This window comes from Rhodovulum iodosum (assembly GCF_041020385.1).
Taxonomy (GTDB): domain Bacteria; phylum Pseudomonadota; class Alphaproteobacteria; order Rhodobacterales; family Rhodobacteraceae; genus Rhodovulum; species Rhodovulum iodosum.
Genome location: NZ_JBEHHI010000001.1, coordinates 1,271,161 through 1,491,746, shown reverse-complemented (window position 1 = coordinate 1,491,746; position 220,586 = coordinate 1,271,161). Strand labels below are relative to the sequence as shown.

Sequence of the window (220,586 nt, the reverse complement as noted above, 5' to 3'; positions counted from 1 at the left end):
ATGCGGTCGAAATGCTTGTCCCAGGTTCCACAACACCCGCCCCAGATGTCGATATCGGGGTAGCGCCGCGCCAGGTCGCCCATCATCAGGCCGAGTTCTTCGGGGTCGCCCTCTTCGATATGGCCGAGCTTGCAGAGCGAAACCTTGTCCATCTTGGCGGCGTTGGGGCGCAACGACCGGATGCGGCGGGTCCATTCACCGGGCTCCAGCGCCGGTTCGAACTCGACCGGGTGCGAACAGTTGATCCCGAAGGAGTCGGGCCGGGCGGGGCCGGCCTGGGCATCGGTCGCCTCGATCGCCTCTTTCAGGGTCGGGCCTGACCGGAGCCTGTGACGGCTGTCGAGCGTGAAGGACACGTTGACGGGCAGCCCCGCCGAGGCCGCGGCCCGGCTGATGCCCACCGCCTCGGGCACATTGTTGATCGTCGCGGCCCAGACCAGATCGACGCCGCATTCCTTGAGGGTTTGCATCTGGGTGGCGTGATAGGCCTTGGCCTCGTCGGCGGTGATGTCGCGGTTCAGCGCGTAGGCATCGCCGCGCGGCCCGACGCATCCGGCCACTGCGACGCGCGGCAACTGGCCGGCATAGGGACGCGCGACATCGCGCAGGAAGTCGATGCATTTGTGCTGCATCTCGCGCAGGCCCTCGGCGGAATATCCCAGCTTGTCGCCCCAGTCCGGGCTGGCGCGATAGTCGAACCCGGCCAGGAGCGCCGCGAAACCATGCTTGGCCGCCATGTCGAGATAGCGGCGATACATGTCCGTCATGTCCGCAACCGCGGCGGGCTTGTTCATCAGTTCGAACATCGCGAATTCGCGCAACTCGTGACCGTGGCGATACATGATCTCGGTCTCGGTTCCGCCCTCCGCGAGGTAAAGCAAACCCTCTTGCCGAGGGAACACGGCTCTTTCGCTTGTCATGGTACCCTCCCTGTCAATGCACGAGCGGCGCCCGAGGCCCCCATGCGCGGCCGTTCCCTGTGGGCAACGGCCGAGCCGGGCCCTGCCGGTACGGATCGGCGTTCCCGGCGCCGATATCGCTGTGCGCGGGTAGGGTAACACTTGCTGGGGTGGTGTGACTATTTCGGGGGCCGTCCGGGCCCGCCGGCTAGTCGATCTGCCGTGCCTCGTCGACCAGCATGATCGGGATTCCGTTGCGGATCGGGAAGGCCAGATGCGCGGCCTTCGAGACCAGTTCCTGCCGCTCGGCATCGTAGGACAGCGTCGCCCGCGTCACGGGGCAGACCAGCGATTCAAGCATCTTGCGGTCGGTCTGAGGGGTATCGGTCACTGCATCACCTCTTCGTTGCTGCCGCCGCGTAGCGCAAATTCGATCAGCGTGACAAGGGTTTCGCGCCGGGTCGACAGCGACGGCGCCTCAAGCAGCGCCTGCTTGTCCTCCGGCGCGAAGGGGCAAAGCATCGAAAGAGAGTTGATCAGCAGCTCTTCCTCGGCCTCCTTCAGGCTGTCCCAGTCGGTCGAGAGCCCGCGCGACTCGAAAAACCGCGACAGAAGGTCGAGAAACGGCGCGCGGTCAAAGCCGTTGTCCTCTTCGCCCGGCCCCAGGTCGCGGGCGAACCCGTCCCAGGTGACCTCGGCCTTCAGGTAGGGCGCAAAGCCGGACACCTCTTGCTGGATGCGGTAGCGCGAAATGCCCGACAGGGTGATCATGTACCGCCCGTCCTCGGTCTCGGAAAAGGCCGTGACCCGGCCGGCACAGCCGATCCGGTGCAGCTTGGCCTCGCAGCCCTCGGGCACCTCGCGCGGCTGCGCCATCCCGATCAGCCGGTGCGGCGTTTTCAGCGCATCGTCGAGCATCGCCAGGTAGCGCGGCTCGAAGATGTGCAGCGGCAGGCGCGCCCGCGGCAGCAAAAGCGCCCCGGGAAGCGGGAAGACGGGGATCGTGTCGGGCAGGTCCGCGGTTGGAAACATGCCCGTTAACCTAGCCCTCGCGACAGGTCAGGCAAATATCATTGACGACAGTTTTCGGCGACCTTTCAGCACAACCGGATCCTGCGGCTTGAGCGCCTCAAAAATGGTGAAAAGCTGTTCCTTTGCGGCGGCATCGTTCCACTCGCGGTCGCGGCGGAACAGCTCCAGCAACTGGTCGACGGCCTCCTCCACTTCGCCGTTGGCATGCAGCGCCTTGGCGAGGTCGAACCGGGCCTGGTGGTTGTCGGGATCGTGGTCGACCGCGGCGCGCAACTCGGCCACCGGGCCCGCATCGGCGGCCTGCTTGGCCAGCTCGACCTGGGCGCGGGCCGCATCGACCTCGGGCGCCTGCGCGATCTCGGCGGGAACCGAGGCCAGCAAGGTCTCGGCCTTCTCGACCTCGCCCAGCGCCACATGGGCGCGGACCAGCCCGCCAAAGGCCGCGGCGTTCTTGGGGTCTTCGCCGAGGATCGCGGCAAAGGTCTGGGCCGCGTCGACCGCAGCGCCCTCGGTCAGCATCGCCTCGGCCGCCTCGATCGCCTCGGCCAGCCCGCCGTCGCCCGCGGCCCCGGCCACCCGGTCGACGAACGCCTTGATCTCGGATGCGGGCAGCGCGCCCTGAAAGCCGTCGACCGGCTGGCCCTGGAAAAAGGCATAGACCGTCGGGATCGACTGGATGCGCAGCTGCGCCGCGACCTGCTGGTTCTCATCGACGTTGACCTTGACCATGCGCACCTTGCCGCCCGCCTCGGTCACGGCCTGTTCCAGCGCCGGGCCCAGCGTCTTGCACGGCCCGCACCAGGGTGCCCAGAAATCGACGATCACCGGCACCTCCTGCGAGGCCTCGATGACGTCCTGCAAGAAAGTGGCCTCGGAAATTTCCTTGATCAGATCGGCCTTGGGCGCGGCGCCCGCATTGCCGCCAAGTTCCAGCATGGTGTTCTCTCCGCTTATCGGCGATTTGCGCCATATATGTGGGCCAGACCCGAAAAACCCAAGGGCCAAATTCGTTTACAGCTCGAACGTAGCGAAGACCGGCGCGTGGTCCGACGGTTTTTCCCAGCCCCGCGCGGCACGCAGGATGCGGCTCTGGTGCGCCGCCGACGCGATGTCGGGAGAGGCCCAGACATGGTCGAGCCTGCGGCCCTTGTCGGCGGAGTCCCAGTCGCGGGCGCGGTAGGACCACCATGAATAGAGCTGCCCCTCGGGGATGTCGGCCCGCGTGACATCGACCCAGCCGCCGGCCTCTTGCGCATCGCCCAGATGCGCGACCTCGATGGGCGTGTGGCTGACCACCTTCAAGAGCTGCTTGTGGCTCCACACGTCATCCTCGCGCGGCGCGATATTCAGATCGCCCACCAGGATCGCCTTTTGCGGGCGGCTGTCGCGGAACCAGTCGCGCATGTCGGTGAGGTAATCGAGCTTCTGGCCGAACTTCTCGTTGACCTCGCGGTCGGGCACGTCGCCGCCGGCTGGCACGTAGAAGTTGTGGATCACCACCCCGTTTTCCAGCCGCGCCGCCACGTGGCGGGCATGACCCAGCGCTGCGAAATCCATCTCGCCCGCATCCTCGATCGGCAGCTTCGACAGGATCGCCACGCCGTTATAGCCTTTCTGCCCGCGGGCCACGACATGGCCGTAGCCCAGCGCCCGAAACCCCTCCAGCGGGATCTTCTCCACCGGGCTCTTGCATTCCTGAAGGCACAGGATGTCGGGCGCCTCCTCGCGCAGCAGCTTTTCCACCAGCCCCGCCCGCAGGCGGACCGAGTTGATGTTCCAGGTGGCAAGCGTGAAGGGCATGGGCGTCTCCGGACAAAAAAAGGGCCGCGCCACCCTAGGGCGCGGCCTTCGGAGCCTCAAGGGCGTCGCGCTCAGGCGACCAGCCGGTAGCCCCCCGATTCGGTCACCAGCAGACGAGCGTTCGACGGGTCGGGCTCGATCTTCTGGCGCAGGCGGTAGATGTGGGTTTCCAGCGTATGGGTGGTGACCCCGGCATTGTAGCCCCAGACCTCGTGCAACAGCACGTCGCGCGCCACCACGCCCTCGGTCGCCCGATACAGGAACTTCAGGATGTTGGTCTCTTTCTCGGTCAGCCGGATCTTCCGCTCGTCCTCGGTGATCAGCATCTTCATCGCCGGCTTGAACGTGTACGGCCCAAGCTGGAAAACCGCATCCTCCGACTGTTCGTGCTGGCGCAGCTGGGCGCGGATGCGGGCCAGCAGCACCGGAAACTTGAACGGCTTGGTCACATAGTCGTTCGCGCCCGCGTCGAGGCCCAGGATGGTGTCGGCATCGCTGTCATGGCCCGTCAGCATCAGGACCGGGCATTTGACGCCCTGCTTGCGCAGCTTGCGGCACAACTCGCGCCCGTCGGTGTCGGGCAGGCCCACGTCGAGAATGACCAGGTCGTAAAGCGCCTCTTTCGCCTTTTCGACCGCCTCGGCGCCGTTGCCGGCCTCGAACACGTCGAAATCCTCGGTCATGACAAGCTGCTCGCTGAGCGCCTCGCGCAAATCCTCGTCGTCATCGACAAGCAAGATCTTCTTCAGGGTGCTCATGGGCGGACCTCCTCTATTCGCTCTGGCTCAGATGTCGCCTGTCGGCCAAGCTGCAAGAATTGCGACAGGGTTTTCACGCAAGCGTGTGGCAGGAGCGGCTTTTGTTTCATATTTGAATGATTTGCCGCTAAACGGGCGACAGCATAAGGACCAACCATGCCCCTCGGCCCCGACAGCATCGACCAGCTTGCCCGCGCGCGCAACGACCTGCGGATCGGGGTGCCCGTGGTGATCGCGGCGGGAGACGCGGGCCTGTTGATCCTCGCCGCCGAAACACTCAGCGCCGCCCGCCTGTCGGCGCTACGCGGCCTCGGCGGCGCGCCCGTGCTGGCCGTCACCGCGCGGCGCGCCAAGACGCTCAAGGCGCGGCCCTATGACGGTGACCTCGCCCGCATCGAGCTGCCCGAGACGGCCGATCCGGACTGGGTGCGCGCGGTGGCCGAGCCCGCCGACGATTTGGAAAAGCCGCTGCTCGGTCCCTTCGTCACCCGGCGCGATGGCGATGTGGCCGCCCACCGCGCCGCGATCGCGCTGACCAAATCGGCCCGGCTGCTGCCGGCGGTGCTGGCGCTTGGGCTGGAGGATGCGCGCGGCTTTGCCGACACCCACAACCTGACGCTGCTGGCCCTCGAAGAGGCCGCCGTCGCGCTCGCCACGTCCACCACCTTCGAAGAGGTCGTCTCGGCGCGTGTTCCGCTGGCCGTGGCGCGCGCGGGGCGGGTGCATGTGTTCCGCCCCCGCGACGGCAGCGAAGAGCATTACGCGGTGGAGATCGGCGCCCCGTCGCGCGCCGCCCCGGTGCTGGCGCGGCTGCATTCCGCCTGTTTCACCGGCGACCTGCTGGGCAGTCTGAAATGCGATTGCGGCGCCCAGCTTCAGGCCGCGCTGGCGCAGATGGGGGCCGAAGGCGCCGGCGTGCTGCTTTACCTCAACCAGGAAGGGCGCGGTATCGGGCTGGCCAACAAGATGCGTGCCTATGCGCTGCAGGATCAGGGTTTCGACACGGTCGAGGCCAATCACCGGCTCGGCTTTGAGGATGACGAACGCGATTTCCGCATCGGCGCCGCCATCCTGCGGCAAATGGGCTTTGGCACGGTCCGCCTGATGACGAACAACCCCGCCAAGATCTCGATGATGGAGGCCAACGGCATCGCCGTGGCCGAACGGGTACCGCTCAAGGTCGGCCATACCGGCGACAACGCCGCCTACTTGGCGACCAAGGCCGCCAAGTCGGGGCACCTGTTGTAACGGGCCTCAGCCCTGGCGCGGCGGGCGCATCTGACGGATCGCCGCCTCGACCGCGCGCCATGTCTTGGCCTCGGTCTCTTCGCCGGCGGCCTCGTGGCCCGCGGCCTTTTGCGCCGCTTCCGCCTCGGCCTTGTCGCCGCGGGCATCGAACAGGGCCCGCGCGTATTCCATGACCTTTGCAGTTTCCATATCGGTCCTCCTCCTTGTCATGCCTGACGGCGCCGCATCGGCGACGCGGCGTCGGACAGTTGCAAAACGATTCTACCACGCTGACGTATGTGCCGGCTTGATCCGCCTCAAGGCGGCCGGCGGCAGTTGCTTTCCAAGGCCGCTGCTATGCGGCACTCTTTGCCCATGCAGGCAACCGACCTCGTACTCACCCCCACCCACCTGCGCTTTCTCGGCCGGCGCTTTCCCTGTTCCATCGGCCGGGGCGGGGTGCGCAGCGACAAGCGCGAGGGCGACGGCGCGACGCCCAGGGGCACGCACCGGATCGTCGGGATGCTCTACAGGCCCGATCGCATGGCCCGGCCGGCCGACTGGGCGCTGCCGATCGGGCCGTGCGACCTGTGGTCGGACGACCCGGCCGACCCCGATTACAACCTGATGGTCCGGGCGCCGCACGCCTTTGGCCATGAGCGGCTGCGCCGGGCCGACCCGCTCTACGACCTGGTGATTCTCACGGATTGGAACTGGCCATGCGCCGCGCGCGGCCGCGGGTCGGCGATCTTCATTCACCAGTGGCGCAGGCCGCATTTCCCCACGGAGGGCTGCATCGGGCTGAGGCGCGACCACCTGCACTGGATCGCCGCCCGCATTCGCCACGCCACCCGGCTGGTCGCGTCATAACCTCCTGGCGCCCAGGATCTTTCGAAAAAATCGACGAAGATTCTTGCGCCTAGCCTTGGCTACGTTCTCCGAAAATCGCGCTGCCCACCCGCACATGGGTCGCCCCCAGCGCGATGGCGGTTTCGAAATCGCCGCTCATCCCCATCGACAGCCCCTCAAGCCCGTTGCGCTCGGCGATCTTGGCCAGCAATGCAAAATGCAGCGACGGCTCTTCCTCCAATGGCGGGATGCACATCAGCCCCAGCAGCGGCAAATCCATCCCCCGGCATTCGGCCACGAACGCATCGGCCTCGTCGGGCAGCACGCCGGCCTTTTGCGGCTCTTCCCCGGTATTGACCTGGATGAACAGACCCGGGCAGGCACCGCCCTCCTGCGCGAGGTCGGCCAGCTTTCTCGCCAGCTTCGGCCGGTCGACCGAGTGGATGGTCGAAAACAGCTCGACCGCCTGTTTCGCCTTGTTGCTCTGCAACGGCCCGACCAGATGCAAATCGACGCCCTCGTAGCGTTCCATGAAATCGGGCCATTTTCCCTGCGCTTCTTGCACCCGGTTTTCGCCGAAAACCCGGTGGCCCTGTTTCAGCACGGCCTCGACGCGGTCCAGCGGTTGCACCTTCGACACCGCGATCAGCGTCACCGACCCCGGCGCGCGGTCCGCGGCCGACTCGGCCTTGGCGATTCGTTGCGTGATGTCGCTCAGCCCCATGGTTCCCTCCGTCAAATCGCGCCGCCCAGCGCCTCGAACATGGGCGCGAGATCGTCCTTGTACCGCTCCCACGCCGCCACCGAGGACTTATAGATCGGCTGGCGCACCTGATAGACGCTGAGCGTGCTCACCCGCCGCTCGGTTTCGTGGAAACTGAGGCAGGCATCTTCCCAGTCCAGCCCGCAGGCGGCCACCAGCTTGCGGCTTTCTGCCTCGGGGTTGGCAATAAGGTCTTCGTACTGGATCTCGTGAAATCCGCCGGGCAGCTTGGCGCGCCAGAAATCTATCATCTCTTCGAACATCCGGTAGTAAAGCCCGAGGTCGCGCAGATCGTAGGCGTAGCGGTGGGTGCCCTCGGCAAATACGTTCTTGTAGATCGAGAACAGCGTATCGCGGGGATCGCGCTTGACCAGAACGATATGCGCGTTGGGCAGCGCGAGGCGCACCGCCCCCATCACCATGTAGGTCTGGATCGACTTGTCGGTCACGCGGTCGGCCCCGGGCACCAGCGCGCGCAGCCGCGCCGCCGCCCCGTCGCCGATCTCGACGAGATCGGAATCGGTCAGCGCATCGAAGGGCCGGTACCCGCCCCCGGCCTGCGACAGCCGCGAAGAGACGGCGCGCGCCATGTAGCCGACCTCGCCCGCGCCGCCGACGCGCGAATGGCTGGCGATGATCTGTTCGACCAGCGTCGTGCCAGAGCGCGGCATCCCGGTGACGAAGATCGGCGCGAAATCGGGGGCGCCCGCGGGCGCGGTGCGGGCCGCGAAATCGGTGCCGGCAAAGGCCGATTTGACCGCGTCGACCTCGGCTCGCCTCTCGGCGATGTCATAGGAAAATCGCTTTCGCATCAACGCGTTGCCAGTGGCCAGATAGGGAAACACCTTGTCATGCGCCTTGGTCGCCTCCATCGCGCGGGCCAGCGCGAAGGCCAGGTGCATACGGCTGGAATCGCCCTGGGTGTCGTCGGCGAATCGGGCCTCCATCTCTGCGATCAGCGGGTCGCCGGGGGCGAATTTCACGCTGGCCGCGAAGGTGCGGTAATGCTCGCCATTGTCGGGCTCCAGCGCGATGGCTTTTCGGAAATCCGCTTCGGCATCGTCGAATCGACCCAGCGTCTGGCGAAACATGCCGCGCAAGCTGTGCGCGGTTGCCGAATTCGGGTCGGCGGCCACGGCGCTGTCGTATTCCGCCGCCGCGTCCTCGGCGCGGCCCTGGGCGGCCAGTGCCTGGGCCATCCGCAGATGTATCGGCGCGCCGCTCTGCCCGGCCGCCATCGCAGAACGAAGTGCCTTTTCGGCCTCTTCGGGCCTGCGCAGGTCGAGCAGGGCCTGTGCCAGCGCCAGCTGCGCCTCCGACAGCCGCGGCTCCAGCGCCACGGCGCGGCGCAGGGGCGCAAGCGCCGGCTCGGTCTCGCCCGACCGCGCCAGCGCCAGACCCAGCGCCGCCTGCGCCGTCGGCAGGTCGGGCGCCAGCTCGACCGCGCGGCGCAAGCGCCTGAGCGCACCGGCCAGATCGCCGCGGTCGAGCAGCAGGCGGCCGTAATTGGCCTGCGCCTCGGCGTAGTCCGGGGCGAGCTTGAGCGCGGCCTCGAACTCGGCCGCGGCGGCATCGGCTCGGCCCCGTTCGGCCAGGCAATTGGCCAGGATATTGGCGATCACGGGCACATCCGGGTGGGCCTTGCGCAACCGGCGCGCGCCCGTCTCGGCCTCGGCCAGGCGGCCCGCCTTCATCAGACCGATCAGCCGGCGCACCTCCTCGGGCCGGACGGTGCCCAGATCCGTCCGGCTGCGCGCCTTCGGCGGAGACAGGCGATTTTGCAGCGCCACCAGCAGCTTGGCCGGCAGTCGCGCGGCCTTGGCCGCCTTGAGAAAGCGCCTGTTGGCCGCCTCGTCCTCCAACCGCGCCAACGCCTCGGCCTCAAGCTGCCAGATCGCGGGCTCGGCGGGCTTGAGCTTGCGCGCCCGTTCGATGGGTCCGAGCGCCGCCTCGGGCCGCCCGCGGCTCAGCGCGATCCGGCCGAGCTGGTAGTGCACCTCGGGCAGGGAGGGGTTGGCCTTGAGGATATCCAGATAGGCGCGTTCCGCGTCGTCCAGCCGGCCGGCGCCCTGCAGCTTCAGGGCCTCCTGAAAGCGGCGCTTGATCTGGGCGGGGTCGAGCGGAAGCATGGCGGTCCTTCGGGTGTGGCGGGGCGATCTACCCCCGGACCTGTCGCTTAGCGCAAAAGAAAAGAGCGGGCAAATTGCCCGCTCTTCCCGTATCCGAAGTTCCGAAGAACTTAGAAGGACATCGCGATACCCAGCGAGTACGACTCGCGGTCTTCGCCGTCGCCGTAGCCGAACTGAACAACGGCACCGCCGCCCAGGTCGTAGTTGGCGGCCAGGCCGAAGCCGTCGACGTCGCTACCCGAGTCGAGGTCGTACTTGCCGTAGTTGGCGCCGATCGAGAAGGCGTCCCAGGTGTAGGCCATGCCGATGGCGTAGTGGGTCCAGTCGGCACCGGCGAAGTCGCTGTCGTAGCTCGACGCGTTCAGGCCGGCCTCGAAGCCGTTGCCCGTGTCAGCGTAGAGCGACGCACCGATGATCTCGCCATTGTTGTCCTTGCTGGTGTAGCCGAGGCCAAAGCCGATTTCGATGCCCGAGGCCATGGCGAAGTCGTAGGACACGCCAACCGCGTAGATGTCGTCGTCGCCGGCACCGTTATCGTCCTGCTCCATCGACACCGAGAAGCCGAAGTCGCCGAACGAGTAGTCGTAGCGCAGGATCTGGTTGTCTTCGACGCCGTCGAAGCCAGAGTTGCCGTTGAAGCCGGTGTGGATGGTTTCGTCATCCGCGATCGAGCCAACAAAGGCGACTTCTTTCAGGCGGCGGTCATAGGCGCCGTCGATTTCGCCCAGGGTCAGGGTGCCGAAGGCGCCCGAGATGAAGACCGACTCGTTGTCATAGGAAGCCGAACCGTTGGTGGCGCCGCCACCGTTCGACTCTTCGATTTCCACGTGGAAGCCGAAGGTCATGCCACCGTCGGTTTCGCCCGAACCGTCCACCGAGATGGTGAAGTCGTTGTGGAACTGCGCTTCGTCGTTGGCACCGTAGAAGTCACCACCGGTGATGCCCATTTCGGCCGAAAGACCGAACTCGATTTCAGCGGCAGCGATACCGGCGGAAGCGACGAGCGCGGTGGTCGCAAAGAGAACCTTTTTCATGGTTTTCCCTCATTCATTTAAGATTCACCTCAGCCCGGTTTGCCGCACTGAGTATGCTCGGTGTGTCGCTCTTAACCGGTTGGAATGCAAGAAAGGCCGGACCGGTCGCCTTACAGACGCAGCGATTGATGCAGCTTTGCCACACAGATATCCAGCAACCGCCCCGCGCGCGCCCAAAACGGGTTTGCCGGGAAACATCTTGTCCCACAACCGCACCTCCGCTAAAGACCGAAAAGGCGATACGGGGCGGATTTCATGAGTTTCACAGCGTTTCGGCGGCTGGCAGTCCTCAGTTTGGCGGCGATTGCGCTCTCTGGCTGCGGCGGGGGAATCGGCAGCGGCGACAGCGGGCTGTTCCGCGGCAACTCCGAACCGAACCGCGAGGCGATCGAGCGTCAGCGCGCCAACACCCCTGTCGGCCAGCGCGAGGCCGAGAACCGGTCGACCATTTGGGACCTGTTCATCCAGAAGGACGACCCGAATACCACCGTCGAGGTCAACAAGTACCTCTGGCAGGCGTCGCTGGATGTTCTGAATTTCCTTCCGATCCAGTCGGTTGACCCGTTTTCGGGCGTCATCGTCACGGGCTATGGCACACCGCCGGGCGGCGGGCGCGCCTACCGCGCCACCGTCTATGTTCAGGACCCCGCGCTCGAAGCCCGCGCCCTGAAGGTGGCGCTGGCCAGCCGCGGCGGCGCCGTCGACCCCGACACGGTGCGCGCCGTCGAAGACGCGATTCTCACCCGCGCCCGACAGCTGCGCATCCGCGACAGCCGGCTCTGAGCCAACAGGCCGAACGACCATCGATGTCACGCGCCATTCCATGGGCAAACCGGGCGTTTTGGCGATATCTTGCCGCCAGAGCCCGCGACCTGGGAAATTCCGACCATCGCCCCGGCACGCGCGCCGAATGGCAGTAGGGTAGCAACTCGTTACGATACGCTGGACGACGCCAAACCGCTTCGATTCGATCCTATGGGCAACGCCGGGGACATCGGCAAGACTGTGGGCTACACTATAGATATCTCGATTCAGTGACGCGGCGCTGAGGCGCGCCCGAGGTCCAAGCGCCCTCTGGACGCCCCCGCCGCGCGCGACTATGCACAACGCCGGGCCCTCTGCGCCCGGCTTTGACTTCGACGAGGACGAGATATGACGGCGCGCTACGCTCCAGCCGAGATCGAGCCCAGATGGCAGGCCGAATGGGACAAGGCCGGCGCCTTTGCCGCCCGGCGCGACCCGGACCGCGCCAAATACTACGTGCTCGAGATGTTCCCCTACCCGTCGGGGCGCATCCATATGGGCCATGTGCGCAACTACACCATGGGCGACGTCATCGCGCGCTATAAAATGTCTTGCGGGTTCAGCGTGTTGCACCCGATGGGGTGGGATGCCTTCGGAATGCCCGCGGAAAACGCCGCGATGGAACGCGGCGGCCACCCCAAGGACTGGACCTATTCCAACATCGCCGACATGCGCGGCCAGATGAAACCGCTGGGCCTCAGCATCGACTGGTCGCGCGAGTTCGCCACCTGCGACCCGGACTATTACGGCCAGCAGCAGGCGATGTTCATCGACTTCCTCCACGCGGGGCTGGTCTACCGCAAGAACGCCACCGTCAACTGGGACCCGGTCGACATGACCGTCCTGGCCAACGAGCAGGTGATCGAGGGCAAGGGCTGGCGCTCGGGCGCCCCGGTCGAGCGGCGCGAGCTTACGCAATGGTTCTTCAAGATCTCCGATTTCGCCGAGGAACTGCTCGACGCGCTCGACGGGCTGGACAACTGGCCCGAAAAGGTCAAGCTGATGCAGCGCAACTGGATCGGCAAGTCGCGCGGCCTGCAAATGGCGTTTTCGCTGATCGACGCGCCGCACGAGTTCGACCGGGTCGAGGTCTACACCACCCGGCCCGACACGCTGTTGGGCGCCAGCTTTCTCGGCATCTCGCCCGACCATCCGCTGGCCCGGGCGCTGGAGGCCGACAACCCCGAGCTGGCCGCCTTCTGCGCCGAATGCCGCCGCATGGGCACCAGCGAGGAAGAGCTGGAAAAGGCCGAGAAGCGGGGCTTCGACACCGGGCTGAAGGTGCGCCACCCGTTCGATACGGCGTGGGAACTGCCCGTCTACATCGCCAATTTCATCCTGATGGATTACGGCACCGGCGCCATTTTCGGCTGCCCGGCGCATGACCAGCGCGACCTCGACTTTGCCCGCAAATACGGCCTGCCGGTGGTCAGCACCTACGCCCCCGCCGAGGATGACGGCAGCACGATGCCCGAGGACGGCGGCCCGGCCTATGTGCCGCCGAAGTCAGAGCCCGTGATCTACGTGCGTGGGTTCGCCGGTGAGACCGAACAGACCGGCGAGGCGGCCATCGAGTCCGCGATTCGGTTTTGCGAGGAGAACGGCGTCGGCCACGGCGTGACCAAGTTCCGCCTGCGCGACTGGGGCCTTTCGCGGCAACGCTACTGGGGCTGCCCGATTCCCGTGGTGCATTGCGACGCCTGCGGCGTGGTGCCGGAGAAGAAAGAAAACCTCCCCGTCGAGCTGCCCTATGACGAGGACGGCCAGCCGATCGACTTTTCCGTGCCGGGCAACCCGCTGGACCGGCACCCGAGCTGGCGCGACTGCGCCTGCCCGTCTTGCGGGGCGCCCGCCCGGCGCGAAACCGACACGATGGACACCTTCGTGGACAGCTCGTGGTATTTCGCCCGCTTCACCGCGCCCCGAGCGGAAACGCCGACCGACCTGGCCGAGGCCGAGTACTGGATGAATGTCGACCAGTATATCGGCGGCATCGAACACGCGATCCTGCACCTGCTCTATTCCCGCTTCTTCGCCCGGGCGATGCAGATCACCGGCCACCTGCCCGCAAAGGCGGTCGAGCCTTTCGATGCGCTGTTCACGCAAGGCATGGTCACCCACGAGATCTATGTCACGCGCGACGAAAAAGATCGCCCGGTCTATCACCTGCCCGAGCATGTCGAGTGGACCGAAAGCGGCGCACGCCTTGGCGCCTGCGGCAGCCCGGTCGAGGTGATTCCCTCGGCCAAGATGTCGAAATCGAAGAAGAACGTCGTCGACCCGGTGAACATCATCGAAAGCTACGGCGCCGATACCGCGCGCTGGTTCATGCTGTCCGACAGCCCCCCCGAGCGCGACGTGGAATGGACGGCCGCCGGCGCCGAGGCCGCCTATAAGCATCTCGGCCGGGTCTGGCGCATCGCCAACGGGATTGTCGAGGAAATGGAACAGGGCGGCATCGCCGCCTACGAGGCCGAGGGCCAGGGCGCGGGCGACACCGGCGCCGAAGACCTCGCCCTGCGCCGGGCGCTGCACAAGACCATCCACGACGTGACGATGGGCATCGACAGTTTCGGCTTCAACACCTCGGTCGCCAAGCTCTACGCCTTTACCAACACGCTGGCCAAATCGAAGGCCTCGCTCGCCGCGCGGCGCGAGGCGGCGATGGTCATGGCCCAGCTCATGGCGCCGATGACCCCGCATTTGTCCGAAGAGGTGTGGGAGATGCTGGGCGGCACCGGCCTTGTCGCGGGGGCGGCCTGGCCCCAGCCCGACCCCGCGCTTCTGGTCGAGGACGAGGTGACCCTGCCGATCCAGATCAACGGCAAGCGCAAGTCGGAAATCACCGTGCCCAAGGACTTGCCCCGCGAAGAGGTCGAGGCCCGCGTGATGCAGGACGACGCCGTTCTCAAGGCGCTGGCCGGCGGCAGCCCGAAAAAGCTGATCGTCGTACCCGGCCGCATCGTCAATGTCGTGGTCTAGGCGCAGCTTTCTGCTGGCGGTGCCGGCGCTGGCGGCCTGCGGCTTTCGGCCCGTCTACGGCCCCGGCGGTGCCGCCGAGGGGCTGAACGGGCGCATCGCGCTGGCCGACCCCAAAACGCGCGACGGTTTCGCCCTCGCCGCCCGGCTCGAGGACCGTCTGGGCCCCGCCACGGCCCCGCTTTACCGGCTCGACTACATCATAGAGACCGATAGCGACCCGCTGGCGGTCACACAGGAACAGGAAACCACCCGCTACGACGTCATCGGCCGGGTGCGCTACCGCCTGACCGCGCTCGACACCGGCGCGCTGGCCGACAGCGGCACGGTGCGCAGCTTTACCGGCTATTCCGCCACCGGCTCGACCTTGGCCACGCTGACCGCGCGGCGCGACGCCTACGAGCGGCTGATGGTGATCCTCGCCGACCAGATCGTGGCGCGGCTGGTCGCCGGGGCCGCGGCACGGACGCCATGAAGCTATCGCCGCGCGACGCCCCCCGCTATTTCGCCAAGCCCGAGGCGGACCGCACGGGCCTGTTGATCTACGGCGCCGACGCGATGCGCGTGGCGCTGCGCCGGCAAGAGGTGGTCGCGGCCCTGCTGGGCCCGAACGGCGAAGAAGAGATGCGCCTGACGCGCCTGCATGCCTCGGAACTGCGGGGCGACCCCGCCGCGCTGGCCGACGCGGTCAAGGCGCAGGGGTTCTTTCCCGGCCCCCGCGTCGTGCTTCTCGACGAGGCCGCCGACGGGCTGGCCAAGACGGTCGAGGCCGCGCTGGCCGACTGGCAGGCCGGCGACGCGCAACTCATCGTCACCGCGAAACAGCTCACCCCCCGCTCGGCTTTGCGCAAGCTCTTCGAAGGGCATTCCAACGCCTATGCCGTGGGCATCTACGACGACCCGCCCTCGCGCGGGGAAATCGAGGCCAGCCTCAAAGCCGCCGGGATGGGCCAGATCGACCGTCCCGCGATGGCCGAGATCGAAGGGCTGGCCATGACGCTCGACCCCGGCGATTTCCGTCAGACGCTGGAAAAGATCGCGCTTTACAAGATCGGCGACCCCGCGCCCCTGACCCCCGAGGACGTGGCCGCCTGCGCCCCCCGTTCGACCGAGGCGGCGATGGACGCGCTGATCGCGGTGGTGGCCGACGGGCGCGACGGCGAGATCGGCCCGCTGTTGCGCCGGCTTCAGGCCCAGGGGGTGCAACCGGTGGGCCTGTGTATCGCCGCGCTGCGCCATTTCCGGGCGCTGCACGCCGCCGCGTCCGACCCATCCGGCCCGGCCAGCGGCGTGTCGCGCCTGCGCCCCCCGGTGCCCTTCAAGCTGCGCGATGCGATGATCCGCCAGGCCCAGGGCTGGGGGATGCGCAGGCTGGAACAGGCGATGAAGGTTCTGGTCGAGACCGACCTCAAGCTGCGCTCGTCCCAGCGCGCGCCGCAGATGGCGCTGATGGAGCGAAGCCTGATCCGTCTGGCGAAGATGCGCGGCGGCTAGCGGGGCCATAGCGACACCCGGCCGTCGGCGCCGCTGCGGCCGCGGGGCCGGGAAAATCTCTGCCGGCAGGGTTGAATGCCGGCGGCGAAGCTGGAAACCCTTGGCACCTGAGCGAACGGGAGGCCGAGAATGTATCGCGTGATCGGAAGCGGGCGCAGCCGGGCGCTGCGTGTGTTGTGGATGCTCGAAGAGCTGGACGTGCCTTACGAACATGTGCCCGCGCCGCCGCGCTCGGGCGATGTGGTCGCGCTGAACCCGGCGGGCAAGGTGCCGGTGCTGGTGGTCGACGGCACGCCAATCACCGATTCGACCGCGATCCTGACCTATCTCGCCGACAAGCACGGCGCGCTGACCCACCCCGCGGGCACGATCGAACGCGCCCAGCAGGACAGCCTGACCCAGTTCCTGCTCGACGAGTTCGACGCGGCGCTCTGGATGGCCGCGCGGCACAGTTTCGTCTTGCCCGAAGAGCTGCGGCAATCGGCGATCAAGGACAGCCTGCGCTGGGAATTCGAACGCAGCCAGGCCACGCTGGTGCGCCGGATGGGCCACGGCCCCTTCGTCGCCGGCACCGAGATGACGGTGCCCGACATCATCCTGACCCATTGCGGCGACTGGGCCACGGCGGCACAGTTTCCGCTGAAAGAGGCCGCTCTGGCCGAATATCTGGAACGGATGCGCGCGCGCCCGGCCTATCAGCGCGCAAGGGCGGCCTGACGGCGCGCCGCGGCCTGCCCGGCCCAGCGCCCCGTGGCCAGGCACGCGGTCAGCAGGTAGCCGCCTGTCGGCGCCTCCCAGTCCAGCATCTCGCCGGCGCAGAACACGCCGGGCCGCGCGGTCAGCATCAGCCCCGCGTCGAGACCCGCCCAGTCCACGCCGCCGGCCGTCGAGATCGCCTCGTCCAGCGGGCGCGGGCCGCCGTGCGGCACCGCCAGCGCCTTGATCCGGGCGGCAAGCGCGGCGCCCTGCGGCAACGGCCGGGCGCATTCGTATAGCAGCGCCAGCCGCGGCCCCTGCAACCGCAGCGTCTTGCGCAGATGCGCCGTCAGGCTGGCCTTTCCGCGCGGGCGGGCCAGCCGCTCGGCAATTTCGGCCTCGGTGCGGTTCGGCATCAGGTCCACGATCAGCGGCGCGCCCTCGCGCAGCGGCCGCGAGAGGGCATAGATCGCCCCGCCTTCCAGCCCCCTGCGCGAGACGACGAATTCGCCGCGGACCTGCCGCCCGCCGGCGCACAGCGCCACGCCCTTGACCGGCTGGCCGAACTGGCGCGCCATGTGCGACGACCACTCGACCCTCAGCCCGACATTGGCCGGGCGGAACGGCGCCACCGCCGCGCCCTCGGCGCGCAGGGTGTCCGCCCAGGCCCCGTCAGAGCCCAACCTGGCCCAGCTCGCCCCGCCCAATGCCAGCACGGTGACATCGGCCAGCACCGAAACCGGCCCCGATGACGTCTGGAAAACGGCACTTTCGCCGCGCCACCCCGCCCAGCGCCAGCGGGTTTCCAGCCGCACGCCGGCGGCGTCCAGCCGCGCCAGCCAGGCCCGCAGCAGGGGCGAGGCCTTCATCGCCCTCGGAAAAACCCGGCCCGACGACCCGGTGAACACGGGCTGGCCCAGCCCCTCGGCCCACGCCGCCACTTCGGCCGGACCAAAGGCGCGCAGCATAGGGGCCAGCGGCCCCGCGGCCTCTTCGTACTGCGCGAGGAAGGTCTCCGCGGGCTCGTCCTTGGTCAGGTTCAGCCCCGATTTTCCCGCCATCAACAGCTTGCGCCCGGGCGACGGCTTGGCCTCGGCCAGCAGCACCGAAAGCCCCGCCCGCGCCAGCGCCTCCGCCGCCATCAGCCCGGCCGGCCCCGCGCCGATCACCAGCGCCGCGACGCGCCGGTCTTGCCCGGTGGCGGTGTCCGCCGCATCATCCATGGATTACCACCTGCGACAGGGCGACATGCCAGACGACCCGACCCCGATCTGCCCCTTGTGCGGCCGCCCGATCCCGCCCCATGCGCGGCAGAGCCTGCACCACCTCGTGCCCAAGCTGCGGGGCGGCAAGGGCGGGCCGACGGTTCTGCTGCATCAGATCTGTCACAATGAAATCCACGCCTCCCTGACCGAGGCCGAGCTTGCCCGCAGCTATCCCACCATCGCGGCGCTCAGGGCCCATCCGCGGCTGGCGAAATTCATTGCCTGGGTGAAAAAGCGCCCCGCCGATTTCCATTCCAAAAGTCCGGGGCCGCGGCGCCGGCGCTAGCGCCCCTCGCACAGCCGCTTGATCGACGCCCGGTGTTCGGGTGTCGCGGCCAGCGCGTCGGCCACCAGCGCCTCGATCGCCGCCTCCAACTCTTCGGCGGCCACCACCCGGTCGACCAGCCCGAAGGCCAGCGCCTCGTCGGCGGTGATCTTGGCACCCCCCATCAGGATCAGCTTGGCCCGCGCCGGCCCCACCAGCGCCGCCAGCCGCCCCGGGTCGGAGGGCTGCGGCAAAAAGCCGAGCTTCATCACCGGATAGAAGAAGTTGGCCGAGGGCACCGCGATCCGCAGGTCGCAGGCCAGCGCCATGCCGAAGGCGCCGCCGGCCAGCGTGCCGTTCAGCGCCGCCACCGTCATCGCCTCCATCGCAGCGATGCGGCCCGAGACGCGCTCCCACACGCCGTCGGTGGCCAGCCCGGCCCGCGCCTCGTCGAGATCGGCACCCGCCGAAAAGACACGTCCGGTGCCGGTTATCACCAGCGCGCCGATCTTTTCGCGCTCGGCGTCCGAGACGACGCTTTCGATCTCTCTCAGCATCGCCTTGGTCAGCGAGTTCGCCTTGTCCGGACGGTTCAGCCTGAGCGTCCAGCGCGCGCCGTCCTTGTCCAGCGCGATCATGCCTCAAGGCCTACCCGGCGCCGGACCGCCCGTTCGCGCAGCGAGATTTCCTGGCCGAGAAACTCGTCGGCATCGGCGGTGCACATCCAGACCAGAGCCTTGGCCGGCCATGCGGGCGGAATGTGATCGCCCCAGTCCAGCCGGCTGACCGGGTTCACGCCGCTGTTCTTGATCTGGCGCTGCATTTCGGTCGCCACCGTGCCGGGCGACAGGCCCATGGCGCGGATGCCCTGGCCCTCGCCCTCCAGGTGGGCGCATTTGGTCAGCATCGCGGCGCCGGCCTTTGAGGTGCAGTAATGGCTCCACCCCTCCAGCGCGCTGTGGGCGGCGCCGGAGCTGACGGTCAGGATCGTGCCGCCGCCCATCGCCGCCATCACCGGCATCGCCGCGCGCATGCCGTGGAAGACGCCCTTTAGGTTGACGTCGACCGCCTCTGACCACTCGGCCGGGTCGGCATCCTGCAGCCGCGATATCGGCTCGATCACGCCGGCATTGTTTACCAGGATGTCGATCTTGCCGAAGGATTTCACGACGGCGCGCACCGCGTCCGAGACCTGCCCGAAATCGGCGACGTCGCAGGGCAGCGCCAGCGCGGCGGGTCCGATCTCTCGGGCGATACTGGTGATCGCCTCGGCGCTGCGCGCAGCCAGCGCGACATGGCACCCCGCCTCGGAAAAGGCACGTGCCGCGGCCGCGCCGATGCCCCGGCTGGCCCCCGTGATCAATACGCTTTTGCCGGTCAGATCCGCCATGCTCATCTCCGTATTTTGTCTTGCGACAGTGGTAGCCCAGCGCCTCGGCGCTGACCAGCCGCAACGTGCCGTTGACTCGCGCTCGGCCTGCGTCGAAGCTTGCGCCAAACCGTCTTTCAGGAAGGAACCCTCATGCAACATTGGAAAGCCGCGCCCGCCCTCGCATGTATCGCCGGGCTTGCCTGGGCTGGCCCGGCCGCAGCCGAGCTGACCGCGGCCGGGGTCTGGGGCAGTCTCAAGGGGATGGCCGAAAGCTACGGGCAACAGATCACCGCGACCGAGACCGTCGAGGGTGACAGCCTGGTGGTGCGCGACGTTTCGGTTACCATCGAGACCAGCCCGATCGAGCTGCCCGAAGGCGGCAGCCAGAGCAGCACCGCCAGCGGCGCGATCGCCGAGATCGTGTTCACCGAAACCGGCGACGGGGCAGTGCGGATCACCATGGCGCCCGAGGGCGTGCTGGCGGTCAACAGCGAAGCCCGGATGAACGGAGAGACGGCGCGCAGCGATGTCACCATGCGGATGCGCCAGACCGGGCTGGAAGCCGTGGCCACCGGCAGCCCCGGAGACATCACCTATCGATTCACCGCGCCCGAGGTGGGTATGACGATGGATCAGATGACGGTCGACGGAGAGACGGCGCCGGCACAGATGCAGATGACCGCCGGCGGCGTGTCGGGAATGTACCGCATAACCGGCACCGACAGCCGCACCATCCTCAGCGACTTTGCCGCCGACAGCGCCGGGTTCGATTTCGACCTGTCCGACCCGGCCGCCGGAACCGCCGTCAAGATCGTGGCCACCGTCGGGGCGCTGACCAGCGCCTCGCGCAGCGTCCTGCCGCCGCAGATGGACGGCACCGATATGGCCCGGATGCTGAAGGCCGGGTTCTCCTCCGAGGGCAACATCGCCTATGGCCCCCTGCAGATGACGGCCGACGTCACCGAGGCCGGGGCGCCCACCCGCATGGCGATGGCATCGACCGGCGGGCGGTTCGATTTCGCCCTCGATTCCGATCAGATCGTCTACCGCACGGCGCAGTCCGGTACCGAGATGATGGTGAGCGGCGCGCAGATACCCTTTCCGCAGCTTGCGATGCAGATCGAGGAGGGCGCGTTCGGCCTGACCATGCCCACTGCGCAGGGCGAAGAACCCGGCGATTTCGGCCTGCTGACCCGGCTTCAGGGGCTCACCGTCGACGAGGCGCTGTGGTCGATGATAGACCCCGCCGGCGCGCTGCCCCGCGATCCGGCGACGCTGGTGATCGATCTCAGCGGTAAGGCGCGGATGCTGGCCGACCTGTTCGATCCCATGGCGATCGCCGAGTTGCAGGGCCAGCCGCCGGCCGAGTTGCAATCGCTGGACGTCAACGCGCTGCAGCTTTCCGTCGCCGGGGCCGATCTGAGCGGCGCGGGCGCCTTCAGCTTCGACAATTCCGACACCACGCCCTTCAACGGAATGCCAAAGCCCACCGGCGGGCTGTCGCTGCGGCTGACCGGCGCCAACGCCCTGCTGGACAAGCTGGTGGCGATGGGCCTCGTGCCGCAGGATCAGGCCACCGGATTCCGGATGATGCTGGGCATGTTCGCAAAACCGGGCGAGGGGGCCGATACGCTGGTCTCGGACATCCAGGTGACCGAGGACGGGCAGATCCTGGCCAACGGCCAGCGCCTGCGCTGACCGGGCGGCGGCTTGCGCGGGCGGGCGCGGCGTACTAGCTCCTGTGGAACCTTTTCGATCACAGGATGCCCCGCCACATGCCCCAGGATCTCTCCGCGCTGACCGACGCCCTGCTTTCGGCTGCCCGCAAGGCAGGCGCCGAGGATGCCGATGCGATTGCCGTCGAGGGCACGTCGCTGTCGATCGACGTGCGGCAGGGACGGCTGGAACAGGCCGAGCGGGCCGAGGGCGTCGATCTGGGCCTGCGCGTCCTGCTGGGCCGGCGCCAGGCCTGCGTCTCGGCCTCTGACACGCGGCCAGAGACCATCGCCGAGATGGCCGAGCGCGCGCTTGCCATGGCGCGCGAGGCGCCCGAGGACCCCACCATCGGGCTGGCCGACCCCGCGCTTCTGGCCGACGCGCGCGATGCCGACGCGCTGGACCTTGCCGACCCGGCGCCCGAACCCGACCCCGCCACGCTGGAAGACGATGCCCGCCGCGCCGAGGCCGCCGCGGCCGCCATCGACGGCGTCAGCCAGGTGCAATCGGCCTCGGCCGGGTATGGGTACCGCCGGCTGCACCTCGCCGGGACCAACGGGTTTGCCGGGGGCTATGCGCGCACCGACCGGGCGGTTTCGTGCATGGCGATCACCGGCAGCGGCACCGGCATGGAACGCGATTACAGCTACGAGACGCGGGTGTTCCAGGCCGACCTGCCCGACCCCGAAGAGGTCGGCCGCCTCGCCGGCGAACGGACCGTTGCCCGCGCCGGTGCGCGCCGGCCCAAGACCGGCGCCTATCCGGTGCTCTATGACGAGCGCGTCGCGGCATCGCTGATCGGCCACCTGCTGGGCGCGATCAACGGCACCGCCATCGCCCGCGGCGCATCCTGGGCGCGCGACCTGATGGGCGAGGCGGTGTTGCCGCCGGGCCTGTCGCTGCTCGAAGATCCGCACCGCAAGCGCATCTCGGGCTCGCGCCCCTTCGACGCCGAGGGGCTGGCGACCGCGCGCCGGGCGCTGGTGGAAAACGGCGTCCTAAAAGGATGGGTGCTCGACCTTGCCACCGCCCGCAAGCTGGGGCTCGAAAGCACCGCGAATGCCGCGCGCGGCGTCTCGTCGCCGCCCTCGCCCTCGGTCAGCAACATTACCCTGACGCCGGGCGAGGCCGGCCGCGCCGCGCTGATGGCCGAGATGGGCACCGGGCTGATGATCACCTCGCTGATCGGCAGCTCGATCAACGCGACCACGGGCGACTATTCGCGCGGCGCGTCGGGCTTTTGGGTCGAAAAGGGCGAGATCGCCTATCCGGTCAACGAATGCACCATCGCCGGCAACCTGCGCGATATGCTCAAGACCATCGTGCCGGCCAACGACGCGCGCGATCACCTGTCGCGCCGGGTCCCCAGCCTGCTGGTCGAGGGACTGACGCTTGCCGGCGAGTGACCTCGATCTTCTGGCCGAGGCCGCCCAAGCCGCCGGAGAGATCGCCGCGCGCCACTGGCGCCGGTCACCCTATGTCTGGGACAAACCCGGTCACCAGGGCCCGGTCAGCGAGGCCGACCTGGAAATCGACGCGATGCTGCGCGCCAGGCTGCTGGCCGCCCGGCCCGGTTACGGCTGGCTTTCGGAAGAGACCGAGGACAGCGCAGGGCGGCTGGATGACGAGCATGTATTCATCGTCGATCCGCTTGACGGCACGCGGGCGTTTCTCAATGGCGAGCGCGGCTTTGCCCATGCTCTGGCGGTGGCGCGCGCGGGCCGCGTGATCGCCGCGGTCGTCTACCTGCCGATGGAAAAGCGGCTCTATTCCGCCCGCAAGGGGGCGGGCGCATCGCTGAACGGCACGCCGATCCGCGCGACCGGCCGCGAGGATCTGGAAGGCGCACGGGTGCTGACCGCGGGCCCGGCGCTGGCCGAGGAGCACTGGCAAGGCCCGCCGCCTGTTTTGAAACGCTCGCTCCGGGCCTCGCTCGCCTACCGCATGTGCCTGGTGGCCGAGGGGCGCTATGACGCGATGCTGACGCTGCGCGACAGCTGGGACTGGGACACCGCCGCCGGCACGCTGATTGCCAAAGAGGCCGGCGCGCGGGTCAGCGACCGGCGCGGCAGGGCGCTGGAATTCAACACGCCCCACCCGGTCTCGCAGGGGGTCGTCGTCGCCGGCCCGGCATTGCACGACGCGCTGATGCAACGCCTCGCCTGATCGTCTTTCCCCCGTGCCTGCCATCGTCTAGGGTCGCAGCACAACACGCGCGGCAGAGGGAGAAAAGGATGACCCAGCGCCTGCATCTGGTTTTCGGGGGCGAGTTGGTCGACCCGCAGAAAACCGCGTTCAAGAATGTCGACGACATCCATATCGTGGGAATGTTTCCCGACTACGAAAGCGCGCACAACGCCTGGAAGGCCGAGGCCCAGCGCACCGTCGACAATGCCCATATGCGCTATTTCATCGCTCATATTCACCGGCTGCGCGACGAAGAGGCCGAGGCCAGCCCGACCGAAGAACTCGGCGGCTGACCGCCCGCCCATGGCGCCCTCTCCCGGCCTCGGCATCGTACCGGCCCGGCGTCCTGCGCCCCAGGCCGAGGGCCGGCGCCCGGCCGGGCCGCTCTTGTGGGTGCACGCACCGCCCGAGGATATGACCGGTGCCATCGCCGAGATCGTCAGCCTTGTCGAAGACGACCTGCCCGGCCTTTGCACGCTCGTCACCGGGCCGGCCTCGGCGCAGGCCGGCGCGATGTTCGCCGCCCATGGCGTGGGCGGCGCCCTGATCCGGCCCGCGCCGCCCGAAGAGCGCGCTGCCGCCACGGATTTCGCCTACCATTGGCGCCCCGACCTGTCGGTCTGGTTTCCGTCCACGCTGGCGCGCCAGCTGCTGCGCGCGGCCGCCCGCGCCGGCGCCGGCGCGGTCCTGATCGGCACCGGCATCCCGCCCGCCTGGCACGCGCGCTGGCGGCCCGTGGGCCAGCGCGCCATGGTCCGCCGGTTCGACCGCGTCTTCGCCGCCGACACCCTCGGCGCGGCCATTTTTCAGACACTGGGCATCGCGCGCGAGCGGATCACCGTCTCCGGGCGGCTCTCTGAAAGCGGCATTTCGCCAGGCTGCAACGAGGCCGAGCGCGCGGCGATGGCCAAGGCGCTGGCCCACCGGCCGGCATGGCTGGCCTATGGCGCCACGCCAGAGGAAGATGCCCTGGTCTGCACCGCCCATGCCGCCGCGCTGCGCCTGTCGCACCGGCTGCTGCTGCTGTTGGCGCCCGACGACCCGGCCCGCGCCACGGCCCTGGCCAAGGCATTGCGCAAGGCGGGCTGGCGCGTGGCGCAGCGCAGCGCAGACGACGAGATCGACGAGGAAACCCAAATCTACCTTGCAGATACCGAGGGCGAAGACGGGCTGTGGTACCGCCTCGCCCCGGTCGCCTTTCTGGCCGGCACACTCGCCGCTCAGAAAGGCCGCGACCCGTTCCCGGCGGCCTCGCTGGGCGCGGCGGTGGTGCATGGGCCCGGCACCGGCGACTTTGCGCCCCGCTACCGCCGCCTCGCCGCCGCCGGCGCCGCCTGGCAGGTGCGTGATGCGCAGGGCCTGGCCGAGGCGCTGGAGACGCTGCTGGCCCCCGAACGGGCCGCCGCCATGGCCCATGCCGCCTGGCAGGTCACGACCGAGGGCGCCGAGGCGGCCCAAAGCGTCGCCGACTACCTGATCGGCGAGTTGCGCGCGCGGGGGGCAGGCTGATGCGCCCGCCGGCCTTTTGGGACAACCCGCCAGACCGCCCCGGCTGGCAGGCGCGCGCGCTGGCGCCCCTGGGCGCGCTTTATGCCCGCGCGACGGCGCGGCGGCTGGCCCGCGGCGCGCCCGAGGCGCCGGGCGTGCCGGTGATCTGCGTCGGCAACATCAATGCCGGCGGCACCGGCAAGACACCCACGGTGATCGCCCTGATCCAGCGGCTGGCCGAGCGGGGCGTGGCGGCCCATGTCGTCAGCCGCGGCTACGGCGGTACGCTGACCGGCCCGACGCGTGTCGACGAGGCGCGCCACCGCGCCGCCGAGACCGGCGACGAGCCGCTGCTGCTGGCCGCCTTCGCCCCCACATGGGTGGCGCGCGACCGCGCCGCGGGGGCACGGGCCGCGGTGCAGGAGGGCGCGCAGGCGATCCTGCTGGACGACGGGTTTCAGGACCCCGCGCTCGCCAAGGACCTGTCCATCCTCACCGTCGAGGCCGCCAAGGGCTTCGGCAACGGCAGGGTGATCCCGGCCGGCCCCTTGCGCGAACCGGTCGCCGCGGGGCTGGCCCGCGCCGATTTCGTGCTGTCCATCGGCCCCGCCCCGGCCCAGCGCCGCTTTGCCGGCCGCTGGGCCGGCACGCTCGCGCTGCCGCACCTGACCGGCGCGCTGAATCCGCTGCCCACGGGGATGGATTGGGCGGGCTTGCCGGTGCTGGCCTTTGCCGGCATCGGCCACCCGGCCAAGTTCTTCGCCACGCTTGAGGCCCTTGGCGCACGCCTCAGGAGGGCCGAGGCGCTTGACGACCATCAGCCCCTGACCGAGGCACTGATGAAACGTCTAGAGATCGAGGCGATGGCGCTGGATGCGCAGATGGTCACCACGGAAAAGGACGCCGTGCGCCTGCCCACCGCCTTCCGCCGCAAGGTGCTGACCGTGCCGGTGCGGCTGTCGCTCGACGACTGGGCGCCGCTCGACGCCGCGCTGGGCCGGCTGGGGCTCTAGCCGCCGGGCCTCAGTCGGCCAGCTTGGCGTCGAGGATTTCCGTCAACTTGTCATAGCTCATGTTCGAGTATTTCTCGCCGTCGATCACCAGCGAGGGGGTCGAGTCGATGTCGTATTCCGCGGCCTGTTCCTCGGACCATTCGACCAGCGCCTGCGCGGTGGCGGCGTCCTGCATGCAGGCGTCGAGCGTGTCGTCCGACATCCCCGCGGTGCGGCCGATCGTGCGCAATTCACCGGCCACATCGGCGGCTTCGCCCGCCTTGATCCACTCGCGTTGGCGGTCATAGATCAACTCGACCAGCCCGAAAAAGCGCGTGTCGCCACCGCAGCGCGCGACCATCCCGGCCCACAGGGCGTAGCGGTCCCAGTAGATTTCCTTGTAGGTGAAATGCACCTTGCCGGTGTCGATGTAGTCGGCCTTGAGCTTCTTGAACACATCGTCGTGGAAATTGGCGCAATGCCCGCAGGTGAAGGACGCGTATTCGGTCAATGCGACGGGCGCGTTCGGGTCGCCCAGGGTCATCGCCTCGATCTCGGGCAGCTCGGCCTCGGCGGTCTGGGCCTGGGCCGCACCGATGGGCGGCAGGCTGGGCGCGTTCGCCGTCAGGGCATAACCGCCCAGTGCGGCCAGGGCGGCAATCGCCAGCGAGGTGGAGAGCATGCGGATCATCGAGAACCTCTTTTCAGCGTTTGGGGCGGGATAAAACGTTTCGGCCCAGCGCTTCAAGCGCGGCGCGCAACGTCGGGTCGTGCACATCGGCCGACAGCTCGGCGGCCTCGGCCTGCACCTTGGGGTCGGGCGCGGGCTCGTCGGGCGGTTTCGGCGCGAATGCGGCCTGCCCCTCGGCAAAGCCCGACGGCGCGGTCTGGGTGATGCGGATGCGCGAAATCGCGGCATAGCCGTAACAGGCATTCACCTTGTCGCGCAGCTTTTCCTTTTGCATCTCAAGCACAGGCGCTTGCGCGCCGGTGGTCAGAACGCTCAGCGTCGCGCCGAACCCCTCGCGGCCATATTTCACGTCGACCGGCCGGGCGATGCGGGCGATGTCCTCGCCCACGATATCGGGCCAGTGGGTCAGCAGGCGGGTAACGGCGAAACCGCGTTTTTCGCCGACCTTCCGGATGCGGCCTTCCAACAGCCCCGACGCACGCTCGAATCCGCGCCGCCGGCCTCCGGCGGCGGACTCCGCGAGCGTGGAACGGGGGGTGCCTGTCTTTTCCTTCATCGCGGGCTAGTCTAGGTCCGGGGACACGGGGCAACCAGAGAAATGACGGCGCGGAGGCCATAAAGATTGCGTGACGCGGACGTGAGTGCGGCGCTGTTGTCGTGGTACGACATCCACGCGCGCGACCTGCCCTGGCGGGTGGGCCCCAGGGCGCGCGCGGCGGGCGCGCGGCCCGATCCCTACGCCGTCTGGCTCTCAGAGGTGATGCTGCAACAGACCACCGTGGCCGCCGTGCGCGACTATTTCCGCCGCTTCACCACGCGCTGGCCCGACGTCGCCGCACTGGCCGCCGCCGAGGATGGCGCGGTGATGGGCGAATGGGCGGGCCTGGGCTATTACGCCCGCGCCCGGAACCTTTTGAAATGCGCGCGCGCCGTGGTCGCCGACCATGGCGGGCGCTTTCCCACCACCCGCGACGCGTTGCAGGCCCTGCCGGGCATCGGCCCCTATACCGCCGCGGCCATCGCCGCCATCGCCTTCGACCGGCCCGAGACGGTTGTGGACGGCAATGTCGAGCGCGTGATGGCCCGCCTTTTCGCCGTCGAGACCCCCCTGCCCACCGCCAAACCCGCATTGACGGCGCTGGCCGCGCGGCTCACGCCCCAGGAACGCCCCGGCTGTCACGCCCAGGCGGTGATGGACCTCGGCGCCACGATCTGCACGCCGAAGAACCCCGCCTGCGGCATCTGCCCGCTGCGCGCGCCCTGTGCCGCGCGCGATCGGGGCATCGCCGCCACGCTGCCCCGCAAGCTGGCGAAAAAGCCCAGGCCCACGCGGCTGGGCCATGCCTATATCGGCCGACGCGCCGATGGCGCGTGGCTGCTCGAACGCCGGCCCGACACGGGTCTGCTGGGCGGGATGCTGGGCTGGCCCGGCAGCGAATGGGCGGAAACAGAACCCTGCGCCGCCCCCCCGGTCGCAGCCGACTGGCGCCCGCTGGATCAAGAGGTGCGCCACACCTTTACCCATTTCCACCTGCGGCTGGCGCTTCATGTCGCCGCGTTGCCCCAAGGCTGTACCCCTGCCCGCGGCTTCTTCCTGCCTGCGGCAGACTTCCGGCCCGCCGACCTGCCCACGGTGATGCGCAAGGCGTTCGACCTCGCGCGCTGCGGCCACGGCGCCGATTGAGCGAAACCTGCGGCTCGGCTATAGCTTTTCCAACAGGGGGCGCGCGGCCAACAGGGAGACCGCAATGACCGACAAAGCACCCGTCGGGGCGCTGAAAAACGCCCTGCCCTTCTGGCTGTCACTCGGCATGATACCGCTGGCCATCCTCGGCGCGACCGTGGGCGGATGGACGGTGATCCTGCTGCCCATTTACGGCTGGCTCTCCGTCACCGTGCTGGACGCGATCCTGGGCCTGAACGAGGAAAACCCCGACCCCGAAACGCCCGAGACAGACCTCTTCTGGTACCGCTTCATCACGATGATCTGGTTCCCGATCCAGTTCGTGACGATCTTCGGCATGATCTGGTGGGTCACCCATACCAGCCACCTGGGCGCGCTTGAAACCATCGTGCTGTTCTTCGGCGTCGGCGTGATCTCTGGCACCGTGGGTATCGTCTATTCCCACGAGCTTTTGCACCAGCGCAACCGGCTGGAACGCTGGCTGGGCGATCTGCTGCTCTCGACCGTGCTTTACAGCCATTTCCGCACCGAGCATCTGTTGGTGCACCACCCCCATGTCGGCACCCCCCGCGACGGCGTGACGGCGCATTACAACGAAGGCTTCCATCGGTTTTTCTGGCGCGTGCTGACAACCGGGCTACCCTCTGCGTGGCGGGCGGAAAAGCTGATGCTCGCGCGGCGCGACCTGCCGGTGTGGCACCTGTCCAACCCGTTCTGGCGCTACGGCGCGCTGCAACTGGCGATGATCGGTCTCGCGCTCTGGATCGGCGGCCTCGTGGGGCTTGCGCTGTTCGTGTGGCAGGCCTTCATCGCCGTCTGGCAGTTGGAACTGACCAACTACGTGGAACACTACGGCCTGACCCGGCGCTATCTCGGCGAGGCCAAGTACGAGCACGTCAAGCCGCACCACAGCTGGAACGCGGCGCACAAGGCGTCGAACTGGCTGTTGATCAACCTCCAGCGCCATTCCGACCACCACTACAAGCCGCAGCGGCGCTTCCCGCTGCTGCAGACCTATTCGGAAGACGAGGCGCCGCAGCTGCCCTTCGGCTATCCGGCGATGACCTCGCTGGCGATGATCCCGCCCCTGTGGCGGCGGCGCATGAACCCGCGGGTGCGGGCCTGGCGGCGGACATACTATCCCGATATCGAGGACTGGACGCCCTACAAGGAGGCCACAAACCCGTGGCCCGCGGGCACCTGAGACCAACGCGCCCCGCCAACCCGCCCCGGCCGCGCTCAAGCGCGGCCGGGGCGGGTCGCCGGCGGCGACCGGCCTATCGGATCAGAACCGGCGCCTCGCCGATATGGCCGCCGTCTTCGGCGGCGTGGACGAGGAAATGGGCCACGTCGCCGCGCGAGATCAGCCCGTTGCGCCAGCTTTCGGGCTCGACCAGCACCTCGTAGCTGTGGCTGGGCGGCCGGTTCGTCAGGATGCCCGGTCGCGCGATGGTCCAGTCGAGGCCGGATTCGCGGATCATCGCCTCCTGCACGCCCTTGTCGGCATAGGCCCGGCCGAGGATCGCCCGGAAGGGGATGCTCTCGAACGTCGACAGCCTGGCCCGGCTGTCGCCCGCGCCAAAGCCCGTGACCGCCAGCAGGCGCCGGACCCCGGACCCGGCCATCGCCGCGATCACCACCCGCGTCGCGTCGGAAAACAGCGTCGTGGGCTTGATCATCGCCTGCATCGTCTTGGGCAGCCCGAGCGCCACGATGACCGCGTCGACCCCCTTCACCGCCTCGGCCACGTCCTCGGCGTTCAGCGCGTCCCCGGCGTGTTTGTCCAGTTTCGGATCGTCAAGCGCGATCGTCTGGGCGCTGCGCGCAAAGGCGCGCACCTCGTGGCCCCGCTGCAGCGCGTAGCGCACCGTCTCCAGGCCGATTCCATGGCTTGCTCCGATCACCAGTAGTTTCATGCTAGCACCTCCTGATTCTCACATAGGACTTCGCCCGGCGATTCCGAGGGGACGTGGCGCACGCGCCCGCTTCTTCTTGGTCCAAATACCCAAGCGGCCGGTCAAAAAAAGGCCCCGCCATTGGGCATGGCGGGGCAAGGGATGTGCCGCGGGCACGCCGCAGGCACAGGCGGTAACTTTGGGATATCTCAGTTCGGCCGGTCGGCCATCTCGGCGCGGATCTGCTGGCGCAGGATGTCGATGGGTACGGTCTTGCCGTCACGCTTGAAATGCCAGTAGGTCCAGCCGTTGCACGATGGCGCCCCCTCCAGCGCGGCCCCCACCTGGTGGATCGAGCCGGTGACGGCCTCGCCCACCAGCGTGCCGTCGGCACGTACCTTGGCGGTCTTGCCGCGGGGCGAGATCAGCACCTCGCCCGGCAACAACAGCCCGCGCTCGACCAGCTGGCCGAAGGGGATGCGCGGCTCGGCCCGTTTGGAGGTCGAGACCGCCAGCGCCGCCCGGTCGAACTTGCGCACATTCGCCAGCCGGTCCTCGGCCACACGGCGATAGCTTTCCTCGCGCTCGATCCCGATGAAGTCGCGGCCCAGCATCTTGGCGACCGCGCCGGTCGTGCCGGTGCCGAAGAAGGGGTCGAGCACCACGTCGCCGGGGTTGGTCGTGGCCACCAGCACCCGGTGCAGCAGCGCCGCGGGCTTTTGCGTCGGGTGCGCCTTGTCGCCATTGGCGTCCTTCAGCCGCTCGTGGCCGGTGCAGATCGGCAGCACCCAGTCGCTGCGCATCTGCACGCCCTCGTTCAGCGCCTTGAGCGCCTCGTAGTTGAAGGTGTATTTCGCCCCCTCGCCGCGCGAGGCCCAGATCAGCGTCTCATGCGCGTTGGTCAGCCGCTTGCCGCGGAAATTGGGCATCGGGTTGGACTTGCGCCAGACCACGTCGTTGAGGATCCAGAACCCCTGGTTCTGAAGCTCGGCGCCCATGCGGAAGATGTTGTGATAGCTGCCGATCACCCAGATCGCCCCGTGGGGTTTCAGCACCCGTCGCGCCGCGGCCAGCCAGTCGCGGGTAAAGCGGTCATAGGCGGCGAAGCTGTCGAACCGGTCCCAGTCGTCGTCGACCGCGTCGACGCGCGAATTGTCGGGGCGGTGCAAATCGCCCTTGAGCTGGAGGTTGTAGGGCGGGTCGGCAAACACCAGATCGACGCTCGCCTCTGGCAGGGCGTTCATCGCCTCGACGCAATCGCCGGACAGAATCGTATTGAGCGGGAGCGCTCCGGCCCCCTTTGCACTGGTCATCTTCGGTTCACTGCCTCTCTTCACGCGCCATTCTTCGGCGTCGCCGTTGTGGACAAAGATGAGTCATCCCTGATTCGCCGTCAAATTCTTTTTTTGAATCAGGGGTTTAGGAAATATCTTGATACAAGATATTGTGCACCGGGGCGAAAGAGCGCCTATGGTGTGGGCTCACCCCGATATCTCGAAGCGCGGCCAGATGCGCCTTGGTCGGGTAGCCGGCGTTCCGCTCCCAGCCGTAGCCCGGATGCTGTTGCGCCAAATCCACCATCAGCGCGTCGCGCTCCACCTTTGCCACGATCGACGCCGCAGCGATCGACAGGCAGCGCGCATCGCCCTTGACCACCGCCGTGCCCGCGCAGGGCAGGTCGCGCGGCAGGCGGTTGCCGTCGATCAGCGCCAGCGCCGGGGGCGTGCGCAACCCGGCAATCGCCCGGCACATCGCCAGGTGACTGGCCTGAAGGATGTTCAGCAGGTCGATCTCGGCCACGCTTGCATGGCCGACCGACACCTCGGCGGTCTCGCGGATCGCCGCGGCCAGCGCCGCGCGGCGGAGCGCGCTCAGCCTTTTCGAGTCGTCCAGCCCGGGGGGCAGCCGGGCGAAATCCAGCCGCACGGCGGCGGCGGTGACGGGGCCGGCCAGCGGCCCGCGCCCCACCTCGTCGACCCCCACCACGGGCGACAGGCCGCGGGCAAGCGCCGCGGCCTCGTAGCTGTCGTCGGGGCGGGGTCGGGTCATGGGACCAGAGAACCGGCGCGGCCCGGCGGGGGCAAGCGAAAACGGCGGCGGGTCGCCCCGCCGCCGCGACGGCCTCACAGCCGCCCGGCCTTGAAGCTGTAGCCCGCGCGGCGCAGGCATCGCGCGCCGTAGGTCAACCGCTTGCCGCGGTCGGTGTGCAGCACCACCTCGCATCGCTCGGGCAGGCGGCGGGAAACGCCGGCGCGGTCGAGGCAATGGCGGGTCACCAGGTTGCGGCTGCCATCGCGGGTGGAGAAACGCTTGACGCAGTTCGCAGGAATCGCATTGGCGGGATAGCGCCGATGGCTGGGCACAGCGACGGGCTTGCGGCGATCGTGCCGCGGCGGGTCGATCCGGCGGGGCGGGTCGTGGCGGCGGCGCTCGGCCCGGGGCGCGTCATAGCGGCGCTCGGCGCGCGGCGGGTCATAGCGGTGGCGCTCGGTGCGGGGCGGGTCATAGCGGTACTCGTGCCGGGGCGGCGCGGCATGGGCGGCGTGCCGTCTCTTTTTGTCGTTGTTGTCGAGGCTTTTGACGATCACGAAAAGCGTGGCCGCGCCGAACAGCGCGCGGGCTAGGTCTTCGGCATCGGCGGCGCGGGCCGGGCTGGGGGCGGCGAGACCGGCCAGCACAAGGCTGGCGGCCAGAACGGGGGCAACGAGACGCTTGGTCATCGGGTCTGTCCTTTTCCTGGGTCGGCGGAGCGGCGTGCCCCACCTGTGAAGCGATGACCCCAGGGTCGGGCCGGGCGGGCCGGACAGGCAATAACGCGCCCCTGTTATCGGATATCGTGCCCTTGCGACGCCTCCGATATTGAATAGCGCGCGGGCCTTGCCCATCATGGCCCCATGAAAAAGCCCCTGCTGCCCCTCGCCTTGGCCCTGATCATGGCCGCTGCCGGCCCCGCCGCAGCCGACTGCTATGCCGATTACAAGGCCAAGCAGGAAAGCCCCCTGCGGCTGCATTACGGTGTCATCAAGCTGCCGGACGGCGCCTGCGCCGACCGCGGCGCCGCAGGTGCCGAGATCGACCGGCGCATCGGCCGCGGCGGTTGGCAGTTGCTCAACGTGATGTCGATTTTCGGCGAGGACGGGCTGCAGGAAAGGAAGGCCAGTGCCGGGGCCTATTTCCTCCGCTACTGAGGCGCGACGCAGCACCGCCCGCGTGGTGGCGCTGGGGCTGGCGGCGATCGTTGCGATCCTGCTGGCCGCCGCGGTGCTGCTGTTCCTGACCCTGCCCGACGCGAACGCCTTCAACGCGCGGGTCGAGCGGCTGTTCGTCGAGACCGAGAGCCTGACCGGGCCCACCGAGATCCGCCTGCTGGAAATTCTCGCGCAGTCGGGCACCGCGTTTTCCGACGTTCTCGCCTCTTACCGGATGGTGATCTTCGTTTTGCTGGTCTTCGCCGCCGCGTTGCTGATCGCGGCGCTGGTCTTTCTGCTGGCCCTCGTCGCGCTCAGCCGCCGCATGGGCGAGATCGAGAGAGCGGGCATCCAGGTGTCGTCGCTGCTGATAAGCCGCGAGGACAACGCGGTGGTGCTGAACGACATGGAATTCAAGCTGACCGAGGCCGCGATCCAGACGCTTGCGGTTCTGGCCGAGGCGCGGATGGACGATGAGATGCTTTCGGGCTCCGAGATCGAGGCGCTGATTTCCGGCCGCCCGGTCGAAGAGTGCGACGAGGCCGCCGGCGCCACCCGCATCAAGCGGCTGCGCGACTCGCTGGGCAACCAGATCGTTAGCGAGCTGCTGATCCGCAACATCGCCCGGCGCGGCTATCGCCTTGCCATCGACAAGGACGTGATCCGGATGATCTGAGCGGCGCGCGGCCCCCGGCATGGGGCGCCGCCGCGGCGGCGGTCACGTCGGTCACGTCGCGGTCCCCGTTTGCCGCGTTGGGGAACAGATCGAGGATGTCGAGACCTCGGCACCAACCAGGCGGTCATAGTCCCGCCCACCCTCGACCAGCTCGAATTCCGGCTCGCCGTGGCACGCAACGGCCCTCGCCGCGCCGCCCTCGATCGAGCAACTAACGCTGCACACAGGCGGCGTGATGCAAAACGCATTATTTCGTTAAAAGAAACAATGCTTGTGAGACGAACCGGGATGGCCGCTGGCGGCCCCGACAGGAGTCGAACCTGTGACCTACCGCTTAGGAGGCGGTTGCTCTATCCTGCTGAGCTACGGGGCCGCGCGGGGCCTTTTGTCCATCGAAAGCCGCAGCGTTGCAAGCCCATCGGCGCGAGACGCTTGGAAAACGCCGGCAGAGCGCGTTAACTACCCGTCACCCGCGATCGAAAGAGCCGCCCCGTGACAGAGCCGACCCCGCCCCGCGCCCGACGCCCGCTGACGCTTCGTGACGTGTCGGAGGCCTCGGGCGTCAGCGAGATGACGGTCAGCCGCGTGATGCGCAACCGTGGCGACGTCAGCGCGGCCACCCGCGCCCGCGTCCTGGCCGCGGCGCAGAGGCTGGGCTACGTGCCCAACAAGATCGCCGGCGCGCTGGCCAGCCAGCGGGTGAACCTGGTCGCGGTGATCATCCCGTCGCTGTCGAACCTCGTCTTTCCCGAGGTGCTGAACGGGGTGAATGCCGGGCTGGACGGCACCGGCCTTCAACCCGTTGTGGGGATCAGCCGCTACGAGCCCGAGCGCGAGGAAAAGGTTCTCTATGAAATGCTGTCCTGGCGGCCCTCGGGGCTGATCATCGCCGGGCTGGAACATAGCGACGCCGCCCGCGCGATGCTGCGCGCCGCCGACGTGCCGGTGGTCGAGATCATGGATGTCGACGGCGAACCGGTCGATTCGGTCGTCGGCATCTCGCACCGCCGCGCCGGTGCCGAGATGGCCGAGGCGATTGCCAGCGCGGGCTACCGGCGCATCGGCTTTCTCGGCACCAAGATGCCGATGGACCACCGCGCGCGCAAACGGTTCGAGGCGTTCACCGGCGCACTGGCGCGGTCGGGGATCGAGATCGCCGATCATCAGTTCTACGCCGGCGGCTCGGGGCTCAAGAAGGGGCGCGAGATGACCGAGGCGCTGCTGCGGCGCAGCCCCGACCTCGATTTCCTCTACTACTCGAACGACATGATCGCGGCGGGCGGCTTGCTGCATTGCCTCGACGCGGGCATCGACGTGCCCGGGCGGCTGGGGCTGGCGGGGTTCAACGGCATCGAACTGCTGGACGGGCTGCCGATGCAACTGGCCACCACCGACGCCTGCCGGCGCGAGATCGGGCAGAAGGCGGCCGAGATCATCGCGCGCTGCGCCGAGACCGGCGCCTGCGATGGCGGCGAGCGCATCGCGCTGGCACCGCGCCTGTCGCCGGGCGAGACCCTGTTCCGCGCCTGACCCGCCGCGCGGTGGACAGCATCGGGCGCTTGGTGTTTAACCCCGCCAGTACAGCGTGCGGAGCCCACCATGCCATCCGTCTCGATCGTGATCCCGATGAAGAACGAAGCCGGCAATGTCGCGGCGGTGGTCGGCGAGATCGCCACGGCCTGCGCCGGGGTCGCGGGGGGCTTTGAGATCATCGTGGTCGATGACGGGTCGACCGACGCCACCGCCGAAACCGTGCGCGGCCTGATGGCCGCCCATCCGGGGTTGCGCCTGATCAGCCACGACCGCAGCGGCGGCCAGAGCGCGGCGGTGCATAGCGGCGTGACAGCCGCAGCGGGCACCGTGATCTGCACCCTCGACGGCGACGGGCAAAACCCGCCCTCCGAGCTGCCCAAGCTCTTCACGCCGCTTCTCGACGACGCCACCGGGCGGCTCGGCCTCGTCGCCGGCCAGCGCGTGGGCCGCCAGGACACCTTGTCGAAACGCTATGCCTCGCGCTTTGCCAACGCGGTGCGGGCCTGGATGCTCAAGGACGGCACCCGCGACACCGGCTGCGGGCTCAAGGGCTTTCGCCGCGACGCCTTTCTCACGCTTCCCTATTTCGACCACATGCACCGCTACCTGCCCGCGTTGTTCAAGCGCGACGGCTGGGAGGTGGCGCTGGTCGATGTCAGCCACCGCGAGCGCGGCGCGGGGCGGTCGAACTACAACAATCTTCAGCGCGCGCTGGTGGGCATTCACGACCTCTTCGGCGTCGCCTGGCTGATCCGCCGGCGCAAGAAGGCGCGACCCCTGCCCGAGGCCACGCCCGATGATTGAAACCCTGTTCGTCTGGCTGCACGTGGCCAACTGGGTCGAGTTCTGGTGGGTCGCCGTGGGCCTCGGCGGGCAGTTGCTGTTCACCGGCCGCTTCCTGGTGCAATGGATTGCGTCGGAACGCGCCGGCCGTTCGGTTGTGCCGCTGGCGTTTTGGTATTTCTCGATCGCCGGCGGGCTGATCCTTTTCGCCTATGCCGTCTACCGCAAGGACCCGGTTTTCATCCTGGGCCAGTCGATGGGCCTTTTCATCTATTCCCGCAATCTCTGGCTGATCCATGCCGAGCGCCGCGGCGGCTGAGCGGCCCTGGTGGTGGGCGGCCGGCGCGCTGGTGCTGGCGATCACCGCGGCGCGGGTAGCCACGCTCGCGCTCAGCCCGATGGATCTGTTCGTCGACGAGGCGCAGTACTGGCTCTGGGGGCAAGAGCTGGCCTTCGGCTACTACTCCAAACCGCCGATGATCGGCTGGGTGATCCGCGCGGCGACCGCGCTGGGCGGATCGGACGCGCCGTTCTGGGTGCGCCTGCCGGGGCCGCTGTTTCACGGCGTGACCGCGATGGTGCTGGGCGCCATTGCCGCGCGGCTGGGCGGCGGGCGCTGGGGCCTGTGGGTGGCGGCGGGCTATGCCACGCTGCCGATGGTCGCACTCGCCTCGATCCTGATATCGACCGATACGATCATGTTCCCGTTCCTGGCGCTGGCGCTGATGGGCTATCTGCGTCTGACCGAGGGGGCCGGGCGCGGCTGGGCCATGGCCACGGGCCTGTTCCTGGGCCTCGCGTTTCTTTCGAAATACGCCGCGATCTACTACCTGCTCTGCGCCGCGCTGGCCGCCCTGCTGGTGCCCTGCGCGCGCATCGGCTGGCGTCGGGCGGGACAGGTGGCGCTGGTCTTTGGCCTCGTGATTTCACCCAACCTGATCTGGAATGCGGTCAACGGGTTTTCCACCCTTCAGCATACCGCCGATAACGCCGACTGGGTGCGCGACCCCGCCGCGCGGGCGGGGCTGGACTATGCCGGCATGGCCGAGTTCTTCGCGGCGCAGTTCGCCGTTTTCGGGCCGGTGCTTTTCGCCGGGTTGCTGGCGATGTTGGCGCAGGTGCGCGCGGTGTCGCCGGTGCAGCGGGTGCTGCTGGTCTTTTCGCTGCCCATCGTGGCGCTGATCTGCGGGCAGGCATTGCTGTCGGGCGCCTATGCCAACTGGGCGGCCGCGGCCTATCTGGCGGGCAGCGTCGCGGTGCTGCCCTGGCTGACCCCGCGATGGCGCCGTGCGTCCTTTGCCATCAACGGGGCGGTCGCGCTGGCGCTGCCGCTGGCCGCCATCTTTGCCGACCGCGCCGGGCCGGCGACGGCGCGCTACATGGGCCGGTCCGCGCTGAGCACCGATATCATGACGGCGGCCAGGGCCGAAGGGTCCGGCACGGTCATCGCCGAAAGCCGCCAGATCCTTGCCGATCTTTTCTACACCGGGCGTGACAGCGGCGTTTCGATCTTCTCCGTTCCCCCCGAGGGGCGGCCGGAAAGCCATTATGCGCTGAAATACCCCTTTCCGGGCGGCGAGGCGCCGGTCATCCTGGCGCTGACGGGCGCGGCCCCGCCGGACTGTACCCCCGATGCCGCCCCGGTCGCCCGGATCGCGCCCGCAAGCGGCGCCTATCGCGGCAAGACGGTCTCGCTCTACCTTGTGCCTGGCGATTGCTGGACGGATCGGGACCCTTAGCCTAGGCCGGATCGAGGAACAGCGCCGCCTGCTCTGGGTCGAGCAGTGCCTCGGCGATGCGCGCGTTCGCGTCGGCATAGCGGGCGCGGATCTCTGCCTTCAGCGCGTCGGTCAGGAAACCGGGCTCGGGCGCGGCATCGCCGCGGGCCGCCTCTGCATAAAGCGCGTCGAGAAACGCGCGGCGCTCGGGCCGGGCGGGCCGGGCGGCGTCGAACGCCATCAGCCGCCGGGTCAGGCCGGGCCCCAGCGAGGGCCGATGCTGCACCCGCCCCCCCGGCAGGTCGAGCGCGGGCAGCCCCATCACCGCCTCGGCGTCGGCGGCGATGTCGCCCGCACAGGTGCGACGGTCGTAAAGCCGCAGCCGGATCGCCCCGTCGCCGAACGCCCGCCGCCATGGCGTCAGCCGCAGCTCGAAATCGAACGCCCGCGCCTGACCGGCCACGAAGGCGTCGATATCTGTGTACTTGCCCGGCTCGGCCACCTGCACCCAGCGAAACGCGCTTTCGATCAGCGCCTCCTGCCGGCGGATGTAATAAAGGATGCGCGGGGGCTCGTCCTGCCACAGCCGGGCCAGCCGGGCCACCTGCACCGGGCGCATGTAGCAAAGATGCTCTGACGAGATCAGCACCGCCACGCCGGGCCCGCGCGCGGCCATCTCCTCGGCCAGCCGGGCCTGCAGGGCGCGCGAGGCCGGGGTGAACTCGGGCGCGTCGAGCGGGAAGAGCTTGTGATGCGCGCCGCTGGGCATCTGGCCCACATCCGGGTAGAGCAGCCCCGCATCGACCGCCGCGCGGGCGCGGAAATGGTGCTGCAGCGCCGTGGTGCCGGTCTTGCCGTGCCCGATATGCACCCAGAACGCGCCCGTCGGCGCCGTGCCTGTCACCTCAGATGCCATCGTCGGGGATCGCGCCCATCATGCGGTTGTAATCGGCCACCGCCTCGTTGATGTCGTCGTAATAGCGCAGCACCCCGTTTTCCAGAAACGCGCCGGCCTGGCAAATGCGGCGCAGCATCGGCATCGCGTGCGACACGACGATCGCGCCGCTCTTCTTCATGCGCTCGCTGAACACCTGCTCGCTCTTCCAGCGGAACGAGGCATCGCCAACGGCGGTGACCTCATCGACGAGATAGGTGTCAAAGCGTATGCCCATCGACGTGCCGAAGGCCAGGCGCGAGCGCATACCGGCCGAATAGGTACGGAAGGGCATGTGGAAATGCTGCCCCAGCTCGGCGAAATCGGCCACGAAATCCAACAGCTCTTCGGTATCCACGCCATAGACGCGGGCGATGAACCGCACGTTCTGCGCCCCGGTCAGGTCGGGGTGAAAACTGCCGGCAAAGCCCACGGGCCAGGAGATCGACCCGGTCGAGGTGATCTCGCCCTGATCGGGGTCCATCGTGCCGGCGATCATCCGCAGAAGGCTGGATTTGCCCGCCCCGTTGCGCCCCACCAGCCCGACCGACACGCCGGAGGGGAAGACCGCATTAATGTTTTGGGCCACCACCTTGCGGCGGCCATGCAGGATGTAGGTCTTGCAGACGTTATCGAGGCGGATCATGCGTCAGGCTCAGCGACGGTCGCGCACGCTGTAGTAGACGAGCGTGCCCATCGCCCAGGTCAGAAACAAGAACAGGATCGTGAGTCCGGAAAGGGTGAGGCGCTTGGGATACTGCGCGCGTTCGGCCAGGGTCGGCTCGATATAAGCGGCCAGGTAGCGGCTTTTGCGCTGGGCCTCGGCCTGGGCGCTGTCAAAGGCGGCCAGCGCGGCCAGATAGGCCTGTTCGGCGAATTCGCGGTCCACGCTCAGCCGCTCGAACTCGCCCAGGATGGCGACATAGTCCTCGTCGTCGGGGCCCTGCCCGCTGACGCTGAACTTGTTGCGCTCTTCGGCGATGCGCTGGCGGATCACCTCGATGCGCCGCTCGGCCTGGCCGACCCGCGGGTCGCCGTCGCGCGTGGTGTCGCGCAGCAGGTCCAGCTCGATCAGCGAGGCGGCGAGCTGTTGCTGAAGGTTGTTCAACAGCCCCATCTGCCCCTGCACGTCCGCCTGCGGGTCGATGATCTGTGTCTTGCTGCGGAAGGTCGACAGCGCTTCGCGCGCCTCTTTCAGCCGCTCGACCGATCTTTCCAGCTCTTCGCGGGCATAGCGTGTGGTGTCCTGCCGGGCGATGGCGCTGAGCTGGTTGATCATCTCGGAGCTCTCGGAAAAGATCCCCTGGGCGATGCTGTGCGCGTCGTCGGCATCGAAGGCCAGCACCCGCAGCTCGATCAGGCCGGTTCCGGCATCGTAGAAGATCTTGACCATCTTGCCCCAGTAACCGACCAGATCCTCGATGCTGCCATCGGGGTTGAAGGCGAAGACCGGGTCGGTCTCGAAGGGGCGCGAATACATCGCGCGCAGGTCGAGCTGTCGATCCAGATTGGAAACCAGTTGCTGGCTCTGGATGAATTCATAAAGGATGTCGGTGTCAGACGAGCTGGACCCCGAAAGCTGCGAGATGCCGCCCAGCAACTCGACCGCCGATCCGATCTCTTCCTTGCGGACGACGAAGCCGACGGTGGAATGGTACTGATCGACCGCCCGCGTGTAGAGATAGCCCGTGCCCACAAGCCCGGGCAGAACCACCACCAAAAGAAACGACAGCGCCAGAACCACATGGCGGCCACGCCGCTTTGCCGGGCCAGCGGCGCGGAACGGCGGCGCCTTGCCGCCGGGCTTTGCCGGGCCGGCACCGCCCTGGGCGGGCTTTGCGGTGGTGGCCGCAGCGACCGGGGCCTTCAACGGGGGCACGGGCGGCGCCATCGCCGCGGGGCCCAGCGGTTTGCCAGGCGCCGCCGGCGGCTGCTGCTTTCGCCCGATCCTTGGGGCAGCGCCTTCATCGGCCGGCGCTCCAGCGGGCTTCGGTGCTTGCTGAGACACGAGAAAGCGCTCCAAGAGAGAAATTGCGAAAGCGATTTTCTTCCTACATAAACGGGCGGGCAAACACCAGTGACCGTAGGCACAAATCCACCCGTGCACGCCGCGCGGGCCGAAACACGCAATGATCCCGACCAGCATCCCCTCGCTCAAACCCCGCCGCTTTCGCACATCGCGCACAGTGATCGCGCTGATCCTGCGCGAGATGGCCACGACCTACGGCCGCTCGCCCGGCGGGTATTTCTGGGCCATCGCCGAACCCGTGGCGATGATTGCGGTCCTGTCGATCGCGTTTTCGCTGATGTTGCGCTCGCCCTCGCTGGGAACGAATTTCCAGATCTTCTACGCCACCGCCTTTCTGCCGTTCACGCTCTATGCCGGAATCGCACAGAAGGTGTCGGCCAGCATCACTTTTTCGCGCGCGCTGCTGGCCTATCCCGCCGTCACCTTCGTCGACGCGATCATCGCGCGGTTCCTGCTGGAATTGCTGACCAAGGTTCTGGTGTTCTACATCGTGATCGTGGGGATCGAGCTGATCTACGACGTGCGTCCGATCCTCGACTTCCCGTCGATCCTGATGAGCCTCGGGATGGCGGCCGCGCTCGGCCTCGGGATCGGTACGCTCAACTGCGTTCTGACGTCTCTCTTCACGGTTTGGCAGTCGGTGTGGCGGGTGATCAACAGGCCGCTCTTCCTGGTCTCGGGCGTGTTCTTTATCTACGAGGATCTGCCGTCCGGCTTGCGCAGCTTTTTGTGGTACAACCCGCTGCTTCACGTCACCGGAGAAATGCGGCGCGGGTTTTTCGCCACCTACGATGCGACCTACATCTCCCATACCTTCGTGATGAGCGTTGCCTTGGTGTCAGGGGCGCTGGGGCTTTTGCTGCTCAGGCGGTATCACCGGTTGATTATCAACGAAAGATGATCCTATGAGACCGGAAACCACCGGGTCGGGCATCCGCCGGGCCGAGGGGGCACGACCCGGAGCAGGCACATCCATGGCAAAGACATCCGTTTTCTCCCGTGCGCGCAATCTGGCGCGCTTTTTGTCCATATCGCCCGTCACGTTCTGGTACGTCTGGAAGATCAAGCGGTCGGACCTTTTCGACCGGAACTTTTACCGCGGCATCAACCCCCAGATGAACGCGCTCTACCGCGCCTTTCCGGAACGCCATTACGTGCTCTTCGGCGAGGCGGCCGGGCTGCAGCCCTGCGGCAGTTTCTCACCCAAGGCCTACCTGCGGCACAACACCGACCTGAACGGGCTGAGACGTCCCTTCCTGCACTACTTGCGCTATGGCCGGAACGAGCTGCGGATCACGCTTGACCTGCCGGAAGGCATTTCCAGCCGGGGCATCTCGCCGCCCGCGCTGCGCCCCGACGACCGCACGCCCGCGCCCTATGCCATCGTCGTGCACATCTACTACCACGAAATGTGGAGCGAGATCGCCGAGACGCTGCGCGCGGTCGCGCTGCCCTTCGACCTGTTCGTGACGCTCACCTGGAAGGGTGACGAAACCACGACGCTTGTCGAAGAGATCAAGACGGCCTTTCCCGATGCCCGCGCGATCCCGATGCCCAACCACGGGCGCGACGTGTTCCCCTTTGTCCATCTGGTCAATTCCGGCCTGCTGACCCCCTATCGCGCGGTCTGCAAGCTGCACACCAAGAAATCGCCCCACCGGCAGGACGGCGACATCTGGCGCCGCCACCTGATCGACGGAATCCTGCCCCGCGAGGGGCTGGCCGAAAAGCTTCAGGCCTTCATCGACGACCCCAAGGCCGCTTTCTGGGTGGCTGACGGGCAGCACTACGACTCGACCGAATGGTGGGGCATCAACAAGGCCAGCACCGCGGCGCTGCTGCACCGGCTGGAAATCCGCATCGACACCGACCAACTCGATTTTCCCGCCGGGTCGATGTACTGGATCAAGCCGCTGATGCTGCGCCTGATCGGCGGCTTCCAGATCGGCGAGGCCGATTTCGAGCCCGAGTTCACCCAGCTCGACGGCACGCTGGGCCATGCCTATGAACGGGCGATGGGGTATCTTGCAAAGGCCGCCGGGCAGTGCGTGCGCGAAACCGGCGAGCTGACGCCGGGCCGCCCGGCGCCCCGGCCCCGGCGCGCCGGCTATACCTCGGCCTTCTACCTTCCCCAGTTCCACCGCACGCCGGAAAACGACGCCTGGTGGGGCCAGGGCTATACCGAGTGGATGGCCGCGGCCCGCGCCAGGCCGGTCTTTCCCGGTCATGCCCAGCCGGTGCTGCCGGCCGATCTGGGGTTTTACGACCTGCGCCTGACCGAGGTGATGGGCGAACAGACCGAGCTGGCCAAATCGGCCGGCATCGACGCCTTTTGCGTATACCACTACTGGTTCGACGGCCGCCGCATCCTCGAGGCGCCGCTTGACCGGCTGATGGACCGGCCCGAGATCGAGTTTCCGTTTTACCTGTGCTGGGCCAACGAAAGCTGGCGCCGCAACTGGGACGGCCTCAGCGGCGAGATCCTGCTGAACCAGAGCTATGCCGAGGGGTTCGAGCAGGCGCTGGCCGAGGATACCGCGCGCTACATGCGCGACCCGCGCTACCAGCGGCCCGACGGCAGCCGCCCGCGCTTTGTCATCTACCGCCCCGAGGACATGCCGGCCCCGGCCGAGAACGTCGCCCGCCTGCGCGACGCCTGGCGCGCGCTGGGGGTCGGCGAGGTGGAACTGGGCGCGGTGCGCTTTCACGTCGAGGGCGAGCACCCGGTCGAGGACGACCTCTTCGATTTCTGGATAGAGATGCCGCCCCACGGGCTGGTGGGGATGGAGGACTATCTCTACGGCGGCCGCGAGGGCAACCTGCTGGATTTCAGCGTGAAGGGATTTCGCGGCCTGATCTACGACTACGAGAAGGTCATCGACAACAGCCTTTCGCCCGACTATGTCGCCGGCCTGCCCGCCAACACCATCGCAGGCGTCATGCCGTCGTGGGACAACACGGCCCGGCGCGGGGCCGAGGCGCATATCGCCTATGGCGCCCATCCCGGCGCGTTCCACCGCTGGCTCGGCGGTCTGTCCGAGTACCGCCTCGAAGGCTCTTACCGCAACGAGTTGTTCGTGAATGCCTGGAACGAATGGGCGGAAAAGGCCACGCTGGAGCCCAGCCGGCAATACGGCCGCGCCTGGCTGGAAGTTCTGGGAGAATGGACATGACCGTATTGCAGGGCAACTGCCCGGTCTGCGAAAGGAAAACCGAGTTCCGCAGCCCCGACGGCTGGTTCCGCGACAACCTGCGTTGTGCGTCGTGCGATTCGATCCCGCGCGAACGCGCCTTTGCCTGGGCGCTGGAAACCTTCTGCCCCGACTGGCGCACGCGCCGCGTACACGAAAGCTCGCCCGCCGACCGGGCGGTGTCGAACAAGCTTCGGGACGGCGCGAAGGACTACATCGCCTCGCAATACTTCCCCGGCACCCGGCCGGGCGAGAAAAAGGACGGCGTGCGCTGCGAAAACCTCGAGGCGATGACCTTTGCCGATCGCAGCATCGGGCTGCACGCCCATCTCGACGTCATGGAACACGTCAACCGCCCCGACCTTTGCCTGCGCGAGATGGAACGGACCCTGGCGCCGGGCGGCATGGCGATCTTCACCACGCCTGTCTACAAGGATGTCGTTTCCACCAAACGACGCGCCGTCTATTTTCCCGACGGGGTGGAGCATCTGGAAAACCCGCCGGAGTATCACGGCAACCCGATCGACGAGTCCGGGGCGCTGGTGACCTTTCATTTCGGCCAGAATTTCAGCGACCTCATGCGCGCCTGGGCGCCCGCTCTTTCGATTTTGCAGATCCTGCCCAACGACCCGGCCATCGGCGTGATCGGCGAGTTCCGCGACGTGTTCGTTCTAACCAAGAGGCAGGGCTGAATGGCGCGGCTGATCCTGCATGTCGGCACCCACAAGACGGCGACGACCACACTGCAAGAAACCTTTGACCGCAACCGGTCGCTATTGCAGCGGCATGGGGTGGTCTACCCCGATCTCGGGCGCCGCGCGGGGCATCACGGGCTGGTCACCCACTGGTTCGACCTGCCCGAGGTCTATGCCCTCGGACGCCCGGCCGCATCGGTCTGGCGCGATCTCAGCGACCGCTACGCCAAGACCGACGCCACCGTCTTTATCAGCAGCGAGGAATTCTCTCGCGGCAACCGCACCCGCCGCGTCGACTTTGCCGAGCTGCGCGAGATGGTCTCGGCCTTCGACAGCGTCGAGGTGCTGTGCCTGCTGCGGGAACAGACCGCGTTTCTGCAATCGATCTTTCTGGAGATCTCGAAAAACCCCCGCCAGGTGGGCTGGCGCGAGTTCTACGACAAGGCGATGAAGTCGCGTTTCGCCTCGGGCCTGTTTCTCGACTACAACCAGCTTTATGACCATATCCTCGCGGGCTTCGCGCCGGAGGAGATCACCTTCCTTGCCTACGACGCCGCGCGCGCGTCAGAGGGCGGGGTCATCGGGGAGGTGTTGCGCCGGACCGGGGCGCCGCTGACACCCGGCGACATGGACCAGGGCCAAAGCGCCAATGTCTCGCCCGACCCGCTGACCTTCTGGGCGGCGCGTATGGTCGCTGCCGGCAGGCGGATCACACCGGAGTTGCTGGAAAGCGTGGGCCGGGCCGTGCACCGCGAGTTCGGCGATAACTGCCGCACCACGATCTTCAATGCCTCCGAACTCAGGGCGGTCGGCAAGCATTTCGAGGCCGCAAACCGCCGCTTTGTCGAACGGGTCGCCCAGCAGCAGCCCGACTTCGACCTGCCGCCGTCATCGCTGGCCGAGAACGTCATCAACCGCAGCCAGCTCGGCGCCGGTTTCTGGATGCGCGTCGCGCGCATCGTCTATTCGGCGCAGGACAAGCTGCCGGCCGAACAGCCGCGCGCCTAGAATTTGTTGAGGAAGGCCGCCAGCCACAGGCCGGCATTGCCGCCGGTCGTCTGACGGTGCACGCCCGAGCGATGCAGCATTGCCAGCCGCCGGGTCAGCCCCTGCCGCCGTGCCGCGGCAAAGCGGTTGAGGATGCGCCGGTTCTCGGGGGTGAAGCGATGCGCCGACCGGCGCAAGGCGGTCACGTTGCGCGTGTTCCAGCCGCGAAAACGGCCCGTCAGGATCAGCGCGATCCGCGTCAGCCTGGCCAGAGTCGTGGTGTTGGCGCCGATCTGGTTGCCATTGTGCTGGCGGTAGTAAAGCGTCGGCTCGGGGTCATAGACAACCATGCCGCCGGTCCCCGTCACCATCTGGTAGAGCCACCAGTCGTGGCACACGATGTCCGATGCCTCGTCCGCCGCGGCCTGCGCGATGTCCAGCGCGGCGCGGTTCAGCACGATGGTGTTGCCCCCGGCGATATTCTGCACCAGCGCATTGCGGAAATTGGGCTCGCGCGGGTGCATGTGCGACAGCCAGGTCTCACCGGTCCTGCTGTTCCACACCCATGTGCGGCTGCAATACATCGCAGGCACGCCCTCGGGCACGTCGCGCAGCGCGCGCACCGCGCGCTCCAGCTTGTCGGCCATCCACACGTCGTCCTGGTCGGACAACGCAACATAGCGCGCGTCCTGCCCCGCGGCGTGCAGAAGCGACAGGAAATTCTGAGCGAAACCGCGGCGCGGGCCGGGGCGCAGCTCGACCGGCTGGCTGACCTCTGCGGAAAAGCGGCGGGCGATCTCGGGGCCCTCGTCGGACGAGCCGTCGTCGCTGACGATCAGGCCCCAGTCGCGGTAGGTCTGGCTGATATAGCTGTCAAGCTGTTCGCGCAGGTTCTGCGCCCCGTTATAGAGCGCGAGCAGAACAATCACCTCTGGCGACGACATTCCCTAACCCGCCCATTTTTTTGGATGTCTTCAGCGCAATTCCCCACAACGCGCGACATCATGCATCAGCATATGCCTGCACAGCCCTGTTTTGTCTACTATTGGAGCCTCCGCCGCACGTCTATCGGCGGAAATCCGACCATCCGGCAACACTTTTGGGGGTCAGTCGCGCAAAAGCGCCGAAAGGTAGCGGCCGTAATCGTTCTTGCGAAAGAGATCGGCGCGGGCGGCCAGTGCGTTGTGGTCGATCCAGCCCATGTTAAAGGCGATCTCTTCGGGACAGCCCGTCTGCATCCCCTGCCGCTTTTCCAGCGTGCGCACGAAGTTGCCGGCATCCAGCAGGCTGCCATGGGTGCCGGTATCGAGCCACGCATAACCGCGGCCCATTCGCTCGACCGACAACAGCCCCTCTGTGAGATACATCTCAAGCAGGGTGGTGATCTCCAACTCGCCCCGCGCCGAGGGGGCGACCTGCTTGGCCCGCTCGGGCGCCGAGCCGTCGAGGAAGTATAGCCCGGTCACCGCATAGTTCGAAGGCGGCACCGCGGGCTTTTCGATGATCGCCAGAACCTCGCCCATGTCGCCGAAATCCACCACGCCATACCGCTCGGGGTCGGCCACGTGATAGCCGAACACGCTGCCGCCCGTCGTTCGGCCATCGGCGCGCTGCAAAAGCTCGGGCAGACCGTGGCCGAAAAACAGGTTGTCGCCCAGCACCATCGCCGAGGGCGCGCCGGCCAGAAACTCTTCGCAAAGGATATAGGCCTGGGCCAGCCCGTCGGGCGAGGGTTGCTCGACCCAGGTGAGCGTGACGCCCCATTGCGACCCGTCGCCCAAAAGGCGCTGGAACTGGGCCTTGTCCTCGGGCGTGGTGATGATTGCGATGTCGCGGATACCTGCCAGCATCAGGACCGAGATCGGGTAATAGATCATCGGCTTGTCGTAGATCGGCAAAAGCTGTTTCGAGATGCCCATGGTCACGGGGTAAAGCCGCGTGCCCGAGCCGCCGGCCAGAACGATGCCTTTGCGTTGCGTCATGAAATTACGTCCAGTTTCTTGAGAATTTCGGCAAGCCCCTGCCGCCAGTCGGGCCGCGCGATGCCGAAATCGCGCATCAGCGTCGTGCAGTCGAGCCGCGAATTGGCGGGCCGGGCGGCGGGCGTGGGATACGCGCTGGCGGGGATGTCGGTGACCGTCACATCCCGCCCCGCCTGCGCGAAGATCTCGCGCGCGAAATCGGCCCAGCTGACATCGGGCGCGCCCGAGAAATGATAGGTGCCGCCCTCGGCCTCGCCGCGATGCAATGCCAGCGCCATGCGCAGCAACGCATCGGCAATGGCCCCTGCCGGCGTGGGCCCGCCCACCTGGTCGGCCACGACGTTCAGCGCCTCGCGCGTTTCGGAAAGCCGCAGCATCGTTTTCAGGAAATTGCCGCCATGGGCCGAGACCACCCAGGAGGTGCGCAGGATCGCATGGCGCCCGCCGGCGGCGCGCACGCCCTCTTCGCCGGCCAGCTTGGTCCGGCCGTAGGCGCCCAGCGGGGCGGTGGGCGCGTCGGGCGTCCAGGGCGTGTCGCCCGACCCGTCGAACACGTAATCGGTCGAGATATGCAGCAACGGGATGCCCTTGTCGGCCGCCGCGCGCGCCATCGCGGCCGGCGCGGTGCCATTGACGGCCAGCGCCGTGGCCTCGTCCTCTTCGGCCTTGTCCACGGCGGTGTAGGCGGCGGCGTTGATCACCGCGTCGGCGCCGCTGCCGGCGATGCGCGCGGCACAAGCGGCCGCATCGGTCAGCGCGGCATCCTCGCGCCCCAGGAACACCGCGCCGGGGGCGCGGCGGGCCAGCTCGGTCGCCACCTGGCCGGTCTTGCCGAAGATCAACAGCTTCATGCCACCCCCAACCGCTTGCCCACGCCGTCGCGGTTCAAGAGCGGGCGCCACCAGTCTTCGTTGGCGAGGTACCAGTCGACGGTCTTTTCCAGCCCCTCCCCGACCGTGACCGACGGCCGCCAGCCCAGCTCTTGCCCAATGCGGGCGGGGTCGATCGCGTACCGCTTGTCATGGCCGGGCCGGTCGGTGACGAAAGTGATCAGCCGGTCATGGGGCGCACCCTGAGGGCGCCGCGCATCCAGGATGCCGCAGATCGTGCGCACCAGGTCGATATTGCGGGCCTCGTTCTCGCCGCCGATATTGTAGGTGCGGCCCACCTCGCCTTTGGCCACGACCAGCAGCAGCGCCTCGGCGTGGTCCTCGACATAAAGCCAGTCGCGCACGTTCGACCCGTCGCCGTAAACCGGGATCGGCTGGCCCGCCAAGGCCTTGAGGATGACCACCGGGATCAGCTTTTCGGGAAAGTGGTAGGGGCCGTAATTGTTGGAACAGTTGGTCACCAGCACCGGCAAGCCGTAGGTTTCGCCCCAGGCGCGCACAAGGTGGTCCGACGCCGCCTTGGACGCCGAATAGGGCGAGCGCGGGTCGTAGGGCGTGTCCTCGGTGAACTTGCCGGTCGGCCCGAGACTGCCATAGACCTCGTCGGTCGAGATGTGGTGGAAGCGAAAGCTTTCGGGCTTGCCGGCGGCGGCCCAATGCGTGCGCGCGGCCTCCAGCATGTTGTAGGTGCCGGTCACGTTGGTCTCGATAAAGGCGCCGGGCCCGTCGATGGACCGGTCCACGTGGGATTCGGCTGCCAGATGCATCACCGCGTCGGGCCGATGGTCGGCAAAGATACGGTCCAGCGCAGCGCGGTCGCGGATATCGGCGTGCTCGAAGGCGTAGGCCGGGCTGTCGGCCACACCGGCCACGTTGTCGAGGCAGGCGGCATAGGTCAGCGCATCGAGGTTGACCACCGAATGCCCCTGGGCCACCGCGCGCCGCACCACGGCAGAGCCGATAAAACCCGCGCCCCCGGTGACAAGCAGCTTCATTGCCCGCCCTCCCATGTGAAGGGGCTGTCGAAATCGGCGAAATCGGGGGCGGCGGCGTCTTTCTCCGACAGCACCGGCGTGCCCGCCACCCCCCAGTCGATGCCGATCGAGGGGCTATCCCAGCGCACCGCGCCGTCGCACTCGGGCACGTAGTAATCGGTGCATTTATAGACGATCTCAGTGTCGGGCTCGCGCGTGGCGAACCCGTGTAAAAACCCCGCCGGCACCCAGAGCTGGCGGCCGTTTTCAAAGCTCAGCTCGGCCCCGACCCATTGCCCGAAGGTGGGCGAGCCCTTGCGGGCATCCACCGCCACGTCATAAAGCCGCCCGCGACCGCAGCGCACCAGCTTGCCCTGGGCATGGGGGGGCGACTGGAAATGCAGCCCCCGCACCGTTCCGCCCTCGCGCGACAGCGAATGGTTGTCCTGCACGAACTCGGGCTCGATGCCGGCAGCCTCGGCCAGCACCCGCTTGTTCCAGCTTTCCGAAAAGAATCCGCGATGGTCGCCGAACCGGCGCGGGGTCAGCACCAACACGCCCGGAAGGGCCGTCTGTTCAACCTGCACCTAGGACCACCCCTGCCTGTGAAAACCGAGCGTGCCTTAACAAGCCGGGGGCCGAATGTCACGCCCGCGCGAAATGCCGACCAAAGGTGCCGCGCTCCCTGCGCGGCCCTCAGAGATTCGAGGCCCGGCTGCCCAGCGCGAGGAAGTTGCCGACGATACGCGAGATCGTATCGACCGAGGTGATCGGGCTTTCCGAGATATAGACCAGGTCGCCGGGATTGACGGCGAACTTGCCGGCGCTGAACAGCCCGTCGGCGGTGGTCAGGTCGATGGTAAAGATCACCCGTTGCTCGCGCGGGCCCCGCATACCGGCGCGGATCGCGCTGGCCGGGTACTCGCGCAGGATCAGGATGCCCCTGGGGTCGGCCCGGTTGTCCGCGACTCCGCCGATCAGCGCCATCGCGTCCAGCGCCGATACGTCATCCTTGGGGAAGGGGATCAGCGTCTCGCTGCCGCCGGCGCCGAGGGCCAGGAAATAGCGCGGGTCCTCTTCCACGATCACCTTGTCGCCGGCCCTGAGCGTGGTGTCGAGGCCGGGGTTGTCGTAAAGCCGGGAGATCGAGGTAACGTAAAGATCGCCGCCGCGCACCAGCCGAATCAGCGGGTTGCGCAGGCTGGGCAGCACACCGCCGCCCTGCGAAATCAGGCTAAGCACGGTCATGTCGCGGTCGACGATCGGGTAGGTCCCGGGCCGGCCGACGCCGCCGACGACCGAGACCGAGCTGCGCGGCCCCGAGGCCAGCGACAGCTGCACCTGCGCGGACGGAATGATCGCCTCGAGCTGGGCCTGGATCTTGGCGCGGGCGGCCGAGGGCGTCATCCCGGCGACATAGACCTCGTCGACGTAAGGCACGAAAAGCGCGCCGTTGGGCGAGACGGTCATGCCGTTCATCTGCACGACCTTCTGTTCGGGTGAGGTCAGAAGCGAGTTTTCGTCACTGTCCCACACGACGAGGTTGACCTGATCGCCGGCGGCGATCACCTGGCCGCTGGGCCCGCGCTGGCGCGCGATCCAGCCGCCCATCGGGCGCTTGCCCGTGGTCGGCCATTCGGCGACCTGCGGCAGGAAGGCGCGCGACACCTGGTAGATCGCGTAGCCGGCCAGCGCGTCGTCCTTGGTGCTGCCGAGGATTTCGTTTTCCTGCGCGGCACCGCGAGGCAGGCTGCAAGCCGACAAAAGCGACGCGGCCCCGAGGACAAGCACTTGGCGGCGATGATGGTCAGGCATGGGTTCTCCCGCTTATTTGCCAGACCGGGCGGCCCCCTGGCGCCCATGGCATTCAAAACAGCGGCAAGATACTAGGGAGTCCCGACAGGTCAACCGGAATACGCACGATGCCCCAGTCTAGCCCCGCTCTATTGATCATGGGTGCCACCGGGCGGCTGGGCCGCTGCCTGCAGGCGGCCTGGGCCGGGCGGCAGCCGGGCGGCATGGTGCCGCTATGGCAAACGCGCGGCGCCGTGCCCGGGCCGGACTGGCTGGGCTGGGCACCGCTAACCGCGCCGGTGCCGGCTTTGCCGCCGCTCGGCGCGGTGCTGGTTCTGGCCGGCGCGACCCCTTCGGGCGGCGGCGCGCCGGACGCGGCGCCGGCACTGGCGCTGGCGGGACTGCGCGCGGCGCGGGCGGGCGGCGCCGCCCATGTCTTTCTGGCCTCGTCGCAGGCCGTCTACGGTGCGGCGCCGGGGCCCATCGCCGAATCCGCGCCGCTGGCGCCGCTCAACGCCTATGCGCGCGGCAAGGCCGAGATGGAGGCAGAGGCCGCACGCTGGGCCGCGGCAGAGCGGCCGGGCGCGCCCGGCGTCACCTGCCTGCGCATCGGCAACGTCGCCGGGGCCGACATGCTGGGCAAGGCCGTCGCCGAGGGCGGGGCGCTGACGCTCGACCGCTTTGCCGACGGGCGGGGGCCGGAACGCTCTTACATCGGGGCCGCGGCATTCGCGCGGGTGCTCGACAGCCTGCTGACGCGGGTCGCCTCGGGCGCGGCGCTGCCCTTTGCCCTGAACGTCGCCGCACCCGGCGCGGTGGCGATGGCCGACCTGCTGGCCGCATGGGGCCGCGACTGGGCCTGGCGCCCTGCCCCGGACGGCGCGCGCCAGTCGGTCACGCTGGACGTACGCCGCCTGGCCGGGCTACACGCCTTTGCGCCGGCCGACGGCGACCCCGCCCTCATGGCCGCCGAATGGACGAGGCTTTGCACCCCATGACCCCGGCCAAACGCGCCTTTGACGTCGCCCTCGCGCTGCTGCTCGGCGTGGTGCTGTTGCCGGTGCTGGCACTTGTTCTGCTGGCGATTTGGGTCCTCGACGGACGGCCGCTGTTTTACGTGTCCGAAAGGATGCGGGCGCCCGGCCGCCCCTTCATGCTGTGGAAGCTGCGCACCATGCGCCCGGTGGATACCGACAGCGGCGTCTCGGGCGGCGACAAGGCCAGCCGGATCACCCGCACGGGTCGCGCTTTGCGCAAGTTCAGGCTCGACGAGATCCCCCAGCTCTGGAATGTGCTGCGGGGCGACATGAGCTTCGTCGGCCCGCGCCCGCCGCTCAGGGCCTATGTCGAACGGTTCCCCGCGCTTTACGGCGAGGTGCTGAAATCGCGTCCGGGCATCACGGGGCTGGCGACGCTCACCTACCACGCGCATGAGGAACGCCTGCTCGCCCCCTGCCGCACGCCCGAAGAAACCGACGCGGTCTATGCCCGCGCCTGCGTGCCGCGCAAGGCGCGGCTTGACCTGATCTATCGGCGCCACGCCTCGATCTGCTACGACATCGTGCTGCTCGCCCGCACCGCAGGCCGGGTGCTGCGGCGCACCCGAAGCTAGGCATTTTCCGCAAGCGCCCCCTGTCCGCCACATTCGGGCAAGCCCCGCGCAAGACCCCCGCACCAGGCTGATCGCACGGCCCAGGGGGTGTGCTGCGAGGACATGAAATGGTGGGGTTCGCCCATGTCGCGACGCTTGCGACCGATCCGGTCGCGCCGGACGAGGCCGCCGATGCGCCCGGTACGGTCACCGGGCTGGCCGATCTGGACATCGTCTGGTCCGCCGCGGGCCCGGTGCTTTACGCCGCCGCGCTCAATGTCGGGGGCATCGCGGCGTTTCGCATCGGCGCAGCGGGGCCGGCCGCCGCGCTGGACGCCGTCCCTTTCGGCGGCGGCGCGGCGCGGCCGGTCGCGCTTGACCTTTTGGCCGATGACGGGCGGTTGCTCTGCATTGGCCGCTGGCCGGGCCAGATCGGCGCCCGCGCGCTGGCAGATGATGGCCGCCTCGGCGGCTTTACCGCCCTGCCCCTGACCGGTGCCGAGGCCAGCCCGGTCGAGGCCGTGGCGATTGGCGGCTTTCTGGCCTTGCGCGCGCAGGGGGCGGCCCAGGTCACGCTCTACCGCGCGGCCGAGGATGGCGCCCTCGGCCTGACGGGCCGCGCCGACGCCGCGGCGGATGCGGCCACCGGCTGGGGCGGCACGCTCAGCGCGCTTGGCGCGGCGACGGCGGGGGGCGCGCATTTCCTTCTGGCGGGCGTGGCGGGCAGCGACCAGATCCTCAGCTACCGGGTGGGCAGCGGCGGGCGGCTTGCGCTGGCCGACCAGACCGGCCTTGCCGACGGTCTGGGAATCGCCACGCCCAGCGCGATCGCCACCTTGCCGGGCCCGGATGGCGCGCGGGTCGTTCTCGGCTCGGCGGGCAGTTCCACGCTGACCGTACTCGACCTCGACGCCACCGGCGCGCTGAGCGCGCGCGACCACGTGGCCGACGACCTGACCACGCGGTTTCAGGGCGTCACCGCGCTAGAGACCGCGCGTTGTGAGGGGTGGGATTTCGTCCTCGCCGCCGGGGCGGATGACGGCATCAGCCTGTTCGCGGTCCTGCCCGACGGGCGGCTGATCCACATGGCCAGCCGCGCCGACGACGCGGCCACCGGCCTGCAAAACGTCTCGGCGCTTGCGGCTGTTGCGCAGGGCGGCGGGTTGCAGGTCTTTGCCGCTTCGGAATCAGAGGCGGGCGTGACCCAGCTCTCGGTCGATCTGTCCGGCCTCGGCGTGGTGGCGACGGGCGGCAGCGGCGCAGAGACCGTCACCGGGACGGCGGGCGACGACATACTGGTGGCAGGCAGCGGCGACAACCGCCTGCGCGGCGGCGCAGGGGCCGATCTTTTCGTCTTCGCGCCGGGGGCCGAGACGAGTTCGGGCAGGATAGGGACGATTCTGGACTACGCGCCCGGCCAGGACCGGATCGACCTGTCGGCCTTTCCGCTGATGCACGGCCTCGCCCGGCTGGAGGTCGCCGCCACGGCCGATGGCGCCCGGCTCTGGCTGGGTGAGAGCTGGCTGTCGGTCAAGAGCGCCTCTGGCGCGCGGCTGGACGCGGACGACTTCACCGATGCCGACGTGGTGAACGTGACGCGCCATGCGCTGGCCAACCCGGAGGGGATCGAGGCGGACCTGCCCGACCCGCTGGCCGAAGAGGCGGCCGGCACGGGCGAAGAGGCGCCGCCCCGTGCGCCCACCACGCCCGCAGGGCGCGAGGGCCGGGTACTGACCGGCACCGGCGGCCCGGACGACCTGCGCGGCAGCGACGGCGGCGACACGCTGTTCGGCGCCGGCGGCGATGACCGGTTGCAGGGCGGGGGCGGCGACGACGCGCTTTACGGCGGCGACGGGTGCGATCTGTTGAATGGCGGCCCCGGCGACGACCTGATCTTTGGCGGCGTCAGCGCGTTTGACCGGCGCGACACCATCCATGGCGGCGCTGGCGACGACCGGATAGAGGCGGGCCATGGCAACGATCTGGTCTACGGCATGGGCGGCGCCGACACCATCGCCGGCGGCTTTGGCGCCGATGAGTTGCACGGGCAGGATGGCGACGACACGATCACCGGATCGGCCTGTTCCGACCTCGTTTTCGGCGGAAATGGAGACGATTTCATCAATGGCGGCTTCGGCTTCGACCGCATCAACGGCGGCGCCGGGGCAGACGCGTTCTACCATCTCGGCATCGCCGATCACGGGTCGGACTGGGTGCAGGATTACAGCGCCGCCGACGGCGACGTACTGCTCTTCGGGCAGGGGGCGGCGGCGGCCGTGCAGTTCGGCGTCAGCCTGGCCGAGACCCCGCGCGCGGGCGCACCCGGCGTGGCCGAGGCATTCGTCATATACCGCCCCACCGGGCAGGTGATCTGGGCGCTGGTCGATGGCGGCGGCGAAGATCACCTGACCCTCCAGATCGCCGGCAGCGATGCCACCTTCGACCTGGTGTGACCGGGCCGCCCGGCTTGACAATCGACATGGGCCGGGCGATCCACCCCCAATCCGGCGCCCCCGCAACGCGCCGCCAAACCAACACGGGGCTCCCGCGTGGCAAACCATCTTTACAAGGGCGACCTTCCCGACGGGCTGGACATGGGCCCGGTCGTCGCCATCGATTGCGAGGCGATGGGGCTGCACCCCCACCGCGACCGGCTGTGCCTGGTGCAGATGTCGGGCGGCGACGGCAACGCGCATCTTGTGCAGATCGCCCAGGGCCAGACCGGGGCGCCGAACCTGACCCGCATGCTGGCGGACAAGGACGTGCTCAAGCTGTTTCATTTCGGCCGCTTCGACATCGCGCTGATGTTTCACACCTTCGGCGTGCTGACCGCGCCGGTCTACTGCACCAAGATCGCCTCGAAACTCGTGCGCACCTATACTGACCGGCACGGGCTGAAATACCTTCTGCAAGAGCTCTTGGAAGTGGACATCTCGAAACAGCAGCAAAGCTCTGACTGGGGGGCGGAGACGCTGAGCGACGCGCAGATCGCCTATGCCGCCTCGGACGTGCTGCACCTGCACGCACTGAAGGCCGCGCTGGACGACATGCTGGCGCGCGAGGGCCGCACCGACATGGCGCGGGCCTGTTTCGACTTTCTGCCGACGCGCGCCCGGCTGGATATCGCCGGCTGGCCCGAGACCGACATTTTCGCCCATTGAGGCAGGCATGAACCGCGACACCTACATCTCGATCGGCCGCCGGGTCCTGACGCGCGAGGGCGAGGCGCTGGCCATGCTGGCCGAGGCGCTGGACGACACATTCGCCGAGGCGGTCGAGCTGATGCTGGGCGCCAGCGGACGGGTGATCGTCTCGGGTATGGGCAAATCGGGCCATATCGCGCGCAAGATCGCGGCGACGCTGGCCTCGACCGGCACGCCCGCGCATTTCGTCCACCCCGCCGAGGCAAGCCATGGCGACCTGGGTATGCTGGCCAGGGGCGACGTCTGCCTGGTACTGTCGAATTCGGGCGAAACGCCCGAACTGGCCGACATCATCGCCTATACCCGCCGCTTCTCGATCCCGCTGATCGGCGTGGCGGGCCGGGCCGGCAGCACGCTCTTGCGCCAGGCCGATGTCGCGCTGCTGCTGCCGCCCGCCGAAGAGGTGTGCCCGATGAAACTGGCGCCCACCACCTCGACCACCATGACGCTGGCGCTGGGCGACGCGCTGGCCGTTGCGCTGATGGAACACCGCCAGTTTTCGCACGAGAATTACCGAGAGTTCCATCCGGGCGGGAAACTGGGCGCGCGGCTGTCCAAGGTGGCCGACCTTATGCACGGCGCCGCCGACATGCCGCTGGTGCCCACCGGCACCCCGATGAGCGAGGCGCTGCTGACCATCAGCCAAAAGGGGTTCGGCGTGGTCGGCGTGACAAACGGGTCGGGCCGGCTGATCGGAATCGTCACGGACGGCGACCTGCGCCGGCACATGCAGGGCCTGCTGGAGCGCAACGTCGACGAGGTGATGACCCCCGACCCGCTGACCATCGGGCCCGACGCGCTGGCCGAAAAGGCGCTGGGCGTGATGAACGCGCGCAAGATCACCTGCCTGTTCGTGGTCGATCCCGAGGGCGCTGCCGCCGCGCCGCAGGGCATCCTGCACATCCACGACTGTTTGCGCGCCGGGGTCGCCTGAGGCCATGGCCTCGCGCGACAACGCCTATTCGCGCTTTATCCGGCTGGCCAAGATCGTGCTGCCGCTGGCCGCGCTCGGCCTGTTGTCGACGCTCTTTCTGCTGTCGACCCGCCCCGAGGGCGACGGCGGGCTGCCCTATGCCGATATCGACCTCGACGAGATGGCGCGCGAAGGGCGCATATCCGCACCCAACTATGCCGGCGTCACCAGCGACGGCACCGCCATCGCGCTGAAGGCCGAGACCGCCCGGCTGGACCCCGACAGCCCCGACAAGGGCGCGGCGCAGGCCATCGTCGCGCGGCTGGACCTGCCTGACGGCAGCCACACCGACATCGTCGCCGCAGAGGGCGCCATCGACACCGGGGCCGAGCGCGCCGTGCTGGGCGGCGGCGTGACGCTGACCAACTCGACCGGCTACCGGGTGACGGCCGACCGGCTGACCGCCGCGCTGGACCACACCAATGTCGTCGCCGACACGCCGGTCGAGGCCACCGGGCCACTGGGGCGGCTGAACGCAGGCGCGATGGAGCTGACCGAATCGACCGATCCGCCCGGTCGTTACGTTGCGGTTTTCAAGAACGGCGTGAAACTGGTATACGATCCGCAAAAATGAAGGGGATGGCCGTGAATGGGTTCCGCGCGGGGGTGGCTGCCCTCGCCCTTTGTCTTTTGCCCCTGGTTGCACAGGCGCAAGGTGCCGAGGTGGCCTTTGGCGGGCTGCAGCACGACAGCACGCTGCCCGTCGAGGTGACGGCCGACCAGTTGCGGGTCGACCAGGCCGACGGCACGGCGGTGTTTACCGGCGGCGTGGTCATCGGCCAGGGCACGATGCGCCTGTCGGCCGACCGCGTACTTGTGAACTATGCCGCCGAAACCGGCGACAGCACCGGACGGATCGAACGCCTGCACGCCACCGGCAACGTGGTGCTGGTCAACGGCGCCGAGGCGGCCGAGTCGCAAGAGGCCGTCTATAGCATCGATGCCGGGACCGTGGTGATGACCGGCAGCGTGCTGCTGACCCAGGGCCAGAACGCGCTGTCGGGCGAACGCCTGGTGGTCGATCTGGCGCGCGGCACGGGCACGATGGAAGGCCGGGTCAAGACCATCTTCCAGTCTGGCGGCGGCGAATGAGCATGGGCGCCCCGGATCTCAGCGTTGCCGGCGGCACAGCCGGGCTGCGCGTGACCGGGCTGCGAAAGAGCTATCGCCGCCGGCTGGTGATCCGCGATGTCTCGCTGACGCTCGACCGGGGCGAGGTCGTGGCCCTTCTGGGGCCCAACGGTTCGGGCAAGACCACCTGTTTTTATGCCGTTGCGGGGCTGGTGCGCCCCGAAGGTGGGACGGTCACCATCGACGGGCGCGATGTGACCACCTTCCCGATGTATCGCCGCGCACGGCTGGGAATCGGGTACCTTCCGCAAGAAGTCAGCATCTTTCGCGGCCTCAGCGTCGAGGACAACATCAACGCCATCCTCGAAATTTCAGAGACCGACCCGCACAAGCGGCGCGAGCGGCTGGAAGAGTTGTTGTCGGAATTCTCGATCGAGCATTTGCGCCGGGCGCCCGCGCTGTCGCTGTCGGGCGGCGAGCGGCGGCGGGTCGAGATCGCCCGATGCCTGGCGGCCAACCCGAAATACCTGCTGCTGGACGAACCCTTCGCCGGCGTCGACCCGATCGCGGTGGGCGATATCCGCGGGCTGGTGGCAGATCTCAGAACGCGCGGCATCGGCGTGCTGATCACCGACCACAACGTGCGCGAAACGCTGGAGATCGTCGACCGCGCCTATATCCTGCACGACGGTCAGGTGCTGATGAGCGGAACCGCGCAAGAGGTGATCCGCGACGAGAACGTGCGGCGGGTCTATCTCGGGCAGAGCTTCAGGATTTCCTGAACGTGAACACTGAATTGCTGCGCCGCTGAGGCGCGAAGGCGTTGACAGGCGCGTCCTGACTGACGCCAAATGGGGGATATGCACGGAGATACCCCTCTGTCCCGTCCGCGCGCCAGGCGCCGCGATCCGGCGAGAAAAACCGGATCGACACCGGTGGGCACAGGCGCTAAGCGGTCGCAACCGGCGCTGCCGCGCGCCGGAAAGACAGTCCAGGAGGCATGATGCACTATCAGATCAGCGGAAAACAAATCGACATCGGCGATGCCCTGCAGACCCATGTAAAGGACGGCCTCGGCGGGGCCGTAGCCAAGTATGCCGAGCGTCCGACCGACGCCAACGTCGTCTTTTCGCGCAACGCGCACGAGTTCGTGTGCGAGGCCACCGTGCATCTGTCGACCGGGCTGACCGCCCAGGCCAAGGCCCATGCGACCGAGATCTACGCCGCCTTCGACGCCTGTTGCGACAAGATGGAAAAGCAGCTGCGCCGCTACAAGCGCCGGCTGAAGGACCACCACCGCGACCGCGCCGAGCCGGTTGAATTGTTCGGCGCCGCATCTTATATCCTCGCCGCGAGTGAAAACAGCGAAGAGTCGGAACCCGAAACTCTGCAGCCCATGATCATTGCAGAGATGGAAACGCAGATCCCGTCTTTGTCGGTCGGCGAGGCCGTGATGCAGATGGAGCTTACCGGGGCCCAGCTTCTGGTCTTTCGCAACGAAAAGACAGGCGGGGTCAATGTCGTGCATCGCCGCGACGACGGCAATGTGGGCTGGATCGACCCCTGAGCAAGGCGCAGGACCCAACGCCCGCGGGCGCGAGCAACAGGCGGACAGGCAATGCAGCTTTCGAGAATCCTCAAACCCGAGGCCGTCAAGGTTTACGGCACCATGTCCAGCAAGAAGCGCCTCTTCCAGGAACTGGGAGAGATCGCCGCGGTGGCTTACGGGTTTGGCATTTCCGACGCGGTCGACGCATTGCAGGAACGTGAAAGCCTGGGCCCCACCGGCGTGGGGCACGGCGTGGCCCTGCCCCATGCCCGGCTGAGCGGGCTCGAAAAGGTGTCGGGCGCCTTCATACGTCTGGAAAAGCCCGTCGATTTCGGCGCGGTCGACCGGCAGCCGGTCGACCTCGTCTTCGGGCTGTTCGCGCCGCATGATTCCGGGGTCGAACACCTCAAGGCATTGGCGCTGGTCTCGCGCACCCTGCGCGACGTCACGGTCTGCGCCAAGCTGCGCGCCAATGCCGATCCGGCCACGCTTTATGCCGTGCTGACCGAGGCGCGCGCCTCGGAGGCGGCCTAAGCTAGGCGTTGGCCCAGGCGCGGTAGCCAAAGCTCATGTAATCTCGCTGATAGGCATCGCGCGCCGCGCGTTCGATCTCGCCGTCGTAAATCGTTGCCAGGTGTACCGGCCCCGGCTCCTCTGCCTCGGGCAGATCATCGGGCGCGCGCAGACCCACCTGTGCGGCCAGCACAGCCAGCTCGGCCTCCAGCCGCTCATCCCTCAGCACCATGTCGGGCAGGGCCACCTGCGCCATGCCGCGCAAGACCTCGCCCTGTGACGCCCAGCTCGCATCGACGCGCAGCGCCGTGCGCCCGCCGAGATTGCGCTTGAGAAACCGCAGGAAGGCGAGGAACGCCGCGCGGTGCGCCTCGGGCCCGTATTCGGCGCCCGGCCCGCCCTCTGGCAGCGGAACCCCCTCGACCTCGGCCAGCGTCTTTCGAAGCGCCGGATAGCTGTCTTCGCCCGTGCTCAGGATATGTCTGCAAAAGGCGCGATGGGCGCGCGTCAGCGGGTGGCTGACCACGGCAAAGCTGCGATGGCCGGGATGGCCGCGTTTCCACGCCCGCAGGGTTTTTTGCGAAAACCCGCGGGCCAGCGCATCTCCGGCAACCTCGTCCAGCGCGGCAAGCCACGCCTCGACCCGGTCCGACGGGCCGCCCTTGATCGGCAAGAACAACAGCGGCGCCTCGGCGGCGGCCACGTAGGAGGGCACGGCAGGCCCGCGGCGCGGCTCGAAATTGGGGGTGCGCGAGAGGTCGAACCGGTCGAGCTGGGCCAGCGCGGCCTCCATTTCGGTATGGTTTTTCACCTTCTCGGCCAGCGGCTGCGGATTTTGTCGTTTCAGCCGGCTGACAATATTGTCGAGCCGGTGCTCGGCGCCGAGGTAGCGCAGCAGGCCGTTCAGCACCTCGACATCGCCGATATCGTCATAGCCTATGTAAAATGCCGTCTGCCCCGTGACTTGCAGCCTGTGCAGTATCTCTATCTGGAACTCCTGCAAGCGGGCGAGATGGGTCTCGAACTCGGCCGGGTTGAAGCTGATCTGCGCACTGCGGCGGTGGCGGGGGTTGGTCAGCTTCCACTGGCCGGTCTCGGCCGCGATCTTGCGCGACACGTAGCTGTCCAGCGGGTTGCGCGTCAGGACGATCTTGGCGCACCGCCTGTCCGATATCACCGCCCCCAGCACCCGCGGATCGTGATCGTGAAAAAAGCGTATGCCCGGCAGGCCCTCGGTATGCGCCTTCATCGCGTCGAGCAGCGGAAACGGGTCTTTCGAACGGTCCTCCAGCGTGATGCCCAGCAGGCTGCGCCGGTCTTTCTGGCCGATGAAATGCGGGTTGAACGCCTCGCCATAGCAATGCAGCCCCGGCACCGCGTTGAGGTTGTCCTCAAGAAAATTCGAGCCGGTGCGCATCTCGGCGAAGATCACGAAACTGTCGAAGCGTGGGGGCATGGGCACCTAGCGGACCAGATAGGGACGGCGATGTTCGGGCGTTGGATGGTCGGACCCGTCGCCAAGGGGAAAATCGCCCATCAGGTAGGGCTGCATCCCCTCGTTTTTCAGTTGCTGCAGGAACCGGCCGAACCCGTCGAGATTGGCCATGCGCGGCGCCTCGGTCAACCGGCGCTGCCCGGCCGGGGCGATCTCATCGATGATCACCTGCAACGGCTCCATCGGGTTCTGGATGAAATCGGCCATCGACCAGATCCGAACCCGCGCCGTGGTTTGGGGCGCGTGCAGAATGTCGAGGTGGCGCGATTCGATTTTTTGGAAATTCGCCGCCTTCTTGCGGATATCGCTGAAGTTCATGCGCGAGTGAAACAGCGGAACCGCCCAGGCCCCGGTGATGACCGAGATCTGCGCGTTTGGGTCGGTGGCCACGAAGCGCCCGATCGCCTGCCGGTCGCCGGGGCCGAACTGGAAACACTGCCGCTCGCCGCGGGTGTTCCAGATCAGGTTGGTCAGAAACGCCTCTGGCTGATAGTCGCGCAGCGCGGCGCTGTCGCTGAGCGCACCGTTGTAAACCGTCTCTCCGCCGGCGAAAAACGCCCGTTCAGGGTGGTAGAGGTGGCCATGCACACGCCCGCCCACGGCCTTGCCCAGCCAGGTTTCGAAATTGGTGAACAGCTCGGCAAAACCCTCGAACACCGAGTAGGGCGCGCAGGTCTTGCCGTTTTCCCAGCCCGGATTGGGCCAGCGGCTTTGCATGTAAAGCCCGCCGCGCCCGCGGGTCCGGCGCTCGACCGCCTTGGCAAACAGCCGGTCGATCTTGCCCGGGTTGGGCTCGGCACGCTTGGGCGCGGTATCGTCGCCGGTCAGGAAGGTCTCGTAAAGCCTGCCTGCATGGGGCCAGATCTTGCGCGCCACGAAACAGTCGGACCGGCGCAGAAGCTGCAGGTGATCGTCGTAGAAGATATGCGGCTTGCCCTGAAAATCGAATTTCGACAGCGTCAGAGAGCGGCTTTCGATCTGGCGGGCGTGGATGCGCACCAGCGTCTGGAAATAGCTCTCGTCAGGGATCCAAACCCGGCGGAAATAGCGGTCGAATTCGGGCCGGCGCGGGTCATTCACGATGGCGGCGACCGTCTGGCGGCTGAGGCACCACCATTGCGACCCCAGATGCGGCACGATCCCCTCGGGGATGCGCCGGCGATAGCCGATCCGCCGCTGAAACCGGACGTAGCGGTCGAACAATCGGCGCTGTTTTTTCCACGAGAACGGAAAGCGCAGCGTGAACCGCTCCTGGTCGAGGCCGCCCTGGGTCCATGGCACATCGTCTGTGGTGACGGATTCGATGAAATCGACCCGCGGCCGGGCACGAAGATAATCCTTCATCTCGTACACGGGTCTGAGCGGCAGGCACGCGCCGGAGGCGAGGTAGACATGGCTCACCTCGGGAAATTCGCTCAGCGCCTGCTCGACCCCCGTCAGCGTCGCCGCCACAATCGACCACGTGCCCCATTCCACCCGGTGGCGTGCGCAAAACCGGACGTCGGGAAGGTCGGCCAGCGCCTGCTGAAACCCCGCAACCGCGGCGCGGCCCACGCGCCGGTCGACATGGATCACCACCGGGCACCCGCCCTCGGCCCAGTGCCGCGCCACCGCCGCGGCCCGGTCGAGCGCGGTGTGCACCAGCATCACGAAGGCCACGCTCATGCCCAGTTCCCCTTGGACATGAGCCCCAGGATCTCAAGTTGGCGCCAGTTGATGTATTTCTCGGACCATTTGCACCACAGGTCGGGGTTTTCCTGCAGCACCGCGTGGTAGGCGCGGTATTCGTGGCTGTTGGCATAGTGCTGGCGGCGGGTCAGCTCTTCGGCCGATTTCTGCGGGAATGTATCGAGGAACTTGGCGTGCAACAGCGCGCCCGACGCCTTTTCGCCCCCCCATTCGTCATAGACCAGGTTCAGCCCGCGCGGCAGCAGCATGTGGGTCGAGCTGACATAGGTGTAGGCGCGGTTCCACTTGACCAGGGGGATCTTGTTCAGCGCCGGAGCCCGCTCGGGCTGGTCGGGGAAGAACGCCCGCGCGCGCGGCCCGCCCTGGATCCACAGGTTGCCGAACTCTCGGTTGCGGCGGATCATGTAATTGCCGCTGTCGAACCAGTTGGCGATCTCGAACGGGTCCTGCCCCTCGCGATAGGGCACCGCGTCGATCGGCCCCTTTGGATACATGTCGATCAGCATGGCGCTGAACGACTTGATCGACGAGGCGTCCAGCCAGTCGCAGAGCGCCTTGATCGACCGGGTGTCGCAGAACGGGTAGATGAAGAACTCGTCGGGATCGACGACCAGCGACCAGTGGCCGTGGGCATATCGGCGCTGCAGCCAGTTCAGCCAGTCGGCGCCGAACCGCGCGCGCTTGTAGCTCTTGGCGGTGGACCAGAGCGACACATCGGGCTGTTCCGCCAGGTATTCGCGGCTGCCGTCGTCAGAGCCGTTGTCGACCATCAGGAAGTGGTCGACCCCCAGGTCGCGGTAGTATTTCAGGAAATAGGGCAGGCGCCGCCGCTCGTTGCGCAGCGTGGTAAAGACGAGGATGTCGTTCGCGCCGATCTGCCCCGTCCGGCGCGCGACCGGGCGCAGTTCGCGTGCCTTGCGCATCGCCCTGAGCCGCCAGCGTTTGCGCTGCAGCCTCAGCCGGTATGACGAGACAAAGCCCAACCGATCCGTTCCTTGCCCTGGCGCCCCTTTGTCGGAGCCATTTTGGCGGCTAGACGGTCAGGCTTAACACCGTGTTGAAATGCCCCGCCCATCCCGGTACCGACCGCCCCTGCACACCTGCCTCTGTCTGCGCATTTTTGCCGATCTCCGCGCTGCGCAGGATCGCCTCTTGCCAAGCATACGAATCGGTTGGCGGCAGGTAAACGGCGAAATCCCCCAACTGCTCGCGCAGAACCGGCAGGTCAGAGGCGATCACGGGCGTGCCCAGCGCGGCCGCCTCCAGCGGCGGCAGCCCGTACCCCTCGGCCAGGCTGGGAAAAACCAGCGCGCAGGCCCCGCGCAACAGCGCCGATACGGCCCCGTCGGACAGGCCGGGCAGCTCGGCCACGGGCCCGTTGCTGGCGGCCAGCGCGTCGAGCCTGCGGAAGACATCCGTGTTGCGCCACCCGCGCCGCCCCGCGACCACCAGCCGCGGCACCCCGCCCGGCGGCGGATCGGCCGCAATCCGCTGCCACACGTCCAGCAACAGCGCGTGGTTCTTGCGCGGCTCGATCGTGCCCAGCGCGACGAAATAGGGCGTGTCAGGCTCGATTTCCGGCGGCAGCGCCGCAGGCGGCGCCGGGGTGACGCCCAGCGGCGCCGCCGCCATCGGCGGCACCCGGCCCAGCCGCGCGGCATGGCGCGCGACATCTGCGCGGGTGGCCTCGGAATTGCAGATCACCAGATCGGCGCCACGAACGGCGGCGGCAAATTTCCGGGCAAAGCGCGCCGGGCTGCCGGGCGCGCAAAGATGCGCATGATCCAGCGGGATCGTGTCGTGGAGCATCACCGCGACGCGCAGCCCCGCCCGGTGCAGCGCGGCGAAAAGCGCGGGCTCCAGATGGCTGTGGCCGGTGTTGAAATACCACGCGCCCCTGGGCAAATGCGCCCGCAGCATCCGGGCCAGCCCCCGGCGCGGGGCACGCGCCAGCGCAAGCCGGCGCAAATCGGCCTCGGCGCGGGCGCGGGCGGGCTGGCTGCGCCAGCTCAGCCGCCCGGCAAGGTCTGCCGCGCCCCAAGGCACCGCGCCGGAAAGGCGTGCGGCCAGCCCCGCCGCCCCCGCCCTGTCGAGCAACACCACGCCCAGGGCACTGCGCACCAGCACGAAAAACGGGGTGGAATCGTCAAGAAACCTGTCGAGATAAGCGCGTTCGACCCGGTCGACGCCGGTCATCTCGGCCCGGCCGGCGCGCGACACCAGCCGCGTGAGGTCCAGGAGGCGCGCGGGCGCCTCAGCGCTCGTAATGGCCCGACCGATGCCAGCGCCACGCATCGCCGATCATCGCCTCAAGGGTCGAGCGCGCCGGGCGCCAGCCCAGTTCCGTCTCGGCCCGTTCCGAGCCAGAGACCAGCCGCACCGCGTCGCCGGGCCGCCGCGGCCCTTCCTCGTAAGGCACGGCCATGTTGGTGACGGCGCGCGAATGCTCGATCACCTCGCGCACGGAAAACCCCTTGCCGGTGCCGAGGTTGAACACCCGGCTGCCCTTGCCGTCCATAAGCCATTTCAGCCCCAGCACATGGGCCTCGACCAGGTCCATGACGTGCACGTAGTCGCGGATGCAGGTGCCGTCGGGCGTATCGTAATCGGTGCCGAAGATCGTCAGCGCCGGGCGCTTGCCCTCGATCGTGTCCAGCATCAGCGGGATGAGGTGCGTCTCGGGCTGGTGGAACTCGCCCACCTCGGCCTCGGGGTCGGCGCCGGCCACGTTGAAATAGCGGAAGATCACCGATTTCAGGCCATCGCTTGCCTCGAAATCGGTCAGCACGTTCTCGATGGCGCGCTTGGACGCCCCATAGGCGTTCAGCGGCATCTGGGCGCTGTCCTCGTCCAGCACCACGCCGTCCTGGTCGCCATAGGTCGCGCAGGTCGACGAAAAGACGAAGTTGAGGCACCCTGCCGCCGCGGCCGCCTCGATCAGGCTCAGCGAACCGCACAGGTTGTTGCGCCAGTATTTGCCCGGCTCGCGCATCGCCTCACCGACCTGGCTAAAGGCGGCGAAATGCATCACCGCCACCGGCGCGTATGTCGCAAACACCGCGTCCAGGCGGGCGCGGTCGGCCAGATCGCCCTGTTCCAGCGGGCCGAACTTGACCGCGTCGGCCCAGCCCGTCGAAAGGTTATCGTAAGTGACGGGCACATAGCCCGCCGCCTTCAGAACCTTGCAGGCATGCGAGCCGATATAGCCCGCGCCGCCGGTAACCAGGACATGTTCCACCGGGGCGTCTCCGTCGGTCTATTGCGCCGCCTTCTGCATCGCGACCAGTTCGTGAATGTATTGCTGGAACTCGTCGCGCAGGTCGTCGCGCGCCAGACCGAAGGCGACGGTGGCCTGAAGAAAGCCCGCCTTTGACCCGCAATCGAACCGCTGGCCGCGAAAGCGGTAGCCGTAAACGCCCTCGCCGTCGATCTCGGCGGCAATCGCGTCGGTCAGCTGCAGCTCGCCACCGGCGCCTTTCTTGACCTTGCCGATATTGTTCAGCACCGTGGGTGTCAGGATGTACCGCCCGATCACCGCGAGGTTCGACGGCGCGTCCTCGACCGCGGGCTTTTCCACCATTCCCGACACCGAGACCATGTCGCCCATTTCCTCTTTCACGTCGAGGATTCCGTAGGCCTTGGCCTTTTCGCGCGGCACTTCCATCGCGGCGACCATGTTGCCGCCGGTTTCGGCATAGGCCTCGACCATCTGCTTGAGGCAGGGCTCTTCGCCCGCGATCACGTCGTCGGGCAGGATCACCGCGAAGGGTTCGTTCGCAATCAGCCGGCGGGCGCACCAAACCGCGTGGCCGAGGCCCAACGCCTTTTGCTGGCGGATATAGGCGATGGCGCCACTTTCCATGTTGGTGGACTTGAGCATCTCCAGAAGCTCGAACTTGTCCTTGCGGCGCAACTCGGCCTCAAGCATCGGGGCGCTGTCGAAATAATCCTCCAGCGCCGACTTGCCGCGTGACGTGACGAAAATGAATTCCTTGATGCCCGCTGCTCGCGCCTCGTCGATGGCGTACTGGATCAGCGGCCGGTCGACCAGCGTCATGATTTCCTTGGGGATGGACTTCGTGGCCGGCAGAAAGCGCGTTCCCAGCCCTGCGACGGGGAAAATGGCCTTGGTCACTTTGCGTTTCATGAGACTACCTGCATTTCTGTCGGCGTGGCGGCCTCGAAAATACGGCCGCCCGCCGCTCACTGCGTTGCGGTCGCATTCTACCGTCATGGGCTGGAAATGACAGCCGATTTACCCGTTTTTCTCGCTGAAAGGCAAAGCGGTGCCGGTTTTTTCGGCGCTCGGGCGGCACGGGCGCGTCGGGGCCAGCCGGGCACGCTCTGCCGCAAGGCGCGCGGCAAAGCGCCAGGGCGTGACCAGCGGCATGGCGCGATCCGACCGGCCGAACAGGCCGCCGCTTTGCACCCAGTATCCGCCACGGGCAAAACGCATCCGGTGGTACCGCGCGCTGGGGCCGAAAAGAAACAGCGTGACCGGCACACCGGCGCGCGCCAGTTCGGCGGCGCGGGCGTGCAGGCGCCGGGCCTGCCATGTGCGGCCAGCAAGAAAGACAGCTTGCGGCGGCGGGTCGGCGGCGAAGGTTCGGAACGGGGCGCCGGGCGCGCCCAGAGGCGGCCGCGCGGCGATGGGCACGGCGCGTCCCGCCGCGATACCGTCGGCAAGATCGTCCATCAGCCGCCCGACATCGCCGGGCTCCAGCGTGCCGCGGACCATGTGGCGGAGCAGGCGCGCGCGCTGGGCGCGGGCCAGCGTCCGCAAAGCGGTCTCCAGCCCGTCGGCAGGGGCGTATTTCCGCATGAAGAGGGTCGAACTGGCCCCGAGATCGAACAAGGCCCGCGGCGCCCGCGCAGCCGTGCGGCGCGCGCCGGCGGCAAAACGGTGCTGGACCTGTGCCGCCGGCAAGATGGCGGTGACATGCCCCGCTTGGGCCAGCCGCATGTTGACGTCCGTCTCGTCGAGAAAATAGCGATACGCCGGGTCGAACCCGCCGATCGCGGCCAGCACCGCGCGGCGAAAGGCCATGTTGGTCCCCTCGGTCTTGATCGCGCGGCCCGGCGCGCCGCGGTGCAGGCTGACCGCGTCCTCGGGCACGTCGAGCGGATGATCGCCGCCTTGCGCATCCACCCAGCGCGCCCGCCACTGGAAAGAGATGCCGTTGCGCCCGCGCACAAAGCCCCCCGCCGCCGATACATCCGCCTCGGAAAAGGGCGCGGCGAGGCGGGACAGCCAGGTGGGTTCGGGCACGGCGTCGTCGTCGAGAAAGGCCACGATCTCGCCCGCGGCCAGCATCAGACCGGTATTGCGCGCAACCGATATGCCCTGACCCGGATTTTCGGCGGTTTTCACCCGGTCGGCCAGCCCCAGCCGGTCGATGGCCGCCAGCCCCGGCCGGTCGGCCACGACGATCAGCTCGAACCGGGGATGGTCGAGATAGCGGCACGCCATGAGGCAAAGCGAGAGGCTCGCGGGCCGGCCTTCGCTGACGACGATCAGGCTGACCGTCGGCAGATCCGTCATTCCACGCCCATCTCGGCCAGCATCGCCTCGATCCGCGGCACGTCCTCGGGGTTGTTCACCTCCCAGAACTGGCGCCCGCGGGCGGGCACCTCGACGCAAAGCATCGGGCGCTCACGTTCCAGAAAACGCAGCTGTTCCAGCCCTTCCAGACGTTCCAGCGGCCCGGCCTGCCAGCGCGGATAGGCGGCCAGCGCCGAGGGCCGGTAGGCGTAACAGCCGACATGATGAAAAACCGGGGTGTCCTCGTCGTCGGCATAGGTTGCGCCGGTATAGGGAATCACCTCTTTCGAGAAATAAAGCGCCTTTCGGTCCCAGCCGAAAACGGCGGTGGTGCCGCCCACCCGGCCCGCGCGCCGGTCGGCCAAGAGCGCGTTCAGCGCCCGCCCGTCGCAGCGCAGCACAGGCGTGGCGACCTCGGCCACCGGATCGGCCCTGAGGCCCGCGACGAGGTCTTCGACGAACCAGGCGGGGGTCAGCGGCGCGTCGCCCTGCAGGTTGACCGAGATCTCGAACCCGCCGCCCAGCGCGTTGAATGCCTCGGCCACGCGCTCGGTCCCGTTGGCGCAGTTTTCCGACGTCATCACCACCTCGGCGCCAAAACCCCGGGCCGCCGCGCGGATCCGATCGTCATCGGTGGCGACCACCACGCGGGCGACCCCGTCGACGGCCATCGCTGCCTCCCAGCTACGCTGGATCAGGCTCTTTTTCAGCCCGCTGGCCCCGGCCAGTTCCACCAGCGGCTTGCCGGGATAGCGGCTGGACGCAAAGCGCGCCGGGACAACGACGAGAACGCTCATCCGCCCGGCTTCAGCTCGACGCCCGGGGCGTAGGCGATGAAGAACGGGTTGGCATAGCCCGCCTTGCCGTAGATCAGCGGCGTGTGATCGTCGAACCGCACCACCCGGCCGCCGGCGCCCGACAGCACCGCGTGGCCCGCGGCCGTGTCCCATTCCATGGTGCGCCCGAGGCGCGGGTAGAGATCGGCCTCGCCGGTGGCCACGAGACAGAATTTCAGCGACGAGCCGGCACTGGTCATGTCGTTGACCTGGTACTTGCCGATATAGTCGTCGGTCGCCTGGTCGCGGTGCGATTTCGACGCCACCACGACAAGCGCCCCGTTGTCGGGGGACGCTACCGCCAGCGGCACCGTCTCACCCGGCGTCGAGGGGTCGAGTGCCCCGGTTTCCTCGACCGATTGGCCGGCCGCGGTGGTGTAGAACAGGCGCCCCTTGGCCGGGGCATAGACCACGCCGCGCACTGGCACGCCGTTCTCGACCCAGGCGATGTTGACGGTGAAATCACCCCGGCGCCTGACGAATTCCTTGGTACCGTCCAGCGGATCGACGATGAGAAAGCTGTCGGCTGACTCGGTGTGGCTGTCGGCCTGTTCCTCTGTCACGACCAGCACCTCGGGAAACGCCTCTTTCAGCGCGTCCGAGATCATCGCGTCGGCGGCCTCATCGGCCTCTGTCACCGGGCTTGCGTCGGATTTCACCTTCACCTCGAAATCGTCGGCGTCGTAAATTTCCATGATCCGGGCCCCGGCCAGGAGAGCGGTGCGTCGCATGACGCTTTCCAGTCTGGTGTAATCCAAATGCCTCTTCCTCTGGTTGGCCGCCGTCGGGCGGCGCCGCGTTGTTGCAATGCCCCATTTGCGTTATGCTTTCGCCATATCCGAAGAGCAAGGTCGGCACCGCAACCAAGGGGCCTGCCGCAGGCAGGTGAAGGGACGTGTTCGAGCAAAAGAGACCCACCAGCGGGGCGGCAGGCAGCGCAAAGTTGCTGTCGCTGATCTATCACAGCACCGTGCGCCAGCTGCGCCGCAGCCATGGCAACGCGGTGATCGGGCTGTTGATGAACATGATGCAGACCGTCGTTTTCGTCGCCGCGTTTTACGTGATGTTCTCGGTGCTGGGCATGCGCGGCAACGCGATCCGCGGCGATTTCCTGCTTTATATCATGACCGGCATCTTCCTGTTCATGACCCACACCAAGGCCGTGGGTGCGGTGGCCGGGGCCGAGGGGCCGTCCTCGGCGATGATGAAACACGCGCCGATGAACACCGTCGTCTCGATCTCGGCGGCGGCGCTGGGCTCGCTCTATATCCAGCTTCTGTCGATGTTTTTGGTGCTGTTCGTCTACCACGCCGCGTTCACGCCTATCAGCATCGACCGGCCGATCGGCACCATGGCGATGGTGCTGCTGGCCTGGTTCTCGGGCGTCGCCGTTGGCATGGTGTTTTTCGCGCTCAAACCCTGGCTGCCCGGCTTCGTCCAGATCGCCACGACCATCTATCAGCGCGCCAACATGATCGCCTCGGGCAAGATGTTCGTGGCCAACGCGATGCCGGGCTCCCTCCTTGTCTTCTTCGACTGGAACCCGCTGTTTCACGCGATCGACCAGTGCCGCGGCTTCACCTTCATCAATTACAATCCGCATTTCAGCTCGATCAGCTACCCGCTCTACCTGAGTATCGTGCTGATGATGATCGGGCTGATGGGCGAGTTCTACACGCGCAAGCACGCCTCGCTGAGCTGGGAGGCCCGGCGGTAGATTTGGCCCGCGATCGTCGCGCCCCGGCCCGCCCCGGACCCGGTCCGGGGTCTCAGGTCACAACCCTCAGCGTCAGGTTCAGCCGCCCGCCGCCGTCGAGCAGCGTCGAAGATCCCGCGCGCACCCGGTCGATGCCGTGATAGATCAGCCGCGACGCGCCCCCCATCACCAGCACATCGCCGGACTCCAGCCACAGGCTTTCGGTGGGGCCGCCCTTTTCGAGATTGCCCAGCCGGAACAGCGCGGAATCGCCCAGCGAAATCGACAGGACAGGCCAGCGGAAATCGGCCTCGTCGCGGTCCTGGTGCAGACCCATGCGCGCGCCCTCGCCGTAATGGTTGATCAGGCAGCATTCGGGCAGGCGCGCGACGGCCGCGTAGCGGCGCCAGACATCGAGCACGCATTCGGGGATCGGCGGCCAGGGCGCGCCGGACGGGTGGCGGTCGATGTAGCGATAGCCGCGCCGGTCGGAGAACCAGCCAAAGGCGCCCGCTGCGCTCATCCGCACGCTCAGCTTGCGGCCGAACCGGGTTTCGAGCTGGAAAAACGGCGCGGCGCGCACCACGTCGCGCAGCGCGGTCACCATGTCGCGCTGGGCCTCGGGGTCCAGCGCGGCTTTGTGGACGGCAACCCCGCGCACCGTCAGATCGGGTGGCGGTGGTGTGCCGGGCAGGGTGTCGAAAGTCATCTCGTCGTCTCACATTTCCGTCATCGGCGGCGCTTGCAGGGCCACGGACCCCTCCTTATATACCCCCGAGACGCCGGCTCGGGGTATTTGACCCCGGCCTTTTGGGATCGGGGTCCGGAGGCCGCTATCGGCTCTGCGCCCCAAAGACATCGCCGAAGAAAGAGGTAGAGTATAATGGCCAAAGTCATCGGGATCGACCTCGGGACGACCAACTCCTGCGTTGCCATCATGGATGGGGCGCAACCGCGTGTGATCGAGAATGCCGAAGGGGCGCGTACGACGCCCTCGATCGTCGCCTTCACCGACAATGAACGCCTTGTGGGCCAGCCGGCCAAGCGCCAGGCGGTCACCAACCCCGACAACACGGTCTTCGCCGTCAAGCGCCTGATCGGCCGCCGCGCCGACGACGAGGCGGTGGAAAAGGACCGCAAGCACGTCCCCTACACCATCGTGGATGGCGGAAACGGCGACGCCTGGGTCGAGGTGCAGGGCGACAAGTACAGCCCCAGCCAGATCTCGGCCTTCATCCTGCAAAAGATGAAAGAGACCGCCGAGAGCTACCTGGGTGAAGAGGTGACGCAGGCCGTCATCACCGTACCCGCCTATTTCAACGACGCCCAGCGCCAGGCGACCAAGGACGCCGGCAAGATCGCCGGCCTTGAAGTGCTGCGCATCATCAACGAGCCGACCGCGGCCGCGCTGGCCTACGGTCTGGACAAGAAGGAAACCCGCACCATCGCGGTTTACGACCTCGGCGGCGGCACCTTCGACATCACCATCCTGGAAATCGACGACGGCCTCTTCGAGGTCAAGTCGACCAACGGCGACACCTTCCTCGGCGGCGAGGATTTCGACATGCGCATCGTCGGCTACCTGGCCGAAGAGTTCAAAAAGGAACACGGTGTCGATCTCAGCAAGGACAAGATGGCGCTGCAACGCCTGAAAGAGGCGGCTGAAAAGGCCAAGATCGAGCTGTCGAGCTCGTCCCAGACCGAGATCAACCAGCCGTTCATCTCGATGGATGCGCAAAGCGGCACGCCGCTGCACATGGTGATGAAACTGACCCGCGCCAAGCTGGAAAGCCTGGTGGGCGATCTCATCAAGCAGTCGATCAAGCCCTGCCAGGCGGCGCTGAAGGATGCCGGCCTGTCGACCGGCGACATCGACGAGGTCGTGCTGGTCGGCGGCATGACGCGGATGCCCCGCGTGATCGAGGAAGTGACCAAGTTCTTCGGCAAGGAGCCGCACAAGGGCGTGAACCCCGACGAGGTGGTCGCCATGGGCGCGGCCATTCAGGCCGGCGTTCTGCAGGGCGACGTGAAAGACGTGGTGCTGCTCGACGTGACCCCGCTTTCGCTGGGGATCGAGACGCTGGGCGGCGTGTTCACCCGCCTGATCGACCGTAACACCACGATCCCGACCAAGAAGAGCCAGATCTTCTCGACCGCCGAAGACAACCAGAACGCGGTGACGATCCGGGTGTTCCAGGGCGAGCGCGAGATGGCCGCCGACAACAAGATGCTGGGCCAGTTCAACCTCGAGGACATCCCGCCCGCACCGCGCGGCATGCCCCAGATCGAGGTGACCTTCGACATCGACGCCAACGGCATCGTGTCGGTCAGCGCCAAGGACAAGGGCACCGGCAAGGAGCAGAAGATCACGATCCAGGCCTCGGGCGGTCTGTCCGACGACGAGATCGAGAACATGGTCAAGGATGCCGAGGCCAATGCCGATGCCGACAAGCAGCGCCGCGAGCTGGTCGAGACCAAGAACCAGGCCGAAAGCCTGATCCACTCGACCGAGAAATCGCTCGAAGAGCACGGCGAAAAGGTCGACCCGTCCACCGTCGAGGCGATCGAGCTGGCCATCGCCGCGCTGAAAGAGTCGCTTGAGACCGAAGATGCCGGCAAGATCAAGGGCGGCATCCAGAACGTCACCGACGCGGCGATGAAGCTGGGCGAGGCGATCTACAAGTCCCAGCAGGAAGCGGCCGGCGAGGCCGCGGCCGACGGCGCGGAAGAGCCCCGCGGTGTCGACGACGACATCGTCGACGCCGATTTCGAGGACCTGGACGACAACAAGCGCGACTGAAGCGCTCGGAACCATTGCGGCCGGCCCGGTGATCTGACCGGGCCGGCCCTTGCGTTCCCGCAAGAGGGATAGCCGATGGCAAAGCGCGATTTCTACGAGGTTCTGGGCATCAGCCGGGGTGCCTCGGAGGACGAGATCAAGAAGGCCTACCGCAAGAAGGCCAAGGAACTTCACCCAGACCGCAATGCCGACAAACCCGATGCCGAGGCGCAGTTCAAGGAAGTGAACGAGGCCTACGAGGCGCTGAAGGACCCCGACAAGAAGGCCGCCTACGACCGCTTCGGTCATGCCGCCTTCGAGGGCGGCATGGGCGGCGGCCAGCGGCCCGGCGGGCCTGGCGGCTTTGGTCAGGGCGATTTCGCCTCTGCCTTCTCCAACGTCTTCGACGACCTGTTCGGCGATTTCATGGGCGGTGCCGGCCCCGGCGGACGCCAGCGCGCCAGCCGCGGCTCGGACCTGCGTTATAACCTGCGGATCACGCTGGAAGAGGCCTATTCGGGCCTGCAAAAGACGATCCGCGTGCCGACATCGGTGCCGTGCGAGACCTGCAACGGCACCGGCGCCGAGAGCGGGGCCGAGCCCAGCGCCTGCCCCACATGTTCGGGCATGGGCAAGGTGCGCGCGCAGCAGGGCTTTTTCACGGTCGAACGCACCTGCCCCACCTGCGGCGGGCTGGGCCAGATCATCAAGAACCCCTGCGATGCCTGCGGCGGTGCCGGCCGGATCGACAAAGACCGGGCGCTCAACGTCAATATCCCCGCCGGCGTCGAAACCGGCACCCGCATTCGCCTGGCCGGCGAGGGCGAGGCGGGGCTCAGGGGCGGACCGCCGGGCGATCTTTACATCTTCATCGACGTGGCCGATCACCCGCTCTTCCACCGCGACGGGCAGAGCCTTTATTGCCCGGTGCCCGTGTCGATCGCCACCGCGGCGCTGGGCGGCGAGATCGAGGTGCCCACGATCGACGGCGGGCGCAGCCGCGTGAAGGTGCACGCGGGCAGCCAGACCGGCAAGCGCATGCGCCTGCGCGGCAAGGGGATGCCGGCGCTGCGCGGCGGCGGGCATGGCGACATGTTCATCGAGCTTTCCGTCGAGACGCCGGTGAACCTGACCTCGCGCCAGAAAGAGCTGTTGCGCGAGTTCGAGGAACTCAGCGAAGACAACAACCCCGAGGGATCGAGCTTCTTCAAGAAGGTAAAGGGCTTCTGGGACGGGATGAAAAGCTGACGCAGCCGCGTTAACCCACCGTTCACCGTGATCTGACAGGGTCGGCCCATGCGCCGGCCCTCGTCTTTATCGGAACCTCCCCTGCCGCTTTTCGAGGCGGAAACGCCCGCGCCTGCGCCCGGCGCGCGGCTGCCCTCTTACATCAAGGACCACCGACAGCGCCTGCGCGCCCGGTTCATGGAGGGCGGCGCGGGCGCGATGCCCGATTACGAGATTCTTGAGCTGTTGCTCTTTCGCGCCCTGCCCCGGCAGGACGTCAAACCGCTGGCCCGCGCGCTGATCGACACGTTCGGCGATTTCAACCGCGTGCTGGCGGCACCGCCCGCGCGCCTGCGCGAGGTCAAGGGCGTGGGCGAGGCCGTGGTGCAGGAGTTGAAGATCGTCGAGGCCGCCGCCCACCGCATGGCCCGCGCCCGCGTGCTGCAACGCCCCGCGCTCTCGGGGTGGCAGGCGCTGATCGACTATTGCCACACCGCCATGGCCCACCGCGAAACCGAGCAGTTCCGCGTGCTGTTCCTCGACCGCAAGAACGTGCTGATCGCCGACGAGGAACAGGCGCGCGGCACCGTCGACCATGTGCCCGTCTACCCGCGAGAGGTCGCCAAGCGGGCGCTGGAGCTCAACGCCTCGGCGCTGATACTGGTGCATAACCACCCCTCGGGCGACCCCACGCCGTCGGACGCCGATATCGCCATGACGCTACAGATAGAGGCCGCCGCGCAGGCGCTGGGCCTCGTGCTGCACGATCACCTGATCATCGGCGCCTCGCGCGAGCTGAGTTTTCGCGCCGAGGGCTATCTGGACACGCCCTGAGGGCCGACTAGCGCAGCCACACCTCGACCCGCCTGTTGGCCCGCCGGCCCCAATCGAACTCGTCGCAGGCATTTGGCAGCGCCTCGCCGAAGGCGTCGACGAGTATTCGCAGGTGCGACCGGTCGGCCAGAGTCGCCGCCGCCATCACCGCGTCGCGCACCGCCTCGGCACGGGCCCGGGCGATCCCGCGGTTGGCCGCCGCGGGCCCGCGGCCGTCGCTGAAGCCCAGAAACATCAGCGTCTGCCCCTGGAACGCGCCCGCCTCGATCGCGCGCGCCAGCGCCGCGATATTGGCGAAGGATTGCGCGTCGAGCTGTGCCTCGCCGCCCTCGAAGCGGAAGGTGGGCGTCAGCCGCGCGGCGCCCTCCACGCGCGTCACCAGCCGCTTGAGCTCTGACAGCGGCACCTCGTCGCCCGCCGCGGCGATGGCGTAGGCAAGCCGCTGACCCTGATGCGCCAGCGGGATCGCCTCGCGCGAGAGATCGACATAGCCCGCGCGCCGGATCACGGCCTGCGCGTCCGGCGTGTCGAGAAAGGCCAGAAAAGCCCGTGCAAAGGGCGGCATGCGCCGGGCCGCGCTGTAGAGAAAGAGCGGCGCGGTGAGCGGGTAATCCTCGGTCTTGATGCTTTGCCGCGTGGCGCGCGCGGGCATGCCGCAGCCGCCGGCCAGGCTGAGCGCCCGCGCATTTCCGGCCTCGGACCAGTAGGCCAGGCCGAACGCCGCCGGATCGGCGGCCACCGCGTCGGCCAGCGCAGCGCTGTCGGCATGGCGATGCTGCGCGGGCAGCGGCGTCTCAAGCCGCCGCGCGACCGTCTGCAACAGCCCCGCCCCGGGCGCCAGCCCATGCAGCGCGATGGCCCCGTCGGGCCCGCCCAGCGCCCCCCAGTCGGTAATCTCTCCCGTCAGGACAGCGCGCAGGCTTGCCTCGTCGATCTCTGTCACGGGGTTGTCGCGGGCGACCACCGGCACCACCGCATCCAGCGCGACCACGCGCCGCCGCGCCGGGTCGGCAAGATCGCCCAGCCCCGCGTCGCGCGCGAGGGCCAGTTCGGTCGGGCTGGCCGGACGGGCCGCCATCACAAGATCGGCCTCGCCGGCCAGAAGATCGGCAAAGCCCTCGTCGGTGGTGGTCGCGCGAAAGCGGATGCGCGCCACCGTGGCGCCCTCGGCGTCGCGCAGCGCATACGTGAAATGGGCGGCATCCTCGACCCGGCGGCGCATCGTCAGGCCCCTTTCGGCCGCGTAGGCCTCGACCAGCGCGGGCATCAGCACCTGCCCCATCTCGCGTGCGCCGGAAAAGGCGAACGCGGCGACGCGGGCTTCTGGCCCCGGGCACGCCGCGCCGTCGCACAGGACACGCTGCCCATCGACGGTCAGCAGGCCGTAGATCGTTTCGACCCGGTAGAACTCGCCATCAAAGCCGCGCAGGGTGCCATGGATCGTCACCGCGCCGTCGCGCGATTTCAGCGTCACCTCTTGCGCCTGGGCGGCGGAGAGGCAGAAACAAAGAAAAAACGCGGCGATGAACGCCGCGCCTGGGAAAAAGCGCATTCTGCGTCGAGCCTGGTCGCGTCAGTTGCCGGCGAGTTTCAGGTCTCGCACAACGTTTTTCAACACCAGATATTCACCCACGGCGTCGCAGCCCGGCATCGACAGCACCAGCTCGGCCGGGCTGAGGCGCCCGTCCGGGCCCGGTTGCAGCGCCGTCGCGGTGACGTCCTTGCCGCAATTGGCAGGCGTGACCTCGGCCTCGATGTTGATCCGTACCACGCCCGCGCGCCCGGCCAGCGCACGCGGAAAGCTGTAGATGTCGGCCACCTGGGCACCGGGTCCGGCACCGTCGCCGAGCCGCATGAGAAAACCGCCGCCCAATGGCGCGGCCTCTTCTGCGGTGAGCGGCGCCCCGGCCCAAACATGGCCGGCCTTGCCGTAATCGGCGCCGAATTCGAAAGCGTGCAGCTGCATCCCCGCCCCGGCGCGCCATTGCAGCGCGACATGGTCGTACTCGGCCGCCTCGGGCACGCGTGCCTCGGCCTCCAGCCGGGCACCGCCCCCCAGCGTGGCGGCAAAGCGGGCCGTGGGCGAAAGCGCGGGCACGCGCAGCTTGATCTCGCCTGTCGCCGGGCGCGCCACGGTAAAGCGCAGGCCCTCGTGGGAAATCGTCACCATCTCGCCCGTCGCGCAGGGCAACGAAAGGGTCAGCAGGACGGTTCCCTTGTCGGCGGCAGTGGCGGTGAATTCGGTATCGCAGGGCACGCCGGCGGGGCTCATCCGGTCGAGCGCACCGGCGGGCAGGCGGGCGCGGTCGTCAAGGCTGGCCATCCGCACGGCAAGCGCGGCGGTGTCGGTTGAAGGAAGCGGCGCGACATCGGGGCCCTCGGGCAGAACGGGCATCGCGCGGGCCACAGACTGGACCTCGGCCTCTTCGGGCGCGTCGGCCGGTGCCGAGAGCGGCACCACCTCGTCGACGTTGCTGTAAACCTCTACCGGCGCCTCGGCCACGGCCAAGGGCGCCGCTTTCACCACCTTGTTGTCGCTGCCGCTTTGCATGACCTGGCCTGCGGCGACTGCGACCAATGCCGAAACGGCAATCGCGATCAGGCGCGTTTTCTGTTTCCCGGTAAGCTTCATCACTCGATCCAATGCCTTGCTTTGGGCCGATGATACGGATCGATCCCGGCAAAGCCGTGGCAAAGATAAGGGATTTCCTGAGGAAACGCAGCCCCGTCGGGGGCCACATCTGGTAGTGGCGGGGCGAGGCGTGGCAACATTGGCACGGCCTCAGCGCCAAGAGCGTGCAAGAGGCCAGATTGCTGACGCAATCGCGCCGATCTCAGACCAGCGCCCCGTGGCAATGCTTGAACTTCTTGCCCGACCCGCAGGGGCAGGGGTCGTTGCGGCCCGGGTTGCCCCAGGTTTCGGGGCGGCTTTCGTCGAACCCCTCGACCAGCGCCTCGTCTGCGCCGGCCTCCGCCTCGGGCTGGGCGGCCTTTTGAAACGCCTCCTGCTGGGCCATGAACTGGCGCATCAGCTCATCCTGCTCTTCCTGGCTGAGCGGCCGGACCTGTGACAGCTTTTGCGTGACCTCCTCGCGCAGCGAGTTCAGCATCGACTCGAACAGCGTAAAGCTCTCGGTCTTGTACTCGTTCAGCGGGTCGCGCTGCGCATAGCCGCGAAAGCCCACGACCGAGCGAAGGTGTTCCAGCCGCAACAGGTGCTCGCGCCATTTGCCGTCGATGGATTGCAGCAGGATCTGCTTTTCGACGTTGCGCATGTTCTCGGGGCCGAACTGGGCGGCCTTGGCGGCCATCGACTCGTCAGAGGCGTCATAGAGCCGCTCGCGGATATCGTCCTCGGCCACGCCTTCCTCGTCTGCCCATGCGGCCACGGGAACGTCGAGGTTCAGCTTTTCGGTCACCTCGGCGTGCAGGCCGTCGGTATCCCACTGGTCGTGGTAGGACTTCGGCGGGATATGGGCGTCGATCATGTCGTCGATCACCTGGTGGCGCATGTCGGCGGCGATTTCCGACAGGTCTTCGGCCTCCATGATCTCGCGGCGCTGGCCGAAGATCGCCTTGCGCTGGTCGTTCATCACGTCGTCGAATTTCAACAACTGCTTGCGGATGTCGAAGTTGCGCCCCTCGACCTTGGCCTGCGCCTTTTCCAGGCTCTTGTTCACCCAGGGGTGCACGATCGCCTCGCCCTCTTCCATGCCGAGGCGCGAGAGCACCTTGTCCAGCCGGTCAGAGCCGAAGATCCGCATCAGGTCGTCTTCGAGGCTGAGGAAGAAGGCCGAGCGCCCCGGATCGCCCTGCCGGCCCGAGCGGCCGCGCAGCTGGTTGTCGATCCGGCGGGATTCGTGCCGCTCGGTGCCCAGTACGAACAGGCCGCCGGCCTCCAGCACCCGGGCCTTCTCGTCGGCGTGTTCGGCCTCGATCCGCTTGCGCAGCTCTTCGGGGTTGGCATTGGGGTCTTCGTCGAGCGCCTCCATGACCTTCAGCTCGACATTGCCGCCGAGCTGGATGTCGGTGCCGCGGCCGGCCATGTTGGTGGCGATGGTGACCGCGCCCAGGCGGCCGGCCTCGGCCACGATCTTGGCTTCCTGCTCGTGGTGGCGGGCGTTCAGCACGTTATGCTTGACCCCGGCCTCTTTCAGCCTGTCCGACAGCATTTCGGATTTCTCGATCGAGGTCGTACCCACCAGGATCGGCTGACCCTTCTGGTTGGCCTCACGGATCGATTCGACGATGGCCGAATATTTCTCGCTCGCCGTGCGATAGACGGCGTCGTGCTCGTCGACCCGCGCGATGGGCTGGTTCGTCGGCACCTCGACCACGCCAAGGCCGTAGATCTGACCGAATTCCTCGGCCTCGGTGGTCGCGGTGCCGGTCATGCCGGACAGCTTGTCGTAGAGGCGGAAATAGTTCTGGAAGGTCACGCTGGCCAGCGTCACGTTCTCGGGCTGGATAGACACGCCCTCCTTGGCCTCGATGGCCTGGTGCAGACCGTCGGACAGGCGCCGGCCCGGCATCATCCGCCCGGTAAACTCGTCGATCAGCATCACCTCGCCGCCGCGGACGATATAGTCCTTGTCCTTTCGGAACAGCTTGTGCGCCCTGAGCGCCTGGGTGGCGTGGTGGACGATGCTGGTGCTTTCGGGATCGTAGAGCGATTGGCCTTCGGGCAGGATGCCCAGAAGGTGCAGCCGCTCCTCCATGAACTCGTTGCCTTCGTCGGTGAAGGTCACGTTGCGCTGCTTTTCGTCCAGCGTGAAATGGTCGTCCTGCACGTGCGGGACGACCGCGTCGATGCTCTGATAAAGCTCCGACCGGTCCTGCGAGGGGCCCGAGATGATCAAGGGCGTCCGCGCCTCGTCGATCAGGATCGAGTCGACCTCGTCGACGATCGCAAAGTTGTGGCCGCGCTGGGACATGTCCTCGAGGTTCGACTTCATGTTGTCGCGCAGATAGTCGAAACCCAGCTCGTTATTGGTGGCGTAGGTGATGTCGGCGCGGTAGGCGGCGCGCTTTTCGTCCTCGGGCTGCTGGGGGTAGATCACGCCGGTGGTCATGCCCAGCGCGGCATAGACCTTGCCCATCCAGTCGGCGTCGCGCTTGGCGAGGTAATCGTTGACGGTGACGATGTGCACGCCCTTGCCGGTCAGCGCGTTCAGGTAGGCCGGGAAGGTGGCGACCAGCGTCTTGCCCTCGCCGGTCTTCATCTCGGCGATGTTGCCCTCGTGCAGGAAGATCCCGCCCATCAGCTGCACGTCGAAGGCGCGCAGGCCCAGCGCCCGCCGGGCACCCTCGCGGCAATTGGCATAGGCTTCCGGCAGCAGCTCGTCGAGGCTCTCGCCGGCCTTGGCGCGGCGGGCCAATTCCTCGGTCTTCTGCTTGAGGCCCTCGTCGCTCAGCGCCTCGAATTCGGGTTCAAGCTCGTTGATGCGCGCCACGGTCGGGCGTGTGGACTTGATCTTGCGGTCGTTCGGTGTGCCGAAGACCTTCTTGGCGAGTGTTCCAAAGCCCAGCATGTGTTCTCCGCGCGGATGACCTGTCTCTGACGGGATCTTGTGGACGGACGCCTTGCCCGGCCCTCTGCACCCTCATAGAAGGGGTTCAGACGATGGCGGCCCGCCGCCCTGCGACCCGTTCGCGATGTAAGCGGCTGCCCAGAGAGTGTCAACGTCGCCCAAGCGCGCGACCTGAAAGGAGTTGCCCCGATGCCCAAAGTCCTTCGCCCCGTACTCGCCCTGACGCTGGCCGTCGGGCTCGCCGCCCCGGCCGCCGCCCAGGACGCGGATGCCGACACCGTGGTGGCGACGGTGGGCGACACCGAGATCACGCTGGGCCACATGATCGTGATGCGCGCGCAATTGCCCGCCGAGTACAGCCAGGTGCCTGACGAGATGCTTTTCGACGCGGTTCTCGACCAGTTGATCCGGCAAAGCGCAGTGGCGCAAAGCATCGCCGGCGATCTGTCGAAAGGCGCCGAACTGGCGCTGGAAAACGAACGCCGCTCGTTCCTGGCCGGCGAGGCGCTGTCCAAGCTGGCCGCAGCCGCGGTTACCGACACGGCGGTCCAGCAAGCCTACGACGCCGCCTATGCCGAGGCCGAGCCGACCATGGAATACAACGCCGCCCATATCCTGGTGGCGACCGAAGACGAGGCCAAGGCCCTGAACGAAGAGCTGGAGGGCGGCGCCGATTTCACCGAGCTGGCCAAGGAAAACTCGACCGGCCCGTCGGGCCCCAATGGCGGCGATCTGGGCTGGTTCGAACCGGGCATGATGGTCAAATCCTTCGAGGATGCCGTGATGGCGCTGGAGCCGGGCGAGGTGTCGGACCCGGTCGAGACCCAGTTCGGCTGGCATGTCATCAAGCTGAACGAAACCCGGATGAAGGCCGCCCCGCCGCTGGAAGAGGTGCGCGAGGAACTGGCCAACACCATCCAGCGCGAGGCGATCGAAACCGCCATGACCGAGCTGACCGAAGCAGCGGACGTCACGCGCGCGGAGGTCGAGATCGACCCGTCGCTCTTGAGCGACCGCAGCCTGCTTGACGAGTAACCCCGCAAAGGGAGGGGCGCCAATGGCCAAGAAGAAGTCCGACGCGAAATCAAAGGCGTCCGAAGAGATCAAGCCGCTCAAGCGCAAGGTCCAGAAACTGCGCAAGAAGCTGAAAGAGGCCCGCGCGCAAGCGCCGGCGCCCCCCCCTGCCCCTGCCCAGGCGAAAACGGTCTCACCGCTGGCGCCCGAGGGCGGGTTTGGCGCCCTGCCCCCGGTGCCCGGCGTCGATTTCGCCGCCGCAGCGGCCGGGGTGCGCTATGCCGGCCGTCCCGACGTGATGATGGCCCGCCTGTCGCCCGGTACGCAGGTGGCAGGCGTCTTTACCCGGTCGTCCACCCGCGCGGCGCCGGTGCTGGATTGCGAAGCCAAGATCGGGCTCGAGGCCGGGCCCGACGACGGCGCGGCCTTTCTGGTGAATTCCGGAAATTCCAACGCCTTCACCGGCAAGACCGGCGAAGATGCCGTGCGCGCGATCGCCACCGCCGTGTCCGACGCCGCGGGCGTGCCCGAGGCCCGCGTCTTTACCAGTTCGACCGGCGTGATCGGCGAGCCGCTGCCGCACGCGCGCATCACCGCCGTGCTGGACGACCTGACCGCCCGCCTGGCCCCGGATGCCGCACCGGACGCGGCCCACGCGATCATGACGACCGACACCTTCGCCAAGGGCGCCTCCGCCAGCGTCGAGATCGAGGGCGAGACGGTGCAGATCATCGGCTTTGCCAAGGGCTCTGGCATGATCGCGCCCGACATGGCGACGATGCTGGTCTATCTTTTCACCGACGCCAACATCGCGCGCGCCACGCTGCAAAAGCTGCTGACGCGGCTGACCGACGAGACCTTCAACTGCATCACGGTAGACGGCGACACGTCGACCTCGGACACGATCCTGATGGCCGCCACCTGCCAAAGCGCCGCGCCGGAAATCGGCGACATGCGCAGCCGCGCCGGGCGCAGCTTTGCCGACGCGCTGAAGGGCGTGATGATGGACCTCGCGCACCAGGTGGTGCGCGACGGCGAGGGCGCCACGAAATTCGTGGAAATTGCCGTCACAGGCGCCGCATCGCCCGCCGATGCCCGCAAGGTGGCGATGTCGGTGGCCAACTCGCCGCTGGTCAAGACCGCGCTCGCCGGCGAGGACCCGAACTGGGGCCGCATCGTGATGGCGGTGGGCAAGTCCGGGGCCAAGGCCGACCGCGACCTTCTGTCGATCCGCTTTGGCGACATCCTGGTGGCCGAGAACGGCTGGGTTGCGCCCGGCTATCGAGAAGGGGACGGGGCGGACTACATGAAGCGGTCCGAACTGGTGATCGGCGTCGATCTCGGGCTGGGCGAGGCCGAGGCCCGGGTCTGGACCTGCGACCTGACCCATCGCTATATCGAGATCAACGCAGACTACCGTTCGTGAAAACGGTTCTGGTCTCTGCCGTCGCGCTGATCGACGCCGACGGGCGGGTGCTGCTCAGCCAGCGCCCGCCGGGCAAATCCATGGCGGGCCTTTGGGAATTCCCCGGCGGCAAGGTCGAGCATGGCGAAACCCCCGAGGCGGCCCTCATCCGCGAGTTGCAGGAAGAGCTGGGCATCGATACCGCGGCCAGTTGCCTGGCGCCGCTGACATTCGCCAGCCACGGCTACGACGATTTCCACCTGCTGATGCCGCTCTTTGCGTGCCGGAAATGGACCGGCCTGCCCCAGGCGCGCGAGGGCCAGACCTTGCGCTGGGCGCGGCCCGAACGGCTGCGCGATTACCCCATGCCCCCCGCCGATATCCCTCTGATTCCGATTTTGCGCGACTGGCTGTAAGCCAGATTTACGCAATGTTATTTCGTACTTGCACGGTATTTGGTCATCAAATTGCGCAGTGTGACAATTTTATGCGTGATCTATGAAGAAAAACCGCCATTATTGTTTCCGGAAACGGAACTCATGGGGGATGAGGAATGATTCGGACGATTTCGATGGGTAGCTGTGTCTCGGTCCAGGGCGCCTTTGTGCGCAAGCTGCCGGACGGCAAGGTCGTGGTGCGCGTGGGCGAACGCGTCTACGCCGGGATACCGGTGGACAAATCGGCGGCCTGACCGTGAACGGATATCACTAAACGACAAGGACGGCGCCGGGCGCCGTCCTTTCGCGTTTGTTTGCCGGTCGCGTCAGTCGAGCTGTCGCTCGACCTCCTGCCGCTCGAAGATCTCGATGACATCGCCTTCGCGGATGTCGTCGTAATTCTCGAACGCCATGCCGCATTCCTGGCCCGACTGCACCTCGGGCACCTCGTCCTTGAAGCGCTTGAGCGTCTTCAGCGTGCCTTCGTGGATCACCACGTTGTCGCGCAGCAGGCGAACCCCGGCCGACCGGCGGGCGATGCCCTCGGTCACCAGACAGCCCGCGACCTTGCCGACGCCGGAGACCTTGAACACCTGCTTGATCTCGGCATAGCCGATAAAGGTCTCGCGGATCTCGGCGCTGAGCAGGCCGGATGCGGCGGCCTTCACGTCGTCCACAAGGTCGTAGATCACGCTGTAATAGCGAATCTCGACACCCTTCTGGTTGGCGGCCGTCCGCGCCGGCGCGTTGGCCCGCACGTTGAAGCCGAAGACAGGCGCGCCCGACGCCTCGGCCAGGCCGACATCGGTTTCGGTGATCGCGCCGACGCCCGCATGCAGCACGCGCACGCGCACCTCTTCGTTGCCGATCTTGTCCATCGCCTGGACGATCGCCTCGGCCGAGCCCTGCACGTCGGCCTTGACGAGAATCGGCAGTTCCTTGACGTTCTCGTCTTCCTTGGCCTTGGCCATCAGCTGTTCCAGCGTGGTGGCGGCCCCGGCGGCGGCGCGTTTCTCTTTCGCCTTCTCGTGGCGGTATTCGGCGATCTCGCGCGCCTGCGCCTCGGTCTCGACCACGTTCAGCACGTCGCCGGCCTCTGGCGTGCCGTTCAGGCCCAGCACCTCGACCGGCACCGACGGGCCGGCCTCTTCGACCCGCTCGCCGCGGTCGTTGATCAGCGCGCGGACCTTGCCCCACTGTTCGCCGACCACGAAGATGTCACCGCGCCTCAGCGTGCCCTTTTGCACCAGAACCGTGGCGACCGGGCCGCGGCCCACGTCAAGCTGCGCCTCGATCACGGCGCCCTCGGCGGCGCGGTCGGGGTTGGCCTTGATTTCCAGGATCTCCGATTGCAGCGCAATCGATTCCAGCAGTTCGTCAAGCCCCTGGCCGGTCGTGGCCGAGACCTCGACATCCTGCACGTCGCCCGACATCTTCTCGACGATCACCTCGTGCTGCAGCAGGTCGGTACGCACCTTGTCGGGGTTCGCCTCGGGCTTGTCGCACTTGTTGATCGCCACGATCATCGGCACCTTGGCCGCCTTGGCGTGATTGATCGCCTCGATGGTCTGCGGCATCACCGCGTCGTCGGCCGCGACCACCAGGACGACCACGTCGGTCACCTGGGCGCCGCGCGCGCGCATCGAGGTAAAGGCCGCGTGGCCCGGCGTGTCGAGGAAGGTCAGCGTCGTGCCGCTGTCCGTGGTCACCTGGTAGGCGCCGATATGCTGGGTGATGCCCCCGGCTTCGCCGGCGACCACCTTGGCGTCGCGGATCGCGTCCAGCAGCGAGGTCTTGCCGTGGTCGACATGGCCCATGATCGTGATGACCGGCGGCCGCGGCTGCAGGTCCTCGGTCTTGTCATCGACCGTGTCGATCACCTGTTCCACATCCGCATCCGAGACGCGCACGATCCGGTGGCCGAATTCCTCGACGATCAGCTCGGCGGTGTCGGCGTCGATCGACTGGTTTTGCGTAACCATCATGCCGTTTTGCATCAGCGCCTTGACCACGTCGGCCACGCGCTCGGCCATGCGGTTGGCCAGCTCAGATACCACGATGGTCTCGGGCACCTGCACGTCGCGCACGACCTTTTCGCGGCTCTCGGCACCGCCCATCGCCTTTTGGCGCATCCGCTCTTGCTTGCGCTTCATCGCGGCGAGCGAGCGTTGCCGCCCGCCTTCGCCACCGGCGAGCGCCTGGTTGACGGTCAGCTTGCCCGACCGGCGGCCATCGTCACCCTTGCCCTTGCTGCGCGGGCGTTCCTCCACCCGGTCGCGCTCGCGCTCCTGGCGGCGGGGGGTCGGCTTGGCGCCGGGTTGGGCCGTCTCTTCGACGGCCGCGGGTGCGGGTGCGTCGGCGGCGGCGGGCTTGGCGGCCTCGCGCTTCTTGGCGTCCTCGGCCTCCTTGCGCTTGAGCTCTTCCTCTTCGGCCTTGCGCTTGGCGGCCTCTTCGAGTTCGCGCTGCTCGCGCTCCTTGGCCTCGATCTCTTCGCGGCGGCGCTGGCGCTCTACGGCGCGGCGCTTTTCTTCCTCTTCGCGTTCATGGGCCTCGTCGGCCTCGCGCGCCTTGGCGGCCTGCAGCGCCTTCAGGCGGCGCTCCATCTCGGCATCGGAAATGCCGGCGGGACGTTTCGACGGGTCACCGCCCTGGGCGGCGCCCCCGGCCTTGCCGGCCCCGGGCTTCGGCACGACAACGCGCTTGCGCTTGGTTTCGACCACGACATTCTTGGTGCGGCCATGGGAGAAGCTTTGCTTCACCTGACCGGACCGCGAACCGCCGCGCAAACCCAGTGTCTTTTTGCCGTCACTATCGCTCATAAGGTCTTCGTACCCTTTCCGGAGGTCTTCCCCCCGTCTTCTTTGCGAACGCCCGAAAGCTTGGCGGCATCCTCTACTACACGTTCAGTGAGTCCGCCAGCCGCAAGCGCGCCATGTATCACATGTTCCCGTCCGAATGCCAAACCCAATTCCTGGGCGCTCAGACAACCTATAAATGCGCCTTTCGGGCGCGGGGGGCGCAGCTTGGCCTTGCCCCGTTCCGATCCGTCGCTGGCCTGGATCAACACCGCGGCGCGGTCTTCGGCCAGCCAGCCCTTTGCCTTCTCGTAGCCGGCCACGGCGAGGCCCGCCTTGCGGGCCAGCGACAGCCCATCGATCACCCGGCGCACCAGCCCCGCCTCGACCCGCTCGATCAGGTCGTCCGGCAGGGTGACCGGCTGTTTCGCGGCGCGGGCGAACAGCTTGCGCCGGATCGCCGTTTGCAGCGCCGCCCGGTCGGCCGCCACCCAGATACCGCGCCCGGGCAGCTTGCCCAGGAGATCGGCCACCACCTCGCCCTCGGGCGAGACGACAAAGCGGATCAGCACCGCCTTGGGCTGCACCTCGCCCGTTGCGATACAGCGCCGCTCTGGCGTCTCGGGCGCCGCTTTCGGGCCGCCGCGTGTCATGGCCGCCTCCGGTCGGGGTTTCAGGCAGTCGCCTCCGCTTCTTCCTCGCCGGCCTCGTCGTCCTCGTCAGGCGCTTCGGCCTCGAGATCGGCGGGGTCCACCCAGCCAAGCTGAATGCGGGCGGTCATCACCAGATGCTGGGCCTCTTCCAGCGAGACGTCGAACTTCTCGAGAAGGCCGTCATCCTTGACCCGCTCGCCATCGACGGTCGTCCAGCCCCCGGCAAGCTCCCAGTCGGCGCAGGTGGCAAAGTCTTCCAGCGTCTTGATGCCGTCTTCCGCCAGTGCCTCGATCATTTGGGGTGTAAGCCCCGCGAAATCAACCAGGCTGTCCTCGACGCCCAGCTCGCGGGCATGGTCCAGCGCCTTGCGGTTCATCGCTTCCAGGCAATCGCGGGCACGCGCCTGAAGCTCGCCGGCGGTGTCCTCGTCGACCCCGTCGATCACCAGCAGCTCGTCGATATCGACATAGGCGACCTCTTCGAGATTGGTGAAGCCTTCCGAGACCAGAAGCTGGGCAAAGAACTCGTCCAGGTCCAGCGTGTCCATAAAGAGCTTGGTGCGCTCTTCGAACTCGGCCTGGCGGCGCTGGCTTTCCTCGGCCTCGGTCATGATGTCGATATCCAGCGCGGTCAGCTGGCTGGCCAGCCGGACGTTCTGGCCGCGCCGGCCGATGGCGAGGCTCAACTGGTCGTCGGGCACCACCACCTCGATCTTGCCGGCCTCTTCGTCGATCACGACCTTCGACACCTCGGCGGGCTGAAGGGCGTTGACCAGGAAGGTGGCCTGATCCTCGTTCCACGGGATGATGTCGATCTTTTCGCCCTGCAACTCGTTGACCACCGCCTGCACGCGGCTGCCGCGCATCCCGACACAGGCGCCGACGGGATCGATCGAGTTGTCGTAAGAGATCACCGCGATCTTCGCCCGGCTGCCGGGATCGCGCGCCACGGCCTTGATCTCGATGATGCCGTCATAGATCTCGGGCACTTCCATCTTGAACAGCTCGGCCATGAATTGCGGATCGGTGCGCGACAGGAAGACCTGCGGGCCCCGGACCTCGTGCCGGACATCCTTGATGAAGCAACGGATGCGGTCGTTCGGCCGATAGCTTTCGCGGCCGATCTTTTCGTTGCGGCGCAAGATGCCCTCGCCCCGCCCGATATCGACGATGACGTTGCCGTATTCCTCGCGCTTGACCTGGCCGTTGATGATCGTGCCCACGCGGTCCTTGAATTCCTCGTACTGCCGCTCGCGCTCGGCCTCGCGCACTTTTTGCAGGATCACCTGCTTGGCCGATTGCGCGGCGATCCGGCCCATTTCCACCGGCGGCACCTCGTCGCGGATCTCGTCGCCCACCTTGGGGTCGTCGAGATACTGCTTGGCCTGCGCGACGGTCAGCTCGGCCTGGTAGTTTTCCAGCTCCTCATCGGCAACGACGGTGCGCACGCGGGTAAAGGTGGCCTTGCCGGTCTTGCGGTCGATCGCAACCCGGATGTCCATCTCGGACCCGTAGCGCGACTTGGCGGCACGGGCGAGGGATTCTTCCATCGCCTGCACGACCAGATCGGGGTCGATCATCTTTTCGCGGGCCACCGCCTCGGCGGTCTGCAACAGCTCCAACTGGTTGGCAGAGGTAATCGCCATCTCTCACTCCTCCTGGGGGACGGTGCCGTCGTCCGTCTCGATATCGTCGAATTCAGTGTCGTCCACGATGCCCGCGGCCTTGCGCTCGCGCAGCATCTGGCGGATCAGTTCGTCGGTCAGCACCAACTTGGCGTCCGACAGCCATTCATAGTTCAGGCCGATGGTGATCGCCTCGCCGGCCGGCCCCTCGATCTCGATCAGGACCTCGCCGTCCTCGACCCCGCCCAGAATGCCCTTGAAGCGCCGGCGCCCGTCGATCAGGTCGACGGTTTCCAGCTTGGCCTCGTGGCCCTCCCAGGTTTCGAAATCCTTCAGCCGGGTCAGCGGACGGTCGATGCCGGGGGAAGAGACCTCCAGCGTATAGGCATCCTCGATCGGGTCTTCCACGTCCAGCACGGCCGACACGGCGGTCGAAATCTCGGCGCAATCGTCCACCTCGATGCCACCCTCGGCGCGCTCGGCCATGATCTGCAAGGTCTTGGTCTTGCCGCCCATCAGCCGGATTCGCACCAACTCGTACCCCATACCCTCGATCACGGGGGTCAGGATCTCGGCCAGGCGCCGGTCGATGGCAGTCTTGGCGATGAGGTCGCTCATGGGATGTCCCAGCACGAAAAAACGGGCGCGCGGCCCGTTCATAAAAAACCGGTGGAGGCTCGGGGGTGGAGGCCGAACCGCCGCTGTTGAGGGGGATATAGGCAAAACCGCGCCCCGGCGCAAGAAAAACCAACGCGCCGAGCGCTCAACGTGACAAACTAGACTCAACAGAGCGTAATCGCTAGCACGACACACGAAACCCTTGACAACCGATTCGCCGATGAAGGAGAAAGAATCTATAGGTTGTTGTTCAGGAGGTCAAGTATGCTACATGATGTACTCTCCATTACGTTTGTTATAGTGGCAACAGTGCTCGGGATAGGCTTCATTGTTGGGGCACTCCGCGTGATGCTCGGCTCATCTGGAGCCTATGAGCTTAACAGGAGAGCGACGAAGGGTCCCTTTCGATCAATGGTTGGAGATATTCGAGGCCCTTATGTTGATGGAAGTTTGAGGGGAAACTGCGGCATTTCTTACTCGATTATGCGAGACGGAACTATTGAGTATCGAAAGCAATCAAAAATAAACAGAGAGTCAATTCGAGAAACGCACTATTGAGTTTTTTGAATGCTTGGATCAACATTCGTGGCATGGGTTCCCACGGTATCTGGGCGCCTTTCTTTTTCCATAATTGGACAAACTTCTTGGCCGCAACGTTGTGTTCGCGTATCGGATTTGGACGGCGGGGAGCGCGCAGTCTTTTTTCAAGAACGGTATTGCGATGACTTCACGTTTCCCTTTCTCGGAAGAATGAACCGTGTGAGGAACCTTGTATTTGGCATATTTTCTTTTCTTTTCTTTCGGGGCTGGACAACCGGCAGGCACTTTTTTGTATGCCACGCGCAACGTATCAAGTCGCAGGGGACCGAACTAGACTATCTGAGAGGAACCATTTATCCGATTCTTGCTTCAAGAACGGGAGTTATTGTGAAAAGGGAAATTCTCAATGACATTGTAAGCCTTGAGAACGCGGTTCGATTGAAGAGAGAAATCGAGCAATCCGCTGGTATCGAATGTTTAACAGAATCTCTAGAAGATCGTCTTCGCGGCGTCTGCCCAGTACTGGTAGATTTTTCCCTTATTAGGGATGGCTTAATAAGCCTCACGCCAAGATCTCCTCGAGAAGCGCCGGGCGGGCGCTTTCCAAACGACAAAGATACGCGCGACTACGTTGAACAGGCGTTTTTCTTCATTAGAGACATATCACATGAACATCAACATCATGACCCTTCAACGGACACCATAATAGTTATTCATGAAAAAAATAAGGAAGCTGCTGCTCGAATATTTTTTGATTTGTTTCGCTCAGTAATTAGATTCAAGAGAGTAAGAAACGTTGATAATATTGTCAATGCAGCCGGTGTCCTTTCTTATGCATCCTCATTCAAAAGCGTGGCAGCTGCCTATAAGAATGAAATAGGGGAACTGCCGAATGATTATCAAGTTGAAAACTTGTGCTCTTCACTTTCTGTTGCGCGAGAGAGTATTAACATTCAACAAGGTCAGCGCTCAAATGGAACGTCGCTATTTCTTACAATATTTTTCGGTTTCTTCTCGTTAATATTGTCTTTCACGTTGCTTAGCAGGTTTGCGGATAAAAATGATATCGCAAAAGTTCAGCCATCCCCTTTAATCATCAACACCACCAAATTGATTGCCGGTCATCCACTCGAATCTCTCGCAATCATTTTCATATTCGTTTTAGCGGTCGGTGATATGACGGGCTTCACGAATATTAGTAATCGCCGTTGGTTCGAAGACTGGCAGCGTCTAATGCAATTCATGCCAAAGTGGATTTTTGGCCCTATTACCGTTGTTGTCGGGCTTCTCTTCCTCATCCCGTTGATGCTTTTCGTCTGAATTATCCTTGCCGACATCACTATCTATTGAGCTTTCGTGCCACGATGAACAGCGGCTTCAGCGGCCCCGGATGCCAGTCTTCCTCGATCTCGAATCCGGCATCGGCAAGTTCGGCCTTGAGCGCGCCGGCCTCCAGGAAGGTCATTCGCGGCAGCACGCCCGCCAGACCGGCCACCCGCAGCAAGGCGCGGACATGCGGCGGCGCACCGGCAATGCAATAGGTGGACGAAACGAACGTGCCGCCGGGTTTCAGCAGGGCGTGAAAGCGGGCCAGCGCAGCGCGCCGGTCGGGCAGCAGGTGCAGCAGGCTGTGCGCCATCACCATGTCGAAACTCTCGGGCGCGGCGCCCAGGTCCTCAACGCTGCATTGCTGGAAATCGACGTTTTCGACGCCCGCCTCGGCGGCCTTGGGGCAGGCGATCTCGATCATCTTGCCGGAAAAATCCACCGCGCGGATATTGCCCGCATGGGGCGCGTGGTTGAGCGCCGTGGTGCCGGTGCCGCAGCCGACCTCCAGCACCGTTGCGTCGGGCGAAAGATGCGCGCGGGTCATTGCGAGCCTGCGCTCATAGCCCTCGGGGTCGCGCAGGGGCATTTTCGCGTAGCGCTCCGCCAGCCTGTCCCAGAACCGCGCCGCGCGCGGCGCGGCCGCGGCATTCACAGCCCCAATCCCGACGCCTGGCGCTGGACAGAACGGGTGGCGCGCACCAGTTCGGCGCTGATGCCGGGTTCCGACAGGGCGTGGCCGGCCAGCGGAACGATCCGCAGATCGGCCCGGCGCCAGCGTTCGGCCAACGCCCAGGCCGAGGCGGGCGGGCAGACCATGTCGTAGCGGCCCTGCACGATGGTGGCCGGAATGTCGGCGATTATCGGCACGTCATGCAGGATCTGGCCGTCGCGCTCCAAAAACCCCGCATTCCGGAAATAGTGGTTCTCAAGCCGCGCGAAGGCGCGCGCGTAGTCGGCGGGCGCCTCGCCGGCGGGGCCCTCGTTGTTGATCGAGGCCAGTGCGTTTTCCCACGCCGCCCAGGCGCGGGCGTAGCGCGTTTCCAGCATCAGATCGCCCGAGAAAAGACGCCGGTGATAGGCGGCGATCATGTCGTCCCGCTCGTCGTCGGGCACGAGATCGGCAAAACGCGCCCATAGATCGGGCCAGAACTGACCCGCCCCGCCGCCGTAAAACCAGGCAAGCTCGGCCTGGGTCATCAGGAACACGCCGCGCAGGATCAGATAGGCCGCGCGGTCGGGGTGGGTCTGGGCGTAGATCAGTGCCAGCGTCGCGCCCCAGCTGCCGCCGAAGACCACCCAGCGGTCGATACCAAAGCTTGCCCGAATCTTCTCGATGTCGCGCACCAGGTGCCATGTCGTGTTGTGGGCCACGCTGGCATGGGGCCGCGAACGGCCGCAGCCGCGCTGATCGAACAGGATCACGCGGTATTCGGCCGGGTCGAAATAGCGCCGCATCGCGGGGCTGCACCCGCCGCCCGGCCCGCCATGCAGAACGACGACCGGCAGGCCGCCGGGGTTGCCGCATTGCTCGACATAGATTTTATGGCCATCGCCCACGTCCAGCATGCGCTGGTCAAAGGGATCGACCGGCGGATAAAGAAACTGCGATGCGCGCTTTTGGCCTGCGGATTTGTCCATAACCGGCCTATATAACTCCCCGAGGCCACCCGTCAGGGGGTGTGTGACAAGACAACAGGAACGGAGCGCCCGATGCAAGCCGCAGAGACCACCGTCGATCCCGCAGAGGTTGCCAAATTCGAAGCCATGGCCGCCGAATGGTGGGACCCGAACGGCAAGTTCAAGCCCTTGCATATGCTCAACCCGTGCCGGCTGGATTACATCACCGGCCAGATCGCCGCAGAGTTCGACCGCGACCTCTCCGCGCAGCAGCCGTTCGAGGGGCTGCGGCTTCTGGATATCGGCTGTGGCGGGGGGCTTCTGTCGGAACCGATGGCGCGGCTGGGGGCCGATGTGACCGGCGCGGACGCCGCCGAACGCAACATCCCCGTGGCCCGCATCCATGCAGAGCAGTCGGGGCTGGAAATCGATTACCGCCACACCACCGCCGAGGCGCTGGCCGCCGCGGGGGAACAATTCGACGTGGTGCTGAACATGGAGGTGGTCGAACACGTGGCCGACCCGCTGACCTATCTCAGGGCGTGCAAGGCGCTATTGAAGCCCGGCGGGCTGCACCTCTGCTCGACGATCAATCGCAACCCGAAAAGCTTTGTCATGGCGATCTTCGGGGCCGAATACGTGATGCGCTGGCTGCCCAAGGGCACCCACGAATTCAACAAGTTCATCACGCCGGACGAGCTTTATGCGCTGATCGAACAGGCCGGCATGACCCCTGTCGACCGCAAGGGCTTTACCTTCAACCCGCTGACCTGGGACTGGTCGCTGTCCGATCGCGACCTCAGCGTGAACTACGTCACCGCGGCGGTGAACCGGGGCTAGCGGCGGCACCCAGGCGACGAAGGCTTTGCATTGGCCTGCGATGCGGGCCGGGCAACACCCGCGCAGCATGGCGCGACCCGACCCGCGCCAGCACGCCGCGTTCGGCGTATCGCTACGGATCGCCCTCCAGCTTTTGCCGCAAGAGCCTCAGCGCCGGCAGCGCCGCGCGCAGCCTTTCGGGCCCGATATCGGCCACCGCCCCGGCCAGCACCGGCGCAATGGCCTGAAGCGCGGCCTCGCGCGCCTTTCGGCCCGACGGGCTGATCGAGACCATCTTGCGCCGGGCATCGTCCCAGTCGGGGCGGATATGCACATGCCCGGCCCATTCCAGCCGGTTCAGCGTGTTTGTCATCGCCCCGCGCGTGACGTGGAACACCTGCGCAAGCTGCGCCGGGCTGCGTTCCTCGTTGATTTGCGCGAGGTGGTTGAGCACCGAGAAATGGCTCAGCTCCATGCCCTTGGGCAAGACCTTGGACAAGCGGTTGCGCGCCAGCTGGTCGGCCATGAAGATCTCGCTGAACAGCGAGACGGCTAATGTGTCGTCACGGTCAGTCACCGGGGTTTATCGAACTGGGGCGGGTCGAACTCTCGGTCATGGCGCAAGGATGGCACACGCGCGCGGGCCTTTTCCACCTCTGCCATGTCGAGCTCGACATACGTAATGCCCGGCGACGTACCGCCATCGGCCAGAACCTCGCCCCAGGGTGCCACGGCCAGGCTGTGGCCATGGGTCTGCCGCGGCTTGCCCTCAGCCGCCGCATGGGTGCCGCACTGGGCCGGCGCCAGCACGTAGCACCCCGTCTCGATCGCGCGGGCGCGCAGCAGCGTCTGCCAATGGGCCGCCCCGGTGGTGGGCGCGAACGCCGAGGGCACGCTCAGCACTTCGGCCCCGGCCTGGGCAAGCGCCCGGTAAAGCGCGGGAAAGCGGATGTCGTAGCAGATGCTCAGCCCCAGCGCCGCAAAGGGCGTTTGGGCCAGCGCGGCGCGGGTGCCCGGCCGGTAGCCATCGGATTCGCGGAACCGCTCCGTCTCGGAGATATCCACATCGAACATGTGGATCTTGTCGTAGCGGGCGCTGACCGTTCCATTCGGATTCACCAGGAAAGATCGGTTGGCAAAGCGGCCGTCGGGGTCGTCGGTCTTCAGCGCCAGCGAACCGATCAACAGCCATATCCCCAGCTCTGCGGCATCGTGCCGCAGCGCGGCCAGGGTCGGGTCTTCGGCCTCGGGCCGCAGCACCTCTTTCTGCCGTCGCCGGCTGGCGGAGACGCAATTGGTCACTTCCGGGGTCAGCACGAAACCGGCGCCGGCTTCGGCGGCGGCGCGCACGGCCGCGCGCGTCACCGGCAGGTTTGCCGCCGGATCGTCGCTGGACGACAATTGGACCAGCGCCGCGCGCATCGCTCAGCCAGCCAACAGCGGGTCTAGCTTGCCGCTGCGGTCCAGCGCGTAAAGCTCGTCGCAGCCGCCCACATGGGTCGGGCCGATGAAGATTTGCGGAACCGTGTGCCGACCGTGGGCGCGGCTCATCATCTCTTGCCGCTTCTCCGGCTCCATGGCCACGTCGATCTCCGAGTAACTCACGCCCTTGTCGTTCAAAAGACGCTTGGCGGCATGGCAAAAGCCGCAAAAGGGCGAGGTGTAGATTTCGATCGTCTGCATCTATGCGGGCTCCTTTCGGTTCGGTTTCTCACCGCATTTAGTCACCCCGGACGACGCGCGCCAGCACCAAGACCGAAACTTCGGTCGCCCCGGCGGCCAGGCAGGCCTCGGCGCAGGCCGACAGCGTCGCGCCCGAGGTCATCACGTCGTCGACGATCAGAACCTCGCGCCCGGGGGCAAGCGCGCGGCGCCGGGGGTGCAGCGCGATGGCCCCGTCGATATTGGCGAACCGCGCCTCGGCACCCAGACCCTCTTGGACCGGGGTGGGGCGGCGGCGGATCAACAGGTCGGGACAGTGGTCGAGCGCGCCGCGCCGCGCCAGCGCGCGCGCCAGCAGCGCCGCCTGGTTATAGCGCCGCCGGATCAACCTGTAGCGGTGCAGCGGCACCGGCGCTATCAACAGTCCCGGCCGCAAAAGCGGCGCGCCGGCCTGCAACATCCAGCCGGCGGCGGGGGCGGCAAGATCCGTCCGGTCGCCATGTTTCAGCGCAAGCACCATCTTGCGCGCCGTGTCTCGATAGATCAGCGCCGCCCGGCCCCGCGCCCAGGGCCGGGGCCGGGCCAGGCAATCGTCGCAGTAAACCGGCGCGCCCGGATCGGCGGTACCTGGCAAGGGCGTTCCGCAAGCATCGCAGACGAGGCCCGAGATGAACGGCGTTGCGGCCCAGCAGGCCATGCACAACCCGAAATCGCTTTCCACGCGATCCCCGCAGGCCAGGCATCGCGGCGGGTAGATCAGGCGCAACACGCTTTGCATCACCGGCCCAGGTTCCCTAAATAGACCCCATCAACAGGAGAGCAGATGACCCCGCCCGACCTGACCGACCGCACCGCGCTCTGCCGTCAGCGCGCCCGGGCCAGCCGCGGCGGCGCGCCGGCGCTGTTCCTGCACGACCTCGCGGCCGCCGAGATTCAGGAGAGGCTGGAAGAGGTTAACAGAACCTTTAGCGCCCCCGCCGTGGTCTCGCCCTTTCCCGAGGTCTGGGGCGGTCTGCTGCCCGGTGCGCGCCACGTGCAAGACACCGAACTCCTGGCGCTCGACCCGGGCGCGCATGATCTGGTCGTGCACGCGCTTTGCCTGCATTGGGCGAATGACCCGGTGGGCCAACTGGTGCAATGCCGCAGGGCACTCGCCCCAGACGGGTTATTTCTGGGCGTGCTTTTCGGCGGGCGGACCATCCAGGAGTTGCGCGCCGCACTGGCCGAAGCCGAGGTCGCCGTCGCGGGCGGGCTGTCGCCGCGCGTCGCACCGATGGGCGAGATCCGCGATCTCGGCGCGCTGTTGCAGCGTGCAGGCCTGGCGCTGCCGGTGGCCGACAGCCTGCCCCATACCGTCAGCTACGAAACCCCGTTTCACCTGATGCGCGATCTGCGCGCCATGGGCGAGGGCAACGCGCTGGCCGGGCGGCACCGCCGCCCCGCCCCCCGTGCCCTGTTCGACGCGATGGCGCGGACCTATTCCGAACGATTCGCCGCGCCCGACGGGCGCATCCCCGCCACCTTCGAGATGATTTTCCTGACGGGCTGGGCGCCCGCCGCCAGCCAGCCGCGCCCGCTGCGCCCCGGCAGCGCCGCGCGCCGCCTGGCCGACGCCCTGGACACCGAAGAACACCGCACATCTGGCGATGCCGGACCACCGCGCGATTGACGATCGCCGAAAACCCTTTATTTCCCCACGGGACAGCCAATATGCGCGAAGAAGAAGAAACTGGACACGCCATGATGTTTGATTCGAAGGCGACCGACGCACAGCCCGTCAGCGCGCGGGCAGAGGCGACCCGCCCGTTACACGCGCCGTCGGACCATCCCAAGATCCTGCCGGCCAAGGTGGGTGTGCTGCTGGCCAATCTCGGGACACCGGACAATTACGATTACTGGTCGATGCGGCGGTATCTCAACGAGTTTCTTTCGGACAAACGGGTGATCGACTATTCGCCCTGGGTCTGGCAGCCGCTCTTGCAGCTTATCATCCTGACCAAGCGGCCGTTCTCTTCGGGCGAGGCGTACAAGTCGATCTGGAACCACGAGGCGGGGGAAAGCCCGCTGATGACGATCACCAAGTCGCAGACGGCCAAGATCCGCGCCGAGCTGGAAAAAACCTATGGCGACGATGTCGTCGTCGATTTCTGCATGCGCTACGGCACCCCCTCAACGCGGTCGAAAGTGCGCGAACTCGCCGAAAAGGGGTGCCGCAAGATCGTTTTCTTCCCGCTGTACCCGCAATATGCCGGCGCCACCACCGCCACCGCCAACGACCAGTTTTTCCGCGCCCTGATGGACGAGAAATGGCAACCGCCGGTGCGGACCGTGCCCGCCTATTTCGACCGCCCGAGCTATATCAAGGCGCTCGCCGGATCGGTCACCCGCGCCTATGACGAGATGGAGGAAAAGCCCGACATCCTGGTCTGTTCGTACCACGGCGTGCCGCAGCGATACCTGACCGAGGGCGATCCCTATCACTGCCAATGCCAGAAAACGACGCGGCTGCTGAAGGAAGAATTGGGCTGGGACGACGATAAGATCACCACCACCTTCCAGTCGCGCTTCGGCCCCGAGGAATGGCTGAAGCCCTACACCGTGGAAGAGGTCGCCCGCCTCGCCGAGCAGGGCAAAAGGAAGATCGCCGTCATCGCGCCGGCCTTTTCGGCCGATTGCATCGAGACGCTGGAAGAGATCAACGAGGAAATCCGCGAAAGCTTTGAAGAGGCGGGGGGCGAGAAGTTCACCTACATTCCCTGCCTCAACGACGACGGCGCCCATGTCGAGGCCCTGGCCGAAGTGATCAGCGAGAATCTAAAGGGCTGGCTGCGCTGAGACAGCCATTCCGCTGATAGTGGTGCAATAGAAAAGGCGGTGGGTGACCACCGCCTTTCTAATTGTCAGAGCGTCTGCGGTTCAGCTCGAGCTGGCGGCCGCGGCGAACATGATCAACGCCATGAGCGGCACCAGGATACCGCCGGCCGAAGAGGTGGTGTCCTCGACGATCACCTCGGGTTCGACAACGGGTTCGCTGTAGCCACCGGCATAGGCGGTGCTGGCAGCAGCGGCCAGAACGGCCGCAAGAGCAACTTTCTTCATTTCAACCTCCGTTAAGGCAGCATCGCCACCAAAGTACACGAAGATGGTATCGTGCAACCTAGAATTAGCGCAAGAAAAACAGCGCGCAACAGGCCGATATGCGTGTTGCGGGCAACCGGGTCAGATCAGCAACACCTGTGTGCCGACCTTGGTCATCGCGAAAAGCTCTGCAATGTGCTCGTTATAGAGGCCGATACAGCCGTTCGACGACTTCCGGCCTATCTTGCGCGTATCGTGGGTGCCGTGAATGCGGTAATAGGTCCAGCTCAGATAAAGCGCGTGCGTGCCCAAGGGGTTGTCGGGACCGGGGCCGACATAATCGGGCCACTCGGGGTTACGCTCTTTCATCGCGGGGGTCGGGCGCCAATCGGGGCCCTCCACCTTGCGCACCACCTTGGTGCGCCCGCGGCGGGTGAGATCTTCGGACAGCGGCACCGAGGTCGGGTAGACCTTCATCGTCGTCTGATCCTCTGCCCAGAAATGCAACGCGCGCGATTCGGTATCCACCAAGATGGCGCCGTTTTTCAGATCGGCGAAAAACGGGCGCCAATCGTGGCCCCGGAAGATGGCCGTGTTGCGCCGAGTCGTCTCGACCGGCTCGGGCCCGAACGGGTCGGTCCCCTGCGCCCAGATCGCGGGCGCCGCAAGCCCGGCCAGCGCCGCGCCCGTCCCGCCGATAAAGGCACGGCGACCTACCTTTGCTTCGTCTGTTTTCGTCATGGTTCCCTACAATTCCCAGCTGCCTAATTTTTGTTGCAAGGTTTACTGGCATTCCGGCGGTGCCGCAATTCAAACTCCCGTCAAGACGGCGCGCGCCCATGTTGAGCGTTTGAACTGCTTCCAACTTCGCGCTAGACGTTCTGGAATCCGCGAAAAGGTGTTTGACGATGAAGGCATTCACGATCTCTGCCCTATTTCTGGCGCTGGTTCTGGCCGGGTGCGATGCGCCCCCGCCCCGGATGGATGCCACCGGCAAACCGCTGCCAAGGGCCTACAAGCTGAGCGAGCGGGACGCCGCGACTGTTCAGTACCGCATGCTCGACAGCGTCAACGCCTTGCGCTCGGCACGCGGCTTGACGCCGCTGAGGCTCGATTCGCGGCTCAATGCCGCCGCGCTCGCGCATTCGCGCGACATGTCGGCACAAGGCCGGGCGTGGCCCTTCGGCTCTGACGGGTCGTCGCCTTATGATCGCGTGGCGCGCGCCGGCTATGCGGGCCGTTTGGGAACAGAGCTTGTCTCGCAGACCTATGAGACCGAACTCGACACGCTCGCCGCCTGGATGGAAGACCCGGCAAAGCGCGATGCGCTGCTCGAACCCAACGCACAGGATATGGGATTCGGCTTTTATCAAGAGCCCAACGGGCTGATCTGGTGGGCGCTGATCACCGGCCTGCCCACGATCGCTCAGGGCAATATGTAAATCTCGGTGCCCGTTTCGACCATGGCATAGATCGCCTCCATCGACCGGTCATTCACGGCGATACACCCATATGTCCAGTCGCGGCCCTTGCCGCGATTCCGCCCGGCCCGCCCGTGGATAAAGATGTCGCCGCCCGGTTCTTTTCCCAGCGCGCGCGCCTCGGCGATGTCGCGGGCATTGGGGTAGGAGATGCCGAGCGATAGGTGAAAGTTGCTGTTGGGGTTGCGCCGGTCGATCCAGTAGCGCCCCTCCGGCGTGCGCCCGTCGCCGGCATGCAGCTTGTCGCCCTCCGGCACGAAGCCCAGCCCGACGCGAAACCAGCGAAGCACCTTTTCGCCGTGCATCAGGAAAAGCTTGCGCTGGCTCTTGCTCACGATGACCCGCGTCACCGGGGGGCCATCGTAGACCTTGAATTTCGAAGATCCGCCCGCGACCATAAAAGCCGCTCCGGACAGGACCGCGCCTCTCCGCGAAATCATCTTGCTGCCTCGCCTTTTTTTTGGCGCTTATAGCAAATCAGGCGAAAAATTACAGCGGCTTAACGAAAGCCGGGCACTATTTATCGAATGCTGTGGCAAGTTCGACATGGGCCGACCAGCGGAACTGGTCGACCACCGCCACGGCCCCCATGCGATAGCCCGCATCGACCAGCGCCCGTGCATCGCGCGCAAAGCTGACCGGGTTGCATGACACCGCCGCAAGGCGGGTGACGCCCGAGGCCGCGATCTGGCGGGTCTGCGCCTGGGCACCCGCGCGCGGCGGATCGATCACGGCGGCGTCGAACCGGGCCAGCTCGTCGGGCATCAGCGGGTTGCGGAAGAGGTCGCGGGTCTCGGTCGTCACCCGCTTGAGGCCCTCGGCCTGCCGCCATCCCCGGTCGAGCGCGGCCAGCATGGCGCGGTCGCCCTCGACCGCGTGCACCTCGGCCCGCCGGGCCAGCGGCAGCGAAAAGGTGCCCAGACCCGCAAAGAGGTCGGCGATGCGCTGCGCGCCGCCCAGCGCGGCCTCGACCGCGGCGCGCAGCGCCGCCTCACCGTCCTCGGTGGCCTGCAGAAAGGCGCCGGGCGGTGGCACCACACGCGCCGCGCCGAACCGCTGCTCCGGCGCACGGCGTTCCACCACCACCTCGCCGTCCCAGGCCAGCCGCGCCAGGTCGTGCCGGGCCGCCAGGTCGGCGAGCCGGGCAAAGAGCGGCCCGTCGCCCGCACGCCCGCCGGCCACGGCCACATCCGCCCCGTCGCCGCTGCGCGTGACGGTCAGCGCCAGCGTGCCCTTGCGCGTGGCGCTCAGCGCGGTGATGTCCTCCAGCGCGGGCAGGCAGGCCATCAGGTCGGGATGCAGCAGGCGGCAATCGGGGATCGGCACGATCGTATCCGACGCGCGGGCGTGAAACCCGACCAGCACGCCTTTCTTCAGCCGCCGGCCGGCCAGCACCGCACGCCGCCGCGCCGCGGGGGGCGAGACATGCGCCAGCCGCACCTCGGCGGTCAGCCCCTGCCCCGCCAAGGCGCGTTCCACCACCTGCCGCTTCCACCCGGCAACGAACTCGTCACCCGCGTGTTGCAGCGCGCACCCGCCGCAGCGTTTGTAGTGGCGGCAGGGCGGGCGCACGCGGGCGGCGACGGGCGTCACGATGCGCGGCGCGGCCATGCGGCCCGCGACGACCTCTCCCTCGACCTCTTCGCCCGGCAAGGCCAGCGGCACGGTCACGTCGCCAGCCACGCCCTCGCCCCGCAGGCTCAACCGCTCGACCGTCAACCTCATTCGGCCGCGTCCCCGAACTGGATGAACTTGCCCGATTGCCGCGCCCAGTAGCGCGCATAAAGACCCTGTTGCGCCAAAAGCGCGTCGTGGCTGCCCATCTCAACGATGCGGCCCGCGTCCAACACCACGATCCGGTCCATCTCCGCGATGGTCGACAGGCGGTGGGCGATGGCCAGCACCGTCTTGCCCTCCATCACCCGATGCAGCGCGGTCTGAATCGCCGCCTCGACCTCGGAATCGAGCGCCGATGTCGCCTCGTCCAGCACCAGGATCGGGGCGTCCTTCAGAAAGGCGCGGGCCAGCGCGATGCGCTGGCGCTGCCCGCCCGACAGCTTGACCCCGCGCTCGCCCAGATATGCCTGATAGCCCTCGCGCCCCTTGTGATCGCGCAGCGTCAGGATGAAATCATGCGCCTCCGCGCGCCGGGCCGCGGCAACCATCTCGTCCTCGCCGGCCTCGGGCCGGCCGTAAAGGATGTTGTCGCGCGCCGAGCGGTTGAACATCGCCGTCTCCTGGCGAACCACGGCGATATTGGCGCGCAGGGCGGTTTGCGTCATGTCGCGGATATCGACGCCGTCGACCAGAATACGCCCCGCTTCCACGTCATAGAGCCTGAGCAGCAGCGACATCGCCGTCGATTTGCCCGCCCCCGACGCGCCCACCAGCGCCACCTTTTCGCCCGGCGCCACGGCCAGATCGAACCCGTCCAGCGCCTGCGGCCCGCCGCCATAGCTGAACGACACGTTCTCGAACCGCACCGCGCCGGGGCCGTCGGCCCTGGCCGTCGCCCCGGGCCGGTCGGTCAGCTCGTGCGGCACGGCCAGCGTTTCCACGCCGTCCTCGATCTCGCCGATATTGGTGAAGATCGCGATCGCGGTGCGGCCCAGCCGCTGGGTGATCTGGCCCAGGCGCGTCGCCACCATGGCCGTCATCGCGATGTCGCCCCCGGTGGCCTGGCCGAGGGTCCAGAGGTAAAAGCACCCCAGGATCGAAAACAGCGGCAAGAGCCCGCCCAGCGCCGTCAGCACAAAGCGGAACAGGGCCGAGACGATGCCGAATTCCAGCGCCTTCACGCGGAACCGTTCCAGCGCGTCGCGGGTCGCGTTGTCCTCTCGCGCATCGTGGGCAAACAGCTTGACCGTGGCGATGTTCGACAGGGTATCGACGATCTGACCCGTCACCACCGTGCGCGCGCCCGCCCGCGCGGCCGCGCGGGCCTGCACCCGCGGGATGAACCACCACAGCGCCACCGCATAAAGACTGCCCCAAAGAACGAAGACCAGCAGCAGCCGCGCGTCGACCGCGGCCATCAGCACCAGCGCGCTGATGAACATGGCCAGCGCATAGACCACCACGTCTGAGACCTCGATCACGACATCGGTCAGGCCCCGCGCCGTCTGCATCGACTTCTGGCTGATCCGCCCGGCGAAATCATTTTCGAAATAGCGCATCGAATGGCCCAGAACGTGCCCGTTCAGGCGGTTCAGGATCATCGGGAAGAGGTGCGGGCCCAGAATGATCGCGGTCACCCCCGAATCGGCGGCAAAGATCACCGGGCGCAGAAGCAGGAAAAAGGCCATCCCGCCTAAGATGATCGGCCAGTAGCCGGTCCAGAAGCCTTCTGCCGCCACCTCCGTGCTGTCGATCACCCAGCCGGTAAAGCGCGCGGTCATCATCTCGGTGACCCCGGCCAGCGTGGTGATGACCAGCGTCAGCGCGATCGCCCGCCACGCGCCCTTGAGCGCCCAGCGCGTGAAGGGCCAGAGCCTTTGCGGCGGCGCCCCGGTGGCGGGCAGGAACGGGTCGATCAGCGCGGTCAGCTTCATTCCGCGGCCTCGGTGCCGATGAACCCGCCCGATTGCCGCGCCCAGAACCGTGCATAGAGCCCGTTGCTGGCCAAAAGCGCCCCGTGGGTGCCCTCTTCCACGATGCGTCCGGCGTCCAGCACCACGATCCGGTCCATATGGGCGATGGTCGACAGCCGGTGCGCGATGGCGATCACGGTCTTGCCCTCCATGACGCCGTAAAGCGTTTCCTGGATGGTCGCCTCGACCTCGGAATCGAGCGCCGAGGTCGCCTCGTCCAGCACCAGGATCGGCGCATCCTTCAGGATGGCGCGGGCCAGCGCGACCCGCTGGCGCTGCCCGCCCGACAGCTTGACCCCCCGTTCGCCCACCTGCGCGTCATAGCCCTGCCGCCCCTCGGGGTCTTGCAGATCGAGGATGAACTCGTGCGCCTCGGCGCGTTTTGCCGCCTCGACCATGGCGCCCTCGCCGGCCTCGGGCCGGGCGTACAGGATGTTTTCGCGCACCGAGCGGTGCAAGAGGCTGGCCTCCTGGCTGACCATGGCGATGTGGCGGCGCAGGCTTTCCTGGGTCACGCCCGTGATGTCCTGCCCGTCGATGAGGATCCGCCCGCCCTCGGCGTCGTAAAACCGCAGCAAAAGCTTGACGAGGGTCGATTTCCCGGCCCCCGAGCGGCCCACCAGCCCGACCTTCTCGCCGGGGGCGATGGTCAGGTCGATGCCGTCCAGACCGCCGCTGCCGCGCCCGTAATGGTGCGACAGGCCCTGCAATTCGATCTTCGCCTCGGTCAGTTCCAGCGGCACGGCGCCGGGACGGTCGACCAGCGAGATCGGCTGGGCGATGGTCTCCATCCCCTCCGACACGACCCCGAGCGAGCGGAAAAAGCTCGACATCGCCCACATGATCCAGCCGGTCATGGCGTTCAGCCTCAGCGTCAGCGCCGTGGCCGCCGCGACCACGCCCACGCTGGCGCCGCCCTGCATCCACAGCGCCACGGCCCAGCCGACGACCGCGACGATCAGAAACCCGTTCAGCGCCGTCAGCGCCACGTCCATCTTGGTAAAGATGCGCATCTCGACGGCAAAGGTCTGCCGTGCCCGTTCGATCGCCTCTTTCGCATAGTCGAGCTCCCGGTCGTGATGCGCGAACAGCTTGACCGAATGGATGTTGGTATAGGCGTCCACCACCCGCCCGGTCACCTCGCTGCGCGCGTCCGACGCGGCCTTTGACGCGGGGCCGACCCGCTTCATCGTCCAGCGCACCAGCAGCCCGTAAAGCAAAAGCCAGATCAGCAGCGGCAACGCCAGCCGCGCGTCGGCCTCGGTCAACAGGATCACCGCGCCCACCGCGTAGGCCATGGCAAAAGTGATCGCGTCGAAGACCTGGAAGATCGCCTCGCCCGCCGCCGGGGGCGTCTGCATGATGCGGTTGGCGATGCGGCCGGCGAAATCGTTCTCGAACCAGCCGACCGACTGGCGCAGCACCTGCGCGTGCGACCGCCAGCGGATCAGCGTGCCGAAATTCGGCATGATGGCGTTGTTCAGCAAGGCCACGTCCAGCCATTGCAGCGCCGGCCGCAGGATCAGGATGAACAGCGCAATCCCGATCAGCTCGGTCCCGTGGCGCGACCAGACGTCCTCCGGGCCCGTGCTCGACAACAGGTCCACAACCCGGCCCATGTAGTAGATCAGCCCGATCTCGACCGCGGCCACCAGAACCGCGACAAGCGCGGTCAGCACGAAAACCCGCCGGAACGGGCGGGCATAGCTCATCAGGAACGGCCAGAGCCGCTGGGGCGGCGTGTCGGTCTCCGGATACGGCGTATAGGGATCGACGAGGCCTTCGAAGAATCGGAACATGGGCGGGCCTGCGCGCTGTCTCTGGCGGGGGATATAGCCCTATTCGGCGTGTTGGGAAACCGTGCCGCCGCCGCGGCTAGGCCAGAAGCTCGGCCTTGGTGAGGGTGAAACCCGAGGCGATCCAGCGCGATTCCAGTTCTTTCAGCCTGGCGCCAAGGGCGGGACCCTCCAGCGCGGGCATCAGATCGGCGGCACACACGGGAAAGCGCGCGGCCGCCCCCCTGGCGATGTCGTCCTTCGCGCCGTCCGCTATGGGCGCCGAAAGCGCTGCGGCGCGTAACAGCACCGCGTCGCGCGCCGCGGTCTCGCCATACCGATAGCCCAGCGCGGCGGGGCCCTCGCCGCCGGCAAGCCCCCGTTTGATCCGATCCAGGTGCCGCGCCTCGGCCTTGCTGAGGCGCAGTCGCTCGGCGACGTCCTCGCCACCCAGCGCCGCCAGCCGGCGGATCGGGTCGGGCGCCGCGCCCCAGCCGGCCTCGAGATGGACCAGAACCGGCACCAGCCGCGCCTCGGCGCCGGCCAGGGCATGGGCCAGAACGCCGGACTGCCCCATCGCGGCCACGCTTTGCGACGGGTCGGGCGCGCCAAGCAGCTTCTTCAGCTCGGCGCCGACCCGTTCGCGCGAAAGCGTCTCTAGCCCGGCCGAATGCGCGGCGCAGGCGGCCAGCCCGTCTGCGTCGAGCCCGGCCTCGGCATCGCCGTACCAGGCGTGGAACCGGAAAAACCGCAGGATGCGCAAGTAATCCTCGCGGATGCGCGCCTCGGCATCGTCGATGAACCGCACCCGCCGCGCGTGCAGGTCGGGCAGGCCGCCCAGCGGATCGACCAGCACGCCCTCGGGCGTCGCGTAAAGCGCGTTCATCGTGAAATCGCGCCTGTGCGCGTCTTCCTCGGCCGTGTCCGCATAGGCCACCACCGCGTGCCGGCCAAATGTCTCTACATCGCGGCGAAACGTCGTGACCTCGTGGGGCAGGTGCTCGGCCACCACGGTCACGGTGCCATGGTCGATGCCGGTGGGCACCGACTTCAGCCCCGCCGCCCCGGCCAGTTCCATCACCCGTTCGGGCCGCGCATCGGTGGCGATGTCGATATCCGTCACCGGCACGCCCAACAGCGCGTTGCGCACGCAGCCGCCCACGAACAGCGCCTGGTGACCCGCCCCGGTCAGCATCGCGCACACGGCCTGGGTATGGCCCGCCGCAATCCAGTCGCCCGATATCCGGCTCACGGCGCCACCCGGTCGGCCAGCGCACGCAGGATGCGCGCCGTCGCCCCCCAGATGTAATAGGGCCCATACGGCACTGTGTAGTATCGCCGCCAGCTGCCGCGCCAGCGCCGCCGCTCGACCGTGAAACAGGCCGGATCGGTCACGTGCTCCAAGGGCACCTCGAACACCTCCTCCACCTCGCCGGGCTCCGGCACCGACCGGAAATCGGCTCTGACATAGCCCAGGACGGGTGTCACGGTGAACCCGGTCACCGTTTCATGCGCGGGCAGCGTGCCCAGCACCTCGACCGCCGCGCGGGGCAGGCCGATCTCTTCCTCCGCCTCGCGCAGCGCGGCATCGACCGCGCCGGCGTCGCCCTCGTCCTGCTTGCCGCCGGGAAAGGCGATCTGGCCCGGGTGGTGCTTGAGCCGCGAGGATCGCTTGGTCAGGATAACCCGCGCCCCGTCCGGCCCCGGCCGCACCGCCACCAGCACCGCCGCGGGGCGCAGCACCCGGCCGGCGGGTGGCGTGAAATCGGGGTTCAGGTCATGGTCCGAGGTGGCGCCGCCCGACCGGGCCAGCGCCGCGCGCAATGCGGCGACCGCCGGGTCATGCCCCATCGTCATCGGGGTCTTTCCCGGCCTCGAAGCCCAGCGTCGCCGGGTCGAGCTCGTAATGCGCGCCGCAAAACTGGCAGTCCGCGGTGACGATCCCCTCGTCCGTGGTCATGTAGGCGATGTCCTTGGCCGAGTAGATCGACAGACTCTGGCGCACCCGCGCCTCGGAACAGGTACAGCCGAAGGTCACCGGCTGCGGGTCGAATACCCGCGGCCGCTCTTCGTGGAACAGCCGCACCAACAGGTCTGTCGGCTGAACCCGCGGGCCCACCAGCTCCATGTCCTCGACCGTGTCGAGCAGCAGGTTGGCCCGGCTCCAGTTCTCTTCCTCGTCGCCGTCCAGAATGTCTGAGGCCGCCAGCAGACCCTCTTCGCCCGACCCGCCATCGCTCGCGCCGGCGGGCGAGGCCTCGGGCATGAGTTGCAGCATCACGCCCCCGGCCCGCCAGCGCTCGCCCTGGCCCGGCAGGATCGCCCTGCCGAAACTCAGCGCAAAGCGCGTGGGCAATTGTTCGGACTGTGCGAAATAGGTCTCGGCGCAGGCCGAAAGCGACCCGCCGGCCAGCGGCGTGATCCCCTTGTAGGGCTGCATGTCCCTGCCCTGGTCGATCAGCACCGCGAAATAGCCCTTGCCGATCTGCGAAAACGGATCGGCGCCCGGCTCCAGCCGGTCCTTGTCGAAACTCGCATAGGCGCGGATCCAGGCCGGCGCGCCGTCTTCGGTCGGCGCGTAGTAATCGGTGGCGATCAGCCGCGCGGGCCCGTCGCCGCGCACCTGGAGGCTCAGCTTCCAGCGCAGCTTGATGGCCTGGCCGATCAGCGCGGTCAAGAGCGCGGCCTCGGCCACCAGCGCCTCGATCTCGCGCGGGTAGGCGTGCTGCGCCAGCACGGTGTCGAGGACCCCGTCCAGCCGCGCGACACGGCCGCGAATATCGCTGCGGTCAAGCTGGAAGGGCAGGACGGTATCGTCCCAAGCGATCTGCGATCCGAGTGACATGGGGTTTCCTTGTGCCGTAGCGCTTGGCATACCCGGCTTATATAGAGCCGGCAACCAGAGCACAAAGAGGCAACCGATGATCCGCAGATTCGGCGAGCCGGTAAAGCCGGGCGTGCGCTACCGCCTGCGCCCCGGGGCTTACGCGGTACTGGCGCGGGGGGCGTCGCTGCTGCTGACCCACCAGGCCCGGCCGGTGCCCGAGTACCAGTTGCCCGGCGGCGGGATCGACCCGGGCGAATCGCCGCTCACCGCGCTGCACCGCGAGGTGTTCGAGGAAACCGGCTGGCGCATCCGCGTTGCGCGCCGCCTCGGCGCGTTTCGCCGCTTCACCTACATGCCCGAATACGACCTTTGGGCCGAAAAGCTCTGTCATATCTACCTGGGCCAGCCCGTTCGCCGCTACGGCCCGCCCAGCGAGCCGGGCCATACCGCGCTGTGGATGCCCGCGGACGAGGCCGCGGCGCGGCTGGGCAACGCGGGCGACCGGCATTTCGTCTCGCGCCTGCTGCGCGGCTAGGGTCGGTTTTCCGGTCGTCGGCGCGCCGCCCCCGCATCCCGGCACGCGCGCCGCTCTTGCTTCTTCTGGCCGGAAATATCCCGGGGGTCCGGGGGCGGCGCCCCCGGCCGCTCGGGGCCCGCGCGCCCTGCCGGCACCCCGCATAGCCGGTCAATTGACCCCGTCACCGCGAGCGCGATATTCGAACAGCACCGCCGAGACGTCATCGGACAGGTCTGCCCCCTCCGCGTGGTCGCGCAACCCCTCCAGCATCGTGTCGAGATAGGCCGGCCCGCCAGACCGGCCCGCCTGGTCCATCAGCCGCGCCAGCCCGTCCTCCGAAAGCTGCCGGCCGCTGGCATCGGCGCATTCGGTCACCCCGTCCGACACGATCAGCAACCGGTCGCCCGGGGCAAGCTGCGCCTGCGCGTCCTCGAAGGACGCGCCCTCGATCAGGCCGACCGGCAGGCCGCCCGCCCCGATCATCTCGACCCGGCCATCGGCGCGGTGGATGGCCGGGTGCGGATGCCCGGCCTGCACGAAGGCGACCGCCCCGCTTCCCAGGTCGACCACCGCCAGCAGAAGCGTGAGGTAAGTGTCGCTCTCGATCTCTTGCAGCAAGAGCTGGTTCAGCGCCGCGGCCACCGCGGCGGGCGGACGGGGGCCGTGGCCGCCGCGACCGTCGGGCACAAGCGCGATGTTGCGCTCCGGCGCCCCCTCCGACAACAGCCCGGCCAGCCGCGCGGTCATCAGCGCCGAGGTGACACCGTGGCCCGACACGTCGATGCAGAACAGGCAAAGATGCCCCGCGCCGGCCGCAAAGGCCCCGACAAGGTCGCCGCCGACATGCCCGCTGGGCCGCAGCATCAGCGACACCTGCGAGCCCGCGATCCGCTGCACCGGCGCCGGCACCAGCGATTGCTGCAGCTTGCGGGCCTGCTGAAGATCGCGGTTGAGCGCGTCGTAAAGCGTGCTGATCTCGGAAAACGCAGCGCCGAGCAGGCGGTTCTTCTCGGTCAGCTCGCGCTCCATCCCGAGGATCCGCTCACCCGCGCTCAGCCGCGCGCGCAACTCGCTGGCATTGACCGGCTTGGTCAGGAAGTCGTCAGCGCCGCCCTCCAGGCCGTGCACCACCTCGCCGGTCTCCGATTTCGAGGTCAGCAGGATGAAATAGCCGTATCCCGCCCGCGGAAGCCGCCGGAACGCCTGGCAGAACTCAAGCCCCGACATGCCGGGCATCATCCAGTCGCTGATCACGATGTCGATGCTTCGGCTGCGGCAGATCTCCAGCGCCTCTTCGCCTTCGCCGGCCTCGGCCACGCGAAACCCCCAACGTTCCAGCGACGCGCGCAAGATCCGACGCTGCATCCGGCTGTCATCGACGAGCAGCACGTCGCGCCCGGGCGGGGCCGGGTCTGGCAGGGGCATGGCAGGGCGCTGGTCTGGGCTCACGGGAGGTCCGGCTGTTCTGTGGGTCCGCAATAGGCCGGGCCGCTTAACGCGCGGTGAACCCGTTGCCGCACACCGGGCGTTAAGCCCGCAGCTCTATCCTGACCGGGCGCTGGGGGGCGATCGACAGGAGGCTTGGATGATCGACTGGAAACAGGTGGCGGACCTGCGCGACGAGGTCGGTGAAGACGCGTTCGAAGAGGTGGTGAGCCTCTTCCTCGAAGAGGTCGACGGGGTGATCGCCCGGCTGGTCATCGCCCCGGCTGCCGCCACGCTGGCTGACGATCTGCATTTCATCCGCGGCTCGGCGGTCAACCTGGGGTTCGAGGCGTTCTGCGACGTCTGCCGCGCAGCCGAGCGGCAATTGCGCCGGACAGGCGCCGACAGCGTGGCCCTGGCGCCCCTGATCGACGCCTACCGCAACTCGAAACAGTCATTTCTCGACGGACTCGCCGACAGCCGCCACGCCGCCTAGATCACGAACTCGCCGAACAGCCGGTCGTTGGTGATGTCCTGGTAGACCATGCCGGCCTTGTCGAGCCGGGCGAAGAGTGCGGCGAAATTGGCGGCGTCCCTAGTCTCGATCCCGATCAGGACCGATCCGAAATTTCGCGCCGATTTCTTGAGATACTCGAACCGGGCGATATCGTCGTCGGGCCCCAGCAGGTCGAGGAAATCGCGCAGGGCGCCGGGCCTTTGGGGCAGGCGCAGGATGAAATACTTCTTCACCCCGGAATAACGCTGGGCGCGTTCCTTGACTTCCGGCAGCCGCTCGAAATCGAAATTGCCGCCCGAGGTGATGCAGACCACCGATTTGCCGGCGATCTCGTCGGCGAGTTCGGGCAGAACGTCGACGGCCAGCGCGCCCGCGGGCTCCAGCACGATGCCCTCGACATTGAGCATTTCGAGGATCGTCGTGCAGATGCGATCCTCCGGGGCGGCCAGAACGTGTTCGGGTGCGATGCCCGCCAGACGGGCGAAGGTCCGCGCGCCGATCCGCGCCACCGCGGCGCCATCGACGAAGGTATCGACCTTTTTCAGTACCGCCGGCGCGCCCGCGGCGACGGCCGCGGTCAGCGACGCGCCGCCCGCCGGCTCGACGAAACGGAACCGGGTCTGCGGCGCGGCCTCGCGCATGTAAGAGACAACGCCCGCCGCCAGCCCGCCGCCGCCCACCGGCAGGATCACCAGATCGGGCGCCTCGTCCAGCGCATCCAGCAACTCGACCGCGACCGAGGCCTGCCCCTCGATCACGTCCTCGTCGTCGAAGGGGGCCAGGAAATGCGCGCCGACCTCGGCGCAATAGGCCTGTGCCGAGGCCAGCGTGTCGTCGAAATAGTCGCCTGTCAGGCGGATCTCGACATTCTCGGCGCCGAATATGCGTGTCTTGTCGATTTTCTGCTGCGGCGTCGTGACGGGCATGAAGATCACCCCCTGCACGTCGAAATGCCGGCAGACATAGGCCACCCCCTGGGCGTGGTTGCCCGCGCTCGCCGCGACGAAGACCTCTTGGCCCGGTTTTTCCGCCAAAAGCTTTCGCATCGCGTTGAACGCGCCGCGGATCTTGTAGGATCGCACGGGGCTGAGATCCTCGCGCTTGAGCCGGATATCGGCGCCGTAGCGCGCCGAGAGATGCTCGTTGCGTTGCAGGGGCGTCGGCGGGAAAACGCTGCGCATCGCCAGTTCGGCGGCGCGGGCTTTGTCGGAAAAGGCGCTCATGCGTGCAGCAATGGCCTGAACCGCGCCGGGGCGCAAGCGGGGCGCTGCTTGCCCTTGCCGGTAAAACCCGCTATCCGCCGCCCGTCATCCGCCCCTGATGGAGTTCGCCATGTCCGCGCCCAAGAAAGTCGTCCTCGCCTATTCCGGCGGCCTCGACACCTCGATCATCCTGAAGTGGCTGCAGACGGAATATGGCTGCGAGGTGGTGAGCTTTACCGCCGATCTCGGCCAGGGAGAAGAGCTGGAACCGGCGCGCGCCAAGGCCGAGCTGATGGGCGTCAAGGAAATCTACGTCGAGGATCTGCGCGAGGAATTCGTGCGCGACTTCGTCTTCCCGATGTTCCGGGCAAATGCGCTTTATGAAGGGCTCTACCTGCTGGGCACCTCGATCGCGCGGCCGCTGATCTCGAAACGCCTGATCGAGATCGCCGCCGAAACCGGCGCCGATGCCGTCGCCCACGGCGCCACCGGCAAGGGCAACGACCAGGTGCGGTTCGAACTGGCCGCCTACGCGCTGAACCCCGATATCAAGGTCATCGCGCCCTGGCGCGAATGGGACCTGACGAGCCGGACCAAGCTGATCGACTTCGCCGAAAAGAACCAGATCCCCATCGCCAAGGACAAGCGCGGCGAGGCGCCGTTTTCGGTCGATGCGAACCTCTTGCACACCTCGTCCGAGGGCAAGGTGCTGGAAGACCCCGCCGTCGAGGCGCCCGACTACGTCTATCAGCGTACCGTGCACCCCGAAGATGCGCCGAACGAGCCGGAGTTCATCGAGATAGGCTTTGAAAAGGGCGACGCGGTGGCGATCGGTGGCGAGGCGATGTCGCCGGCCACGATCCTGACGCGTCTGAACGAGCTGGGGGGCAAGCACGGCATCGGGCGGCTCGATCTGGTCGAGGGCCGTTTCGTGGGCATGAAATCGCGCGGCATCTACGAAACGCCCGGCGGGACGATCCTGCTGGAGGCGCACCGGGGGATCGAGCAGATCACGCTCGACCGCGGCGCGGCGCATCTGAAGGACGAGATCATGCCGCGCTATGCCGAGCTGATCTACAACGGCTTCTGGTTCAGCCCCGAGCGCGAGATGCTGCAGGCGCTGATCGACAAGAGCCAGCAACACGTCACCGGCACCGTCCGGCTGAAGCTTTACAAGGGCTCGGTCCGCACCGTCGGCCGCTGGTCGGACCATTCGCTTTATTCCGAGGAGCACGTCACCTTCGAGGACGACGCGGGCGCCTACGACCAGAAGGACGCCCAGGGCTTCATCAAGCTCAACGCCCTGCGCCTGCGCCTGATCGCGATGCGCAACCGGCGGCTGGGGGATTAAACCCCGGCGCCTGCGCGGGCGTATTCCGCATAAACAGAGACTTTTTTGCCTCCGGCGGGGATATTTTCAGCCAGAAGAAGCCACGGGCGGAAGCTTGTGGCGGGCGAGGTGCCGGTAAGACGGCCAAGCGGCATCGGCAAGACGCGCGTAGTGCGGGCTCAGGTCGGGCAGCGCGCCCTCTGGGCCCGCGAACCCCGTGCTGCGATGCACCGCGCCGTACCAGACGGGCGCCCAGACACCGTCGTCTGGGTGGCCGCCCGCGGGCCAGTTCAGCATCGCGGGCGTGAAATCGAGGCCCAGCGCGGCGCAAAGCTTGCGAAGCATGCCCTCGGGCTCGTTCCTGATATCGGCGCTGTCGATGACGATAGGCGCCGCGCCGGTGGCCTGGGCCACCTCGTCGAAAAGCTCGGCCTGTTGAACAAAGCCGATATCGGCGAGCGTCGGGTTTTCGTATTTCGCGGCGAAACTGGCCAGCACCCGGGCGGGGTGGCGGATGAGGAAGACGTTGGTGACCTCGCCCATCCAGTCGCGCGGGATCTCGGCGATCATGTGCTGGCACATGTGTTTCTGGTAGAAATACGGCGTGCCCCCAGGCACCGCCCCGGCCAGCCGCGCTGCGACCCGCACCGGGTCGGCCTCGCCAGCGGCGATGATTTCGTCCCGCATCGGGTGGGCAAGGCCGGTCTTTGCCAGGTAGGCGGCGTAAAACGGTTCGTCCCACACCGCGCAATCGCCGCGGGCGGCAAAGGCGTACATCATTGCGGTCGACAGGTTGCGCGGGCCGGACCACATGGCGATGCGCATCAGGCGGTTTCCTGCTGGATCAGAGCCGCATAGAGCGCGCGCAACCGTTCCGTCACCGGGCCCATGCGCCCGCCGCCGATCACCCGCCCGTCGATTTCACCCACCGGGGTTTGCCCGCCGAACGAGCCTGTCAGGAAGGCCTCGTCGGCGCCGTAGGTTTCAACCAGCGAGAAGTTCTTTTCATAGACCGGGATGCCGTTGGCGCGGCAAAGCTCGATCACTTTGGCGCGCGTGATCCCGTTCATGCAGTAGTCGCCCGTCGAGGTCCAGACCGCGCCCTTGCGCACGATGAAGAAGTTGCAGGCGTTGGTGGTGTTCACGAAGCCATGCAGGTCGAGCATCAGCGCCTCGTCGGCACCGGCCTTTTCCGCCGCGATCCCGGCGAGGATGCAGTTGAGCTTGGAATGGGAATTCAGCTTGGGGTCCTGGCTCATCGGCAGGCCGCGGATATGGGGCACGGTGGCCAGCCGGATCGGCCGCGGGATGGCGGGCCGGGAATGTTCGGCGATGATGACGATGGTGGGGCCCGCGCGCGACAATGCAGGGTGCTGGAACGGGCGCGATTTCACCCCGCGGGTGACCATCAGGCGGGCATGGGCGTCGGTTTCCATCCCGTTGGCGGCGCGCAGTTCTTCCAGCGCGGCGATCACGCCGGCCCGGTCCAGCCCGATCTCTAGGTCGATGGCGCGGGCGGCCTCGAACAGCCGGTCGAGATGGTCGTCGAGGAACGCCCAGCGGCCGTTGAAGAGCCTCAGCCCCTCCCACACACCGTCGCCCAGCAGGAAGCCGCTGTCATAGACGCTGACCACGGCCTCGGCCCGCGGCACCAGCCGGCCGTTGACGTGGATCACGATATCGGCGTTGCGCGGGTCGTCGGCGGCGCTGTGGGTGGTGAGGCTTTCGGGCAAGTCGGGGCTCCTTTTCCGGCCAGCGTAGCGGGACGGGCACATGTTACAAGCGGTCCCGCTTGCGTGAGGTCACGGGCTTGTGGTTAACGCGGCCGGCGCGGCGCGGCCTATTCTCGGCCAACAATCAGAGGAGGCCGTCATGTTCGCGTCTATTAGAAACGTCAAACCGATGCTCTTGGTGCTGGCCATCGCCCTGGGCGTGGCCGCCGAATGCCGCGAGGCGAGCGCCGCATCGCCCGAAACCGCCGTATTCGCGGGCGGATGTTTCTGGTGCGTCGAGGCGGATTTCGAAAAGGTCAAAGGCGTTGTCGAGGCGGTGTCGGGCTTTGCCGGCGGCACCGTCAAGAACCCGAGCTACAAGCAGGTCGTGCGCGGCGGCACCGGTCATTACGAGGCGGTCGAGATCACCTACGACCCCGACCAGGTGAGCTATGCCCAGCTTTTGCACCTGTTCTTCCGTTCGGTCGATCCGACCGATGCGGGCGGCCAGTTCTGCGACCGGGGCGACAGCTATCGCACCGCGATTTTCGTCTCTGACCCGGCCGAAAAGGCCGCGGCAGAACAGGCCAAGGCCAAGGCGCAAAAGGCCCTGGGGCAGACCGTTGTCACGCCCATCCTGGCGGCGGCGCCGTTTTACCCGGCCGAGGAATATCACCAGGATTATTACAGGAAGTCCGACCTGATCCTTACCCGCTTCGGACCCAAGTCCAAGGCGGAGGCGTACAAGCGCTACCGCGACGGCTGCGGGCGCGACCGGCGGGTGCGTCAGCTTTGGGGCGACGCCGCCCCTTTCGCCGGGTCCTGATCGTCGGCGAGGAACGCGTCGATCTCGGCCCGGCCTGGCATCGCGTCTGCAGTCCCTGGCCGTGTGACCTGCAACGCGGCGGCAGCGGCGGCAAAGCGCAGCGCATCGGCCCGGCCGGCGCCGGCATCGAGCGCGGCGGCGAGCGAGCCGATGAAGCAGTCGCCGGCCCCGGTGGTATCCACGGCCCGGACGGGGAAGGCGGGCTGGTAAAGCTCGTCGTCCCCCGTCCGCCAGCGCGCACCGCCTTTACCCTCGGTCACCACCGTTTCCGGCACGGCCACATCGCCCAGCGCGGCCCCAAGCTGCGCCGCCTCCACAGCGTTGAGCACCAGCAGAGAAACATGGGGCAGCACCGCGCGCACCGCCGCCACATCGAACGGCGCGGCGGAATAGACCACCCTCAGGCCGCGGGCGGCACCCAGACGCGCCGCCTCTTCCTGATGCGAGGTCTCGTTCTGAATGAGCAGCGTGTCGCCCGGCCCCGCGTCGCCCAGAACCGCGGCGATTCGCGCCGGATCCTGCCGCCGGTTCGCGCCGGGAAAGATCACGATCGCGTTCTCGCCATCGGGCGCCACGGTGATGACAGCGTGGCCCGTGGGCGTGTCGACCTCGGCCACGCCCGAGACATGGACGCCGAACTGCGCCAGGCGCGCCACCGCCCAGCCGCCATCGGCACCCACCGCACCAAGATGCACGACCTGCGCGCCGGCGCGGGCCGCCGCGACCGACTGGTTGGCCCCCTTGCCGCCCAGCCCGGTAATCAACTCCTCCGCCGCAAGGGTTTCGCCCGCCGACGGTAGACGGGCCACCTTGTAGCTGTGATCGGCGTTGATCGAACCGAGGCAGTAGATCGTCAAGTTCAGACCTCGCAGGCGGCAAGCAGCGCCATGTTGGTGATGTCGTTCACCGTCGCCCCGGTCGAGCAGATCTGGATCGGCTTGTCGACGCCCGAAAGAATAGGGCCGATCACGGTGGCGCCGGCCATCTCCTGTATCAGCTTGACCGAGATCGAGGCCGAGTGCCGCGCCGGCACGACCAGCACGTTGGCCGGGCCCGAAAGCCGGCAGAACGGGTATTTCGACATCGCCGCCGGGTTCAGCGCCACGTCGACGGTCATCTCGCCATCGTACTCGAAATCGACCCCGCGGGCATCCAGCACCTTGGGCGCGAGATGCATCTTGGTGGCGCGTTCACTGACCGGGTGGCCAAAGGTGGAAAAGCTGAGAAAGGCGACCCGCGGCTCCAGCCCCAGGCTGCGCGCGACCTCGGCGCCGCGCTGGGCGATATTGGCCAGGTCCTCTTCCTCGGGCCATTCATGGACCAGCGTGTCGGCGATGAAGACGATCTTGCCCTTGTGCAGTAGCGCGGTGACGCCCACCGCCCCGTCTTCGGCGCGCGCGTCGAAGACGTGGTTGATCAGCTCCAGCACATGGGCCGATTTTCGCGTCGCCCCGGTGACCAGCGCATCGCCATGCCCGTGCGCCAGCATCAACGCCGAAAAGACGTGCCGGTCGCGCTGGGCCAGGCGGTTGATGTCGTGGGCGTCGTAGCCCTGGCGCTGCAGCCGCTGGTAAAGGAACGAGCGGTACGCCTCGAGATGCCGGGTGTTGGCCGCGTTGACCACTTCGAGTTCGCGGTAGGCATCGCCGAGGCCCGCCTGTTCCAGCTTGTCCTTCACATCGGACTCGCGGCCTACCACCAGTGCCTTGCCGTAGCCCGAGCGCTGATAGCTGACGGCGGCACGCAGCACCCGCTCGTCGTCGCCCTCGGCAAAGATCATGCGGGCCTGTGCCGCCTTGGCCCGCGCCGCGATTCCCGACAGCACCGAGGCCGTCGGATCCATCCGCGCCTTGAGCGTGTGGCGGTAGTTGTCCATGTCGACGATGGGCCGGCGCGCCGCCCCGGTGTCCATGCCCGCACGGGCCACCGCGGGCGGGATCGTGTAGATCAGCCGCGGGTCGAAGGGCGTGGGAATGATGTAATCGCGCCCGAAGGACAGCTTTTGGCCATAGGCCATCGCCACCTCGTCGGGCACGTCCTCGCGGGCCAGCTCGGCCAGCGCCTCGGCGCAGGCGATCTTCATCTGGTCGTTGATCGCGCGGGCGTGGATGTCCAGCGCCCCGCGGAAGAGATAGGGAAAGCCCAGAACGTTGTTCACCTGGTTGGGATAGTCGCTGCGCCCTGTTGCGACGATCGCGTCGGCGCGCACCGCGTGGGCCTCTTCCGGCGTGATCTCGGGGTCGGGGTTGGCCATGGCGAAGATCACCGGGTTGTCGGCCATGCTGGCGATCATCTCGGGCGTCACCGCGCCCTTGACGCTGACGCCGAGGAACACGTCGGCGCCCTTCATCGCGTCTTCCAGCGTGCGGGTGTCGGTCTGGGCTGCATGGGCCGATTTCCACTGGTTCATGCCCTCGGTGCGGCCCTGGTAGATCACGCCCTTGGTGTCGCAGGCGATGCAGTTGTCGTGCTTTGCCCCCATCGCCTTGATCAGCTCAAGACAGGCGATGCCGGCCGCGCCCGCGCCGTTCAGCACGATCTTGCAATCCTCGATCTTCTTGCCCGAGATGTGCAGCGCGTTGATCAGCCCCGCGGCGCAGATCACGGCGGTGCCGTGCTGGTCGTCGTGGAAGACGGGGATGTCCATCTCTTCCTTGAGGCGCTGCTCGATGATGAAGCATTCCGGCGCCTTGATATCCTCGAGGTTGATGCCGCCGAAGGTGGGCCCCATCAGCTTGACCGCCTTGATGATCTCGTCGGGGTCCTCGGTATCCAGTTCGATGTCGATGGCGTTGACGTCGGCAAAGCGCTTGAACAGCACCGACTTGCCTTCCATCACCGGCTTGGAGGCCAGCGCGCCCAGGTTGCCCATCCCCAGGATGGCCGACCCGTTCGAGATCACGGCGACCATGTTGCCCTTGGTCGTGTAGTCATATGCCGTCTCGGGCGCGTCGGCGATGGCCTGCACCGGCACCGCGACGCCGGGCGAATAGGCCAGGCTTAGGTCGCGCTGAGTCGTCATCGGCTTGGTCGCGACGATCTCGTATTTCCCCGGCACGGGGTCGATGTGATAGCTCAGTGCCTCTTCGGGCGTGATTTTCGATTTGTCGGCCATTCCGGGCGTCTCCTCCTGATCTGCCGGTCATAGCGGGCCGGGACGCCGGCCTCAATAGAATCGGAATTGCCGCTTTTCCCGCCAAGATGCGGTTTGTAAGGTCCGCTGACCAGCGAACCGGGGGGCAGAGTGAGCGGGGATAGCGCAACCGTCACGCCGATGATGGCGCAATATCTGGAGATCAAGGAGGGCCATCCAGGCGCGCTTCTGTTCTACCGGATGGGCGATTTCTACGAGATGTTCTTCGATGACGCGGTGGCCGCGGCCGCCGCGCTGGACATCGCGCTGACCAAGCGCGGCAAGCATAAGGGCGCCGATATCCCGATGTGCGGCGTACCGGTGCACGCGGCGGAGAGCTACCTTTTGACGCTGATCCGCAAAGGCTTTCGTGTCGCGGTCTGCGAGCAGATGGAAGACCCCGCCGAGGCCAGGAAGCGCGGCGCGAAATCGGTGGTGCGGCGCGAGGTGGTGCGCCTCGTCACCCCCGGCACGCTGACCGAGGATTCGCTGCTCGAGGCGCGTCGGCACAACTATCTTGCGGCCTTCGCCGAGGTGCGCGGCGAGGGGGCGCTGGCCTGGGTCGATATCTCGACAGGGGCGTTCCGCGTGATCCCCTGCCCGCCCGTGCGGCTGGGGCCCGAACTGGCACGGCTGGCCCCGCGCGAGGTCGTCATTTCCGAAGCCTGCCACGACGATTGGGCCGGACTCGTCACTGAATCGGGCGCCGCACTCACCCCGCTCGCCCGGTCGAGCTTTGACAGTACCGGCGCCGAGGCGCGGCTGACCGGCCTGTTCGGGGTCAGGACGCTCGACGCCTACGGCCGTTTCGGCCGGGCCGAACTGTCGGCGATGGGCGCCATCGTCGAGTACCTGGACCTGACCCAGAAGGGGCGGCTGCCGCTGCTATTGCCGCCGGTGCGCGAACTGGCCTCGGGCGCGGTGCAGATCGACGCCGCCACGCGGCGCAACCTGGAACTGACGCACAGCCTGTCGGGCCGGCGCGACGGCAGCCTGCTGGCCGCGATCGACCGCACGGTGACGGCCCCCGGTGCCCGCCTGCTGGAGCGGCGGCTTTCCAGCCCCTCGACCGAATTGCCGGTCATCCGGGGCCGGCTGGCGGCGGTGGCGTTTCTCGTGGAACGGTCCGATCTGGGCGGCCGGCTGCGGGCCGGGCTCAGGAAATGCCCCGACATCGACCGCGCGCTGTCGCGTCTGTCGCTCGACCGGGGCGGCCCGCGCGACCTGTCGGCGATCCGCAACGGGCTGGAACAGGGGGTCGATATCCTTCTCTCCCTGCCCGAGGCCGACCTGCCCGCCCCGCTGGCCGCGGCGCGGGATGCGCTGATCGGCCACGATGCCCTGCTGACCCGACTGGGCGACGCCCTGGTGGCCGACCCGCCGCTGATGGCCCGTGACGGCGGGTTCATCGCCAATGGCTTCGATGCCGATCTGGACGAGGCGCGACGCCTGCGCGACGAGGGGCGGTCGGTCATCGCAGGGATGCAGGCCCATTTCTGCCAGCAGACCGGCGTCGCCTCTTTGAAAATCAAGCATAACAACGTGCTGGGCTATTTCATCGAAGTCACGGCCACCCATTCCGACAAGATGCTCTCGGCCCCGCTGTCCGAGACCTTTATCCATCGCCAGACCACGGCCAACGCGGTGCGCTTTACCACCGTCGAGCTGTCAGAGATGGAAACCCGCATCCTGAACGCCGGAAATCGGGCGCTGGAAATCGAAAAACGTCTCTATGACAGCCTGAAAGCTGCGATCCTGGACGAGGCTGCCCGCATTTCCGCCGCCGGGGCGGCCCTCGCCGAGATCGACCTGGCCGCCGCCCTTGCCGATCTGGCCCGCGACGAGGATTGGTGCGCGCCCGAGACCGACGACAGCCGCGTGCTGGAGGTCGAGGGCGGCCGGCATCCGGTGGTGGAAAAGGCCCTGCGCGCGGGCGGCGGCGGGCCGTTCGTGGCCAATGATGTGTCGCTGGGGCAAGGCACCGATATCTGGCTGCTGACCGGGCCCAACATGGCCGGCAAATCCACATTTCTGCGCCAGAACGCGCTGATCGCGCTCCTGGCGCAGACGGGCAGCTACGTGCCCGCCCGCCGCGCGCGGGTCGGGCTTGTTTCACAGATCTTCAGCCGGGTCGGCGCGGCCGACGATCTGGCCCGCGGCCGGTCGACCTTCATGGTCGAGATGGTGGAAACCGCCGCGATCCTGAACCAGGCCGACGACCGCGCATTGGTCATCCTCGACGAGATCGGCCGCGGCACGGCCACCTATGACGGGCTGTCCATCGCCTGGGCGACGCTGGAACACCTGCACGATGTCAACCGCTGCCGGGCCTTGTTCGCCACGCATTACCACGAGTTGACGGGGCTGGCGCACAAGCTGGCGGGCGTCGACAACGCCACCGTCGCCGTCAAGGAATGGCAAGGCGAGGTGATCTTTCTGCACGAGGTGCGCAAGGGGGCGGCGGATCGGTCCTACGGGGTGCAGGTGGCGCGCCTGGCCGGGTTGCCCGCCGCGGTGGTGGATCGTGCCCGCGTGGTGCTGGACGCGCTGGAGCGCGGCGACCGCGAGGGCGGACGCCCGCAAAAGACGCTGATCGACGATCTGCCGCTGTTCTCGGCCGCCACGCAGGCCCCGCCGGCCGCCGCAGCCCAGGGCCCCTCGCCGCTGAATGAAAAGCTCGCCGGGGTGCATCCCGACGAGCTGACACCGAAGGCGGCGCTGGATCTGATCTACGAGTTGAAATCGCTCTCCGGCGAAGACTAACCGGCCGGGGTCGACGACACGCCCACCTGCGCCGGCCGCAAGAGCCTGTCGTGCAGCATGAAGCCCACCGTCATCACCTGAATGATCTCACCGGCCTTGGTGCCGGGCACCGGGGCCTCGAACATCGCCTGGTGAAGCTGCGGGTCGAACGTGTCGCCCTCTTGGGGCGCCAGCCGCTCGATCCCGTGTTTGGCGAACACGTTCAGCAGCTCGCGCAGGGTCAGCTCGACGCCCTCCAGGAACGCCTTGTTGGCCTCGCGCTGTTCCTCGCTCACCACGTCGAGGGCGCGCGAGAGGTGATCGTAGACGGGCAGCATATCGCGGGCCAGTTTCGAGCCGCCGTATTGCTCGGCCTCGCGCCGGTCGCGCTCGCCGCGCTTGCGCGCGTTTTCGGCATCGGCCAGCGCGCGCATGAACCGGTCGCGCAGCTCGTCGCGCTCGGCGCGCAGTGTCTCGTACTCGTCCTCCTGCGCCCCGGCTTCCGCCAGGTCGGGCGCGTCAGCCTCGGCCTGCTCGTCGATGTCGATGCTGTCGTCTTTTTTCGCTTCTGCCATGTCTTACCCCTTGCCCCGGTCAGAGATCAGCCGCCCGACCAGTTGCGCCGTGTAATCGACGATGGGAACGATCCGCCCGTAGTTCAGCCGGGTCGGCCCGATTACGCCCACGGCGCCGATAATCTTACGATCCGCGTTCATATATGGAGAGACCACCAAAGAGGAACCCGAAAGTGAAAAAAGCTTGTTCTCAGAGCCGATGAAGATGCGCACGCCTTCGCCGTCTTCGGCAAGTTCAAGAAACTCGACGATATCGCGCTTTCGTTCGAGGTCGTCGAACAGGTTTCGGATGCGTTCGAGATCCTCCACCTCGGGCCCGTCGCCCAGGAGGTTGGCGCGCCCGCGCACGATCAGGCGCTCATAAGGCTCGCCCTCGTTCTCCCAGATGGCCATGCCGCTTTCGATCATGTCGCGGGCGAGGCCGTCGAGCTCTCTCCGGCGGCGGACGATCTCGGCCTCCATCACCTCGCGCAGGTCGGTCAGGGTCTTGCCCTCGGCCAGCGCGTTGACGAAATTCGCGGCCTCCCGCATCGCCGACGGGGTGTGCCCGGCCGCCGGTCGGAACACGCGGTTCTCCACGTGCCCGTCGGCAAAGACCAGCACCGCGAGCGCCCTGTCGGGCGCGAGGCTGACGAACTCGATATGCCGAATCGGCGCCTCGTGCTTGGGCGCCAGCACCAGGCTGGCCCCGTGCGTCACGCCCGACAGCGCCGACCCCACACGGTCGAGCATGGTGGCCACGTCGCGCTCGTTGCTGCCCATCGTCGCGTCGATCTTTTCGCGGTCGGCGGCATCGAGGCTGTTCACCTCCAGCAGCCCGTCGACGAACATCCTCAGCCCCAGTTGCGTGGGCACCCGCCCCGCCGACACGTGCGGGCTGTCGAGAAGGCCGAGATATTCGAGATCCTGCATCACGTTGCGGATGGTGGCCGCGCTGACCTTTTGGCTCATGCTGCGGGTCAGAGTGCGCGACCCCACCGGGTCGCCGCTGTCCAGATAGCCTTCGACCACCCGCCGAAACACCTCGCGCGAGCGTTCGTTCATTTCCGCGAGAATGTTGGCACTCTCGTTCACCGGTCTCATCTCCATGAAGCCCCGCCATTAAAGGGCAGCTTGGCGTGGCGTCAATCGGGCTTGCATCGCGCGGCGCGGCATGGGAGCAAAGCGCCGAATTCATATGAGGACGACCCATGCGCCCGTCTGGTCGAGAGATAAGTGAAATGCGCCCGATTTCAATCGAGACGGGCGTCACGAAACATGCCGAAGGGTCTTGCATGATCAAGGTCGGCGACACGCATGTGCTGTGCACCGCCTCGCTGGAGGAGCGCGTGCCGCCGTTTCTGAAAAACAGCGGGCTTGGGTGGGTCACCGCCGAATACGGCATGCTGCCGCGCGCCACGGGCAGCCGGATGCGCCGCGAGGCGACGGCCGGAAAACAGGGCGGACGCACCGTCGAAATCCAACGCCTGATCGGGCGCAGCCTGCGTGCAGGCGTCGACCGGGTGGCGCTGGGCGAACGTCAGATCACCGTGGATTGCGACGTCATCCAGGCCGATGGCGGCACCCGCTGCGCGTCGATCACCGGCGGCTGGGTCGCCCTGCGGCTGGCCGTCGACAAGCTGATGAAAACCGGCGAGGTCATCTCGGACCCGCTGATCGAGCCCGTCGCGGCGGTGTCCTGCGGGATCTACGCCGGCCAGCCCGTGCTGGATCTCGACTACCCCGAGGACAGCGAGGCCGGGGTCGATGGCAATTTCGTGATGACGGGCCACGGCCGGCTGATCGAGGTGCAGATGTCGGCCGAGGGGGCCACCTTCAGCCGTGCGCAGATGGATACGTTGATGGAGCTGGCCGAGACGGGCGTCGCCCAGCTTGCCGCCGCGCAAAAGGCCGCCGTGGGGCGCTGAGATGCGGCGCTTTACCGACAAGACACTCCTGGTGGCGACCCACAACCGCGGCAAGCTGGAAGAGATCGCGCATCTGCTCGACCCGTTCGGCATTTCCGTGACCTCGGCGGCCGATCACGGACTGCCCGAACCCGAGGAAACCGAAACCTCCTTTGTCGGCAACGCCCGGATCAAGGCCCACGGCGCCGCCCGTGCCTCCGGCCTGCCCGCGCTGGCCGACGATAGCGGGCTGGAGGTCGCGGCGCTGGACGGCGCGCCGGGCGTCTACACCGCAGATTGGGCCGAAACAGGCTCTGGCCGGGACTTCCCCATGGCGATGGAAAAGGTCTGGCGCAAGCTCGAAGAGGCGGCCGCGCCCGAACCCAGGCTTGCCACGTTTTGCTGCACCTTCGTGCTGGCCTGGCCCGACGGGCATGACGAGGTGTTTGCCGGCCGGATGCCGGGGCGCATCGTCTGGCCGATGCGTGGCGATCAGGGCCACGGCTACGACCCGATCTTTCAGCCCGAGGGCTACGATATGACCTTTGGCGAGATGGACCGCTGGGAAAAGAACAAGATCAGCCACCGCGCCCGCGCCTTTGCAGAGTTGGTGAAGGTCTTTGACCGCTGAGATTTGGCAGGCGGGCGGGTTCGGCCTCTATATGCACTGGCCGTTCTGCCTGGCGAAATGCCCGTATTGCGATTTCAACTCGCACGTCTCTGCCGAGATCGATCAGGCCCGCTGGCAGCGCGCCTACCTCGCGGAAATCGACCGTGTTGCAGCCGAAACCGGGCCGCGGGTACTGAACAGCGTGTTCTTCGGCGGCGGCACGCCCAGCCTGATGGCGCCGGACCTGGTGGCCGCGATCCTGGAACGGGTGCGCGCCGCCTGGCCGGCCGCGAACGACCCCGAAGTCACGCTGGAGGCCAACCCGACATCGGTGGAATCGGGCCGCTTCAGAGCCTATCGGGACGCCGGCGTTTCCCGTGTCTCGATGGGCATCCAGGCGCTGAACGACGCCGACCTCAAGCGGCTTGGGCGGATGCACAGCGTGGCCGAGGCCCGCGCTGCCTTTGACGTGGCGCGCGACAGCTTTGACCGGGTCAGCTTTGACCTGATCTATGCGCGGCAGGATCAGCGCCTCGAAGACTGGCAGACGGAGCTGACCGAGGCGCTGGGGATGGCCGCCGATCACCTGTCACTCTACCAGTTGACCATCGAACCCGGCACCGCCTTCGGGGACCGCCACGCGCGGGGCGGCCTGCGCGGCCTGCCCGACGACGACCGCGCCGCCGACCTTTATGCCGCCACCCAAGAGATCTGCGAGACCGCCGGTCTGCCCGCCTACGAGATTTCCAACCACGCGCGACCCGGGGCGGAATCGCGCCACAACCTGATTTACTGGCGCGCCGGCGATTATGCCGGTATCGGCCCCGGCGCACATGGCCGCCTGACCCTGGGCGGCACGCGCTGGGCCACCGAGACGCCGCTGGCGCCCGCAGCGTGGCTGGACGCGGTCGAGACGCGGGGCGACGGAGAGCTGCCGCGCATGCCCCTGTCGCCCGCCGATCAGGCGGCGGAATACCTGATGATGGGGCTGCGGCTGCGCGAGGGCATTTCCCTGGACCGTTACGAAGCGATCGCCGACCAGACCGTTAATGATAATAAAATCAAGGATTTATCGGAAATTGGCCTGGTCGAAACCACCGGCGGCACCCTGCGCGCCACCGCAACCGGCCGCAGCCTGCTCAACGCTCTTCTGCGCGCGCTATTGCCGGACTGACCGCTACTCGAAGATGTTGCCCGAACTGGCCGTCAGCTTGCCGCACAAGGTATCGAGCTGATCGAGCGTCCGGTAGCGGATCACCACCTCGCCCGATTCGCCGCCGGGCCGATGGTCGATGCTGACGGTCATCCCGAGATTGGCCGACAGGTCTTCTTCCAGCGCGCGGGTGTCGGCGTCCTTTTCGGCCACGGCCTTGGGCTTGCGCGGCACTTCGGCCGTGGGCTTGCGGGTCATCGCCTCGGTTTCACGCACCGACAGGCCGCCCTCGATCACCCGCCGCGCCAGTGCAACCGGGTCGTCGCTGGTGATCAGCGCGCGGGCATGGCCCGCCGACAGCCGCCCCTCGCGCAGATGGGTCTGAACCTCGTCCGGCAGTTGCAGAAGCCGCAGCAAGTTGGCGATATGGCTGCGGCTCTTGCCCAGCGCCTCGGCCACCTTTTCCTGGGTATGGCCGAATCGATCCATCAACTGGCGATAGCCGGTCGCTTCGTCCACCGCGTTGAGGTCGGCGCGCTGGATGTTCTCGATGATTGCGATTTCCAGCACTTCGACGTCGTCAAGCTCGCGGATGATCACCGGCACATCGTGCAACTGCGCGCGTTGCGCGGCGCGCCAGCGCCGCTCGCCCGCCACGATTTCGAACGCGCCCTCGCGCTTTTTGCTCGGCCGCACGATCAGCGGCTGGATGATCCCCTTTTCGCGGATCGAATCGGCCAGCTCGCCCAGTGCCTCGTCGGAAAACTGCCGCCGCGGCTGGTCGGGGTTCGGCTCCAGCAGCTCCAGCGGCAGGGTCTGGTCGGGTTTGCGCGCAGGCGCGTCGCCCTCGGGCTCGATGTTCACATCGGCCATCAGGGCCGACAGCCCCCGCCCAAGGCCACGGCGTTCGGGTTTTTTCGTGTTCATGCTCTGCCTCCGCTTATCCCGCTGCCGACAGCTTGCCGCGCAACATCTCGCGCGCCAAGGCCCGATAGGCTGCGGAACCCTTCGAGGCCGGGTCGTATTCCAGCACCGGCACCGCAAAAGACGGCGCCTCGCTGACGCGGACATTGCGCGGGATCACCGTGTCGAAGACCAGCTCGCCCAGGTAGGCGCGTGCATCATGTTCCACCTGTTGAGACAGCTTGTTGCGCGAATCGGCCATGGTCAGCACCACGCCCTCGATCCGCAAACGCGGATTCGCAGTCTGGCGCAATTCGCGGATCGTCAGCATCAGTTGCGATAGCCCCTCCAGCGCGAAGAACTCGCTTTGCAGAGGCACCAACACCGAATGCGCCGCGACCATCGCGTTCACCGTCAGCAGGCTGAGCGATGGCGGGCAGTCGATCAGGATATAATCAATGCCATAGCTGTCGATCGCGGGCTGGCGCAGTGCGTCATGCAGCAGATAGCTGCGCTTTTCATTCGCCACCATTTCAATGTCGGCCGAGCTGAGGTCGGTCGTGGCCGGCGCGATCAGCAGGCCGTCGACATTGGTGGCCCGAATCACCTCGGACAGGGGCGCATCCTCCAGCAACAGGTCGTAGGTTGTCCGCGTGCGCTGCTCGGCCTCGATCCCGAGCCCGGTAGAGGCGTTGCCCTGCGGGTCGATGTCGACGATGAGGACGGTCATACCCTCATCGACCAGCGCCGCGCCCAGGTTGATGGCGGTGGTCGTCTTGCCGACCCCGCCTTTCTGGTTGGCCACAGCGATGATTTTCGGCGCGTACGGGCGCGTGGGATCAGACACGGGAAATGCCTCCGATTCTTAGGATAACGCCGTCTGCCTCGGTCCGGCTGGCAACTGTTTGAACGTCGAACTGCCAGGATGCAAGCGCCGCGGCGACTTCGCCGCGATGGCGTGCGCCTTTTGGGAACAGGGCCACTCCGCCTGCCGCCAGATGCCGTTCTGCATAGCCCAAAAGCACAATCAAAGGCGCCAGCGCGCGGGCGCTCAGCACCTCTGCGCCCAGCGGCGAAACCTCTTCGATTCGGGCGGGTCGGATATCGGCCGCGACCCCGGTATCCCGCGCGACGGCTTGCAGGAAAGTCGCCTTGCGCTTGTCGCTTTCGACCAGGGTCACGGCCAGCGACGGCCGCAGTTCGGCCGCGAGAATGGCAATGACCATCCCCGGAAACCCGCCCCCGCTGCCCAGATCGGCCCAGGTCTCGGCACCTTCCGGCGCTAGCGAAAACACCTGGGCGGAATCGGCGATGTGCCGCGTCCACAGCGCGTCGAGCGAGGCGGGCGAAACAAGGTTGATCGCCCGGTTCCACTTGCGCAGCAGCGCCGCGTAGATTTCGAGCCGCTCGAATGTTTCACGTGAAACATCAAGCCCCAGCTCGGCCTGGCTGGGGGTCATGCGCTGCGCCGCTGCGCCTGCCGCAGCTTGGCCAGCACCAGGGCCAGCGCCGCCGGCGTCATCCCGTCGATTCTCGCGGCCTGGGCGAGGGTTTCGGGCCGCGTCGACGACAGTTTTTGCCGCAACTCGCTCGACAGGCCATCAATCGACGCAAAATCCATGTCGGCGGGCAAGCGCACCGCCTCGTCCCGCTTCATCTGCGCAACATCCTGCGCCTGCCGGCGGATGTAGTTGGCGTAAAGCGCATCGCGCGCCACCTGGGCCCGCGTTTCCGCGTCCGCCGCGGCCAGCCGCGAATCCAGCGGCAGCAGGTCGTCAAAGCCCACATCCGGAAAGGCCAGCAGGTCCATGCCCGACCGGCGGGTGCCATCGGCATTCACCCGGATCCCGGCGGCAGCGACCTCCTTCGGTGTCAAGGACATGCCGTCCAACACCTCGCGCACCTGGCCAATCCGATCCATCTTTGCCAGAAAGGCCTGCCGTCGGGGCTCGCCGACGCATCCGATGTCCATGCCCAGTGGCGTTAGCCGCTGGTCGGCGTTGTCGGCCCGCAGCGACAGGCGGAACTCGGCCCGCGAGGTAAACATCCGGTAGGGCTCGCTCACACCGCGGGTGACAAGATCATCGATCATGACGCCGATATAGCTGTCGGTCCGCTGAAACCGTGTCGCGTCGCGCCCCAAGGCCGCAAGCCCCGCGTTCAGCCCCGCCACCAGCCCTTGGGCGGCGGCCTCTTCATAGCCGGTCGTGCCGTTGATCTGCCCGGCAAGGTACAGCCCCGCCACATCACGCAGCCGCAACTCGGCCGTCAAGGCGCGCGGATCGACGTAATCGTATTCGATGGCATAGCCCGGCTGCAAAATGCGCGCGGCCTCCAGCCCGGCGATGGAGTGCACATACGCGTCCTGCACCTCTTCGGGCAAAGAGGTGGAGATCCCGTTGGGATAGACCGTCACATCGTCCAGCCCCTCGGGTTCGAGGAAAATCTGGTGCGAGTCCTTGTCGGCGAAGCGCTGCACCTTGTCCTCAATCGAGGGGCAATAGCGCGGCCCGACGCCCTCGATCCGCCCGCCATACATGGCCGAGCGGCCGAGATTGTCTCGGATAATCTGATGCGTGCGCGCGTTGGTATGCGTGATCCCGCACGCCACCTGCCGCACGAACGGCGCCCGGTGCAAAAAGGAAAACATCACCGGGGAGTCGTCGCCGGGCTGCTTGTCCAGCGCAGCCCAATCGATGGTGCGCCCGTCCAGCCGCGGCGGCGTACCCGTCTTGAGCCGCCCCAGCGGCAGGCCGAACCCGTCGATCCGCTCGGCCAGGCGCACTGCCGGCGAATCACCCATGCGGCCCCCGGCGATCTGCCGTTCGCCGATATGGATCACGCCACGCAGGAACGTGCCCGTGGTCAGCACGACGGCAGCAGCCTCCAGCCGTGTCCCATCGGCCAGCACCACGCCGCAAACACCGCCGGCCCGCTCGATCAGGTCGACGGCCTCGCCCTCGATGATCGTCAGGTTTTCGCATGTCCCCAGCATATCCTGCACCGCGGCACGGTACAGCCGACGGTCGGCCTGCGCCCGCGGCCCCTGCACTGCGGGACCCTTGCGGCGGTTCAACAGGCGGAACTGGATGCCGGCGCGGTCGGCCGCCCGGCCCATCAGCCCGTCCAGAGCGTCGATCTCTCGGACGAGGTGGCCCTTGCCCAAGCCGCCAATGGCCGGGTTGCAAGACATCACGCCAAGATCGGTTCGGCGCAATGTGACCAGTGCAGCACGCACGCCCAGCCGCGCGGCCGCATGGGCCGCCTCGGCCCCTGCATGACCGCCGCCGATCACCACCACATCGAATGCGCGATGTTTCACGTGAAACACTCCTCACTTTCCGAGGCAGAAACTCGCGAAGATCTCGTCGAGCACGGCCTCGACATCCACGCGCCCCACAAGCGAATCAAGCGCCCGGATCGCGGCCTGCACATCTTCCGCCGCGAGTTCCGCCGCAGCCTCGCCCATAGATATATGCTCGCCAGCAGATTCGATAGACACCAGCGCACGTTTCATCGCGGCCCTGTGGCGTTCCCGCGTGGCAGTTGCAGCACCCTCCGCCCGGCCCTCCAGAACCATTGTCACCCGCGCGATCAGCTCAGACAGCCCGGCCCCCGTCTTTCCCGACACGGCCAGCCGCCCTGCCGCGTGCAGGTCGGCCTTGCCCAAGACCACGATATCCTCGGGCCCCGGCTCGATCCCCAGGGTGGACCCGGTTTCGTCCAGCAGGAAGATCCGCAGGTCGGCTCCCTGCGCGCGCTGCCGGGCACGGGCGACCCCGATCGCCTCGACCGCGTCGTCTGTCTCGCGCAGACCGGCCGTGTCGAGCATTGTCACCGGTAGCCCGTTCAGCTCCATCCGCACCTCGATCACGTCGCGGGTCGTGCCCGCATGTTCGGAGGTGATGGCCGCGTCGCGCCCGGCCAACGCGTTGAGAAGGGTGGATTTTCCGGCATTCACGGGCCCGACGATGGCCACCTCGAACCCCTCCCGGATACGCTCGGCGATTCCGACGCCGTCGATCTCTCGCGCCAGCTCGGCGGCCACATTTGACAAAAGCGTCGAGACCTCGTCCGACACATCCGCCGGCACCTCTTCGTCGGCAAAGTCGATGGTCACGGTCATCAGAGCGGCGGCGCGAATCAACGCCGCGCGCCACCCTTCGGCCTTGGCCCCCAACGCGCCGGACAGCACGCGCAGCGCCTGCCGGCGTTGCGCCTCGGTCTCGGCCTCCAGGAGGTCGGCCAGCCCTTCGACCTGCGCCATGTCGAGGCAGCCGTTTTCCAGCGCCCGGCGGGTGAATTCGCCCGGCTCGGCGCCGCGCAGCCCATCGACCCGTGACAGCACGCGCAGGATCGCCCGAGACGTGGCCGGGCTGCCATGGCACTGCAACTCGACAACCTCTTCGCCGGTAAAGCTGGCCCCCACCTCGAACCAGATCACCAGCGCCTCGTCCAGCATGGTGTCACCGTCGCGCAACCGGCGCAGCCCGGCCCGGCGCGGCTCTGGCAAGGGACCGGCCAACAGCGCCGCCGCCGCGCGGGCCCTAGGCCCGGAAATGCGAATGACCGCGACGCCCGCTTTGCCGCGCGCCGTCGCCTGGGCGAAGATCGTGTCCATGAAAGGCCCCGGCCCTGGCTCAGGTGTTCATCGAATCGAAGAACTCCGAGTTGGTCTTGGTCTGCTTGAGCTTGGAAATCAGGAACTCGATGGCATCGGTCGTGCCCATCGGGTTCAGGATGCGGCGCAGAACGAAGGTCTTTTGCAGGTCGCCCTTGTCGACCAGCAGATCCTCTTTCCGCGTGCCGGATTTGAGGATGTCCATCGCCGGGAACACGCGCTTGTCGGCCACCTTGCGGTCGAGCACGATCTCGGAGTTGCCGGTGCCCTTGAACTCTTCGAAGATCACCTCGTCCATCCGGCTGCCCGTGTCGATCAGCGCGGTGGCGATGATGGTCAGCGACCCGCCCTCTTCGATGTTCCGCGCCGCGCCAAAAAACCGTTTCGGCCGCTGCAGCGCGTTGGCATCGACGCCGCCGGTCAGAACCTTGCCCGACGACGGCACAACCGTGTTGTAGGCGCGCCCAAGTCTTGTGATCGAGTCGAGAAGAATAACAACATCTCGTTTATGCTCGACCAGCCGCTTGGCCTTTTCGATCACCATCTCGGCCACGGCGACGTGCCGCGTCGCAGGTTCGTCGAAGGTCGAGGAAATCACCTCGCCCTTCACCGACCGCTGCATGTCGGTGACCTCTTCGGGGCGTTCGTCGATCAGCAGAACGATCAGGTAGGTCTCGGGATGGTTGGTCTCGATCGAATGGGCGATGTTTTGCAGAAGCACGGTCTTGCCGGTCCGCGGCGGCGCAACGATCAGCGCGCGCTGGCCCTTCCCGATCGGTGCCACCAGGTCGATGATCCGGGCCGAACGGTCCTTGATCGTCGGATCTTCGATTTCCATATTCAGCCGCTCGTCGGGATAAAGCGGCGTGAGGTTGTCGAAGTTGATCTTGTGCCGGGCCTGTTCGGGATCCTGGAAGTTGATCTTGGTCACCTTGGTGACCGCGAAGTACCGCTCGTTCTCACGCGGGGCCTGCATGACGCCCTGCACCGTGTCGCCGGTGCGCAGCGAATGTTGCCGGATCATGTCAGGCGAGACGTAGATGTCATCGGGGCCGGGCAGGTAATTGGCCTCGGGCGAGCGAAGAAACCCGAACCCGTCCTGCAACACCTCGAGCACGCCATCGCCCGAGATTTCCCAGCCGTCCTCGGCGCGCTCCTTGAGGATGGCGAACATCATGTCGCCCTTGCGCATGGTCGAGGCATTCTCGATCTCGAGTTCCTCGGCCATGGACAGCAGGTCTTTGGGGCTCTTCGCCTTGAGCTCGGCGAGGTTGAGACTCTCTTGGGTCATCGGAAATCCATCGCGATGCACCGGGGCACATCGTCTTTCGCATTACGGGAAGCAGGCGGCCGGGACCGGCCGATTGGCGCCTTCATTAGGCGTCACGTCGCTCCGAGTCAACGATCTCAGAATTTGAAGACGACAGAAAACACGATCACCAGCATCAGGATCGTCGGCACTTCGTTCATCATGCGAAACGCACGGCCGCTGCGCGCGTTGGTTCCGGCAACGAATTCCTTGCGGCGAATCCCCAGCCACATATGGAACCAGGTCATCGCGATGATCGCCGCGCCCTTGGTGTAGGGCCAGATCGACCACCAGTCGACGAGCCCCGGCGTAAAGACCAGCAACAGCCCGAACAGCCACACGGCGATCAGCGACGGGTTCATGATGTATTTGAAGAGCTTCATTTCCATGGTCTGGAACAGCTCGTCCGTGGGCTCGCCTACCGTCACCCGCTCGGTGTGATAGACGAAAAGCCGGGGCAGGTAGAACAGCCCCGCCATCCATGTCAGCACAGCAACGATGTGCAGCGACTTGGTCCAAGGATAGATGCTTGCCAGCAGATCGCCCATCGGGTGCCCCATGCTCCGGTAACGTCGGGCCCCTTCTAAAATAAAAAAGAAAGAAAAGAAAAGATGGGGATGCAGTAGGGGCTGGGGAAAACCGGGATTATCCTGTCCTCCCGACCGTTTTGCACAGCAGACGCGATGTTAACAATTCTGAAGATAACTTGCAGAATAATTTCATACCAAGAATTTTTATATGTATTACAATGAATTAAGTCTGTATTCGCCTCAGCCAACGTGTGGAGAACTTCGGCCAAAGACGCGCATTTCGCCGCAATCCACAATCGCGTGACAACTTGGTCCCCTTGGGACGAAACCGGGGCAATGCTTGACAACCCGGGCGGTTGTTCGCCAAGCCGCGATGCGGGGCGAACGCTCCCACGTTCGTCCCCGGCTGTTACCTTCGTTCATCCACAGGCTCGCCCACATGGCCCAAGACATCATCCTCGCTTCTGGATCGGCTGCGCGCGCGCTGCTGCTGCGAAATGCCGGCGTCGCTTTCACCGTTCAGCCAGCCCGCGTTGACGAAGCCGCCATTCGCGACGGCATGACCCACGATGGCGCCGGCCCGCGCGAGGTGGCTGAGGCTCTGGCCGAGTTCAAGGCCCGCCGGGTTGCCGAAAGCCGCCCCGACGCCCTGGTGATCGGGGCCGATCAGGTCTTGGCCCTGGGCGATAGGGTGCTGGCAAAACCCGAAACCAGGGACGAGGCGCGCACCCAGCTTCTGCGTCTGCGGGGCCGGCCCCACCGCCTCTTGTCGGCCGTTGCCGTTTTCGACGAGGGTGCGCCGCTCTGGCGCCATGTCGGCGTGGCCACATTGACCATGCGCCCCTTTTCCGACACCTATCTCGACGAGTATCTGGACCGGAACTGGAACAGCGTGCGCGACTCTGTCGGAGGCTACAAGCTGGAGGAAGAAGGCGTGCGCCTGTTCAACGCGATCGACGGGGATTTCTTTACGGTGCTTGGCCTGCCGCTCTTGCCCCTGCTCACCTTCCTGACCACACGCGGAGTTCTGGCCCGATGACAGATCGTATCCCCTTGGCCGGCGTCATCGGCTCTCCGGTTGCCCATTCGAAATCGCCAAAACTTCATGGCCATTGGCTACAGAGCTACGGGCTGAAGGGCCATTACATCCCGATGGACGTGGTCCAGGAGGATCTGAAAGAGGCGTTGCAGTTGCTGCCCCGGCTGGGTTTCGTCGGGCTCAACGTCACGATCCCTCACAAGGAAAAGGTGCTGGGGCTGGCCGACCTGGTCACCGACCGCGCGGCGCTGATCGGAGCAGCGAATACGCTGATCTTCCGTTCCGACGGCAAGCTGCACGCGGACAACACCGACGGCTACGGGTTTATTGCCAACCTGCGGCAGGGCGTCCCCGGCTGGCGACCCGAGGCCGGGCCGGCCGCGGTGTTCGGCGCCGGCGGGGCCGCCCGCGCGATCATCACGTCGCTGATAGAGGTTGGCGTGCGCGAGATCCGGCTGGCCAACCGCACCCGCGCCCGGGCCGAGGCCCTGCGGACCGAATTCGGGCCCAAGATCGCGGTCTATGACTGGGTGCAGGCGGGCAACATGATCGACGGCGCGGCCACCGTGGTGAACACCACCTCGCTGGGCATGACCGGAAAGCCCGAGTTGCGCATCCCCCTCGACGGGCTGACACCCGACATGGTGGTCACCGATATCGTCTACGCCCCGTTGAAAACCGGCCTTCTGGCCGAGGCCGAAAAACGCGGATGCACCGTGGTCGACGGGCTGGGCATGTTGCTGCATCAGGCCGCGCCCGGTTTCGAACGCTGGTTCGGCCAGCGCCCCGAGGTCGATGCCGCCACCCGCGCCGCGGTCCTGGAGGGATGAGCGCGCGGCCTTTCCTTCTGGGGCTCACCGGCTCTATCGGAATGGGCAAATCCACCACCGCCCGGATGTTCGCCGAGGCCGGCGTGCCGGTCTGGGATGCCGATGCCGCGGTGCGCCGGCTTTACGCCAAGGGCGGCGCGGCGGTGCCGGCGATCGCGGCGCTGTGCCCCGACGCCGTGCAGGATGACGAGGTCGACCGCGGCGCGCTGAAAGCCTGGATCGCCGAAGACCGGACGGCCCTGGCAAGGATCGAGGCCGCCGTGCATCCGCTGGTGGCGCGGGACCGCGCGGCCTTCGTCGCCGCCCACGCCGACGCGCCGCTCCTTCTGCTCGACATCCCGTTGTTGTTCGAAACCGGCTCCGAGGGCGGCCTGGACGCCGTTCTCGTGGTCACCGCCCCGCCCGCGCAACAGCGCGAAAGGGTACTGGCCCGCCCCGGCATGACCGAGGCACAATTCGAGACTATTCTGGCCAAACAGACCCCGGATACGGAAAAGCGCAGGCGCGCCGACTACGTCATCGAGACACGAAACCTTGAACAGACACGCGCCGAGGTGCAGGCTTTGATGGCGGAAATAAAACAGCGGGTTGCAGATGCGTGAGATTGTCCTCGATACCGAAACGACGGGGTTCGAACCGGGCGAAGGTGACCGCATTGTCGAGATCGGCGCGGTCGAGCTGTGGAACCACCTGCCCACCGGCAAGACCTTTCACGAATATATCAACCCCGAGCGCGCCATGCCGCAGGCGGCGTTCGAGGTGCACGGGCTGGGCGACGATTTTCTGCGTGACAAGCCGGTCTTCGCCCATGTCGGCCAGGCGTTTCTCGATTTCGTGGGCGATGCACGGCTGGTGATCCACAACGCCGCCTTCGACATGAAATTTCTCAATGCCGAACTCGGGCGGATGGGGTTGCCGCTGCTGCCCAACGAACAAGCGCTCGACACGCTGGCGATCGCGCGGCAGAAATTCCCCGGCTCGCCGGCCACGCTGGATGCGCTTTGCCGGCGCTTCGGTGTCGACAACTCGGCCCGCGAAAAGCACGGCGCGCTGCTCGATTCCGAGATCTTGGCCGAAGTCTACCTGGAGCTGATCGGCGGCCGGCAGCCCGACTTCGCGCTGGGTGTCGTCACTGGCGGCGGCCAGCAGACATCGGGCGACACGGTTTGGCGCCCGCGCCCGCGCCCGGCCCCCCTGCCCCCGCGCGTGACCGAGCAAGAGGCCGCCGCCCATGCCGCCTTTGTCGAGGCGATGGGCGACGGCGCGCTTTGGAAACGTCTGTCCTAGGCGTCGGAGTTTTCGGCGGCTGGCTTCTGCGCCTCGGCCCGCCGGGCAAGTTCCTGCCGGTAGAGCTGAACAAAATCGACCATGTCCAGGTTCAGCGGCGGGAAGCCGCCATCGCGGGTCACGTCGCTGACGATCCGGCGCACGAAGGGGAACAACAGCCGCGGGCACTCGATCAGAAGGAACGGGTGCAACTGCTCTTCGGGCACGTTCTCGATGTGGAACACGCCGCCATATTCCAGCTCCATCAGGAAGAGCGGGGCCTGGTCGGCCTTGTTGTTCGAGCGGATCGTGTATTTCGAGATCACCTCGTACTGGTGATCGGTCGGGCGCTTGCGCGCGTCGAGGCCCACCTGCACCTGAACGTCCGGCGTCACCTCGGCGCCCGCGTTCTTGCGCACCAGCATGTTCTCGAACGACATGTCCCGGATGAACTGGCCAAGAACCTGCATCTTGACCTGCTGCGGCTGGTCAGCCGCGGCGCTGCCGTTGGGATCCGTATCGGTCATCTTCCGCTCCTGCGAAATGTTTGCGTAGCAGGGTCTCTAGCAGGTCGCCGGAGTTGCCTCAATGCCGTGTCCAGCCCGAGGTGTGGTGGGTCGCGCGTTTTTCCGGCGGCACCTCGGAGAAATCGCCCTCGATGACATCGCCGTCGCCGCCGCGCGGGCCCGGCCGCGGCGGCGTCTGCCCCTCGCCGTAGCTGAAGGTCTGAACCTTCACGCGCGAGCGCAGCCAGTTATAGGCCGCCCGGCGTACCGGCGGCAGCAGCAGCAAAAAGCCAACCGTATCGGTGAAAAACCCGGGCGTCAGCAACAGCGCGCCGGAGAAAAGGATCATCGCGCCATGCGCCAGCGGCTCTGCCGGATCGCGCAATTCGTTGAACGACGTGCGCAGCTGCGCCAGCGCCAGCGCGCCCTGCTGGCGCATCAGCGCGGTGCCGGCGATCGCGGTCAAAACCACGACTCCCAGCGTCGGCCACAGCCCGATCAGACCGCCCACCTGGATGAACAACCCGATCTCGATCAGCGGTACGAGAATGAAAAGCAGGAAAAGCCACATAAGATCCACCTTTCGACTGGGCGGCGCCGGTAGACTTGACCCCGGCCAACGCTTACATATGTGCCCTGACACTGTGATGCAAACCCAGCCCCCGCCCGAAAGGTTCCTACATGAGCTCTGCTATAATCCAACTTCTGGTTATCGCGGGGATTGCGCTGTTTCTGATCCTGCGCCTGCGCTCGGTTCTGGGCACGCGCGACGGGTTCGAAAAGCCGCCCTCGCCGATGCCGGGCCCGTCGCAGCAGCGCAACGGACAACGCCGTGATTTCGAGGTGATCGAGGGCGGCGTGGATAACGACATCATCGACCACGTCCCCGATGGCAGCGATGCCGCCAAGGCGCTGGCCGCCATGAAGATGGCCGAGCCCGGCTTTTCGGTCGGCGATTTCCTGCAAGGGGCGCGTGGCGCCTACGAGATGATCCTGATGTCCTTCGAAAAGGGCGACATGGAAAGCGTCCGCCCCTTCCTTGCAGCCGATGTTTTCGACAGCTTTGACGAAGTTGTGCGCTTGCGTGAACAGCAGGGTCTGACGGTCGAGGCCAATTTTGTCGGCATCCGCGAATTGCAGCTTGTGGATGCAACGTTCGACCGCGAGACCGCCGAGGCCGAGCTGACCGTCAAATTCGTGGGCGAGCTGATTTCGACCGTGCGAAACGCCGTCGGCGACGTCGTCGAGGGTGACCCGAACGAGATCAAGCGCCAGCGCGATGTGTGGACCTTTGCGCGCCGCATGGGCGTAGACGACCCGAACTGGCAACTGGTCGCCACCGGCGAATGAGGGCGTTTCGGCATGCGGCGGCCCTTGTTCTGGCGTTTGCCATGACGGGCCTGCCCGCTGGTGCCGACGGCCGGGCGCAGATCCTGCGCTTTCAGGATCTCAAGGGATGGGACGGCGACGACCACATGGCCGCGCTGTCGGTCTTTCGTGAAACCTGCCCCGATATCGACCGGCCCGACTGGGGCCCGCTCTGCGCGCTGGCCGGCGATTTGACCGATGCGCGCGGCTTTTTCGAGCTGTTTTTCCGGCCGGTTCTCATCGGCGACGGCACACCCGCGCTGTTTACCGGCTATTTCGAGCCCGAGCTTGAGGGCTCGCGCACCCCCACCGCGCGCTTTCGCTACCCGATCTACCGCTACCCGCCCGAGGTTACGCCGGGCGAACCGTGGTTCACCCGCGCCGAGATCGAGGAACAAGAGCTCCTGCAGGGCCGCGGGCTGGAAATCGTCTGGCTCGACGACCCGGTCGAGGTGTTCTTCCTTCAGGTACAGGGCTCGGGCCGCGTACGGCTGCGCGACGGCAGCGCCCTTCGCGTGGGCTATGGCGGCAAGAACGGCCACCCCTACCGTTCGATCGGGCAGGAACTGGTCCGCCGCGGCGTCTATCGCCCGCATCAGGTTTCGGCCCAGGTGATCCGCAACTGGGTCCGCCGAAACCCCGACGAGGGGCGCACGCTGCTGTGGCACAACCCGTCCTTCGTCTTTTTCCGTGAAATCGGTGATGTCCCGGCCGAAAAGGGCCCGCTCGGCGCGATGAACCGCTCGGTCACAGCGCTGCGCAGCGTGGCGGTCGACCCCGACTACGTACCGCTTGGCGCCCCTGTCTGGATCGAGAAGGGCGGCAAGGACCCGATGCATAAACTGATGGTGGCCCAGGACACCGGCTCGGCCATCAAGGGGGCGCAGCGGGCCGATATCTTTTTCGGCACCGGCGCTGCGGCGGGAAAACGCGCCGGCACCGTGCGCGACAGCGGCCGGCTGGTCGTGCTCTTGCCGATTTCCGAGGCCCTGCGCCTGGCGCCCGAGGGGTGAGGGATGGCGCGGCGGCGGCCCGGAACCCTTAGCGCCGAAGACCGCGCGCTCTGGCGAAAGGTGGCCGACAGCGCCACGCCCCTTCATGGCACCGGGCCCCGCCCCGAGCTTGGCCGCAGCCCGGAACCCGCCGACCGCACCCCACCCCCGCCCCGCCTGCCGGAGTTTCGCGTGGGCGAGCGGGCGCCGGACGCCACCGCCGAGCCGGGCGCGCGGCCGACCCACGCGCCGATCAGGATGGACCGCAAATCCTTTCTCAGGATGAAGGGCGGCAAACTGGTGCCCGAGGCCCGGATCGATCTGCACGGCATGACGCTGGCGCAGGCGCACCCGGCGCTGACCGGCTTTGTCCGCCGCGCCCATTCCGACGGCAAGCGGCTGGTCCTCGTGATCACCGGAAAGGGCAGGGACAGGGACGAGGGCGGCCCGGTTCCCCAGCGCAGGGGCGTGCTGAAACACCAGGTTCCGGCCTGGCTGGGCGCGCCGCCGCTGGCCGGCCTCGTGCTGCAGGTGACCGAGGCGCACCGCAAGCATGGCGGCGCCGGGGCCTATTACGTCTATCTACGCCGCCACCGGTAGGTCGCGCCGCGCGCGCAGCGTACCCGCCAGAACCAGCGCCGAGGCCAGCGCGAAATAGGCGGCAATCGCCGGCATTTGCGCCGGAAAGGGCAGCCCAAGGTCGATCAGCGCCCCGGTCAGCCCCGGCCCCAGCGCCGTGCCCAGAACCATCACGGCCGATCCCATGGCCTTGACCGCACCCAGATGCGCCGTTCCGTAGAATTCGGCCCAGAACGCCGCCGGCAAGGTCGAATTCGCGCCGATGGTGATCGCCATGAAGGTCAGCCCCACCGCGGCGGCGCCCAGCCCCTCGGCCTGCCAGAAAATCAGAAACGCAACCACGATCGGCACTTGGTAGAGCGGCATCAGCCGGGCGGTTCCAAACCGGTCGATCGCCCAGCCCGCGCCGAACATCGATATAAGTCCCGCCCCGGTGGCGAGCGGGAACAGTGCCACGAGTTGCACGTGCTCCCAGCCTTTGACCTCGGCCAGATGCACCTGCTGAAAGAAGAACGACGTGACGAAGGCCGCCGGGCCCAGCAGCGCGGGGACCATCATCCAGAACAGCCAGTGGCGCAGCACGGCGCGGCGGGGCCAGTGCCGGCCGCCCATCCCGAGGCTCTGGCTGGCGGCGGCGTGCGATTGCGGCGTCCGCTCCTGGCGCAGCAGAAAGGCGAGAACGGGCAGCGCAACGAGCGCCATCACCGCCGCCGCGACCCACAGGCTGCGCCAGCCCACGAACGGCATCAGCGCCACGAAACTGACGGGCAACAAAGCCTCGCCCAAGGCGAAGCCGACCAGCGCGATCGACAGCGCCCGGCCCCGATTGGCCGCAAACCAGCGCGCCATGGCTACCATCGCCAGGTGGCTGCACATCCCCTGCCCCGCAAAGCGCAACGCGAAGATCACCACGGGCAGCGCCCAGGCGCCCGGCACCGCGGCCATTGCCAGGCAAGCCGTCGCCAGAAAGACCAGAACGATCCGCGCCAGGCTGCGCACCCGCCAGCGGTCCGTCAGCGCCCCGGCCCAGACCATCGCAAGCGCCGAGGCCGCCGTGCCCATCGTGTAGATCGCGCCCCATGCCCCGTGGCTGAGGCCAAAGGCGCCGCGGATCTCGCCCGCAAAGATCGAGATGAAGAAGGTCTGGCCGAAACTCGACGAAAAGGTCAGAAGCGCGCCGGCCGAAAGCCAGCGCCAGTTGCCCGAGATGAACTGCAAAACCGGCATGACGGCCTTTCGAAACGCGGCCGGCCCAGCGGCGGGCGCGCGATGATTGCGCCGAAAGCGCGGCGAAAGGCGACAGGATCGCCTCGGGTGCGTTCTGCACCGTCTGCACCGGTCCCGGCAATAGCCCGGTGCGGCCCGTTCGGTTTTCGCGGGACGCCTGCGCCGGGCAGCGGGTGTCGCCGGGTACCGAAATCAGGACCGTGGACCACCGGGGGAAAATTGGCCCAGCCCGCGCGAGAGCCGGGCCACAGACAGCTGCGTCACGTCAAGGCCGGCCACGCCCGCGGCCGTCTCGATGATGCCCGCCCGCCTGCGCGGGCCTGGCCGGCGCGCCTGGCGCCCGTAGGGCGCGCTCAGAGAATATACCGGGTCACGTCGGCGGAGCGCGTCAGCTCGCCAAGGTTTTTCTCGACGAAATCGGCGTCGACTTCGACGGTCTCGCCGCCGCGGTCGGGCGCGGTATAGCTGAGCTCCTCGAACACGCGCTCCATCACGGTGTAAAGCCGCCGCGCACCGATATTCTCGATGCTCTCATTGACCTCGGCGGCGATCTGCGCCAGCGCCGCGATGCCCTCGTCGGTAAAGCTCACCGCGACATCCTCGGTCTTCATCAGGGCGGAATATTGCCGGGTCAGCGCGTTGTCGGTCTCGGTCAGGATGCGCACGAAATCGGCCTCGGTCAGGGCGCGCAGCTCGACCCGGATCGGCAGCCGGCCCTGAAGCTCGGGCAGCAGGTCCGACGGTTTTGCAATGTGAAAGGCGCCCGAGGCGATGAACAGGATGTGGTCGGTCTTGACCGGCCCGTACTTGGTCGACACCGTCGTGCCCTCGATCAGCGGCAGCAGGTCGCGCTGCACGCCCTCGCGGCTGACATCGCCGCCGCGGGCCTCGGTGCGGGCGCAGACCTTGTCGATCTCGTCGAGGAAGACGATGCCGTTTTCCTGTACCGATTCCAGCGCGGTACGGTTGACCGCCTCGTCATCCAGCAGCTTGTCGGCCTCTTCCGAGATCAGGATGTCATAGCTGTCGGCCACGGTCATCTTGCGCCTGACCGTGCGCCCGCCGAAGGCCTTGCCGAACAGATCGCCGAGATTCATCATTCCGCCGCCCTGCCCCGGCGGCATGCCGGGCATTTCCATCATCGGCAGCGGGTTCGAGGTGTCCTGGATGTCCAGCTCGATCTCGGTGTTGTCCAGCTCGCCCTTCTTCAGCTTGTTGCGGAACATGTCGCGTGTCTGCGCGCGGGCGTCGGTGCCTGCGATGGCCTCGATCACCCGTTCCTCGGCGGCCGCGTGCGCGCGCGCCTTGACGTCCTCGCGCATCCATTCGCGGGTCTGGGCGATGGCGCTGTCCACCAGGTCGCGGATGATCTGCTCGACATCGCGGCCGACATAGCCCACCTCGGTGAACTTGGTCGCCTCGACCTTGATGAAAGGCGCCCGCGCCAGCCGCGCCAGCCGGCGCGATATTTCGGTCTTGCCCACGCCGGTGGGCCCGATCATCAGGATGTTTTTCGGATACACCTCTTCGCGCAAATCGTCGCCCAGTTGCTTGCGCCGCCAGCGGTTGCGCAAGGCGACGGCGACGGCGCGCTTGGCGTCGGCCTGCCCGATGATGAAGCGGTCGAGCTCGGAAACGATCTCGCGGGGGGTCAGGTCGGTCATTTCGAGATGCTCTCCACCGTAAGGTTGCCATTCGTGTAGACGCAGATATCGGCCGCGATCGCCATTGCCTTGCGCGCGATCTCTTCGGCCGACAGCTCGGTCTTTTCCATCAGCCCCCGCGCCGCGGCGAGTGCGAAATTCCCGCCCGAGCCAATGGCGGCCACGTCATGTTCCGGCTCCAGCACGTCGCCTGCCCCGGTGATCACGTACATGTCGGCGCCGTCGGTGACGATCAGCATGGCCTCGAGCTTTTGCAGGTACTTGTCGGTGCGCCAGTCCTTGGCCAGTTCCACTGCCGCGCGCTGCAACTGCCCCGGCGTGGCCTCCAGCTTGGACTCCAGCCGCTCCAGCAGGGTAAAGGCATCCGCGGTCGAGCCTGCAAACCCCGCCACCACGTCATAGCCGCCGGGCGACAGGCGGCGCACCTTGCGCGCCGTGCCCTTGATGACCGTCTGGCCCAGGCTCACCTGCCCGTCGCCGGCGATCACCACCTCGGCCCCGCGTTTCACGCCGACGATCGTGGTGCCGTGCCAGCCCGGGAAATCGCTGTTCGCCATGGGGCGCCCTCCGTTGCCTCGTTTGCGCCGATATATGTGCCCGATGCTGCCCCACAAGCCGCAAAGCAGAAAGGGGCGCCGAAGCGCCCCTTTGTCTCAGCCCGTCTGGGGTGGCTCAGACCGATTCTTCGATCCAGCTTTGCAGCGCGGCCTTGGGCGCAGCGCCGATCTTGCTGGAAACCACCTGCCCGTCCTTGAACAGAAACAGGGCGGGAATGCCGCGCACGCCCAGTTGGGCGGGGCTGTTGGGGTTGTCGTCGACATTGACCTTCACGACCTTGATGCGGCCGTCCATCTCGTTCGACAATTCCTCCAGCGCCGGGCCGATCTGCTTGCAGGGGCCGCACCACTCTGCCCAGAAATCCACAACGACGGGGATGTCGGATTTTCGAACCTCGGCGTCGAACGTGTCGTCGGTCACGGCATGGGTTGCCATCTGCGCTCTCCTTGAGACCTGGAATTGGATGCGGAAGGTAAGCAGCGCACCAAGGCGCGTCAAGCCGGAGCGGCCCGGCCCAGCGCAGCCGTGATCAGCGCGTCGGGCAGCGGCATCAGGTCGACCGCCCGCGTCCAGAGGATCGCGGTTTCCACCGTTCGCCCCGGATAGATCTGCGCCAGCGCGGCGGCATAGGCGCCCATCTGGCGCAACAGCCCCTCGGGCACGTCCTCGGGGCTGGCCGGCACAACGGCGTTGGTCTTGAAATCGACCGCCAGCACGCGGTCCGGCCCGATCAGCAAGCGGTCGATGGTGCCTTCCAGCATTCGTGGGGCGAACGCGGGCAGATCGGCCGCGATCTCGACCTCGGCCAGCGTTTCGGGCGCGAAGATCTTGGCCAGGTGGGGCGCGTCCAGCACCCGCTCGGCCTCTTCCAGCAGGTCGGGCAGGGCGGCGTCCGGCGCGGGCGGGTCGATAGCGGCCAGGATCTGCGCAGCCACCGCCGCGCGGTCCGGCCGGGGGTTGCCGGGCAGATGTTCCAGCAGCGCATGTACCCAGGTGCCGCGCGCCTTCGCCGCCTCGGCATCGCGCCCGGCCGCCTCGCCCGGCAGCGCCTTGTCCCCGCCCAGATCGGAGGGCGACAGCGGCTGCGGTGCGCGCGGCGGCGGGGTGGCGCGCGCCGTGGCCCAGCCGGGCAGGGCGGGGGCCTCGGGCTCTGTCCGGTCGGGCGCGTGCAAATCGCCCGCCGCCCAGTCGCCGGTCTCCAGCCGCTTGCCTTCACCGAACCCGAAATCGAACGGCAGCGCGCCCGAGCGTTCCATTCCTGCCGCGACCTTCTGGTACCAACTCGTCCCTGATTTGGGCGCCTCTCCCGCGCCGCAGACGATCAGCCATTGCTCGGCCCGGGTCATCGCCACGTAGAGCAGCCGGGCGCGCTCTTCCTCCTGCCGGACGCGCAGCGCCTCGACGGCCTCGGCCTCGGCTGGCGGGCTTTGGTCCGCGGGCCCGCGCCACAGCGGCTGGCCGCCGTCGCCCGCCACCACCTGGGCGCGCAGCCGCGCCTCGCCTGCCAGCGTGTCGGGAAGGATCACGATGGGCGCCTCCAGCCCCTTGGCGCCATGCACCGTCATCACGCGCAGCCGGTTGCCCGCGCTGTCGAGCTGGCGCTTGATCTCGACCTCGTCGCTTTCCATCCAGGCAAGGAACCCGGTCAGCGATGGCACCTCCATCCGCTCGTAGGCCAGCGCCTGGGCGAGCAGCGCGTCGATGCCGTCCTCGGCCTCTTCGCCCAGCCGCGCGATCAGCCGTCGCCGCCCGTCATGGCGGGTGAGGATGCGGTCGATCAGGTCGTAGGGGCGCAGGAAATCGGCATCGTCCAGCAACGCTGAAAGCGTCTCTGATTCAGCGCAATCGCGGGCTCGCAGAACCTGCCAGAGATATTGCTTGCCGCGCCCCTGCGCCAGGTCGTAAACCGCCCCCTCGCCCCAGCCGAACAGCGGTGAGCGCAGGGCCGCGGCCAGCGACAGGCTGTCCTCGGGTGTGGCGAGGAAGGATAAAAGCGCGGTCAGGTCGCGCACCGCCATTTCGCCGCCGATCTTCAGCCGGTCGGCGCCCGCCACCGCCAGCCCCTCCGATTTGCAGGCCCGGATGATCTCGTGAAACAGGTCCGACCGGCGCTGGACCAGGATCAGCACGTCGCCCTCGGTGACCGGTCGCCGGCGCGCCGGCCCGTCTTTCGGCGCGTCCCACAGCGCCGCGCCGCCCTCGACCATCGCCCGGATCTGCTCTGCCACGCGCCGGGCCAGGCGCGCGGTGTGATGCTCGGGCGTCAGCATGTCGACGGGGTCGGCCCAATGGGGTTTTTCCGGGTTCTCGCTGCGTTCGACCAGCGGCCAGAGGTCGACGCGGCCCGGCATCTCGGCACGGAAGGCGCGGTGCAGCATCTCGCGCCCAAGCCCCTGCCGGGCGCCCTCTGGAAAGGTGCAATCGACCAGCCGCAGCACCGCATCGGCCGAGCGGAAGGAATATTCCAGCTGCAAATCCTGCAAGGATAGAGCCACATTTCCCAGCCGGCCGGCGACGTGATCCTTCATCCGGTCGAACTCTTCCGGGTCGGCCCCCTGGAAGGAATAGATCGACTGTTTCTTGTCCCCCACCACGAAGATCGTCCGCGCCACGTCGTTCCGCGCGCCGTACCCGGTGGTAAACTCGTGGCTCAGCAGGTCGATCACCTCCCACTGCACGGGGCTGGTGTCCTGCGCCTCGTCGACCAGGATATGGTCGATCCCGCCATCGAGGCGGAACAGCACCCATTGCGCCACGCCGGGGTCGGTCAGGAGTGCGCGGGCCTTCAGGATCAGGTCGTCGAAATCCAGCCATCCGCGGGCCTCTTTCCGCGCCGCGTAGGCGGGCAGGAACACCGCGGCAAAGCGGTGCAGCGCCAGCGTTCGCTGAGCGGCGGCCAATGCGATGCGGCGGTGCCGGGCGGCCTCGACCCGCGCCATCAGCGCGTCGAGCGCGTCGAGGTCGGGGCCAAGGGTTCCGCGGGTCGTCTTGGTCGGAAAACTCCCGATCTTGGCGCTGAACGGCGCCTTGGCCCCCTCGCCGGTCAGAAACAGACCCTCAAGGCCCTTCAATAGCGCCAGGTCGGGGCGGGACGGGTCGAGTTCGGCCAGCTTGTCCGCGGCCCTGATGTCATTCGTACTGCCGGCCGCCATCGCCCTGCCCAGCCGCGCCAGCAGCCCGGCCTCGCCGCCCAGAAACACCCCGGCCAACACGTCGGCCGCGTCGGTGCCTGGCGCGAGCCCGAACTGCCGCCACAGCGCGCCGGCGTCGGGCCGGTCGGCAAACGCGGCCCGACGCCCGGCGATCTCGGCGGTCAGCCCGTCCAGATCGTCGCTCGTATGCCACTCGGCCAGCGCGTCGAAGGCGGCGACCTCGGGGCCGTTGGCGATCTCCTCGACGATCTCGGCGCGCAGGTGCCGCGCGGCGCGGTCGTCCATCTCGGAAAATTGCGGCGACACCCCCGCCTCGAGCGGAAACCGCCGCAAGAGCCCGGCGCAAAAGGAGTGGATGGTCTGGATCTTCAGCCCGCCCGGCGTCTCGATCGCCCGGGCGAACAGCCGCCGCGCGCGGCGCAACATTGCTTCGCCGATGCCTGAATCGACCCCAAGCTGGCGCAATTCGTCCCTCAGCGGCGCGTCGTCCAGCATCGCCCAGGCGCCCAGCCGGCGGAAAAGCCGGTTCTGCATCTCGCTGGCCGCGGCCTTGGTGTAGGTCAGGCACAGGATGCGCTGGGGCGGCACCTCGTTCAGCAAGAGCCGCGCCACCCGGTCGGTCAGCACCCGCGTCTTGCCCGAGCCCGCATTGGCCGACAGCCACGTGGAACAGTCCGGCCGCGCCGCCTGCACCTGCCGTTCGGTGGCCGCGTCGCGCGTCATTCGCCTACCTCCTCTGGCTCGGGCGGCTGGCTTTCGTCCCATTCGCCATAGCGCGACAGCCCGTCGTAATCGGTGACCTCAGTTTGGCGCTGCAAGTGGTTGCGCGCGGTATAGCCGAGCGCGCGGTCCTGGTAGCGGCCGGTCAGACGTGTCAGCTCTTCCCAGGTGCGGTCGGTCAGCCCGTCTGCCAGCGTGTTGACCACCTCGGCCGGCTTTGCCCCGAGGCCCAGATAGGCCACATGGGCCACCGGCGCGGCCGGGATGTCCTTAAAACCGCCGCGCTCGGCAATCCCGGCCTCCAGCAAGAGCTGCTTGTCGAAGGCTTCCATCGATTTCAGGGTGGGGGGCGTGCCGGTCTTGTAGTCGTAGATCGCCAGCCGCCCGTCAGTCAGCCGGTCGATGCGGTCGGCCTCGGCGCTGAGGGTGAAACCGTTGGCAAGCGGGACCTCGCCCCAGCGTTCCAGCGCGATCCAGCGGCCCTGGGCGCTTCGCCGCGCTTCGCCGGCCAGAAACCAGCCGGCCACCCGCGCCAGCCGGGCCCGCCACAGCCGCCGGGCGGCGGGCCAGGGGGCCTGTTCGGCAAAGACCTCGTCGGCGTGGCGCAGCAGATCGGCCGTGGCTTGGGCCGGGTCAGGGTCGATTCCGGCCTCAAGAAACCGTTCGAGAACCTCGTGCAGCAGCGTGCCCCGGAGCGGCGCATCGGCCTGCCGCGTCAGGGGGTCCAGCGGGCGCAGGTTCAATATGTAACGGGCGTAGATCGCGTAGGGGTCGCGGATCAGCCGCTCGACGCCGGTCACCGGCAGCTTTTTCGGCCGGGCCTCGACCGGCGGGCGGGGCGAGGGGCGAGGGCAGGGGGGCACCGGCGCGTCGGGCCGGTCGAGCGCGGCGCCAAGGCGCACCCAATCGGCCCCCCGCGCGCGCATTGCCTTCAGCGCCTCTGGCCCGCCCTGCGCGTCGAGCCCGCCCATCAGGTTTTGCAGCCGGTTCAGCCAGCGAGAGGGCACCGTCTCGGCCTCGGCATTGCGCACCGCGCGCGACAGCACCACCTCGCGCGCCGCCACCGCCTGTTGAAAATCATGCGCCGACAGCCCGATCCGCCGCTCGGGCAAGAGCAGCCCCGCCTGCACCCGCATCTGCCGGTTGAGCCAGGGGTCGGGCGGGGCGGATTCGGGCCAGACCCCTTCGTTGAGCCCGCCGAGGATCACCAGATCGGCGCCCTGCACCCGCGCCTCGAGGGTGCCCCAGATCATCACGCCGGGATCGGGCTCTACCGGGTTGCGCACCTCGTCGCGTTGCAGGACCGCCTGGAACAGGCTCGCGTAATCCGTGGGTGTCAGGCTGCCGCCATGGGGCGCGGCGTCGGCCAGCGCGGTGCAGGCCTTTCTTGCCTCGCGCCCGGCGGCCTCGTCCCACAGCGCGCCGCTGCCCTCTCCGCCCGGCCCGGCGGCGAGCGCCTCGGCCAGGGCGAGGTGGGCGGCGAGATGATCCTCAAGGGGCCGCGCGCCGGTCTCGGCCAGCCCGGCCAGCAACCCGGCCAGCCAGTCGGCCCACGCGGCGCGCCCGTCCTCCGGCCTCTTGGCGGCCCATGCCACCAGCGCCGCAGCGTCGGGAAAGGCCGGGCCATGGCGGCGCAGGCTCAGCTCCAGCTCGCGCGTCCAGATCATGTGTGGGCCACGGACACCGGAAACCGAGGCGGCCAAAGGGTGCTTGAGCAGCGCCAACAGCGCCGCCCCTGTCAGCGGCGCGCCGAAAAGCGCCGCGACTTGCCGCAGGAACCGCCCCGGCGCGGACAGCGGCAGGGGCACACCGGCGCTGTCGTCGGGTTCTATACCCCAGCGGTCCAGCGCGGCGGTCACCTGCCGCGTCAGCATCCGGTCGGGGGTGATCAGCGCCGCCGTGACCCCGTCTTGCCGTGCCTTGCGCAGCCGCGCCGCGATCGCCGCGGCCTCGGTCCGGGGCGAGGGCGCCTCGATCAGGGTCATGTCCGCCGTGGCCTCGGCCATGTCGCTCAGGCCGCGGCCCTCGTCGCGCCACTGATCGGTCACCGGCGCCGGCCGCAGCGCGAGCGAGACCAGCCGGTTGCGCGCGGGGCAGGGGGCCGCGGCCCGCGCGTGCCAGGGGCGCACGTCGCCGGGGCCAGCGCCCAGCATCTCCATCAACAGGCGGAACCGGTATTGCGGATGGTCCTCGGCAGTCATCGCGTCGTCGAGCCCGGCCCAGACCTGCGCCGGCTGGTCGAAGTCGAAGCCCGGCAACACCAGCGCCCCCTGGGGCAGCCGCGCCACCGCCTGCATGAACAGCGCCGTCGCCCCCCGCGACCCGGTCGAGCCCGCAACGATCACCGGATGCGCGGGCGGGTCGGTTTCCCAGCGCGCGGCCAGCCGTTCGATCACCTGCCGCCGCCGCCCCTCGGCATCGGGCGGCTCGGCCGCGCCGGGGCTGACATAGCGCTCGACCAGGTCGATGAAGGCACGGCTGCGGGCCCAATGGGCCGACATCTCGCTGACATCGAGGCCGTGCAGCACCTCGGGCGCCACGCCCTCGCCCTGCATCTCGTCCATCAGCGCGGCCAGGCTGTCGGCCAGGTCGAAGGCCGCCGCGCGCGGCGCAAGCTCGGGATGGGCGGTGAGCAGCGCCTCGACCAGCTGGGCCAGTTCCAGCCGGCGGCGCAGCGGCCGCACCGGCGGGGGCAGGTCGGCCTCGCCAGGGGCGTTGGAAAGATCGGTGATCAGCCGGATGCGCGGCAACAGACGCGCCCCCCCGCGCGTCAGCAAGGCCCGAATGCGCCGCTGCATCCGCCGCGTGTTGACGAACAGCTCGACGCGGGCCAGCGCCTCGGGCGGGCGGTCTTTCAGTCTCTGTTCCAGCCCGATCACCAGCTCGGCGGGGAAATCCGCACCGGGCGGCAGGCCGAACAGGCGCGGTGCGGCCCCCTCAAGCATTGCCCGCCTCCGCCAGCATCGCCTCGGCGACCGCGATGCTTTCGGGCCGGCCCACGTCGCACCAGAGCCCGCAATGCAGCGCGCCGAACAGCCGCCCCACGGCGGCCATCGCATCCCACACAGCGTTGAGCGAAAAGACCGGCTCTGACATGGCGGCCAGCCGCTCGGTGCGCAGGATTTGCGCGCCGGTGTAGACATGGCCCGGCCCGCGGCGCAGCCGGCCCGCCGCATCCATCGTGAAATCGCCCGCGCCGGCATGGCTGCGCGCCGCCGCCCGTGGCACCAGCAGCAACAGCGCATCCATCTGCGCCGGGTCCCAGGCCTCGGCGAGCTGGGCCAGCGCGCCGGGGCCCGTCCAGACCGCATCGGTGTTCATGGCGAAAACCGGCCCCTCGCCCAAGAGCGGCAGCGCATGGCGCAGACCGCCACCGGTATCGCGCAAGAGATCGTCTTCGCGCGAAAGCGCGACGCCCGGTCGTCCCTCCAGATGCGCGGCGAGCTGGCCGGACCTGTAATGCGCGTTGGCCACGATCCGGGCCAGCGGCACGCCCCGCGCCTGTTCCAGCGCGTGGTCGATCAGCGTGCGGCCGGCGACTTCGATCAGCGGCTTGGGCCGCGCATCGGTAAGCGGCCGCATCCGGGTGCCGAGCCCGGCGGCAAACAGCATCAGGGCGTCGGGCGTGTCGCGCATTTTTCTCGGATCGTCTGGCACAGGGCGGGCGTGGGCGGGGGCAGGGCGGCAAGCGCGCCCGCCTTCAAAGGTGCAAGGGCGGGATGGGCGAGGCCGCGTTGCAGGTGGCCCCAGACCCGGGGCAGCAGGTCGAGGTAGCCCGGCTTGCCATCGCGCAGGCAAAGCCGCGCGAAGACACCGAGAATGCGCAGGTTGCGCTGAACGCCCAGCGCGGCAAAGGCGGTGCGAAACTCGGCCTTGGGCTGCCCCGTCTCGACAAGGTAGCGGGCGAGCATCGCCTCTTGCAGCGCCTCGGGCACATCGCGCCGCGCGTCCCACAAGAGCGAGACCAGATCGTAGGCCGGGTGCCCGCCCAGCGCATCCTGGAAATCGAGCAGCCCGACCCGTGCGACCCCGTCGCGCCCCGGCAGCCAGATCAGGTTTTCCGCGTGATAGTCGCGCAGCACCATCACCTCGGGGCCGCGGCAGAGCCGGGCCAGGACCGTCTCTAACTCGGCCGAAATCGCTGCACGCCGGGCCGCCGGAACGGGCGTGCCGGACCCGGCGAGGTACCAGTCGAAGGCAAGGCAGGCCAGATCGGCCATCTTCGCCGGGTCGTAATGGCCCAGGTCGGGCGGCAGCGGCGCCTTGTGCAGCGCGCTCAGCAGGTCGGTCGCCGCGGCATAAAGGGCGGTTTCGTCGGCCTCGTCCCGCTCCAGCAGCCGCGCGAACAGCCCGTCGCCGAAATCCTCCATCAGGACAAAGCCGTGCCCCTCATCCTCGGCCAGGATCGCCGGGGCCGACAGGCCATGCGCCGAGAGATGCCTGGCGATGGCGGTAAAGGGGCGCACGTCTTCGCCGGTGTCGGGCGGGGCGTCCATCAACACCGCGCTTTCGCCGGTGTCGGGGCGGGTCAGCCGGTCGTAGCGGCGATGCGAGGCATCGCCGGCGAGCGGCCCCCGCAGGGCGCCGCCCCAGCCCGCGCGCTCCAGAAAGGCTGCGCTCAGCGCCTGGCGGTCAGGCATCGTGGCGCACCGTTTCAAGCGCGCCGCGCACCGCGGCGGCGCGGGAAAAACCGTCGCTTTCGACAGTCAGCCGCCGTTCGTCGGGTCCATCGCCCGGTGCAAAGCGCAGCCAGAGCGCCCCCTCGGGCGCGAGGCTGCCCAGCCGCTCTGGCCATTCCACGAGGCAGAGCGCGGTCTCGAACCCGTCCTCCAGCCCCAGCTCCAGCGCCTCGTCGGGGTGCGACAGACGATAAAGATCGGCGTGAAGGATTTCCAACTCGCCGGCGCGGTAGCTCTGGACCAGTGTGAAGGTGGGCGAGGGCACGTCCTCGACCGGCCCAAGCGCGGCCTGGCGCGACTGGATCAGCGCCCGGGCAAAGGCTGTCTTGCCCGCGCCGATCGGACCCTGCAGGAGTACCACGTCGCCTGCGCCCAGCACCGCGCCCAGCCGCGCGGCCAGCGCGGCGGTGTCGGCCTCCGAGCCGAGCATTACCGTCAGGGGAAAGCCGCCGGTCATGGGCGCAGTTTTACCGCCGGGTCCGCTGCCCGCAAGCCGCGATCAGGCATCGTGCGAAGAAAGCGCAGGGGCCGGCGCGTCGGCTGCCGACCCGTCCCCGGCGCCGCCAAACGCCACCAGCCGCGCGCCGCCGGCCAGCGGGGCGATCCGGCCGGACATCACCGCGCCGTCCCTGAGCGTCAGCGCGCCCTGCCAGCCCGCGCGCCGGTCGATCTGCCACAGCGCGGCCTGCATCGCCGACCACGCGGCGTCGGTCTGGCAGCGCGCCTGCCACAACGCGCCGGCCTCTGCCAGCCCGATCTGGCCAAGGCATTCGTTGGGGTCCTGCCCCCAGAGCCGCGTATAGGCGGCATTCGCTGCCACCAGCACGCCGGCGGCGTCGAACACCGCGATCGCCTCTGGCAGGCCGTCCAGGACCGCCTGGCCGGTCTCCATCTCTGCCCGGAACCGCCGGGTCAGCGCGATCTCGCCGCTGATGTCCTGAAACAGGAACGCGATGGCCCCGTCCGGGTGCGGCCGCCCCGTCACGCGGTAGGTCAGCCCCGAGGGCAGGCTCCAGGTTTCCTCGTAGCCGCCGCTGGCGGCGTCCTTTTCCAGCCGGGTGATGGCATCGCGCCAGGCCGGATAGTCCTTCTGCTCGGGCATCATCCGCTTTTCCCGTAGCCGGTCCAGCATATCGCCGAGCCGGGGCCGGGCGGTCAGGAACTCGGGCTCCAGCGCGCACAGCTCGGCAAGGGCAGGGTTGAACAGCACCAGTTGCCGGGCGCGGTTGAACACGGCCAGGCCGATCGGCAGATCGGCGAAGGTCTTGGTAAGCGTCTGGTGAAACTCGCCCAGCGCCGATTCCGCGCGTACGGCGGCATCGGCAGGCTGGGCGAAGCAGAGCGTTCCGCCCGCCTCGGGCTGGCGGGAAAGGTCGAACCAGCGCGCCTTGCCGTCGGGCAGGGTGAGCGAGACGCGCCGCGGCGCGTCGTCGCTGCCGGCATCCTGGCCCGAGACGCGAAACAGGTTGGGCAGCGGCCAGACCAGTCCCGCCCCGTCCGCCCGGGCCAGCCCCATATGGTCCAGATAGGCCCTGTTGGCCCAGACCACCGCGCCGCGCCCGTCCTCGCGCCAGGCAAGCGCGGGCGCACCGTCGACAAGCGCGCGCAGCTGCGCCAGCTCGTCCAGCAGCGCGCGCCCGGCCGCGCCGTCGCCGCCCACGCCCCGCTCCAGCAGCGACAGCCGGATCGCGCCGCCCGCCTGCCGCAGCCGCAAACGCGCCGGTCCGCCGGCCTCGTCCAGCACGGCCAGGCCGGTCTCGCGCAGATCGTCCAATGCGCCGGGCAGGGCGGGAAAGCGCGGAACCAGCAGCGCCATCAGCCGCGCGCGGTCGCCCATGCCCGGTGGCCCCTGCGCCAGCAGGCGCGACGCCGCGGGTGACGCATCGACCAGCCGGTCGCCTTCAAACAGGAACACGGTGTCCTCGATCAGCATGTCGGGCGGGGGCGTGCCGCACGCGATCAACCGCGCCGGAAGGCGCGCAACCAGCAGCAAGGCGCCCACCGCCGCGGCGAAAGAGCTGGCGAACAGAATTGCGGTGAAGGCCCAGCCCTCGGTCACATGGCCGCTCCGTCCCGGTCATTGGCTGCGGCAAGGAAATCGCGGGAATGGTTAAGACATGCTTAACGCGACGGGGCGCGGGGGCTCAGGCCTCGATGCGCATATTGTCGCCCAGGGGCGCCGACAGCGAGTCGGCATCGGGCACGATCACGTCGAAGGGCCAGATCACCTCGACCACCGCGCCGCTGCGCTCGGGCTGTTCGGAATTGGCGAGGAACGGGTCCGAGCCGTTGGCGAAACTCAGCTCGGCGCCCGAGCGTTCCAGCAGGGTTTTGGCGATGAAAAGGCCCAGCCCCATCCCCTCGTATTCGGGCCGTTTCTTGACCTCGTGGTCGTTCTTGCGCTGGCGCACGAACGGGTCGCCGATGCGGCCGATCAGATGCGGCGGATAGCCCGGACCGTCGTCCATGATGCGCACGGTCAGCGCCGCCTCGGTCCACTGGGCCTCGATCCAGACCGAGGTGTTGGCGAAATCGACCGCGTTCTGGATGAGGTTGCGCAAACCGTGGATCACCTCGGGTTGCCGCCGGATCACCGGCTGGCGCGTGTTGGTGCCGTTGCCGGGCGCCACGGTGATGATCAATTTCTTGCCGCGGTCCTGATGCGGCTCGGCCGCCTCGTCGATGACCGAGCCCAGCGGCGCGGTATGAATGTGCAGATCGTCCTTTCCGGCCCGGCCCATCGAGCGCAGGATATCGCGGCACCGGTCGGCCTGGTCGCGGATAAGTTCCACGTCCTCGCGCTGTTCGGGCCGGTCGGCCAGATCGTCGGCCAGTTCGGAGCTGACCAGCTTGATCGTGGCCAGCGGCGTGCCCAGCTCATGCGCGGCCGCGGCAACGACCCCGCCCAGATCGGTCAGTTTCTGCTCTCGCGCCAGCGCCATCTGCGTGGCCAGCAGCGCGTCGGACATCGAGTTGATCTCGGACGTGACCCAACCGGCATAGAGCGCGAGAAAGGTCACGCCCACAACCAGCGCCGCCCAGAATCCGAACTGAAACATGTCGGGCAGGGTTAGCACCGTCCCGTCGGAGGTGATCAGCGGCAGGTGGAAGAACGCCACCAGGGTGGTCAGCCCGATCGCCGCTGCGCCCATCAGAATGGTCGAGCGCAATTGCAGGGCGGTCGCCGAGATGATCACCGGCGTCAACATCAGCAGGGCGAAAGGATTGCTCAGCCCGCCGGTGAGAAACAAAAGGACGGCCAGCTGCGCCACATCGAACAACAGCGTCAGGACGGTCTCGTTCTCCGACAGGCGCTTGTTCTCGGGATAGACGAAGATCGCGATAAGGTTGGCGATGACCGCAACGCCCACGGCGGCCAGGCACAGGCCGATCTCCAGTTGCAGGTTGAATTGAGTGCTGGCCACGGCGATTGCAAACAATTGCCCGCAAATGGCGATCCAGCGAAGCGATATCAGCGTGCGCAGCCGGATCCACTGGCTGCGCTCGGACGGCGCAATCGGGCCAAGGCCTGTATCGGACATCCTGCTCTGTTCCCTTGATCGCGCCGCTTTGGCCCTTGTTAATCCGGCCCGGAAGGTCGATCAATGCGCTCTAATGAAGCCTCGGAGTAATCCAATGCCTCGTTCTGTCCTGATCGCGCTTGTGGCTGGCGCGGCCGTTCTGATCGCCGGCGCGGCGGCTTTCCTGCTGTTTCCCAAGGGCCAGCCCGACCGATTTGCCCAGTGCCGCTCGGGCCAGGTCGCCGGTGGCGCGGGGCAGATCGGCGGGCCGTTCACCCTGGTCAGCGAGACAGGCGAGACGGTGACGGACGAGGACGTCATCACCGGCCCGACGCTTGTCTATTTCGGCTACACCTTCTGCCCCGACGTGTGCCCGCTCGACACCGCGCGCAATGCCCAGGCCGTCTACCTGCTCGACGAGCGCGGCTATGACGTGACCCCGGTCTTCATCTCGGTCGATTCGGGGCGCGACACGCCCGCGACGATGGCCGAGTTCACCGACTACATGCACCCGCGCATGCTGGGCCTGACCGGCAACGCCGAGCAGATCAAGGCCGCCAGCCGCGCCTACAAGACCTACTACAAGATCCGCGACCCGGAAGAGGAATACTATCTCATCGACCATTCCACCTTTACCTATCTCGTCTTCCCCGAGATCGGCTTCGTGGAATTCTTCAGGCGCGACCTCACGCCCGAAGAGCTGGCAGACCGAGTCGCGTGCTTCGTCGATGCGAAATGAGTGAGGTAAATTGACCCATCCCGCATAACGTCTTAAAACGCGGGGAAGGCAAATAAAAACAGTTCTGGAGGTGCCGCATGGCGGACCGCGAACTCGGGGAGATCGGCGAGGACCCGTCGCTGCTCTTGGTTGACGATGACGAGCCGTTCTTGAGGCGCCTGGCGCGCGCCATGGAAAAGCGCGGATTCCAGCCGGAAACGGCCGAAACCGTTGCCGCCGGCAAGGCGATCGCAACCGCCCGCCCGCCGGCCTATGCAGTGGTCGACCTCCGTCTCGAAGACGGCAACGGGCTCGACGTCGTCGAGGTGCTGCGCGAAAAGCGGCCCGATGCCCGGATCGTGGTGCTGACCGGTTATGGCGCCATCTCCACCGCGGTGGCCGCGGTCAAGGTGGGTGCCACCGACTACCTGTCGAAACCCGCCGATGCCAACGACATCACCGCAGCCCTGCTGGCCAGCGGCGAGGCGCTGCCGCCGCCGCCGGAAAACCCCATGTCGGCCGACCGGGTACGCTGGGAACATATCCAGCGGGTCTACGAGCTGTGCGACCGCAACGTCAGCGAGACCGCGCGCCGGCTGAACATGCACCGCCGCACGCTGCAGCGCATCCTGGCCAAGCGCAGCCCGCGCTAGGCCCTGTCGCTATGCGCCGCCCGGCGCAGCCAGTTTGCGAAATCGGCAAGGGCCCGCCGCTGCGGCCCGCGCCGCATGAGCAGGTAATAGCCCAGCGTCTCGGCCTCTTGTTCGAATAGCGCGACGAGCCGCCCCTGGGAAAGGTCGTCCTCGACCAGGGCGATCGGCTGGATCGACAGCCCATAGCCCGCCCGTGTCGCCGACAGCGCCAGCGAGGTGGTCGGAAAGGCGGTGGCATGGGTCCGCTGGAAATCCATCCCGATACTCTCGGCCCAGAGGTCCTGTTCGGGCGAATCCTGCGCGGTCAGCCAGCCATGGGCGCCCAGGTCTTCGATGCGGCCACCCCTCCGCGTCACCCTTCGCACCAACTCGGGCGTGCCGACCACGGCAAACCGCGTGCGCGTCAGCGGCGCCACCTCCAGCCCCGGCCAGTCGCCGTCGCCATAACGGATCGCCATGTCGTATCCGTCGCGCCGCAGGTCGACCAACCCCGTGGAGGGCACGAGCGCAAGCTCGGTCTCGGGATGGGCCGCCCAGAACGCCCCCAGCCGCGGCATCAGCCAGTTTTCCGCGAAGGCCGGCGTCAGCGACACCTTTAGCGGTGCGCCCTCGCGCGTTTGCTGTAGCGCGACGATGCCGTCCTGGATCGTCGCGAATCCCTCGCTCAGCGCGGCAGACAGTTGTGCGCCGTCGGGCGTCACGGTCATGCCGCGCCCATCGCGTTGCACCAGCGTCACCCCCAGCGTTTCCTCCAGCGCGCGCACCTGCTGGGCGACGGCCGCATGGGTGACGTTCAGCGCCCGCGCCGCCGCGCTGAAGCTGGCCAGCCGCGCCGTCGCCTCGAAGGCGCGCAGCGCGGTCAGCGGCGGCAGGCGGGCCCAGTCGATATCGGTCATATGTAAGAACAGCTTTCACTGTGGAAAAATTCTTGGCTCGCGTCGAATCATACATAGGCGTATCGCGAGGGTGCAACCGCCAAGAAGGAGGGCGAAAAGATGTTCGGAATTCTTTCATCAACGCTGATCACCGCAGCACGTCAGGATCACCGCTATCGCCCGACGGCATCGCGGGGCCTCCCGGCTGAGACGAATACCCGGCCCCGGCTGCGCCGTTTCTGACCAGAGACGGCAGGAAAAATGGCTCTTGCCGGCCACTTGCCTGATCGAACGGCGATGGCCGGCTCGGCAATTAGGCTAAAGCCGCGCCAGCAGGTCTGCGTGGCGCGCGGTGTAGGCCGCGCGCACCTCCAGCGGCGGGCGCAGCCGGATTGCCAGCCCGTCGACCAACTCGGGACGCGGCCGGCTGAAAAATCGCGCAGCCTCGGTCTGTGAAAAACCCGCGATCTGCGTGGCCTCCAGCCAGGCCGACACCTTGTCGGCCTTCTTGATCGTTTTTTTCACCGTCTTGGGCACAGCCGCCGGCAGACCGAAGCGGATGTGGATCGCCGCGGCCAGCCGCTCGTCCAGGCGCCCGTATTCGGGGCCCACCGCGGCCTTCACAGGCGAGATCATGTCGCCGATCACGTATTCGGGGGCATCGTGCAACAGCGCGGCGAGGCGCCATTTCACCGGTGCCTCGGGTTCCAACCTGCCGTATATCTCTTCGACCAGCAGCGAATGTTCGGCGACCGAATAGGCATAGTCGCCCTCGGTCTGGCCGTTCCACCGGGCCACGAAGGCCAGCCCGTGGGCGATGTCCTCGATCTCGATATCCACGGGCGTCGGGTCCAGCAGATCGAGCCGGCGACCCGAGAGCATCCTCTGCCAGGCGCGGGGTTGTTTCATCGACAGCCTCCCTCGGTGTTCGCTTGCCACGGTCGGCGTGCATTGTCGAGCGGGGTCGGCGGTGCTATGTGCCCAGCCAACGCAAGACCAAATCAGGAGACCGGCCCGATGCCGAACGACTATATCGTCAAGGACATTTCGCTCGCCGCCTTCGGCCGCAAAGAGCTGGACATCGCCGAGACCGAGATGCCGGGCCTGATGGCCTGCCGCGAGGAGTTCGGCGAGTCCAAGCCGCTCAAGGGCGCGCGCATCGCCGGATCGCTGCACATGACGATCCAGACCGCCGTCCTGATCGAGACGCTGGTGGCGCTGGGGGCCGAGGTGCGCTGGGCCTCGTGCAACATCTTCTCGACGCAGGATCACGCGGCCGCGGCGATTGCCGAGGGCGGCGTGCCGGTCTTCGCCGTCAAGGGCGAGACACTGGCCGAGTACTGGGACTATTGCGACCGCATCTTCCAGTTCGAGGCGGGCGGCGCCAACATGATCCTGGACGACGGTGGCGACGCCACGCTTTACATCCTGCTCGGCGCGCGCGTCGAGGAAGGCGAGGAAGACCTGATCGCCGTGCCCACCTCGGAAGAGGAAGAGGCGCTCTTTGCCCAGATCCGCAAGCGCCTGGCCGAGAGCCCCGGCTGGTTTACCAAGCAGCGCCACATGATCCAGGGCGTGACCGAGGAAACCACCACCGGCGTGCATCGCCTTTACCAGATGATGGAAAAGGGCCACCTGCCGTTCCCGGCGATCAACGTCAACGACAGCGTCACCAAGTCCAAGTTCGACAACAAGTACGGCTGCAAGGAAAGCCTGGTCGACGGTATCCGCCGGGCCACCGACACGATGATGGCCGGCAAGGTCGCCTGCGTCTGCGGCTATGGCGACGTGGGCAAGGGCTCAGCCGCCTCGCTGCGCGGTGCCGGCGCACGGGTCAAGGTGACCGAGGTCGACCCGATCTGCGCCCTGCAGGCCGCAATGGACGGCTTCGAGGTGGTGACGCTGGAAGATGTGGTCAAAGACGCCGACATCTTCGTGACCACCACCGGCAACCGCGACGTGATCCGCATCGAACACATGCGCGAGATGAAGGACATGGCGATCGTCGGCAACATCGGCCACTTCGACAACGAGATCCAGGTGGCCGCGCTGAAGAACCACAAATGGACCAACATCAAGGACCAGGTGGACATGATCGAGATGCCCTCGGGCAACCGCATCATCCTGCTGTCCGAAGGGCGCCTTCTGAACCTCGGCAACGCCACCGGCCACCCGTCTTTCGTGATGTCGGCGAGCTTTACCAACCAGGTTCTGGCGCAGATCGAGCTGTGGACCCGCGGCGACGAGTATGACAACGCCGTCTACATCCTGCCCAAGCATCTGGATGAAAAGGTTGCGCGGCTGCACCTGCAACGGATCGGTGTCAGGCTGACCGAGCTCAGCGCCGAGCAGGCCGCCTATATCGGCGTCACACCCGAAGGCCCGTTCAAGCCCGAACACTACCGCTATTGAATCCCGGCCGTTTTGGCGAAATCCGGCGCCCCATCCCGTGGGGCGCCGCGATTTTTGCGGGACGCGGCCCCTCAAGATTTTCGTTTCTCTGGCGATGAAGGCCAGCTAACCTCATGCGGCAAATTGTACCGTGCGAGCCGCGGGAAACGCTGTGTCCGAACCACGCCGAGGAGGGGCCGAAATGGGCAAGAGGGACGACCTGATCGCGAAATACGCCGAAGATCTGCGCAATAAATGCGGAATGCAGCCGGACATGAGCCTTCTGGAAAAGGTGACCATCGGCTGCGGCCCGGCGATTTACGACGCCGACGCCGCGACCGTCGCCGCCACCCAGCCGGGCGAACTGGAAACCGTCAAGAAGAACTTCCTGATGAAGAAGTTGGGCCTGTCTGACGGGCCCGAACTCATGCAGGCCATCGACGCGGTGATCGACATCTACGGCCGGTCCGAGCGCGACAAGTACCGCGCCGTTGTCTACTACATGCTGACCAAGCATTTCGGCAAAGAGCACATCTACGGCTGACCCGAACTCTGGAGACTGCCAGCATTCGCATTCACACGGGGATATTTCCCGTTTGCGCGGGGCACCTCCAGACCGAATAGCGTTCCGGCGCAGGGGCAGGATGGCCCTCACGGCTTTGCCGGTCACGTGTGGTGCGGTGGGGTGCGCGTGGGACGATGGCGGAGGGTTCCGGGTTTGCCCCGGCCCTCCGCCTTCTCTTTTCTTGGCGGATCGGTTTTCTTGAGTCCTGACTTGTGCCGCCTTCGATTTTTCCTCGGCACCAAATCACGGCCTAAGCGTTGAACCTTCACAACGCACCCTCAGCGCATCGCACAGGAGGACAAGATGACCGTATCGCCCATCGTCAAGGGCTTCTGGGACGAACTGACCGGTAGCTGGCAGTACGTGTTTCACGACCCCGCCACCATGAAAGGCGCCATCGTCGACCCGGTGCTGGATTTCGACCTGGATTCCGGGCGGACCGCGACCGACAACGCCGACCGGATCCTCGCCTATGTCGCCGGGCAGGGCCTCGACATCGAATGGGTGCTCGACACGCACCCCCATGCCGACCATTTCTCGGCCGCGACCTATCTCAAGGAGAGGCTGGGCGTGCCCGCGGCGATCGGCGAACATGTGGTCCGCGTGCAGAAGCTCTGGAAAGAGATCTACAACCTGCCCGACGGCTTTCCGACCGACGGGCGCCAGTGGGACCGGCTGTTTGCCGATGGCGAAGAGTTCATGGTCGGCGCGCTGCCGGTCAGGGTGATGTTCTCGCCCGGCCACACGATGGCCTCGATCACCTATATTGCGGGCGATGCCGCCTTTGTACATGACACGCTGATGATGCCCGACAGCGGCACCAGCCGGGCCGATTTCCCCGGCGGCGATTCAAAGGCGCTTTACGCCTCGATCCAGCGCATCCTTGCGCTTCCCGACGACACGCGGCTGTTCATCGGCCACGATTACCGCCCCGATGGGCGCGAGGCCCGATGCGAAGCCACCGTGGCCGAGCACAAGGCCGCCAACAAGCACCTGAAAGGCGGCGCCACCCTCGAAGAGTTTACCGAGATCCGCGCGGCCCGCGATGCGACCCTGACCCTGCCGAAACTGATGCTTTCGGCGCTGCAGGTGAATATCCGCGGCGGCCGCCTGCCCGAACCGGAAGAGGATGCGACGTCCTACCTGAAGATCCCGCTGAACCAGGCCTTGGGGCAAGGCGGCCGCTAGAGCCCGCCCATCCGGCGGATGAGCGCCCATTCCTCGTCACTCACGGGCTGGACGGACAGCCGCGAATTGTTCGCCAGCACCATGTCCTTGAGGCGCTCATCCGCCTTCACCATGTCCAGCGTGACAGGCTTGGGCAGCGGCTCCACCGCCTTGATATCCACGCATTCCCAACGCGCGTCATCGGTTGTGGAATCGGGGTGCGCCTCGGCGATCACCTCGACGATGCCGACGATCGCTTTCTCTTTCAGCGAGTGGTAGAAAAACCCCCGGTCGCCCACCTTCATTGCCCGCATGTTGTTGCGGGCCTGATAGTTGCGCACGCCGTCCCATTCCTCGCCATCCGCGCCTTTCCTGACCTGGTCGTCCCAGCTCCAGGTGTTGGGTTCGGATTTGAACAACCAGTAGGCCATCAGCCGATGACCCTGTTCCAGGCCTGAACAGAGACGTTTTCGAACAGCCCTGCCTTGGCGTAGGGGTCGTTTTCGGCCCAGCCCTCGGCCGCTGTGCGGTCTGCCACGTCCAGGATCACCAGCGAGCCGCACATCGCGCCCGCCTCGTCCAGGAACGGCCCGGCCTGGGCGACGACGCCCGTTTGCTCGATATAGGCCAGATGCGCGGCACGGTTGGCCTTGCGGGTGTCCAGGTGGCCGGGTTTGTCGCGGCAAATGAGCGCAAAAAGCGGCATGTCATTCCTCCTTCAGCGGGCGGGACAGCAGGGTATCGACAACCTCGGCGATGGTGTGGCGGCCGTCAATCACATCCGCCACCGCCTGGGAGATGGGCATGTCGATGCCGCGGTCGCGGGCCAGCGCGGCCACCGCCTGGGCCGTCGCCACGCCCTCGACCGTCAGCGACGGGTCAAAGCCATCGCTGTGCCCCAACGCCGCGCCATATCGGAAATTGCGCGACTGGTTCGAGGTGCAGGTCAGCACAAGGTCGCCGAGGCCCGACAGGCCGCCCAGCGTCTCGGGCAGGGCGTCGAAGTCACGCGCCAGCCGCTGCATCTCGGCAAAGCCGCGGGTCATCAGCGCCGCGCGCGCGCTTTCGCCCAGCCCTGCGCCGATCACGATGCCCGCGGCGATGGCGATCACGTTTTTCAGCGCGCCGCCCAGTTCCGCCCCGGTCACATCGGTGCTGCGATAGAGCCGCAACGTTGGTGTCGACAGCAGGGTTTGCAGCGCGGTGCCCGCTTCGGCGTCGCGGCAGGCCAGGGTCAGCGCGGTGGGCAGCCCGGCGGCGATATCGCGGGCAAAGCTGGGGCCGGTCAGCACCGCCGGCAGCGCATCGGGGCAACCATGGCCGATCACCGCGCTGGGCCCGTCGCCGCTGGCAAGGTCGATCCCCTTGCAGCAGGCGACCAGGGGCGTTCTGCCAAGGGCGGGCGCGGCGGCGGCCAGGACCCCCGAAAGCGCCTGCATCGGGACGGCCAGCAAGACGGCCTCCTGCCCGGCGAGGTCGGCCATATCCGCCGTCAGCGCGATGCCGTCGGGCAGGGTCACGCCGGGCAGGCGGCGGTTGTAGCCGAAGGATTTCATCTCGGCCACATGGTCTGCATCGCGTGCCCAAAGCGTCACCTGCCGACCGTCGCGGGCCAGCGTCACGGCCAAGGCGGTGCCAAAGGCGCCGGCACCTGCCACGGCCAGCCGGCTCATGCCTTGGCCCCTTTCTTGCCCGCGCCGATCAGCGCCGGGCTGGTCCGGTCGAGCGGCCAGCGCGGGCGTGCGGTCAGCGTCAGGTCGTCGCGGTGGCCCGCGCGGACCATCTCAAGGCCCGCCCAGGCGATCATCGCCGCATTGTCGGTGCATAGCGCGAGCGGCGGTGCCACGAACTGCGCGGCCGCCTCGGCCGCCACATCTTTCAGCGCCGCGCGCAGCGCCGCGTTGGCAGCCACCCCGCCGGCCACCGCAAAGGCCGGTTGGGCCGGGTCCGTCTCAGAATAGGCCGCCAGCGCCCGGCGGGATTTCTCGGCCAGAACGTCGCGCACCGCCGCCTGGAAGCCGGCGCAAAGGTCGGCCCTGTCGGCACGCGTGAGCCCGCCCTTTTCGGCGACCAGCGCATCGCGAGCCCGCAAAAGCGCGGTCTTGAGCCCCGAAAAGGACATGTCGCACCCTGGCCGGTCCAACAGCGGACGCGGAAAGGCGAAACGGGTGGCGCAGCCCTTTGCCGCCTCGGTCTCGACCGCCGGCCCGCCCGGCTGGGGCAGGCCCAACAGCTTGGCCGTCTTGTCGAACGCTTCGCCGGGGGCGTCGTCGATGGTGCCGCCGAGGCGGCGGAAATCGTCGGCCCCGCGCACCAGCAGAAACTGCGCGTGACCGCCCGAGACCAGCAGCATGAGGTAGGGAAAGGCCAGGTCGTCGGTCAGCCGCGGGGTCAGCGCATGGCCCGCCAGATGGTTGACCCCGACAAGCGGCAGGCCGGTGGCCGCAGCCAGCCCCTTGGCGCACATCACCCCCGCCAAGACGCCGCCGATCAGGCCGGGCCCGGCCGTCACCGCGATGGCGTCGAGATCGTCAAAGCCGATCGCGGCCTCGGCCATCGCCTGTTCCACGCAAAGGTCCAGCTTTTCGGCGTGGGCGCGTGCGGCGATTTCGGGCACCACGCCGCCGAAGGCCGCGTGCAGCGCCGTCTGTCCCTCGACCACCGATGAAAGGATCTCGGGGCGCGCGCCCGCGCGCTGGCGCACCACGGCTGCGGCGGTGTCGTCGCAGCTGCTTTCCAGCCCGAGGATCGTCAGTGTCGCGGCCATGTGCTTTCCGTTGCGTGAAATTCTCTTGGCAGGTAACACCGGCGAAGGTTTCACACAATCCCGGCGGGGGCAGGGTGGCCGAGGGCCCTTTGATGCTTCTTCTCACGCGCCCCGAGGCGCAGTCCGCCCGCTTCGCCGCGGCGTTCCGGGCCCGGTTCGGCTGTGACATCGACATCCTGACCGCGCCGGTCATGACGATCGCGCCAACCGGCGCACAGCTTGCGCTGGACGGGGTATCGGGGCTGATCTTTACCTCCGAAAATGGCGTTTCGGCCTTTGCCGAGACGCATGAGGCGCGCGACCTCACCGCCTATTGTGTGGGCGATCGCACTGCCAACGCCGCCCGCGCCGCCGGGTTCACGGCCTTTTCCTCGCGCGGCACCGCCGAGGACCTGATGGCCGACCTGATCGCCGCGCCCCCCGAGGGCCGGCTGATGCACCTGCGCGGCGCCCATGCGCGCGGCAACGTGGCCGACCGGCTGACGGCGGCGGGGATCCCCACGCGCGAGGCGGTGATCTACGACCAGCACGCCCAACCCCTGCCGGACGCGGCGCTGGACGCGGCGGCGGCGGCCCGGCTGACCCTCTTGCCGCTCTTCTCGCCGCGCAGCGCGGCGCTGGTCGGCGCTTGGCTGGCGGAAAGCCCGGCGCGGCTGGCGCTCATTTACATGAGCCCCGCGGTGCGCGACGCCTGGGCCGGCCCGGCGCCCGTCGCCGCCGAGATGGCCGCGGCGCCCGATGCCGAGGCGATGCTCGACGCGCTGGGCAAACTGATAGAGACGGGTGCGGCGGCTTGAGAGAGGGCCTGCACCAAGCTAATGTGCCGCCGACGGCGCCCCGGAGGCGTCATTTTGCATGTACTGCGAATCGAAAGGCAGGGTCCCGTGGCGAATTCCAACAAAGACGCAGAGGCCGAAGGCATGGCCGACCGGCCTGAATCCGAAGACGCAGGCGCGGCGGCGACTGAGGCCCAGCCGGACAACGCGGCCGACGACGCGGTTGCGGTCGAAGAGGCCGAGACCGTGCAGGAACCCGACAGCCCGCCCGCCAAGGAGGCCCCGCAGCCGGCCCCGGCCAAGGGCGGCAGCGGCGTTTTCCGCGGCATTGTCGGCGGGGTGATCGCGGTGGCGCTGGGCTACGGCGCGGCGCAATACATCAAGCCGGAGGGTTTTACCTTTCCCGGCACCGAGCCGACCGCCGAAGCGACGAACTTCGATGCCATCGCCACGTCGGTGTCCGAAAGCACCGACCGCCTCGCCGCGCTCGAGGCGCGGATCGCCGAGCTTGGCGACGCGGTGGCGGCGCTGCCGGCCGAGACCGGCCCGGTCGAGATGCCCGCCGAACTGAATGAGACGATCGCCGGGCTGGGCGAGCAACTGTCCACCATCGACAATCGCCTGAGCAAGCTGGAATCGCGCCCGCTGCCCACCGACGGGGCCGAGCAGGTGGCCGAGGCCTACCAGCGCGAGATCGACGAGATGCGCGCCGCCCTGAACGAACAGCGCGCGCGGAACGAGGAACTGTCTGCCCGCGTCGACAGCGTGGCCGACAGCGCCAAGGCCGAGGTCGACCAGGCGGTGACGCGCGCCGCCCTGATGCGCATCAATGCAGCCCTCGATGGCGGCGGCGGCTTTGACAGCGCGGTTGCCGATCTCGACGGCACCGAGGTGCCCGCGGCGCTGGCAGAGGTGGCCGACGACGGCGTTGCCACCATGGCCGAGCTGCGCGCCAGCTTTGCCGGCTACGCCCGTGCGGCGCTGCGGGAATCGTTGAAGGACGCGGCCGACGGCGCGCCAAGCGATCGTCTGAGCGCCTTTTTGCGTAGCCAGCTCGGCGCGCGCTCGCTGGAGCCGCGCGAGGGCGACGACCCCGACGCGGTGCTGTCGCGGGCCGAGGCCGCGCTGAACGCGGGTAATCTGGACGACGCGCTGAACGAGATCGCCGCCCTGCCCGAGGCCGGGCAGGCCGAAATGGCGCCCTGGGCCGAGCGGGCACGCACCCGGGCCGAGGCCGTGGCCGCGGCCGACGCTCTCGCCGACAGCCTGAACAGCAACTAAGGACGCGAAACATGCTCTGGTCTCTTCTCAAGATCCTATTCTTCGTCGTCCTCGTCGCGGGCCTGACCTATGGCGCCGGGCTGTTGATGGAAACCGGCACCGGCGTGCGCATCGCCGTGGGCGGCATGGAACTGACGCTCGGTCCGCTTCAGTCCGTCATCGCGGCGCTGGTGCTGGTGGCGGCGATCTGGCTGACCCTGCGCTTTGCCGGGCTGTTGGTCGCGGTCCTGCGCTTTCTCAACGGCGACGAGACGGCGATCAGCCGGTATTTCAGCCGCTCGCGCGAACGGCGCGGCGTGCAGGCGCTGTCCGACGGGCTGATGGCGATCGCCTCGGGCGAGGGGCGGCTCGCGATGTCGCACGCCGCCAAGGCCGAGCGGTTCCTGCGCCGGCCCGAGATCACCGGCCTTTTGACCGCCCAGGCCGCCGAAATGGTGGGCGACCGGCGCAAGGCGACAGAGGTCTACAAGCGGCTGATCAAGGATGACCGCACGCGCTTCGTCGGGGTCCGCGGCCTGATGAAACAAAAGCTCGACGAGGGCGATGTCGATACCGCGCTCAAGCTCTGCGAAAAGGCCTTTGCGCTGAAACCGCGTCACGAGGAAACCCAGGACACGCTGTTGCAGCTTCAGGCCCAGCACGAAGACTGGAAGGGCGCGCGCAAGACGCTGAACGCCAAGCTGCGCCACGGTGCGCTGCCGCGCGACGTGCACAAGCGGCGCGACGCCGTGCTGGCGCTGCAAGAGGCGCGCGAGGCGATGGCCGACGACAACTCCGCGCGCGCCCACGACGCGGCGACCGAGGCCAACCGGCTGTCACCCGATCTGGTGCCGGCCGCGGTGATGGCCGCCCGCGTGCTGATCGAGCGGGACAAGGCGCGTAACGCCGCCCGCGTGCTGAAAAAGGCGTGGGAGACCGAGCCGCACCCCGAGCTGGCCGCCGCCTTCGCCGAACTCGCCCCCGACGAGACGCCGGCCGAGCGCGTGACCCGGTTCGAAGAGCTCACCTCGCTGCGTGCCGATCACCCCGAATCGCGCATGCTGATGGCCGAACTCAACCTCGCCGCCGAGGATTTTCCCGCCGCGCGCAAGGCGCTGGGCGACCTGGCAGAGACCGGGCCGACCTCGCGGGTCATGGCCCTGATGGCCGCCATCGAGCGGGGGCAGGGCGCCGAGGAAAGCGTCGTGCGCGGCTGGCTGGCCAAGGCGCTGACCGCGCCGCGCGGCCCGCAATGGGTTTGCGACAAATGCGGCACGGTGCACGGCGCCTGGATGCCGGTCTGCAGCAATTGCCATGCCTTCGACACTCTGGCCTGGAAAGCCGCGCCAGAGGGCGAACCGTCGCTGCCAAGCTCGGCCGAGATGCTGCCGCTCATCGTCGGCGGCATCGCGCCCCGCACCGCGCCGGACGGCCCGGCCCCGGAGCCCGACGAACCGGAGGCGGCGCCGCAGGCCGAAGCGGAGAAACCCGCGTGAATTTTGGGCTACACAACCCCCGGCGCAGGTGCTAATAGGCGCGCCACGACGCCGGGGTCGTCCAGCGGACACCCCGACACGCGTGTGCAGAAGAGGGCCCCGGAAGGGGCAGGTTAGCCGGTGTAGCTCAGCTGGTAGAGCACGTCATTCGTAATGATGGGGTCGTAGGTTCGAGTCCTATCACCGGCACCACTTCCAATATGGAAGTATATGACCAGAAATGGGAAATCGTTTTCCGTTTCGCCAGAATGCCTGCCATTATCCACCTATCGGGCCGTCATGCGAGCCGGGGCCGGTGTAGATCACGATGGGCCGGGCCGGGTCGGGATGTGCCAGATGCCAGGTTGGGGACCAGTCCCAAGGCTCGTCTTTTCGTACCTTGTTAAGTCCTGAGACCAGCGAGGGACGTCCATGCCCGAGACTGCCCCGGCCAAGGATAGAGCCCCGGCTGGACCTGAGCTTGAAAAGGCCGTGGGGGCGCGCATCGCATCCGACCGGCGCGGGTGCAGGGACCCGCGCCGCGCTCAACCTTCCAGCGGTACGAGATCCTTCTCCAGCCGGGTGCGCAGATGCTCGTGCTGGCGGGGCAGTTTTAGCGCCTCGCCCAGATGCGCCGGGTCCTCGTCGCGGTCGAAACCGGGGTCGTCGGTTGCGACCTCGAACAGCACACCGCCCGGGCTGCGGAAATAGATCGCCATGAAATAGTCGCGGTCGATCGGCGGGGTCACGTCGAACCCGGCCCCGATCAGGCCCTCGCGCACCGTCTGCTGCGCCGCCCGGTCGGGCACCGAAAACGCGATATGATGCACCGAGCCCGCGCCCTGCGACGCCGGCGGCGCGGCAACAACGTCGACATCCACGATATCGGCACCGTTGCCGCCCGGACGGACATATCGCGTGGTGCTGCCTTCGCGCGCCGCCTCTTCATAGCCCATCAGCGATAGCAGATCGGCGGTGGGCCCCGCCTCGGCCAGGCGCAGCGTGACGCCGCGAAAGCCGCGGATGGCGATGCGGGCGTCCAGGCCGTCATCGGTCCAGCCCACGCGGGCCTCTTCGGTCTCGACCAGCGCCAGCCCCTCGCCGTCGGGACCCTCGAACCGCAGCCGCGGTGCGCCGAACCGTGTCTCTTGCGACAGCCCCGCCACCTTGGCGGCGGCCAGCCGGCGCTGCCAGGCGTCGAGGCTGCCCACGGGCACGGCGAAAGCGGTCAGCGCGACCTCGCCCGTGCCCGCCCGCCCGCGCCGCGCGCCCTCGAACGGAAAGTAGGTCATCACCGTGCCGGGCGTGCCGGCCGCGTCGCCGTAATAAAGGTGATAGACGTCGGGCGCGTCGAAATTCACCGTTTTCTTGACCCGTCGCAGCCCCAGCGTGCCGGTGAAAAAGGCGTTATTCGCCACGGCGCCGCTGGCCAGCGCCGTGACATGGTGCAGCCCGTTGATCTGGTCGCGCATTGTGTCGCTCCTTTTGTCGTACCGCTCGATGCGGTGTCGGAGTCAGATGTCGCGCTGCGGCCGCCCGTGACAAGGCCGCGCCCGGCACGCGCCCTGTGCAGCCATGCACCGATTAAGCCGGCGTTCATCCGTGCCGCCTATCGAGGGGCCGGGGGTGAAAGTAGGTGGTGCGATGGGCGCAGGATCGAACGCCCCGGTCATCATCAAGCGCAAGAAGGTGGTCGCCGCCGAGGTCCACCATGGCGGCGCTTGGAAGGTGGCCTATGCCGATTTCGTCACGGCGATGATGGCGTTTTTCATGCTGATGTGGCTGCTGAACGCCACGACCGAGAAGCAGCGCAAGGGGATTGCTGACTATTTCAACCCGACGATCCCGATCAACCGGGTCTCGGGGGGCGGCGACGGGTCGTTCAGCGGCGACAGCATGTTCGCCGAAGACGTGCTGGCCCGGAACGGCACCGGCGCCATGCACCGCATGCCCGGGCTAGAGCGGCAGGCCCGCGGCAGCACCGGCACCGATGCCGCCGCCGCCGAGGCGGGCCCCGGCGACCGCGCGCTGGCCGAGCTGGAAAACCGGCTGACCGGGCGCAGCGGGGAAAGCCTGCTGGACGACGGGCTGTTGCGCCATGTCGTCACCCGGCTGACCGACGAGGGGCTCATCGTCGAGGTGTTCGACCTCGACGACGCGCCGCTCTTTGCGCCCGACGGCGATGCACCGACGCCGACGTTTCGGGCCATTGTCGAGGTCGTCGCCGGGCTGTTTGCAACGGTCGCAAATGACATCGCCGTCGCGGGCCATGTCCGGTCGCGCCCCATCGTGCTGGCCGCCAACCCGGTGTGGGAGCTGTCGACCGCGCGTGCCCAGGCAACGCGCCTAGAGCTTGAGTCGGGCGGCATCGTACCGGCCCGCCTGAAGCGCGTGACCGGCCATGCCGACCGCGCACCCGCGGCCCGCGCGCCCATGGCGGTGCGCAATAACCGGGTCGAGCTGATCCTGCTGCGCTCTGACCTCTAGGCCGAGATCCGGCGCATTTTAGCCGTTAGCGGCGCCTTAAGCCCCGTGCCGTTAGGGCTGGGGGCAAGCTTTCGCGCAGACCAGACCTCAAGGGGACCGTTCATGACGATTTCTTCCTCGCTCAATGCCAGCGTCGCCGGCCTGAACGCCAATGCCACGCGCCTGGCCACGATTTCCGACAACATCGCCAATTCCTCGACCTACGGGTACCGCCGCGCCGAGACCGAGTTCCACGCGATGGTGGTCGGGGGCGCGGCGGCCTACACCGCCGGGGGCGTGCGCAGCACCACCCAGCGCGTGATCAGCGACGGCGGCGCGCTGACCACCACGGGCAACGCCACGGACCTGGCGGTCGGAGGCCGCGGCATGTTGCCGGTCACGACCGAGCTGGCGCTCTCTGGCGGTGACGCCGCGCTGCCGCTTCGCCTGATGACCACCGGCGCGTTCCGCGCCGACCAGGACGGCATCCTGCGCACCGAAACGGGCATGGTTCTGCTGGGCTGGCCCGCCGCCGCCGACGGCACCGTGGCCGCGCCCCCGCGCGATTCCACCGATGGGCTGGAGCCGGTGCAGATCGACGGGCGGACCTTTGCCGGCAATCCGACGACCGAGGTCGGGCTCACCCTCAACCTGCCCGCCACCGACACCGTCGCCGGCGCCGACGGCAGCGCGCGGGACCTCACGGTCGAGTATTTCGACAACCTCGGCACGTCCGAGACGCTGACCTTCAGCTTTACCCCCACGGTGCCGGGCGTCGGGGCCTCGAACGAATGGACGATGACCGTCGCCGATTCGGCCTCTGGCGGCGCGGTGGTGGGCGAATACGGTCTGACATTTGACGACACCCGCGCCGCCGGCGGCACGCTGGCCTCGGTCGCCACGGTCACCGGCGGCGCCTATGACCCGGCCACGGGCGCGATGACCGTCGATGTCGACGGCGGGCCGATCGAGCTGACCATCGGCCGGCCCGGCCTGCCGGGCGGCATGACCCAGATCTCCGACATGTTCGCGCCTTCGTCGATCACCAAGAACGGGGCGGCGGCGGGCACGCTGACGGGCCTTGAGGTCGATCCCGACGGGATGCTCAACGCGATCTACGACAGTGGCTTTACCCGGCCGATCTACCAGATCCCGCTGGTCGATGTGCCCAACCCCGACGGTCTGGTCGCGGGCGATTACCAGACCTACGAGATCTCCGCCGACAGCGGGCCGTTTTTCCTGTGGGATGCCGGCAGCGGGGCCACCGGCGCGTTGATCGGCTATGCCCGCGAACAATCGGCCACCGACGTCGCCGACGAACTGACCAACCTTATCGAGACCCAGCGCGCCTATTCGTCGAACGCCAAGGTCATCCAGACCGTCGACGAGATGCTGCAGGAAACCACCAACATCAAGCGCTGAACCGCGCCGAAAGGGCTGAGAGATGAGCATTTCGGGCACCATGGCCAACGCGCTGTCGGGGCTTCACGCCGCGGCGCGCGGCGCCGAGCTGGTCTCGGCCAATATCGCCAACGCGTCGACCGAGGGCTATGGCCGCCGCAGCCTGGAGCTGTCGGCGGCCCTGGTGGGCGGCCGGGGCGCCGGCGTGCAGATCGACGGCGTCGCGCGGGCCCATGACGCCGCCCTGACCGGGGCGCGCCGCCAGGCCGACGCAGCCGCGGGCGCGGCCGACGCCCGCGCCGCGTTCTACGCCGGGCTTTCCGATGCCATCGGCCTGCCCGAGACCGGCGGATCGCTGTCGGGCCGCATCGCGGGGTTCGAGGCCGCCCTTGCCTCCGCGACCGCCCAGCCCGAGTCAGAGGCGGCACTGGCGGCGGTGCGCGACGCCGCCGCGGTGCTGGCCGGCAAATTCAACGGACTCGACGACGCGATCCAGGGCGCGCGAATGGCGGCCGAGGCCGAGATCGCCGCTGGCGTCGGGCAACTGAACGACGCCCTCGCCAGGGTCGAGGCGCTGAACACCGATATCGTTCGCACCGCCGCCTCGGGGCACGACACAGCCGCGTTGCAGGACCGCCGCCAGGCCCTGATCGACGGCATCTCAGGGCTGGTTGCGTTGCGGCAGGTGGCCCGTGAGAACGGCGCGGTCGCGCTTTATACCGAGACCGGAACCAGCCTGCTCGACGGTCGTGCGGCGGTGTTCTCCTTTGCAGAAGCGGGCGTCATAACGGCGGATATGCGCGTCGAGGACGGTCGCTTGTCGGACCTCTATGTCGGGGGCCGTGCGATCGATTTCAGCGATGCGGCGGGTCCCATGGCCGGTGGCCGGCTGGCCGCCCTCTTCGAACAGCGCGACGCGCTGGCCCCCGCAGCCCAGCAAAGCCTCGACGCGCTCGCACGCGATCTGATCGAACGGTTTCAAAACGCCGGTCTCGACCCCACGCAGCCGCCGGGGGCGGCCGGGCTTTTTACCGATTCCGGTGCCGCGCTGGACCCGGCCGACGAAAGTGGGCTTGCGGGCCGGATCTCGGTCAATCCAGCGGTCGACCCGGCGGCGGGCGGGGCGCTTTGGCGGCTGCGCGACGGGCTGGGGGCCGTGGCCCCCGGCACCGGCTACGATACCGTGCTGCTGAACGGTTGCGCCGATGCGATGCAGGCCGCGCGCACGCCAGCCAGCGGGCCGTTTTCGGCCCGGCCGGGCAGCGCCGCCGACCTTGCCGCGCGGTTTCTCAGCAGCGTTGCAGCGGCGGGAGAGACTGCCGCGGCCGAGCAAAGCTATACCGCCACCCGCCGCACGGCGCTGCAGATGGCCGAGTTGGCCGGCGGCGTCGATACCGACACCGAATTGCAGGACCTGCTGCGCCTCGAAGAGGCCTACGCGGCCAATGCCAAGGTGCTGCAGACCGCAAGCGCCCTGATCGACCTTCTGATGGAGATATGAGCGATGAGTTTTCAATCGATCGGCGATCTCTCGCGCAGCTTGCAGATGCGCCAGCACCACGCCCTGCTCCAGACCCGCCTGGCGCGCCTGACCGACGAAGTCGCCAGCGGCGAAACGGCCGATCCGGCCGGGCGTCTGCGCGGCCAGTTCGCCCCCCTCGCCGCGATCGACCGCAGCCTCGCGTTGCTCGACGTTTACGACATATCCGCAGCGAGTGCCGGTGGCCTGGCCGCGGCGATGACAACGAGTCTCGACGCGCTGGGTGCGCGGCTGGGGGGCACGGGCGCAGAGCTGTTGCAGGCTGCCTCGGCCAGCGATAACGCGGCGCTCCGGGCCGTCGGCGCGGGGGCAGAGGCCGGGTTCGGCCAGGCCGTCGCGGCGCTCAACGCCCAGATCGCCGGCCGGTCGGTCTTTGCCGGGGAAGCTGCCGGCGCCGCTGCCCTCGCCCCGGCCGAAGAAATACTCGGTGCGCTGGCGACGGCGGTGGCGGGCGAAACCACCGTGGCCGGGTTGCAGGCCGCGGTCGATACCTGGTTCGACACGCCCGGCGGCGGCTTCGACACGCTGGCCTACCGGGGCGGCGCGGCGGCGGCCGGGGGCATGCGCCTGTCCGACACGCAATCGTTTGCCCTCGACGTGACCGCCGCCGATCCCGCCCTGCGGGCCGGGCTGAAGGCGCTGGCCACCGCCGCGCTCTTGGCCGACGGGGGGGTGATCGGCGGCGATCTTGACGCGCAGGCGGCGCTGGCGCGGCAGTCGGGCGCACAGGCCCTGGGCGCGGTCGGCGGCGTGGCCGAGCTGCAGGCAAGGATTGGCACGGCCGAGGCCGAAATCGAGACCATTCATGCCGAAAACACCGCCCAACGCGATGCTTTGGCGCTGGCCCGTGCGGCGCTTGTCGATGTCGACCCGTATGACACGGCAACCGCGCTGACCGAGACCGAGACGCAGCTTTCGGCGCTTTACGCGGTCACCGCGCGGCTCGCCCGGCTCAGCCTGACGGCGTATCTGTGATGCGCTGCCGCTCTTTGGCCGGCCTGCTCGCGCTCTGGCTCGCCGCGACGCCGGTATGCGCAGGCGTTTTCGACGGCACCGGCGCAACGGTCCGGATCAAGGACCTGGTGGAATTCGACGGCGTGCGCGGTAACGACCTGGTCGGTTACGGCCTCGTGGTCGGGCTGAACGGCAGCGGCGACGGTATCCGAAACGCACCCTTCACCGAAGAGATCCTGTCGAACATGCTCGAACGGCTCGGCGTCAATGTCGCGGGCGAACAGGTACGGCCCAAGAACGTGGCCGCGGTCTTCGTGACCGCCGAATTGCCGCCCTTTGCCCGCGCCGGCGCGCGCATCGACGTGACCGTGTCGGCCATCGGCGACGCCAAGAGCCTGCTGGGCGGCACCCTGGTGATGACCCCGCTCAACGCCGCCGACGGGCAGATCTACGCCGTTGCCCAGGGCACGGTGATCGCCGGCGGCGCCTCGGCCGAGGGCGAGGCCGCGCGCGTCGTGCAGGGGGTGCCGACATCGGGCTCGGTGCCCGCCGGCGCCCGGGTCGAGCGCGAGCTCGATTTCGACTTCGCGGGCATGACCCGGCTGCGGATGGCGCTAAGGACGGCCGATTTCACCACCGCGGCGCGGATCGAGGCGGCGGTGAACGCCGCCTATGGCCGCCCGGTTGCGCGGATGCTCGATTCCGGCACGGTCGAGATCGACATCGCAGCGACCGGCGCCCGCTCGCCGGCCCATGCGTTGCAGCAGATCGAAACGCTGTCGGTCCGGCCCCAGCGCAAGGCACGGGTGGTGGTCGACCAGCGCTCGGGCACGATCGTGATGGGCGAGGATGTGCGCCTATCTCGCGTCGCCGTTTCGCAGGGCAATCTCACGCTGCGGATCAGCGAAACGCCGCTGGTCGCCCAGCCCAACCCCTTTGCCCGCGGCGAGACGGTGGTCGTGCCGCGTACCGAGGCGTCGCTCGAGGAAGAGCCTGGCACCGGGCTGGCCGAGGTCGCGGGCGGCACGTCGCTGTCAGAGGTGGTCGCTGGGCTCAACGCGCTCGGCGTCTCGCCGCGCGACATGATCGACATCCTGAAAAGCATCAAGGCGGCTGGCGCGCTGCATGCCGAATTCGTGGTGCGTTAGAGACTGATCGAGGCCACTTCAGGGCCCGCCCTAGCCATAGCTGCGGACCAGCGCCTCCGACACCAGCCGCCAGCCGTCGGACACCACGAAAAACGCCAGCTTGAACGGCAGCGAAACCACCGCCGGCGGCACCATCATCATGCCCATCGACATCAGCACCGCGGCCACCACCAGGTCGATGACGAGAAACGGCAGAAAGACCAGAAAGCCGACCTCGAAAGCCCGCGAAACCTCGCTCAGCAGGAAGGCGGGGACCATCACCGAAAGCGGCGCCTCGTCGATCGGCCCGCTCGCCGCCGCGCCGTCGCGCAGCGCCCAGAGGCTGTCCAGCGTGTCGGGGTCCAGCCGGCCGGCCATGAACTCGCGGAACGGGGCGAGGGTGCGCGCGAACGCCTCTTCGGGGGCCAGCGTTTCGGCCACGAAGGGCGCGATGCCCGCCTGCCAGGCCTCGGCAAAGACCGGCTCCATCACGAAATAGGTCAGAAAAAGCGCAAGGCTGACGATCAGCATGTTGGGCGGCGATTGCTGTAACCCCAGCCCCTGCCGCAGGATCGCCAACACCGTGACGATAAAGGGAAAGCAGGTCAGCATGATGGCAAGGCCGGGCGCGAGGCTCAGCACCGTGATCAGCAGGAACAGCTGGATCGCCCGGCCGCTGAGCGAGCCGCCCTCGCCCAGCGACAGCGTGATCTCCTGCGCCCCGGCCGGCACGGCGAGGGCGAGCAGCGCGAGACAGGCCCAAAGCGCGCGCACCGCTCAGAACCCGCCCGAGAGGTCGGCCACCTCGGTCAGGCGGACCGCGATGCGCCCCGGCGGGTCGCCGTCGAGCTCTTGCAGCTCGCCGCGGGCGATCAGCCGGTCGCCGACGAAAAGCTCGACCGGGTCGTCCACCCGACGGTCGAGGGGCAGCACCGCGCCCTGCGCCAGCGCCAACAGTTCGCCCACGCGGGGCCGCGCCCGGCCGAGCGCCACGGTGATCTCGATCGGCACCCCGATCAGCGGGTTGCCGGGTGCGGCGGCGCGGGCCTCGGGGCCGTCATCCATAAGCTGACTCCTCTCCTTCGGTTTCCAGAAAATCGCTGATAGCGGCGCCGAGTTCGGCCAGAACAGGCTCGATATCGACCTCGCGCTCGGCATCGCGCCCCGTCAGCCGCGCCTGGCCCGGGCCGAGGTCGTCATCCTCGACGAGCGTGAGCGACAGCGGCGGCCCCGGGCCCAGCGCGGCCTCCAGCGCGGCGCGGTTCTCGGGGCAGACGCGGATCTCGACCGGGGCGCCGGCGGCGGCCTCGGCCAGCCGCTGGGCCGCTTCGAGAACCGTGTCGGCGAACCGGGCGTGCGCGACCTCGGGCAACACCCGCTCGGCCATGGTGCGCAACAGCGGGGCCACGGACTGCACCACGTGGCCGCGGGCCTCGTGATAGGAAAACGAAAGCTCCTGCAGCGCCTTGCCGAAATCGGCGGTGATGTGGTCGCGCTCGGCCGCGGCCGCTGCCACGGCATCGTCCCAGCCGGCGCGATAGCCGTCTTCATAGCCGGCCTGCGGCAGGGCGTCGGCCGGTGCGGCGGTCGGTTCGGCCGGCACCGCGTCAAAGCTTTCCAGGCGCAAGGGGGCGGCCATTACGCGCGCTCCTCGCCCTGTTCGATCCAGTCGCGCAGGATCTCGACGGCCTCGCCGCGGCGGTGCTCTATCAGCCGGCGCAGCCGGGCGGCGGGGGGCGCGTCGTCCGGCGTCGTCGCGTCGGTGCCGGTTTGGCCGATCAGGGTAATCTCGGCCGCCGGGGCGGCGGTGCCCTCGATCTCGCCGGTCAGGCCCTCGGGCGGCGGCAGTTCGGCGGCGCCCGCCGTGGCCCGCCCGACCAGCACGGGGCGCAAGACGAACAACCCCAGAACCAATGCCACCACGGCGAAGACGGCCAGTTGCAACAGCGCCATCGGGTCGGCCAGCGCCGACCAGACCCCGGCGGCCGCAGCCGCCGTGCCCGTGGGCGCGACCGCGGTGAAGGGCAGCGCGCGCAGGGTGATCACGTCGCCGCGCGCGGCGTCGAACCCCACCGAAGAGGCGATCAGGTCGTGCAGCGCCTGCATCTCGTCCTCGGGCAGAGGCCCGCCGGCGGCCTCGCCCGCGTCGATAAGCACCGCCACGCTCAGCCGTTTCAGCGCGCCGGGCTGGCGCAGGATCTCGCGCGCGGTCTCGGACAGCTCGTAATTGGTGCGGGTGCGGGTTTCGCTGTCTTCGCGGGCGCTCGTCCGCTCTGAACTGGCGTCGCCGTCGGGCAGGTTGCTGGCCACGGTCACGGCGCCGCCGTCGTTGTCCTTGGCGGTTTGCCGGCGCTCCGTGGTTTCGGTGCTGACGACGACCCGCCCATCGGGGTCGAAGCGGCGTTCGCGGATCGATTCGCGTTGCGTCACGGTGGCGACGTTGACCTCGACCACCGCCCGGCCGGGCCCGAGGCGCGCCTCGAGCAGACGCTCGACATTGCGTTTCAGTGCGCCGGCGCGGTCGGCCACCGCGCCGGGCAGCGCGGCGCTGTCCGACAGGATCAGCCCGCGCGCGCCGTCGATCACCTCGACCGCCTCGGGGGCGAGACCGGCGACCGAGGCCGCGACCAGATGCCGGAGCGCCTGCGCCTGGCCCGGCGCGAGCGGCCCGCTGACCGTGGTGACGGTGACTGCCGCCGAGGGCGCCGCCACCCTGCGAAAGCTCTGCCGCGCGGGCGTGGCCAGGTGCACCCTTGCGCTGCGGATCTGTGGCGAGGCCAGGACCGTGCGCGCAAGCTCGCCCTCCTTCGCGCGCCAGTAGGCGGCGTCGAACATCTGCGACGTGGTGCCGAAACCCGAAAGCGAATCGAGCAGCTCGTAGCCCGCCGCGCCGTTGCTGGGCAACCCGTCGCTGGCCAGCGTCAGGCGCAGCGCGTCGCGCTGGCGCGCGTCCACATAGATCGCCTCGCCGCGCACCTCGTGGGCGACGGCGGCCTGTTCGAGTGCGCGGACGACCTCGCCGGCGGCACCGGGCGCCAGCCCGGAATACAGCAGCGCCATCCGGGGCGCCGCAGCCATCTGCGACAGCGCGAGAACGGCGGCGAACACGCCAAGCGTCGCCAGCGCGACGATCGCGCGTTTTCGCGCGTCGAGCGCTGACCAGACAGCCATGATCTGGGCCAAGGCGTCGTACTCCGGTTGAGGGCTTCTGCCCGGTTGCAGGGCCGATCCTGCACGCGCCGCGCTTAACAATCGGTTAGCCCTCGCAGGGTTAGGACGGGACAACGCCAGGAACCGGAGCCCGACCATGACCGACGCAACCGCAGACACCGCGCCCCGATCCCCGCGCCGGGGCCTTTTGCTTGGGCTGGTGCTGGCCGCGACCCTTGGCGCGGCCGCGTTCGCGGCGACATACCTGGGGCTGGTGACGCTTCCGCTGGCCGCGGTCGGGCATGGCGGCACCGCGTCGGCGGCGGGGGATGGCAAGGCCGATCTGCCCGCCTTCGTGCCGGTCGATCCGCTGATCGTGTCACTCGGCCCGGCCGCGTCGGCGCGGCATCTGCGATTCGAGGCCGAGCTTCAGGTCGATCCGGCCCATGCAGGCGAGGTGCGGCACCTGCTGCCGCGCATCCTCGATCTCTTCAACAGCTACCTGCGGGCGGTCGAACTGGCCGAGCTGGAAAACCCCGCGGCGCTGATCCGGCTGCGGGCCCAGATGTTGCGGCGGGTACAGCTGATCGCCGGCGACGGCCGCGTGCAGGACCTGCTGATAACCGAATTCGTGCTGAACTGAGGGGGTGATATGGCCTTGATCGCGGATATCCTGCTGGTGGCGGGCGCCCTGGGCGCCGCCATCTACTGCCTTGTCCTGGCCCGGCGCCTGCGCCGGTTCAACGACCTCGAATCGGGGATGGGCGGGGCGATCGCCACGCTGTCGGCCCAGGTCGACGACATGACCCGGGCGCTGGACGGCGCGCGTGAGGCTGCGCATGCCTCGTCGGCCTCGCTGGAGGGGGTCACCGCCCGCGCCGAAGGCGCGGCCCAGCGGCTGGAGCTTATGGTGGCCGCCCTGCATGACCTGCCGCCGGCCCATGGCACCCAAGAACCTGCGCAGCCCGAATCGCGCGACGACGCGCCCGACGGGTTTTTCTGGCGCAGCCGCCGGGAGGCCGGGGCATGAGCCGTGCGCGGCGCGCAGGCCCCGGGGCGTTGCTGGTCATCGCCGGGCTCTTCGTCGTCTCTGGCGCGGCCCGCATGGGGGGCGGTATGGCCCAGGCGCTGGCCGCCGAGGTCCAGGCGGCCGCCGCCCCCTGTGCCCAGCCACCGGGCATCGCGGCGACTCTGGGGGCGTTGAGCGCGCGCGACGCGGCGCTTTCCGAGCGCGAGGCCCGCCTGGTCGAGCGCGAGACGGCCCTCACCCTCGCGCGCAAGGAGATCGCCATCCAGATGTCGGACCTCGAGGCCGCCGAGGACAGCCTGCGCGCGGTTCTGGCCGTGGCCGAGAAAGCCGCCGAAAGCGACGTGGCGCGGCTGACGGCGGTCTACGAGAACATGAAACCGAAAGAGGCCGCCGCGCTCTTCGCCGAGATGGCGCCGAGTTTCGCGGCCGGCTTTCTCGGCCGGATGCGGCCCGAGGCCGCGGCGGCGGTGATGGCCGGCCTGCCGCCCGAGGCCGCCTATTCGATCAGCGTGATCCTTGCCGGCCGCAACGCCGAGGTGCCCACGAAATGACATGCCCATCGTCACCGTCTCCGTTTGCCATGCGGCGCCGGCCCACCGCCATCGGCGAGGCGCGGCGATGATCGGGCTCGCAGGCATCGCCCTCGTCTTCGTCATGGTCTTCGGCGGTTATGTCGCCGCCGGCGGCAAGCTGGGGATCATACTGCACGCGCTGCCCTACGAACTGGCGATGATCGGCGGCGCGGCGGCCGGCGCGTTTGTCCTGGGCAACGACATGGCGGCGATCAAGCGCACGCTCGGCGATATCGGCCGGGTGTTCAAAGGCCCGAGATGGACGCCAGCCGACTACCGCGACCTGCTCTGCCTGCTGTTCGAGCTGATCCGCCTGGCCCGGCAGAACCCGGTCGGGCTGGAAGAGCATGTGGAATCGCCCGAAAGCTCGGCCATCTTCGCCCGATACCCGCGCGTGCAGGCCGATGCCGAGGCCGTGTCGTTGATCTGCGACACCTTGCGGGCCGCGGCAATGAACTACGACGACCCGCATCAGGTCGAGGAGGTTCTGGAAAAACGGATGGACGGGCACCACGCCCTTGCGCTGCATTCCAGCCACGCCCTGCAGACGGTGGCCGACGGCCTGCCCGCGCTCGGCATCGTCGCCGCCGTCCTGGGGGTGATCAAGACCATGGGCGCGATCGACCAGCCGCCCGAGATCCTGGGAAAGCTGATCGGCGGCGCCCTGGTGGGGACGTTTCTCGGCGTCTTCCTGGCCTACGGCCTGGTCGGCCCGTTCGCCGTCAAGCTGCGCGCCGTGGTCGAGGAAGACAGCCATTTCTACCGTCTGATCCGCGAGGTGCTGGTCGCCAACCTTTACAACCACGCGCCGAATATCTGCATCGAGGTCGGCCGGCAAAACGCGCCCGGTACCGTGCGCCCGGGCTTTGCCGAGCTGGAAAAGGCGCTCAAGGCCACCCGCAAGGAGGCCGCATGAGACCTGCCTTCGTACTGTTGGCGATGCTTTCGCTCTGCGGCGGGCCGGCGGCACTGGCCGAGACGGTGCCGGTGCGGTCGGGCGAGCATGCGGGGTTCGCCCGGCTGGTCTTTCCCCTTGCCGAGCCCACGGACTGGCGGCTGGGGCGCGACGGCAACGGGTATGTGCTGCGGTTCGGGCGCACCGACATGGCGTTCGACCTCGGCCGGGTGTTCCGGTTTATCCGGCGCGACCGGATCGCTTCGGTCACCGCCGATCCCGAGGCCGGCCTCGTGCGTGTCGCACTCGCCTGCACCTGCCATGCCGACGCTTTCGAGCTGCGCCCGGGCCTCGTCGTGCTCGACATCAAGGACGGCCCGCCGCCCGCGACCGGCCGTTTCGAGGCGCGGCTCGCCCCGGTTGCAGCGGCGGCGGTGGCGCCGGTCCTGCCTCCACCCGCCATGGCGCGCCCGCCGATCGACCCGATCGGGCCTTTCGCTCTGCCATCTGACGGCCCGGACGCGGCCCGCGCGGCGCAGCTTCAGCGCCGGCTCGCGCGCGACCTCGGGCGGGCGGCGGCGCAGGGTCTTATCGCCCCCGAAATCGACCTGCCGGTGCAGGCCGCGCCTGCGGCCCGCCGCCGGGCGGCGCCCGTGCCGGCGCCGCCGCCCGTGCCCGAGGGGCCCCAGATGCGGGTCTCGACCAGCATCGACCGCGGGCTTGGAGCGGTTGCGCACCCGCCCGTCACCGAATCCGGCACCGCGTGTCTGCCCGACGACCTTTTCGCCCTGGGCGACTGGACCGGCCCGCACAGGGCGGCGGCCGATATCGGGGCGGCGCGCGCGGCGCTTTTCGACGGGCGCGACCGCGCGGTGCCCGGCGCGGCGCTGCATCTGGCCCGCACCTACCTGGCGCTGGGCTTCGGCGCCGAAGCCCGCGCCGCCCTCGCAGAGGCCGAGCCGCCCGCGAGGCAGGTCTGGCTGCTGCTGGAAATGGCCGAGATCATCGACCACGGCGCCGCCCGGCACCCGGCGAAGTTCGCGCCGCAGATGTCGTGCAGCGGCGACGCGGCGCTCTGGGCGGTGCTGGCGCAGCCGCACCTGGCCCGCGGCGTGGCGATCGACCGGGCCGCGGTTCGGCGCGCCTTTTCCGGCCTTCCGCCGCATCTGCGCCGGTTGCTCGGCCCGCCGCTGGTCGCGCGCTTTCTCGACATCGGGGACCGTGACACGGCCAGCGTGCTGCGCGCGGCGCTCGACCGGCCCGGGGCCAGCCCGGCCCCCGAGACGCGGCTGCTGGAGGCCCGCGTCGCGCTGGATGGCGCGCATCCCGAGGCCGCCGAGGCGGCGCTTTCGGCGCTGGCCGCACGGGGCGGTGCGGCGGGGGCCGAGGCGGCGGCGATGTTGCTGGAACACCGGATCGCCCGCGGCGTGCCCCCGACGACCGACGCGGTGCTTGCCGCGCTTGCCCTCGCGCATGAGCACCGGCGCGGGCCGCTCGGGCCGCGCCTGGTGCGGGCCGCGGTAAAGGGCCTTGCCCTCGGGGGCGCGTTCGACGACGCGCTGGCACAGATGCGCCGGCACGGCCTGTTGGCGGACCGCGCGCTTTGCGACGCCGTGCTGGCCACCCTGACCGACCGCGGCGGCGATGCCGCGTTCCTCCGCCAAGTGGCGGCGGCGCTGTCGGGAGCCGGTCTGACCCTGCCCGAATCAGGGTTGCCGGCCCCCGCGGCGGTGCGGTTGGCCGGGCTCGGGTTCTCGGTGGAAGAGGGTAAACTCCGGGCGCTCGCCGCGGCCCGCCCGGCGGGCGCCGCCGCGCCTCTGCCCACAGACGCCGCCGCCGGGCTGCGCGCGGCCTGGGCCGCGGGCGACTGGGCCGCGCTGGCCGGCAGCGACCGGCCCGCCCTGCGCAGGCTTGCCGAGCATCGGCAGACCGCGCCGGCCCAAAGCGGCAGCCTTGCCGAGGCGCAGGGCATTCTGGAGGGCAGTGCGGCGCTGCGCGACGCGCTCACCGACCTCGGCGCGCAGGACCCGTCCGGCTGAGGCTCATCTTTCGTCAACCTGTGCCGGTCTATCCTCGCGGAGACCGACCTGCAGAGAGGCGCCAGAATGGCACGACCCCCCGCGATCTGCCCGGGCAGGCTTTGCGCCGCCCTTCTCGTCCTCTGGCTCGGCCCGGTCGCGGCGGCGGCATCGGGCGGCGCGGCCGACCCGTCGACCATGTGCGAGCGCGCCGCGCAGGCCGCCGCGCGCGCCACCGGCGTGCCCCTGCCGGTGCTCAGGGCGATCAGCCTGACCGAGACCGGGCGCAAACGCGGCGGCCGCCTTCGCCCATGGCCCTGGACCGTCAACATGGAGGGCAAGGGCCAATGGTTCGACGACCCGGCCGCGGCGCAGGCCTTTGTCGACAGGCATTTCCGCCGCGGCGCCCGCAGCTTTGACGTGGGCTGCTTCCAGCTCAACTACAAATGGCACCACCGCGGGTTCGACTCGGTCGCGCAGATGTTCGAGCCCGAGGCCAGCGCGCTTTACGCCGCGCGCTTCCTGTCCGAGCTTTTCCGTGAGACCGGCGACTGGAGCAAGGCCGCCGGCGCCTACCATTCGCGCACGCCGAAATTCGCCAGCCGGTACCGCAAGAGGTTCGACCGGCTGCTCGCCGGGCTCGGCCCGCCGCCGACGACCGCCCGCGGGACGACGGCGCCGGCCCCGGTGGGGCCGCGGGTCAACCGCTATCCGCTGCTCACCGGCGGCGCGGGCCCGCGCGCGCCGGGGTCGCTGGTGCCGCTGGGCGGCGCCGTCGCGGTGCCGCTGTTCACACGCGCCGTGGCCGGAGGCTGAGCCCGATGCCCGAGTTGCGCCTGGCCGACCTTTTTCGCCCCACCATCCTGCTGGCGCTGGCGCTGATGGCGGTGATCGTGATGATGATCCTGCCGATGCCGGCACAGGTGCTCGATATCGGGCTGGCGGTGTCCTTTGCGCTGGCGATCCTGATCTTCACGGTGACCCTCTTCGTCGAGCGGCCGCTCGATTTCTCCGCGTTTCCGACGGTGCTGCTGGCATCGCTGATGCTCAGGCTGTCGCTCAACGTCTCGTCGACCAAGCTTATCATCGGCCAGGGCCATACCGGCACGCGCGCCGCGGGCGACGTGATCGAGGGATTCGCGATGTTCGTGATGGGCGGCAGCGTGTTCCTCGGGCTCGTCGTCTTCGGCGTGCTGATGATCGTGAACTTCATCGTCATCACCAAGGGCGCGGGGCGCATGGCCGAGGTCGGCGCGCGGTTTGCGCTGGACGCGATGCCGGGCAAGCAACTGGCCATCGACAGCGACATGGCCGCCGGCGCCATCACCCACGAAGAGGCCCGCGCAAGGCGCGAGCGCGAGCAGGCCGAGACCAGCTTTTTCGGCTCGCTCGACGGGGCGTCGAAATTCGTCAAGGGCGACGCGGTGGCGGGGCTGCTGATCACGTTGCTGAACCTGGTGATGGGCCTCGCCATAGGCCTGATCCAGCATGACATGCCGATTGTCCGCGCGCTGGAGACCTATGCGATCCTGACCGTCGGCGACGGGCTGGTCACGCAGATCCCGGCGGTTATCATCTCGATCGCGTCGGCCCTGTTGCTGGCGCGCGGCGGGGCGACGGGGGCGGCGGATCTGGCGCTTGTCACCCAGCTGGGGCGGCATCCGGCGGCGCTGGCCACCGTCGCGGTTCTGATGGCGCTGTTCGCACTGGTGCCGGGGTTGCCGTTCCTGCCCTTCCTCGCCGGGGCGCTGGCGCTGGGCGCGGCGGCCTTTTTCACCGCGCGCGGGCGTGACCGCGCCGCCAGGGCCGTGACCGAGGCCGCCGCGCCCGAGGCCGCGCCGGCCGGACCGCCGCCACTGGGCGATCTGATCGACCTCGACGACATCCACGTCGAATTCGCGCCCGACCTGGTGGGCATGGTGCTGGATCCCGCGGCCGGGCTGGAGGCGCGCATCGCCTCGATGCGGCGCCATATCGCCGAGCGTTACGGGCTGATCCTGCCCGAGATCCGGCTGACAGACGACGCCGCCCTGCCGGAAGGCGCCTATGTCATTCGCATCCAGGGGGTGGCGCAGGCGCGCGACAGGCTGCGCGGCGACCGTGTGCTGGCGCTGGCTCCGGACTCCGGCCCCGACCTGCCCCCCGGCGAGGCGGTGAGCGAGCCCGTCTACGGCGCTCCGGCCCGCTGGGTGGCGGCCGGGGCGCGCGAAGACCTGGTACTGGCCGGTGTCACCGTGGTCGGCCCGTCCGAGGTTCTGGCGACCCATCTGCTTGAGGTGATCCGCCAGAACCTCGCGCTCTTGATGACCCACAAGGCGTTGCGCCGCCTGCTGGATGAGCTTGGCGGCCTGTCAGACCGCGCGCGGGGCGAGGCCAACCGGCGGCTGATCGAAGAACTCGTGCCCGACCGCGTGCCGTTCGAGCTGTTGCTGGCGGTGCTGCGCCTGCTGCTGGAAGAGCGCGTGTCGATCCGCAACATGCCGCTGATCCTCGAGGCTATCGCGGCGGCACGCCCGGCCGTGCCCAGCCCCGAGGCCTTGTGCGAACATGTCCGCCACCGGATGGCGTTCCAGCTGGTGGCCGAACATCGCCGCGCCGACGGCACCGTGCCGCTGATCCAGCTTGCCCCGGAATGGGAGGACCGCTTTGCCGCGCACCAGGTGGGCGCAGAGACCGGCGCGCCCGATATCGCGCTGCCGCCGGAGACGTTCAACCGCCTCGCTTCGGCGCTGGCCGACACGCTCGCGCGCGTGTCCGAGCAGGGCGCGGCGCCGGTGCTGGTCGCCGCAACGCGCCGGCGGCGGTTTCTGCGCACGGTTCTGACGGCCAAAGGCCTGGGCACGCCGGTGCTGTCCTACGAAGAGCTGGGCACCCAGGCCCGGCCGGCGATCCTCGGGGTGGTGCCGGCATGAGCGTGGGCCTTGCCGATCTGCTGGCGCGGGCCGAGGCCGGGTTCGCAATCGCGGCCCTGGTTTTCTTGCGGGTGGGCGGGGTTATGGCGCTATTGCCCGGCCTAGGCGAACGCAGCGTGCCTGCGCGGGTGCGCCTGGCACTGGCGCTGGGGTTCACCGCCATCGTCGCGCCCGCACTCGCCGGGGTGCTGGCCCCGCTGGCGCTGAGCCCGCGCATCATGCTGGCCGAGGCGGTTTGCGGGCTGACCCTCGGTATCGCGCTGCGCATCGCGGTGCTGGCCTTGCAGACGGCGGGCGATATTGCCGCGCAATCGGCATCGCTTTCGCAGATCCTGGGCGGCGCGGCGCTTGACCCGCAGCCGGCGATGGGACGGCTGATCGTGATGGGTGGGCTGGCGCTGGCCGCGATTTCGGGCCTGCCGGTGCGCGCGGCCGAGGCGATGATACTGTCCTATGACGCGCTGCCGCCCGGGCGGTTTCCGGTGCCGGGCCTTCTGGCCGATTGGGGTGTGGGGCGGGTCGCGCGCGGCTTTGCCGTCGCGGTGACGCTGGCCATGCCGTTCGTCATCGCCGGGGTCATCTACAATATAGCGCTGGGCGTCATCAACCGGGCGATGCCCCAGCTTATGGTCGCCTTCGTGGGTGCCCCGGCGCTGACGCTCGGCGGGCTCGTGCTGCTCTTTCTCGCGGCGCCGGGCCTGCTGGAGGTGTGGCGCGCGCTGCTGCTGGACACCCTGGCCGCGCCGTTCGCCGCCACGCCATGAGCGAGACCGCAGACAAACCGCACGCGCCCACGGGCAAGAAGCTGGAAGAGGCGCGGCGCAAGGGCGATATCGCCCGGTCGACCGATCTGAACACGGCCGCCGCCTATGCAGGCCTGGTGCTGACCGGGCTGGTGGCGGGCGGGGGCGCGCTGGCCGGGCTGGGCGGCCTGGGCGCCGGCGTCTTGCAGCGCGCCGATACGCTGTCGGCGCTGATGTTCGACGGCGCGGCCCGCCCGCCAGTGGGCGGCCTGATGGCCAGCGTGGCGCAGCAGGCGGCGCCCTGGTTTGCCGGCCCGGCGGCGGCGGTGCTGCTGAGCGTTCTGGCCCAACGCAGCCTCGTCGTCGCCCCGGAAAAGCTGCGCCCCAAACTGTCGCGGCTCTCGCCCATCGCCACGGCGGGCCAGAAATTCGGCCGCTCGGGCCTCTTCGAGTTTTCCAAGAGCACGGTCAAGCTGGTGATCTATGCCGTGCTGCTGGGCCTTTACCTGTCGGCACGGCTCGACCGGCTGCTTCTGACGATGCGGCTGGGCGCCGAGCCGGCCGTCGCGGTGCTGCTGCGCCTGTCCGTCGAGTTCCTCATGGTGGCGGCGATGGTCGCGCTGGCCATCGGCGGGGTCGATTTCCTTTGGCAGCGGGCCGAGCTTGAGCGGCGCAACCGGATGACCCACCAAGAGGTCAGGGACGAGATCAAGCAAAGCGAAGGCGACCCGCATTTGAAACAGACCCGGCGTGCGCGCGGGCGCGATATCGCGACCAACCGGATGCTGGGTGATGTGCCCAAGGCCGATGTGGTCATCGTCAACCCGCAGCACTACGCCGTGGCGCTGATGTGGTCGCCCGAAATGGCCACGGCGCCGGTCTGCCTGGCCAAGGGCGCCGACGAGGTCGCGGCGCGGATCCGGCAGGCCGCGGCGGCGGCAGGGGTGCCGATCAGGCGCGACCCGCCCACCGCCCGCGCGCTGTTCGCAACGGTCGAGATCGGCGCGCCGGTGCCGCCCGCGCAATACCGCGCCGTGGCCGCCGCGATCCGCTTTGCAGAGGCGATGCGCGTCCGGGCGCGGAGCGGCCGATGAGCCCTGAAGAGATGCGCCGCCTGACCCGCCTCGGGCAGCTCGCCGGCCTGCTGCGCGAGGCGGCGCTTGCCGATCTGGCCGCGGCGCGCGCCCGCCGGGTGCGGATCGAGGGCGCGATTGCCCGGCTCGACACCCCGCCGGCCCAGCCCGAGGGCGCCGACAGCCCCGCCAGCCGTGCCGGCGCGGCCCGCCGCTGGCACGATTGGGTCCGCGCCCGCAAGACGGTGCTGAACGCCGACCTGGCCCGCGCCCGGGTAGGCGAAGAGGCGGCCCGCACCGCGGCCGCGAAATCGCAGGGCCGGGCCGAGGCGCTGGCGCGGCTCGCCGCGCGGCGCAGGCGCTAGCTGTCCTGGCGGACCATATCGACGATCAGCACCCCGCGGACATGCGCGCCCAGCACCCGCCGCGCGACCTCCAGCAGTGCCGCGCGCAGCCGCTCGACCCGCCGGGTTTCGGTAAAGGCGCCATCGAACCCGCCGGAATTGGCGTGGTCGAAGAGCACGGCCAGGAACCCGTCGCGCAGCTTGGGCTCTTGCGCATAAACGGTTTCGCGCTCGCCCGGCGGCATTTCCAGGCTCACGCCCATCACCACCAACGACGCCACCCGGCCGTCCGACAGGACCGGGACGACGAACTGGTTGTTGAGCTTGACGTAATCGGATGCGCCGGTCGCGCCGTTGCCGGCCGCGCCGGTCGATGTCCCGTGCGGCACGGCGTCATGGGCATCGGCGCCTGCGGGCGTCTCGGCGGTGTCCGCCGCGGGCGCCGGCCGCAGCATCGCGCCGGCCGCGGCGCCCAGGCCAAGGCCGGCCACGGCCAGCAGAACGGGCGTTATCCTGGTCAAGGCGCGGCTCCTCAGAACGGAAGGATGATATCGGCGACCTGCTGGCCGTAGCGCGGCTGCTGCACGTCGCTGATCTGCCCCCGCCCGCCATAGGAAATGCGCGCCGAGGCGATCTTGTCATAGGTCACCTCGTTCTGGCGCGAGATGTCCTCGGGGCGCACGTAACCCGAGACCAGCAATTCGCGCATCTCGAAATTGACCCGCACCTCCTGGCTGCCCTCGATGCGCAGGATGCCGTTGCGCAGCACCTCGGTGATGGTGGCCGCCACGCGCAATGTCAGCTTTTCCTTGCGCCGGACCGAGCCGTCGCCGCCCGAGGACGAGCTGGAATTGGTCGCCACCGCCTCGGCCATGCTGGCGCCGTCGGGCAGGTGGCGGTCGATGCGCTGGGGCAGCCCGAAAAGGCCGTCGACCCCCATGCTTTCAGACCCGCTGCGCGAGCGGGCGGTCGAGTTCGAGATCTCGGCCTTGTCGTCGATCTCGATCACCACGGTCAGGATGTCGCCATGCCGGCCGGCCCGGCGGTCGCCCAGCAGCGACTTGCGGTCGCCACGCCAGAGCGAGGCGCTGTCGCCGGGGCGCGCCGCCGCACGGTCCGCGGGCAGCGGCACAGAGGTCATGGCGTAATAGGGGGTCGTGCCCTCGATCGGGGTAAAGCCCGGCGCCTTTCCGACATTTTCCAGCCGCGCGCAGCCGGCGGCGGCCAGCGGCAAGACCAGGCAAAGCGCGATATGCAAACGGTTCATGGGCAGGGTTCCTCAGGGGCTGGCGGGGGCGGTGCCGACCAGCACCCGCCCGTTTCGGGCGACCACGCCGCGGACGGTGCCGCGCGAGGCCAGGTTCATCACGCGCAGCGCCTCGCCCGCCCCGGCGCGGCCCAGCGCGCGCCCCTCGGCGGTCAGCCGCAGCGGGCCGTTGCGGTATTCCAGCGTGACGATCTGGTTGCGTTCCACCAGCGCGGGCGGTGCCAGGTCGGCGGCCCGGATCGGCCGCCCGGCATATAGCATCACCCGCGCCTCCAGCCCGATCGCCGCCTCGGGCCGGTCGAGCGCGCCGGGCACGTCGGCCACGATGAGCGCCACGTCGGCGGGGCCGAGCACCGCCTGGCTGCGGATCGTGCGGCTGGCCACCACGGTTTCGGCGGCCGCCGCCGGCGGGGCGAGGCACAGGCAAAGCAGCAGCCAGCGCATCAGCGCACCTGCGTGGTGGTGGCCAGCATCTGGTCGGCGGCGGTGATCACCTTGGCGTTCATCTCGTAGCCGCGCTGGGCCTCGATCAATTCGGTCACCTCGCGCACCGCGTCGACCGAAGACGCCTCCAGATAGCCTTGGCGCAGCGCGCCGAACCCGTCCTCGCCGGGCGTGCCGACCAGCGGCGCGCCCGAGGCCGGGGTTTCGGCAAACAGGCTCGATCCCATCGCCTCCAGCCCCTTGGGGTTGGAAAAGCCGGTCAGCGTGAACTGTCCCAGAAGCTCTGGCTCGACCTGGTCGCGGAAATGGGCGTAGACCTCGCCCGAGGCGTTGACGGTCACGCTGACCGCGTCGTCGGGGATGGTGATATCGGGCACCACCGCGTGCCCGTCAGACGTGACGATCAGCCCGTCGCCGCTGCGTTTCAGCGCGCCGTCGCGGGTATAGGCGGGCTGGCCCGAGGGCAGGGTGACCTCGAGATAGCCGCGCCCCTCGATGGCGAGGTCCAGATCGCCGCCGGTCTCTGCCAGCGCGCCCTGGGACAGCATCATGCTGACCGATGCGGGCCGCACGCCGAGGCCCAGTTGCACCCCGGTGGGCAGCACGGTGCCGTCGGCCGCGGCGATGGTGCCGGCGCGGGTGACCTGCTGATAGTGCAGATCGGCGAACTCGGCCCGGCGGGCGTTGTAGCCTGTGGTGCTCATGTTGGCGAGGTTGTTGGAAATCACCTCGACCCGTGTCTGCTGGGCCGACATGCCGGTCGCGGCGATCTGGAGGGCGCGCATTGCGGGGTTCCTTTCTGTTGTCTCAGGCGCCGAGCGTGCGGATCACACTGCGGATGCGTTCGTCTTCGCGGTCGATCAGGCTCTGGCCCAGCTCGTAGGCATGCTGCACGTCGATCATCCGGGCGATTTCGGCCACCGGCTCGACATTCGACTCTTCCAGAAAGCCCTGCATCAGCCGGGCCTCCTCCAGCGGCTGGACCGCGCCGCCCGGGTCGAACGCGGCGCCCGGGGCGCGCCGCATCGCGGTGGGATCGGCCGGCGCGTAAAGCCCGATCCGCGTCAGCGCGCGCCCGTCCGCGCTGAGCGTGCCGTCGGGCGCCAGCGCAACGCCCGCGGCATCGGGCGGCACGAAAACCGGCGCGCCGCCGGCGTCGAGCAGGCGGTGGCCGGCCGGCGTCACCAGCTCGCCGTTCGCCTCCGGGGTGAAGTGGCCGGCCCGCGTCAGGCGCTGGCCCCGGGGCGTTTCGACCAGGAAGAACCCGGTGCCCTCGATGGCGAAATCCAGCGGCCCGTCGGTCTGGCGCAGGGGTGCCTGCGTGAAATCGGTGCGGCGCACATGGCCGTTGGCCATCGCCAGCGCGCCGCCGCCCGGCTGTGCCACGACATGTTCGGAAAAGATCACCCCCTCGCGCCGATAGCCGGTGGTCGCCGCGTTGGCGATGTTCTGCGCCACGGTGTCGAGCGCGCGCATCAGCCCGGCCTGGCGGGAAAGCGCGATATAGCCGGCCCCGTCCATCGCTCAGCTCCCCGCGATCATCGGCACCAGCCGGCCGGTGAAATACGCGGCAAGGCTGGCGCTCATGAAAGACATCGAGACCCAGAACACCGCCAGGATCGCGGCGAGCTTTGGCACAAAGGTCAGCGTCATTTCCTGCACCGAGGTCAGCGCCTGGAACAGCCCGACCGCCACGCCGACGATCAGCGCGGCGCACAGCATCGGCGCCGAGATCGTCACCGCGACCCACAGCCCCTCGCGCAGGGCATCGAAAAAGGCGGTGTCCTGCATCGGCTCAGACCGGCATCCGCAGGATTTCCTGATAGGCCTCGACGATGCGGTCGCGCACGGTCACCGCCGCCTCGACGGCCAGCTCGGTCTCGGCCAGCGCCTGCACCAGGGCGTGCGGGTCGGCGCGCCCGGCCAGCCCTTCCAGCGCCGTGGCCTCGCCCGCGCGCAGGGTGTCGGCGAAATCCTGCGCCGTGGCGCCAAGGCTGCCGGTCGGGCTGTCGCCCAGCGGCTCGGGCCGCGTGGCGGGCCGGGCGCTGTCATAGGCGCGGGCGGCAAAACTGGTGGAAATGTCCATTCTGGTCCTCCTGTGGCTCGGGGCGCGGCGCTAGCGCCTCAGGATCTCAAGCAGGCTGCGGGTCATCTGGCGCGCCTGATCGAACATCCGCAGATTGGCCTCATAACTGCGCTGGGCCTCTCGGGCGTCGGCGATCTCGATCACCAGATCGACGTTCGAGCCGAGGTACTGGCCGTTCTCGTCGGCCAGCGGGTGGGCCGGGTCGTAGACCCGCTCCAGCGCGCCGGGGTCGAGCGTGACCGGGCCGGTTTCGACCGCCCCGGCCGCCATCGCCTGGCGAAAGGCGGTCAGCTTGCGCCGATAGCCGGGCGTGTCGGCATTGGCGATGTTTTCCGTGACGTGGCGCAGCCGCGTGGCCTGGGCCTGCATCCCGCCGGCGGAAAGCTTCAGGGTATCGGTCAGATCGCCCATCGCGCCCCCCTATCGGCCCCGGCTGAGGCTGGTGCGCAGGATGCCCAGCGCGCTTTTATAGACCGACAGCGCCATCTCGTGGCTTTGGCGGGTCTCGGCCGCCTTGACCATCTGCGCCTCGAGCGACACCGAATTGCCGTTGGGCGCTACTGTCGCCCGGTCATCCACCCGTGCAGCGGCGGTCGCGGCCGTCGCACCGCCGCCGGCGATATGGCCGGCGCGGGTGGTGTGCAGGGCCGCGTGTGCGGACGTCGCGCGATAGGTTTCGGTGAAGTTGGGCAGATCCTCGGCGCGGTAGCCGGGCGTGTCGGCCTGCGCCACGTTCTGCGCGATCACGCCCTGGCGGGCGGCGGAATGGCGGGCCAGCGCGGCGGCCATGGTCAGGATTTCGGGCCTGTCGGTCATCGGGGCTTCTCCCTCGGTCGCAACCAAGGCTTAAGGGCGATTCCTTTAGAAAGCGTGTGCGCATGATGAACGGAGCGACCGATGGCCCATGATCCCTTTGCCGCCCTCCGGGGCCGTCTCGACGGGCTGTGCCTGTCGCGCGCCGTGGGCCGCGTGTGCGCGGCCGGGGGCGGCACAGTGTCGGTGACCGGGCTGAGCGGTCAGGCCGCCTTGGGCGATCTGGTCGAGCTGCGCCAGCGCGGCGCGGTGGCGCGGCGGGGCGAGGTGCTGGGATTGGCCGAGGACTGCATCACCGTGCTGCCCGACGGGTCACCCGACGGTCTGTCGGTGGGCGACGTGGCGGTGCTGGCGGGCGTCGGACGCATCGCGCCGGCGGCGCACTGGCTGGGCCGGGTGATCGACCCGTTCGGCGCGCCCCTCGACGGCCGGCCGCTGATGCCGGGGCCGTGCGCCCGGCCGCTGCGCGCGCCACCCCCGCCCGCCGCACGGCGACGCCCGCTCGGCCAGCGGCTGGCGACCGGCATGGCGGCGTTCGACACGTTGTTGCCGCTGGCGCGCGGCCAGCGGCTGGGCCTTTTCGCGGGCTCCGGCGTGGGCAAGTCGATGCTGCTGGCCCGGTTCGCGCGCGGGGTCGAGGCCGACGTGGTGGTGCTGGCGCTGATCGGTGAGCGCGGGCGCGAGATCGGGCAGTTCGTCACCGATGTGCTGGGCCCCGAGGGGATGGCGCGCAGCGTCGTGGTGGCCGCCGCGTCGGACCAGTCGCCCTTGGTGCGCCGCCGTGCTGCCTGGGCGGCGATGGCGGTGGCCGAGCATTTCCGCGACGCGGGCCGGCACGTGCTGTTGCTGGCCGATTCGGTGACGCGCTTTGCAGAGGCCCACCGCGAACTGGCGCTGGCCGGGGGCGAGGCCGCGGACCTGCGCGGCTTCCCCGCCTCGACCGTGCGCGAAGTGATGGCCCTGGCCGAGCGGGCCGGGCCGGGTGCGGCGGGGATGGGCGACATCACCGCAGTCTTCAGCGTGCTGGTCGCCGGGTCGGACATGGAAGAGCCGGTGGCCGACATCCTGCGCGGCACGCTCGACGGCCATGTGGTTCTGGACCGGCGGATCGCCGAGCGCGGGCGGTTCCCCGCGATCGATTTGCTGCGGTCGGTCTCGCGCAGCCTGCCCGGCGTGGCGAGCGCGGCAGAAAACGCGGCGATCGCCGGCGCGCGGCGGTTGTTGGGGGCCTATGACCAGGCCGAGATGATGATCCAGGCCGGGCTTTATTCCGCCGGAACAGACCCTGAGATTGACGCGGCGGTGGCGGTCTGGCCGGCGCTCGACGCGTTTCTGGGCGCCGCGGCGCCGGACGGGCCGGCACAGGCGTTTGCCGACCTCGGCGCGATCCTGAACGGGTCGTGGCCCGAGCCGGAATGAGCGTGGTGGTGCCAGGCTTTCCGTGGTTGCGTGGCGCCGGTTTTGGGCCGGGTGTCACAACCTGGGCGGGCGGCTGGCCTGCCGCTATCCGCCGAGCAGGGTCAGCGCCGTGCGGGCGGAACTGAGCGTGGCATCGACCTGCCGCACCTGCGCCTGCAAGAGGTAGGCGCGCACCAGCTCTTCGCGCCGTTCGGGCTGTGCGAACTGTGCGAACTCCGCGCTTCCGAACCGCTGTTCGGCTTTCGCGCGGTAGCCGGAAAGCTGGTCGTCCAGGTCCAGCGCTGCAAAGCCGTCGGGCAGGCCGAAGGCGGTGTCGAACACCTGGCGCAGCGGGGCCGAGCCCATCACCGAGAACCAGGCGGAGGCGTCGTTCAGCCCGCGCGCCGCCAGATCGCTCAGCTCGCGTTCGAGATTGAGCGCCAGCCGCAGGCTGGTGTCCTGTTCGCCCACGGCGGTCTCGAATCGCTGGTTGCGATAGGCGGCGACGATGCGTTCGGCAAACCCCGGCTGGCCGGTGCGCCGGGTCTCGCCCGGGCCGAACCCGAACGCCTCGGCCAGCTTGAGGTAGCGCTTGTCGCTCAGCTTGTTGGCCAGTGCGGCCGTGTCGGTGCTGCCGTCTTCCAGAACGGTGCGGATGAAATGGCGGCTGTCGATGTCATCGCCCAGCCCGAAGGCGCCGAGCGCCACGCGCAACAGCCGCCGGTCGGCGACCAGCGCCCCGGCGCTATCGACCTCGCCGATCTTGGCGGTGAAATAGTCGGTATCGCGGGCCATCGCGGGGCTTTTGTCGAACACCGCCTGCTGGCGGTCCAGCGTGCGGGTGAGAAAGGCCCAGCCGGCATAGCCGCCCAGGGGCAAAATCGGCTGAAAACTCATGGCGTTGCAGCCGCCAACAGGCGGTCTTCCCGCGGCAACAGGCTGCGCAGGGCCTTGAGCGCCTGGTAATGCCGCCCCTCGATCACCGCGGCGGTGGCCATGTCCAGCCGGCTGCGGCTGTCAGGGTCGGTCAGCGCCTGGCTGAGTTGTTCGATCCCGCGCAGCAGTTGCAGTCGCACCGCCTCGGGCTCGGCATCGCCCGACAGCACCAGCTGCGCGGCATAGCAGACCCGGCGCACCGGCGTCGTGGCCTCTTCGGGGTGGAGCGCGTCGCGCAGCCGCAGGATTTTCGCACCCGGTGTGAGGATGCTGAAACGGCCGCGGCGCTCGCCGTTCTCGATCACGGCGCCGTTGACCAGCACCCGTTCGCCGGGGCCGAGCTTGAGAACGAGGCCGCTCATGCCGCGGGCTCCGTGCCGGTCAACCCGCGCATCACCGCGGTGTTTATCTCGATCAGCGGGGCGCAGTCGGCTGTGCCCGTCAGCGCGGCGCGGCTGTGCTGGCGTATGAAATCCGCCAGGAAAAGGATGCGCGCGCGCAGCGCGTCGGGCAGGGCGTTGCCCGGCTGGGCCACATCGGCGGCGAGCGCGGCCCATAGCCGGCGGTTGTCGTGCAGTGCCGCCGCGCGGGCGGGCAGGGGGCCTGACTGGGCCGATTTCAGCCCGGCGGTGACCCGGGCGAAGGCATCGTATTCGGCCGCGCGCGGCGGGCGCGTCGGGTCGGTCGCCATGCCATAGGCCGAGCGTGCGAGGGAAAGCGCGGTCACGGGTCTGTCCTTCCGTTCTCAAGGGCGGTTGGTGCCATTGGTCTGGCCGGGGCGGACCAGCGGCCCGCCCCGGCCCGCGGCCTTAGCGGAACAGCGACAGGATGTTCTGCGGCGCCTGGTTGGCGATCGACAGGGCCTGGGTCGCCAGCTGCTGCTGCACCTGCAACGCCTGCAGCCGGGCCGAGGCGGCCTCCATGTCGGCGTCGACCAGCGCGCCGATCCCCGATTTGAAGCTGTCGATCATGGTCGACATGAAGTCGTCCTGCAGCTCCAGCCGCTTGGCGGTGGTGCCCAGCGCGGCCTGCGCGTCCGACGTGGTCTGGATCAGTTGCTCGATCGTGCCCAGCGCGAGGGCGGCGTCGCTGCCGGTGGCCACGCTCAGGCCGGCCAGCCCCGACAGCCCGCCGGAGCCGCGGCTGGCGGTGACGCTGATGCGCTGTTCCAGGCCGGTATTGTTGGTGATCTGCAGGTCACTTCCGTTCGCCTCGATCAGGAAGGCGCTGCCGTTTGCGCCCGCATCGTCCAGCGCGGCGCGGATGCCGCCGACGATATCGGCCTCCTGGTCGCCCTCGCGCACGGTGTAGGATGCGCTGACCGAGCCGATGCTGACCTGCAGGAAATCGCCCTCGAGGAAACCGGTGGCATCGGCCAGCTGCGCCGCGGTGGCCTCGGTGCGGCTGGCGGCCCCGGCATTGGTGCCGTCGGTCAGGGGCGGCGCGATCGTCAGCGCCGCCGTGGCGGTGGTGGCGATCACGGTGGCGCCGGTGTTGTCGTATCCGCCCGGCAGCGCGCTCTGGTCCGTGCCCGCCGCGGTGCCGCCCAGCTGCGAGGCGAGACCGGCGCCGACGAGGGCGGTGCCCGCCGTCGCGCTGAGGTTGGTGGTGGACGTGCTCATCGCGATGGTCGAGGTGTTGACCGCGCCTGACGCGTCGCGGTTCATCGAGCCCAGAACGTCAAAGGTCGTCTGCGACCCGTCGAGCAGGTTGAGGCCGTTGAACTGGGCCGAGGCGACGATGCCGTTGATCTGGCTCCTGAGCGAGAGGATCTCGTCGTTCAGCGCGGTGCGGTCGACGTTGTCCTCGTTGGCGGCGACGATCTTGCCCTTGATCTCGTTCAGCAGATCGCCGACCTGCTTGGCCCCGTTCGCGGCGACCGCCACCGTCGATTGCCCCAGCGACAGCGAATCGGAGATCGACTTGAAACCGCTGACGTCGGATTCCATCACCTTGGTGATGGCAAACACGGCGGCGCTGTCCTTGGCCGTGGCCACCGATTTGCCGGTGGAGATCTCGTCCTGCGTCTTGGCCAGGTTGGTGTTGATGCTTTTCAGCGTCTGCAGGGCCACCATCGCGCTGGAATTGGTCAGAATACTCGACATGTGTCTCGGTCCTTTCGGAAAGGGCGCTTTGCGCCCGGCGTGAGATGCCGCACATCGCGGCGGTTCCGGCCTTCTGACCTTTTGCGGTGCGCCCGCGGGGGCCCGCGCCACCGGACCCCCGGTGCGCATCCGACAATCCCGGCGGGGTCTTAACGGCGCGCTAATGGCTGCTTGGCGGACCCGCGCAATTCGATGAAAAGGCGTCAGGCCCGGCGCGAGAGCCCCGGCCCCCGGCCCAGCGTCTGCGGGCGCCCGTCCCGGTCGTAGGTGTCGAGCTGCGACGCCGCCTGCCGCAGCGCGGCCAGCCGTTGCCGCGCGGCCGCCTGCCCCCTGAGCGCCGCGGCCAGCATCGCCTCGTTGCGTTCCGCGCGGGCGCGCAGCGCGGCCACCCGGTCGCCCGCGGGGCGCATCTGTGCCAGCCTCTCGGCCAGGCGGCGCTTTTCCTCGGCCAGCCCCGCGGCACGCGCGAGGCCGCCTGTGCGCACCAGCCGGTATTCCGCGTCGAGCAGCGCGTGCAGCGCGTCCAGCGGGTCAGCGCTTTCCATCGGCCGGGCCGTGGAGCGCGTGGAACAGCCGTTCGGCCAGGCCGAAGCCGCCGGCCTCGGCCATGGCCTCGGCCTGGGACTGGCGCAGGAACGAGGCGAACTGGTCTTCGCCCGTGCCGCCGCCAAAGGCCGCGGGCGTCCGGCCGAGGCCGGCCGCTTTCAGCATCTCGGCGATGACCTGCGCCTCGAGCGCGCGCGCCGCGCCGCGCAGGGCGGTCTGGTTCGGGGTCGTCGGGGGCGGGGGCTGGATCATGGCGTCTCCTTGGCGCGGGGTCTGGCCCGGATATGCACCGGCGCGGGTAAAGAAGCGGTAACCTCTGTGCCGGATGATCGGCCCATGACCGTCGCCTCATCCCTATCCGCCCCCAGACAGGGCACCGCGCCGATCGTTTCGGCGCCGCCCGCCCCGCCGCCCGCCCTGTCTGCGGCGCCGGCTTTTGCCCGCGCCGTGGCAGGCGTTGCGGTCGAAAAGGCGGCCGTGGCCGGCGGGGCAGAGTCCCCCGCCGCCGCCGCCGACCTGGAAGCGCCCGAGACCGAGGCGGCCGGAAGCCCCCAGGGCGCAGGCCATGCGGCCGTGCCGATGGCGCTGGCCGTGCCCGCGCCCGTGGCGCATTCCGCCAATATGGCAGGGCCGGCGGGCAAGGCGGCCTGGTTCCCATCCGCGCGGACATCCCAGCCGGGTAACGGGCCGGCCGTGCCGATGCCCACAGCGCCGTCGCCGGGCCCCGGCGGGCCCAATCCGGCCCCACCCCAAGCCGCCGGAAAACCGGGTGAAACAGAGACTGACACGGCCAAATCCGGGCCATTTCGCCCCGCCTCGCCGGCGCCAGCCGCTCTGCCGGTTGGCGCCGCGGCTGACATTGCCGCCCTGCCCGCCATGGCGGCGGCACCCGGCGCCCTTTCCACCCGCGCCTTGGGCGACGCCGCGTTCCGTCCACGCCCATCGGGGCCGGGGCAAGCACCGGGGGGCGCGGCCAGCCATCAGGCAGGCCCCGCCGTGACAGACCGACCGTCGGCCCCCGAAACGCAAGCCGGCCGCATCCCGGCCGGACGTGGGCCGGCGCCCTGCGATGGACTGCCGAAACCTTCGGCGGATGGCTGCGTGGCCGCGCCGTTGGGCCGCGCAGGCGGCGGAGATCCGCGCTCCGAAGGGGCTGGCCCGGCAGGCAAGAGCGGCGCGACAGGGTCCCATGCCGTCGGTATTTCTGCGGGCGCGGCGGGGTCCGCCGCCGCGCCGCCCGAGGCGGCCGGACTGGCGCCCGAGGCCGAGACTGGCCCGCGGGCGGAGATCGCACTGGCATCTCGGGCCGCTCCGTCGCCGGGCGGCCCGCCCGATGGCACCGCCCCTCCCACGGCGCGCAGGCCCGCCGCGGCGCCCCAGGTTCAGATCGTCGAGGCGCTGCGCCATGCCCGCGATGGCGGCGTCGAGTTGCAGCTTCGGCCCGAAGAACTTGGCCGCGTCCGCATCGCGTTGTCGCCCGCCGATACCGGGCTGACCGTTACCGTCCAGGCCGAGCGCGCCGAGACGGACGCGCTGTTGCGCCGCCATATCGAGCATCTGGGGGCCGAGCTGCGCGGCCTCGGCTATGGCGAGATCCGCTTCGAGTTCGGCGCGGGGCAAGGGGACGACGCGCGCCCGCCCCCGGACGGCCCCGTGCCCGAGAGAGCCGAGGAAGAAGCCGCGGGCAGCCCCGGCGCCGCGGACCCCGCCGCCCCGCCCGCGCGGACGGGGCTCGACATTCGAATCTGACCGGAGAGACCGATGGACGCCACCGCCGACACCACCATGGCAACCGCCCCGGCCGCGACGCCGGCCGGTTCGGCCCTGACAGCCACGATTCCGTCGGACTTTGAAACCTTCCTGCGGATGCTGACCGCACAGATCCGCAACCAGGACCCGCTCGACCCGATGAAGTCGACCGAATTCGCGGTGCAGCTTGCCACCTTTTCGGGGGTCGAGCAGCAATTGCGCACCAACAGCCTGCTGGAGACGATGGCCGGCGGGATGGGCCTGTCCGCACTGGCCGCCTATGGCGACTGGGTCGGGCGCGAGGTGCGTTCGGCCGCGCCCGCGCCATTCGACGGGACCCCGCTGACCATCGAGCTCGGCGCGCCCTCCGGCGCGGCGCGGGCCGAGCTGGTGGTCGCCGACGAGACCGGCGCCGAACGCCAGCGCCTGGCGATCGACCCCGCGGACGAGACCGTCACCTGGGCCGGTACGGACGAGGACGGCACACCCTTCGGGCAAGGGCCCTACCGGTTTTCCGTGGAAGGCTACGACAGCAGCGGCGCGCTGATCGACAGCGCGCGGGCCGAGACCTACCAGCGCGTGGCGGAGGTGCGGGTCGAGGACGGCGCGGCGGTGCTGCTTTTTGCCGGCGGCGGGCGCGTGGCCGGCGACGCGGTGACCGGCCTGCGCGATCCCGAGCCCTAGATCAACAGGCCCAGCACCATGCCCGCGCCGACCAGCGCGCCGCCGATGCCCATCCAGAGGACCGGCTTGAACGGCGACGGGCGCGGCGGCTCGGGGTCGGGGTTGGATTGCTGGATCAATAGCGTCTCGGCCATCTCGGGCAGCCGCGGGCCAAAGCGCGACAGCACCCGCGCCGTGCGCACCAGGTCGCGCACCACGGCCTTGGGGCCTATGTTTTCCTTGATGTATTCCTCGACGATGGGCCGGGCGACCTCCCAGATGTTGATCGAAGGGTTGAGCGAGCGCGACACGCCCTCGACCACCACCATGGTGCGTTGCAGCAGGATCAACTCGGTCCGCGTGGCCATGCCGAACCGCTCTGTCACCTCGAAGAGATAGGCGAGAAGCTTGGCCATCGAGATGTAGCTGGCATCCATCCCGAAGATCGGTTCGCCCACCGAGCGCAGCGCCTGGGCGAATTCGTCGATATCGCGGTCGGCGGGCACATAGCCGGCCTCGAAATGCACCTCGGCCACCCGGCGATAGTCGCGCCGGATAAAGCCGTAGAGGATCTCGGCATAGACCCGGCGGGTGTATTCGTCGATCCGCCCCATGATGCCGAAATCAAAAACCAGGATGTCGCCGTTCGGGCCCACCTTCATGTTGCCCTGGTGCATGTCGGCGTGGAAATAGCCGTCGCGCAGCGCGTGGCGCAGGAACATCGCCAGCACCCGCTCACCGATGGCGCGGCGGTCGTGCCCGGCGGCATCCAGCGCGGCATTGTCGCCGATCGGCACGCCCTCGCACCAGCCCAGCGTCAGGACACGCTTGCCCGACAGGGGCCAGATGATCCGGGGCACGGCAAATCCGGGGTCGTTCTCGGTATTGGCGGCGAATTCGGCGGCGGCCGATGTCTCGATGCGCAGGTCCAGCTCGCCCGTGACGACCCCGTCGAAATGGGCGATCACGTCGCTTGGACGCAGGCGGCGCGAAAACGGGGCCAGAAGCTCGATCGTGGAGGCCGCGAAATAGAACGCGTCGATGTCGCGGCGGAAATTGCGCTCGACATTCGGGCGCAGCACCTTGACGGCCACCAGTTCGCCGGTCTCGGCGACGCGCGCCTGGTGCACCTGCGCGATCGAGGCCGCCGCGATCGGTTCGGAAAATTCCGAAAACAGCGTGTCGGCCGGGCGGCCCAGCTCCTGGGCGACCGTTTGCTTGGCCACCTCGACGGGAAACGGTGCCAGCTTGTCCTGCAGCACGCGCAACTGCACGGCCAGCTCGTCGCCCACCACGTCGGGCCGGGTCGAGAGGATCTGGCCGAACTTGATATAGGCCGGGCCCAGCGCCGTGATCGCCCGGGTCGCGGGGGGCAGCGAAGGGTCGCCCTTTTCGCCCAGCCATTTGAACGGCCAGCCCAGGATGCGCGCGGCGGCGCGCACGCTGGCAGGCGCACCCAGCTCTTGCAGCACCATGCGGTTGGCGCCCGTGCGCTCCATCGTGGCCAGTGTCTGCACCAGCCGCCAGATATTGTGAGGCCCGCGCATGCTAGATCTTCCAGCCCGAATGCAGCGCCGCGATGCCCATCGACAGGTTGCGGTACTTCACCTGCTCAAAGCCCGCCTGGCGGATCATGTCGGCAAAGCTGTCCTGGTCGGGAAACTTGCGGATCGATTCCACCAGGTACTGATAGCTGTCGCGGTCGTTCGCCACGATCTGGCCCATCACCGGGATCACGTTGAAGGAGTAGCGGTCATAGGCCCATTGCATCGCCGAATTGGGCAGTTGGCTGAACTCGAGAACCATCAGCCGCCCGCCGGGGCGCAGCACGCGGTAGGCCTCGTTCAGCCAGTCCTGGATGCGGGTGACGTTGCGGGTGCCGAAGGCGTTGGTGGCCACGTCGAATGAATTGTCCTCGAAGGGCAGCGCCATCGCGTCGCCCACAACCCATTCCAGGCTGTCGGCCATCCGTTCCGCGTCGGCCCGCTTGCGCCCCTCGACCAGCATCGATTCCGTCATGTCGAGGACAACGGCGCTGGCGCCCGGCGCGCGCTTGAGAAAGCGAAAGGCGATGTCGCCGGTGCCGCCCGCGACATCGAGCAGGCGCTGGTGCGGGCGCGGTGCCAGCCAGTCCATCATCGCGTCTTTCCAGATGCGGTGGACGCCGCCCGACATCAGGTCGTTCATCAGGTCGTAGCGCGAGGCGACGCGGGTAAAGACGCCATGCACCATGCCCGCCTTTTCGTCTTCGCGGATGGTCTGAAATCCGAAATGCGTGGTTTGCTGGTCGGTCATCGAGGGCTGCCCTGAATTGCTCAATGTGTCGATATAGCGTGGCGGCGAAAGACACAAACGGTGATCACGCCGCAGTTAGGGCAACCGGCACGGGCACCGTTTGTTGCGGTGGCCCCGGGTGGGGGCTATGTCTGTGGCTCGCTTGCCCACGCGGGCCGATGCAAAACCCGAGGCCGCGCCGCCGATGCCCGAACTTCCCGAGGTCGAAACCGTGCGCCGGGGGCTGGCCCCCGCGATGGAGGGCCAGGTGATCGCCCGCGCCGATGTGCGCCGGCCTGACCTGCGCTGGCCTTTCCCGCCGGACATGGCCGCACGGCTGACGGGCGCGCGCGTGCTGCGTCTGCGCCGGCGGTCGAAATACATCCTGGCCGATCTCGACACGGGCGAGACGCTGATTATCCACCTGGGCATGTCGGGGCGGATGCTGGTCTCGGGGGTGATGCCGGGGGCGTTCCATTTCGATCACCCCGCGCCGGAAAAACATGACCACGTGGTCCTGGACATGGCGGGCGGCGCGCGCGTCACCTTCAACGATGCGCGCCGCTTCGGCGCGATGGACCTGGTGCCGACCGCCGCGGCCGAGGCGCACTGGCTGCTGGCCGATCTGGGGCCCGAGCCATTGGGCAACGCCTTCAACGACGCCTACCTGGTGGCCCGCCTCAGGGGCCGGATGACGCCGATCAAGGCCGCGCTGCTGGATCAGCGCGTGGTGGCGGGGCTGGGCAACATCTATGTCTGCGAGGCGCTGAACCGCGCCGGCATATCGCCCCGGCGCAAGGCCGGGCGAATCGCGGCGCCGCGCGTGGCGGGGCTGGTGCCGGTCATCCGCGACGTTCTGACCGAGGCCATCGCGGCGGGCGGCTCCAGCTTGCGCGACCATCGTCAGGCCAGCGGCGAGCTGGGCTATTTTCAGCATGATTTCCGGGCCTATGGCCGCGAGGGCGCGCCCTGCCGCAGCCCCGGATGCGGCGGCGCCATCCGGCGCATCGTGCAATCGGGCCGGTCCACCTTCTACTGCCCGCGATGCCAAAGATAGCTTGATTGCTGGTCGCAGGCTGCTAAGGACTCGGGTCCGAACCACAGGAGTATGCCCTCGCCATGGCCTACAAGACGCTGATCGTCGAGATCGAAGACCACGTAGCGCTGATCCGGCTGAACCGGCCCGACGCGCTGAACGCGCTGAATTCCGAGTTGCTGGCCGAGCTTTCCGACGCGGTCGCGCAAGCGGATGCCAACGAAAAGGTCCGGTGCATCATTCTGACCGGATCGGACAAAGCCTTCGCCGCGGGCGCCGATATCCGCGAGATGAGCGAAAAGAGCTTTGTCGAGGTGTTTACCGAGGACATGTTCGCGCGCGAGACCGAGGCACTGCTTGCCTGCCGCAAGCCGATTATCGCCGCGGTGTCGGGCTATGCGCTGGGCGGCGGCTGCGAGCTGGCGATGATCTGCGATTTCATCATCGCCGCGGATACCGCGAAATTCGGCCAGCCCGAGATCAACCTCGGCGTCGTCGCCGGCATCGGCGGCACCCAGCGCCTGACCCGCTTTGTCGGCAAGTCCAAGAGCATGGACATGCACCTGACCGGCCGCTTCATGACCGCCGAAGAGGCCGAGCGATCGGGGCTGGTCAGCCGCGTGGTGCCGGCCAAGAAGCTGATGGAAGAGGCGATGGCCGCGGCCCAGAAGATCTCTGAGAAATCGGCGGTCACCGTGATGGCGGTCAAGGAATCGGTCAACCGGTCCTACGAGACCACCCTGCGCGAGGGGCTGCTGTTCGAACGCCGGATGTTCCATGCGCTGTTTGCCACCGAGGACCAGTCCGAGGGCATGTCGGCCTTTCTGGAAAAGCGCGAGCCGCAGTTCCGCGACAAGTAAGCGTTCCAACTGGGGGCTTTCCTTTGGCGGCGCGATCCCCTATAGGGCGCCGTTATACATGCGCGTGAGGCCCGCTTTGGCCGGAATCAGCCGGTGGTCGAAAACCCGGCCGGGTCTCTTTGCGCTTCACGATACAACAGACCCGGGAATGGGAAAGACACATGGCTAATTCGCCCCAGGCAAAGAAACGCGCCCGCCAGAACGAGCGCCGCTTCGCAATCAACAAGGCGCGTCGCTCGCGCATCCGCACCTACCTTCGCAAGGTCGAGGAAGCCATCGCTTCCGGCGACAAGGACGCCGCCGCAGTCGCCCTGCGCCAGGCCCAGCCCGAGCTGATGCGCGGAGTCACCAAGGGCGTGCTGCACAAGAACACGGTCGCGCGCAAGTTGTCGCGCCTGTCGGCCCGGGTAAAGGCCATCGGAGCCTGAAACTCCGCGCGCGCCGGGGCCTTCCCGGATCGCGCCTCCAACAGGGCGCGCCACCCGGCGCGCCCTTTTTTTATTGAGCTTTACCGCCCGATTTATCGGCTTTGGCCCCTTGCTGTGTGCCTTTGGTAACGCCATTTCGGATTCGTTCTGTTAAGTTCAAGTCAAGCTTTAAGTTCTGTTGCGCCTGTGGCGGGCCTGTTGCTAGCGTCTCCAAGCGATTCACATCGTCTGGGGGGACATGAGGCAGTCGCCGAGGTGGATCGGATGTGCAGGGGCGTCCTCGCGGACAACCCGAGGTTGCACGCCGATCCGGGTCGAAGCTAGGCCATTGATGCGTATGGGGACGCATGGCGTGATGCTTTGTCCGTGGCGACGCGGCAGCCGATCTTGGATCGGCGCGTCAGTCTGAACATGTCCGGGGCGCCCGCGCCGAAGCGGAGTATGACCTGACCGACGGAAACGGCCATGCCGTTTGCCGAAGGGATGGATTATACCGTAACGGCTGGTGCGCCGATCACCCTCGGCCGGTCTGGTTCGCCGGGCGGGCGGCGCCATGAGTGGTAAGCGGTAGGACGTCGTTTCGCGGATAAGAATGGGACGAACTGAAAGCGGGCAAAATGACAGACGAAACATGGGGCGAAATCTGTGCTGACCTTGAGAAGAGCATTGGCAAGAACAATTTCGTAACCTGGATATCGCCGTTGAAGTTCGACCGCCTTCAGGACCGGGTGGCACGGTTCCACGTGCCGACCACGTTCGTCGGCAACTGGGTTGAGCGTCATTTCAGCGATCAGATCCTCGACCACCTGACCCGCGTCGGGGTCGATGTGGAGCGGCTGGAATTCTCAGTCCGCTCCGACAAGGGCCGCCAGACGACGGCCAGACACGCCCAGCCCGCGCCAAAGCCCGCCACGGCGATCGGGGGCGATCTGCCCGGCGCGCCCCTCGACGGCCGGTTCACATTCGACAGTTTCGTCGTGGGCAAGCCCAACGAGCTGGCCCACGCCGCCGCCCGCCGCGTGGCCGAAGCCGGCCCCGTGACCTTCAACCCGCTGTTCCTTTATGGCGGGGTCGGCCTCGGCAAGACACATCTGATGCACGCCATCGCCTGGGAGCTGCGCGAAAGCTCGCCCCAGCTCAGGGTGGTCTACCTCTCGGCCGAACAGTTCATGTACCGGTTCGTGCAGGCGCTGCGCGAGCGCGACACGATCGGTTTCAAGGAGCTTTACCGCTCGGTCGACGTGCTGATGGTCGATGACGTGCAGTTCATTGCCGGCAAGGACAGCACGCAGGACGAATTCTTCCACACCTTCAACGCGCTGGTCGACCAGAACAAGCAGATCATCATTTCCGCCGACCGCGCACCGGGCGAGATCAAGGATCTTGAAGACCGGATCAAGAGCCGCCTGCAGTGCGGACTGGTGGTCGATCTGCACCCGACCGATTACGAGCTGCGCCTCGGCATCCTGCAACAGAAGGTCGATCTTTACCGCGTGCAATACCCCGGGCTGGCGATCTCCGACGGGGTGCTGGAGTTCCTCGCCCACCGGATCACCACCAACGTGCGGGTGCTGGAAGGTGCGCTGACCCGGCTCTTTGCCTTTTCGTCGCTGGTAGGGCGCGAGATCACGCTGGAGCTGGCACAGGATTGCCTGGCCGACATCCTGCGATCGAGCGAGCGCAAGGTCAGCGTCGAGGACATCCAGCGCAAGGTCAGCGAGCATTACAACATCCGCCTTGCCGACATGCTGGGCCCGCGCCGGCAGCGCACGCTGGCCCGGCCGCGGCAGATCGCGATGTACCTGGCCAAGAAACTGACCACCAGCTCGCTGCCCGATATCGGGCGCCGCTTTGGCGGGCGTGACCACACCACCGTCATGCACGCCGTCAAGCGGGTTGAAGAGCTGCGTTCCAGCGATGCCCAGATCGCGGAAGACGTCGAAATGCTGCGCCGCACCCTGGAAGGCTGAGACCGCTCGCCGCTGTACTCTTGACGCCCCTCGCAAAGCGTCGGACAGTCCGCGAAAATGCTTGCGCGGGAAAGGGAAACCTTTAGGTTTTGCCTCCCCGGCGACAAGAGGAGCGAGGGTATGAAGATCAGCATCGAACGCGGCACGCTTCTGAAAGCGGTCGGGCAGGCGCAGTCGGTGGTGGAGCGGCGCAACACCATTCCGATCCTTGCCAACGTGCTGGTCGAGGCCGAGGGCGATAGCGTCAGCTTTCGCGCCACGGATCTGGATATCGAGGTGGTCGACCGGGTGCCCGCCCATGTCGAGCGCGCGGGCGCGACGACGGTGTCGGCGGTGACGCTGCACGAGATCGTGCGCAAGCTGCCCGACGGGGCGCTGGTGCAGATGACCGACGATGGCGCCTCGGGGCGGCTGGTCGTCGAGGCCGGGCGGTCGCATTTCACCCTCGCCACCCTGCCGAAAGAGGACTTTCCGGTGATGGCCTCGTCGGAATACGGCTCGAATTTCTCGGCGCCCGCGCCGGTGCTGCGCCGGCTCTTCGACAAGTCGAAATTTGCGATTTCGACCGAAGAGACCCGCTATTACCTCAACGGTGTCTACATGCATGTGGCCGACGGCGAAAACGGCCGGGTGCTGCGCTGCGTGGCGACCGACGGCCACCGGCTGGCCCGGATCGACGCGCCCCTGCCCGAGGGCGCCGACGCGATGCCTGGCGTGATCGTGCCGCGCAAGACCGTGGGCGAGATGCGCAAGCTTCTCGATGACGACGACGCGCAGATCGCCGTGTCGGTGAGCGAAACCAAGGTGCGCTTTGCCACGCCCGAGATCACCCTGACCTCCAAGGTGATCGACGGCACCTTCCCCGACTATTCCCGCGTGATCCCCACCGCCAATACCCGCCGGCTGGAGGTGGATGCGGCCGAGTTCGCCAAGGCGGTCGACCGCGTGGCGACGGTCAGTTCCGAACGCTCGCGCGCGGTCAAGCTGGCGCTGGACGAAGACCGCCTGGTGCTGTCGGTCAACGCCCCCGACAGCGGCGCCGCCGAGGAAGAGCTGGCCGTGGCCTATGGCGACGAAAAGCTCGAGATCGGGTTCAACGCCAAGTACCTGCTGGAGATCGCCAGCCAGGTCGACCGCGAGAACGCTGTTTTCATGTTCAACTCGTCGGGCGACCCGACGCTGATGCGCGAGGGCGACGATACCTCGGCCGTCTTCGTCGTGATGCCGATGCGCGTGTGAGCGCGGCGGCGCCAGGGGGCGCGTCTGCGACGCGCGCCTCCGGCAGGGGTATTTTTGCCAAGAAGAAGGGCAGGGGATGCCCAGGCTGGCCCTGACAGAGCTGACGCTTGCGCAGTTCCGCTCGCACGCGCGGGCGCGGCTGACGCTCGACGGCCGGCCCGTGGCGCTGTTCGGCGCGAACGGGGTGGGCAAGACCAACGTGCTGGAGGCGGTATCGCTGATGTCGCCGGGCCGCGGGCTGCGCCGCGCGAGCGCCGAGGAAATGGCCCGCGCGCCGGGCGCGCTGGGCTGGAAGCTGGGCGCGGTGCTGGCCTCGCTCTACCAGGTGCACGAGGTCGAAACCTGGGCCGAACCGGGGGGCACGCGGCAGGTCAGGATCGACGGCAAGACGGCCGCGCAGGTGGCGCTGGGCCGGATCGCCCGGGTGCTGTGGCTGGTGCCGGCGATGGACCGGCTGTGGATCGAGGGGGCCGAGGGGCGGCGGCGCTTTCTCGACCGGGTGACGCTGAGTTTCGAGCCGGGCCACGGCGAGGCGGTGCTGACCTACGAAAAGGCGATGCGCGAGCGCAACAGGCTGCTGAGGGACGAGGTGCGCGACGCCCATTGGTATGCCGCCCTGGAGGGCCGGATGGCCGAGGCGGGCGCCGCGATCGGCGCCAACCGGCGCGCCGCGCTGGCCCGCCTGGAGGCCGCGCAGGCCAGTGCCGAGACCGCCTTTCCCAGGGCCGGCCTGGCGCTGGCGGGGCCCGATGGCGCCGACCCCGGCGCGCCGGCGGAGCTGGCCGCCGCGCTGGCCGAGGGGCGGCCGCGAGACATGGCGGCGGGGCGCACGCTGACCGGGCCGCACCGGAGCGATCTGGAGGCGGTGTTCGCGGCCAAGGGGGTGGCGGCGGGCCAGGCCTCGACCGGCGAGCAGAAGGCGCTGCTGATCGCGCTGATCCTGGCCAACGCGCGGGCGCTGACGCAGGATTTCGGCGCGCCGCCGCTGATCCTGCTGGACGAGGTGGCGGCGCATCTGGATGCCGGGCGGCGCGCGGCGCTTTACGACGAGATTTGCGCCCTCGGCGCGCAGGCCTGGATGACCGGCACCGGGGCGGAGCTGTTCGAGGCCCTGGGCGACCGCGCGCAGATGCTGGAGGTGACCGAGGAGGGCGGCACCAGCCGGATTGCCGAGAGGGCGGCGCCGTGACGGTCACGCCCGGCGACCTTCTGCTCTATTCCGGCGCGCTCTTGGTGCTGTTTCTGACCCCCGGTCCGGTCTGGGTCGCGCTGACGGCGCGGGCCCTTTCGGGCGGGTTTCGCGCGGCCTGGCCTCTGGCCCTCGGCGTGGTGATCGGGGACGCGCTCTGGCCGCTTCTGGCGATCCTCGGGGTCAGCTGGATCGTCTCGGTCTTCGACGGGTTCCTCGCGGTGCTGCGCGTGGTGGCGAGCCTGGTTTTCGTGGGGATGGGCGTGTTTCTCTTGCGCCATCCGGCGGCGTCCATCGCCGAGGACAGCCGCCTGACGCGGCCCGGCATGTGGGCGGGGTTTCTTGCGGGGCTCGCGGTGATCCTCGGCAACCCCAAGGCCATCCTGTTCTACATGGGCGTGCTGCCGGGCTTTTTCGATCTCTCCGCGGTCCGCGGTCCGGACATTGCGGCCATCGTGGGCATCTCGATGGCCGTGCCGCTTCTCGGCAATCTCGTCTTCGCGCTCTTCATCGACCGGGCGCGGCGTATCCTGACCTCGCCTGCCGCGTTGAGACGGACCAACCGGACCGCCGGGGCCCTGCTGATCGGGGTGGGTCTGGTGATCCCCTTCACCTGACACCAAATCTTGTGGGTCGGGCGTGACAACCCCCCCATAAGATCGTATAAAATCGGAAAAATCCGAAGGAAGGCTCCCATGGCCGAAAAAGTGCCGACGCCAGAGGAATACGGCGCCGATTCCATCAAGGTTCTCAAAGGCCTGGAGGCGGTTCGCAAGCGCCCCGGTATGTATATCGGCGATACCGACGACGGGTCGGGCCTGCACCACATGGTCTACGAGGTGGTGGACAACGGTATCGACGAGGCGCTCGCCGGACATGCCGACGCTGTCAGCGTGACGCTTCATCCCGATGGCAGCGTCTCGGTGTCCGACAACGGCCGGGGGATTCCTGTGGGCATTCACGAGGGCGAGGGCGTCTCGGCCGCCGAGGTCATCATGACGCAGCTGCATGCCGGCGGGAAGTTCGACCAGAACTCCTACAAGGTGTCGGGCGGCCTGCACGGCGTCGGCGTCAGCGTGGTCAACGCGCTCAGCGACTGGCTGGAGCTCAGGATCTGGCGCGACGGCAAGGAACACCACGCCCGCTTCGAGCGCGGCGAGACGGTGCAGCATCTGGAGGTCGTGGGAGACGCGGGCGGGCGCACCGGAACCGAGGTGCGCTTTCTCGCCTCGCTCGATACGTTCTCGAACCTCGAGTACAGCTTCAAGACGCTGGAAAACCGGTTGCGCGAACTGGCGTTCCTCAATTCCGGCGTCATGATCGTGCTGGAAGACACCCGGCCGGGCGAGCCGCAAAAGACCGAGATGGTCTACGAGGGCGGCGTCCGCGAATTCGTGCGCTATCTGGACCGCCACAAGTCACCCGTGATGCCCGAGCCGATCTTTATCGCAGGCGAACGCGACGGCATCGGCGTGGAGGTCGCGATGTGGTGGAACGACAGCTACCACGAGACCGTGCTGCCCTTTACCAACAACATTCCGCAGCGCGACGGCGGCACCCATATGGCGGGGTTTCGCGGCGCGCTGACGCGCACGATCAACGGTTACGCCCAGTCGAGCGGCATCGCCCGGCGCGAAAAGGTGAACTTTACCGGCGACGACGCCCGCGAGGGGCTGACCTGCGTGCTGTCGGTCAAGGTGCCCGACCCCAAGTTCAGCTCGCAGACCAAGGACAAGCTGGTCAGCTCAGAGGTTCGGCCGGCGGTGGAGAGCCTGGTGAACGAAAAGCTGGCCGAGTGGTTCGAGGAAAACCCGGCCGAGGCGCGGCAGATCGTCGGCAAGATCATCGAGGCCGCGCTGGCGCGCGAGGCCGCGCGCAAGGCGCGCGAGCTGACCCGCCGCAAGACGGCGATGGACGTGGCCAGCCTGCCCGGCAAGCTGGCCGATTGCCAGGAAAAGGACCCCGCGCATAGCGAGCTGTTCCTGGTCGAGGGCGACTCGGCCGGCGGCTCGGCCAAGCAGGGCCGGGCGCGCGCCAACCAGGCGGTGCTGCCGTTGCGCGGCAAGATTCTCAACGTGGAACGCGCGCGGTTCGACCGGATGCTCGGAAGCCAGGAAATCGGCACGCTGATCACCGCGCTGGGCACCGGCATCGGGCGCGACGAGTTCGATATCGCGAAACTGCGCTATCACAAGATCATCATCATGACCGACGCGGATGTCGACGGTGCGCATATCCGCACGCTGCTTCTGACGTTCTTTTTCCGGCAGATGCCCGAGATCATCGAGGGCGGCTATCTCTATATCGCCCAGCCGCCGCTTTTCAAAGTCAGCCGCGGCAAGTCCGAGGTCTATCTCAAGGACCAGCCGGCGCTGGAGGATTACCTGATCCAGATGGGGGTCGAGGGGGCGATGCTGCGCCTCGGCTCGGGCGAGGAAATGATCGGGGCGGACCTTGCCCGCGTTGTCGACGAGGCGCGCCAGGTGCGCCGCGTCCTGCACGCGTTCCCGACCCACTACCCGTCGCATATCATCGAACAGGCCGCGGTCGCCGGCGCCTTCCTGCCGGGGCAGATCGACGCCGACCTGCAGGGCACGGCCGACGCCGTGGCCGCGCGGCTCGACCTCGTGGCGCTGGAATACGAACGCGGCTGGAAGGGCCGCCCGACCCAGGACAAGGGGCTGCGGCTGACGCGCCTGCTGCGCGGCGTCGAAGAGGTGCGCACGATCGACGGCCCCGCCCTGCGTTCGCCCGAGGCGCGGCGGCTGGGCGGGTTTACCGAAAACCTGCAAGAGGTCTACGGCACGCCGGCGCGGCTGGTGCGCAAGGACCGCGAACAGCCGATCCACGGGCCCAGCGAACTGTTGAGCGCGATCCTCGCCGAGGGCGAAAAGGGCCTCGCCCTGCAACGCTACAAGGGGCTGGGCGAGATGAACCCCGGCCAGTTGTGGGAAACCACGCTGGACCCCGAGGCGCGGACGCTGTTGCAGGTGCGTATCGAGGACGTGGCCGAGGCCGACGACATTTTTACCAAGCTCATGGGCGACGTGGTGGAGCCGCGGCGCGAGTTCATCCAGCAAAATGCGCTGAGCGTCGAAAACCTCGATTTCTGAGCCGTGTCGGGCGGCCCGCCCCGACCGGCGGAAGGGCCGTCCTCAAGCTGCCGGTATCGAAGACGATCACGAGGCCCGGACGCGACGTGAAAAAGGGACAGGCCGGCCATGCGCAGCAGCAAGACGGTGCATGTCATCTCCGCCCATGCCGAGGGCGAGGTGGGCGATGTCATCGTTGGCGGCGTGGCGCCGCCGCCCGGCGACACGATCTGGGCGCAAAGCCGATGGATCGCCAGCGACGATCGGCTGCGGTGCTTCGTGCTGAACGAACCGCGTGGCGGCGTGTTTCGCCACGTCAACCTGCTGGTCCCCCCGAAAGACCCGCGCGCCGATGCCGCCTTCATCATCATGGAGCCCGAGGACACCCCGCCGATGTCGGGCTCCAACGCGATCTGCGTGGCGACCGTGCTGCTGGACGCCGGTATCCTGCCCATGCGCGAGCCCGAGACCGAGCTGACGCTGGAGGCCCCCGGTGGCCTGGTGCGGGTGCGCGCCCGGTGCAAGGGCGGCAAGGCAGAGCGCATCTTCGTTGAAAACCTGCCCAGCTTTGCCGCGCGGCTGGATGCGCCGCTGGAGGTCGCGGGGCTGGGCACGCTGAGCGTGGACACCGCCTATGGCGGCGACAGTTTCGTCGTGGCCGATGCGGCCGCGCTGGGCCTGTCGCTGAACCCGGACGAGGCCCATGACATCGCCCGGCTGGGCGTGCGCATCACCGAGGCGGCCAACGCGGCGCTGGGTTTCGACCACCCCGAGAACGCCGACTGGCGGCATATCTCGTTCTGCCTGTTCGCGGGGCCGTTGGCGCGGGGGCCCGAGGGGCTGGAAACCCGCGCCGCGGTGGCGATCCGTCCCGGCAAGGTCGACCGCTCGCCCACCGGCACGGCGCTGTCGGCACGCATGGCGCTGCTGCACAGGCGCGGGCAGTTGAAGGCCGGCGAGGCGTTGACCGTGCGATCCCTGATCGGGTCCAGCTTCACCGGCCGCATCCTGGGCACGACGCGGGTGGGCGATCTGCCCGCCGTGCTGCCCGAGATATCCGGGCGCGGCTGGATCACCGGCATGCACCAGCACATGCTCGACCCCGACGATCCCTGGCCCGAGGGCTACCGGCTGTCCGACACATGGGGCGCGCGCTGATCTGGCCGCCCCGGGGCGCTAGGCCAGCATCTCGGTCAGCGCGGGATAATTCGTCTTGCCCGAGGCCAGCACCGGCAGTTCCTCGATCTCGACGATGCGCGCGGGCAGAGAGATCTCTGCGACCCCTTTTTCCTTGGCGTGCCGGGCCAGTGCTGCGCGGTCCAGCCCGGGCGCGGTCACGGCCAGCACCACGCATTCGCCCTTGCGCGGGTCGGGCTGGCCCACGGCGGCCAGCGCGACACCCGGCCAGACCTCGCTGGCCAGCGCCTCGACCGCGCCGAGGCTGACCATCTCGCCGCCGACCTTGATGAACCGCCTTTGCCGGCCGCGGATCACGACGAAACCATCTGCGTCGATATCGATCAGGTCGCCGGTGTCGTGCCAGCCCTCGTCCGGGGGCAACAGCGTGCCCGGCGCCTCGGGCAGGTAATAGCCCTTCATGATGTTGGGCCCTTTTATGAAGAGCTTGTTGCCGGGCAGGCCCGGCACCTCCTTTAGCCGGATCGCGATGCCGGGCAACATCCGCCCCACCGTGCCCGACTTGTGGCTGGAGGGCGTGTTGAGCGCCAGAACCGGCCCGGCCTCGGTGGTGCCGTAGCCTTCGAGGATGCGCACGCCGAACTGATCGGCCCAGTAATTGCGCGTGTTCTGCTTGACCGGCTCGGCCCCGGCAATGGCGGCGCGCAGGGTGGCGAAATCGGCGGGGCTGGCCTTGCGCCCCCATCCCGACAGGAAGGTGTCGGTGCCCAGGATGATGGTCGGTTGGTGGATATACGCCATATGCGGGATTTCGCGGTAGTGCAGCGGCGAGGGGTAAAGCGCCACCCGCGCCCCGCAGATCAGCGGGAACAGAACGCCCCCGGTCAGGCCCAGCGAATGAAACATCGGCAGCGCCGAAAACATCTTGTCGGCCGGGCCCACATCGGTGCGCGCCCTCAACTGGGCGACATTGGCCAAGAGGTTGCCATGGCTCAGCACCACGCCCTTGGGCGCGCCCTCGGTGCCCGAGGTGAACAGGATCGCGGCGGGCGTGTCCGCCGTGGCGCCGCCGCGGCCCGGCCGGCTGGCGCTCAGCAACGCCTTCAGCTTTTCCTTCCTGCCGATGGCCGCGCGGATGTCCTCGGTCCACAGGATCTCGACGCCGTTTTCCTCGAAGGCGTCGATCACCGCCTCCAGCTTTCCGATCGTGACGAAGGCGCGCGATGAAATCACCCGGCTGACCCGCGCGGTGCGCAGGCACGACAGCGCCGGGCCGGTCCCCAGCGTGGGGTTCAACAGCGCCGGGATGCGCCGCTCGCGCCACAGCGCGAACAAAACGACCGGCGCGGCGGCCACCGTGGGCAACAGCACGCCCACATGGTCGTCGATCTCGGTGCGCCGGGCCAGCTCGGCGCCCAGCGCCGCGGCGCCGACGCGCAGCTTGCCCCGGCTGAGGCTGTTGCCCATCGCGTCGTCGATCACGTTGCCGCGGGCGCCGAACCGCGCGATCACGTCGTTCAGCGCGTCGTTCAGCGTCTCGCAACGGTTGATCGCCTCGAACCGGTGCCGTTCCATCAGGTCGACCAGCGCGGCGTTAGCAGCCTCGCGCCGGGCCGCGCCTTTCACGGCGGGGTCGAGCCCCAACCGCTGCGGCGGGCCCACCCGCACACGCACCCGCGGAAACCACCGCCGGCGGAACCCGATCTTGCGGCGCGACCAGCGGCTGAATTCCAGCCCCTCGATCGAGACCGGCACGACCGGCGCATCGGCCATGTCCAAGAGCCAGGCCGCACCGGGAAAGATCTTCATCAGCCCGCCATGCACCGTCAGCCGCCCCTCGGGAAAGATCATCGCCGCCCCGCCGCCGCGCACATGGCCGGCGAGTTCCTTCATCGACACCGGCTCGGTCGGGTCGACCGGCGCGAGCGGCACCAGATTTCCCAGGCGGCTCAGGCCCGGTTTGCCGGCCCAGCCGGGGTCCATCGCAAAGGTGCAGTCGCGCCCGATCAGCGCGAACATGAGCGGGCCGTCGACGAGGCTGACATGGTTCGACATGAAAATGACGGGCCCCTCGGCCGACAGATGCTCGGCGCCCTCGACATCGACGCGGAACCAGCCCCGCAACGCCATGCGGACAAAGCCTTGCAGCGCATCGCGCGGGAACAGCCGGATCGCCGCCGCCGTTGCCAGAAGGGCGGCGGCGGCGCCGTAAAGGGCGATCTGCGGCAGGCCCGCGCCCGACGCGGCCAGCCCCAGCCCCAGCGCCCCGGCAAGCGCGGCGACCAGCGCGGCGATGGCCGAGGCCCCGGCCAAAGCGCGGCCCGGCGCGACCGCGCCCCGCCGCAGCGCGCGCAACAGCGGCGCGGTGCAAAGGCCCACGCCCAGCGCCATGGCCGACAGCGCCGCGGCAGCGACCGGGCCCGATCCGTCGGGCAGGGCGGCCAGCGCCGCGGCGGCCAGCGCTGTCAGCGCCGCCGAGGGCGCCACCGGCCACAGCGATGCCGCGCCTCGTAACAGCCGCAGCGACAGCACCGCGCCGGCGCAGCAGCCGATGGCGAAAAGCAGCAGCCAAAGGATCACGGCCACCCCACCGTTCGCGGTGCCCGTCAGCCCGGCCAGACACAGCGCGGCCCCCGCCCAGATGCCGCCCATCAGCCCTGCGTGCCGATAGAGAATGCCGCGTGTCATTCGTCGTCCTCCCTCACGGGCCCGATGCCGGGGCTGCGTTTGGCCGCGGCTTCGCCTTGCGGATCGGGCCCGATGGGCGGCCTATCCGCCCACCCCTATGAATGAGCGCAAGTTGCCGCAGCGCAAGCCCCGAGATCCCGGCCCGGTCCAGAACCCATTCCATAGCCATGATCGGCGCCGATGCCACGGTCCGGTTGACGCAGCGGCGCGGCCGTTCTGCCAAGGTGCGCGGAATCGCGCAAAACGGCAGGCAGCGCTTCCGTTGCGGCGTGGCCTCTGCCAAGCTCTGCCCAGCCGGTGCGCCGCGTCGCACCCCGCCGCCCGTTCGCGCGGCAGGCACGAAACCGGAAGGAGGACCGTGATGTTTTTCAAACCCGCCCTCGGCGCCATCGCGCTGGCCGGCCTGTCGGGCTGTATCGACAGCGGTGGCGCGCCGAATTCCGGCCCGCCCAGCGTCGACGAGCAGGCCTGCCTCGCCGCGGTCGTGCGCGAGGCCAGCAACCCGGACGTCACGGTGATATCTTCGCAGGAATCCGAGGCGGGCACGACGGTGCGGATCGGCGTCGGGGCGGGACGGGCGCCCTGGCAATGCCTCGCCTACCCGGACGGCACGACGGGCGAGGTGATGTCGCTGGTCGACGAGGGCGCGCTCTGATGCGCCCGCCTGCCACCGCTACGCAAACCAGGCAACAGGGCAGGTACCTCCCGTCCGGCTGACCTGTGGTGCCATGTTGCCCCGGACTGAGAGCCCAGCCCGCCATGCCCATGCAGCTATTCCGCCATGCCAGCCGAGAACGCAACGCCGACACCCGGCGGGTCTACGCACTGTACGAAATCGCACATACGGTCGTCGATTTCGCCGCCGCGCTGTGCTTTCTCGTCGGCTCGATCCTGTTTTTCTGGGACGCGGCCGAAACCCCGGCAATCTGGCTTTTCGTCCTCGGCTCGGTCTTTTTCTTTCTCAAGCCGGCGATCCGGCTTATGCGCGAGATACAGCTCTACCGCATGGGCCGGCTCGACCGGCTCGCCGCCCGCGCCGAGGAGGACTAGCGCCAGATGACACGCCCGCTGATCGCCGCCGCCGCGCAATTTGCCAGCCGCATCGGCGATCTTGGCGCCAATTTCGACGAGCATCGCGCCTGGGTGCATTCGGCGCGGGCCCATGACGCCGACCTTCTGGTCTTCCCCGAGCTCAGCCTTGCGGGCCATCACGGCGCCGAGGCGTTGCTGGACGTCGCCATCAGGCGCACTGACAAGCGGCTGTTGGACCTCTCTCGCGAGGCGGGCGAGATGATCCTCGTGGTGGGCTTCATCGAGGAAGGGCCCGGCGCGCAATTCTACAACGCCGCGGCCGTGCTCAAGGCCGGGCGGCTGATCTACCTGCACCGCAAGATCAACCTGCCCTCCTACGGACGGCTGGTCGAGACCAAGTATTATGCGCAAGGCCGCTTCGTCGACACCCATGCCATCGGCGAGGACTGGCGGCTGGGCCTTTTGATCTGTGCCGATCTGTGGAACCCGGCGCTGGTGCACATGGCCTTTCTGCACGGGGCCACGCTTTTGGTCGCGCCGATCTCGTCAGGGGTCGAGGCCGTGGGCGAGGGGTTCGACAACCCCGCCGGCTGGGCCGCGACGATGCATTTCTACTCGATGATGTACGGGGCGCCCTCGATCATGGCCAACCGCGTCGGCACCGAGGAAAACCTGACCTTCTGGGGTGGCTCGCGCATCCTCGACGCCTTTGGTCAGCCGCTGGCGGTGGCCGGCGATGGGCCCGAACTCATCACCGCCGAGCTGGATTACGGGCAGCTGCGCCAGGCCCGCGCGATGCTGCCCACGGTGCGCGACAGCAACCTCGCCCTTGTCGCGCGCGAGATGACCCGGCTGACCGACACGCTGGGCGTGCCCGACATCATCCGCCACGCAGAGTAGGGCGGCGCCAGGCCGAAGGCGCTGGCCCCTCTCGGCCATAACGCCGCCCGATGCAGTCCGTAGGGTGGCTGCCAACGCACCGCCGGCACCCCGAAGCCCGGCCGAGTGAGTGGTGGGTTCGCACCCACCCTACCGCGCGGCCGCGCCCCGGCGCGCGCCCACGGTCCGCCCCGGCTCGCGTCGCCGCGCCTTGCGCTCGCCCCTTCCCCCTCTCGGCCCTTTCGGCTAACACGCCCCGGACCGCTGACCCAATGCAGGGACGCCACGATGAAGTTCACCCTTTCCTGGCTGAAGGACCACCTCGACACCGAGGCGAGCCTCGACGAGATCCTCGACGCGCTGACCGACCTGGGGCTTGAGGTCGAGGGCGTCGAGAACCCGGCCATGAAGCTGGAAGAGTTCACCCTCGGCAAGGTGCTGAAGGCCGAGAAACACCCCGATGCCGACCGCCTGCGCGTTTGCCAGGTGGCGACGGCCCGGGGCGTACAGCAAATCATCTGCGGCGCACCCAATGCGCGCGAGGGCATCACCGTGGTGGTGGCCCATCCCGGCACCTACATCCCCGGCATCGACACGATCATCCAGGTCGGCAAGATCCGCGGCGTGGAAAGCCACGGCATGATGTGCTCGGAACGCGAGATGGAGCTTTCCGACGAACATGACGGCATCATCGAGCTGCCCTCGGGCGAGGTGGGCGAGAAATTCACCGACTGGCTGGCCGGGAACGACCCGGCCAAGGTCGACCCGGTGATCGAGATCGCCATCACCCCCAACCGGCCCGACGCGCTGGGCGTGCACGGCATCGCCCGTGACCTCGCCGCGCGGGGGCTGGGCACGCTGAAACCGGTTGAGGTGGACCCGGTCGCGGGGCAGTTTCCCTGCCCGGTCTCCGTCACCATCGACCCCGAAACGCAGGAAAGCGCCTGCCCGGTCTTCTATGGCCGCGTGATCAAGGGCGTGAAGAACGGCCCCTCGCCGCAGTGGCTGCGGGACCGGCTGCGCGCCATCGGCCTGCGCCCCATCTCGGCGCTGGTCGATATCACCAACTTCTTCACCTGCGACATGAACCGCCCGCTGCACGTCTTCGACGCCGACAAGGTGGCCGGTGCCGCCCTGCGTGTGCATGGCGCCGAGGGAGGCGAGACCTTCCTTGCGCTGGACGAGAAAGAGTATGTCATGCAACCGGGCATGACCGTGATTTCCGACGCAAACGGCGTGGAAAGCCTCGGCGGCGTGATGGGCGGGGAAGAGAGCGGCTGTACCGAAGACACCGCCAACGTCTTCCTCGAAGCCGCCTATTTCGACCCGATCCGCACCGCGATGACCGGCCGGGCGCTCAAGATCAATTCCGACGCCCGCTACCGTTTCGAACGCGGGATCGACCCCGAGTGGACGCCCCACGGGGTGGAGGCCGCGACGCGGATGATCATGGATCTTTGCGGCGGCGAACCTTCCGAGGTTGTCGTGGCCGGCGCCATCCCCGACACCGCGCGGGCCTACAAGCTGGACACCGACCGGGTGGAAAGCCTGGTGGGCATGGACATCCCCGCCGACGAACAGCGCAAGACGCTGACCGCGCTGGG

General features: G+C 68.1%; 220 protein-coding genes and 2 tRNA genes (2 of these 222 only partly in view). 104 read left to right on the top strand and 118 right to left on the bottom strand.

Annotated features, from left to right (window positions below):
- The 6 genes from Ga0609869_RS07345 to Ga0609869_RS07320 all read right to left on the bottom strand — a co-directional run.
- Positions 1–920, bottom strand: the 5' portion of a protein-coding gene (locus Ga0609869_RS07345; RefSeq protein WP_125408456.1) for a homocysteine S-methyltransferase family protein. The gene continues 46 nt to the left of window position 1, outside the view; only the first 920 of its 966 coding nucleotides appear in the window; it begins with the start codon at positions 918–920; its stop codon lies beyond the left edge, outside the window.
- A 187-nt stretch (positions 921–1,107) separates the two neighbouring features.
- Entirely contained in the window at positions 1,108–1,260 is a 153-nt protein-coding gene (locus Ga0609869_RS07340; RefSeq protein WP_125408736.1) for a Trm112 family protein, read from the bottom strand.
- A 26-nt stretch (positions 1,261–1,286) separates the two neighbouring features.
- A complete protein-coding gene (locus Ga0609869_RS07335) occupies positions 1,287–1,931 on the bottom strand; it encodes an LON peptidase substrate-binding domain-containing protein (RefSeq protein ID WP_125408455.1) in 645 nt (214 codons plus the stop codon).
- 27 nt (positions 1,932–1,958) lie between these two features.
- A complete protein-coding gene (trxA, locus tag Ga0609869_RS07330) occupies positions 1,959–2,867 on the bottom strand; it encodes a thioredoxin (protein WP_211336852.1) in 909 nt (302 codons plus the stop codon).
- Positions 2,868–2,942: 75 nt separating this feature from the next.
- Complete coding sequence (locus Ga0609869_RS07325; protein WP_125408454.1) at positions 2,943–3,731, bottom strand: exodeoxyribonuclease III; 789 nt, start codon at positions 3,729–3,731, stop codon at positions 2,943–2,945.
- Positions 3,732–3,802: 71 nt separating this feature from the next.
- The gene (locus Ga0609869_RS07320) at positions 3,803–4,489 is read right to left on the bottom strand and encodes a response regulator transcription factor (protein WP_125408453.1); all 687 of its coding nucleotides are present in this window, start codon (positions 4,487–4,489) and stop codon (positions 3,803–3,805) included.
- 156 nt (positions 4,490–4,645) lie between these two features.
- On the opposite strand from Ga0609869_RS07320, the gene ribA reads away from it, so the two are divergent.
- Positions 4,646–5,737, top strand: coding sequence for a GTP cyclohydrolase II (gene ribA / locus Ga0609869_RS07315; RefSeq protein WP_125408452.1), 1,092 nt, complete (start codon positions 4,646–4,648; stop codon positions 5,735–5,737).
- 6 nt (positions 5,738–5,743) lie between these two features.
- On the opposite strand, the gene Ga0609869_RS07310 is transcribed toward ribA, so the two are convergent.
- Positions 5,744–5,926, bottom strand: coding sequence for a hypothetical protein (locus tag Ga0609869_RS07310; protein ID WP_125408451.1), 183 nt, complete (start codon positions 5,924–5,926; stop codon positions 5,744–5,746).
- A 165-nt stretch (positions 5,927–6,091) separates the two neighbouring features.
- Here Ga0609869_RS07310 and Ga0609869_RS07305 point away from each other — a divergent pair, with 165 nt between their 5' ends.
- Positions 6,092–6,586: a L,D-transpeptidase family protein gene (locus Ga0609869_RS07305; RefSeq protein ID WP_125408450.1), complete on the top strand. Its 495-nt coding sequence runs from the start codon at positions 6,092–6,094 to the stop codon at positions 6,584–6,586.
- A gap of 49 nt (positions 6,587–6,635) precedes the next feature.
- Here Ga0609869_RS07305 and Ga0609869_RS07300 read toward each other — a convergent pair whose 3' ends face one another.
- The 3 genes from Ga0609869_RS07300 to Ga0609869_RS07290 all read right to left on the bottom strand — a co-directional run bounded on the left by Ga0609869_RS07300 (position 6,636) and on the right by Ga0609869_RS07290 (position 10,491).
- On the bottom strand, positions 6,636–7,289 hold the full coding sequence (locus Ga0609869_RS07300; protein ID WP_125408449.1) for a YggS family pyridoxal phosphate-dependent enzyme: 654 nt from the start codon (positions 7,287–7,289) through the stop codon (positions 6,636–6,638).
- An 11-nt stretch (positions 7,290–7,300) separates the two neighbouring features.
- Positions 7,301–9,457 (bottom strand): tetratricopeptide repeat-containing sulfotransferase family protein, encoded by a 2,157-nt coding sequence (locus Ga0609869_RS07295; protein WP_125408448.1) that lies wholly within the window; start codon positions 9,455–9,457, stop codon positions 7,301–7,303.
- Positions 9,458–9,567: 110 nt separating this feature from the next.
- Complete coding sequence (locus Ga0609869_RS07290) at positions 9,568–10,491, bottom strand: porin (protein ID WP_125408447.1); 924 nt, start codon at positions 10,489–10,491, stop codon at positions 9,568–9,570.
- A 255-nt stretch (positions 10,492–10,746) separates the two neighbouring features.
- Between Ga0609869_RS07290 and Ga0609869_RS07285 the strand changes: the two genes are divergently transcribed.
- The 5 genes from Ga0609869_RS07285 (at position 10,747) to Ga0609869_RS07265 (ending at position 16,485) form a co-directional block, all read left to right on the top strand.
- Positions 10,747–11,274, top strand: a complete 528-nt coding sequence (locus Ga0609869_RS07285) for a DUF3576 domain-containing protein (RefSeq protein WP_125408446.1) — start codon at positions 10,747–10,749, stop codon at positions 11,272–11,274.
- A gap of 369 nt (positions 11,275–11,643) precedes the next feature.
- Entirely contained in the window at positions 11,644–14,277 is a 2,634-nt protein-coding gene (leuS, locus tag Ga0609869_RS07280) for a leucine--tRNA ligase (RefSeq protein WP_125408445.1), read from the top strand.
- Entirely contained in the window at positions 14,264–14,749 is a 486-nt protein-coding gene (gene lptE / locus Ga0609869_RS07275) for an LPS assembly lipoprotein LptE (protein WP_125408444.1), read from the top strand. Before leuS ends, lptE begins: the two co-directional genes overlap by 14 nt.
- Positions 14,746–15,768 carry a DNA polymerase III subunit delta gene (holA, locus tag Ga0609869_RS07270; RefSeq protein ID WP_125408443.1) on the top strand — a complete coding sequence of 341 codons (1,023 nt, stop codon included), beginning with the start codon at positions 14,746–14,748 and terminating at the stop codon, positions 15,766–15,768. The genes lptE and holA overlap by 4 nt, the downstream gene beginning before the upstream one ends.
- A 129-nt stretch (positions 15,769–15,897) precedes the next feature.
- On the top strand, positions 15,898–16,485 hold the full coding sequence (locus tag Ga0609869_RS07265) for a glutathione S-transferase family protein (protein ID WP_125408442.1): 588 nt from the start codon (positions 15,898–15,900) through the stop codon (positions 16,483–16,485).
- Here the strand turns inward: Ga0609869_RS07265 and Ga0609869_RS07260 are convergent.
- A complete protein-coding gene (locus tag Ga0609869_RS07260; RefSeq protein WP_125408441.1) occupies positions 16,464–17,687 on the bottom strand; it encodes a TIGR03862 family flavoprotein in 1,224 nt (407 codons plus the stop codon). The two genes, Ga0609869_RS07265 and Ga0609869_RS07260, sit on opposite strands and share 22 nt — an antisense overlap.
- On the opposite strand from Ga0609869_RS07260, the gene Ga0609869_RS07255 reads away from it, so the two are divergent.
- Complete coding sequence (locus Ga0609869_RS07255; protein WP_438826866.1) at positions 17,686–18,015, top strand: HNH endonuclease; 330 nt, start codon at positions 17,686–17,688, stop codon at positions 18,013–18,015. The two genes, Ga0609869_RS07260 and Ga0609869_RS07255, sit on opposite strands and share 2 nt — an antisense overlap.
- On the opposite strand, the gene Ga0609869_RS07250 is transcribed toward Ga0609869_RS07255, so the two are convergent.
- Both Ga0609869_RS07250 and Ga0609869_RS07245 read right to left on the bottom strand, forming a co-directional pair.
- Positions 18,012–18,632: an enoyl-CoA hydratase/isomerase family protein gene (locus Ga0609869_RS07250; protein ID WP_125408440.1), complete on the bottom strand. Its 621-nt coding sequence runs from the start codon at positions 18,630–18,632 to the stop codon at positions 18,012–18,014. The two genes, Ga0609869_RS07255 and Ga0609869_RS07250, sit on opposite strands and share 4 nt — an antisense overlap.
- Positions 18,629–19,384: an SDR family oxidoreductase gene (locus Ga0609869_RS07245; RefSeq protein WP_125408439.1), complete on the bottom strand. Its 756-nt coding sequence runs from the start codon at positions 19,382–19,384 to the stop codon at positions 18,629–18,631. Before Ga0609869_RS07245 ends, Ga0609869_RS07250 begins: the two co-directional genes overlap by 4 nt.
- A gap of 132 nt (positions 19,385–19,516) precedes the next feature.
- Between Ga0609869_RS07245 and Ga0609869_RS07240 the strand changes: the two genes are divergently transcribed.
- The 6 genes from Ga0609869_RS07240 (at position 19,517) to lpxK (ending at position 25,770) form a co-directional block, all read left to right on the top strand.
- The gene (locus Ga0609869_RS07240) at positions 19,517–21,064 is read left to right on the top strand and encodes a DUF2125 domain-containing protein (RefSeq protein WP_125408438.1); all 1,548 of its coding nucleotides are present in this window, start codon (positions 19,517–19,519) and stop codon (positions 21,062–21,064) included.
- Between the two features lie 77 nt (positions 21,065–21,141).
- On the top strand, positions 21,142–22,488 hold the full coding sequence (locus tag Ga0609869_RS07235) for a TldD/PmbA family protein (RefSeq protein ID WP_125408437.1): 1,347 nt from the start codon (positions 21,142–21,144) through the stop codon (positions 22,486–22,488).
- The gene (locus Ga0609869_RS07230; protein ID WP_125408436.1) at positions 22,475–23,248 is read left to right on the top strand and encodes an inositol monophosphatase family protein; all 774 of its coding nucleotides are present in this window, start codon (positions 22,475–22,477) and stop codon (positions 23,246–23,248) included. Before Ga0609869_RS07235 ends, Ga0609869_RS07230 begins: the two co-directional genes overlap by 14 nt.
- Positions 23,249–23,316: 68 nt before the next feature.
- Positions 23,317–23,562 carry a DUF4170 domain-containing protein gene (locus tag Ga0609869_RS07225; protein ID WP_125408435.1) on the top strand — a complete coding sequence of 82 codons (246 nt, stop codon included), beginning with the start codon at positions 23,317–23,319 and terminating at the stop codon, positions 23,560–23,562.
- A gap of 10 nt (positions 23,563–23,572) precedes the next feature.
- Positions 23,573–24,778 (top strand): glycosyltransferase N-terminal domain-containing protein, encoded by a 1,206-nt coding sequence (locus Ga0609869_RS07220; RefSeq protein WP_170168874.1) that lies wholly within the window; start codon positions 23,573–23,575, stop codon positions 24,776–24,778.
- On the top strand, positions 24,778–25,770 hold the full coding sequence (gene lpxK, locus Ga0609869_RS07215; protein WP_125408433.1) for a tetraacyldisaccharide 4'-kinase: 993 nt from the start codon (positions 24,778–24,780) through the stop codon (positions 25,768–25,770). The genes Ga0609869_RS07220 and lpxK overlap by 1 nt, the downstream gene beginning before the upstream one ends.
- 10 nt (positions 25,771–25,780) lie before the next feature.
- Here lpxK and Ga0609869_RS07210 read toward each other — a convergent pair whose 3' ends face one another.
- A complete protein-coding gene (locus tag Ga0609869_RS07210) occupies positions 25,781–26,440 on the bottom strand; it encodes a DsbA family protein (RefSeq protein ID WP_125408432.1) in 660 nt (219 codons plus the stop codon).
- A gap of 13 nt (positions 26,441–26,453) precedes the next feature.
- Positions 26,454–26,996, bottom strand: coding sequence for a DUF721 domain-containing protein (locus Ga0609869_RS07205; protein ID WP_125408431.1), 543 nt, complete (start codon positions 26,994–26,996; stop codon positions 26,454–26,456).
- A gap of 66 nt (positions 26,997–27,062) precedes the next feature.
- On the opposite strand from Ga0609869_RS07205, the gene mutY reads away from it, so the two are divergent.
- The gene (gene mutY, locus Ga0609869_RS07200) at positions 27,063–28,124 is read left to right on the top strand and encodes an A/G-specific adenine glycosylase (RefSeq protein WP_125408430.1); all 1,062 of its coding nucleotides are present in this window, start codon (positions 27,063–27,065) and stop codon (positions 28,122–28,124) included.
- Positions 28,125–28,188: 64 nt separating this feature from the next.
- Positions 28,189–29,328 (top strand): alkane 1-monooxygenase, encoded by a 1,140-nt coding sequence (locus Ga0609869_RS07195; protein ID WP_125408429.1) that lies wholly within the window; start codon positions 28,189–28,191, stop codon positions 29,326–29,328.
- A 73-nt stretch (positions 29,329–29,401) separates the two neighbouring features.
- Here the strand turns inward: Ga0609869_RS07195 and Ga0609869_RS07190 are convergent, their stop codons facing one another.
- From Ga0609869_RS07190 to Ga0609869_RS07175, 4 genes are all read right to left on the bottom strand, one after another.
- Entirely contained in the window at positions 29,402–30,040 is a 639-nt protein-coding gene (locus tag Ga0609869_RS07190; protein WP_125408428.1) for an NAD(P)-dependent oxidoreductase, read from the bottom strand.
- A 188-nt stretch (positions 30,041–30,228) separates the two neighbouring features.
- Positions 30,229–31,332 carry a site-specific DNA-methyltransferase gene (locus tag Ga0609869_RS07185; RefSeq protein WP_125408427.1) on the bottom strand — a complete coding sequence of 368 codons (1,104 nt, stop codon included), beginning with the start codon at positions 31,330–31,332 and terminating at the stop codon, positions 30,229–30,231.
- Positions 31,333–31,438: 106 nt separating this feature from the next.
- Positions 31,439–32,068: a ribonuclease HII gene (rnhB, locus tag Ga0609869_RS07180; RefSeq protein ID WP_125408426.1), complete on the bottom strand. Its 630-nt coding sequence runs from the start codon at positions 32,066–32,068 to the stop codon at positions 31,439–31,441.
- 74 nt (positions 32,069–32,142) lie between these two features.
- Positions 32,143–32,739, bottom strand: a complete 597-nt coding sequence (locus Ga0609869_RS07175; protein WP_125408425.1) for a hypothetical protein — start codon at positions 32,737–32,739, stop codon at positions 32,143–32,145.
- Between the two features lie 174 nt (positions 32,740–32,913).
- Here Ga0609869_RS07175 and Ga0609869_RS07170 point away from each other — a divergent pair, with 174 nt between their 5' ends.
- On the top strand, positions 32,914–33,207 hold the full coding sequence (locus Ga0609869_RS07170; protein WP_125408424.1) for a hypothetical protein: 294 nt from the start codon (positions 32,914–32,916) through the stop codon (positions 33,205–33,207).
- Positions 33,179–33,883, top strand: a complete 705-nt coding sequence (locus Ga0609869_RS07165; protein WP_125408423.1) for a winged helix-turn-helix domain-containing protein — start codon at positions 33,179–33,181, stop codon at positions 33,881–33,883. The genes Ga0609869_RS07170 and Ga0609869_RS07165 overlap by 29 nt, the downstream gene beginning before the upstream one ends.
- Before the next feature lie 296 nt (positions 33,884–34,179).
- Here the strand turns inward: Ga0609869_RS07165 and Ga0609869_RS07160 are convergent.
- A tRNA-Arg gene (locus tag Ga0609869_RS07160) sits at positions 34,180–34,256 on the bottom strand.
- 119 nt (positions 34,257–34,375) lie between these two features.
- Between Ga0609869_RS07160 and Ga0609869_RS07155 the strand changes: the two genes are divergently transcribed.
- The 4 genes from Ga0609869_RS07155 to Ga0609869_RS07140 all read left to right on the top strand — a co-directional run bounded on the left by Ga0609869_RS07155 (position 34,376) and on the right by Ga0609869_RS07140 (position 37,938).
- Positions 34,376–35,413 (top strand): LacI family DNA-binding transcriptional regulator, encoded by a 1,038-nt coding sequence (locus Ga0609869_RS07155; RefSeq protein ID WP_245972418.1) that lies wholly within the window; start codon positions 34,376–34,378, stop codon positions 35,411–35,413.
- Positions 35,414–35,482: 69 nt separating this feature from the next.
- Positions 35,483–36,220: a glycosyltransferase family 2 protein gene (locus Ga0609869_RS07150; RefSeq protein ID WP_125408422.1), complete on the top strand. Its 738-nt coding sequence runs from the start codon at positions 35,483–35,485 to the stop codon at positions 36,218–36,220.
- The gene (locus Ga0609869_RS07145) at positions 36,213–36,518 is read left to right on the top strand and encodes a lipid-A-disaccharide synthase N-terminal domain-containing protein (protein WP_125408421.1); all 306 of its coding nucleotides are present in this window, start codon (positions 36,213–36,215) and stop codon (positions 36,516–36,518) included. The genes Ga0609869_RS07150 and Ga0609869_RS07145 overlap by 8 nt, the downstream gene beginning before the upstream one ends.
- Complete coding sequence (locus tag Ga0609869_RS07140) at positions 36,496–37,938, top strand: ArnT family glycosyltransferase (protein ID WP_125408420.1); 1,443 nt, start codon at positions 36,496–36,498, stop codon at positions 37,936–37,938. Before Ga0609869_RS07145 ends, Ga0609869_RS07140 begins: the two co-directional genes overlap by 23 nt.
- Before the next feature lies 1 nt (position 37,939).
- Here Ga0609869_RS07140 and Ga0609869_RS07135 read toward each other — a convergent pair whose 3' ends face one another.
- From Ga0609869_RS07135 to Ga0609869_RS07125, 3 genes are read right to left on the bottom strand one after another with little or no spacing between them, the layout of a single operon-like run.
- Positions 37,940–38,833, bottom strand: coding sequence for a hypothetical protein (locus Ga0609869_RS07135; RefSeq protein WP_125408419.1), 894 nt, complete (start codon positions 38,831–38,833; stop codon positions 37,940–37,942).
- Positions 38,823–39,497 carry an ABC transporter ATP-binding protein gene (locus Ga0609869_RS07130; RefSeq protein ID WP_125408418.1) on the bottom strand — a complete coding sequence of 225 codons (675 nt, stop codon included), beginning with the start codon at positions 39,495–39,497 and terminating at the stop codon, positions 38,823–38,825. Before Ga0609869_RS07130 ends, Ga0609869_RS07135 begins: the two co-directional genes overlap by 11 nt.
- 9 nt (positions 39,498–39,506) lie before the next feature.
- A complete protein-coding gene (locus Ga0609869_RS07125) occupies positions 39,507–40,730 on the bottom strand; it encodes a KpsE/RkpR family capsule polysaccharide export protein (protein ID WP_125408417.1) in 1,224 nt (407 codons plus the stop codon).
- Positions 40,731–40,980: 250 nt separating this feature from the next.
- Here Ga0609869_RS07125 and Ga0609869_RS07120 point away from each other — a divergent pair, with 250 nt between their 5' ends.
- From Ga0609869_RS07120 to Ga0609869_RS07105, 4 genes are all read left to right on the top strand, one after another.
- Positions 40,981–41,781 (top strand): ABC transporter permease, encoded by an 801-nt coding sequence (locus Ga0609869_RS07120; protein ID WP_125408416.1) that lies wholly within the window; start codon positions 40,981–40,983, stop codon positions 41,779–41,781.
- 73 nt (positions 41,782–41,854) lie between these two features.
- Positions 41,855–44,053, top strand: a complete 2,199-nt coding sequence (locus Ga0609869_RS07115) for a glycoside hydrolase family 99-like domain-containing protein (protein ID WP_125408415.1) — start codon at positions 41,855–41,857, stop codon at positions 44,051–44,053.
- Positions 44,050–44,763: a methyltransferase domain-containing protein gene (locus tag Ga0609869_RS07110; RefSeq protein ID WP_245972417.1), complete on the top strand. Its 714-nt coding sequence runs from the start codon at positions 44,050–44,052 to the stop codon at positions 44,761–44,763. Before Ga0609869_RS07115 ends, Ga0609869_RS07110 begins: the two co-directional genes overlap by 4 nt.
- A complete protein-coding gene (locus Ga0609869_RS07105; RefSeq protein WP_125408413.1) occupies positions 44,764–45,774 on the top strand; it encodes a hypothetical protein in 1,011 nt (336 codons plus the stop codon).
- Here the strand turns inward: Ga0609869_RS07105 and Ga0609869_RS07100 are convergent.
- From Ga0609869_RS07100 to Ga0609869_RS07075, 6 genes are all read right to left on the bottom strand, one after another.
- On the bottom strand, positions 45,771–46,697 hold the full coding sequence (locus tag Ga0609869_RS07100) for a glycosyltransferase family 2 protein (RefSeq protein WP_125408412.1): 927 nt from the start codon (positions 46,695–46,697) through the stop codon (positions 45,771–45,773). The genes Ga0609869_RS07105 and Ga0609869_RS07100 overlap by 4 nt on opposite strands.
- A 162-nt stretch (positions 46,698–46,859) precedes the next feature.
- Entirely contained in the window at positions 46,860–47,735 is an 876-nt protein-coding gene (gene rfbA / locus Ga0609869_RS07095) for a glucose-1-phosphate thymidylyltransferase RfbA (protein ID WP_125408411.1), read from the bottom strand.
- Positions 47,732–48,586 carry a dTDP-4-dehydrorhamnose reductase gene (gene rfbD / locus Ga0609869_RS07090; protein WP_125408410.1) on the bottom strand — a complete coding sequence of 285 codons (855 nt, stop codon included), beginning with the start codon at positions 48,584–48,586 and terminating at the stop codon, positions 47,732–47,734. The genes rfbA and rfbD overlap by 4 nt, the downstream gene beginning before the upstream one ends.
- Complete coding sequence (gene rfbB / locus Ga0609869_RS07085) at positions 48,583–49,620, bottom strand: dTDP-glucose 4,6-dehydratase (RefSeq protein ID WP_125408409.1); 1,038 nt, start codon at positions 49,618–49,620, stop codon at positions 48,583–48,585. The genes rfbD and rfbB overlap by 4 nt, the downstream gene beginning before the upstream one ends.
- Positions 49,617–50,186 (bottom strand): dTDP-4-dehydrorhamnose 3,5-epimerase, encoded by a 570-nt coding sequence (gene rfbC, locus Ga0609869_RS07080; protein ID WP_125408408.1) that lies wholly within the window; start codon positions 50,184–50,186, stop codon positions 49,617–49,619. The genes rfbB and rfbC overlap by 4 nt, the downstream gene beginning before the upstream one ends.
- A 109-nt stretch (positions 50,187–50,295) precedes the next feature.
- Positions 50,296–51,414, bottom strand: a complete 1,119-nt coding sequence (locus tag Ga0609869_RS07075; RefSeq protein ID WP_125408407.1) for a polysaccharide biosynthesis/export family protein — start codon at positions 51,412–51,414, stop codon at positions 50,296–50,298.
- Between the two features lie 107 nt (positions 51,415–51,521).
- Between Ga0609869_RS07075 and Ga0609869_RS07070 the strand changes: the two genes are divergently transcribed.
- From Ga0609869_RS07070 to Ga0609869_RS07025, 10 genes are all read left to right on the top strand, one after another.
- A complete protein-coding gene (locus Ga0609869_RS07070) occupies positions 51,522–52,391 on the top strand; it encodes an NAD-dependent epimerase/dehydratase family protein (protein WP_125408406.1) in 870 nt (289 codons plus the stop codon).
- A complete protein-coding gene (locus Ga0609869_RS07065; protein ID WP_125408405.1) occupies positions 52,388–53,005 on the top strand; it encodes a sugar transferase in 618 nt (205 codons plus the stop codon). The genes Ga0609869_RS07070 and Ga0609869_RS07065 overlap by 4 nt, the downstream gene beginning before the upstream one ends.
- Before the next feature lie 107 nt (positions 53,006–53,112).
- Positions 53,113–55,437, top strand: a complete 2,325-nt coding sequence (locus tag Ga0609869_RS07060; RefSeq protein ID WP_125408404.1) for a calcium-binding protein — start codon at positions 53,113–53,115, stop codon at positions 55,435–55,437.
- A 96-nt stretch (positions 55,438–55,533) separates the two neighbouring features.
- The gene (locus Ga0609869_RS07055) at positions 55,534–56,145 is read left to right on the top strand and encodes a ribonuclease D (protein WP_125408403.1); all 612 of its coding nucleotides are present in this window, start codon (positions 55,534–55,536) and stop codon (positions 56,143–56,145) included.
- A gap of 7 nt (positions 56,146–56,152) precedes the next feature.
- On the top strand, positions 56,153–57,121 hold the full coding sequence (locus Ga0609869_RS07050; RefSeq protein WP_125408402.1) for a KpsF/GutQ family sugar-phosphate isomerase: 969 nt from the start codon (positions 56,153–56,155) through the stop codon (positions 57,119–57,121).
- A 4-nt stretch (positions 57,122–57,125) separates the two neighbouring features.
- Positions 57,126–57,734, top strand: coding sequence for an LPS export ABC transporter periplasmic protein LptC (gene lptC, locus Ga0609869_RS07045; RefSeq protein ID WP_125408401.1), 609 nt, complete (start codon positions 57,126–57,128; stop codon positions 57,732–57,734).
- A gap of 5 nt (positions 57,735–57,739) precedes the next feature.
- Positions 57,740–58,252 (top strand): lipopolysaccharide transport periplasmic protein LptA, encoded by a 513-nt coding sequence (gene lptA / locus Ga0609869_RS07040; RefSeq protein ID WP_125408400.1) that lies wholly within the window; start codon positions 57,740–57,742, stop codon positions 58,250–58,252.
- A 2-nt stretch (positions 58,253–58,254) separates the two neighbouring features.
- Entirely contained in the window at positions 58,255–59,013 is a 759-nt protein-coding gene (gene lptB, locus Ga0609869_RS07035) for an LPS export ABC transporter ATP-binding protein (RefSeq protein WP_125408732.1), read from the top strand.
- A 221-nt stretch (positions 59,014–59,234) separates the two neighbouring features.
- Entirely contained in the window at positions 59,235–59,798 is a 564-nt protein-coding gene (gene hpf, locus Ga0609869_RS07030) for a ribosome hibernation-promoting factor, HPF/YfiA family (protein ID WP_125408399.1), read from the top strand.
- A 51-nt stretch (positions 59,799–59,849) separates the two neighbouring features.
- Positions 59,850–60,314, top strand: a complete 465-nt coding sequence (locus tag Ga0609869_RS07025) for a PTS sugar transporter subunit IIA (RefSeq protein WP_125408398.1) — start codon at positions 59,850–59,852, stop codon at positions 60,312–60,314.
- A gap of 1 nt (position 60,315) precedes the next feature.
- Here Ga0609869_RS07025 and Ga0609869_RS07020 read toward each other — a convergent pair whose 3' ends face one another.
- The 9 genes from Ga0609869_RS07020 to cysQ form a co-directional block, all read right to left on the bottom strand.
- Positions 60,316–61,749, bottom strand: coding sequence for a nodulation protein NodH (locus Ga0609869_RS07020; protein ID WP_125408397.1), 1,434 nt, complete (start codon positions 61,747–61,749; stop codon positions 60,316–60,318).
- 6 nt (positions 61,750–61,755) lie between these two features.
- Positions 61,756–63,453, bottom strand: a complete 1,698-nt coding sequence (locus Ga0609869_RS07015; RefSeq protein WP_125408396.1) for a DUF5927 domain-containing protein — start codon at positions 63,451–63,453, stop codon at positions 61,756–61,758.
- Positions 63,450–64,460 carry a glycosyltransferase family 2 protein gene (locus tag Ga0609869_RS07010; protein WP_125408395.1) on the bottom strand — a complete coding sequence of 337 codons (1,011 nt, stop codon included), beginning with the start codon at positions 64,458–64,460 and terminating at the stop codon, positions 63,450–63,452. Before Ga0609869_RS07010 ends, Ga0609869_RS07015 begins: the two co-directional genes overlap by 4 nt.
- 49 nt (positions 64,461–64,509) lie before the next feature.
- A complete protein-coding gene (locus tag Ga0609869_RS07005; protein WP_170168873.1) occupies positions 64,510–65,697 on the bottom strand; it encodes a glycosyltransferase family 4 protein in 1,188 nt (395 codons plus the stop codon).
- Between the two features lie 34 nt (positions 65,698–65,731).
- A complete protein-coding gene (gene galE / locus Ga0609869_RS07000) occupies positions 65,732–66,715 on the bottom strand; it encodes a UDP-glucose 4-epimerase GalE (protein ID WP_125408393.1) in 984 nt (327 codons plus the stop codon).
- Between the two features lie 18 nt (positions 66,716–66,733).
- Positions 66,734–67,624 carry a UTP--glucose-1-phosphate uridylyltransferase GalU gene (gene galU / locus Ga0609869_RS06995; protein ID WP_125408392.1) on the bottom strand — a complete coding sequence of 297 codons (891 nt, stop codon included), beginning with the start codon at positions 67,622–67,624 and terminating at the stop codon, positions 66,734–66,736.
- Between the two features lie 108 nt (positions 67,625–67,732).
- Entirely contained in the window at positions 67,733–69,019 is a 1,287-nt protein-coding gene (locus Ga0609869_RS06990; RefSeq protein WP_125408391.1) for a glycosyltransferase family 2 protein, read from the bottom strand.
- Entirely contained in the window at positions 69,016–69,816 is an 801-nt protein-coding gene (locus Ga0609869_RS06985) for a 3-deoxy-manno-octulosonate cytidylyltransferase (protein WP_125408390.1), read from the bottom strand. Before Ga0609869_RS06985 ends, Ga0609869_RS06990 begins: the two co-directional genes overlap by 4 nt.
- Complete coding sequence (gene cysQ, locus Ga0609869_RS06980) at positions 69,813–70,586, bottom strand: 3'(2'),5'-bisphosphate nucleotidase CysQ (protein WP_125408389.1); 774 nt, start codon at positions 70,584–70,586, stop codon at positions 69,813–69,815. The genes Ga0609869_RS06985 and cysQ overlap by 4 nt, the downstream gene beginning before the upstream one ends.
- A gap of 164 nt (positions 70,587–70,750) precedes the next feature.
- Between cysQ and Ga0609869_RS06975 the strand changes: the two genes are divergently transcribed.
- On the top strand, positions 70,751–71,572 hold the full coding sequence (locus tag Ga0609869_RS06975; protein WP_125408388.1) for an ABC transporter permease: 822 nt from the start codon (positions 70,751–70,753) through the stop codon (positions 71,570–71,572).
- A gap of 52 nt (positions 71,573–71,624) precedes the next feature.
- Here Ga0609869_RS06975 and Ga0609869_RS06970 read toward each other — a convergent pair whose 3' ends face one another.
- Complete coding sequence (locus Ga0609869_RS06970) at positions 71,625–72,260, bottom strand: alpha-ketoglutarate-dependent dioxygenase AlkB family protein (RefSeq protein ID WP_125408387.1); 636 nt, start codon at positions 72,258–72,260, stop codon at positions 71,625–71,627.
- A gap of 174 nt (positions 72,261–72,434) precedes the next feature.
- Between Ga0609869_RS06970 and dnaK the strand changes: the two genes are divergently transcribed.
- The 3 genes from dnaK (at position 72,435) to radC (ending at position 76,391) form a co-directional block, all read left to right on the top strand.
- A complete protein-coding gene (gene dnaK, locus Ga0609869_RS06965) occupies positions 72,435–74,351 on the top strand; it encodes a molecular chaperone DnaK (RefSeq protein WP_125408386.1) in 1,917 nt (638 codons plus the stop codon).
- 75 nt (positions 74,352–74,426) lie between these two features.
- Positions 74,427–75,578 carry a molecular chaperone DnaJ gene (dnaJ, locus tag Ga0609869_RS06960; protein WP_125408385.1) on the top strand — a complete coding sequence of 384 codons (1,152 nt, stop codon included), beginning with the start codon at positions 74,427–74,429 and terminating at the stop codon, positions 75,576–75,578.
- A gap of 48 nt (positions 75,579–75,626) precedes the next feature.
- Positions 75,627–76,391, top strand: a complete 765-nt coding sequence (gene radC, locus Ga0609869_RS06955) for a RadC family protein (protein WP_125408384.1) — start codon at positions 75,627–75,629, stop codon at positions 76,389–76,391.
- 7 nt (positions 76,392–76,398) lie between these two features.
- On the opposite strand, the gene Ga0609869_RS06950 is transcribed toward radC, so the two are convergent.
- The 3 genes from Ga0609869_RS06950 to secA form a co-directional block, all read right to left on the bottom strand.
- Positions 76,399–77,943 (bottom strand): phosphate ABC transporter substrate-binding/OmpA family protein, encoded by a 1,545-nt coding sequence (locus Ga0609869_RS06950; protein WP_125408383.1) that lies wholly within the window; start codon positions 77,941–77,943, stop codon positions 76,399–76,401.
- Between the two features lie 21 nt (positions 77,944–77,964).
- Positions 77,965–79,023: a hypothetical protein gene (locus tag Ga0609869_RS06945; protein ID WP_125408382.1), complete on the bottom strand. Its 1,059-nt coding sequence runs from the start codon at positions 79,021–79,023 to the stop codon at positions 77,965–77,967.
- Between the two features lie 202 nt (positions 79,024–79,225).
- Positions 79,226–81,922 (bottom strand): preprotein translocase subunit SecA, encoded by a 2,697-nt coding sequence (gene secA / locus Ga0609869_RS06940; protein ID WP_125408381.1) that lies wholly within the window; start codon positions 81,920–81,922, stop codon positions 79,226–79,228.
- Positions 81,923–82,111: 189 nt separating this feature from the next.
- On the opposite strand from secA, the gene Ga0609869_RS06935 reads away from it, so the two are divergent.
- The 4 genes from Ga0609869_RS06935 (at position 82,112) to Ga0609869_RS06920 (ending at position 85,032) form a co-directional block, all read left to right on the top strand.
- Positions 82,112–82,957 (top strand): peptidylprolyl isomerase, encoded by an 846-nt coding sequence (locus Ga0609869_RS06935; protein ID WP_125408380.1) that lies wholly within the window; start codon positions 82,112–82,114, stop codon positions 82,955–82,957.
- A 22-nt stretch (positions 82,958–82,979) separates the two neighbouring features.
- Complete coding sequence (argJ, locus tag Ga0609869_RS06930; protein ID WP_125408379.1) at positions 82,980–84,362, top strand: bifunctional glutamate N-acetyltransferase/amino-acid acetyltransferase ArgJ; 1,383 nt, start codon at positions 82,980–82,982, stop codon at positions 84,360–84,362.
- Entirely contained in the window at positions 84,359–84,757 is a 399-nt protein-coding gene (locus Ga0609869_RS06925; RefSeq protein ID WP_125408378.1) for a (deoxy)nucleoside triphosphate pyrophosphohydrolase, read from the top strand. The genes argJ and Ga0609869_RS06925 overlap by 4 nt, the downstream gene beginning before the upstream one ends.
- A 137-nt stretch (positions 84,758–84,894) precedes the next feature.
- On the top strand, positions 84,895–85,032 hold the full coding sequence (locus Ga0609869_RS06920) for a hypothetical protein (RefSeq protein WP_170168872.1): 138 nt from the start codon (positions 84,895–84,897) through the stop codon (positions 85,030–85,032).
- 72 nt (positions 85,033–85,104) lie between these two features.
- On the opposite strand, the gene infB is transcribed toward Ga0609869_RS06920, so the two are convergent.
- Genes infB through rimP form a run of 4 tightly spaced genes read right to left on the bottom strand, consistent with a single transcriptional unit; the run spans position 85,105 to position 90,469 of the window.
- Positions 85,105–87,597, bottom strand: coding sequence for a translation initiation factor IF-2 (gene infB / locus Ga0609869_RS06915; protein ID WP_125408377.1), 2,493 nt, complete (start codon positions 87,595–87,597; stop codon positions 85,105–85,107).
- Positions 87,594–88,226, bottom strand: coding sequence for an RNA-binding protein (locus Ga0609869_RS06910; RefSeq protein WP_125408376.1), 633 nt, complete (start codon positions 88,224–88,226; stop codon positions 87,594–87,596). The genes infB and Ga0609869_RS06910 overlap by 4 nt, the downstream gene beginning before the upstream one ends.
- Positions 88,227–88,246: 20 nt before the next feature.
- The gene (gene nusA, locus Ga0609869_RS06905) at positions 88,247–89,872 is read right to left on the bottom strand and encodes a transcription termination factor NusA (protein WP_125408375.1); all 1,626 of its coding nucleotides are present in this window, start codon (positions 89,870–89,872) and stop codon (positions 88,247–88,249) included.
- A 3-nt stretch (positions 89,873–89,875) separates the two neighbouring features.
- Positions 89,876–90,469 (bottom strand): ribosome maturation factor RimP, encoded by a 594-nt coding sequence (gene rimP / locus Ga0609869_RS06900; protein ID WP_125408374.1) that lies wholly within the window; start codon positions 90,467–90,469, stop codon positions 89,876–89,878.
- 585 nt (positions 90,470–91,054) lie between these two features.
- On the opposite strand from rimP, the gene Ga0609869_RS06895 reads away from it, so the two are divergent.
- Positions 91,055–92,329, top strand: a complete 1,275-nt coding sequence (locus Ga0609869_RS06895; protein ID WP_148102874.1) for a hypothetical protein — start codon at positions 91,055–91,057, stop codon at positions 92,327–92,329.
- 19 nt (positions 92,330–92,348) lie between these two features.
- Here the strand turns inward: Ga0609869_RS06895 and Ga0609869_RS06890 are convergent, their stop codons facing one another.
- Both Ga0609869_RS06890 and pip read right to left on the bottom strand, forming a co-directional pair.
- Positions 92,349–92,990 carry a class I SAM-dependent methyltransferase gene (locus Ga0609869_RS06890; RefSeq protein WP_125408372.1) on the bottom strand — a complete coding sequence of 214 codons (642 nt, stop codon included), beginning with the start codon at positions 92,988–92,990 and terminating at the stop codon, positions 92,349–92,351.
- Positions 92,987–93,976, bottom strand: a complete 990-nt coding sequence (gene pip, locus Ga0609869_RS06885) for a prolyl aminopeptidase (RefSeq protein WP_125408371.1) — start codon at positions 93,974–93,976, stop codon at positions 92,987–92,989. Before pip ends, Ga0609869_RS06890 begins: the two co-directional genes overlap by 4 nt.
- Positions 93,977–94,048: 72 nt before the next feature.
- Between pip and ubiG the strand changes: the two genes are divergently transcribed.
- A complete protein-coding gene (ubiG, locus tag Ga0609869_RS06880; protein WP_125408370.1) occupies positions 94,049–94,795 on the top strand; it encodes a bifunctional 2-polyprenyl-6-hydroxyphenol methylase/3-demethylubiquinol 3-O-methyltransferase UbiG in 747 nt (248 codons plus the stop codon).
- A 112-nt stretch (positions 94,796–94,907) separates the two neighbouring features.
- Here the strand turns inward: ubiG and Ga0609869_RS06875 are convergent, their stop codons facing one another.
- From Ga0609869_RS06875 to Ga0609869_RS06860, 4 genes are read right to left on the bottom strand one after another with little or no spacing between them, the layout of a single operon-like run.
- On the bottom strand, positions 94,908–95,300 hold the full coding sequence (locus Ga0609869_RS06875; protein ID WP_125408731.1) for a MarR family winged helix-turn-helix transcriptional regulator: 393 nt from the start codon (positions 95,298–95,300) through the stop codon (positions 94,908–94,910).
- Between the two features lie 47 nt (positions 95,301–95,347).
- Entirely contained in the window at positions 95,348–96,196 is an 849-nt protein-coding gene (locus Ga0609869_RS06870) for a carbon-nitrogen hydrolase family protein (protein ID WP_125408369.1), read from the bottom strand.
- A gap of 3 nt (positions 96,197–96,199) precedes the next feature.
- Positions 96,200–96,457: a glutaredoxin 3 gene (gene grxC, locus Ga0609869_RS06865; RefSeq protein ID WP_125408368.1), complete on the bottom strand. Its 258-nt coding sequence runs from the start codon at positions 96,455–96,457 to the stop codon at positions 96,200–96,202.
- 37 nt (positions 96,458–96,494) lie between these two features.
- On the bottom strand, positions 96,495–97,214 hold the full coding sequence (locus Ga0609869_RS06860) for a ComF family protein (RefSeq protein ID WP_125408367.1): 720 nt from the start codon (positions 97,212–97,214) through the stop codon (positions 96,495–96,497).
- 45 nt (positions 97,215–97,259) lie between these two features.
- Here Ga0609869_RS06860 and Ga0609869_RS06855 point away from each other — a divergent pair, with 45 nt between their 5' ends.
- Entirely contained in the window at positions 97,260–98,105 is an 846-nt protein-coding gene (locus Ga0609869_RS06855; RefSeq protein ID WP_125408366.1) for a methyltransferase domain-containing protein, read from the top strand.
- Positions 98,106–98,179: 74 nt separating this feature from the next.
- Positions 98,180–99,271 (top strand): ferrochelatase, encoded by a 1,092-nt coding sequence (hemH, locus tag Ga0609869_RS06850; protein ID WP_125408730.1) that lies wholly within the window; start codon positions 98,180–98,182, stop codon positions 99,269–99,271.
- An 81-nt stretch (positions 99,272–99,352) separates the two neighbouring features.
- Here the strand turns inward: hemH and Ga0609869_RS06845 are convergent, their stop codons facing one another.
- Positions 99,353–99,535, bottom strand: coding sequence for a hypothetical protein (locus Ga0609869_RS06845; protein ID WP_125408365.1), 183 nt, complete (start codon positions 99,533–99,535; stop codon positions 99,353–99,355).
- A 120-nt stretch (positions 99,536–99,655) separates the two neighbouring features.
- The gene (locus tag Ga0609869_RS06840) at positions 99,656–100,255 is read right to left on the bottom strand and encodes a L,D-transpeptidase (protein ID WP_125408364.1); all 600 of its coding nucleotides are present in this window, start codon (positions 100,253–100,255) and stop codon (positions 99,656–99,658) included.
- Positions 100,256–100,422: 167 nt separating this feature from the next.
- Between Ga0609869_RS06840 and dalA the strand changes: the two genes are divergently transcribed.
- The gene (gene dalA, locus Ga0609869_RS06835) at positions 100,423–100,956 is read left to right on the top strand and encodes a divisome-associated lipoprotein DalA (protein WP_125408363.1); all 534 of its coding nucleotides are present in this window, start codon (positions 100,423–100,425) and stop codon (positions 100,954–100,956) included.
- Here the strand turns inward: dalA and Ga0609869_RS06830 are convergent.
- The 7 genes from Ga0609869_RS06830 to hslO form a co-directional block, all read right to left on the bottom strand.
- Entirely contained in the window at positions 100,941–101,393 is a 453-nt protein-coding gene (locus tag Ga0609869_RS06830; protein ID WP_369022842.1) for a L,D-transpeptidase family protein, read from the bottom strand. The two genes, dalA and Ga0609869_RS06830, sit on opposite strands and share 16 nt — an antisense overlap.
- A gap of 118 nt (positions 101,394–101,511) precedes the next feature.
- Entirely contained in the window at positions 101,512–102,720 is a 1,209-nt protein-coding gene (locus Ga0609869_RS06825; protein WP_125408361.1) for a class I SAM-dependent RNA methyltransferase, read from the bottom strand.
- Positions 102,717–104,546, bottom strand: a complete 1,830-nt coding sequence (locus Ga0609869_RS06820; RefSeq protein WP_125408360.1) for an ABC transporter ATP-binding protein — start codon at positions 104,544–104,546, stop codon at positions 102,717–102,719. The genes Ga0609869_RS06825 and Ga0609869_RS06820 overlap by 4 nt, the downstream gene beginning before the upstream one ends.
- Positions 104,543–106,384: an ABC transporter ATP-binding protein gene (locus tag Ga0609869_RS06815; protein WP_125408359.1), complete on the bottom strand. Its 1,842-nt coding sequence runs from the start codon at positions 106,382–106,384 to the stop codon at positions 104,543–104,545. Before Ga0609869_RS06815 ends, Ga0609869_RS06820 begins: the two co-directional genes overlap by 4 nt.
- Before the next feature lie 76 nt (positions 106,385–106,460).
- Positions 106,461–107,555 carry a CCA tRNA nucleotidyltransferase gene (locus tag Ga0609869_RS06810; RefSeq protein ID WP_125408729.1) on the bottom strand — a complete coding sequence of 365 codons (1,095 nt, stop codon included), beginning with the start codon at positions 107,553–107,555 and terminating at the stop codon, positions 106,461–106,463.
- 53 nt (positions 107,556–107,608) lie between these two features.
- On the bottom strand, positions 107,609–108,211 hold the full coding sequence (locus tag Ga0609869_RS06805; protein ID WP_125408728.1) for a CoA pyrophosphatase: 603 nt from the start codon (positions 108,209–108,211) through the stop codon (positions 107,609–107,611).
- Positions 108,201–109,205 carry an Hsp33 family molecular chaperone HslO gene (hslO, locus tag Ga0609869_RS06800; protein WP_125408358.1) on the bottom strand — a complete coding sequence of 335 codons (1,005 nt, stop codon included), beginning with the start codon at positions 109,203–109,205 and terminating at the stop codon, positions 108,201–108,203. The genes Ga0609869_RS06805 and hslO overlap by 11 nt, the downstream gene beginning before the upstream one ends.
- Before the next feature lie 76 nt (positions 109,206–109,281).
- Between hslO and Ga0609869_RS06795 the strand changes: the two genes are divergently transcribed.
- Positions 109,282–109,722, top strand: coding sequence for an NUDIX hydrolase (locus Ga0609869_RS06795; protein ID WP_125408357.1), 441 nt, complete (start codon positions 109,282–109,284; stop codon positions 109,720–109,722).
- A 150-nt stretch (positions 109,723–109,872) separates the two neighbouring features.
- Here Ga0609869_RS06795 and Ga0609869_RS06790 read toward each other — a convergent pair whose 3' ends face one another.
- Positions 109,873–111,129 (bottom strand): PP2C family protein-serine/threonine phosphatase, encoded by a 1,257-nt coding sequence (locus Ga0609869_RS06790; RefSeq protein ID WP_125408356.1) that lies wholly within the window; start codon positions 111,127–111,129, stop codon positions 109,873–109,875.
- Between the two features lie 160 nt (positions 111,130–111,289).
- On the opposite strand from Ga0609869_RS06790, the gene Ga0609869_RS06785 reads away from it, so the two are divergent.
- Positions 111,290–111,625, top strand: a complete 336-nt coding sequence (locus Ga0609869_RS06785) for an Hpt domain-containing protein (protein ID WP_125408355.1) — start codon at positions 111,290–111,292, stop codon at positions 111,623–111,625.
- Here the strand turns inward: Ga0609869_RS06785 and ilvA are convergent.
- The gene (gene ilvA / locus Ga0609869_RS06780) at positions 111,622–112,869 is read right to left on the bottom strand and encodes a threonine ammonia-lyase IlvA (protein WP_125408354.1); all 1,248 of its coding nucleotides are present in this window, start codon (positions 112,867–112,869) and stop codon (positions 111,622–111,624) included. The genes Ga0609869_RS06785 and ilvA overlap by 4 nt on opposite strands.
- 109 nt (positions 112,870–112,978) lie before the next feature.
- Between ilvA and Ga0609869_RS06775 the strand changes: the two genes are divergently transcribed.
- On the top strand, positions 112,979–114,199 hold the full coding sequence (locus Ga0609869_RS06775; RefSeq protein ID WP_125408353.1) for an argininosuccinate synthase: 1,221 nt from the start codon (positions 112,979–112,981) through the stop codon (positions 114,197–114,199).
- A 66-nt stretch (positions 114,200–114,265) separates the two neighbouring features.
- On the opposite strand, the gene Ga0609869_RS06770 is transcribed toward Ga0609869_RS06775, so the two are convergent.
- A complete protein-coding gene (locus Ga0609869_RS06770; protein ID WP_125408352.1) occupies positions 114,266–115,003 on the bottom strand; it encodes a sulfotransferase-like domain-containing protein in 738 nt (245 codons plus the stop codon).
- Complete coding sequence (locus Ga0609869_RS06765) at positions 115,003–115,911, bottom strand: D-amino acid aminotransferase (RefSeq protein ID WP_125408351.1); 909 nt, start codon at positions 115,909–115,911, stop codon at positions 115,003–115,005. Before Ga0609869_RS06765 ends, Ga0609869_RS06770 begins: the two co-directional genes overlap by 1 nt.
- Positions 115,912–116,050: 139 nt before the next feature.
- Between Ga0609869_RS06765 and msrA the strand changes: the two genes are divergently transcribed.
- The gene (msrA, locus tag Ga0609869_RS06760) at positions 116,051–116,716 is read left to right on the top strand and encodes a peptide-methionine (S)-S-oxide reductase MsrA (RefSeq protein ID WP_125408350.1); all 666 of its coding nucleotides are present in this window, start codon (positions 116,051–116,053) and stop codon (positions 116,714–116,716) included.
- Here the strand turns inward: msrA and Ga0609869_RS06755 are convergent.
- Together Ga0609869_RS06755 and Ga0609869_RS06750 are read right to left on the bottom strand one after the other, a co-directional pair.
- Positions 116,677–117,573 (bottom strand): ribokinase, encoded by an 897-nt coding sequence (locus Ga0609869_RS06755; protein WP_125408349.1) that lies wholly within the window; start codon positions 117,571–117,573, stop codon positions 116,677–116,679. The genes msrA and Ga0609869_RS06755 overlap by 40 nt on opposite strands.
- Positions 117,574–117,575: 2 nt before the next feature.
- Entirely contained in the window at positions 117,576–119,831 is a 2,256-nt protein-coding gene (locus tag Ga0609869_RS06750; RefSeq protein ID WP_125408348.1) for an NADP-dependent malic enzyme, read from the bottom strand.
- Positions 119,832–119,990: 159 nt separating this feature from the next.
- Between Ga0609869_RS06750 and mutS the strand changes: the two genes are divergently transcribed.
- Positions 119,991–122,612, top strand: a complete 2,622-nt coding sequence (gene mutS / locus Ga0609869_RS06745; RefSeq protein ID WP_125408727.1) for a DNA mismatch repair protein MutS — start codon at positions 119,991–119,993, stop codon at positions 122,610–122,612.
- On the opposite strand, the gene Ga0609869_RS06740 is transcribed toward mutS, so the two are convergent.
- Both Ga0609869_RS06740 and hrcA read right to left on the bottom strand, forming a co-directional pair.
- Entirely contained in the window at positions 122,609–123,166 is a 558-nt protein-coding gene (locus tag Ga0609869_RS06740; protein ID WP_125408347.1) for a nucleotide exchange factor GrpE, read from the bottom strand. The two genes, mutS and Ga0609869_RS06740, sit on opposite strands and share 4 nt — an antisense overlap.
- A gap of 3 nt (positions 123,167–123,169) precedes the next feature.
- Positions 123,170–124,255, bottom strand: a complete 1,086-nt coding sequence (gene hrcA, locus Ga0609869_RS06735) for a heat-inducible transcriptional repressor HrcA (protein ID WP_438826865.1) — start codon at positions 124,253–124,255, stop codon at positions 123,170–123,172.
- Between the two features lie 101 nt (positions 124,256–124,356).
- On the opposite strand from hrcA, the gene rph reads away from it, so the two are divergent.
- From rph to hemW, 3 genes are read left to right on the top strand one after another with little or no spacing between them, the layout of a single operon-like run.
- Positions 124,357–125,073, top strand: coding sequence for a ribonuclease PH (rph, locus tag Ga0609869_RS06730; RefSeq protein ID WP_125408346.1), 717 nt, complete (start codon positions 124,357–124,359; stop codon positions 125,071–125,073).
- Position 125,074: 1 nt separating this feature from the next.
- A complete protein-coding gene (rdgB, locus tag Ga0609869_RS06725; protein WP_125408345.1) occupies positions 125,075–125,683 on the top strand; it encodes an RdgB/HAM1 family non-canonical purine NTP pyrophosphatase in 609 nt (202 codons plus the stop codon).
- Between the two features lie 31 nt (positions 125,684–125,714).
- Entirely contained in the window at positions 125,715–126,836 is a 1,122-nt protein-coding gene (hemW, locus tag Ga0609869_RS06720) for a radical SAM family heme chaperone HemW (RefSeq protein ID WP_245972442.1), read from the top strand.
- A 3-nt stretch (positions 126,837–126,839) separates the two neighbouring features.
- Here the strand turns inward: hemW and Ga0609869_RS06715 are convergent, their stop codons facing one another.
- The 7 genes from Ga0609869_RS06715 to Ga0609869_RS06685 form a co-directional block, all read right to left on the bottom strand.
- Complete coding sequence (locus tag Ga0609869_RS06715; protein ID WP_125408343.1) at positions 126,840–127,742, bottom strand: ParB/RepB/Spo0J family partition protein; 903 nt, start codon at positions 127,740–127,742, stop codon at positions 126,840–126,842.
- Between the two features lie 13 nt (positions 127,743–127,755).
- Positions 127,756–128,565 (bottom strand): ParA family protein, encoded by an 810-nt coding sequence (locus Ga0609869_RS06710; protein ID WP_125408342.1) that lies wholly within the window; start codon positions 128,563–128,565, stop codon positions 127,756–127,758.
- Positions 128,558–129,178, bottom strand: a complete 621-nt coding sequence (rsmG, locus tag Ga0609869_RS06705; RefSeq protein ID WP_125408341.1) for a 16S rRNA (guanine(527)-N(7))-methyltransferase RsmG — start codon at positions 129,176–129,178, stop codon at positions 128,558–128,560. The genes Ga0609869_RS06710 and rsmG overlap by 8 nt, the downstream gene beginning before the upstream one ends.
- Complete coding sequence (mnmG, locus tag Ga0609869_RS06700) at positions 129,175–131,040, bottom strand: tRNA uridine-5-carboxymethylaminomethyl(34) synthesis enzyme MnmG (RefSeq protein ID WP_125408340.1); 1,866 nt, start codon at positions 131,038–131,040, stop codon at positions 129,175–129,177. The genes rsmG and mnmG overlap by 4 nt, the downstream gene beginning before the upstream one ends.
- Before the next feature lie 12 nt (positions 131,041–131,052).
- On the bottom strand, positions 131,053–132,339 hold the full coding sequence (gene mnmE / locus Ga0609869_RS06695) for a tRNA uridine-5-carboxymethylaminomethyl(34) synthesis GTPase MnmE (RefSeq protein ID WP_125408339.1): 1,287 nt from the start codon (positions 132,337–132,339) through the stop codon (positions 131,053–131,055).
- A 19-nt stretch (positions 132,340–132,358) separates the two neighbouring features.
- Entirely contained in the window at positions 132,359–133,630 is a 1,272-nt protein-coding gene (gene rho / locus Ga0609869_RS06690) for a transcription termination factor Rho (protein WP_125408338.1), read from the bottom strand.
- Positions 133,631–133,746: 116 nt separating this feature from the next.
- A complete protein-coding gene (locus tag Ga0609869_RS06685) occupies positions 133,747–134,196 on the bottom strand; it encodes a CopD family protein (RefSeq protein ID WP_125408337.1) in 450 nt (149 codons plus the stop codon).
- Between the two features lie 421 nt (positions 134,197–134,617).
- Between Ga0609869_RS06685 and Ga0609869_RS06680 the strand changes: the two genes are divergently transcribed.
- Genes Ga0609869_RS06680 through dnaQ form a run of 4 tightly spaced genes read left to right on the top strand, consistent with a single transcriptional unit; the run spans position 134,618 to position 137,334 of the window.
- The gene (locus Ga0609869_RS06680; protein ID WP_125408336.1) at positions 134,618–135,217 is read left to right on the top strand and encodes a Maf family protein; all 600 of its coding nucleotides are present in this window, start codon (positions 134,618–134,620) and stop codon (positions 135,215–135,217) included.
- The gene (locus Ga0609869_RS06675) at positions 135,214–136,047 is read left to right on the top strand and encodes a shikimate dehydrogenase (protein WP_125408335.1); all 834 of its coding nucleotides are present in this window, start codon (positions 135,214–135,216) and stop codon (positions 136,045–136,047) included. The genes Ga0609869_RS06680 and Ga0609869_RS06675 overlap by 4 nt, the downstream gene beginning before the upstream one ends.
- Positions 136,044–136,649 carry a dephospho-CoA kinase gene (gene coaE, locus Ga0609869_RS06670; RefSeq protein ID WP_125408334.1) on the top strand — a complete coding sequence of 202 codons (606 nt, stop codon included), beginning with the start codon at positions 136,044–136,046 and terminating at the stop codon, positions 136,647–136,649. Before Ga0609869_RS06675 ends, coaE begins: the two co-directional genes overlap by 4 nt.
- Positions 136,642–137,334, top strand: a complete 693-nt coding sequence (gene dnaQ, locus Ga0609869_RS06665) for a DNA polymerase III subunit epsilon (RefSeq protein ID WP_125408333.1) — start codon at positions 136,642–136,644, stop codon at positions 137,332–137,334. Before coaE ends, dnaQ begins: the two co-directional genes overlap by 8 nt.
- On the opposite strand, the gene secB is transcribed toward dnaQ, so the two are convergent.
- Both secB and Ga0609869_RS06655 read right to left on the bottom strand, forming a co-directional pair.
- Positions 137,331–137,840: a protein-export chaperone SecB gene (gene secB / locus Ga0609869_RS06660; protein WP_125408332.1), complete on the bottom strand. Its 510-nt coding sequence runs from the start codon at positions 137,838–137,840 to the stop codon at positions 137,331–137,333. The genes dnaQ and secB overlap by 4 nt on opposite strands.
- A gap of 58 nt (positions 137,841–137,898) precedes the next feature.
- Positions 137,899–138,390: an FxsA family protein gene (locus Ga0609869_RS06655; protein WP_125408331.1), complete on the bottom strand. Its 492-nt coding sequence runs from the start codon at positions 138,388–138,390 to the stop codon at positions 137,899–137,901.
- A 110-nt stretch (positions 138,391–138,500) separates the two neighbouring features.
- Here Ga0609869_RS06655 and Ga0609869_RS06650 point away from each other — a divergent pair, with 110 nt between their 5' ends.
- The 3 genes from Ga0609869_RS06650 to Ga0609869_RS06640 are packed head-to-tail and all read left to right on the top strand — an operon-like array spanning position 138,501 to position 140,779.
- The gene (locus tag Ga0609869_RS06650; RefSeq protein WP_125408330.1) at positions 138,501–139,169 is read left to right on the top strand and encodes a Tim44/TimA family putative adaptor protein; all 669 of its coding nucleotides are present in this window, start codon (positions 138,501–138,503) and stop codon (positions 139,167–139,169) included.
- A complete protein-coding gene (gene mltA, locus Ga0609869_RS06645) occupies positions 139,166–140,200 on the top strand; it encodes a murein transglycosylase A (protein WP_125408329.1) in 1,035 nt (344 codons plus the stop codon). Before Ga0609869_RS06650 ends, mltA begins: the two co-directional genes overlap by 4 nt.
- Positions 140,201–140,203: 3 nt before the next feature.
- Complete coding sequence (locus Ga0609869_RS06640) at positions 140,204–140,779, top strand: Smr/MutS family protein (RefSeq protein WP_125408328.1); 576 nt, start codon at positions 140,204–140,206, stop codon at positions 140,777–140,779.
- Here the strand turns inward: Ga0609869_RS06640 and Ga0609869_RS06635 are convergent.
- From Ga0609869_RS06635 to regB, 11 genes are all read right to left on the bottom strand, one after another.
- Positions 140,762–141,985: an MFS transporter gene (locus Ga0609869_RS06635; RefSeq protein ID WP_125408327.1), complete on the bottom strand. Its 1,224-nt coding sequence runs from the start codon at positions 141,983–141,985 to the stop codon at positions 140,762–140,764. The two genes, Ga0609869_RS06640 and Ga0609869_RS06635, sit on opposite strands and share 18 nt — an antisense overlap.
- Positions 141,986–142,338: 353 nt before the next feature.
- A complete protein-coding gene (gene hslU, locus Ga0609869_RS06630; RefSeq protein ID WP_125408326.1) occupies positions 142,339–143,649 on the bottom strand; it encodes an ATP-dependent protease ATPase subunit HslU in 1,311 nt (436 codons plus the stop codon).
- Positions 143,646–144,206 (bottom strand): ATP-dependent protease subunit HslV, encoded by a 561-nt coding sequence (hslV, locus tag Ga0609869_RS06625; protein WP_125408325.1) that lies wholly within the window; start codon positions 144,204–144,206, stop codon positions 143,646–143,648. The genes hslU and hslV overlap by 4 nt, the downstream gene beginning before the upstream one ends.
- 115 nt (positions 144,207–144,321) lie before the next feature.
- On the bottom strand, positions 144,322–144,642 hold the full coding sequence (gene trxA, locus Ga0609869_RS06620; RefSeq protein WP_125408324.1) for a thioredoxin: 321 nt from the start codon (positions 144,640–144,642) through the stop codon (positions 144,322–144,324).
- Positions 144,643–144,701: 59 nt separating this feature from the next.
- A complete protein-coding gene (gene addA, locus Ga0609869_RS06615) occupies positions 144,702–148,082 on the bottom strand; it encodes a double-strand break repair helicase AddA (protein ID WP_125408323.1) in 3,381 nt (1,126 codons plus the stop codon).
- Positions 148,079–151,024: a double-strand break repair protein AddB gene (addB, locus tag Ga0609869_RS06610; protein ID WP_125408322.1), complete on the bottom strand. Its 2,946-nt coding sequence runs from the start codon at positions 151,022–151,024 to the stop codon at positions 148,079–148,081. The genes addA and addB overlap by 4 nt, the downstream gene beginning before the upstream one ends.
- On the bottom strand, positions 151,017–151,715 hold the full coding sequence (locus tag Ga0609869_RS06605; RefSeq protein ID WP_125408321.1) for a nucleotidyltransferase family protein: 699 nt from the start codon (positions 151,713–151,715) through the stop codon (positions 151,017–151,019). The genes addB and Ga0609869_RS06605 overlap by 8 nt, the downstream gene beginning before the upstream one ends.
- Entirely contained in the window at positions 151,691–152,719 is a 1,029-nt protein-coding gene (locus tag Ga0609869_RS06600; protein ID WP_125408320.1) for an aminoglycoside phosphotransferase family protein, read from the bottom strand. Before Ga0609869_RS06600 ends, Ga0609869_RS06605 begins: the two co-directional genes overlap by 25 nt.
- The gene (tsaE, locus tag Ga0609869_RS06595) at positions 152,712–153,215 is read right to left on the bottom strand and encodes a tRNA (adenosine(37)-N6)-threonylcarbamoyltransferase complex ATPase subunit type 1 TsaE (protein WP_125408319.1); all 504 of its coding nucleotides are present in this window, start codon (positions 153,213–153,215) and stop codon (positions 152,712–152,714) included. Before tsaE ends, Ga0609869_RS06600 begins: the two co-directional genes overlap by 8 nt.
- A gap of 42 nt (positions 153,216–153,257) precedes the next feature.
- On the bottom strand, positions 153,258–154,817 hold the full coding sequence (locus Ga0609869_RS06590) for a PAS domain-containing protein (protein ID WP_125408318.1): 1,560 nt from the start codon (positions 154,815–154,817) through the stop codon (positions 153,258–153,260).
- Positions 154,818–154,902: 85 nt separating this feature from the next.
- On the bottom strand, positions 154,903–156,300 hold the full coding sequence (regB, locus tag Ga0609869_RS06585) for a sensor histidine kinase RegB (RefSeq protein ID WP_125408317.1): 1,398 nt from the start codon (positions 156,298–156,300) through the stop codon (positions 154,903–154,905).
- A 94-nt stretch (positions 156,301–156,394) separates the two neighbouring features.
- On the opposite strand from regB, the gene Ga0609869_RS06580 reads away from it, so the two are divergent.
- Both Ga0609869_RS06580 and Ga0609869_RS06575 read left to right on the top strand, forming a co-directional pair.
- Entirely contained in the window at positions 156,395–157,018 is a 624-nt protein-coding gene (locus tag Ga0609869_RS06580; protein WP_125408316.1) for an SCO family protein, read from the top strand.
- A 77-nt stretch (positions 157,019–157,095) separates the two neighbouring features.
- Complete coding sequence (locus Ga0609869_RS06575; protein ID WP_125408315.1) at positions 157,096–157,650, top strand: ActR/PrrA/RegA family redox response regulator transcription factor; 555 nt, start codon at positions 157,096–157,098, stop codon at positions 157,648–157,650.
- On the opposite strand, the gene Ga0609869_RS06570 is transcribed toward Ga0609869_RS06575, so the two are convergent.
- Together Ga0609869_RS06570 and Ga0609869_RS06565 are read right to left on the bottom strand one after the other, a co-directional pair.
- Positions 157,647–158,546 (bottom strand): LysR family transcriptional regulator, encoded by a 900-nt coding sequence (locus Ga0609869_RS06570; protein ID WP_125408314.1) that lies wholly within the window; start codon positions 158,544–158,546, stop codon positions 157,647–157,649. The two genes, Ga0609869_RS06575 and Ga0609869_RS06570, sit on opposite strands and share 4 nt — an antisense overlap.
- 297 nt (positions 158,547–158,843) lie before the next feature.
- Positions 158,844–159,434 carry an HD domain-containing protein gene (locus Ga0609869_RS06565; protein WP_125408313.1) on the bottom strand — a complete coding sequence of 197 codons (591 nt, stop codon included), beginning with the start codon at positions 159,432–159,434 and terminating at the stop codon, positions 158,844–158,846.
- 108 nt (positions 159,435–159,542) lie between these two features.
- Here Ga0609869_RS06565 and ahcY point away from each other — a divergent pair, with 108 nt between their 5' ends.
- From ahcY to Ga0609869_RS06550, 3 genes are all read left to right on the top strand, one after another.
- Entirely contained in the window at positions 159,543–160,937 is a 1,395-nt protein-coding gene (ahcY, locus tag Ga0609869_RS06560) for an adenosylhomocysteinase (RefSeq protein WP_125408311.1), read from the top strand.
- Positions 160,938–161,118: 181 nt separating this feature from the next.
- On the top strand, positions 161,119–161,460 hold the full coding sequence (locus Ga0609869_RS06555; RefSeq protein WP_125408309.1) for a DUF2853 family protein: 342 nt from the start codon (positions 161,119–161,121) through the stop codon (positions 161,458–161,460).
- A 324-nt stretch (positions 161,461–161,784) separates the two neighbouring features.
- Positions 161,785–162,669: an MBL fold metallo-hydrolase gene (locus Ga0609869_RS06550; protein ID WP_125408307.1), complete on the top strand. Its 885-nt coding sequence runs from the start codon at positions 161,785–161,787 to the stop codon at positions 162,667–162,669.
- Here Ga0609869_RS06550 and Ga0609869_RS06545 read toward each other — a convergent pair.
- From Ga0609869_RS06545 to tsaD, 4 genes are read right to left on the bottom strand one after another with little or no spacing between them, the layout of a single operon-like run.
- Complete coding sequence (locus tag Ga0609869_RS06545; RefSeq protein WP_125408305.1) at positions 162,666–163,079, bottom strand: EVE domain-containing protein; 414 nt, start codon at positions 163,077–163,079, stop codon at positions 162,666–162,668. The two genes, Ga0609869_RS06550 and Ga0609869_RS06545, sit on opposite strands and share 4 nt — an antisense overlap.
- Entirely contained in the window at positions 163,079–163,354 is a 276-nt protein-coding gene (locus Ga0609869_RS06540) for a YciI family protein (RefSeq protein ID WP_125408303.1), read from the bottom strand. The genes Ga0609869_RS06545 and Ga0609869_RS06540 overlap by 1 nt, the downstream gene beginning before the upstream one ends.
- A 1-nt stretch (position 163,355) precedes the next feature.
- Positions 163,356–164,321 carry an NAD(P)H-dependent glycerol-3-phosphate dehydrogenase gene (locus Ga0609869_RS06535; RefSeq protein WP_125408301.1) on the bottom strand — a complete coding sequence of 322 codons (966 nt, stop codon included), beginning with the start codon at positions 164,319–164,321 and terminating at the stop codon, positions 163,356–163,358.
- Entirely contained in the window at positions 164,318–165,415 is a 1,098-nt protein-coding gene (gene tsaD / locus Ga0609869_RS06530) for a tRNA (adenosine(37)-N6)-threonylcarbamoyltransferase complex transferase subunit TsaD (protein WP_125408299.1), read from the bottom strand. Before tsaD ends, Ga0609869_RS06535 begins: the two co-directional genes overlap by 4 nt.
- Positions 165,416–165,507: 92 nt before the next feature.
- Between tsaD and Ga0609869_RS06525 the strand changes: the two genes are divergently transcribed.
- The 4 genes from Ga0609869_RS06525 to Ga0609869_RS06510 all read left to right on the top strand — a co-directional run bounded on the left by Ga0609869_RS06525 (position 165,508) and on the right by Ga0609869_RS06510 (position 169,139).
- Positions 165,508–166,212, top strand: a complete 705-nt coding sequence (locus Ga0609869_RS06525; protein WP_170168871.1) for a uroporphyrinogen-III synthase — start codon at positions 165,508–165,510, stop codon at positions 166,210–166,212.
- A 123-nt stretch (positions 166,213–166,335) separates the two neighbouring features.
- Positions 166,336–167,472, top strand: coding sequence for a COG4223 family protein (locus tag Ga0609869_RS06520; RefSeq protein WP_125408295.1), 1,137 nt, complete (start codon positions 166,336–166,338; stop codon positions 167,470–167,472).
- A gap of 11 nt (positions 167,473–167,483) precedes the next feature.
- On the top strand, positions 167,484–168,947 hold the full coding sequence (locus Ga0609869_RS06515) for a heme biosynthesis protein HemY (RefSeq protein WP_125408293.1): 1,464 nt from the start codon (positions 167,484–167,486) through the stop codon (positions 168,945–168,947).
- Between the two features lie 116 nt (positions 168,948–169,063).
- Positions 169,064–169,139, top strand: a tRNA-Thr gene (locus Ga0609869_RS06510).
- A 332-nt stretch (positions 169,140–169,471) separates the two neighbouring features.
- On the opposite strand, the gene Ga0609869_RS06505 is transcribed toward Ga0609869_RS06510, so the two are convergent.
- Positions 169,472–170,398, bottom strand: coding sequence for a VOC family protein (locus tag Ga0609869_RS06505; RefSeq protein WP_125408291.1), 927 nt, complete (start codon positions 170,396–170,398; stop codon positions 169,472–169,474).
- 172 nt (positions 170,399–170,570) lie between these two features.
- Here Ga0609869_RS06505 and Ga0609869_RS06500 point away from each other — a divergent pair, with 172 nt between their 5' ends.
- The 5 genes from Ga0609869_RS06500 (at position 170,571) to Ga0609869_RS06480 (ending at position 176,435) form a co-directional block, all read left to right on the top strand.
- Positions 170,571–171,413 (top strand): flagellar motor protein MotB, encoded by an 843-nt coding sequence (locus Ga0609869_RS06500; RefSeq protein WP_125408289.1) that lies wholly within the window; start codon positions 170,571–170,573, stop codon positions 171,411–171,413.
- Between the two features lie 102 nt (positions 171,414–171,515).
- The gene (locus tag Ga0609869_RS06495) at positions 171,516–172,814 is read left to right on the top strand and encodes a flagellar hook protein FlgE (protein WP_125408287.1); all 1,299 of its coding nucleotides are present in this window, start codon (positions 171,516–171,518) and stop codon (positions 172,812–172,814) included.
- Between the two features lie 22 nt (positions 172,815–172,836).
- Positions 172,837–174,294 (top strand): flagellar hook-associated protein FlgK, encoded by a 1,458-nt coding sequence (gene flgK, locus Ga0609869_RS06490; RefSeq protein WP_125408285.1) that lies wholly within the window; start codon positions 172,837–172,839, stop codon positions 174,292–174,294.
- Between the two features lie 3 nt (positions 174,295–174,297).
- Positions 174,298–175,308 carry a flagellin gene (locus Ga0609869_RS06485; protein ID WP_125408283.1) on the top strand — a complete coding sequence of 337 codons (1,011 nt, stop codon included), beginning with the start codon at positions 174,298–174,300 and terminating at the stop codon, positions 175,306–175,308.
- Positions 175,308–176,435 (top strand): flagellar basal body P-ring protein FlgI, encoded by a 1,128-nt coding sequence (locus Ga0609869_RS06480; protein ID WP_125408281.1) that lies wholly within the window; start codon positions 175,308–175,310, stop codon positions 176,433–176,435. The genes Ga0609869_RS06485 and Ga0609869_RS06480 overlap by 1 nt, the downstream gene beginning before the upstream one ends.
- 30 nt (positions 176,436–176,465) lie before the next feature.
- On the opposite strand, the gene fliP is transcribed toward Ga0609869_RS06480, so the two are convergent.
- Genes fliP through fliF form a run of 4 tightly spaced genes read right to left on the bottom strand, consistent with a single transcriptional unit; the run spans position 176,466 to position 179,585 of the window.
- Entirely contained in the window at positions 176,466–177,188 is a 723-nt protein-coding gene (gene fliP, locus Ga0609869_RS06475) for a flagellar type III secretion system pore protein FliP (protein WP_125408279.1), read from the bottom strand.
- Positions 177,189–177,191: 3 nt separating this feature from the next.
- The gene (locus Ga0609869_RS06470) at positions 177,192–177,479 is read right to left on the bottom strand and encodes a FliM/FliN family flagellar motor switch protein (RefSeq protein WP_125408277.1); all 288 of its coding nucleotides are present in this window, start codon (positions 177,477–177,479) and stop codon (positions 177,192–177,194) included.
- Positions 177,472–178,053: a FliH/SctL family protein gene (locus Ga0609869_RS06465; RefSeq protein WP_125408275.1), complete on the bottom strand. Its 582-nt coding sequence runs from the start codon at positions 178,051–178,053 to the stop codon at positions 177,472–177,474. Before Ga0609869_RS06465 ends, Ga0609869_RS06470 begins: the two co-directional genes overlap by 8 nt.
- Positions 178,053–179,585: a flagellar basal-body MS-ring/collar protein FliF gene (gene fliF, locus Ga0609869_RS06460; RefSeq protein ID WP_125408273.1), complete on the bottom strand. Its 1,533-nt coding sequence runs from the start codon at positions 179,583–179,585 to the stop codon at positions 178,053–178,055. Before fliF ends, Ga0609869_RS06465 begins: the two co-directional genes overlap by 1 nt.
- 136 nt (positions 179,586–179,721) lie before the next feature.
- On the opposite strand from fliF, the gene Ga0609869_RS06455 reads away from it, so the two are divergent.
- The 10 genes from Ga0609869_RS06455 (at position 179,722) to Ga0609869_RS06410 (ending at position 189,172) form a co-directional block, all read left to right on the top strand.
- Positions 179,722–180,207: a flagellar basal body-associated FliL family protein gene (locus Ga0609869_RS06455; protein ID WP_125408271.1), complete on the top strand. Its 486-nt coding sequence runs from the start codon at positions 179,722–179,724 to the stop codon at positions 180,205–180,207.
- 9 nt (positions 180,208–180,216) lie between these two features.
- Entirely contained in the window at positions 180,217–180,594 is a 378-nt protein-coding gene (locus tag Ga0609869_RS06450) for a DUF6468 domain-containing protein (protein WP_125408269.1), read from the top strand.
- Complete coding sequence (locus tag Ga0609869_RS06445) at positions 180,591–181,145, top strand: MotE family protein (protein WP_125408267.1); 555 nt, start codon at positions 180,591–180,593, stop codon at positions 181,143–181,145. The genes Ga0609869_RS06450 and Ga0609869_RS06445 overlap by 4 nt, the downstream gene beginning before the upstream one ends.
- Before the next feature lie 67 nt (positions 181,146–181,212).
- Positions 181,213–182,082, top strand: coding sequence for a flagellar motor stator protein MotA (gene motA / locus Ga0609869_RS06440; RefSeq protein ID WP_125408265.1), 870 nt, complete (start codon positions 181,213–181,215; stop codon positions 182,080–182,082).
- Positions 182,079–184,100 (top strand): hypothetical protein, encoded by a 2,022-nt coding sequence (locus tag Ga0609869_RS06435; RefSeq protein WP_369022841.1) that lies wholly within the window; start codon positions 182,079–182,081, stop codon positions 184,098–184,100. The genes motA and Ga0609869_RS06435 overlap by 4 nt, the downstream gene beginning before the upstream one ends.
- A gap of 66 nt (positions 184,101–184,166) precedes the next feature.
- A complete protein-coding gene (locus tag Ga0609869_RS06430) occupies positions 184,167–184,895 on the top strand; it encodes a lysozyme family protein (RefSeq protein ID WP_125403045.1) in 729 nt (242 codons plus the stop codon).
- Positions 184,896–184,900: 5 nt separating this feature from the next.
- On the top strand, positions 184,901–186,991 hold the full coding sequence (gene flhA / locus Ga0609869_RS06425; protein WP_125403044.1) for a flagellar biosynthesis protein FlhA: 2,091 nt from the start codon (positions 184,901–184,903) through the stop codon (positions 186,989–186,991).
- Positions 186,988–187,755: a flagellar biosynthetic protein FliR gene (locus Ga0609869_RS06420; RefSeq protein ID WP_125403043.1), complete on the top strand. Its 768-nt coding sequence runs from the start codon at positions 186,988–186,990 to the stop codon at positions 187,753–187,755. The genes flhA and Ga0609869_RS06420 overlap by 4 nt, the downstream gene beginning before the upstream one ends.
- The gene (locus Ga0609869_RS06415) at positions 187,752–188,828 is read left to right on the top strand and encodes an EscU/YscU/HrcU family type III secretion system export apparatus switch protein (protein ID WP_125403042.1); all 1,077 of its coding nucleotides are present in this window, start codon (positions 187,752–187,754) and stop codon (positions 188,826–188,828) included. Before Ga0609869_RS06420 ends, Ga0609869_RS06415 begins: the two co-directional genes overlap by 4 nt.
- Positions 188,825–189,172, top strand: coding sequence for a hypothetical protein (locus Ga0609869_RS06410; protein WP_125403041.1), 348 nt, complete (start codon positions 188,825–188,827; stop codon positions 189,170–189,172). Before Ga0609869_RS06415 ends, Ga0609869_RS06410 begins: the two co-directional genes overlap by 4 nt.
- On the opposite strand, the gene Ga0609869_RS06405 is transcribed toward Ga0609869_RS06410, so the two are convergent.
- The 9 genes from Ga0609869_RS06405 to Ga0609869_RS06365 are packed head-to-tail and all read right to left on the bottom strand — an operon-like array spanning position 189,169 to position 193,764.
- Positions 189,169–189,672, bottom strand: coding sequence for a flagellar basal body-associated FliL family protein (locus tag Ga0609869_RS06405; protein ID WP_245972075.1), 504 nt, complete (start codon positions 189,670–189,672; stop codon positions 189,169–189,171). The two genes, Ga0609869_RS06410 and Ga0609869_RS06405, sit on opposite strands and share 4 nt — an antisense overlap.
- An 11-nt stretch (positions 189,673–189,683) precedes the next feature.
- Positions 189,684–190,418 carry a flagellar basal body L-ring protein FlgH gene (gene flgH, locus Ga0609869_RS06400; protein ID WP_125403040.1) on the bottom strand — a complete coding sequence of 245 codons (735 nt, stop codon included), beginning with the start codon at positions 190,416–190,418 and terminating at the stop codon, positions 189,684–189,686.
- 12 nt (positions 190,419–190,430) lie between these two features.
- Entirely contained in the window at positions 190,431–190,862 is a 432-nt protein-coding gene (flgA, locus tag Ga0609869_RS06395; RefSeq protein WP_125403039.1) for a flagellar basal body P-ring formation chaperone FlgA, read from the bottom strand.
- Complete coding sequence (gene flgG / locus Ga0609869_RS06390; RefSeq protein WP_125403038.1) at positions 190,862–191,647, bottom strand: flagellar basal-body rod protein FlgG; 786 nt, start codon at positions 191,645–191,647, stop codon at positions 190,862–190,864. Before flgG ends, flgA begins: the two co-directional genes overlap by 1 nt.
- Positions 191,648–191,669: 22 nt before the next feature.
- Complete coding sequence (locus tag Ga0609869_RS06385) at positions 191,670–192,383, bottom strand: flagellar hook-basal body complex protein (protein WP_125403037.1); 714 nt, start codon at positions 192,381–192,383, stop codon at positions 191,670–191,672.
- A gap of 3 nt (positions 192,384–192,386) precedes the next feature.
- Positions 192,387–192,653: a flagellar biosynthetic protein FliQ gene (locus Ga0609869_RS06380; RefSeq protein WP_125403036.1), complete on the bottom strand. Its 267-nt coding sequence runs from the start codon at positions 192,651–192,653 to the stop codon at positions 192,387–192,389.
- Positions 192,654–192,657: 4 nt separating this feature from the next.
- The gene (gene fliE, locus Ga0609869_RS06375; RefSeq protein ID WP_125403035.1) at positions 192,658–192,948 is read right to left on the bottom strand and encodes a flagellar hook-basal body complex protein FliE; all 291 of its coding nucleotides are present in this window, start codon (positions 192,946–192,948) and stop codon (positions 192,658–192,660) included.
- A 30-nt stretch (positions 192,949–192,978) separates the two neighbouring features.
- Positions 192,979–193,359, bottom strand: a complete 381-nt coding sequence (gene flgC, locus Ga0609869_RS06370) for a flagellar basal body rod protein FlgC (RefSeq protein ID WP_125403034.1) — start codon at positions 193,357–193,359, stop codon at positions 192,979–192,981.
- Between the two features lie 9 nt (positions 193,360–193,368).
- Positions 193,369–193,764 carry a FlgB family protein gene (locus Ga0609869_RS06365; protein WP_125403033.1) on the bottom strand — a complete coding sequence of 132 codons (396 nt, stop codon included), beginning with the start codon at positions 193,762–193,764 and terminating at the stop codon, positions 193,369–193,371.
- Positions 193,765–193,845: 81 nt separating this feature from the next.
- Here Ga0609869_RS06365 and Ga0609869_RS06360 point away from each other — a divergent pair, with 81 nt between their 5' ends.
- Positions 193,846–195,180, top strand: a complete 1,335-nt coding sequence (locus Ga0609869_RS06360; RefSeq protein ID WP_125403032.1) for a FliI/YscN family ATPase — start codon at positions 193,846–193,848, stop codon at positions 195,178–195,180.
- A gap of 84 nt (positions 195,181–195,264) precedes the next feature.
- On the opposite strand, the gene Ga0609869_RS06355 is transcribed toward Ga0609869_RS06360, so the two are convergent.
- The 6 genes from Ga0609869_RS06355 to Ga0609869_RS06330 all read right to left on the bottom strand — a co-directional run bounded on the left by Ga0609869_RS06355 (position 195,265) and on the right by Ga0609869_RS06330 (position 198,998).
- Entirely contained in the window at positions 195,265–196,056 is a 792-nt protein-coding gene (locus Ga0609869_RS06355) for a DUF1217 domain-containing protein (RefSeq protein ID WP_125403031.1), read from the bottom strand.
- Entirely contained in the window at positions 196,053–196,457 is a 405-nt protein-coding gene (flbT, locus tag Ga0609869_RS06350) for a flagellar biosynthesis repressor FlbT (RefSeq protein ID WP_125403030.1), read from the bottom strand. Before flbT ends, Ga0609869_RS06355 begins: the two co-directional genes overlap by 4 nt.
- Positions 196,454–196,822, bottom strand: coding sequence for a flagellar biosynthesis regulator FlaF (gene flaF / locus Ga0609869_RS06345; protein ID WP_125403029.1), 369 nt, complete (start codon positions 196,820–196,822; stop codon positions 196,454–196,456). Before flaF ends, flbT begins: the two co-directional genes overlap by 4 nt.
- An 82-nt stretch (positions 196,823–196,904) precedes the next feature.
- On the bottom strand, positions 196,905–198,200 hold the full coding sequence (locus Ga0609869_RS06340) for a flagellin N-terminal helical domain-containing protein (protein ID WP_125403028.1): 1,296 nt from the start codon (positions 198,198–198,200) through the stop codon (positions 196,905–196,907).
- Positions 198,201–198,403: 203 nt separating this feature from the next.
- Entirely contained in the window at positions 198,404–198,745 is a 342-nt protein-coding gene (locus Ga0609869_RS06335) for a hypothetical protein (protein WP_125403027.1), read from the bottom strand.
- A complete protein-coding gene (locus Ga0609869_RS06330; RefSeq protein ID WP_125403026.1) occupies positions 198,732–198,998 on the bottom strand; it encodes a rod-binding protein in 267 nt (88 codons plus the stop codon). Before Ga0609869_RS06330 ends, Ga0609869_RS06335 begins: the two co-directional genes overlap by 14 nt.
- Positions 198,999–199,847: 849 nt before the next feature.
- Between Ga0609869_RS06330 and fliK the strand changes: the two genes are divergently transcribed.
- Positions 199,848–200,495: a flagellar hook-length control protein FliK gene (fliK, locus tag Ga0609869_RS06325; protein ID WP_170168731.1), complete on the top strand. Its 648-nt coding sequence runs from the start codon at positions 199,848–199,850 to the stop codon at positions 200,493–200,495.
- 12 nt (positions 200,496–200,507) lie between these two features.
- Entirely contained in the window at positions 200,508–201,179 is a 672-nt protein-coding gene (locus Ga0609869_RS06320) for a flagellar hook capping FlgD N-terminal domain-containing protein (protein WP_125403024.1), read from the top strand.
- Here the strand turns inward: Ga0609869_RS06320 and ubiB are convergent.
- A complete protein-coding gene (gene ubiB, locus Ga0609869_RS06315; RefSeq protein ID WP_125403023.1) occupies positions 201,176–202,705 on the bottom strand; it encodes a 2-polyprenylphenol 6-hydroxylase in 1,530 nt (509 codons plus the stop codon). The genes Ga0609869_RS06320 and ubiB overlap by 4 nt on opposite strands.
- Position 202,706: 1 nt before the next feature.
- Positions 202,707–203,453: a bifunctional demethylmenaquinone methyltransferase/2-methoxy-6-polyprenyl-1,4-benzoquinol methylase UbiE gene (ubiE, locus tag Ga0609869_RS06310; protein ID WP_125403022.1), complete on the bottom strand. Its 747-nt coding sequence runs from the start codon at positions 203,451–203,453 to the stop codon at positions 202,707–202,709.
- A gap of 184 nt (positions 203,454–203,637) precedes the next feature.
- Here ubiE and mutM point away from each other — a divergent pair, with 184 nt between their 5' ends.
- From mutM to Ga0609869_RS06265, 9 genes are all read left to right on the top strand, one after another.
- On the top strand, positions 203,638–204,489 hold the full coding sequence (mutM, locus tag Ga0609869_RS06305; RefSeq protein ID WP_125403021.1) for a bifunctional DNA-formamidopyrimidine glycosylase/DNA-(apurinic or apyrimidinic site) lyase: 852 nt from the start codon (positions 203,638–203,640) through the stop codon (positions 204,487–204,489).
- Between the two features lie 62 nt (positions 204,490–204,551).
- Complete coding sequence (locus Ga0609869_RS06300; RefSeq protein WP_125403020.1) at positions 204,552–205,328, top strand: enoyl-CoA hydratase; 777 nt, start codon at positions 204,552–204,554, stop codon at positions 205,326–205,328.
- A gap of 161 nt (positions 205,329–205,489) precedes the next feature.
- On the top strand, positions 205,490–205,756 hold the full coding sequence (gene rpsT / locus Ga0609869_RS06295; protein WP_125403019.1) for a 30S ribosomal protein S20: 267 nt from the start codon (positions 205,490–205,492) through the stop codon (positions 205,754–205,756).
- A gap of 617 nt (positions 205,757–206,373) precedes the next feature.
- The gene (gene dnaA / locus Ga0609869_RS06290) at positions 206,374–207,726 is read left to right on the top strand and encodes a chromosomal replication initiator protein DnaA (protein ID WP_125403018.1); all 1,353 of its coding nucleotides are present in this window, start codon (positions 206,374–206,376) and stop codon (positions 207,724–207,726) included.
- A gap of 120 nt (positions 207,727–207,846) precedes the next feature.
- A complete protein-coding gene (gene dnaN, locus Ga0609869_RS06285; protein WP_125403017.1) occupies positions 207,847–208,965 on the top strand; it encodes a DNA polymerase III subunit beta in 1,119 nt (372 codons plus the stop codon).
- 76 nt (positions 208,966–209,041) lie between these two features.
- Complete coding sequence (recF, locus tag Ga0609869_RS06280; RefSeq protein WP_125403016.1) at positions 209,042–210,154, top strand: DNA replication/repair protein RecF; 1,113 nt, start codon at positions 209,042–209,044, stop codon at positions 210,152–210,154.
- Positions 210,151–210,771, top strand: a complete 621-nt coding sequence (locus Ga0609869_RS06275; RefSeq protein ID WP_125403015.1) for a LysE family translocator — start codon at positions 210,151–210,153, stop codon at positions 210,769–210,771. Before recF ends, Ga0609869_RS06275 begins: the two co-directional genes overlap by 4 nt.
- A gap of 78 nt (positions 210,772–210,849) precedes the next feature.
- The gene (gene gyrB / locus Ga0609869_RS06270; RefSeq protein ID WP_125403014.1) at positions 210,850–213,267 is read left to right on the top strand and encodes a DNA topoisomerase (ATP-hydrolyzing) subunit B; all 2,418 of its coding nucleotides are present in this window, start codon (positions 210,850–210,852) and stop codon (positions 213,265–213,267) included.
- A 108-nt stretch (positions 213,268–213,375) separates the two neighbouring features.
- Complete coding sequence (locus Ga0609869_RS06265; RefSeq protein ID WP_125403013.1) at positions 213,376–214,404, top strand: trans-3-hydroxy-L-proline dehydratase; 1,029 nt, start codon at positions 213,376–213,378, stop codon at positions 214,402–214,404.
- A gap of 18 nt (positions 214,405–214,422) precedes the next feature.
- Here Ga0609869_RS06265 and Ga0609869_RS06260 read toward each other — a convergent pair whose 3' ends face one another.
- Positions 214,423–217,071, bottom strand: coding sequence for an AMP-binding protein (locus Ga0609869_RS06260; protein ID WP_369022840.1), 2,649 nt, complete (start codon positions 217,069–217,071; stop codon positions 214,423–214,425).
- Positions 217,072–217,432: 361 nt separating this feature from the next.
- Between Ga0609869_RS06260 and Ga0609869_RS06255 the strand changes: the two genes are divergently transcribed.
- The 4 genes from Ga0609869_RS06255 to pheT form a co-directional block, all read left to right on the top strand.
- Positions 217,433–217,726, top strand: coding sequence for a hypothetical protein (locus tag Ga0609869_RS06255; RefSeq protein WP_125405459.1), 294 nt, complete (start codon positions 217,433–217,435; stop codon positions 217,724–217,726).
- A gap of 110 nt (positions 217,727–217,836) precedes the next feature.
- Positions 217,837–218,121, top strand: a complete 285-nt coding sequence (locus Ga0609869_RS06250; RefSeq protein ID WP_125405461.1) for a YrhK family protein — start codon at positions 217,837–217,839, stop codon at positions 218,119–218,121.
- A 6-nt stretch (positions 218,122–218,127) separates the two neighbouring features.
- Positions 218,128–219,003 carry a nitrilase-related carbon-nitrogen hydrolase gene (locus Ga0609869_RS06245; protein ID WP_125405464.1) on the top strand — a complete coding sequence of 292 codons (876 nt, stop codon included), beginning with the start codon at positions 218,128–218,130 and terminating at the stop codon, positions 219,001–219,003.
- A gap of 267 nt (positions 219,004–219,270) precedes the next feature.
- Positions 219,271–220,586, top strand: the 5' portion of a protein-coding gene (gene pheT / locus Ga0609869_RS06240; protein WP_125405467.1) for a phenylalanine--tRNA ligase subunit beta. 1,087 nt of this gene lie beyond the right edge of the window; 1,316 of the gene's 2,403 nt are visible here — the first part of the coding sequence; its start codon is at positions 219,271–219,273; the stop codon falls past the right edge of the window.

Bases quoted from the DNA above. Each gene is read 5' to 3' on its own strand.
- rfbD (WP_125408410.1), bottom strand. From the start codon at position 48,586: ATGAAGCTGTTGATCTTCGGCAAGACCGGCCAGGTGGCGACCGAGCTG.
- Ga0609869_RS07210 (WP_125408432.1), bottom strand. From the start codon at position 26,440: ATGATCCGCATGCTCTCCACCTCGCTGGCGATTGCCGCCCTGGCCGCA.
- Ga0609869_RS06570 (WP_125408314.1), bottom strand. From the start codon at position 158,546: ATGACCGATATCGACTGGGCCCGCCTGCCGCCGCTGACCGCGCTGCGC.
- Ga0609869_RS07150 (WP_125408422.1), top strand. From the start codon at position 35,483: ATGCCATCCGTCTCGATCGTGATCCCGATGAAGAACGAAGCCGGCAAT.
- Ga0609869_RS07240 (WP_125408438.1), top strand. From the start codon at position 19,517: ATGCAACATTGGAAAGCCGCGCCCGCCCTCGCATGTATCGCCGGGCTT.
- Ga0609869_RS07050 (WP_125408402.1), top strand. From the start codon at position 56,153: ATGAACCGCGACACCTACATCTCGATCGGCCGCCGGGTCCTGACGCGC.
- ahcY (WP_125408311.1), top strand. From the start codon at position 159,543: ATGCCGAACGACTATATCGTCAAGGACATTTCGCTCGCCGCCTTCGGC.
- Ga0609869_RS06635 (WP_125408327.1), bottom strand. From the start codon at position 141,985: ATGCCGGTTTTGCAGTTCATCTCGGGCAACTGGCGCTGGCTTTCGGCC.
- coaE (WP_125408334.1), top strand. From the start codon at position 136,044: ATGAGCGCGCGGCCTTTCCTTCTGGGGCTCACCGGCTCTATCGGAATG.
- hslV (WP_125408325.1), bottom strand. From the start codon at position 144,206: ATGGCGAACAGCGATTTCCCGGGCTGGCACGGCACCACGATCGTCGGC.
- Ga0609869_RS06335 (WP_125403027.1), bottom strand. From the start codon at position 198,745: ATGGAAAGCGCTGACCCGCTGGACGCGCTGCACGCGCTGCTCGACGCG.
- Ga0609869_RS06515 (WP_125408293.1), top strand. From the start codon at position 167,484: ATGCTCTGGTCTCTTCTCAAGATCCTATTCTTCGTCGTCCTCGTCGCG.
- regB (WP_125408317.1), bottom strand. From the start codon at position 156,300: ATGTCCGATACAGGCCTTGGCCCGATTGCGCCGTCCGAGCGCAGCCAG.
- Ga0609869_RS07260 (WP_125408441.1), bottom strand. From the start codon at position 17,687: ATGGATGATGCGGCGGACACCGCCACCGGGCAAGACCGGCGCGTCGCG.
- Ga0609869_RS06540 (WP_125408303.1), bottom strand. From the start codon at position 163,354: ATGCCGCTTTTTGCGCTCATTTGCCGCGACAAACCCGGCCACCTGGAC.
- rho (WP_125408338.1), bottom strand. From the start codon at position 133,630: ATGACCCAAGAGAGTCTCAACCTCGCCGAGCTCAAGGCGAAGAGCCCC.
- Ga0609869_RS06675 (WP_125408335.1), top strand. From the start codon at position 135,214: ATGACAGATCGTATCCCCTTGGCCGGCGTCATCGGCTCTCCGGTTGCC.
- Ga0609869_RS07220 (WP_170168874.1), top strand. From the start codon at position 23,573: ATGGCGCCCTCTCCCGGCCTCGGCATCGTACCGGCCCGGCGTCCTGCG.
- Ga0609869_RS06860 (WP_125408367.1), bottom strand. From the start codon at position 97,214: ATGCAAAGCGTGTTGCGCCTGATCTACCCGCCGCGATGCCTGGCCTGC.
- flgK (WP_125408285.1), top strand. From the start codon at position 172,837: ATGAGCATTTCGGGCACCATGGCCAACGCGCTGTCGGGGCTTCACGCC.
- Ga0609869_RS06875 (WP_125408731.1), bottom strand. From the start codon at position 95,300: ATGGCCGACCAGCTGGCGCGCAACCGCTTGTCCAAGGTCTTGCCCAAG.
- nusA (WP_125408375.1), bottom strand. From the start codon at position 89,872: ATGGCGATTACCTCTGCCAACCAGTTGGAGCTGTTGCAGACCGCCGAG.
- Ga0609869_RS07170 (WP_125408424.1), top strand. From the start codon at position 32,914: ATGAAAAAGCCCCTGCTGCCCCTCGCCTTGGCCCTGATCATGGCCGCT.
- infB (WP_125408377.1), bottom strand. From the start codon at position 87,597: ATGAGCGATAGTGACGGCAAAAAGACACTGGGTTTGCGCGGCGGTTCG.
- Ga0609869_RS06990 (WP_125408391.1), bottom strand. From the start codon at position 69,019: ATGACGGATCTGCCGACGGTCAGCCTGATCGTCGTCAGCGAAGGCCGG.
- Ga0609869_RS07265 (WP_125408442.1), top strand. From the start codon at position 15,898: ATGTATCGCGTGATCGGAAGCGGGCGCAGCCGGGCGCTGCGTGTGTTG.
- argJ (WP_125408379.1), top strand. From the start codon at position 82,980: ATGGCCAAGAAGAAGTCCGACGCGAAATCAAAGGCGTCCGAAGAGATC.
- Ga0609869_RS06485 (WP_125408283.1), top strand. From the start codon at position 174,298: ATGAGTTTTCAATCGATCGGCGATCTCTCGCGCAGCTTGCAGATGCGC.
- fliE (WP_125403035.1), bottom strand. From the start codon at position 192,948: ATGGACATTTCCACCAGTTTTGCCGCCCGCGCCTATGACAGCGCCCGG.
- mnmE (WP_125408339.1), bottom strand. From the start codon at position 132,339: ATGGACACGATCTTCGCCCAGGCGACGGCGCGCGGCAAAGCGGGCGTC.
- Ga0609869_RS06820 (WP_125408360.1), bottom strand. From the start codon at position 104,546: ATGAAGCTGACCGCGCTGATCGACCCGTTCCTGCCCGCCACCGGGGCG.
- lptE (WP_125408444.1), top strand. From the start codon at position 14,264: ATGTCGTGGTCTAGGCGCAGCTTTCTGCTGGCGGTGCCGGCGCTGGCG.
- Ga0609869_RS06810 (WP_125408729.1), bottom strand. From the start codon at position 107,555: ATGCTGACCGGGGCGGGTCACCAGGCGCTGTTCGTGGGCGGCTGCGTG.
- Ga0609869_RS06550 (WP_125408307.1), top strand. From the start codon at position 161,785: ATGACCGTATCGCCCATCGTCAAGGGCTTCTGGGACGAACTGACCGGT.
- Ga0609869_RS07135 (WP_125408419.1), bottom strand. From the start codon at position 38,833: ATGGCATCTGAGGTGACAGGCACGGCGCCGACGGGCGCGTTCTGGGTG.
- Ga0609869_RS06795 (WP_125408357.1), top strand. From the start codon at position 109,282: ATGATCCGCAGATTCGGCGAGCCGGTAAAGCCGGGCGTGCGCTACCGC.
- Ga0609869_RS06505 (WP_125408291.1), bottom strand. From the start codon at position 170,398: ATGCGCGACCAGATCAACGGGCTGCACCATGTCACGGCGCTGGCCAGC.
- Ga0609869_RS06970 (WP_125408387.1), bottom strand. From the start codon at position 72,260: ATGACTTTCGACACCCTGCCCGGCACACCACCGCCACCCGATCTGACG.
- Ga0609869_RS06470 (WP_125408277.1), bottom strand. From the start codon at position 177,479: ATGGATGACGGCCCCGAGGCCCGCGCCGCCGCACCCGGCAACCCGCTG.
- Ga0609869_RS06450 (WP_125408269.1), top strand. From the start codon at position 180,217: ATGGCCTTGATCGCGGATATCCTGCTGGTGGCGGGCGCCCTGGGCGCC.
- Ga0609869_RS06415 (WP_125403042.1), top strand. From the start codon at position 187,752: ATGAGCGAGACCGCAGACAAACCGCACGCGCCCACGGGCAAGAAGCTG.
- lptC (WP_125408401.1), top strand. From the start codon at position 57,126: ATGGCCTCGCGCGACAACGCCTATTCGCGCTTTATCCGGCTGGCCAAG.
- Ga0609869_RS07340 (WP_125408736.1), bottom strand. From the start codon at position 1,260: ATGCTTGAATCGCTGGTCTGCCCCGTGACGCGGGCGACGCTGTCCTAC.
- Ga0609869_RS07290 (WP_125408447.1), bottom strand. From the start codon at position 10,491: ATGAAAAAGGTTCTCTTTGCGACCACCGCGCTCGTCGCTTCCGCCGGT.
- gyrB (WP_125403014.1), top strand. From the start codon at position 210,850: ATGGCCGAAAAAGTGCCGACGCCAGAGGAATACGGCGCCGATTCCATC.
- Ga0609869_RS07190 (WP_125408428.1), bottom strand. From the start codon at position 30,040: ATGAAACTACTGGTGATCGGAGCAAGCCATGGAATCGGCCTGGAGACG.
- Ga0609869_RS06775 (WP_125408353.1), top strand. From the start codon at position 112,979: ATGTCCGCGCCCAAGAAAGTCGTCCTCGCCTATTCCGGCGGCCTCGAC.
- hpf (WP_125408399.1), top strand. From the start codon at position 59,235: ATGCACTATCAGATCAGCGGAAAACAAATCGACATCGGCGATGCCCTG.
- Ga0609869_RS07060 (WP_125408404.1), top strand. From the start codon at position 53,113: ATGGTGGGGTTCGCCCATGTCGCGACGCTTGCGACCGATCCGGTCGCG.
- leuS (WP_125408445.1), top strand. From the start codon at position 11,644: ATGACGGCGCGCTACGCTCCAGCCGAGATCGAGCCCAGATGGCAGGCC.
- dalA (WP_125408363.1), top strand. From the start codon at position 100,423: ATGAAGGCATTCACGATCTCTGCCCTATTTCTGGCGCTGGTTCTGGCC.
- Ga0609869_RS06790 (WP_125408356.1), bottom strand. From the start codon at position 111,129: ATGCCCCTGCCAGACCCGGCCCCGCCCGGGCGCGACGTGCTGCTCGTC.
- secA (WP_125408381.1), bottom strand. From the start codon at position 81,922: ATGCTGGGCTTTGGAACACTCGCCAAGAAGGTCTTCGGCACACCGAAC.
- Ga0609869_RS07015 (WP_125408396.1), bottom strand. From the start codon at position 63,453: ATGAGCGTGGCCTTCGTGATGCTGGTGCACACCGCGCTCGACCGGGCC.
- rnhB (WP_125408426.1), bottom strand. From the start codon at position 32,068: ATGACCCGACCCCGCCCCGACGACAGCTACGAGGCCGCGGCGCTTGCC.
- Ga0609869_RS07070 (WP_125408406.1), top strand. From the start codon at position 51,522: ATGCCCCAGTCTAGCCCCGCTCTATTGATCATGGGTGCCACCGGGCGG.
- Ga0609869_RS07065 (WP_125408405.1), top strand. From the start codon at position 52,388: ATGACCCCGGCCAAACGCGCCTTTGACGTCGCCCTCGCGCTGCTGCTC.
- Ga0609869_RS06640 (WP_125408328.1), top strand. From the start codon at position 140,204: ATGGCGCGGCGGCGGCCCGGAACCCTTAGCGCCGAAGACCGCGCGCTC.
- Ga0609869_RS06830 (WP_369022842.1), bottom strand. From the start codon at position 101,393: ATGGTCGCGGGCGGATCTTCGAAATTCAAGGTCTACGATGGCCCCCCG.
- dnaJ (WP_125408385.1), top strand. From the start codon at position 74,427: ATGGCAAAGCGCGATTTCTACGAGGTTCTGGGCATCAGCCGGGGTGCC.
- Ga0609869_RS07115 (WP_125408415.1), top strand. From the start codon at position 41,855: ATGGCAAAGACATCCGTTTTCTCCCGTGCGCGCAATCTGGCGCGCTTT.
- rimP (WP_125408374.1), bottom strand. From the start codon at position 90,469: ATGAGCGACCTCATCGCCAAGACTGCCATCGACCGGCGCCTGGCCGAG.
- Ga0609869_RS07105 (WP_125408413.1), top strand. From the start codon at position 44,764: ATGGCGCGGCTGATCCTGCATGTCGGCACCCACAAGACGGCGACGACC.
- Ga0609869_RS07225 (WP_125408435.1), top strand. From the start codon at position 23,317: ATGACCCAGCGCCTGCATCTGGTTTTCGGGGGCGAGTTGGTCGACCCG.
- Ga0609869_RS07235 (WP_125408437.1), top strand. From the start codon at position 21,142: ATGCCCCAGGATCTCTCCGCGCTGACCGACGCCCTGCTTTCGGCTGCC.
- lptA (WP_125408400.1), top strand. From the start codon at position 57,740: ATGGCCGTGAATGGGTTCCGCGCGGGGGTGGCTGCCCTCGCCCTTTGT.
- Ga0609869_RS06340 (WP_125403028.1), bottom strand. From the start codon at position 198,200: ATGTCGAGTATTCTGACCAATTCCAGCGCGATGGTGGCCCTGCAGACG.
- Ga0609869_RS07205 (WP_125408431.1), bottom strand. From the start codon at position 26,996: ATGAAGGAAAAGACAGGCACCCCCCGTTCCACGCTCGCGGAGTCCGCC.
- rfbB (WP_125408409.1), bottom strand. From the start codon at position 49,620: ATGAAGCTGCTTGTCACCGGGGGCGCGGGTTTTATCGGCTCTGCCGTG.
- trxA (WP_125408324.1), bottom strand. From the start codon at position 144,642: ATGGCAACCCATGCCGTGACCGACGACACGTTCGACGCCGAGGTTCGA.
- lptB (WP_125408732.1), top strand. From the start codon at position 58,255: ATGGGCGCCCCGGATCTCAGCGTTGCCGGCGGCACAGCCGGGCTGCGC.
- flgA (WP_125403039.1), bottom strand. From the start codon at position 190,862: ATGCGCTGGCTGCTGCTTTGCCTGTGCCTCGCCCCGCCGGCGGCGGCC.
- Ga0609869_RS07120 (WP_125408416.1), top strand. From the start codon at position 40,981: ATGATCCCGACCAGCATCCCCTCGCTCAAACCCCGCCGCTTTCGCACA.
- hslU (WP_125408326.1), bottom strand. From the start codon at position 143,649: ATGACCGACCTGACCCCCCGCGAGATCGTTTCCGAGCTCGACCGCTTC.
- Ga0609869_RS06935 (WP_125408380.1), top strand. From the start codon at position 82,112: ATGCCCAAAGTCCTTCGCCCCGTACTCGCCCTGACGCTGGCCGTCGGG.
- Ga0609869_RS07295 (WP_125408448.1), bottom strand. From the start codon at position 9,457: ATGCTTCCGCTCGACCCCGCCCAGATCAAGCGCCGCTTTCAGGAGGCC.
- rph (WP_125408346.1), top strand. From the start codon at position 124,357: ATGCGCCCGTCTGGTCGAGAGATAAGTGAAATGCGCCCGATTTCAATC.
- trxA (WP_211336852.1), bottom strand. From the start codon at position 2,867: ATGCTGGAACTTGGCGGCAATGCGGGCGCCGCGCCCAAGGCCGATCTG.
- lpxK (WP_125408433.1), top strand. From the start codon at position 24,778: ATGCGCCCGCCGGCCTTTTGGGACAACCCGCCAGACCGCCCCGGCTGG.
- Ga0609869_RS06430 (WP_125403045.1), top strand. From the start codon at position 184,167: ATGGCACGACCCCCCGCGATCTGCCCGGGCAGGCTTTGCGCCGCCCTT.
- Ga0609869_RS06255 (WP_125405459.1), top strand. From the start codon at position 217,433: ATGTTTTTCAAACCCGCCCTCGGCGCCATCGCGCTGGCCGGCCTGTCG.
- Ga0609869_RS06845 (WP_125408365.1), bottom strand. From the start codon at position 99,535: ATGAAGAAAGTTGCTCTTGCGGCCGTTCTGGCCGCTGCTGCCAGCACC.
- rpsT (WP_125403019.1), top strand. From the start codon at position 205,490: ATGGCTAATTCGCCCCAGGCAAAGAAACGCGCCCGCCAGAACGAGCGC.
- radC (WP_125408384.1), top strand. From the start codon at position 75,627: ATGCGCCGGCCCTCGTCTTTATCGGAACCTCCCCTGCCGCTTTTCGAG.
- ubiG (WP_125408370.1), top strand. From the start codon at position 94,049: ATGCAAGCCGCAGAGACCACCGTCGATCCCGCAGAGGTTGCCAAATTC.
- Ga0609869_RS06575 (WP_125408315.1), top strand. From the start codon at position 157,096: ATGGCGGACCGCGAACTCGGGGAGATCGGCGAGGACCCGTCGCTGCTC.
- Ga0609869_RS06355 (WP_125403031.1), bottom strand. From the start codon at position 196,056: ATGAGTTTTCAGCCGATTTTGCCCCTGGGCGGCTATGCCGGCTGGGCC.
- tsaD (WP_125408299.1), bottom strand. From the start codon at position 165,415: ATGGCCGCGACACTGACGATCCTCGGGCTGGAAAGCAGCTGCGACGAC.
- Ga0609869_RS06770 (WP_125408352.1), bottom strand. From the start codon at position 115,003: ATGCGCATCGCCATGTGGTCCGGCCCGCGCAACCTGTCGACCGCAATG.
- Ga0609869_RS06265 (WP_125403013.1), top strand. From the start codon at position 213,376: ATGCGCAGCAGCAAGACGGTGCATGTCATCTCCGCCCATGCCGAGGGC.
- Ga0609869_RS07075 (WP_125408407.1), bottom strand. From the start codon at position 51,414: ATGCCTGACCATCATCGCCGCCAAGTGCTTGTCCTCGGGGCCGCGTCG.
- holA (WP_125408443.1), top strand. From the start codon at position 14,746: ATGAAGCTATCGCCGCGCGACGCCCCCCGCTATTTCGCCAAGCCCGAG.
- rsmG (WP_125408341.1), bottom strand. From the start codon at position 129,178: ATGACCCCCAGCCAGGCCGAGCTGGGGCTTGATGTTTCACGTGAAACA.
- Ga0609869_RS07110 (WP_245972417.1), top strand. From the start codon at position 44,050: ATGACCGTATTGCAGGGCAACTGCCCGGTCTGCGAAAGGAAAACCGAG.
- Ga0609869_RS07100 (WP_125408412.1), bottom strand. From the start codon at position 46,697: ATGTCGTCGCCAGAGGTGATTGTTCTGCTCGCGCTCTATAACGGGGCG.
- Ga0609869_RS06520 (WP_125408295.1), top strand. From the start codon at position 166,336: ATGGCCGACCGGCCTGAATCCGAAGACGCAGGCGCGGCGGCGACTGAG.
- Ga0609869_RS06600 (WP_125408320.1), bottom strand. From the start codon at position 152,719: ATGCCTGACCGCCAGGCGCTGAGCGCAGCCTTTCTGGAGCGCGCGGGC.
- Ga0609869_RS06420 (WP_125403043.1), top strand. From the start codon at position 186,988: ATGAGCGTGGGCCTTGCCGATCTGCTGGCGCGGGCCGAGGCCGGGTTC.
- rfbA (WP_125408411.1), bottom strand. From the start codon at position 47,735: ATGACGCAACGCAAAGGCATCGTTCTGGCCGGCGGCTCGGGCACGCGG.
- dnaQ (WP_125408333.1), top strand. From the start codon at position 136,642: ATGCGTGAGATTGTCCTCGATACCGAAACGACGGGGTTCGAACCGGGC.
- ubiE (WP_125403022.1), bottom strand. From the start codon at position 203,453: ATGACCGACCAGCAAACCACGCATTTCGGATTTCAGACCATCCGCGAA.
- Ga0609869_RS06920 (WP_170168872.1), top strand. From the start codon at position 84,895: ATGATTCGGACGATTTCGATGGGTAGCTGTGTCTCGGTCCAGGGCGCC.
- Ga0609869_RS06330 (WP_125403026.1), bottom strand. From the start codon at position 198,998: ATGATCCAGCCCCCGCCCCCGACGACCCCGAACCAGACCGCCCTGCGC.
- dnaN (WP_125403017.1), top strand. From the start codon at position 207,847: ATGAAGATCAGCATCGAACGCGGCACGCTTCTGAAAGCGGTCGGGCAG.
- Ga0609869_RS07020 (WP_125408397.1), bottom strand. From the start codon at position 61,749: ATGCCCCCACGCTTCGACAGTTTCGTGATCTTCGCCGAGATGCGCACC.
- dnaA (WP_125403018.1), top strand. From the start codon at position 206,374: ATGACAGACGAAACATGGGGCGAAATCTGTGCTGACCTTGAGAAGAGC.
- Ga0609869_RS06815 (WP_125408359.1), bottom strand. From the start codon at position 106,384: ATGTTCCGATTCTTCGAAGGCCTCGTCGATCCCTATACGCCGTATCCG.
- Ga0609869_RS06565 (WP_125408313.1), bottom strand. From the start codon at position 159,434: ATGAAACAACCCCGCGCCTGGCAGAGGATGCTCTCGGGTCGCCGGCTC.
- Ga0609869_RS06480 (WP_125408281.1), top strand. From the start codon at position 175,308: ATGCGCTGCCGCTCTTTGGCCGGCCTGCTCGCGCTCTGGCTCGCCGCG.
- Ga0609869_RS06320 (WP_125403024.1), top strand. From the start codon at position 200,508: ATGGACGCCACCGCCGACACCACCATGGCAACCGCCCCGGCCGCGACG.
- flgC (WP_125403034.1), bottom strand. From the start codon at position 193,359: ATGGGCGATCTGACCGATACCCTGAAGCTTTCCGCCGGCGGGATGCAG.
- Ga0609869_RS06365 (WP_125403033.1), bottom strand. From the start codon at position 193,764: ATGACCGACAGGCCCGAAATCCTGACCATGGCCGCCGCGCTGGCCCGC.
- Ga0609869_RS06455 (WP_125408271.1), top strand. From the start codon at position 179,722: ATGACCGACGCAACCGCAGACACCGCGCCCCGATCCCCGCGCCGGGGC.
- pip (WP_125408371.1), bottom strand. From the start codon at position 93,976: ATGGACAAATCCGCAGGCCAAAAGCGCGCATCGCAGTTTCTTTATCCG.
- motA (WP_125408265.1), top strand. From the start codon at position 181,213: ATGATCGGGCTCGCAGGCATCGCCCTCGTCTTCGTCATGGTCTTCGGC.
- Ga0609869_RS06855 (WP_125408366.1), top strand. From the start codon at position 97,260: ATGACCCCGCCCGACCTGACCGACCGCACCGCGCTCTGCCGTCAGCGC.
- secB (WP_125408332.1), bottom strand. From the start codon at position 137,840: ATGACCGATACGGATCCCAACGGCAGCGCCGCGGCTGACCAGCCGCAG.
- Ga0609869_RS07245 (WP_125408439.1), bottom strand. From the start codon at position 19,384: ATGGCGGATCTGACCGGCAAAAGCGTATTGATCACGGGGGCCAGCCGG.
- Ga0609869_RS07025 (WP_125408398.1), top strand. From the start codon at position 59,850: ATGCAGCTTTCGAGAATCCTCAAACCCGAGGCCGTCAAGGTTTACGGC.
- mutS (WP_125408727.1), top strand. From the start codon at position 119,991: ATGATGGCGCAATATCTGGAGATCAAGGAGGGCCATCCAGGCGCGCTT.
- Ga0609869_RS06680 (WP_125408336.1), top strand. From the start codon at position 134,618: ATGGCCCAAGACATCATCCTCGCTTCTGGATCGGCTGCGCGCGCGCTG.
- Ga0609869_RS06715 (WP_125408343.1), bottom strand. From the start codon at position 127,742: ATGAACACGAAAAAACCCGAACGCCGTGGCCTTGGGCGGGGGCTGTCG.
- flbT (WP_125403030.1), bottom strand. From the start codon at position 196,457: ATGAGCGGCCTCGTTCTCAAGCTCGGCCCCGGCGAACGGGTGCTGGTC.
- Ga0609869_RS06500 (WP_125408289.1), top strand. From the start codon at position 170,571: ATGGGCGCAGGATCGAACGCCCCGGTCATCATCAAGCGCAAGAAGGTG.
- Ga0609869_RS06445 (WP_125408267.1), top strand. From the start codon at position 180,591: ATGAGCCGTGCGCGGCGCGCAGGCCCCGGGGCGTTGCTGGTCATCGCC.
- Ga0609869_RS06545 (WP_125408305.1), bottom strand. From the start codon at position 163,079: ATGGCCTACTGGTTGTTCAAATCCGAACCCAACACCTGGAGCTGGGAC.
- Ga0609869_RS06840 (WP_125408364.1), bottom strand. From the start codon at position 100,255: ATGACGAAAACAGACGAAGCAAAGGTAGGTCGCCGTGCCTTTATCGGC.
- Ga0609869_RS06555 (WP_125408309.1), top strand. From the start codon at position 161,119: ATGGGCAAGAGGGACGACCTGATCGCGAAATACGCCGAAGATCTGCGC.
- Ga0609869_RS07130 (WP_125408418.1), bottom strand. From the start codon at position 39,497: ATGATCCGCCTCGATAACGTCTGCAAGACCTACATCCTGCATGGCCGC.
- Ga0609869_RS07175 (WP_125408425.1), bottom strand. From the start codon at position 32,739: ATGACCAAGCGTCTCGTTGCCCCCGTTCTGGCCGCCAGCCTTGTGCTG.
- Ga0609869_RS07285 (WP_125408446.1), top strand. From the start codon at position 10,747: ATGAGTTTCACAGCGTTTCGGCGGCTGGCAGTCCTCAGTTTGGCGGCG.
- Ga0609869_RS07305 (WP_125408450.1), top strand. From the start codon at position 6,092: ATGCAGGCAACCGACCTCGTACTCACCCCCACCCACCTGCGCTTTCTC.
- Ga0609869_RS07325 (WP_125408454.1), bottom strand. From the start codon at position 3,731: ATGCCCTTCACGCTTGCCACCTGGAACATCAACTCGGTCCGCCTGCGG.
- Ga0609869_RS06535 (WP_125408301.1), bottom strand. From the start codon at position 164,321: ATGAGCCGGCTGGCCGTGGCAGGTGCCGGCGCCTTTGGCACCGCCTTG.
- Ga0609869_RS06580 (WP_125408316.1), top strand. From the start codon at position 156,395: ATGCCTCGTTCTGTCCTGATCGCGCTTGTGGCTGGCGCGGCCGTTCTG.
- Ga0609869_RS06250 (WP_125405461.1), top strand. From the start codon at position 217,837: ATGCAGCTATTCCGCCATGCCAGCCGAGAACGCAACGCCGACACCCGG.
- Ga0609869_RS06360 (WP_125403032.1), top strand. From the start codon at position 193,846: ATGGCCCATGATCCCTTTGCCGCCCTCCGGGGCCGTCTCGACGGGCTG.
- Ga0609869_RS06300 (WP_125403020.1), top strand. From the start codon at position 204,552: ATGGCCTACAAGACGCTGATCGTCGAGATCGAAGACCACGTAGCGCTG.
- grxC (WP_125408368.1), bottom strand. From the start codon at position 96,457: ATGCAGACGATCGAAATCTACACCTCGCCCTTTTGCGGCTTTTGCCAT.
- Ga0609869_RS06385 (WP_125403037.1), bottom strand. From the start codon at position 192,383: ATGGACGGGGCCGGCTATATCGCGCTTTCCCGCCAGGCCGGGCTGATG.
- Ga0609869_RS06945 (WP_125408382.1), bottom strand. From the start codon at position 79,023: ATGAAGCTTACCGGGAAACAGAAAACGCGCCTGATCGCGATTGCCGTT.
- Ga0609869_RS07320 (WP_125408453.1), bottom strand. From the start codon at position 4,489: ATGAGCACCCTGAAGAAGATCTTGCTTGTCGATGACGACGAGGATTTG.
- Ga0609869_RS06750 (WP_125408348.1), bottom strand. From the start codon at position 119,831: ATGGCCGACAAATCGAAAATCACGCCCGAAGAGGCACTGAGCTATCAC.
- Ga0609869_RS07310 (WP_125408451.1), bottom strand. From the start codon at position 5,926: ATGGAAACTGCAAAGGTCATGGAATACGCGCGGGCCCTGTTCGATGCC.
- addA (WP_125408323.1), bottom strand. From the start codon at position 148,082: ATGACGCGCGACGCGGCCACCGAACGGCAGGTGCAGGCGGCGCGGCCG.
- Ga0609869_RS06380 (WP_125403036.1), bottom strand. From the start codon at position 192,653: ATGCAGGACACCGCCTTTTTCGATGCCCTGCGCGAGGGGCTGTGGGTC.
- Ga0609869_RS06435 (WP_369022841.1), top strand. From the start codon at position 182,079: ATGAGACCTGCCTTCGTACTGTTGGCGATGCTTTCGCTCTGCGGCGGG.
- flgG (WP_125403038.1), bottom strand. From the start codon at position 191,647: ATGCGCGCCCTCCAGATCGCCGCGACCGGCATGTCGGCCCAGCAGACA.
- rdgB (WP_125408345.1), top strand. From the start codon at position 125,075: ATGCGGCGCTTTACCGACAAGACACTCCTGGTGGCGACCCACAACCGC.
- Ga0609869_RS06650 (WP_125408330.1), top strand. From the start codon at position 138,501: ATGAGCTCTGCTATAATCCAACTTCTGGTTATCGCGGGGATTGCGCTG.
- msrA (WP_125408350.1), top strand. From the start codon at position 116,051: ATGTTCGCGTCTATTAGAAACGTCAAACCGATGCTCTTGGTGCTGGCC.
- mltA (WP_125408329.1), top strand. From the start codon at position 139,166: ATGAGGGCGTTTCGGCATGCGGCGGCCCTTGTTCTGGCGTTTGCCATG.
- hslO (WP_125408358.1), bottom strand. From the start codon at position 109,205: ATGTCACTCGGATCGCAGATCGCTTGGGACGATACCGTCCTGCCCTTC.
- ribA (WP_125408452.1), top strand. From the start codon at position 4,646: ATGCCCCTCGGCCCCGACAGCATCGACCAGCTTGCCCGCGCGCGCAAC.
- Ga0609869_RS07185 (WP_125408427.1), bottom strand. From the start codon at position 31,332: ATGACCAGTGCAAAGGGGGCCGGAGCGCTCCCGCTCAATACGATTCTG.
- Ga0609869_RS06785 (WP_125408355.1), top strand. From the start codon at position 111,290: ATGATCGACTGGAAACAGGTGGCGGACCTGCGCGACGAGGTCGGTGAA.
- Ga0609869_RS07255 (WP_438826866.1), top strand. From the start codon at position 17,686: ATGGATTACCACCTGCGACAGGGCGACATGCCAGACGACCCGACCCCG.
- Ga0609869_RS06740 (WP_125408347.1), bottom strand. From the start codon at position 123,166: ATGGCAGAAGCGAAAAAAGACGACAGCATCGACATCGACGAGCAGGCC.
- Ga0609869_RS06525 (WP_170168871.1), top strand. From the start codon at position 165,508: ATGCTTCTTCTCACGCGCCCCGAGGCGCAGTCCGCCCGCTTCGCCGCG.
- galU (WP_125408392.1), bottom strand. From the start codon at position 67,624: ATGAAACGCAAAGTGACCAAGGCCATTTTCCCCGTCGCAGGGCTGGGA.
- flhA (WP_125403044.1), top strand. From the start codon at position 184,901: ATGCCCGAGTTGCGCCTGGCCGACCTTTTTCGCCCCACCATCCTGCTG.
- Ga0609869_RS06245 (WP_125405464.1), top strand. From the start codon at position 218,128: ATGACACGCCCGCTGATCGCCGCCGCCGCGCAATTTGCCAGCCGCATC.
- Ga0609869_RS06465 (WP_125408275.1), bottom strand. From the start codon at position 178,053: ATGGCCGCCCCCTTGCGCCTGGAAAGCTTTGACGCGGTGCCGGCCGAA.
- Ga0609869_RS06825 (WP_125408361.1), bottom strand. From the start codon at position 102,720: ATGAGGTTGACGGTCGAGCGGTTGAGCCTGCGGGGCGAGGGCGTGGCT.
- Ga0609869_RS06805 (WP_125408728.1), bottom strand. From the start codon at position 108,211: ATGGGGCATGACCCGGCGGTCGCCGCATTGCGCGCGGCGCTGGCCCGG.
- hemW (WP_245972442.1), top strand. From the start codon at position 125,715: ATGCACTGGCCGTTCTGCCTGGCGAAATGCCCGTATTGCGATTTCAAC.
- mutM (WP_125403021.1), top strand. From the start codon at position 203,638: ATGCCCGAACTTCCCGAGGTCGAAACCGTGCGCCGGGGGCTGGCCCCC.
- Ga0609869_RS06870 (WP_125408369.1), bottom strand. From the start codon at position 96,196: ATGCGCGCGGCGCTGGTCCAATTGTCGTCCAGCGACGATCCGGCGGCA.
- Ga0609869_RS06685 (WP_125408337.1), bottom strand. From the start codon at position 134,196: ATGGGCGATCTGCTGGCAAGCATCTATCCTTGGACCAAGTCGCTGCAC.
- hrcA (WP_438826865.1), bottom strand. From the start codon at position 124,255: ATGGAGATGAGACCGGTGAACGAGAGTGCCAACATTCTCGCGGAAATG.
- fliF (WP_125408273.1), bottom strand. From the start codon at position 179,585: ATGGCTGTCTGGTCAGCGCTCGACGCGCGAAAACGCGCGATCGTCGCG.
- Ga0609869_RS07335 (WP_125408455.1), bottom strand. From the start codon at position 1,931: ATGTTTCCAACCGCGGACCTGCCCGACACGATCCCCGTCTTCCCGCTT.
- Ga0609869_RS06410 (WP_125403041.1), top strand. From the start codon at position 188,825: ATGAGCCCTGAAGAGATGCGCCGCCTGACCCGCCTCGGGCAGCTCGCC.
- Ga0609869_RS07140 (WP_125408420.1), top strand. From the start codon at position 36,496: ATGCCGAGCGCCGCGGCGGCTGAGCGGCCCTGGTGGTGGGCGGCCGGC.
- ilvA (WP_125408354.1), bottom strand. From the start codon at position 112,869: ATGAGCGCCTTTTCCGACAAAGCCCGCGCCGCCGAACTGGCGATGCGC.
- Ga0609869_RS06950 (WP_125408383.1), bottom strand. From the start codon at position 77,943: ATGCGCTTTTTCCCAGGCGCGGCGTTCATCGCCGCGTTTTTTCTTTGT.
- Ga0609869_RS07145 (WP_125408421.1), top strand. From the start codon at position 36,213: ATGATTGAAACCCTGTTCGTCTGGCTGCACGTGGCCAACTGGGTCGAG.
- Ga0609869_RS07250 (WP_125408440.1), bottom strand. From the start codon at position 18,632: ATGATCGCGCTGGACAAGGACGGCGCGCGCTGGACGCTCAGGCTGAAC.
- dnaK (WP_125408386.1), top strand. From the start codon at position 72,435: ATGGCCAAAGTCATCGGGATCGACCTCGGGACGACCAACTCCTGCGTT.
- Ga0609869_RS06985 (WP_125408390.1), bottom strand. From the start codon at position 69,816: ATGAGCGTTCTCGTCGTTGTCCCGGCGCGCTTTGCGTCCAGCCGCTAT.
- Ga0609869_RS07300 (WP_125408449.1), bottom strand. From the start codon at position 7,289: ATGGGGCTGAGCGACATCACGCAACGAATCGCCAAGGCCGAGTCGGCC.
- cysQ (WP_125408389.1), bottom strand. From the start codon at position 70,586: ATGCGACGCACCGCTCTCCTGGCCGGGGCCCGGATCATGGAAATTTAC.
- Ga0609869_RS06495 (WP_125408287.1), top strand. From the start codon at position 171,516: ATGACGATTTCTTCCTCGCTCAATGCCAGCGTCGCCGGCCTGAACGCC.
- hemH (WP_125408730.1), top strand. From the start codon at position 98,180: ATGTTTGATTCGAAGGCGACCGACGCACAGCCCGTCAGCGCGCGGGCA.
- Ga0609869_RS06260 (WP_369022840.1), bottom strand. From the start codon at position 217,071: ATGACACGCGGCATTCTCTATCGGCACGCAGGGCTGATGGGCGGCATC.
- Ga0609869_RS06655 (WP_125408331.1), bottom strand. From the start codon at position 138,390: ATGTGGCTTTTCCTGCTTTTCATTCTCGTACCGCTGATCGAGATCGGG.
- recF (WP_125403016.1), top strand. From the start codon at position 209,042: ATGCCCAGGCTGGCCCTGACAGAGCTGACGCTTGCGCAGTTCCGCTCG.
- flgH (WP_125403040.1), bottom strand. From the start codon at position 190,418: ATGAACCGTTTGCATATCGCGCTTTGCCTGGTCTTGCCGCTGGCCGCC.
- ubiB (WP_125403023.1), bottom strand. From the start codon at position 202,705: ATGCGCGGGCCTCACAATATCTGGCGGCTGGTGCAGACACTGGCCACG.
- addB (WP_125408322.1), bottom strand. From the start codon at position 151,024: ATGCTTGAGGGGGCCGCACCGCGCCTGTTCGGCCTGCCGCCCGGTGCG.
- Ga0609869_RS06605 (WP_125408321.1), bottom strand. From the start codon at position 151,715: ATGCGCGACACGCCCGACGCCCTGATGCTGTTTGCCGCCGGGCTCGGC.
- Ga0609869_RS07195 (WP_125408429.1), top strand. From the start codon at position 28,189: ATGACCGACAAAGCACCCGTCGGGGCGCTGAAAAACGCCCTGCCCTTC.
- tsaE (WP_125408319.1), bottom strand. From the start codon at position 153,215: ATGACCGGCGGCTTTCCCCTGACGGTAATGCTCGGCTCGGAGGCCGAC.
- Ga0609869_RS06910 (WP_125408376.1), bottom strand. From the start codon at position 88,226: ATGACACGCGGCGGCCCGAAAGCGGCGCCCGAGACGCCAGAGCGGCGC.